210 protein-coding genes, 4 tRNA genes and 3 pseudogenes (2 of these 217 running past the window's edge) are annotated in these 221,159 nt (G+C 72.4%); 115 read left to right on the plus strand and 102 right to left on the minus strand.

Annotation, left to right across the window (positions count from 1 at the left end; genetic code table 11):
• Both ACFPLC_RS32755 and ACFPLC_RS32760 read left to right on the plus strand, forming a co-directional pair.
• Nucleotides 1-1,724, plus strand: partial view of a glycosyl hydrolase 2 galactose-binding domain-containing protein gene (locus ACFPLC_RS32755; protein ID WP_378206765.1) — the 3' portion only. Its footprint begins 1,093 nt before the window's first position; only the last 1,724 of its 2,817 coding nucleotides appear in the window; its start codon lies off the left edge, out of view; its stop codon occupies nucleotides 1,722-1,724.
• Nucleotides 1,721-2,611 carry an ROK family protein gene (locus tag ACFPLC_RS32760; RefSeq protein ID WP_378206762.1) on the plus strand — a complete coding sequence of 297 codons (891 nt, stop codon included), beginning with the start codon at nucleotides 1,721-1,723 and terminating at the stop codon, nucleotides 2,609-2,611. Before ACFPLC_RS32755 ends, ACFPLC_RS32760 begins: the two co-directional genes overlap by 4 nt.
• 47 nt (nucleotides 2,612-2,658) lie before the next feature.
• On the opposite strand, the gene ACFPLC_RS32765 is transcribed toward ACFPLC_RS32760, so the two are convergent.
• On the minus strand, nucleotides 2,659-3,867 hold the full coding sequence (locus ACFPLC_RS32765) for an MFS transporter (RefSeq protein ID WP_378206759.1): 1,209 nt from the start codon (nucleotides 3,865-3,867) through the stop codon (nucleotides 2,659-2,661).
• Between the two features lie 158 nt (nucleotides 3,868-4,025).
• On the opposite strand from ACFPLC_RS32765, the gene ACFPLC_RS32770 reads away from it, so the two are divergent.
• The gene (locus tag ACFPLC_RS32770; protein ID WP_378206756.1) at nucleotides 4,026-4,637 is read left to right on the plus strand and encodes a hypothetical protein; all 612 of its coding nucleotides are present in this window, start codon (nucleotides 4,026-4,028) and stop codon (nucleotides 4,635-4,637) included.
• Nucleotides 4,638-4,648: 11 nt separating this feature from the next.
• Here ACFPLC_RS32770 and ACFPLC_RS32775 read toward each other — a convergent pair whose 3' ends face one another.
• Nucleotides 4,649-5,644: a LacI family DNA-binding transcriptional regulator gene (locus ACFPLC_RS32775; RefSeq protein WP_378206753.1), complete on the minus strand. Its 996-nt coding sequence runs from the start codon at nucleotides 5,642-5,644 to the stop codon at nucleotides 4,649-4,651.
• Between the two features lie 246 nt (nucleotides 5,645-5,890).
• On the opposite strand from ACFPLC_RS32775, the gene ACFPLC_RS32780 reads away from it, so the two are divergent.
• Genes ACFPLC_RS32780 through ACFPLC_RS32790 form a run of 3 tightly spaced genes read left to right on the plus strand, consistent with a single transcriptional unit; the run spans nucleotide 5,891 to nucleotide 9,526 of the window.
• Nucleotides 5,891-7,540 carry a peptide-N4-asparagine amidase gene (locus ACFPLC_RS32780; protein ID WP_378206777.1) on the plus strand — a complete coding sequence of 550 codons (1,650 nt, stop codon included), beginning with the start codon at nucleotides 5,891-5,893 and terminating at the stop codon, nucleotides 7,538-7,540.
• A 10-nt stretch (nucleotides 7,541-7,550) separates the two neighbouring features.
• Nucleotides 7,551-8,195, plus strand: coding sequence for a class I SAM-dependent DNA methyltransferase (locus tag ACFPLC_RS32785; RefSeq protein WP_378206750.1), 645 nt, complete (start codon nucleotides 7,551-7,553; stop codon nucleotides 8,193-8,195).
• 53 nt (nucleotides 8,196-8,248) lie between these two features.
• Complete coding sequence (locus ACFPLC_RS32790) at nucleotides 8,249-9,526, plus strand: cytochrome P450 (protein ID WP_378206748.1); 1,278 nt, start codon at nucleotides 8,249-8,251, stop codon at nucleotides 9,524-9,526.
• Nucleotides 9,527-9,532: 6 nt separating this feature from the next.
• Here ACFPLC_RS32790 and ACFPLC_RS32795 read toward each other — a convergent pair whose 3' ends face one another.
• From ACFPLC_RS32795 to ACFPLC_RS32810, 4 genes are all read right to left on the minus strand, one after another.
• A complete protein-coding gene (locus ACFPLC_RS32795) occupies nucleotides 9,533-10,489 on the minus strand; it encodes a DUF1152 domain-containing protein (protein WP_378206745.1) in 957 nt (318 codons plus the stop codon).
• Nucleotides 10,490-10,509: 20 nt separating this feature from the next.
• Nucleotides 10,510-11,136, minus strand: coding sequence for an alpha-ketoglutarate-dependent dioxygenase AlkB (locus ACFPLC_RS32800; protein ID WP_378206743.1), 627 nt, complete (start codon nucleotides 11,134-11,136; stop codon nucleotides 10,510-10,512).
• A gap of 70 nt (nucleotides 11,137-11,206) precedes the next feature.
• Nucleotides 11,207-11,359: a hypothetical protein gene (locus ACFPLC_RS32805; protein WP_378206740.1), complete on the minus strand. Its 153-nt coding sequence runs from the start codon at nucleotides 11,357-11,359 to the stop codon at nucleotides 11,207-11,209.
• Between the two features lie 161 nt (nucleotides 11,360-11,520).
• Nucleotides 11,521-12,096 (minus strand): dihydrofolate reductase family protein, encoded by a 576-nt coding sequence (locus tag ACFPLC_RS32810; protein ID WP_378206737.1) that lies wholly within the window; start codon nucleotides 12,094-12,096, stop codon nucleotides 11,521-11,523.
• Nucleotides 12,097-12,338: 242 nt separating this feature from the next.
• Between ACFPLC_RS32810 and ACFPLC_RS32815 the strand changes: the two genes are divergently transcribed.
• Nucleotides 12,339-12,917, plus strand: coding sequence for a hypothetical protein (locus ACFPLC_RS32815; RefSeq protein WP_378206774.1), 579 nt, complete (start codon nucleotides 12,339-12,341; stop codon nucleotides 12,915-12,917).
• Between the two features lie 18 nt (nucleotides 12,918-12,935).
• On the opposite strand, the gene ACFPLC_RS32820 is transcribed toward ACFPLC_RS32815, so the two are convergent.
• Nucleotides 12,936-13,871 carry an RluA family pseudouridine synthase gene (locus ACFPLC_RS32820; protein WP_378206734.1) on the minus strand — a complete coding sequence of 312 codons (936 nt, stop codon included), beginning with the start codon at nucleotides 13,869-13,871 and terminating at the stop codon, nucleotides 12,936-12,938.
• 15 nt (nucleotides 13,872-13,886) lie between these two features.
• Complete coding sequence (locus ACFPLC_RS32825; RefSeq protein WP_191306803.1) at nucleotides 13,887-14,264, minus strand: DUF5313 domain-containing protein; 378 nt, start codon at nucleotides 14,262-14,264, stop codon at nucleotides 13,887-13,889.
• 79 nt (nucleotides 14,265-14,343) lie between these two features.
• Between ACFPLC_RS32825 and ACFPLC_RS32830 the strand changes: the two genes are divergently transcribed.
• Together ACFPLC_RS32830 and ACFPLC_RS32835 are read left to right on the plus strand one after the other, a co-directional pair.
• On the plus strand, nucleotides 14,344-14,781 hold the full coding sequence (locus ACFPLC_RS32830; protein ID WP_378206731.1) for a MarR family winged helix-turn-helix transcriptional regulator: 438 nt from the start codon (nucleotides 14,344-14,346) through the stop codon (nucleotides 14,779-14,781).
• A 35-nt stretch (nucleotides 14,782-14,816) separates the two neighbouring features.
• A complete protein-coding gene (locus ACFPLC_RS32835; RefSeq protein WP_378206728.1) occupies nucleotides 14,817-15,698 on the plus strand; it encodes a TIGR03854 family LLM class F420-dependent oxidoreductase in 882 nt (293 codons plus the stop codon).
• Here the strand turns inward: ACFPLC_RS32835 and ACFPLC_RS32840 are convergent.
• On the minus strand, nucleotides 15,695-16,480 hold the full coding sequence (locus ACFPLC_RS32840; RefSeq protein ID WP_378206726.1) for a hypothetical protein: 786 nt from the start codon (nucleotides 16,478-16,480) through the stop codon (nucleotides 15,695-15,697). The genes ACFPLC_RS32835 and ACFPLC_RS32840 overlap by 4 nt on opposite strands.
• A gap of 155 nt (nucleotides 16,481-16,635) precedes the next feature.
• Between ACFPLC_RS32840 and ACFPLC_RS32845 the strand changes: the two genes are divergently transcribed.
• Nucleotides 16,636-18,891, plus strand: coding sequence for an ATP-binding protein (locus ACFPLC_RS32845; RefSeq protein WP_378236005.1), 2,256 nt, complete (start codon nucleotides 16,636-16,638; stop codon nucleotides 18,889-18,891).
• A 7-nt stretch (nucleotides 18,892-18,898) separates the two neighbouring features.
• Nucleotides 18,899-19,021, plus strand: coding sequence for a hypothetical protein (locus tag ACFPLC_RS32850; protein WP_378206720.1), 123 nt, complete (start codon nucleotides 18,899-18,901; stop codon nucleotides 19,019-19,021).
• Nucleotides 19,022-19,043: 22 nt separating this feature from the next.
• On the opposite strand, the gene ACFPLC_RS32855 is transcribed toward ACFPLC_RS32850, so the two are convergent.
• The 5 genes from ACFPLC_RS32855 to ACFPLC_RS32875 all read right to left on the minus strand — a co-directional run bounded on the left by ACFPLC_RS32855 (nucleotide 19,044) and on the right by ACFPLC_RS32875 (nucleotide 24,415).
• The gene (locus ACFPLC_RS32855; RefSeq protein ID WP_378206717.1) at nucleotides 19,044-20,249 is read right to left on the minus strand and encodes a hypothetical protein; all 1,206 of its coding nucleotides are present in this window, start codon (nucleotides 20,247-20,249) and stop codon (nucleotides 19,044-19,046) included.
• Nucleotides 20,246-20,383, minus strand: coding sequence for a hypothetical protein (locus ACFPLC_RS32860; RefSeq protein ID WP_378236006.1), 138 nt, complete (start codon nucleotides 20,381-20,383; stop codon nucleotides 20,246-20,248). Before ACFPLC_RS32860 ends, ACFPLC_RS32855 begins: the two co-directional genes overlap by 4 nt.
• A gap of 404 nt (nucleotides 20,384-20,787) precedes the next feature.
• Complete coding sequence (locus tag ACFPLC_RS32865) at nucleotides 20,788-21,609, minus strand: helix-turn-helix domain-containing protein (protein WP_378206715.1); 822 nt, start codon at nucleotides 21,607-21,609, stop codon at nucleotides 20,788-20,790.
• 745 nt (nucleotides 21,610-22,354) lie between these two features.
• Nucleotides 22,355-22,510 (minus strand): DUF397 domain-containing protein, encoded by a 156-nt coding sequence (locus ACFPLC_RS32870; RefSeq protein WP_378206714.1) that lies wholly within the window; start codon nucleotides 22,508-22,510, stop codon nucleotides 22,355-22,357.
• A 396-nt stretch (nucleotides 22,511-22,906) separates the two neighbouring features.
• Complete coding sequence (locus tag ACFPLC_RS32875) at nucleotides 22,907-24,415, minus strand: MDR family MFS transporter (RefSeq protein WP_378206771.1); 1,509 nt, start codon at nucleotides 24,413-24,415, stop codon at nucleotides 22,907-22,909.
• Between the two features lie 121 nt (nucleotides 24,416-24,536).
• Here ACFPLC_RS32875 and ACFPLC_RS32880 point away from each other — a divergent pair, with 121 nt between their 5' ends.
• Nucleotides 24,537-25,697 carry a DUF1015 family protein gene (locus ACFPLC_RS32880; protein ID WP_378206711.1) on the plus strand — a complete coding sequence of 387 codons (1,161 nt, stop codon included), beginning with the start codon at nucleotides 24,537-24,539 and terminating at the stop codon, nucleotides 25,695-25,697.
• On the opposite strand, the gene ACFPLC_RS32885 is transcribed toward ACFPLC_RS32880, so the two are convergent.
• Both ACFPLC_RS32885 and ACFPLC_RS32890 read right to left on the minus strand, forming a co-directional pair.
• Entirely contained in the window at nucleotides 25,694-26,617 is a 924-nt protein-coding gene (locus ACFPLC_RS32885; protein ID WP_378206709.1) for a squalene cyclase, read from the minus strand. The two genes, ACFPLC_RS32880 and ACFPLC_RS32885, sit on opposite strands and share 4 nt — an antisense overlap.
• Complete coding sequence (locus ACFPLC_RS32890) at nucleotides 26,617-27,123, minus strand: DinB family protein (RefSeq protein WP_378206706.1); 507 nt, start codon at nucleotides 27,121-27,123, stop codon at nucleotides 26,617-26,619. The genes ACFPLC_RS32885 and ACFPLC_RS32890 overlap by 1 nt, the downstream gene beginning before the upstream one ends.
• Before the next feature lie 54 nt (nucleotides 27,124-27,177).
• Between ACFPLC_RS32890 and ACFPLC_RS32895 the strand changes: the two genes are divergently transcribed.
• Nucleotides 27,178-28,257: an ATP-dependent DNA ligase gene (locus ACFPLC_RS32895; RefSeq protein ID WP_378206703.1), complete on the plus strand. Its 1,080-nt coding sequence runs from the start codon at nucleotides 27,178-27,180 to the stop codon at nucleotides 28,255-28,257.
• Nucleotides 28,254-29,258: a non-homologous end-joining DNA ligase gene (ligD, locus tag ACFPLC_RS32900; RefSeq protein WP_378206701.1), complete on the plus strand. Its 1,005-nt coding sequence runs from the start codon at nucleotides 28,254-28,256 to the stop codon at nucleotides 29,256-29,258. Before ACFPLC_RS32895 ends, ligD (ACFPLC_RS32900) begins: the two co-directional genes overlap by 4 nt.
• On the opposite strand, the gene ACFPLC_RS32905 is transcribed toward ligD (ACFPLC_RS32900), so the two are convergent.
• Nucleotides 29,259-30,383, minus strand: coding sequence for a YbfB/YjiJ family MFS transporter (locus ACFPLC_RS32905; RefSeq protein WP_378206699.1), 1,125 nt, complete (start codon nucleotides 30,381-30,383; stop codon nucleotides 29,259-29,261).
• A gap of 96 nt (nucleotides 30,384-30,479) precedes the next feature.
• On the opposite strand from ACFPLC_RS32905, the gene ACFPLC_RS32910 reads away from it, so the two are divergent.
• The gene (locus tag ACFPLC_RS32910; RefSeq protein WP_378206696.1) at nucleotides 30,480-31,025 is read left to right on the plus strand and encodes a TetR/AcrR family transcriptional regulator; all 546 of its coding nucleotides are present in this window, start codon (nucleotides 30,480-30,482) and stop codon (nucleotides 31,023-31,025) included.
• On the opposite strand, the gene ACFPLC_RS32915 is transcribed toward ACFPLC_RS32910, so the two are convergent.
• Nucleotides 31,022-31,276, minus strand: a complete 255-nt coding sequence (locus ACFPLC_RS32915; RefSeq protein WP_378206693.1) for a hypothetical protein — start codon at nucleotides 31,274-31,276, stop codon at nucleotides 31,022-31,024. The genes ACFPLC_RS32910 and ACFPLC_RS32915 overlap by 4 nt on opposite strands.
• Before the next feature lie 67 nt (nucleotides 31,277-31,343).
• Complete coding sequence (locus ACFPLC_RS32920) at nucleotides 31,344-32,369, minus strand: CobW family GTP-binding protein (protein WP_378206691.1); 1,026 nt, start codon at nucleotides 32,367-32,369, stop codon at nucleotides 31,344-31,346.
• A 450-nt stretch (nucleotides 32,370-32,819) separates the two neighbouring features.
• On the opposite strand from ACFPLC_RS32920, the gene ACFPLC_RS32925 reads away from it, so the two are divergent.
• The 3 genes from ACFPLC_RS32925 to ACFPLC_RS32935 all read left to right on the plus strand — a co-directional run bounded on the left by ACFPLC_RS32925 (nucleotide 32,820) and on the right by ACFPLC_RS32935 (nucleotide 35,902).
• A complete protein-coding gene (locus ACFPLC_RS32925) occupies nucleotides 32,820-33,953 on the plus strand; it encodes a nitric oxide synthase oxygenase (protein ID WP_378206768.1) in 1,134 nt (377 codons plus the stop codon).
• Nucleotides 33,954-34,044: 91 nt separating this feature from the next.
• Nucleotides 34,045-34,551 (plus strand): flavodoxin domain-containing protein, encoded by a 507-nt coding sequence (locus tag ACFPLC_RS32930; RefSeq protein ID WP_378206688.1) that lies wholly within the window; start codon nucleotides 34,045-34,047, stop codon nucleotides 34,549-34,551.
• A gap of 79 nt (nucleotides 34,552-34,630) precedes the next feature.
• Nucleotides 34,631-35,902, plus strand: coding sequence for an MFS transporter (locus ACFPLC_RS32935; protein WP_378206686.1), 1,272 nt, complete (start codon nucleotides 34,631-34,633; stop codon nucleotides 35,900-35,902).
• 1 nt (nucleotide 35,903) lies between these two features.
• Here ACFPLC_RS32935 and ACFPLC_RS32940 read toward each other — a convergent pair whose 3' ends face one another.
• The 3 genes from ACFPLC_RS32940 to ACFPLC_RS32950 form a co-directional block, all read right to left on the minus strand.
• Nucleotides 35,904-36,563, minus strand: coding sequence for a response regulator transcription factor (locus ACFPLC_RS32940; protein ID WP_378206683.1), 660 nt, complete (start codon nucleotides 36,561-36,563; stop codon nucleotides 35,904-35,906).
• Nucleotides 36,564-36,707: 144 nt separating this feature from the next.
• On the minus strand, nucleotides 36,708-37,772 hold the full coding sequence (locus ACFPLC_RS32945) for a sensor histidine kinase (protein ID WP_378206681.1): 1,065 nt from the start codon (nucleotides 37,770-37,772) through the stop codon (nucleotides 36,708-36,710).
• A gap of 176 nt (nucleotides 37,773-37,948) precedes the next feature.
• A complete protein-coding gene (locus ACFPLC_RS32950) occupies nucleotides 37,949-39,166 on the minus strand; it encodes an IS110 family RNA-guided transposase (protein WP_378208288.1) in 1,218 nt (405 codons plus the stop codon).
• A 220-nt stretch (nucleotides 39,167-39,386) separates the two neighbouring features.
• Here ACFPLC_RS32950 and ACFPLC_RS32955 point away from each other — a divergent pair, with 220 nt between their 5' ends.
• Nucleotides 39,387-39,995: an MmpS family transport accessory protein gene (locus tag ACFPLC_RS32955; RefSeq protein WP_378206980.1), complete on the plus strand. Its 609-nt coding sequence runs from the start codon at nucleotides 39,387-39,389 to the stop codon at nucleotides 39,993-39,995.
• A gap of 91 nt (nucleotides 39,996-40,086) precedes the next feature.
• Here the strand turns inward: ACFPLC_RS32955 and ACFPLC_RS32960 are convergent, their stop codons facing one another.
• Nucleotides 40,087-41,580 (minus strand): sialidase family protein, encoded by a 1,494-nt coding sequence (locus ACFPLC_RS32960; RefSeq protein WP_378206983.1) that lies wholly within the window; start codon nucleotides 41,578-41,580, stop codon nucleotides 40,087-40,089.
• Between the two features lie 113 nt (nucleotides 41,581-41,693).
• Complete coding sequence (locus ACFPLC_RS32965; protein WP_378206985.1) at nucleotides 41,694-42,662, minus strand: YeiH family protein; 969 nt, start codon at nucleotides 42,660-42,662, stop codon at nucleotides 41,694-41,696.
• Nucleotides 42,663-42,732: 70 nt separating this feature from the next.
• On the opposite strand from ACFPLC_RS32965, the gene ACFPLC_RS32970 reads away from it, so the two are divergent.
• On the plus strand, nucleotides 42,733-43,632 hold the full coding sequence (locus ACFPLC_RS32970; protein WP_378206988.1) for a LysR family transcriptional regulator: 900 nt from the start codon (nucleotides 42,733-42,735) through the stop codon (nucleotides 43,630-43,632).
• On the opposite strand, the gene ACFPLC_RS32975 is transcribed toward ACFPLC_RS32970, so the two are convergent.
• The gene (locus tag ACFPLC_RS32975; RefSeq protein ID WP_378206991.1) at nucleotides 43,629-44,525 is read right to left on the minus strand and encodes a LysR family transcriptional regulator; all 897 of its coding nucleotides are present in this window, start codon (nucleotides 44,523-44,525) and stop codon (nucleotides 43,629-43,631) included. The two genes, ACFPLC_RS32970 and ACFPLC_RS32975, sit on opposite strands and share 4 nt — an antisense overlap.
• Nucleotides 44,526-44,647: 122 nt before the next feature.
• On the opposite strand from ACFPLC_RS32975, the gene ACFPLC_RS32980 reads away from it, so the two are divergent.
• The 3 genes from ACFPLC_RS32980 (at nucleotide 44,648) to ACFPLC_RS32990 (ending at nucleotide 47,659) form a co-directional block, all read left to right on the plus strand.
• A complete protein-coding gene (locus tag ACFPLC_RS32980) occupies nucleotides 44,648-45,532 on the plus strand; it encodes an SDR family oxidoreductase (RefSeq protein ID WP_378206993.1) in 885 nt (294 codons plus the stop codon).
• Nucleotides 45,533-45,606: 74 nt separating this feature from the next.
• Nucleotides 45,607-46,479: a PadR family transcriptional regulator gene (locus ACFPLC_RS32985; protein WP_378236007.1), complete on the plus strand. Its 873-nt coding sequence runs from the start codon at nucleotides 45,607-45,609 to the stop codon at nucleotides 46,477-46,479.
• A gap of 148 nt (nucleotides 46,480-46,627) precedes the next feature.
• A complete protein-coding gene (locus ACFPLC_RS32990; RefSeq protein ID WP_378206999.1) occupies nucleotides 46,628-47,659 on the plus strand; it encodes a class I SAM-dependent methyltransferase in 1,032 nt (343 codons plus the stop codon).
• Between the two features lies 1 nt (nucleotide 47,660).
• On the opposite strand, the gene ACFPLC_RS32995 is transcribed toward ACFPLC_RS32990, so the two are convergent.
• From ACFPLC_RS32995 to ACFPLC_RS33010, 4 genes are all read right to left on the minus strand, one after another.
• Nucleotides 47,661-48,983: a M14 family zinc carboxypeptidase gene (locus tag ACFPLC_RS32995; protein ID WP_378207002.1), complete on the minus strand. Its 1,323-nt coding sequence runs from the start codon at nucleotides 48,981-48,983 to the stop codon at nucleotides 47,661-47,663.
• Nucleotides 48,984-49,182: 199 nt separating this feature from the next.
• Entirely contained in the window at nucleotides 49,183-54,651 is a 5,469-nt protein-coding gene (locus ACFPLC_RS33000; protein WP_378207005.1) for an ATP-binding protein, read from the minus strand.
• Between the two features lie 248 nt (nucleotides 54,652-54,899).
• Nucleotides 54,900-55,139, minus strand: a complete 240-nt coding sequence (locus tag ACFPLC_RS33005; protein ID WP_378207008.1) for a hypothetical protein — start codon at nucleotides 55,137-55,139, stop codon at nucleotides 54,900-54,902.
• 148 nt (nucleotides 55,140-55,287) lie between these two features.
• The gene (locus ACFPLC_RS33010) at nucleotides 55,288-56,916 is read right to left on the minus strand and encodes a DUF6345 domain-containing protein (protein ID WP_378207011.1); all 1,629 of its coding nucleotides are present in this window, start codon (nucleotides 56,914-56,916) and stop codon (nucleotides 55,288-55,290) included.
• Nucleotides 56,917-57,061: 145 nt separating this feature from the next.
• Here ACFPLC_RS33010 and ACFPLC_RS33015 point away from each other — a divergent pair, with 145 nt between their 5' ends.
• The 3 genes from ACFPLC_RS33015 to ACFPLC_RS33025 all read left to right on the plus strand — a co-directional run bounded on the left by ACFPLC_RS33015 (nucleotide 57,062) and on the right by ACFPLC_RS33025 (nucleotide 59,668).
• A complete protein-coding gene (locus ACFPLC_RS33015; RefSeq protein ID WP_378236008.1) occupies nucleotides 57,062-57,214 on the plus strand; it encodes a hypothetical protein in 153 nt (50 codons plus the stop codon).
• A 67-nt stretch (nucleotides 57,215-57,281) separates the two neighbouring features.
• The gene (locus ACFPLC_RS33020) at nucleotides 57,282-58,787 is read left to right on the plus strand and encodes a CehA/McbA family metallohydrolase (RefSeq protein ID WP_378207014.1); all 1,506 of its coding nucleotides are present in this window, start codon (nucleotides 57,282-57,284) and stop codon (nucleotides 58,785-58,787) included.
• Nucleotides 58,788-58,852: 65 nt separating this feature from the next.
• Nucleotides 58,853-59,668, plus strand: a complete 816-nt coding sequence (locus ACFPLC_RS33025; RefSeq protein WP_417281635.1) for a hypothetical protein — start codon at nucleotides 58,853-58,855, stop codon at nucleotides 59,666-59,668.
• A gap of 15 nt (nucleotides 59,669-59,683) precedes the next feature.
• Here ACFPLC_RS33025 and ACFPLC_RS33030 read toward each other — a convergent pair whose 3' ends face one another.
• Nucleotides 59,684-60,889 carry an MFS transporter gene (locus tag ACFPLC_RS33030; protein WP_378207017.1) on the minus strand — a complete coding sequence of 402 codons (1,206 nt, stop codon included), beginning with the start codon at nucleotides 60,887-60,889 and terminating at the stop codon, nucleotides 59,684-59,686.
• 81 nt (nucleotides 60,890-60,970) lie between these two features.
• Between ACFPLC_RS33030 and pdxR the strand changes: the two genes are divergently transcribed.
• The gene (pdxR, locus tag ACFPLC_RS33035) at nucleotides 60,971-62,380 is read left to right on the plus strand and encodes a MocR-like pyridoxine biosynthesis transcription factor PdxR (protein WP_378207018.1); all 1,410 of its coding nucleotides are present in this window, start codon (nucleotides 60,971-60,973) and stop codon (nucleotides 62,378-62,380) included.
• Between the two features lie 15 nt (nucleotides 62,381-62,395).
• Here the strand turns inward: pdxR and ACFPLC_RS33040 are convergent.
• Together ACFPLC_RS33040 and ACFPLC_RS33045 are read right to left on the minus strand one after the other, a co-directional pair.
• A pseudogene (locus ACFPLC_RS33040) lies at nucleotides 62,396-63,805 on the minus strand (MFS transporter).
• A gap of 58 nt (nucleotides 63,806-63,863) precedes the next feature.
• Nucleotides 63,864-64,337, minus strand: coding sequence for an SRPBCC family protein (locus tag ACFPLC_RS33045; RefSeq protein ID WP_378207021.1), 474 nt, complete (start codon nucleotides 64,335-64,337; stop codon nucleotides 63,864-63,866).
• 161 nt (nucleotides 64,338-64,498) lie between these two features.
• Here ACFPLC_RS33045 and ACFPLC_RS33050 point away from each other — a divergent pair, with 161 nt between their 5' ends.
• Complete coding sequence (locus ACFPLC_RS33050) at nucleotides 64,499-65,017, plus strand: bifunctional nuclease family protein (protein WP_191306603.1); 519 nt, start codon at nucleotides 64,499-64,501, stop codon at nucleotides 65,015-65,017.
• A gap of 77 nt (nucleotides 65,018-65,094) precedes the next feature.
• Nucleotides 65,095-66,063 carry a sigma-70 family RNA polymerase sigma factor gene (locus ACFPLC_RS33055; RefSeq protein ID WP_378207023.1) on the plus strand — a complete coding sequence of 323 codons (969 nt, stop codon included), beginning with the start codon at nucleotides 65,095-65,097 and terminating at the stop codon, nucleotides 66,061-66,063.
• Here the strand turns inward: ACFPLC_RS33055 and ACFPLC_RS33060 are convergent.
• Nucleotides 66,027-66,506 (minus strand): DUF2087 domain-containing protein, encoded by a 480-nt coding sequence (locus ACFPLC_RS33060; RefSeq protein ID WP_378207025.1) that lies wholly within the window; start codon nucleotides 66,504-66,506, stop codon nucleotides 66,027-66,029. The genes ACFPLC_RS33055 and ACFPLC_RS33060 overlap by 37 nt on opposite strands.
• A gap of 68 nt (nucleotides 66,507-66,574) precedes the next feature.
• Between ACFPLC_RS33060 and ACFPLC_RS33065 the strand changes: the two genes are divergently transcribed.
• From ACFPLC_RS33065 to ACFPLC_RS33085, 5 genes are read left to right on the plus strand one after another with little or no spacing between them, the layout of a single operon-like run.
• Nucleotides 66,575-68,215 (plus strand): fatty acyl-AMP ligase, encoded by a 1,641-nt coding sequence (locus ACFPLC_RS33065; RefSeq protein ID WP_378207028.1) that lies wholly within the window; start codon nucleotides 66,575-66,577, stop codon nucleotides 68,213-68,215.
• Nucleotides 68,208-68,453 carry an acyl carrier protein gene (locus ACFPLC_RS33070; protein WP_254896682.1) on the plus strand — a complete coding sequence of 82 codons (246 nt, stop codon included), beginning with the start codon at nucleotides 68,208-68,210 and terminating at the stop codon, nucleotides 68,451-68,453. Before ACFPLC_RS33065 ends, ACFPLC_RS33070 begins: the two co-directional genes overlap by 8 nt.
• A gap of 1 nt (nucleotide 68,454) precedes the next feature.
• Complete coding sequence (locus ACFPLC_RS33075; RefSeq protein ID WP_378207031.1) at nucleotides 68,455-68,772, plus strand: hypothetical protein; 318 nt, start codon at nucleotides 68,455-68,457, stop codon at nucleotides 68,770-68,772.
• A complete protein-coding gene (locus ACFPLC_RS33080) occupies nucleotides 68,772-72,110 on the plus strand; it encodes a WXG100 family type VII secretion target (RefSeq protein WP_378207034.1) in 3,339 nt (1,112 codons plus the stop codon). Before ACFPLC_RS33075 ends, ACFPLC_RS33080 begins: the two co-directional genes overlap by 1 nt.
• A gap of 8 nt (nucleotides 72,111-72,118) precedes the next feature.
• Nucleotides 72,119-72,478, plus strand: coding sequence for a hypothetical protein (locus ACFPLC_RS33085; RefSeq protein ID WP_378207036.1), 360 nt, complete (start codon nucleotides 72,119-72,121; stop codon nucleotides 72,476-72,478).
• Here ACFPLC_RS33085 and ACFPLC_RS33090 read toward each other — a convergent pair.
• Entirely contained in the window at nucleotides 72,462-73,250 is a 789-nt protein-coding gene (locus ACFPLC_RS33090) for a class I SAM-dependent methyltransferase (protein WP_378207039.1), read from the minus strand. The genes ACFPLC_RS33085 and ACFPLC_RS33090 overlap by 17 nt on opposite strands.
• A 24-nt stretch (nucleotides 73,251-73,274) precedes the next feature.
• Here ACFPLC_RS33090 and ACFPLC_RS33095 point away from each other — a divergent pair, with 24 nt between their 5' ends.
• The 6 genes from ACFPLC_RS33095 (at nucleotide 73,275) to ligD (ACFPLC_RS33120) (ending at nucleotide 78,087) form a co-directional block, all read left to right on the plus strand.
• Entirely contained in the window at nucleotides 73,275-74,834 is a 1,560-nt protein-coding gene (locus ACFPLC_RS33095; protein WP_378207042.1) for a glycoside hydrolase family 13 protein, read from the plus strand.
• 539 nt (nucleotides 74,835-75,373) lie between these two features.
• Entirely contained in the window at nucleotides 75,374-75,562 is a 189-nt protein-coding gene (locus tag ACFPLC_RS33100; RefSeq protein ID WP_378206260.1) for a hypothetical protein, read from the plus strand.
• Nucleotides 75,562-75,738 (plus strand): hypothetical protein, encoded by a 177-nt coding sequence (locus tag ACFPLC_RS33105; RefSeq protein ID WP_191306592.1) that lies wholly within the window; start codon nucleotides 75,562-75,564, stop codon nucleotides 75,736-75,738. Before ACFPLC_RS33100 ends, ACFPLC_RS33105 begins: the two co-directional genes overlap by 1 nt.
• Before the next feature lie 59 nt (nucleotides 75,739-75,797).
• On the plus strand, nucleotides 75,798-76,352 hold the full coding sequence (locus ACFPLC_RS33110) for a hemerythrin domain-containing protein (protein WP_191306591.1): 555 nt from the start codon (nucleotides 75,798-75,800) through the stop codon (nucleotides 76,350-76,352).
• Nucleotides 76,353-76,354: 2 nt separating this feature from the next.
• A complete protein-coding gene (locus tag ACFPLC_RS33115; protein WP_268246846.1) occupies nucleotides 76,355-76,489 on the plus strand; it encodes a hypothetical protein in 135 nt (44 codons plus the stop codon).
• A 17-nt stretch (nucleotides 76,490-76,506) separates the two neighbouring features.
• Nucleotides 76,507-78,087 carry a non-homologous end-joining DNA ligase gene (gene ligD, locus ACFPLC_RS33120; RefSeq protein ID WP_378206255.1) on the plus strand — a complete coding sequence of 527 codons (1,581 nt, stop codon included), beginning with the start codon at nucleotides 76,507-76,509 and terminating at the stop codon, nucleotides 78,085-78,087.
• Between the two features lie 3 nt (nucleotides 78,088-78,090).
• Here the strand turns inward: ligD (ACFPLC_RS33120) and ACFPLC_RS33125 are convergent, their stop codons facing one another.
• Nucleotides 78,091-79,032 carry a PfkB family carbohydrate kinase gene (locus ACFPLC_RS33125; protein WP_378236009.1) on the minus strand — a complete coding sequence of 314 codons (942 nt, stop codon included), beginning with the start codon at nucleotides 79,030-79,032 and terminating at the stop codon, nucleotides 78,091-78,093.
• A 124-nt stretch (nucleotides 79,033-79,156) separates the two neighbouring features.
• Here ACFPLC_RS33125 and ACFPLC_RS33130 point away from each other — a divergent pair, with 124 nt between their 5' ends.
• The 3 genes from ACFPLC_RS33130 (at nucleotide 79,157) to ACFPLC_RS33140 (ending at nucleotide 82,212) form a co-directional block, all read left to right on the plus strand.
• A complete protein-coding gene (locus tag ACFPLC_RS33130) occupies nucleotides 79,157-80,782 on the plus strand; it encodes a RecQ family ATP-dependent DNA helicase (protein WP_378206249.1) in 1,626 nt (541 codons plus the stop codon).
• A 142-nt stretch (nucleotides 80,783-80,924) separates the two neighbouring features.
• Entirely contained in the window at nucleotides 80,925-81,701 is a 777-nt protein-coding gene (locus ACFPLC_RS33135; RefSeq protein WP_378206246.1) for an ANTAR domain-containing protein, read from the plus strand.
• 115 nt (nucleotides 81,702-81,816) lie between these two features.
• Entirely contained in the window at nucleotides 81,817-82,212 is a 396-nt protein-coding gene (locus tag ACFPLC_RS33140; RefSeq protein ID WP_191306587.1) for an STAS domain-containing protein, read from the plus strand.
• Between the two features lie 41 nt (nucleotides 82,213-82,253).
• Here the strand turns inward: ACFPLC_RS33140 and ACFPLC_RS33145 are convergent, their stop codons facing one another.
• A complete protein-coding gene (locus tag ACFPLC_RS33145; RefSeq protein WP_378206243.1) occupies nucleotides 82,254-83,702 on the minus strand; it encodes a PP2C family protein-serine/threonine phosphatase in 1,449 nt (482 codons plus the stop codon).
• Between the two features lie 4 nt (nucleotides 83,703-83,706).
• A complete protein-coding gene (locus ACFPLC_RS33150) occupies nucleotides 83,707-84,444 on the minus strand; it encodes an ANTAR domain-containing protein (RefSeq protein WP_378206240.1) in 738 nt (245 codons plus the stop codon).
• A gap of 60 nt (nucleotides 84,445-84,504) precedes the next feature.
• Here ACFPLC_RS33150 and ACFPLC_RS33155 point away from each other — a divergent pair, with 60 nt between their 5' ends.
• From ACFPLC_RS33155 to ACFPLC_RS33175, 5 genes are all read left to right on the plus strand, one after another.
• Nucleotides 84,505-84,705 (plus strand): hypothetical protein, encoded by a 201-nt coding sequence (locus ACFPLC_RS33155; protein WP_378206237.1) that lies wholly within the window; start codon nucleotides 84,505-84,507, stop codon nucleotides 84,703-84,705.
• 64 nt (nucleotides 84,706-84,769) lie between these two features.
• A complete protein-coding gene (locus tag ACFPLC_RS33160) occupies nucleotides 84,770-85,516 on the plus strand; it encodes an ANTAR domain-containing response regulator (RefSeq protein ID WP_378206235.1) in 747 nt (248 codons plus the stop codon).
• A 9-nt stretch (nucleotides 85,517-85,525) separates the two neighbouring features.
• Complete coding sequence (ligD, locus tag ACFPLC_RS33165) at nucleotides 85,526-86,446, plus strand: non-homologous end-joining DNA ligase (protein ID WP_378206232.1); 921 nt, start codon at nucleotides 85,526-85,528, stop codon at nucleotides 86,444-86,446.
• Between the two features lie 273 nt (nucleotides 86,447-86,719).
• Complete coding sequence (locus ACFPLC_RS33170; RefSeq protein ID WP_378206229.1) at nucleotides 86,720-87,139, plus strand: DUF6292 family protein; 420 nt, start codon at nucleotides 86,720-86,722, stop codon at nucleotides 87,137-87,139.
• A gap of 222 nt (nucleotides 87,140-87,361) precedes the next feature.
• Nucleotides 87,362-87,703, plus strand: coding sequence for a DoxX family protein (locus ACFPLC_RS33175; RefSeq protein ID WP_378206227.1), 342 nt, complete (start codon nucleotides 87,362-87,364; stop codon nucleotides 87,701-87,703).
• Here ACFPLC_RS33175 and ACFPLC_RS33180 read toward each other — a convergent pair.
• Both ACFPLC_RS33180 and ACFPLC_RS33185 read right to left on the minus strand, forming a co-directional pair.
• Nucleotides 87,661-88,527, minus strand: coding sequence for an alpha/beta fold hydrolase (locus tag ACFPLC_RS33180; RefSeq protein ID WP_378206224.1), 867 nt, complete (start codon nucleotides 88,525-88,527; stop codon nucleotides 87,661-87,663). The genes ACFPLC_RS33175 and ACFPLC_RS33180 overlap by 43 nt on opposite strands.
• On the minus strand, nucleotides 88,527-89,549 hold the full coding sequence (locus ACFPLC_RS33185; RefSeq protein WP_378206221.1) for an alpha/beta hydrolase: 1,023 nt from the start codon (nucleotides 89,547-89,549) through the stop codon (nucleotides 88,527-88,529). Before ACFPLC_RS33185 ends, ACFPLC_RS33180 begins: the two co-directional genes overlap by 1 nt.
• On the opposite strand from ACFPLC_RS33185, the gene ACFPLC_RS33190 reads away from it, so the two are divergent.
• Both ACFPLC_RS33190 and ACFPLC_RS33195 read left to right on the plus strand, forming a co-directional pair.
• A complete protein-coding gene (locus ACFPLC_RS33190) occupies nucleotides 89,548-90,579 on the plus strand; it encodes a DUF3800 domain-containing protein (protein WP_378236010.1) in 1,032 nt (343 codons plus the stop codon). The genes ACFPLC_RS33185 and ACFPLC_RS33190 overlap by 2 nt on opposite strands.
• Nucleotides 90,580-90,605: 26 nt before the next feature.
• A complete protein-coding gene (locus tag ACFPLC_RS33195; protein WP_378206215.1) occupies nucleotides 90,606-91,499 on the plus strand; it encodes an NAD-dependent protein deacetylase in 894 nt (297 codons plus the stop codon).
• On the opposite strand, the gene ACFPLC_RS33200 is transcribed toward ACFPLC_RS33195, so the two are convergent.
• The 3 genes from ACFPLC_RS33200 to ACFPLC_RS33210 all read right to left on the minus strand — a co-directional run bounded on the left by ACFPLC_RS33200 (nucleotide 91,462) and on the right by ACFPLC_RS33210 (nucleotide 93,626).
• On the minus strand, nucleotides 91,462-92,037 hold the full coding sequence (locus ACFPLC_RS33200) for a TIGR03086 family metal-binding protein (RefSeq protein WP_378206213.1): 576 nt from the start codon (nucleotides 92,035-92,037) through the stop codon (nucleotides 91,462-91,464). The two genes, ACFPLC_RS33195 and ACFPLC_RS33200, sit on opposite strands and share 38 nt — an antisense overlap.
• Before the next feature lie 159 nt (nucleotides 92,038-92,196).
• Complete coding sequence (locus tag ACFPLC_RS33205; RefSeq protein ID WP_378206210.1) at nucleotides 92,197-92,652, minus strand: group II truncated hemoglobin; 456 nt, start codon at nucleotides 92,650-92,652, stop codon at nucleotides 92,197-92,199.
• Between the two features lie 32 nt (nucleotides 92,653-92,684).
• On the minus strand, nucleotides 92,685-93,626 hold the full coding sequence (locus ACFPLC_RS33210) for an NAD(P)/FAD-dependent oxidoreductase (protein WP_378206207.1): 942 nt from the start codon (nucleotides 93,624-93,626) through the stop codon (nucleotides 92,685-92,687).
• Between the two features lie 77 nt (nucleotides 93,627-93,703).
• On the opposite strand from ACFPLC_RS33210, the gene ACFPLC_RS33215 reads away from it, so the two are divergent.
• A complete protein-coding gene (locus tag ACFPLC_RS33215) occupies nucleotides 93,704-94,291 on the plus strand; it encodes a helix-turn-helix domain-containing protein (RefSeq protein ID WP_191306572.1) in 588 nt (195 codons plus the stop codon).
• Here ACFPLC_RS33215 and ACFPLC_RS33220 read toward each other — a convergent pair.
• Complete coding sequence (locus tag ACFPLC_RS33220; protein ID WP_378206204.1) at nucleotides 94,288-94,776, minus strand: GNAT family N-acetyltransferase; 489 nt, start codon at nucleotides 94,774-94,776, stop codon at nucleotides 94,288-94,290. The genes ACFPLC_RS33215 and ACFPLC_RS33220 overlap by 4 nt on opposite strands.
• An 18-nt stretch (nucleotides 94,777-94,794) precedes the next feature.
• Between ACFPLC_RS33220 and ACFPLC_RS33225 the strand changes: the two genes are divergently transcribed.
• Together ACFPLC_RS33225 and ACFPLC_RS33230 are read left to right on the plus strand one after the other, a co-directional pair.
• Nucleotides 94,795-95,367 (plus strand): helix-turn-helix domain-containing protein, encoded by a 573-nt coding sequence (locus ACFPLC_RS33225; RefSeq protein ID WP_378206201.1) that lies wholly within the window; start codon nucleotides 94,795-94,797, stop codon nucleotides 95,365-95,367.
• Complete coding sequence (locus tag ACFPLC_RS33230) at nucleotides 95,364-95,552, plus strand: hypothetical protein (RefSeq protein WP_378206199.1); 189 nt, start codon at nucleotides 95,364-95,366, stop codon at nucleotides 95,550-95,552. The genes ACFPLC_RS33225 and ACFPLC_RS33230 overlap by 4 nt, the downstream gene beginning before the upstream one ends.
• Nucleotides 95,553-95,594: 42 nt before the next feature.
• Here ACFPLC_RS33230 and ACFPLC_RS33235 read toward each other — a convergent pair whose 3' ends face one another.
• The gene (locus ACFPLC_RS33235; RefSeq protein WP_378206197.1) at nucleotides 95,595-95,810 is read right to left on the minus strand and encodes a hypothetical protein; all 216 of its coding nucleotides are present in this window, start codon (nucleotides 95,808-95,810) and stop codon (nucleotides 95,595-95,597) included.
• A gap of 146 nt (nucleotides 95,811-95,956) precedes the next feature.
• Between ACFPLC_RS33235 and ACFPLC_RS33240 the strand changes: the two genes are divergently transcribed.
• The 4 genes from ACFPLC_RS33240 (at nucleotide 95,957) to ACFPLC_RS33255 (ending at nucleotide 99,736) form a co-directional block, all read left to right on the plus strand.
• On the plus strand, nucleotides 95,957-97,135 hold the full coding sequence (locus ACFPLC_RS33240) for an MFS transporter (protein WP_378206195.1): 1,179 nt from the start codon (nucleotides 95,957-95,959) through the stop codon (nucleotides 97,133-97,135).
• A gap of 66 nt (nucleotides 97,136-97,201) precedes the next feature.
• Nucleotides 97,202-98,101 (plus strand): acetaldehyde dehydrogenase (acetylating), encoded by a 900-nt coding sequence (locus ACFPLC_RS33245; protein WP_378206192.1) that lies wholly within the window; start codon nucleotides 97,202-97,204, stop codon nucleotides 98,099-98,101.
• The gene (gene dmpG, locus ACFPLC_RS33250; RefSeq protein WP_378206189.1) at nucleotides 98,098-99,123 is read left to right on the plus strand and encodes a 4-hydroxy-2-oxovalerate aldolase; all 1,026 of its coding nucleotides are present in this window, start codon (nucleotides 98,098-98,100) and stop codon (nucleotides 99,121-99,123) included. The genes ACFPLC_RS33245 and dmpG overlap by 4 nt, the downstream gene beginning before the upstream one ends.
• 34 nt (nucleotides 99,124-99,157) lie before the next feature.
• Nucleotides 99,158-99,736 carry a hypothetical protein gene (locus ACFPLC_RS33255; protein WP_378206186.1) on the plus strand — a complete coding sequence of 193 codons (579 nt, stop codon included), beginning with the start codon at nucleotides 99,158-99,160 and terminating at the stop codon, nucleotides 99,734-99,736.
• Here ACFPLC_RS33255 and pip read toward each other — a convergent pair.
• Together pip and ACFPLC_RS33265 are read right to left on the minus strand one after the other, a co-directional pair.
• A complete protein-coding gene (gene pip / locus ACFPLC_RS33260; protein ID WP_378206183.1) occupies nucleotides 99,733-100,674 on the minus strand; it encodes a prolyl aminopeptidase in 942 nt (313 codons plus the stop codon). The genes ACFPLC_RS33255 and pip overlap by 4 nt on opposite strands.
• 20 nt (nucleotides 100,675-100,694) lie before the next feature.
• Nucleotides 100,695-102,209 carry an FAD-dependent monooxygenase gene (locus ACFPLC_RS33265; RefSeq protein WP_378206180.1) on the minus strand — a complete coding sequence of 505 codons (1,515 nt, stop codon included), beginning with the start codon at nucleotides 102,207-102,209 and terminating at the stop codon, nucleotides 100,695-100,697.
• A 64-nt stretch (nucleotides 102,210-102,273) separates the two neighbouring features.
• Here ACFPLC_RS33265 and ACFPLC_RS33270 point away from each other — a divergent pair, with 64 nt between their 5' ends.
• Together ACFPLC_RS33270 and ACFPLC_RS33275 are read left to right on the plus strand one after the other, a co-directional pair.
• A complete protein-coding gene (locus ACFPLC_RS33270) occupies nucleotides 102,274-102,912 on the plus strand; it encodes a TetR/AcrR family transcriptional regulator (protein WP_378206177.1) in 639 nt (212 codons plus the stop codon).
• A gap of 65 nt (nucleotides 102,913-102,977) precedes the next feature.
• A complete protein-coding gene (locus ACFPLC_RS33275) occupies nucleotides 102,978-103,577 on the plus strand; it encodes a LysE/ArgO family amino acid transporter (RefSeq protein ID WP_378206175.1) in 600 nt (199 codons plus the stop codon).
• Here the strand turns inward: ACFPLC_RS33275 and ACFPLC_RS33280 are convergent, their stop codons facing one another.
• From ACFPLC_RS33280 to ACFPLC_RS33330, 11 genes are all read right to left on the minus strand, one after another.
• Nucleotides 103,578-104,057: a methylated-DNA--[protein]-cysteine S-methyltransferase gene (locus ACFPLC_RS33280; RefSeq protein ID WP_378206172.1), complete on the minus strand. Its 480-nt coding sequence runs from the start codon at nucleotides 104,055-104,057 to the stop codon at nucleotides 103,578-103,580.
• Nucleotides 104,054-104,428 carry a hypothetical protein gene (locus ACFPLC_RS33285; protein ID WP_378206169.1) on the minus strand — a complete coding sequence of 125 codons (375 nt, stop codon included), beginning with the start codon at nucleotides 104,426-104,428 and terminating at the stop codon, nucleotides 104,054-104,056. Before ACFPLC_RS33285 ends, ACFPLC_RS33280 begins: the two co-directional genes overlap by 4 nt.
• Nucleotides 104,425-105,138 carry a 2OG-Fe(II) oxygenase gene (locus ACFPLC_RS33290; RefSeq protein WP_378206166.1) on the minus strand — a complete coding sequence of 238 codons (714 nt, stop codon included), beginning with the start codon at nucleotides 105,136-105,138 and terminating at the stop codon, nucleotides 104,425-104,427. Before ACFPLC_RS33290 ends, ACFPLC_RS33285 begins: the two co-directional genes overlap by 4 nt.
• Nucleotides 105,135-105,728: a methylated-DNA--[protein]-cysteine S-methyltransferase gene (locus ACFPLC_RS33295; RefSeq protein WP_378206164.1), complete on the minus strand. Its 594-nt coding sequence runs from the start codon at nucleotides 105,726-105,728 to the stop codon at nucleotides 105,135-105,137. Before ACFPLC_RS33295 ends, ACFPLC_RS33290 begins: the two co-directional genes overlap by 4 nt.
• Nucleotides 105,725-106,201 (minus strand): RNA polymerase sigma factor, encoded by a 477-nt coding sequence (locus ACFPLC_RS33300; RefSeq protein ID WP_378206161.1) that lies wholly within the window; start codon nucleotides 106,199-106,201, stop codon nucleotides 105,725-105,727. The genes ACFPLC_RS33295 and ACFPLC_RS33300 overlap by 4 nt, the downstream gene beginning before the upstream one ends.
• A gap of 35 nt (nucleotides 106,202-106,236) precedes the next feature.
• Nucleotides 106,237-107,004 carry a putative protein N(5)-glutamine methyltransferase gene (locus ACFPLC_RS33305; protein WP_378206158.1) on the minus strand — a complete coding sequence of 256 codons (768 nt, stop codon included), beginning with the start codon at nucleotides 107,002-107,004 and terminating at the stop codon, nucleotides 106,237-106,239.
• 10 nt (nucleotides 107,005-107,014) lie between these two features.
• Nucleotides 107,015-107,512: a L,D-transpeptidase gene (locus tag ACFPLC_RS33310; RefSeq protein WP_378206156.1), complete on the minus strand. Its 498-nt coding sequence runs from the start codon at nucleotides 107,510-107,512 to the stop codon at nucleotides 107,015-107,017.
• A 108-nt stretch (nucleotides 107,513-107,620) separates the two neighbouring features.
• The gene (locus ACFPLC_RS33315) at nucleotides 107,621-108,100 is read right to left on the minus strand and encodes an SRPBCC family protein (RefSeq protein WP_378206153.1); all 480 of its coding nucleotides are present in this window, start codon (nucleotides 108,098-108,100) and stop codon (nucleotides 107,621-107,623) included.
• A gap of 11 nt (nucleotides 108,101-108,111) precedes the next feature.
• Entirely contained in the window at nucleotides 108,112-109,476 is a 1,365-nt protein-coding gene (locus tag ACFPLC_RS33320; RefSeq protein WP_378206150.1) for a flavin monoamine oxidase family protein, read from the minus strand.
• Nucleotides 109,463-110,416, minus strand: coding sequence for a carbohydrate kinase family protein (locus ACFPLC_RS33325; protein ID WP_378206147.1), 954 nt, complete (start codon nucleotides 110,414-110,416; stop codon nucleotides 109,463-109,465). The genes ACFPLC_RS33320 and ACFPLC_RS33325 overlap by 14 nt, the downstream gene beginning before the upstream one ends.
• Nucleotides 110,413-111,087, minus strand: a complete 675-nt coding sequence (locus ACFPLC_RS33330; protein WP_378206144.1) for a class II aldolase/adducin family protein — start codon at nucleotides 111,085-111,087, stop codon at nucleotides 110,413-110,415. Before ACFPLC_RS33330 ends, ACFPLC_RS33325 begins: the two co-directional genes overlap by 4 nt.
• Before the next feature lie 287 nt (nucleotides 111,088-111,374).
• Here ACFPLC_RS33330 and ACFPLC_RS33335 point away from each other — a divergent pair, with 287 nt between their 5' ends.
• Nucleotides 111,375-112,370 carry a permease gene (locus tag ACFPLC_RS33335; RefSeq protein ID WP_191306550.1) on the plus strand — a complete coding sequence of 332 codons (996 nt, stop codon included), beginning with the start codon at nucleotides 111,375-111,377 and terminating at the stop codon, nucleotides 112,368-112,370.
• Entirely contained in the window at nucleotides 112,367-113,056 is a 690-nt protein-coding gene (locus tag ACFPLC_RS33340) for a TIGR03943 family putative permease subunit (RefSeq protein ID WP_378206141.1), read from the plus strand. Before ACFPLC_RS33335 ends, ACFPLC_RS33340 begins: the two co-directional genes overlap by 4 nt.
• A gap of 70 nt (nucleotides 113,057-113,126) precedes the next feature.
• Here the strand turns inward: ACFPLC_RS33340 and ACFPLC_RS33345 are convergent, their stop codons facing one another.
• Complete coding sequence (locus tag ACFPLC_RS33345) at nucleotides 113,127-114,128, minus strand: ABC transporter substrate-binding protein (RefSeq protein ID WP_378206138.1); 1,002 nt, start codon at nucleotides 114,126-114,128, stop codon at nucleotides 113,127-113,129.
• A gap of 387 nt (nucleotides 114,129-114,515) precedes the next feature.
• Here ACFPLC_RS33345 and ACFPLC_RS33350 point away from each other — a divergent pair, with 387 nt between their 5' ends.
• Nucleotides 114,516-114,683: a hypothetical protein gene (locus ACFPLC_RS33350; protein ID WP_378236011.1), complete on the plus strand. Its 168-nt coding sequence runs from the start codon at nucleotides 114,516-114,518 to the stop codon at nucleotides 114,681-114,683.
• A gap of 183 nt (nucleotides 114,684-114,866) precedes the next feature.
• Nucleotides 114,867-117,698, plus strand: a complete 2,832-nt coding sequence (locus tag ACFPLC_RS33355; RefSeq protein WP_378206135.1) for an AAA family ATPase — start codon at nucleotides 114,867-114,869, stop codon at nucleotides 117,696-117,698.
• A gap of 99 nt (nucleotides 117,699-117,797) precedes the next feature.
• Here the strand turns inward: ACFPLC_RS33355 and ACFPLC_RS33360 are convergent, their stop codons facing one another.
• Nucleotides 117,798-118,976: an MFS transporter gene (locus ACFPLC_RS33360; RefSeq protein WP_378206133.1), complete on the minus strand. Its 1,179-nt coding sequence runs from the start codon at nucleotides 118,974-118,976 to the stop codon at nucleotides 117,798-117,800.
• A gap of 293 nt (nucleotides 118,977-119,269) precedes the next feature.
• On the opposite strand from ACFPLC_RS33360, the pseudogene ACFPLC_RS33365 reads away from it, so the two are divergent.
• The 3 genes and pseudogenes from ACFPLC_RS33365 (at nucleotide 119,270) to ACFPLC_RS33375 (ending at nucleotide 122,049) form a co-directional block, all read left to right on the plus strand.
• Nucleotides 119,270-120,002: pseudogene (locus ACFPLC_RS33365) on the plus strand ((Fe-S)-binding protein).
• 17 nt (nucleotides 120,003-120,019) lie between these two features.
• The gene (locus ACFPLC_RS33370; protein WP_378206263.1) at nucleotides 120,020-121,462 is read left to right on the plus strand and encodes a lactate utilization protein B; all 1,443 of its coding nucleotides are present in this window, start codon (nucleotides 120,020-120,022) and stop codon (nucleotides 121,460-121,462) included.
• Entirely contained in the window at nucleotides 121,459-122,049 is a 591-nt protein-coding gene (locus ACFPLC_RS33375) for a LutC/YkgG family protein (protein ID WP_378206130.1), read from the plus strand. Before ACFPLC_RS33370 ends, ACFPLC_RS33375 begins: the two co-directional genes overlap by 4 nt.
• Here ACFPLC_RS33375 and ACFPLC_RS33380 read toward each other — a convergent pair.
• The gene (locus tag ACFPLC_RS33380; RefSeq protein ID WP_378206127.1) at nucleotides 122,046-122,663 is read right to left on the minus strand and encodes a TetR family transcriptional regulator; all 618 of its coding nucleotides are present in this window, start codon (nucleotides 122,661-122,663) and stop codon (nucleotides 122,046-122,048) included. The two genes, ACFPLC_RS33375 and ACFPLC_RS33380, sit on opposite strands and share 4 nt — an antisense overlap.
• A 285-nt stretch (nucleotides 122,664-122,948) precedes the next feature.
• Between ACFPLC_RS33380 and ACFPLC_RS33385 the strand changes: the two genes are divergently transcribed.
• The gene (locus tag ACFPLC_RS33385; RefSeq protein WP_378236012.1) at nucleotides 122,949-124,091 is read left to right on the plus strand and encodes an ISAs1 family transposase; all 1,143 of its coding nucleotides are present in this window, start codon (nucleotides 122,949-122,951) and stop codon (nucleotides 124,089-124,091) included.
• Here the strand turns inward: ACFPLC_RS33385 and ACFPLC_RS33390 are convergent.
• Nucleotides 124,067-125,226 (minus strand): IS3 family transposase gene (locus tag ACFPLC_RS33390; RefSeq protein ID WP_378208302.1). Its coding sequence is split into 2 segments (ribosomal slippage): nucleotides 124,067-124,945 and nucleotides 124,948-125,226, totalling 1,158 coding nucleotides; the frame shifts between segments, so codons are not numbered across the junction. The two genes, ACFPLC_RS33385 and ACFPLC_RS33390, sit on opposite strands and share 25 nt — an antisense overlap.
• A gap of 142 nt (nucleotides 125,227-125,368) precedes the next feature.
• Between ACFPLC_RS33390 and ACFPLC_RS33395 the strand changes: the two genes are divergently transcribed.
• The 3 genes from ACFPLC_RS33395 to ACFPLC_RS33405 are packed head-to-tail and all read left to right on the plus strand — an operon-like array spanning nucleotide 125,369 to nucleotide 128,650.
• Nucleotides 125,369-126,880 carry an acyl-CoA synthetase gene (locus ACFPLC_RS33395; protein ID WP_378191523.1) on the plus strand — a complete coding sequence of 504 codons (1,512 nt, stop codon included), beginning with the start codon at nucleotides 125,369-125,371 and terminating at the stop codon, nucleotides 126,878-126,880.
• Between the two features lie 10 nt (nucleotides 126,881-126,890).
• Nucleotides 126,891-127,883, plus strand: a complete 993-nt coding sequence (locus ACFPLC_RS33400; RefSeq protein ID WP_378191521.1) for an LLM class flavin-dependent oxidoreductase — start codon at nucleotides 126,891-126,893, stop codon at nucleotides 127,881-127,883.
• Nucleotides 127,884-127,894: 11 nt separating this feature from the next.
• Nucleotides 127,895-128,650, plus strand: a complete 756-nt coding sequence (locus tag ACFPLC_RS33405) for an SDR family NAD(P)-dependent oxidoreductase (protein ID WP_378191519.1) — start codon at nucleotides 127,895-127,897, stop codon at nucleotides 128,648-128,650.
• 55 nt (nucleotides 128,651-128,705) lie between these two features.
• Here ACFPLC_RS33405 and ACFPLC_RS33410 read toward each other — a convergent pair whose 3' ends face one another.
• Together ACFPLC_RS33410 and ACFPLC_RS33415 are read right to left on the minus strand one after the other, a co-directional pair.
• Entirely contained in the window at nucleotides 128,706-129,800 is a 1,095-nt protein-coding gene (locus tag ACFPLC_RS33410; protein ID WP_378191517.1) for a hypothetical protein, read from the minus strand.
• 13 nt (nucleotides 129,801-129,813) lie between these two features.
• Complete coding sequence (locus ACFPLC_RS33415; RefSeq protein WP_378191515.1) at nucleotides 129,814-130,194, minus strand: hypothetical protein; 381 nt, start codon at nucleotides 130,192-130,194, stop codon at nucleotides 129,814-129,816.
• A gap of 163 nt (nucleotides 130,195-130,357) precedes the next feature.
• Here ACFPLC_RS33415 and ACFPLC_RS33420 point away from each other — a divergent pair, with 163 nt between their 5' ends.
• The 5 genes from ACFPLC_RS33420 to ACFPLC_RS33440 all read left to right on the plus strand — a co-directional run bounded on the left by ACFPLC_RS33420 (nucleotide 130,358) and on the right by ACFPLC_RS33440 (nucleotide 143,293).
• Nucleotides 130,358-132,508 carry a DUF6351 family protein gene (locus tag ACFPLC_RS33420; protein WP_378191513.1) on the plus strand — a complete coding sequence of 717 codons (2,151 nt, stop codon included), beginning with the start codon at nucleotides 130,358-130,360 and terminating at the stop codon, nucleotides 132,506-132,508.
• Nucleotides 132,509-132,527: 19 nt separating this feature from the next.
• Nucleotides 132,528-138,902 carry a beta-ketoacyl synthase N-terminal-like domain-containing protein gene (locus ACFPLC_RS33425; RefSeq protein ID WP_378236013.1) on the plus strand — a complete coding sequence of 2,125 codons (6,375 nt, stop codon included), beginning with the start codon at nucleotides 132,528-132,530 and terminating at the stop codon, nucleotides 138,900-138,902.
• 47 nt (nucleotides 138,903-138,949) lie between these two features.
• Nucleotides 138,950-139,465, plus strand: a complete 516-nt coding sequence (locus tag ACFPLC_RS33430; RefSeq protein WP_378191509.1) for a VOC family protein — start codon at nucleotides 138,950-138,952, stop codon at nucleotides 139,463-139,465.
• 80 nt (nucleotides 139,466-139,545) lie between these two features.
• Complete coding sequence (locus ACFPLC_RS33435; RefSeq protein ID WP_378191507.1) at nucleotides 139,546-142,569, plus strand: DEAD/DEAH box helicase; 3,024 nt, start codon at nucleotides 139,546-139,548, stop codon at nucleotides 142,567-142,569.
• Nucleotides 142,562-143,293, plus strand: coding sequence for an SWIM zinc finger family protein (locus ACFPLC_RS33440; protein WP_378191505.1), 732 nt, complete (start codon nucleotides 142,562-142,564; stop codon nucleotides 143,291-143,293). The genes ACFPLC_RS33435 and ACFPLC_RS33440 overlap by 8 nt, the downstream gene beginning before the upstream one ends.
• Nucleotides 143,294-143,297: 4 nt before the next feature.
• Here the strand turns inward: ACFPLC_RS33440 and ACFPLC_RS33445 are convergent, their stop codons facing one another.
• From ACFPLC_RS33445 to ACFPLC_RS33460, 4 genes are all read right to left on the minus strand, one after another.
• On the minus strand, nucleotides 143,298-144,536 hold the full coding sequence (locus ACFPLC_RS33445; protein WP_378191502.1) for a hypothetical protein: 1,239 nt from the start codon (nucleotides 144,534-144,536) through the stop codon (nucleotides 143,298-143,300).
• 114 nt (nucleotides 144,537-144,650) lie between these two features.
• On the minus strand, nucleotides 144,651-146,582 hold the full coding sequence (locus ACFPLC_RS33450) for a glycoside hydrolase family 44 protein (protein WP_378191499.1): 1,932 nt from the start codon (nucleotides 146,580-146,582) through the stop codon (nucleotides 144,651-144,653).
• Nucleotides 146,583-147,063: 481 nt separating this feature from the next.
• On the minus strand, nucleotides 147,064-148,146 hold the full coding sequence (locus ACFPLC_RS33455) for an L-dopachrome tautomerase-related protein (protein ID WP_378191497.1): 1,083 nt from the start codon (nucleotides 148,144-148,146) through the stop codon (nucleotides 147,064-147,066).
• Between the two features lie 5 nt (nucleotides 148,147-148,151).
• Nucleotides 148,152-148,559, minus strand: a complete 408-nt coding sequence (locus ACFPLC_RS33460; RefSeq protein WP_378191495.1) for a four-helix bundle copper-binding protein — start codon at nucleotides 148,557-148,559, stop codon at nucleotides 148,152-148,154.
• Between the two features lie 152 nt (nucleotides 148,560-148,711).
• Between ACFPLC_RS33460 and ACFPLC_RS33465 the strand changes: the two genes are divergently transcribed.
• From ACFPLC_RS33465 to ACFPLC_RS33475, 3 genes are read left to right on the plus strand one after another with little or no spacing between them, the layout of a single operon-like run.
• Nucleotides 148,712-149,227 (plus strand): (2Fe-2S)-binding protein, encoded by a 516-nt coding sequence (locus ACFPLC_RS33465; RefSeq protein WP_378191493.1) that lies wholly within the window; start codon nucleotides 148,712-148,714, stop codon nucleotides 149,225-149,227.
• Nucleotides 149,224-150,228, plus strand: coding sequence for an FAD binding domain-containing protein (locus tag ACFPLC_RS33470; protein WP_378191491.1), 1,005 nt, complete (start codon nucleotides 149,224-149,226; stop codon nucleotides 150,226-150,228). Before ACFPLC_RS33465 ends, ACFPLC_RS33470 begins: the two co-directional genes overlap by 4 nt.
• A complete protein-coding gene (locus ACFPLC_RS33475; protein WP_378191489.1) occupies nucleotides 150,225-152,315 on the plus strand; it encodes a xanthine dehydrogenase family protein molybdopterin-binding subunit in 2,091 nt (696 codons plus the stop codon). The genes ACFPLC_RS33470 and ACFPLC_RS33475 overlap by 4 nt, the downstream gene beginning before the upstream one ends.
• A gap of 111 nt (nucleotides 152,316-152,426) precedes the next feature.
• Here ACFPLC_RS33475 and ACFPLC_RS33480 read toward each other — a convergent pair whose 3' ends face one another.
• The 4 genes from ACFPLC_RS33480 to ACFPLC_RS33495 all read right to left on the minus strand — a co-directional run bounded on the left by ACFPLC_RS33480 (nucleotide 152,427) and on the right by ACFPLC_RS33495 (nucleotide 155,287).
• Nucleotides 152,427-152,858, minus strand: a complete 432-nt coding sequence (locus tag ACFPLC_RS33480) for a hypothetical protein (RefSeq protein WP_378191486.1) — start codon at nucleotides 152,856-152,858, stop codon at nucleotides 152,427-152,429.
• A gap of 21 nt (nucleotides 152,859-152,879) precedes the next feature.
• The gene (locus ACFPLC_RS33485) at nucleotides 152,880-153,599 is read right to left on the minus strand and encodes a hypothetical protein (protein ID WP_378236014.1); all 720 of its coding nucleotides are present in this window, start codon (nucleotides 153,597-153,599) and stop codon (nucleotides 152,880-152,882) included.
• Between the two features lie 275 nt (nucleotides 153,600-153,874).
• A complete protein-coding gene (locus ACFPLC_RS33490; RefSeq protein WP_378191483.1) occupies nucleotides 153,875-154,381 on the minus strand; it encodes a winged helix-turn-helix domain-containing protein in 507 nt (168 codons plus the stop codon).
• A gap of 87 nt (nucleotides 154,382-154,468) precedes the next feature.
• On the minus strand, nucleotides 154,469-155,287 hold the full coding sequence (locus ACFPLC_RS33495; protein WP_378191480.1) for an alpha/beta fold hydrolase: 819 nt from the start codon (nucleotides 155,285-155,287) through the stop codon (nucleotides 154,469-154,471).
• Between the two features lie 102 nt (nucleotides 155,288-155,389).
• On the opposite strand from ACFPLC_RS33495, the gene ACFPLC_RS33500 reads away from it, so the two are divergent.
• Nucleotides 155,390-155,770 (plus strand): winged helix-turn-helix transcriptional regulator, encoded by a 381-nt coding sequence (locus tag ACFPLC_RS33500; protein WP_378191478.1) that lies wholly within the window; start codon nucleotides 155,390-155,392, stop codon nucleotides 155,768-155,770.
• A 24-nt stretch (nucleotides 155,771-155,794) separates the two neighbouring features.
• Here ACFPLC_RS33500 and ACFPLC_RS33505 read toward each other — a convergent pair whose 3' ends face one another.
• Together ACFPLC_RS33505 and ACFPLC_RS33510 are read right to left on the minus strand one after the other, a co-directional pair.
• Entirely contained in the window at nucleotides 155,795-157,126 is a 1,332-nt protein-coding gene (locus ACFPLC_RS33505) for an NtaA/DmoA family FMN-dependent monooxygenase (RefSeq protein ID WP_378191476.1), read from the minus strand.
• A 10-nt stretch (nucleotides 157,127-157,136) separates the two neighbouring features.
• Nucleotides 157,137-158,333 carry an LLM class flavin-dependent oxidoreductase gene (locus tag ACFPLC_RS33510; RefSeq protein WP_378191474.1) on the minus strand — a complete coding sequence of 399 codons (1,197 nt, stop codon included), beginning with the start codon at nucleotides 158,331-158,333 and terminating at the stop codon, nucleotides 157,137-157,139.
• Between the two features lie 199 nt (nucleotides 158,334-158,532).
• On the opposite strand from ACFPLC_RS33510, the gene ACFPLC_RS33515 reads away from it, so the two are divergent.
• Complete coding sequence (locus ACFPLC_RS33515) at nucleotides 158,533-159,795, plus strand: sulfite oxidase (protein ID WP_378191471.1); 1,263 nt, start codon at nucleotides 158,533-158,535, stop codon at nucleotides 159,793-159,795.
• A gap of 7 nt (nucleotides 159,796-159,802) precedes the next feature.
• Here ACFPLC_RS33515 and ACFPLC_RS33520 read toward each other — a convergent pair whose 3' ends face one another.
• The 6 genes from ACFPLC_RS33520 to ACFPLC_RS33545 form a co-directional block, all read right to left on the minus strand.
• Nucleotides 159,803-160,753 (minus strand): phosphotransferase, encoded by a 951-nt coding sequence (locus ACFPLC_RS33520; protein ID WP_378191469.1) that lies wholly within the window; start codon nucleotides 160,751-160,753, stop codon nucleotides 159,803-159,805.
• Nucleotides 160,754-160,843: 90 nt separating this feature from the next.
• Nucleotides 160,844-164,359, minus strand: a complete 3,516-nt coding sequence (locus tag ACFPLC_RS33525) for a DEAD/DEAH box helicase (RefSeq protein WP_378191467.1) — start codon at nucleotides 164,357-164,359, stop codon at nucleotides 160,844-160,846.
• A 232-nt stretch (nucleotides 164,360-164,591) separates the two neighbouring features.
• Nucleotides 164,592-165,449, minus strand: coding sequence for a MerR family transcriptional regulator (locus ACFPLC_RS33530; RefSeq protein WP_378191465.1), 858 nt, complete (start codon nucleotides 165,447-165,449; stop codon nucleotides 164,592-164,594).
• Nucleotides 165,434-166,228 (minus strand): alpha/beta fold hydrolase, encoded by a 795-nt coding sequence (locus tag ACFPLC_RS33535; RefSeq protein WP_378191463.1) that lies wholly within the window; start codon nucleotides 166,226-166,228, stop codon nucleotides 165,434-165,436. Before ACFPLC_RS33535 ends, ACFPLC_RS33530 begins: the two co-directional genes overlap by 16 nt.
• 35 nt (nucleotides 166,229-166,263) lie before the next feature.
• Nucleotides 166,264-167,769, minus strand: a complete 1,506-nt coding sequence (locus ACFPLC_RS33540) for an MFS transporter (protein ID WP_378236015.1) — start codon at nucleotides 167,767-167,769, stop codon at nucleotides 166,264-166,266.
• Nucleotides 167,766-168,446, minus strand: a complete 681-nt coding sequence (locus ACFPLC_RS33545; RefSeq protein WP_378191459.1) for an LppX_LprAFG lipoprotein — start codon at nucleotides 168,444-168,446, stop codon at nucleotides 167,766-167,768. The genes ACFPLC_RS33540 and ACFPLC_RS33545 overlap by 4 nt, the downstream gene beginning before the upstream one ends.
• Nucleotides 168,447-168,653: 207 nt before the next feature.
• Here ACFPLC_RS33545 and ACFPLC_RS33550 point away from each other — a divergent pair, with 207 nt between their 5' ends.
• Genes ACFPLC_RS33550 through ACFPLC_RS33565 form a run of 4 tightly spaced genes read left to right on the plus strand, consistent with a single transcriptional unit; the run spans nucleotide 168,654 to nucleotide 170,950 of the window.
• The gene (locus tag ACFPLC_RS33550) at nucleotides 168,654-169,367 is read left to right on the plus strand and encodes a transglycosylase SLT domain-containing protein (RefSeq protein WP_378191457.1); all 714 of its coding nucleotides are present in this window, start codon (nucleotides 168,654-168,656) and stop codon (nucleotides 169,365-169,367) included.
• Between the two features lies 1 nt (nucleotide 169,368).
• The gene (locus tag ACFPLC_RS33555; protein WP_378191454.1) at nucleotides 169,369-170,367 is read left to right on the plus strand and encodes a CHAP domain-containing protein; all 999 of its coding nucleotides are present in this window, start codon (nucleotides 169,369-169,371) and stop codon (nucleotides 170,365-170,367) included.
• Nucleotides 170,364-170,627, plus strand: a complete 264-nt coding sequence (locus ACFPLC_RS33560; RefSeq protein ID WP_378191452.1) for a YbaB/EbfC family DNA-binding protein — start codon at nucleotides 170,364-170,366, stop codon at nucleotides 170,625-170,627. Before ACFPLC_RS33555 ends, ACFPLC_RS33560 begins: the two co-directional genes overlap by 4 nt.
• Nucleotides 170,624-170,950: a hypothetical protein gene (locus ACFPLC_RS33565; RefSeq protein WP_378191450.1), complete on the plus strand. Its 327-nt coding sequence runs from the start codon at nucleotides 170,624-170,626 to the stop codon at nucleotides 170,948-170,950. The genes ACFPLC_RS33560 and ACFPLC_RS33565 overlap by 4 nt, the downstream gene beginning before the upstream one ends.
• A gap of 69 nt (nucleotides 170,951-171,019) precedes the next feature.
• Here the strand turns inward: ACFPLC_RS33565 and ACFPLC_RS33570 are convergent, their stop codons facing one another.
• Nucleotides 171,020-171,793 carry an ESX secretion-associated protein EspG gene (locus tag ACFPLC_RS33570; RefSeq protein ID WP_378191447.1) on the minus strand — a complete coding sequence of 258 codons (774 nt, stop codon included), beginning with the start codon at nucleotides 171,791-171,793 and terminating at the stop codon, nucleotides 171,020-171,022.
• 48 nt (nucleotides 171,794-171,841) lie between these two features.
• Here ACFPLC_RS33570 and ACFPLC_RS33575 point away from each other — a divergent pair, with 48 nt between their 5' ends.
• Nucleotides 171,842-172,627 (plus strand): helix-turn-helix transcriptional regulator, encoded by a 786-nt coding sequence (locus tag ACFPLC_RS33575; protein ID WP_378191445.1) that lies wholly within the window; start codon nucleotides 171,842-171,844, stop codon nucleotides 172,625-172,627.
• On the opposite strand, the gene ACFPLC_RS33580 is transcribed toward ACFPLC_RS33575, so the two are convergent.
• From ACFPLC_RS33580 to ACFPLC_RS33600, 5 genes are all read right to left on the minus strand, one after another.
• Nucleotides 172,539-173,099: a hypothetical protein gene (locus ACFPLC_RS33580; RefSeq protein WP_378191443.1), complete on the minus strand. Its 561-nt coding sequence runs from the start codon at nucleotides 173,097-173,099 to the stop codon at nucleotides 172,539-172,541. The two genes, ACFPLC_RS33575 and ACFPLC_RS33580, sit on opposite strands and share 89 nt — an antisense overlap.
• Nucleotides 173,100-173,128: 29 nt before the next feature.
• A complete protein-coding gene (locus ACFPLC_RS33585; protein WP_378191441.1) occupies nucleotides 173,129-173,821 on the minus strand; it encodes a hypothetical protein in 693 nt (230 codons plus the stop codon).
• 332 nt (nucleotides 173,822-174,153) lie between these two features.
• Nucleotides 174,154-174,441, minus strand: coding sequence for a type VII secretion target (locus tag ACFPLC_RS33590; RefSeq protein WP_378191438.1), 288 nt, complete (start codon nucleotides 174,439-174,441; stop codon nucleotides 174,154-174,156).
• Nucleotides 174,438-175,631, minus strand: a complete 1,194-nt coding sequence (locus tag ACFPLC_RS33595) for a PPE domain-containing protein (RefSeq protein ID WP_378236016.1) — start codon at nucleotides 175,629-175,631, stop codon at nucleotides 174,438-174,440. The genes ACFPLC_RS33590 and ACFPLC_RS33595 overlap by 4 nt, the downstream gene beginning before the upstream one ends.
• Nucleotides 175,624-176,052, minus strand: a complete 429-nt coding sequence (locus ACFPLC_RS33600) for a hypothetical protein (protein ID WP_378191434.1) — start codon at nucleotides 176,050-176,052, stop codon at nucleotides 175,624-175,626. The genes ACFPLC_RS33595 and ACFPLC_RS33600 overlap by 8 nt, the downstream gene beginning before the upstream one ends.
• 186 nt (nucleotides 176,053-176,238) lie before the next feature.
• Here ACFPLC_RS33600 and ACFPLC_RS33605 point away from each other — a divergent pair, with 186 nt between their 5' ends.
• A complete protein-coding gene (locus ACFPLC_RS33605) occupies nucleotides 176,239-176,841 on the plus strand; it encodes a methyltransferase family protein (protein WP_378191432.1) in 603 nt (200 codons plus the stop codon).
• A 365-nt stretch (nucleotides 176,842-177,206) separates the two neighbouring features.
• A complete protein-coding gene (locus tag ACFPLC_RS33610; RefSeq protein ID WP_378236017.1) occupies nucleotides 177,207-177,632 on the plus strand; it encodes an STAS domain-containing protein in 426 nt (141 codons plus the stop codon).
• 152 nt (nucleotides 177,633-177,784) lie between these two features.
• Here the strand turns inward: ACFPLC_RS33610 and ACFPLC_RS33615 are convergent, their stop codons facing one another.
• Nucleotides 177,785-179,002, minus strand: a complete 1,218-nt coding sequence (locus tag ACFPLC_RS33615; protein WP_378191428.1) for an IS110 family RNA-guided transposase — start codon at nucleotides 179,000-179,002, stop codon at nucleotides 177,785-177,787.
• Nucleotides 179,003-179,229: 227 nt separating this feature from the next.
• On the opposite strand from ACFPLC_RS33615, the gene ACFPLC_RS33620 reads away from it, so the two are divergent.
• Nucleotides 179,230-179,700: an Asp23/Gls24 family envelope stress response protein gene (locus tag ACFPLC_RS33620; protein ID WP_378191426.1), complete on the plus strand. Its 471-nt coding sequence runs from the start codon at nucleotides 179,230-179,232 to the stop codon at nucleotides 179,698-179,700.
• Between the two features lie 9 nt (nucleotides 179,701-179,709).
• Here the strand turns inward: ACFPLC_RS33620 and ACFPLC_RS33625 are convergent, their stop codons facing one another.
• From ACFPLC_RS33625 to ACFPLC_RS33645, 5 genes and pseudogenes are all read right to left on the minus strand, one after another.
• Entirely contained in the window at nucleotides 179,710-180,060 is a 351-nt protein-coding gene (locus tag ACFPLC_RS33625) for an anti-sigma factor antagonist (RefSeq protein WP_378191425.1), read from the minus strand.
• A gap of 77 nt (nucleotides 180,061-180,137) precedes the next feature.
• The gene (locus ACFPLC_RS33630) at nucleotides 180,138-182,831 is read right to left on the minus strand and encodes a SpoIIE family protein phosphatase (RefSeq protein ID WP_378191423.1); all 2,694 of its coding nucleotides are present in this window, start codon (nucleotides 182,829-182,831) and stop codon (nucleotides 180,138-180,140) included.
• A gap of 113 nt (nucleotides 182,832-182,944) precedes the next feature.
• Nucleotides 182,945-184,150, minus strand: a complete 1,206-nt coding sequence (locus ACFPLC_RS33635) for an MFS transporter (protein ID WP_378191421.1) — start codon at nucleotides 184,148-184,150, stop codon at nucleotides 182,945-182,947.
• Between the two features lie 82 nt (nucleotides 184,151-184,232).
• Nucleotides 184,233-184,691 carry a LysR substrate-binding domain-containing protein gene (locus ACFPLC_RS33640; RefSeq protein WP_378191420.1) on the minus strand — a complete coding sequence of 153 codons (459 nt, stop codon included), beginning with the start codon at nucleotides 184,689-184,691 and terminating at the stop codon, nucleotides 184,233-184,235.
• Nucleotides 184,666-185,370 (minus strand): annotated as a pseudogene (locus tag ACFPLC_RS33645) (CaiB/BaiF CoA transferase family protein); the annotation flags it as partial. The gene ACFPLC_RS33640 and the pseudogene ACFPLC_RS33645, both read right to left, overlap by 26 nt.
• Nucleotides 185,371-185,486: 116 nt before the next feature.
• Between ACFPLC_RS33645 and ACFPLC_RS33650 the strand changes: the two are divergent.
• From ACFPLC_RS33650 to ACFPLC_RS33660, 3 genes are all read left to right on the plus strand, one after another.
• Complete coding sequence (locus ACFPLC_RS33650) at nucleotides 185,487-186,281, plus strand: IclR family transcriptional regulator (RefSeq protein WP_378191418.1); 795 nt, start codon at nucleotides 185,487-185,489, stop codon at nucleotides 186,279-186,281.
• Between the two features lie 148 nt (nucleotides 186,282-186,429).
• The gene (locus ACFPLC_RS33655; RefSeq protein ID WP_378191416.1) at nucleotides 186,430-187,824 is read left to right on the plus strand and encodes an MFS transporter; all 1,395 of its coding nucleotides are present in this window, start codon (nucleotides 186,430-186,432) and stop codon (nucleotides 187,822-187,824) included.
• A 160-nt stretch (nucleotides 187,825-187,984) separates the two neighbouring features.
• A complete protein-coding gene (locus tag ACFPLC_RS33660) occupies nucleotides 187,985-188,257 on the plus strand; it encodes a DUF1883 domain-containing protein (protein ID WP_378191414.1) in 273 nt (90 codons plus the stop codon).
• Nucleotides 188,258-188,280: 23 nt separating this feature from the next.
• Here ACFPLC_RS33660 and ACFPLC_RS33665 read toward each other — a convergent pair whose 3' ends face one another.
• The 4 genes from ACFPLC_RS33665 to ACFPLC_RS33680 form a co-directional block, all read right to left on the minus strand.
• Complete coding sequence (locus tag ACFPLC_RS33665; RefSeq protein ID WP_378191413.1) at nucleotides 188,281-189,081, minus strand: methyltransferase domain-containing protein; 801 nt, start codon at nucleotides 189,079-189,081, stop codon at nucleotides 188,281-188,283.
• Nucleotides 189,082-189,185: 104 nt separating this feature from the next.
• Nucleotides 189,186-190,136: a Leg1-related protein gene (locus tag ACFPLC_RS33670; RefSeq protein ID WP_378191410.1), complete on the minus strand. Its 951-nt coding sequence runs from the start codon at nucleotides 190,134-190,136 to the stop codon at nucleotides 189,186-189,188.
• A gap of 82 nt (nucleotides 190,137-190,218) precedes the next feature.
• On the minus strand, nucleotides 190,219-192,174 hold the full coding sequence (locus ACFPLC_RS33675) for an NPCBM/NEW2 domain-containing protein (protein WP_378191408.1): 1,956 nt from the start codon (nucleotides 192,172-192,174) through the stop codon (nucleotides 190,219-190,221).
• 212 nt (nucleotides 192,175-192,386) lie between these two features.
• The gene (locus tag ACFPLC_RS33680; protein WP_378191406.1) at nucleotides 192,387-193,154 is read right to left on the minus strand and encodes a S1 family peptidase; all 768 of its coding nucleotides are present in this window, start codon (nucleotides 193,152-193,154) and stop codon (nucleotides 192,387-192,389) included.
• Between the two features lie 239 nt (nucleotides 193,155-193,393).
• Here ACFPLC_RS33680 and ACFPLC_RS33685 point away from each other — a divergent pair, with 239 nt between their 5' ends.
• Nucleotides 193,394-194,326 (plus strand): hypothetical protein, encoded by a 933-nt coding sequence (locus ACFPLC_RS33685; protein WP_378191405.1) that lies wholly within the window; start codon nucleotides 193,394-193,396, stop codon nucleotides 194,324-194,326.
• A 208-nt stretch (nucleotides 194,327-194,534) separates the two neighbouring features.
• Complete coding sequence (locus tag ACFPLC_RS33690) at nucleotides 194,535-195,389, plus strand: carbohydrate-binding protein (protein WP_378191404.1); 855 nt, start codon at nucleotides 194,535-194,537, stop codon at nucleotides 195,387-195,389.
• Nucleotides 195,390-195,391: 2 nt separating this feature from the next.
• Here ACFPLC_RS33690 and ACFPLC_RS33695 read toward each other — a convergent pair whose 3' ends face one another.
• Both ACFPLC_RS33695 and ACFPLC_RS33700 read right to left on the minus strand, forming a co-directional pair.
• Nucleotides 195,392-196,357: a LysR family transcriptional regulator gene (locus tag ACFPLC_RS33695; protein WP_378191402.1), complete on the minus strand. Its 966-nt coding sequence runs from the start codon at nucleotides 196,355-196,357 to the stop codon at nucleotides 195,392-195,394.
• A 162-nt stretch (nucleotides 196,358-196,519) separates the two neighbouring features.
• On the minus strand, nucleotides 196,520-198,175 hold the full coding sequence (locus tag ACFPLC_RS33700; RefSeq protein ID WP_378236018.1) for a glycoside hydrolase family 27 protein: 1,656 nt from the start codon (nucleotides 198,173-198,175) through the stop codon (nucleotides 196,520-196,522).
• Between the two features lie 378 nt (nucleotides 198,176-198,553).
• On the opposite strand from ACFPLC_RS33700, the gene ACFPLC_RS33705 reads away from it, so the two are divergent.
• The 6 genes from ACFPLC_RS33705 to ACFPLC_RS33730 all read left to right on the plus strand — a co-directional run bounded on the left by ACFPLC_RS33705 (nucleotide 198,554) and on the right by ACFPLC_RS33730 (nucleotide 203,106).
• Entirely contained in the window at nucleotides 198,554-199,906 is a 1,353-nt protein-coding gene (locus ACFPLC_RS33705; protein ID WP_378191400.1) for a diacylglycerol/lipid kinase family protein, read from the plus strand.
• On the plus strand, nucleotides 199,903-200,403 hold the full coding sequence (locus ACFPLC_RS33710) for a hypothetical protein (protein ID WP_378191398.1): 501 nt from the start codon (nucleotides 199,903-199,905) through the stop codon (nucleotides 200,401-200,403). The genes ACFPLC_RS33705 and ACFPLC_RS33710 overlap by 4 nt, the downstream gene beginning before the upstream one ends.
• A 129-nt stretch (nucleotides 200,404-200,532) precedes the next feature.
• Nucleotides 200,533-201,198, plus strand: coding sequence for a response regulator (locus ACFPLC_RS33715; protein ID WP_378191396.1), 666 nt, complete (start codon nucleotides 200,533-200,535; stop codon nucleotides 201,196-201,198).
• A gap of 215 nt (nucleotides 201,199-201,413) precedes the next feature.
• On the plus strand, nucleotides 201,414-201,932 hold the full coding sequence (locus ACFPLC_RS33720; RefSeq protein WP_378191394.1) for a hypothetical protein: 519 nt from the start codon (nucleotides 201,414-201,416) through the stop codon (nucleotides 201,930-201,932).
• Between the two features lie 122 nt (nucleotides 201,933-202,054).
• The gene (locus ACFPLC_RS33725) at nucleotides 202,055-202,552 is read left to right on the plus strand and encodes a SigE family RNA polymerase sigma factor (RefSeq protein WP_378191551.1); all 498 of its coding nucleotides are present in this window, start codon (nucleotides 202,055-202,057) and stop codon (nucleotides 202,550-202,552) included.
• Entirely contained in the window at nucleotides 202,549-203,106 is a 558-nt protein-coding gene (locus ACFPLC_RS33730; protein WP_378191392.1) for a hypothetical protein, read from the plus strand. Before ACFPLC_RS33725 ends, ACFPLC_RS33730 begins: the two co-directional genes overlap by 4 nt.
• 619 nt (nucleotides 203,107-203,725) lie before the next feature.
• Here the strand turns inward: ACFPLC_RS33730 and ACFPLC_RS33735 are convergent.
• From ACFPLC_RS33735 to ACFPLC_RS33750, 4 genes are all read right to left on the minus strand, one after another.
• Nucleotides 203,726-203,797 (minus strand) — tRNA-Val (locus ACFPLC_RS33735).
• Between the two features lies 1 nt (nucleotide 203,798).
• Nucleotides 203,799-203,869: transfer RNA gene (locus tag ACFPLC_RS33740), tRNA-Cys, on the minus strand.
• Between the two features lie 24 nt (nucleotides 203,870-203,893).
• Nucleotides 203,894-203,966: transfer RNA gene (locus ACFPLC_RS33745), tRNA-Gly, on the minus strand.
• A 112-nt stretch (nucleotides 203,967-204,078) separates the two neighbouring features.
• Nucleotides 204,079-204,504 (minus strand): SsgA family sporulation/cell division regulator, encoded by a 426-nt coding sequence (locus tag ACFPLC_RS33750; RefSeq protein ID WP_013227152.1) that lies wholly within the window; start codon nucleotides 204,502-204,504, stop codon nucleotides 204,079-204,081.
• Between the two features lie 390 nt (nucleotides 204,505-204,894).
• Here ACFPLC_RS33750 and ACFPLC_RS33755 point away from each other — a divergent pair.
• The 14 genes from ACFPLC_RS33755 (at nucleotide 204,895) to ACFPLC_RS33820 (ending at nucleotide 216,488) form a co-directional block, all read left to right on the plus strand.
• Nucleotides 204,895-204,966 (plus strand) — tRNA-Val (locus tag ACFPLC_RS33755).
• A 737-nt stretch (nucleotides 204,967-205,703) separates the two neighbouring features.
• The gene (locus ACFPLC_RS33760; protein ID WP_378191390.1) at nucleotides 205,704-207,227 is read left to right on the plus strand and encodes a sugar transferase; all 1,524 of its coding nucleotides are present in this window, start codon (nucleotides 205,704-205,706) and stop codon (nucleotides 207,225-207,227) included.
• A 687-nt stretch (nucleotides 207,228-207,914) separates the two neighbouring features.
• Nucleotides 207,915-208,529, plus strand: coding sequence for a malonic semialdehyde reductase (locus ACFPLC_RS33765; RefSeq protein ID WP_191306415.1), 615 nt, complete (start codon nucleotides 207,915-207,917; stop codon nucleotides 208,527-208,529).
• A 133-nt stretch (nucleotides 208,530-208,662) separates the two neighbouring features.
• On the plus strand, nucleotides 208,663-210,690 hold the full coding sequence (thrS, locus tag ACFPLC_RS33770) for a threonine--tRNA ligase (protein WP_378191388.1): 2,028 nt from the start codon (nucleotides 208,663-208,665) through the stop codon (nucleotides 210,688-210,690).
• Nucleotides 210,687-211,229: an HIT family protein gene (locus ACFPLC_RS33775; RefSeq protein ID WP_378191386.1), complete on the plus strand. Its 543-nt coding sequence runs from the start codon at nucleotides 210,687-210,689 to the stop codon at nucleotides 211,227-211,229. Before thrS ends, ACFPLC_RS33775 begins: the two co-directional genes overlap by 4 nt.
• 134 nt (nucleotides 211,230-211,363) lie before the next feature.
• The gene (locus ACFPLC_RS33780) at nucleotides 211,364-211,885 is read left to right on the plus strand and encodes a MarR family winged helix-turn-helix transcriptional regulator (RefSeq protein ID WP_378191384.1); all 522 of its coding nucleotides are present in this window, start codon (nucleotides 211,364-211,366) and stop codon (nucleotides 211,883-211,885) included.
• A gap of 88 nt (nucleotides 211,886-211,973) precedes the next feature.
• Complete coding sequence (pgsA, locus tag ACFPLC_RS33785; protein ID WP_378191382.1) at nucleotides 211,974-212,597, plus strand: phosphatidylinositol phosphate synthase; 624 nt, start codon at nucleotides 211,974-211,976, stop codon at nucleotides 212,595-212,597.
• Complete coding sequence (locus ACFPLC_RS33790; protein ID WP_378191380.1) at nucleotides 212,594-213,511, plus strand: phosphatidylinositol mannoside acyltransferase; 918 nt, start codon at nucleotides 212,594-212,596, stop codon at nucleotides 213,509-213,511. The genes pgsA and ACFPLC_RS33790 overlap by 4 nt, the downstream gene beginning before the upstream one ends.
• Before the next feature lie 18 nt (nucleotides 213,512-213,529).
• On the plus strand, nucleotides 213,530-214,675 hold the full coding sequence (locus ACFPLC_RS33795) for a glycosyltransferase family 4 protein (protein ID WP_378191549.1): 1,146 nt from the start codon (nucleotides 213,530-213,532) through the stop codon (nucleotides 214,673-214,675).
• The gene (locus tag ACFPLC_RS33800; protein ID WP_378191377.1) at nucleotides 214,672-215,154 is read left to right on the plus strand and encodes an NUDIX hydrolase; all 483 of its coding nucleotides are present in this window, start codon (nucleotides 214,672-214,674) and stop codon (nucleotides 215,152-215,154) included. Before ACFPLC_RS33795 ends, ACFPLC_RS33800 begins: the two co-directional genes overlap by 4 nt.
• A 1-nt stretch (nucleotide 215,155) precedes the next feature.
• Nucleotides 215,156-215,425 carry a hypothetical protein gene (locus tag ACFPLC_RS33805; protein WP_191306408.1) on the plus strand — a complete coding sequence of 90 codons (270 nt, stop codon included), beginning with the start codon at nucleotides 215,156-215,158 and terminating at the stop codon, nucleotides 215,423-215,425.
• A complete protein-coding gene (locus tag ACFPLC_RS33810; RefSeq protein ID WP_378191374.1) occupies nucleotides 215,422-215,673 on the plus strand; it encodes a hypothetical protein in 252 nt (83 codons plus the stop codon). Before ACFPLC_RS33805 ends, ACFPLC_RS33810 begins: the two co-directional genes overlap by 4 nt.
• A gap of 31 nt (nucleotides 215,674-215,704) precedes the next feature.
• Nucleotides 215,705-215,971, plus strand: a complete 267-nt coding sequence (locus ACFPLC_RS33815) for a hypothetical protein (protein ID WP_378191372.1) — start codon at nucleotides 215,705-215,707, stop codon at nucleotides 215,969-215,971.
• Nucleotides 215,972-215,984: 13 nt separating this feature from the next.
• The gene (locus ACFPLC_RS33820; protein ID WP_378191370.1) at nucleotides 215,985-216,488 is read left to right on the plus strand and encodes an XdhC family protein; all 504 of its coding nucleotides are present in this window, start codon (nucleotides 215,985-215,987) and stop codon (nucleotides 216,486-216,488) included.
• Nucleotides 216,489-216,547: 59 nt separating this feature from the next.
• Here ACFPLC_RS33820 and ACFPLC_RS33825 read toward each other — a convergent pair whose 3' ends face one another.
• Nucleotides 216,548-218,656, minus strand: coding sequence for an elongation factor G-like protein EF-G2 (locus ACFPLC_RS33825; RefSeq protein WP_378191368.1), 2,109 nt, complete (start codon nucleotides 218,654-218,656; stop codon nucleotides 216,548-216,550).
• Between the two features lie 128 nt (nucleotides 218,657-218,784).
• Between ACFPLC_RS33825 and ACFPLC_RS33830 the strand changes: the two genes are divergently transcribed.
• The gene (locus tag ACFPLC_RS33830; protein ID WP_378191366.1) at nucleotides 218,785-220,173 is read left to right on the plus strand and encodes an FAD-binding oxidoreductase; all 1,389 of its coding nucleotides are present in this window, start codon (nucleotides 218,785-218,787) and stop codon (nucleotides 220,171-220,173) included.
• 32 nt (nucleotides 220,174-220,205) lie between these two features.
• Nucleotides 220,206-221,159: the 5' portion of an ArsR/SmtB family transcription factor gene (locus ACFPLC_RS33835; protein ID WP_378191364.1), read on the plus strand. The gene runs 30 nt beyond the window's last position; 954 of the gene's 984 nt are visible here — the first part of the coding sequence; its start codon is at nucleotides 220,206-220,208; the stop codon falls past the right edge of the window.

Below are 221,159 nucleotides of genomic sequence, written 5' to 3' on the forward strand. Positions count from 1 at the left end.
TCACCATCAACGGCAAGGACTTCGTGTTCCGCGGCGGCGGGTTCGCCCCGGACCTGTTCCTGCGCTACGACAAGGGCGACACCGCGCACCAGATCGCGCTGATCAAGAACCTCGGGCTGTCCGGCGTCCGCCTCGAAGGCCACGACATGCCGCAGGACTTCTACGACCAGGCCGACCGGGCCGGCCTGCTGGTGATCGGCGGGTTCCTGTGCTGTGACGCCTGGCAGCCGGAGGACGCCTCGACGCTGACCGAGCGCGACTACCGGATCATGCACGACTCGGCGTACACCATCGCGCAGCGGGAACGGAACCACCCGAGCGTCTTCAACTACGGCTGGAGCGACAACGAGCCGGTGCCGCGCCAGGAGTCCGAGACGCTGAAGGCGTTCGCCGAAGCCGACTTCCAGGTTCCGGTGATCGCCTCGGCCGAGTACAAGAGCACGCCGACACTCGGCCAGTCCGGGGAAAAGGAAGGCCCGTACGACTGGGTGCCGCCGTCCTACTGGTACGACAGCTCGCACTTCGATCCCGAGGACTCCTCCCGCACGAACGCGGGGGGCGCGTGGGGCTTCGCGAGCGAGCAGAGCGCCGGGCACACCGTGCCGACGCTCGACTCGATCAAGCGGTTCCTCTCGCCCGCCGAGCAGGCGAAGCTGTGGCAGGACCCGGCGTACAACCAGTACCACGCGAACTTCGAGCCGGGCCACGGCGGGTACGCGTTCGGCACGCTGTACACGCTCGACCAGTCGATCCTGCAGCGGTACGGGAAGTGGACGTCCCTGAAGTCCTATGTGGACCTGGCGAACATCGCGAACTACGAGAACACCCGCTCGCAGTTCGAGGCGTTCCTGCACCACTCGACGGACAAGGCCAACCCCTCGACCGGTGTCGTGTACTGGCAGCTGAACAAGGGCTGGCCGACGCTGCTGTGGTCGCTCTACAACGACGACGGCGACCAGGCGGGCGCGTACTTCGGCGCCCAGAAGGCGAACAAGCCGCTGCACGCGATCTACGGCTACGACAACGGGTCCGTCACCCTCGACAACCTCGGTGGGACAACGCAGTCCGGGGTTTCCGTGCAGGCCCGGGTGCTCGACACCGCGGGCAAAGTCCTGGACGACCAGACCGCCGCCGGGATCTCCCTGGGGTCGCAGGGCGTGCGCACGGGCGTCCTGAAGCCGAAGGTGCCCGCCGAGACGAAGGCACCGGCGCCCGCGCAGGTCTACTTCGTGGAGCTGCAGGTGAAGCAGGGCGGTAAGGTCGTCGACCGGAACGTCTACTGGCTCTCGACGCAGAAGGACGTCGTCGACTGGGCCAAGACCCTCGGGAACCCGCAGGCGACGCTCTCGCAGTACAGCAACCTGCAGGCCCTGCAGAACCTGCCGAAATCGCAGGTCAGCGCGGTGGCGTCGACTTGTGCGCGGGGCGGGGACCTGGTCACCACGGTGACGGTCACCAACACCTCGAAGACGCCGGGGGCGGCGTTCTTCCTGCGGGCCGACGTCCGCCGCGGCACGCCGGACGGGCGCGAGGCGCCGGGGGACAACCAGCTCGCGAACGCGACCTGGGACGACAACGACATCACGCTGTGGCCGGGCCAGTCGCAGACGCTGACCGTCACCTACCGGGCCGCCGACCTGCGCGGTGCGGCCCCGGTGATCAGCGTCGACGGGTTCAACACCGGCCGGGTCGTGGTGCGGGGGACTGGAGGGGCGCACGCGTGAGCGAGGACCGGATTCTCGGGATCGACTTCGGCGGCACGAAGGTGGCGCTGGGGCTCGCCGATCGCGACGGCACCCTGCTGGCGACCCGCCGGCTGGACACCGACGCGCACGCGGGTGCCGAGCAGGTGGTGGTGCGCGCGCTCGCCGCGGCCAGGGCCCTCCTGGCCGACGAGGGCGCGACGGCCGCCTGCATCGGCGTCGTCAGCCCGGGGATCGTGCTGCCGGACCGTATCCTGCTCGCGCCGAACGTGCCGGGGTGGGAACAGCTGCGGCTGGCGGAGCTGGTGGCCGCGGAGTTCCCCGGCGTGGCGATTTCGGTCGGCACGGACGCGAAGGCGGCGGCGCTGGCGGAGTGGCGCTGGGGCACGCTGGCCGGGGCCGACCCGGCGGTGTTCCTGTCACTGGGCACCGGCATCGCGGCGGCGGTGCTGGTCGGCGGCCGGGTGCTGACCGGCGCCAACGGAGCTGCCGGCGAGATCGGGTACAACCTGCTCTCGCCGCAGGACACCGAGGGTTTCGCGAGCGGAGCGGCGCCGCTCGAGGAAGCCGTCGGTGGGCGTGGGCTGGGCGGCCGGGCGAGTGAATTGCTCGGCCGCCCGGTCACCGCCGGGGAGCTGTTCGCGCTGGCCAAGGAGAACGTCGAGGCCAAGGAGCTGGTGACGGCCGCGCTCGACGAGCTGTCGATGCACGTGGCCAACCTGGCCATCGCCCTGGACCCGCAGCGCATCGCGGTCGGCGGCGGGCTCGTGCGCTCGGCGGACGTGCTGCTGCCGGCGCTGGCGGACCGGCTCGCGCACGCGGTGCCGTTCCCGCCGCAGCTGGTGGCGGCCCGCTTCGACCAGGACGCGGCGCTGCTGGGCGCGGTGGCGCTGGCACTGGGCGGTTAGCCGTCCGGGTGGTGTGCCGGTGCCCCGACCCGGCACGCCACCCGGTTTCAGGCTCCGGCCGCGGCGAGTTCTTCGGTCCGCCGGAAAGCCGCGGGGGAGAGCTGGAACCACACGAGGACCGCGCTGACCGCTTGGACGCCCGCGGCCATCACCCAGACCGCGCGCAGGCCCCAGTGCGCCGCGACCAGGCCGCCGGCCAGCGCGCCCAGCGGCGTCAGGCCCCAGGCCAGCGCGCGGTGGCTGGTGAGCACCCGGCCCAGCAGCGGCGCCGGCGTGAAGCGCTGGCGGCTGGACTGGGAGCAGACGTTCCAGATCAGCACGGTCGCCGTCAGCGAGATCAGCACGACGCCCACCAGCGGCGGCCACGGCGGGACGAGGGCGATCAGCAGCGTCACCACGGCACCGAAGCCCTGCGAGAACCGCATCGACCACGAGTAGCCGAGCCGGTCCACGACCTTCTGCACGACGAACGACGACGCGACCCAGCCGACGGCGAGGCAGGCGAGCAGCAGGCCGTAGCCGACCGGGCCGACGTGCAGCACCTGCGTCGCGTAGAGGACGAACATCGCGTTGCCGGCGCTCGCGGCGAACGAGCCGAGGGCGACGTTCATCGTGATCGACCGCAGCAGCGGCGTCCGCACCAGGTGCCGCAGCCCACCGGAGAGGTCCCGCAGCGGGTGCGTCGTCGCCGCCACGACGGATTGCGCGGGAATCCGGCGGGCCAGCAGGAGCGCGGCCAGCGCGCAGGCCACGGCCAGCCAGGCGGGCGCGCCGCCGCTCACCGCGATCAGGAACCCGGTCACCGGCGGCACGACGAACCGCACGACGCCCTGGTCGATCACGGTGAGCCGCGCGTTGGCGTGGGCGAGCCGCCCGGGACCGACCACTTCGGGGACGAGAGCGCCGCTGGCGCCGTCCCCGAGCACCCGCGCCGAGGTGATCACGAAGGCGACGACCAGCAGCACGGGCAGGCTGAGCACCTCGGCCGAAGCCACGGCGGCGAGCACCACGGCGGCCCCGGCGAGCACGGCGTAGGCCCAGGCCAGCACGGTGGTCCGGCGCACCCGGTCGATGAGCACCCCGGCGAACAGGGACAACAGCAGCCAGGGAGCCTCCCCGACGACGTTGATCAGCGAGACTTCGCGCGGATCGGTGGTGACGGAGACGGCCAGCAAGGGGATCGCGGCCAGCAGCAGGCCTTCGGCGGACGAACCGGACACCGCGACGGCCTGCAGCCGCACCCACCTGGACGCCATGAGCCCGAGCTTGCCGAAGGGACTCGTGAACACCAACCGATTTACCGGCCGGTGATGGAGAGAAGTTCCGAAGCGGCCGTCGTAACGCTCCGGAGCGAATCCGAGACTCCTCACCCGTGGCTCGCCCGGTGCGGCGGCCTTACCTCGAAGGGAAGAAGTTGCGAAGCAACCGAAAGCCGGTCGACCCCACGGTCCAGGCGGCGCGCATCAACCGCCGCGGAACGCTGATCACCGCCCTTGCCACGGTCATCGCCGCCTTGATCGCCGGGGTGTTCGCGGCCTACAAGGTCGGCAACGACCAGGGGGTGGCCGCCGCGCCGACCCGGACGGTGACCGTCACGACCACTGTGCCCGGCCGCGGGAGCCCGCCGGCGTCGCCCGGCGCGGCGCAGGCGAGCGCTGTGTCGTCCCAGGTGCGGCTCGAATCCGGGACCGGCGTCGACATCGACGCCGCCGACGCCCGCGCGGTCGAAACCAGCGGTCCGAACGGGGACGTCGACGTCTACTTCGGCGACCAGTCGGTGCTGGTCAACCGATCGGCGGCGTACTACTACTCCGGCGGTGAGGACGCGGCGAGTACCGGTTGTCCCAAAGCCGTGGCCAACGACAAACCCGCTCCGGGCGGAGGCGTTGCGATGACCCCCGGAAGCCAGTTCTGCGTGCGAACCTCCGAGGGCAAGGTCGGCTGGGTCGGCTGCAACGACGTGAAGAGAGCCGACGACCACACCGGGTACATCGTCCTGAACTACCGGGTTTTCACCACTACCTGAGCCGCGGTGGGTCAGCGGCGCACCCGGGTCGACTCGCGGACGACCAGCTCCGGGGTGAAAACCACCGCCCGCCGTTCCGGTTTCGTGTCCGACGTCTCGGCCAGCAGCAGTTCCGCGGCCGTGCGGCCGAGGCGGCGGGCCGGCTGGCGGACCGACGTCAGCGGGACCGCCGCCGCGCCCGCGAACTCGATGTCGTCGTAGCCGACGATCGCCATCTCGTCCGGGACGCGGACGCCCGCGCCGACCATCGCCTGCAGCACGCCCAGGGCGAGGAGGTCGTTCGCGCAGAACACCGCCGTCGGCCGGGGGCTCGCGCCGAGCAGGCGCGCTCCGGCGTCGCGGCCCGAGGAGACGTCGAGGCCGATCGCCTCCAGCACGGTCAGTTCCGCGCCGGAGCCGGCCAGCGCGTTGCGGAGCCCCTGCTCGCGGTCGCGGCACTGGGTGAGGATGGCGGGGCCGTTGACGAACGCGATCCGCCGGTGCCCGGTCTCCAGCAGGTGCCGTCCCCCGAGCGCCCCGCCGGCGACGTCGTCGACCGACACGGAGCTCGCCTCCGATGCCGGGGCCTTGCGGTCGACGAAGACGTACGGCGTGCCGGTGCGCCGGAACGTCCGCAGCGCTTCGCCGGAGGTCGCGACCGGGCTCAGCAGCACCCCGCGGACCCGCTGCTCGGCGAACATCGCCAGGTACGACGCCTCGAGCTCGGACCGCTGCCCGCTGTTGCAGGTGATGATGTTGAGGCCCTCGGCGTGCGCGGCCTGTTCGGCCCCGCGGGCGACGTCGACGAAGAAGGGGTTCCCGAGGTCGAGCACGAGCAGCCCCATGACCCGGCTGCGCCCGGCGCGCAGCTGCCGCGCGGACTCGTCCCGGACGTACCCGAGCTCCTCGATCACCGAAAGCACCCGGCTCCGCGTCGCGGCCGCGACGACGTGCGGCCGGTTGACCACATTGGACACCGTGCCGATCGAGACGCCTGCTCGCTTGGCGACGTCCTTGATGCCGACCAACCGGACCCCCTCGCTGAGAAGGCGTGAGCCTATCACGATCTGAAACGTTTCAGACCCCAGGTGCGGCCCCGTTCTCCCGGCCGCCCGCCGGAGCCGGCGCAGCGACATGTCGACTTCGTACTGCTACGGATCCCACCCGCCGGGCACCACGGGCCGCGCCCTGGGTGACCGGACTTTTGTCCGGTCGATGTCCAGCCGTTCGTCGGGGATCCGCCGGGATAGGGTGGCCGCGTGCGGAGTCGACTGGTGTTGATCGGTGCGGTCCTGTCCTCCCTGCTGCTCCTGCCGGGCATCGCCTCGGCTTCGCCGGTCGTGGAAGGCGATACCGACGATCCGGTCACCGCCGCGCCCGCGGTCACGCGGCCGGACACGCCCCACTGCAGCGTCACGCTCGCCGACGGCTTCCGCTCCAACGCCGCCGACGGCAGCCCGCGGTTCTACGAGGGCACCCTCACCCCGCCGAAGGCCTGCCCCGGGCCGTGGGCGAAGGTCGTCATGGACCAGACCGTCACCGTGAGCGGGCGGCAGTACGACCGGATCGGCGACCTGAAGATCGGCGGCACCGAGGTCTGGTGGGGGACGACCGAGGAGCCCAGCGGCGAGGGCCGCCGCGCGATCACCTACCACTTCGACAAGGACCTGACGCCCTACAGCGCCTTGCTGCGGACCCCGCAGCCCTTCCACGGCGGCGTCGAGAACTACACCTCGCCGATCTACACCGGCGTCTACGCCCAGACCGTGACGCTCACCTACTACCAGGCCGACCGCAGGCACCCCGCACCGGAAACCCCCGGCCACGTCGCCGGGTTCGGGCACGCCGACGCGACGCCCGCCGCGCCCACCGTGCACTTCACCGCCCAGGGCCTGCCGCGCAACATCACCCGCGCCTACCTCGAGGTCACCCTCGAAGGGCACGCCTGCGACGAGCAGTGGTTCGACGACGTGCCCGACGACGTCGCGGCGAAGTACCCGGCGGCCGGGCTGTGCGGGAAGGGCCCCTACCGCGAGGCGAACTTCGCGATCGACGGCACGCCGGCCGGGAGCGCGTTCACCTTCCCGCACATCTACTCGGGCGGGATCGTGCCCCAGCTGTGGCGGCCGATCGTCGCGATCGACACCTTCAGCCTGCACGCCGAAACCTACGACGTCACGCCGTTCGCGGGGCGCCTCGTCGACGGCGGGACCCATGACCTCTCGTTCTCCTTCCCGGACATCGGCGGCGAATTCACCGTCGTCCCGACGCTACTGCTCTACACCGACAAAAACGCCGCGCAGACATCCGGTGCCCTGACCCGGCACGACGTCGCCGCCGCGCCGGTGCGGCAGACGACGGTCAAGGACATCGACGGCGGGGTGAACGTCACCGTCACCGCGAAGCGCGACGACGTCACGGCCGGCTACGTCGACACCTCCGCCGGCCGCGTGTACACGCGCGTCGAGCGCACCCGCGACTACCGCAACAGCGACGACGTCACCGGCGGCGGCTTCACCCAGCACGTCGTGCAGGCCGATTCCGGGCAGCAGACGTCGGTGTCCACAGTGGACGGCCGACCGCGCTCGTCGGCCCGGCACACCTGGTCCTACCCGCTGACCACGGACGCGACCGCGAACATCACCGACGACCAGAACCTGCGGATCTCGGGCTCGGTGGAGATGACGAAGATCCTCGGAGACGCCACCGGCGACGGCCGGAACTGGCGGCCGGTGAGCGCGTCCCGCGAGTGGCTGACCTCGTCGGGCGTATTGGCCCGCACGAACGGCGTGAACACCGAAGCCGACGGCCGCTCGAAGACACTCTTCACCGGCTCCGACGACCTGGGCCGGCCGTACTTCCACTACGTCGCGAGCCAGCACGGGCTGATCACCGGGAACCGAATTGTCGGTGGTCGCGGATAGGGTCCGGCGCGTGACCGAACCTGCCTTCGTGACCGAAACCCGGACCGCCTACGACACCGTCGCCGATTCCTACGCCGAGCAGCTGCGAGACCTGCTCGACGAGAGCCCGTGGGACCGGGCGATGCTGAGCACGTTCGCCGAACTGGTCGGGAAAAGCGGCCCGGTCGGAGACCTCGGCTGTGGCCCGGGCCGGCTGACCGGGTACCTGGCCTCGCTCGGGCTGGACGTGTTCGGCGTCGACCTCTCGCCCGGCATGGTCGAGGTGGCCCGGCGGACGCACCCCGGGCTGCGGTTCGAGGTCGGTTCGATGGCCGCACTGGACCTCGGCGACGGCACCCTGGCCGGGGTGGTGGCGTGGTATTCGCTCATCCACACTCCACCGGAAGAACTGCCGCCGGTGGTGGCGGAGCTGGCGCGGGTGCTGGCACCGGGCGGACGGCTGCTGACCGGGTTCCAGGTCGGCGACGAGCGCCGCCGCATCACCCAGGGCTACGGCCACGACGTCGCCTTCGACGCGTACCGGCTGCAGCCGGACTTCGTGGCCGAGCTGTGCGTCGCCGCCGGGCTCGTCGTGGAGGCGCGGCTGGTCCGCGAACCGCACGGCCCGTACGAGAAGACACCGCAGGCGTACCTGCTGGCCCGCAAGCCGGGGTGAACCCGGTCTCGCTACGCGTCACCCGATCGGGCTAGTACGGTACTGTCGGTCCCATGGGGAGTCTCCGCTCACGAGTCTTGGGCTGGGTCGGCCGGCGCTACCTCGCCCGGCAGTCGAAAAAGGGTTTCGACCTCGAAAAGATGTCGGCCATCCTGCCCGATTCGGCGCTGCTGCCGCTGCGGCGGGAGGGCCTCGACCCGGTCCCCGCGATGGCCGCGCAGCGGAGCGAGGCGCCGATCGGCCGGCTCGACCTGCCGTTCGGGATGAACGCCTGGCTCGTCACCGGCTACGACGAAGCGAAGGCCGTGCTCGGCAAGGCGTCTGGGTTCTCCAGCGACTTCGGCAACCTGGTCGGCAACGCCGGCGTGACCGCCGACCAGAACCCGGGCGGCCTCGGTTTCGCGGACCCGCCGGTGCACACACGGCTGCGGAAGCTGCTCACGCCGGAGTTCACCATGCGCCGGCTGAGCCGCCTGGCCCCGCGCATCGACGAGATCGTCGCCGAGCAGCTCGACGCGATGGCCGCGGCCGACGGCCCGGTCGACCTGTGGCAGGCGTTCGCGCTGCCGATCCCGTCGCTGACCATCTGCGAGCTGCTCGGCGTGTCCTATGAGGACCGCGAGGACTTCCAGCGGCTGAGCACCGCCCGCTTCGACCTCTTCGGCGGCGCGGGCGCCTCGCTCGGCGCCATGTCGGAGTCGCTGACGTACCTGCTCGACATCGTCAAGAAGCAGCGCGAACAGCCCGGCGACGGCCTGCTCGGCATGCTCATCAAGGAACACGGCGACGAGATCGACGACCGCGAGCTGGCCGGCCTGGCCGACGGCGTGCTCACCGGCGGCCTGGAGACCACGGCGAGCATGCTGGCGCTCGGCGCTCTGGTGCTGCTGCGCGACGAGAAAGCGATGGACGCCGTCCGCGGTGACGACGAGTCCGTGCACCGCTTCGTCGAGGAGCTGCTGCGCTACCTGACCGTGGTGCAGATGGCGTTCCCCCGGTTCGCCAAGGAGGACATGGAGATCGGCGGCGTGCGCATCGCCGAGGGCGACATCGTGCTGGTGTCGCTGTCCGCGGCGGACCGCGACCCCAAGCTGGGCCCGGACATGGAGAAGTTCGACGCCACCCGCGAGCCGACGTCCCACCTGGCCTTCAGCTACGGCATCCACCGCTGCATCGGCGCGGAGCTGGCCCGGATGGAGCTGCGCACGGCCTACCCGGCGCTGATCCGCCGCTTCCCGAACCTGCGGCTCGCGGTGCCGGAGGAGCAGCTGTCCTTCCGTAAGGTGTCCATTGTGTACGGTCTGGACGAGCTGCCGGTGCTGGTCGACTGACGGGCGTCAGTGCGGGATGGCCCGGTGGCGACGGCGCGGGACGCGGTCCCGGTGCGCTTCGATGACGAGCGCGACCTCGGTGGCGGTGTTCGTGGTCGCGAGCTCCGCCAGGTAGCCGACCCCGGCGGCCAGGGCCGGCAGGTCCACGGCGAAGTAGACCCCCATCAGCGGGTTGACGAACAGCTCGCTGCCCGCGGTGCGGGTGCTGCCGTGCACGTCCCCGAACTCACCCCGCAGCGCGGCGGCGATCTGCCCTTGGACGATGCTCGGCCGGCCCGGGGTCGCCCGGTTCGCGTGCGCGACGGCGTCCAGGTAGGCCGCCGCTTCCGGGGACGCCGACGGGATCGACAGCGCGCCCAGGTACCCGCCGGCCCGGTCGAGGGCGGCGAGGTTCTCCAGCACGTGCGCGTGGCAGACGCCGTGGAAGGCGTCGATGCCGAAGCCGAGGCTGACCACGATCCGGTCGAGGCCCTCGAGCGCGGCCACCGCGGCGAGGCTGGTCATGTCCTCCTCGGGGGTGCCGAGGCCGGATTCGTCCCCGCGCAGCAGGATGTCCGTGCCGCCGTCGACGAGCACCACCGCGTCGACGGCGAGCTGCGCGACCAGGGCTTCGTAGGCTTCCCGCAGCGGCCAGGCCCCGACGCGCGGGAAGGCGTGGACGACCGGCGGCCACCCCTGTGTTCCGAGCCAGCCGGCGAGGGTCCGCTCGGGGAAGTAGCCGTCGTCGCCCGCGCTGCCGGGCCGCACCCGCGCCACGTCCGGCGCGATCCAGTCGTCCAGCTCGAGCCGGTTCAGGTCGCTGAACGCCAGGTTCGCGAAGCAGACCTCCTTGCCCTGGGCACGCAGCGCGAAGGCGAGCGGGAGACCGGCGTAGACGTCGAACCCGCCGCCGGCGCCGGCGATCAGGACCCGGCGGGCGGGCCGCAGCCGGGTGAACAGCGGAGGCTCCGCGAGCGAGAACACGCCGCCATCGTACGGAGGTTTCAGCGGACGCCGCGGGGCCGGAACTGGATGCTGATCCGCGGCCCGGCCGCCCGGGTCGTCTTCGGGATCGCGTGTTCCCACGTGCGCTGGCACGAGCCGCCCATGACGATGAGGTCGCCGTGGCCGAGGGCGTAGCGGTGCGACTCGCCGCCGCCGCGGGGGCGCAGGGCCAGCTGGCGGGCCGTGCCCACCGAGAGGATCGCGACCATCGTGTCCTCGGTGCTGCCACGGCCGATCGTGTCGCCGTGCCACGCCACGCTGTCCCGGCCGTCGCGGTAATAACACAGCCCCGCGGTGCGGAACGGCTCGCCGAGTTCATCCGCGTAGTGCTCGCTCAGCGCGGCGCGGGCCTCCGCCAGCACGGGATCGGGGAGGGTTTCCGTTTCGCGGTAGAAGCACAGCAGCCGCGGGACGTCGACGACCCGGTCGTACATCTTCCGCCGCTCCGCCTGCCAGGGGACGCCGGTGGCGAGTGCGGCGAACACCTCGTCGGCGCCGGCGAGCCAGCCCGGCTGCACGTCGACCCACGCGCCGGAGCCGAGCTCGGTCCGGCGCGGGGCCAGGGCGTGCAGCGTGACGGGGCCGGATTCGCCGAACAGCGAGGCCTGCAGGGCCGGAGTCGTCATGGGTCCGACCGTACCACGATGTTCGAACAGATGTTCTACGTGAAACATCGCGAAGCCGTCGGTCCCGGGGTCAGCCGGTGGGCCGGTCCGCGAACCCGGGCCAGCCGCACCAGTCCGGCCGCGAGAACGCGTCGGGGTGCTCGATGACCTCGAGCACCCGCCGCGCCCAGGTTGCCGCCCAGGCGTCGGCCGAGTGCTCGGCGGTCCGGGTGTGGCCCACCATGCAATGAGCGCGCTGAGCGCCGTCCGGCGACCCTGGCTCGGACAATCGGGGTCCGCGACCAGCTCCAGCAGGACGGGCAGGTGGCTGGGCTCGGCCATCATCAGGTCCCGGTCCTGCACCGGCTCCACGGCGCCGCGATCCGGGGCCGGCGGGAGCGGCGATCAGTGCGTGACGTCGTAGACGAGCTTCTGCACCCCGTTGCCGTACGCCTCGCTCTCGACCAGCTTCAGGTTCTGCTTGTCCTTGTCGGTCTCGCTGAACAGCCGCTTGCCCGCGCCGAGCAGGACCGGGAAGACCAGCAGGTGGTAGCGGTCGATCAGGCCCGCGTCGGCCAGGGCGCGGTTCAGGGTGGCGCTGCCGTTGACGATGATCGGGCCGCCCTCGGTCTCCTTGAGCGCCGCCACCTCGTCCAGGGAACGCAGGATCGTCGTCTCGCCCCAGTTGTCGACCAGGTCCGCCTCGGCCAGCGTGGTCGACACGACGTACTTCGGCATCGCGTTGTAGCCGGCGAACTCGACGGTCATGCCCGGCCAGACGGGCGCGAACGCCTGGTAGCTGACCCGGCCCAGCAGCAGCGCGGTGGCTTCCTCCTGCTCGCTGCCCTTGATCGCGTAGGCGGCCGGGTCGAACTCGATGTCCTTGAACGTCCAGCCCGCGTTGCGGTAGCCCGGCTCCCCGCCGGGGGCTTCGACGACGCCGTCGAGCGAAACGAACGAGGTGGAGATCAGGGTGCGCATGCGGTGCTCCTCGGAGGGTCGATCGTGCTTCCAAGAGTCTGTCGAACGGCGCAAGCGCGATTCGACACCCACCCCGGAGAAAACTTCCGACCGACCACGCGCGAGAGAAGTGGGTCTTGCCCGCCGCCGCGCGGGCTCGTACAGTCACTTCCACGCCGGATAAAGGTCTGGACCTTTGTGCGAGCCACCGCCGCCTCGAGTGACACAGGAGGTTGACGGTGCGCAGACTTCACGGTGCGGGCGTGCTCGCGGCGGCGGCGCTGGGGCTCGCGGTGTGCACCCCGGCGGCGGACGCCCAGGTCGGCACGGGTCCGTGGACGGCGGACTCGCCGGGCTACTCCGAGCAGGAGCGGGGATGCGGTGACATCTCCGGCTTGACGTTCAAGCTCACCTGCTCGACCGGCAGCGGCGACCAGCGCGCGGAACGCCGCTACGCCACCTACACCGGCGGCACCCATCAGTTCGAAGGCTCCTTCAAGATCACCAGCATGACCGGCTCCCGGATCAGCCTCAAGCAGACCTTCCGGGACGGTTCGAACGCCGGGCCGTACTTCATGCTGGCCGTCGAGAAGGGCGGCCGGATGTACGCGGTGGAGGGCGGGGCGACGCTGGGCAGCGGCGCGACCGTCGGCACGTCGGTGCGGGTCAACACGATCAACCAGGTCGGCAGCTCGCACAAGGTGTACCTCAACGGCTCCCTGAAGCAGACGATCTCGAGCCCGGGCGGCAGCTACTACGACAAGTTCGGCAGCTACCGCACCTCGAGCGGCGCGGGGCCGATCACCGTGCAGTGGAGCGGGATCAAGTTCTGGCACAAGTGACCCCACGGCGTCCCCGGGTCACGCCGGGGACGCCGCCCAGGCGCCGAGGTCGTCCCAGGCGGCCAGCCGGCGACCGCTGGTGAAGCGGCGGTGGGCGCCGGTCAGCGGGTCGTCGAAGTCGAGCACCTTGGCCAGCAGCTGCAGGGGTTTCGTGAAGTCGCCCAGCGGTTTCTCGCGCAGGACCGGGTAGAAGTCGTCGCCGAGGATCGGGACGCCGAGGCCGCTCAGGTGCACGCGCAGCTGGTGGGTCCGGCCGGTCGAGGGGACCAGCCGGTACCGGCCCAGTCCGTTCCGGTGCTCGAGCAACTCGACGTGGGTCTCGGCGTTCGGCTCGCCCGGCACCTCCTGGGCGGCCAGGACCCCGCGGTCCTTGACGATCCGGCTCCGGACGGTCCTCGGCAGGTCCAGGGCCGGGTCGTACGGCGCGATCGCCTCGTACTCCTTGTGCACCCGGCGGTCGCGGAACAGCGTCTGGTACCTGCCGCGCAGCTCCGGCGTGATCACGAACATCACCAGCCCGGCGGTGACACGGTCCAGGCGGTGCGCGGGGGACAGGTGCGGCAGGCCGAGGTCGCGGCGCAGCCGCACGAGCGCGGTCTCCAGGATGTGCTGCCCGCGCGGGATGGTCGCCAGGAAGTGCGGTTTGTCGACGACGAGCAGATGCTCGTCGCGGTGCACGACGTCGATCGCGAACGGCACCGGCACCTCGTCCGGCAGGTCGCGGTGGAACCAGATGAACGAGCCGGGCGCGTACGGCGTGTCGACGCCGAGCGGGCCGTCGGTGCCGTGGATGCGCTCTTCGCGCAGCATCTGCTCGATCCGCCCGGGCGAGACGCGCGGCAGCCGGTCGACCAGGTGCGCCAGCAGCGTCGGCCACTCGCCGTCGGGCAGTTTCAGCCGGGCCGGGTCCAGCCCGTGGCGGGGCGGGATCGGCGGGCGGAGCTTGCGTCTCATCGTCCCCGACTGTAACTAACCCTCGGACGGCGTCCGGTAGCGCGCGAGGTAGCGGGCGGTCGCCTCGGCGTTCTTCGCTTCGGCGGCCTCGGCGCGGATGCGGCGTCCGGTGTGGTGCGGGAAGCCCTGCCGGCCGAGCCGGTGTTCGACGCTCTCCTCCATGTACGCGCACGAGTAGAAGTACGCGACCAGGGCGGCCATCAGGACAAGCGAGAGCCGCAGCCAGATCGAGCCGGGCAGCAGCAACCACACCGCGCACAGCGGCGCGATGCCGATCGACCGCTGCAGCACGAAGCGGGCGCGCCAGTGCTTCGACGTCGCATCGTGCAACGCCCAGTCGTTGTAGCGGGCCGGCAGCTTGACCCCGACCGCGTAGCCGAGCCAGCGGAGCACACCAGGTCGTTCCATGAGGACTACAGTACACTAATAGTTAGTGTACTAATTGTCTCGTGGGCCACGTTAGGATCGCGCCATGATCGACCTGGGTGAAGACCCCCTGAAGCTGGACCGGCAGGTGTGCTTCGCGCTGTCGGTGGCTTCGCGCAGCGTCATCGCGATCTACCGGCCGCTGCTGGAGCCGTACGGGCTGACCCACCCGCAGTACCTGGTGATGCTCGCCCTGTGGGAGCAGTCACCGCGGTCGGTGAAGGAGCTGGGCGAGGCATTGCGCCACGAGCCGGCCACGCTGTCACCGCTGCTCAAGCGCCTCGAGGCGCTCGGCTACGTCACCCGCAGCCGCAGCCGCTCGGACGAGCGTCGGCTGACGGTCGAGCTGACCGAGACCGGCCGCGCGCTGCGGACCGAGGCGGAGAAGATCCCGTACAAGGTGGTGGAGACGCTCGGCATGGAGGTGTCCGAGCTGGAAGCGCTGCACGGCGTGCTGAGCCGCGTCATCGCCGCGACGGCCTGAGGAATGCCCGGCCGCCGGGCGGGGTTGGACCCGGTGTGCTGAAGATCAGGCTGGGCGTCGCCCCGGCCGCGGGCACCGGGCCGGCGGAGTTCGCCGGGCTGGCGCAGCGGCTGGAGGACGCCGGCGTCGACTCGCTGTGGCTGTCCGAACTGGTCTACTCGCCCGAGGTCGACCCGTTGATCGGGATGACGCACGCGCTGGCGCGGACGGCGAAGCTCAAGGTCGGCACCGGCGTCGCGATCCTGCCGGGACGGCACCCCGTCCTGGTGGCCAAGCAGCTGCTCACCCTGGCCGGGCTCGCGCCCCGGCGGGTCCTGCCGGTGTTCGGCCTGCGCCCGGCCCGCGCGGCCGAAGCCGCCCTCTTCCCGGTGCCGTCCGGCCGCCGCGCCGCGGTCTTCGACGAGTCCCTCGTGCTGCTGCGCCGGCTCCTGGAAGAGGACGAGGTCTCCTTCGACGGCGAGTTCTTCCAGGTCGAGCGGGTCCGGCTCGGTCCGCGCCCGCAGAAGCGCCTCGACGTCTGGCTGGGCGGTTCCGCCCCGGCCGCCCTGCGCCGGACGGGCCGGCTCGCGGACGGCTGGCTCGGCAGTTTCCACACGCCGTCGCAGGCTCGCGACGCCCGCATCGCCATCCAACGGGCCGCGGCGGAGGCCGGGCGCGAGATCGAGGAGGACCACTTCGGGCTCAGCCTCGCGGTGGCCGACCGCGGGATCCCGGACGAGCTCGCCGCGGTGGCGGCCCGGCGGAACCCCGGCGTGCCGCTGCCGGACCTGGTGGCGACGAGCTGGCCGGAGGCCCGGCGGCTGGTGGAGCAACACATCGAAGCCGGGCTGTCGAAGTTCGTGATCCGGCCCGCGCACGCCGATTTCGACGGCTTCCTGGAGAAGTTCCAGGCGGAACTGGTGCCCCTGCAGAACTAGCCGTGGTTGACGTTGCCGTGGACCTGGCCGATCTGGAACGCGCTCCCGCTCACCGTCCCGCTGATCACGTTCGTCGTGCTGCCCGGTGCCGTCGGCTCGATCTTGGACCGGGCCACGGCCAGCTCCTCCTCGTAGCCGCCGGCGCCGTGGCGCAACAGGTCCCCGCTCGGGTTCGGGACGTACAGGTAGATCGTCCCGCGGTACTCCTTGATCGCGACGTCGGCCGGGACGACCTTCGTCGCGGGCAGCTTCGCGTATTCGCTGGCCAGCACGTCTTCGAAGACCCGCTGCGACAGCGCCACCGCGAGGAACGTCTGGTCGGGGTCGGAGCGCTCCAGCACCGAGCGCACCGGGTCGGCGTCGAGCAGCCGGTGCGTCGTGATCACGGCACTGCCGATCGCGGCGGCCGAAGTCGTGCCCGGTGCCGGTTCGAGGATCGGGCCGACGTTCAGGCTGGCCCGCATCCGCAGGCGGACCGACCGCGCGGCCGACCGCAGGCGCGCGTCCCGCTCGGCGAGCACGGCCTGCAGCTCGTCGAAGAACCGGGTCACCACCGCGGGCAGGAACCGCGGGTCGAAGCCGAGCCCGTAACCGTCGCCGGTGCCGTGCGGGAACAGCGCGGTTTCCCAGACTTCGCGCAGCCCGGCGCGGGTGAAGGCCTGCGAAAGCACGTCGGGGATGGCGGCGGACACCACCGCCTGGGTGGCGGCGGGGTTGCTGCCGAACCCCTTCGTGTCGACCACCAGCAGGGCGCGGTAGGGCGGGAGTTCTTCGACGGACAAGGTCGGGCCTTCCTGGTTGCCGGTGACCTGGAGATTCTGACGGACCGCGGCCCCGCTGCTCTCGTACGTTCGAGGTAATTCCCCCGGCATCCCGTGCCGTCGCGCGCGGGCGACAGGTACACAGGGAAGTTCGGGCCTCGGGTGGGAGCTCTCGGATGACGTCTCGGAGCGGTGCCGCATCACCTTCCGAAGTGCACAACCACGTCGACGGTGGCGCGGCCGGGGTGGTGCTGCAGGCCGGGACCATCACCGGTGACGTCTGGGTCGCCGGCCCGCGGTCGCCGCACCCGGTACCCCGGCAGCTGCCGCCGTCGCCGTCGCACTTCACCAGCCGGGCCGGCGAGCTCGCGGCCCTGGACGAGGTCGCCGGGCAGGAAACCGGCGGCCGGCCCGCGCTCGCCGTGCTGGTCGGGCCGGGTGGGGTCGGCAAGACCGCCCTCGCCGTCACGTGGGGCGGCCGGCACGCCGGGCGCTACCCCGACGGCCAGCTCTACGCCGATCTGCGGGGGTTCTCGGCGGGGACCACGGTCCTGCCGGACGAGGCGCTCGGCGCGTTCCTGCGCGCGCTCGGCGTCGCCCCCGAGCGCGTGCCGCCCGACCTGGCCGAGCAGGCCGCGCTGTTCCGGACGCTGACCGCGGGCCGTCGGCTGCTGGTCGTGCTGGACAACGCCTTCTCGGCGGCCCAGGTCCGGCCGCTGATCCCCGCGTCCGCCGGCTGCACCGTGGTGGTGACCAGCCGGCTGCGGCTGGACGGCCTGGTCTCGGAGGGTGCGCGCTTCCTCGACGTGGCACCGCTTTCCCAGCCGCACGCCGTGGAACTCGTGGTGAACGCGGTGGGCCGGGCCCGGGTCGCCGGCGAGCTCGACGAGGTCGCCGAGCTGGCCGCGCTGTGCGGACGGCTGCCGATCGCGCTGCGCGTGGCGGCCGCCCGGCTGGCGTCCCGGCCCCAGTGGCAAGTGGCCCGGGTGGTGGCCGAACTCGGCGACGAACGCTCGCGGCTGAGCCGGCTGTCGGCGGAGGGTGCCGCCCCGGTGGCGGCGATGTTCGACTGGTCGTACCGGGCGTTGCCGGAACCGGCGGCCAAGCTGTACCGGTTGCTGGGCGAGTTCCCGGGCGCCGTGTTCGGCGTCGAGATCGCCACGGCGGCGACCGAGCTGCCCGATCCCGCCGAAGACCTCCAGCAGCTCGTCGACGCGAGCCTGCTGGAAGAGGTCGACGAGTTCCGCTACCGCTTCCACGACCTCGTCCGGCTGCACGCCCGTGCCCAGCGCGACGACGACCGCGCCGAGGTGGTGCCGCGGGTGGCGACCTGGTACCTGCACGCGATGACGCGGGCGAACATGGTCGTCATCCCGCTCCGCTGGCGGGTCAGCCCGGTGTGCGAGCAGTACCGCGGCACCCCGCCCGCGTTCGGCTCCGGCCGGGCCGCGCTCGACTGGCTCGACGCGCAGCTGCCGAACGTGCTGGCCGTGCTCGAGGAAGCGGACGCGCAGCGCCACGACGAGGTGGCCTGGCAGCTGTGCGAGGCGTTGTGGGAGCTGTTCCTGCACCGGAAGCACTTCCCGCGGTGGCTGCGTTCGCACGAGCTCGGGATCGCCGCGGCCCGGCGGTGCCGCAACGCCGTCGCGGAGTCGCGGCTGTGCTGCCAGCTGGGCCGCGCTTACCTGGACCTGGGCCGGTTCGAGGAGGCGGAGGAGCACTGCGAGCGTGCGCTGGAGCTGGCGCGGGCGGCGGGGAGCCGACACAACGAATCGGTGGCGCTGGACCAGCTCGGCACGGCCGCGCAGGGCCGCGGTGACGTCGAGGCCGCGATCCGGCGCTACACCGGCAGCATGGCGATCGAAGCGGAGCTGGGCATCGACCGCGGCGTCGCGCAGCGGCACCGCCGGATCGGCGAGGTGCTGGCGCAGGCCGGCCGTGACGCCGAAGCGGCCGAGCACCTGGAAACCGCCCGGCGGATGTTCGCGGAGATGGGCGACGAGAAGGACGAGGCGAAGGTGCTGGTGGGCCTCGCCCGCCTGGACGCCCGCGGCGGCGACGTCGCCTCCGCGGAGCGGCGCCTGGAGCGGGCCTGGACGGTCCTGTCGGAATCGGGCTCATCGTTCTACCAGGCGGACGTTCTGGTCGGCTTCGCCGACGTGGCGGAGCACGGCAACGACCGGGCGGCGGCGCGCGGCCACCTCGCCGAGGCACTGAAGCTCTACGAGCAGGTCGGCGGGCCGCAGGTGGAGCGCGTCCGGGCCCGGCTGGAGCGTTACGACGCCGAGGTCGCCGAGCCGCCGCCCGCCGACCACCCAGACGTGGGCGGCGACAGCGCCGAACGCGCCGCCGACGACGGCGAGTCCGCCGGAGCGGTCCCCGACCACGCCGCCGACGGCGGCGACGGAGAGCCCGGGCAGGTCGGCGAATGACCGGGCGATGAGCGCGCGGGCGTCGGCGAACGCCGGGGTGGCGGCGTGCACGAGGACGTCCGCCAGCGCCGGGCACTGGCCGCACCCGGCGGTGGCGAAGCTGCCCCGCGCGCCGGAGGCCAGCGCGTAGGTCCAGAGCAGCGGCGGGTGCATCATCCGCGCGGCCGGGTCCGGGGCAGCGGGATCAGCGGCCAGGTCGTGCGCCGCGGTAGCGGCGCGGGGGACACCGGCACGGCCCGGGCGGGTTCACCGAGGCCGAGCAGGGCGTACATCTCCCGCCGGAGGATCTTCCCGGCTTGCCCGGGGCGCGAAGTCAGCAGGCCGGCGATGTGGGCGTCGAGGCCGTGGCGCTGCGCTTCCCGCGCGGCTTCGAGCTGGGGGAGGAGCGGTCGGCTCCGGTCCCACAGCGGCGTTTCCGCGGCCAGCACCGCGGTGGGGCTGCCCGGCAGCAACGGTTGCGGAGCGTGGGGAATCCGGAGAACGGGGGTACCGGCCCCGGCCGCGAAGGCGCCGACGGAGGTGTAGTCGGCCAGCACGACATCGGCGGCGGTGACGGCCCCGCGCCAGTCGCTGTGCGGAGCCAGCACGACGAGCCCGGCTTCGATGGCGTCGGCGAGCCAGCCGAGTACCTGACCGACGCCGTGCTGCGACCAGATCTGTGGGTGCAGCGAAGCGACCACCTGTGCGTGCGGTGCCGCGTCGACGATGTGCCTGAAGAGGTCCGGGTTGCTGCCGAAGCCGGAGCGGGCGGACCAGGACACGGTGACGCAGATGATCTCCCGATCGTCCGTGACGCCGAGGGCCCGCCGGTACTGGTCCCGGTAGAGAGCACTGGCGACGAGCCGATCGAAGGCGATGTCCCCGGCGACGACGGCGTGCGGAACGGCCTGCGGGCAGAGGTCGGCGAGGAGTTCCAGTTCCCGCTGGTGGGTGAGCACGATCCGGTCGGCGAGGACCCGGCCGTCCCGCAGCAGCTGCTCGGGGTGCAGGCCGGTGACGAGCTCGCCGGAGCGGTACTGCCCGAGGCCGCCGCCGTGGGGGACCAGGAGCTTGGGACCGCGCACGTCGGCGAGGCCGCGGTTGCTGCCGGCGAGCACGAGGCCGTGCGTGGTCCGGGCGGCCTGCTTCGCGGAGAGGAGGAGCCCACCGTGCGCCCGGACCAGGTCGGCGGCATCGGGCCGGTCCTCACCGTCTTCCGGCACGGTGAAGACACACTGCAGCCGGTGGTCGGTTTCGAGGAGCGGGACAAGGTCCTCGAGCCGGATGAGCGCGACGATGTGCGGGGCGAGGAACAGCGCGGACTCGCCGATCCGGGTCGCCCAGCACCGCTCCGCGGCGGCTCCTCCGTCGTCGTTCATTGTCGCCAGCCCGCGGGTGATGGGCAGCGCGACGCGAAGCAGCGGTGGTGGGTGCGGATCGGCGGGCGGAACACGTCGGACCGGTCGGGGTGGATCCGGGGCGATATGCGGCCGGCGGGGACTGCGGCTCTCATGGTGCCTCCTGGAGCGGGTCGGCAGGCAGTGCCGACAGGTCGGACCTGGGCGGTGGCCGTGCGTGGGCGCGGCCGATCTGCACCGGCCGGCTCGGCATTCGGTCGAGCCGGCTGGAAGGCGCGGACAACCCTGTCCATGGGAGAGGCACTCGGAGGCCGGTCGCGGGTTCTTGGCCCGTTCGCTCGGCCGGGTGGCTCGGAACCACCGATAAGGGTGGTTTGCATTCCCCGGGAAGTTGGTCTTGGGTGTTTAGCCGGACGGCGGCACCACCCCCGGGTGGGGGAGTCGTATGCTGTCGACTCGGCAGTAAGTCCGCGCTCGCGTCACGGTGGGTCGCAGGTTATTGCCATTCAGGAGCGGTCCCTGGTTGCAGCCGGGGGCCGCTTCTTTCACATCTGTCTCATCACTCGTCCAGCCTTTCCAGCATCCGGTCGATCAGCGCCGGTGTTTCTTCAGCGGGAAGCGCTGCTGCTTCGAGCTTGTAGAAAATCTGGATGAACTCGGCTGCCTTCACGGCTCCGGTCACATCGTCGAAGAACAGGTCTCCGTTCGGCTGTTCCAGGTTGAGGAACAGGTCGTCCTCCTGTTCGGACAGCTGGAGCAGTTCGAAGGAGCTCTGCATGCCATCGATCCAGCCCGCCTGGTACGGCAGGATTCGCAGCGTCACGTTGCGCTTTTGGGCGATTTCCTTCAGGTGGCGCAACTGGATCCGCCAGCCGTGGGCATCGGTGATGCGCCGGTGAAGCACCGACTCGTCGAGGATGAAGAAGTGCTCGAAGTCGAGCTCCTCATCCAGCCGCTGCCGCCGCTCGGCGCGGAGGTCGACCATCCGTTTGGCGATGGCCGGGTCGCCGGACTTCACCAGCGACCGGGTGTATTCGGGTACCTGGAGCAGTCCGGGCACGAGGTGCAGCTGGTATTGGCGGAGGATCACGGCGGCTGCTTCGAGCCCGAGAAACTTCACGAACTCCGGGCTGCTGGTGCGTTTGTACTTGTCCCACCAGCCCGGTTGCCGGCCGGCCTTGGCCATCTGCACGTAGGTCTCCACGCGATCTCGATCGGTGATGCCGTAGTGCAGGAGGAGAGCTTTCAGGTCGGTTATCGACAGGCCCACTTGGCCACCCTCGATGCGGTTCAGCTTGCTGAGGGACCAATCGAGTGCGTCGGCAACATCCTTCTGGGTGAGCTGCAGGGCCTCCCTCGCCTCCCTGATCTCAGCCAACACCCGCCGTTGGGAGGCCACTGGCGAGTGCGCCTTAGTCATATCGGTCCGCTCCAATCACTCGGTGGGGTGACACTCGGCAGAGTGCCACATAGCAGAAAGATAGCAGGCTGGTGGTCGTACGTCAGCCTGCCTCGCGTAAGAACGCTACCTTGTCGTTCGCCAAGTGGCGATGCGACCTACGGCAGTCGACTTCGACCCGGTGTGACCTGGCCAGGGCGTCTCTTGAGAGCGGTGAGCCGACTGGTGGGAATGGTGCGCGGAGGTGGGCCAGGACGACCCGCGGAGAAGGCTGCGCCGTGATCGAGCCGCTGTGCCACCGCAGCCGGGCGGTGGCGAGGTCTCGTCGTCGATGGAGAAGGACGCGCCGGTTTCGCCGTGGGCTGGGCGCCGAGTTTTCCTTCGTCGTCGAGGTGCGTGGCCCGCCGACATGAATCCTGTTCACCCCGGGCCACGCCGAAGACAATCGACAGTCGCTTCCGCCGCTGGACGGCGTCGGCGTAGCCCGTCCGGACACGACCTTCGACGCCGAAGTCTGCAAGCAGGGGCAACGTGGCCGAACGCTGCTTCAACCGGGCTCGAACAGCTTCGTGGCCTCGCCATCAGCTGTGCCAGACGCACCGTTCGCCGGCAGGGCGAACTCCCCATCGCCGCCGTCGTGCTCTGACTCCGATGACCTACAGGCCGACTCCGATGCGCAGGCGAGGTGCCCTCGTCGCCAAAGGTGCAGGGCCGAGGAGGGAGGCGGCTAGGAGTGGGTTTCCAGGAACGCGCCCCACGCTGTGTGGGTAAAGGCCAAGACGGGGTGAGGGAACTTCGAGTCGCGGAGGAACACGTGCCCGAGGGTGGTGGCCACCTCGACGCAGTCGTCGTTGCCGCCGCTGCCGCTGGTCGAACTCTTCACCCATCTCAACCGGACGGCATCGTTCTCGGTTGAAGGCTGCCCGACTTGCTCGGCCACGTGCGTCCCCCGGTTCTCGAAAGGCGCGTACCGGCCAGCCGGGCGGCGTTGGGCCGGAGCATCGCGTAGAAGTGCTCGAAGCTTAACTGCGGAACGTGACGGCTCGACACCGCCGAGAGAAGGATAACCCATGGTCCACACGTTTGTTGTGGAGCGATTCCGGGTCAAATCCATGACACTTCCCAGGCGAGTGGAAGCGTGCTGCACATGCACAATTCCGTGCAGATGAACGCTCGTCCCGGAGTGCCGCGAACCCGGCTGGATGACCTTGGTGTGCCCGGGAAATCCGTCGATCGGATACAGGGTGGTTGCGGATTCCGGCTCGCTGGGAAAACGGGATCAGAACTCCAGTTGCTCCGTCTTCCGTGGCATGAGCAACAGCGCCCCCACCGAAAGCACAGCCACCGCCAACAATCCCAAGAACACATAGTGCGTCGCATCCGCCAACGCCCCGCGCACGAACACCGCCGCCGCGGAGTCGGCGTGGCCGCCGCCCAGTACCAGGCTCGTCGCGTCCACCGACGGCGGTAGCGGCCCCACTCCCGGCGGCGGCGAAGCGAACCGCGAAGCCAGCGTCGCGTTGGCGATCGCTCCGAACACCGCCGCTCCGACCGCGCTGCCCAGTGACCGGCTGAACAGGTTCGTCGCGGTCACCACGCCCCGGCGGTCCCAGCCGACCACCGACTGGATCGCGACCAGCGTCGGGCTCGCCGCCAGGCCCAGCCCGATCCCGAGCACGAACGCCGCGAACGCCGCCCCCCACAGCGACGATCGCGCGTCCAGCAGGGCCACCAGTACGCCGCCCGCGATGATGAACACGCTGCCGATCAACGCCGTGTCGCGGAAGCCGATGCGCAGGTAGATCTTGCCCGCCAGGGACGCCGAAATCGGCCAGCCCACCGTCAGGGCCGCCACCGCGAAGCCCGCCACCAGCGCGCCCGCGCCGAGCACCCCCTGGGCGTACGTCGGCAGGTACGACGTCAGTCCCATCAGGACCGCGCCGACCACGACCGCCACCAGGTTGCCGCCCACCAGGATCCGGCGGGTGAACACCCACAGCGGCAGCACCGGCTCGGCCGCGCGCTTCTCCACCAGCACGAACGCCACCAGGAGCAGCACGCCCGAGACGAAGATCGCCACGCTCGCCGGCGAGCCCCACGCCCACGCGACGCCGCCCTCGAGCAGGCCGAGGATGAGCAGGGAACAGCCGACGGTGAGCAGGCCGGCGCCCAGGTAGTCGACCTTGTGCGGCTTGCGCTCCACGCGCTCGGCGAAGCCGCGGAACAGCATCCACGCCGCGATCGCGCCCAGCGGCAGGTTGATGAAGAAGATCCAGCGCCAGTCCAGGTACTCGGCGAAGACGCCGCCGAGCGTCGGGCCGACCACCGAAGCCGCGCCCCAGACGCTGGCCACGTAGCCCTGCACCCGCGCGCGTTCCTCCACCGTGTACAGATCGCCGATCACCGTCATCGACATCGGCTGGATCGCGCCGGCGCCGATGCCCTGGACCGCGCGGGCGGCGATCAGCACCGGCATGCTCCACGCGGCGCCGCACAGCACCGAGCCGACCAGGAACGCCGCGATCCCGAAGAACATCACCGGCCGCCGGCCGAGCACGTCGGCGAACTTGCCGTACAGCGGCACCGTCACCGCCTGGGTCAGCAGGTAGATCGAGAACAGCCACGGGAACTGCGCGAAGCCGCCGAGGTCGCGCACCACGGACGGGACGGCGGTCGCGATGATCGTGCTGTCGAGGGCGACCAGCGCCGTGCTGAGCATGACCGCGATCAGCACCGGGCCGCGCTCGGACCGGAAGCCGACCCCACTGGTGGCGGCGGACGTCGTCATCGGCGGGGTGCTCCCTGGAACGGTCATGACCGGAGTCAACTGCTTTGCAGTCCTAAGCATTCCATCCCGGCGGCACCGGCCCCAGCGAATTTCCCGGCGCCCGTGGCGCAAGATGGTCAGGATGAGCGACTGGATCCGGCCGATCGGGCGGGGCTGGGTGGTCCGCGACGCGGTCCCCGGCCCCGACGTCGACGAGTTCGCCGAGCCCGAGCGGGTGATCGCCGCGCTGGCCGCGCCCGGCGCGGCGGACAGCCTGCTGGCCGTGCAGCACCCCGCCCGCACCCCCGCCGCCCTCGCGCGCGGTCTCGACCTGACGGCCGCCGTCCCGATCGCCCGCGCCGCACTCGAACGGCTCCGCAAGCGGTTCTACCGGCCGGTGCGCGGCTTCGTCGCGCCCTACCGCGTCGAAGGGCCGGACGGGGTGGCGCTCGGCCTGCTCTGCCTGGTCGACCCGGCCGCGGTGGCCGACGACGGCGCCGCGCGCGTCCGCCACACCGAGGACGTCTACCCCGACGTCGTCGCCGAACGGGCCGCGGTGCTCGCCGGGCTGGGCTGCGCGACGAGCGCGGCGATGCTCGTCCCGGCCGACGGCGGCCCGGAGCTGACCGAGCAGGTCGAGCAGGCCTGCGCCGGCATCGGGCTGCCCGATCTGTCCACTTCGGACGCGGCCGGGCGGCGGCACGACCTTTGGGTGGTGCCGGAAGGACCGCTGCCGAGCCGCCTGCTGGCCGCGGTGGCCGGCACGGACCTGCTGGTCGCGGACGGGAACCACCGCGTGGCCGCCGCGGCGGCAGCCGGCCACGGCGCGCTGCTCGCCCTGGTCACCGCGGGACCGGCGCTGGAGATCGGCGCCATCCACCGCGTCCTCACCGGCACCGGCCTCGGCCCGGAGGACCTGGTGACGCGCTGGTGCGCGGCGGGCCTGGACGTCCGCTACGACGAGCACGCCGTGCCGGTCACCGGCGAGGCCGTGGTGCGGGCCGGCGCGGCGGTGCTGCGGGTGCCGCTGCCGACCCCGGACGGCCCCGGGCCGGTGATCGACCACGAGCTCGTCGAGCAGGTCCTGTTCGCCCGCGCGCTCGGCGTCGACCCCGACGGGCCGTGCGTCCGCCCGCTCCCGGCCGGGCGCCCGCTCCCGCCGGACGCCGACGCGGTGGTGCTGCTGGCGCCGGTGAGCTACGCCGACGTCCTCGCGGTGCACGCGGCCGGTCGCCGGATGCCGCGGAAGGCCACGTACTTCACGCCGAAGCCGCGCAGCGGGCTCGTGCTGGCGGAGCTTTAGCGGGCGTCCCACCAGTTCAGGACCCGGGTGGCGAACAGCGTCAGCCACTTCGACGGCTGCCCGGCCGGGACGTCCACCGCGAACCACACCCGGCCGGCGTCCGTCCGCTGCTGGAGCCAGGTTCCGTCCGGTTGCCGGGCTTCCCGGATCAGCGCGATCGCCTCGGCCATCCGCTCGTCCGGCCGGCCGGCGTCGCGGAAGTAGGCGGCCGCGTTGAGCACGTCGTAGCGCCAGCGGAACGGGTAGCCGAACTCCGTCACCCACGACCCGATCGGCTCGCCCGTGGACCGGCGGCGGACCAGCCCGCGCTCCAGCAGGTACTCCTCGCCCGAGTGGCGGGCCGCCCGGGAGGCCGGGGTGCCGCCCGTCGCGGTCTCGTACGCCAGGAGGCCCTTGAGCGCGTTGAGCGTCGAGTGGACCGACGAGCGCGTCGCCCCTTCCACCCACGCGCAGTTCCAGCCGCCGTCGGGGAGCCGGTGCCCGGCGAACCAGCCGGCGATGCCCTCGACGTCCGCGCCCAGCCAGACCCCGTTGGCCAGGGTCCAGCCGTTGATGCAGCAGTCGACTTCGCCGCCCCAGTACGGCAGGTCGTCATACTCCCAGCGGCAGTTCCGGGCGAGCAGCTCGGCCGTGCCGTGCAGCGCAGCCGCGTCCAGACCCCATTCACGCAGCGCGTTCAACGACCACGTGGTCGCCGTCCAGGGCTGTGCTTCGCCGCCACGGAAGCCGGCCGGGAAGTAGGCGCCGCCCGCCCACCGGCCGTCGGGGTCCTGCGCCGCCAGCAGGCGAGCGCCGAACCCCTCCGAAGCCATCCGAGCCCGCGTCGCCTCCCAGACCTCCGGCGGCTCGCCCGCCAGGTCGCGCTCCACCTGCCAGCGCAGGGCCGGATCGGAATCGCGCAACCAGGCGAGCAGGTCCACTAGGCCCCCGTGACGCCGTCGATGGCCTCGCGCAGGAAGTCCGCGTGGCCGTTGTGCCGGGCGTACTCGTGGATCATGTGCAGCATCACCAGCCGCAGCGAGACGTCCTCGCCCCAGCGCGGCTGGTGGCCGGTGACGTCGAGGGACTCGGCGGCTTCTTCGATCTTGCGCGATTGCTCGACCTCGGCCTGCCACGCCTCGAAGGCTTCGGCGCGCGTCGACGAACTCGCGTCGTAGGCGGCCTGGAAGTCGCCCTCGTCCGACCACCGCAGCGGGATGTCCTCGGCGTTGATCACCCGCCGGAACCAGGTGCGCTCGACTTCGGCCATGTGCCGGACCAGGCTGAGCAGGGACAACGTGGACGGGGGGCTCGACGCCCGGCGGAGGTCCTCGTCGGACAGTCCGTCGCACTTCATCGCGAGGGTGGCGCGGTGGAAGTCGAGGAACGTGCGGAGCATTTCGCGCTCGCCCCCGGTCAGGGGCGGTGCGGGACGTTCGGTGGTCACGCGGGAGTGTCTATCACGCCGGAAAATGTCGTACCCGTGTTTTAAGCTCGCGCGGTGGACTTGCCCGTCATGCCGCCGGTGCGGCCGATGCTCGCGAAAGCGGTGCACGAGGTACCTCGTGCACCGGGGTTGCTGTACGAGCCCAAGTGGGACGGCTTCCGCTGCGTCGTCTTCCGCGACGGCGACGAGATCGAGCTCGGCTCCCGCAACGACCGCCCGCTGACCCGCTACTTCCCGGAGCTGGTCGAGCTGCTGGCCGCCGCGCTGCCGCCCCGCTGCGTCGTCGACGGCGAGATCGTGCTGGTCACTCCGGCCGGGCTCGACTTCGAGACGTTGCAGCTGCGGCTGCACCCGGCCGCTTCGCGGGTGCGCAAGCTGGCCGAGGAGACGCCGGCCAGCTTCATCGCCTTCGACCTGCTGGCCCTGGGCGACACCGACCTCACCGAGGAGCCGTTCCGCGAGCGGCGCAAGCAGCTCGAAAGCATCTTGGGCAACTCCGCCGAGGGGCTGCAGCGCGTCCACCTGACCCCGCTCAGCGAGGATCCGGCGCAGGCGGAGGACTGGTTCACCCGGTTCGAGGGCGCGGGCTTCGACGGCGTCATGGCCAAGCCCGGCGACCTGCCGTACGAGCAGGACAAGCGGGTCATGCTCAAGATCAAGCACGAGCGCACGGCCGACTGCGTGGTCACCGGGTTCCGCTGGCACAAGGACGGCGTGGGCGTCGGCTCGCTGCTGCTCGGGCTGTTCGACGACGAGGGCGTCCTGCACCACGTCGGGGTGGCCAGCAGCTTCACCAAGGCCCGGCGCGCCGAGCTGGTCGAGGAACTGGCGCCGCTGCGGGAGAACGCGCTCGAGAACCACCCGTGGCGGTCCTGGGCCGAACACGAGCCACCGGCCGGCCGTCAACCGGGCGTGAACAGCCGGTGGGCGCCGCAGAAGGACCTTTCCTGGGAGCCGCTGCGTCCGGAGTGGGTGGCGGAGGTGCGCTACGAGCACCTGCAGGGCGGCCGGTTCCGGCACGGCGGGCGGCTGGTCCGGTTCCGGCCGGACCGCACGCCGGAGTCCTGCACGTACGCCCAGCTCGACGAGGCGCCGCCCGCCGAGCTCGCGAAGCTGTTCGGGGAGGCGCGATGAGCGCGGCGGTCCTGCTCGACGTCGACGGCGTCGAGGTCAAGATCAGCAGCCCGGACAAGGTCTACTTCCCGGAACGCGGCGAGACGAAGCTCGACCTCGTCGAGTACTACCGGGCGGTGTCCGGGCCGCTGCTGGCCCGGCTGGGCGGCCGTCCGCTGCTGCTCGAGCGCTACCCGGACGGCGCCGGCGGCAAGAACTGGTTCCAGAAACGCGTCCCGAAGGGGGCGCCGCCGTGGCTGACCACCACGGTCGTCTCGACACCGAACGGCACGACGAGCGACGCGCTGGTGGCGAAGGACCTGGCCCACATCCTCTGGGCGGTGAACATCGGCTGCCTGGGCTTTCACGTCTGGCCCTACCTCGCCGACACGCCCGAGGTCACCGACGAACTGCGCGTCGACCTCGACCCGTCACCGGGCATCGGCTTCGACGAACTGCGTGAGGCCGCGGTGCTGACCAGGGAGTTCCTGGCCGAGCACGGCATCGAAGGCCACTTGAAGACGTCGGGTTCGCGCGGGCTGCACCTGTACGTGATGCTGGAGCCGCGCTGGGACAGCTTCCAGGTGCGAGCGGCCGCGGTCGCGCTGGCGCGGGCCCTCGAACGCCGGCACCCGGAGAAGATCACCGCGCAGTGGTGGAAGGAAGAACGCGGCACGCGCGTGTTCGTCGACTTCAACCAGAACGCCCCGCACAAGACGGTGTTCGGCACCTGGTGCGTGCGCCCGCGCGTCGGCGGCCAGGTGTCCACGCCGATCGGCTGGGACGAGCTGGACACCGTCGAGCCCGACACGCTGACACTGAGCACCGTGCCCGCGCGGGTGGCCGAGCGCGGCGATCCGTGGGCCGGCGCGGGGGAGCGGCCGCAGTCGATCAAGCCGCTGCTGGAGATGTCCGAGCGGGACATGGCGGCCGGGCTGATGGACGCGCCGTGGCCACCGGTGTACCCGAAGATGCCCAACGAGCCGCCGCGGGTGGCGCCGAGCCGCGCGAAGAAGGGCTGATCAGGGCGGACCGAGGCGGGGGTGCAGCTGGCTCCACGCCGTGAGGGCCACCAAGGCGGTCAGCCCGAACACCGCAGCGGACCCGACCCCGGCGGCCAGCGTGCCGGCCAGCGGGGAGGCCACCGTCTGGCCGACGCCGAGCCCGGCGAACGACCACGTGATGCCCCGGGCCGGCCGCTCGGGGGCCAGGCGCGCGGCCCAGAGAATGCACAGCCCGGTCAGGGCCATGTAGGTGCTGCCGAAGAGCGCGCTGGAGAGCAGGGCGAGGGGCACACCCGGGTCCGGCACGGCGAGGAGGGCGATGCCCGCGGCGGCGAGGGTCCACGTCACGAGGTTGACCGGCCGCAGGCCCGCGCGCTCGGCCGCGGGCCCGGCCAGGCCGCCGAGCAGCCCGGCCACGCCGATCGTGGCCCAGCAGCAGGTGGCGGCGACCGGGCTCAGCCCGGCCTCGGCGAGCCGGGAGCTGGAGAACGTCCAGTACGGCGCACTCGTCACGCCGATGAGGACGGAGTTCACCACGAGCGGCACCACCCGGAGGACGGGACCGGAGGCCGCGGAGACGCCCGGCGATCGCGGCAACAGCCGCCAGGCGGCCACGGTCACCGCCACGCCCAGGGCGGCGAACGCCGACCAGATCACCGGCCAGCCGAGCGCGAGCAGGGGCGTGAACGCCGACGCGGCCAGCCCGAGACCGGTGCCGGTGTTGGCCCAGGTCTGCGCCCGGGCGCGGGTGTGCGCCGCGACCGTCTCGCCGACCAGCTGGGCCACACCGGGCGAGACGAGGCCCGCGCCGGCCCCGGCGACGACGATCCCGGCGCCGAACACCGTCACGTGCGGAGCGAGGGCCATCAGCGCCAGGCCGAGTGTCGCGGACACCGCCGCCAGCAGCACGGTGCCGCGCGCCGACCGCGCGGACGTCCTCGGCGCGAGCAGTAGCCCGAGGCCGTACCCGGCCGTGGACAACCCGCCGAGCACGCCGACGCCGACCGGTGTCAGCCCGAACGTTGCGCTGAACCGCGGCACGAACGGCCCGTACGCGTAGCGCGCGAACCCGTAGCAGAGGGCGATCACGACCGCGCCGCCCGCGGCCGTCGCCATCCACCGGTCCGGCTTCGTCTGCGTCACCACTCCATCCACCAAACAGACAGGTCTGTCTGGTGTCAAGTGATGCTAGAATTCCCGCAGGTAATGAGCCATACCGATCTGTCCGAAAGGAGCGCTGTGGGCCGGACTCGTCCCGGGGACGCGGGTGCGAAGGTACTCAAGGCCGCGTCGAGGCTGTTCTACCGTGACGGCATCCACGCCGTGGGCGTCGACACGGTGGCGGCCGAAGCCGGCGTGACGAAGGCGGCGCTCTACGGCAACTTCGGCTCCAAGAGCCGACTCGTCGTCGCCTACCTGCGGGAACGCGACCGGCGGTGGCAGGAGGAGATCGACCGGATCACCGCTGCGCACGCCGATCCGCGGGAGCGGGTGCTCGCGGTGTTCGACGCCTACGAAGCCTGGCTGTCCGCCGACGGCTACCGCGGCTGCGCCTTCCTCAACGCGACCTCGGAGTTCCCCGATCCGGCCGACCCGGTCCGCGAGGTGGTCCGCCACCACAAGACCGCGCTGCACGGCTACCTGCGGGCGCAGCTGCGGGCCGCCGATCCCGAGCGCGCCGACGAGCTGATGCTGCTGCTGGAAGGCGCGGCAGTCACGTCGGTGGTTGCGCAGAGCGCGCAGCCGTTCCGCACGGCGAAGCGGCTCGCGGAGACGTTGATCTAGACCGGCAGGTCCAGGGCCAGCTGGCCGCGGTCCTCGTCGACGCCGGACAGCGTCGCGACGCACGCCGGGCACGGCGTGAGTTCGGACGTGGTCAGGTCCACGGGTTTCCAGCTGCGGGATTCCCGTTCCCCGCAGGCGGAACGCCGGTAGCGGAGGTCGCCGGAGCGGGTCATCAGGTGGGCCAGGGGGACGTCTTCGGGCAGCACGCCGACCAGGTACCAGCGTGGTGCGCTCACCGCGGTGGTCGTCATGGCGGTCAGTGTCCGTCGCGGTGCCGGGACGGCGGCGCATTTGCCGATCTTCGGCGTGGCGGAGCGGTCAGGCCTGGTCGGGCAGGTGACGCAGGATGTGCAGCAGGCCGCGTTCGTCCACCGTGTCCGGGTCCTCGGCCACGCAGCGGCCGAGCTCGGCGAGCACGGCGCCGGTGTCGATGCCGGCGCCGATCAGCACCAGCTCCGTCCGCCGAGGCTCGCCCGGCGGCCAGGCCGACCGCTCCAGCTGCACGAACCCGCCGACGGTGTGCAGGTGGAAGCGGGCTTCCGGGCCGGTGGGGCCGAAGTCGGCCTGGCCCTTCATCCGGTAGAGCCCGGCCGGGCGCCGCTCGAGGAACTCGACGAAGGCGCGCGGTGCGAGCGGCGTTTCGGCAGTGAACGTGACCGTCTGGTACTCGGCGTGCAGGTGCCGCGAGTGGTCGTGGTCGTCCTCGCGCAGGTCGTCGAACGACAGCTGGCCGGCTCGCTCACCGCGGGGTTCGGGGTCGAAGAACAGCCGCGGGTCGACCCGCCCGTGCTCGGTGACCAGCAGCGGGCGCCCCGGCGCCAGCTCTTCGACGGTCGCGGTGAGCTTCGCGAGCGCCTCGGCGGGCACCCGGTCGGCCTTGTTGAGCACCACGAGGTCGGCCAGCCGCAGGTGGTCGGCGAGCTCGGGGTGGCGTCCGCGGGCGGCTTCGAACTCGGCGGCGTCGACGACCTCGGCCAGCCCGCCGTAGCGGATGTCCGGGTTCTCGCTGGCGATCATCAGCCGGATGAGGTCGCGGGGCTCGGCGATGCCGCTGGCTTCGACGACGATGACGTCGATGCCCGCTTCGGCGCCGGACAACTTCGCGAGCATCGCGTCCAGCCCGCTCGCGTCGACCGCGCAGCACAGGCACCCGTTGCCGAGCGAGACCATCGTGTCGACCTGGCCCGCGACGGCGAGCGCGTCGACGTTCACCTGGCCGAAGTCGTTGACCACCACGCCGACCCGGGCCCCCTCGCGGTTGGCGAGCAGGTGGTTGAGCAGCGTCGTCTTCCCCGCGCCGAGGAACCCGGCGACGAGGACCACGGGGATGCGCCTGGCGTTCACGAATCGTCCCTCCTCTGCCGATCACCGCGACTCTAACGCGGGCGCGCGTACCCGGCAGGCCGCCCCCGGTGAAGGCCGTTCGTCGAATACCCACGAAAAGACGCAGGCGAGCGTGCGGCAAAGGATCACGCCGATTTCGTGTTCGCGAGTGATCGATTGACGGAGAATGCGTACAGCCATGTCCGAATAACGCTTGGTAGCAGTTGTTTTTCCGGTCGAGCCGGTTTGCGCTGGAATTCCCGGATGGCCGGGACGTCGTTCCCGAGTGGCGGAGCCCCGCCTCGCGAAACGTGGGGTATCCTCCCCCGCTTGGCCGGAGTTCCCAGGGCAGTGGGGGCATCCGGCCGTCCTGTCGACGGCGACCCTCGGAGGAACCGTGAACGTTTTCGTCCGGCTGCAGATCGCGATTTCGGAGAGTGGGGAACCGCGGTGACCGTTACACCCGAGCGGGTGACACCCGCGCTGCCGCTCCACCCTCAGCGCGTCTCGGAAGAGCAGGGCGTCAATTCCGCGGAAGCGGAGGAATTCCTGGACCGGATGTTCGCCGAAGGCGCGGCGGAAGCGGGCGAGCGGTTCGAGGACAGGCTGGCGCAGGTGCGTGCGGAAATCATGGAAACCGGCACCTACCGGCACACCCCGGCCGAACTGGCGTACGGCGCGCGCGTCGCGTGGCGCAACTCGGCGCGCTGCATCGGCCGGCTGTACTGGCGCAGCCTGCGGATCCGGGACCGCCGCCGGGTCACCGGCGCGGCCGCGATCGCCGGCGAGTGCGTCGCCCACCTCCGCCAGGCCACCCGGGGCGGCCGGATCCGCCCGACGATCACCGTCTTCGCGCCGGACACCCCGGACGCGCCGGGCCCGCGCATCCACAACGAGCAGCTGATCCGCTACGCCGGATACCGCTTCGAAGACGGCTCGGTGCTCGGCGACCCGCGCTACGCCGAATTCACCGATCAGGTGCGAAGACTCGGCTGGCGGCCGCCGGAGCGAAGAGGCTCTTTCGACGTCCTGCCGCTGGTGATCGAGGCCGAGCCCGGCGAGCCGCGGCTGTTCACGCTGCCGCCGGACGCCGTCCTCGAGGTCCCGCTGACCCACCCCGACCACCGCTGGTTCGCCGGGCTGGGACTGCGCTGGCACGCCGTGCCCGCCATCAGCAACATGCCGCTGGAGATCGGCGGCGTGACGTATCCGGCCGCGCCGTTCAACGGCTGGTACCTCGGCACCGAAGTCGGCGCCCGCAACCTGGCCGACGAGCAGCGCTACGACCTGCTGCCCGCCATCGCCGAGCTGATGGGCCTGGACACGACGTCCGAGCGCACGCTGTGGCGCGACCGGGCGCTGGTCGAGCTGACGCTGGCGGTGCAGCACTCCTTCGACGCGGCCGGCGTCACGATGGCCGACCACCACACCGAATCGCACCGGTTCCTGGCCCACCTGGAACGCGAGGAGCGGGCCGGGCGCCGGTGCCCGGCGGACTGGAGCTGGATCGTGCCGCCGTTGTCCGGTGGGCAAACCGCGGTCTTCCACCGCTATTACGACGAACCGGACCCGTTGGAGCGACCGGCCTTCCTGTCGCCGCCGTGAGAACCGCGGAGAGTAGCGTGGGAGCGCCCGTTCGGCGGATCGTGCGCAACCCGCGGGGCAGTCCGCTCCGCGAAGGCCGACAATGGGATGCATGACCGCAGTCCTCGTCGCCTACGCCGGGCGTCACGGCGGAACCCGGCAGATCGCCGAGGTCATCGCCGCCGAGCTCGGTGCCGCGGGCCTGACCGTCGACGTGCGCGACGCCGCCGACGTGGCCGGCGTCGAGCACTACGGCGCGGTCGTCGTCGGCAGCGCGCTGTACTACCACCGATGGCGGCCGGAAGCCGTCCGGTTGCTGGAACGCAACGTGCGGGCGCTCGCCGAGCGTCCGGTGTGGTTGTTCCACAGCGGACCGTGCGGCCCCGGCGCGGCCACGCACCAGGTCAGCCTGCCGGCGAAGGTGGCCCTGCTGGCCGCGCGCATCGACGCGGAACGCACGGCCACCTTCGGCGGCCGGCTCGACCCGGCGACCGTGCACGGCCTGATCCCGAAGCTGCTGGCCTCGGGCCGGCGTGCCGGCGACTTCCGCGACTGGGACCGGATCAAGGCCTGGGCCCGGGACGTCGGCCGCCGGGTCCGCACGCGCGTCGCGCTGTGATCCTCTTGCCCGCCGGGGGTGGTGGGTGCTAAACCGGGCCTGAGGTCTTTCCGTGGGAAACCGGCGGAACGGGGCGAACGTGACGGATCGGAAAGCGCTTACTCCGGACCAGCGCAACGCGTTCCTCGCGGCGCTGCTCGGCTGGAGCATGGACTCGTTCGACTACTTCCTCGTCGTGTTCGTGCTGGCGGACATCGCGAAGGACGCCTCGTTCGGGGCGACGGCCACGCAGCTGGCGTTCATCACCACGGCGACCCTGGTGATGCGCCCGGTGGGGGCGCTCCTGTTCGGCTTGTGGGCCGACCGCGTCGGCCGCCGGATCCCGCTGATGGCCGACGTCCTGCTGTATTCGGTGGCCGGCCTGCTGTGCGCGTTCGCGCCGAACTTCACGGTGCTGCTGGTGCTGCGGTTCGTCTACGGCATCGGCATGGGCGGCGAGTGGGGCCTGGGCGCGGCGCTGGCGATGGAGAAGATCCCGCCGGAGCGCCGCGGGTTCTTCTCGGGCCTGCTGCAGGTCGGCTACTCGATCGGCTACCTGCTGGCGGCGCTGGCGTACCTGCTGTTCCACTCGGCGTTGGGCCTGCAGTGGCGCTGGATCTTCGTGCTGAGCATCTTCCCGGCGCTGATCAGCCTCCTGATCCGCGCCCGCGTCCGCGAGTCGGAGGTGTGGGAGACGGCCCGCGAGAAGCTGAAGGTGACGCGCACGTCGGTGAAGGACATCCTGCTGAACCCCAGGGTCATCCGCCGCTTCGGCTACCTGATCCTGCTGATGACGGCGTTCAACTGGATGAGCCACGGAACCCAGGACGTCTACCCGAGCTTCCTGAAAGCCCACGACAACGGCGGCGCGGGTTTGAGTGCCTCGACGAGCACGTGGATAGCGGTGCTGTACAACATCGGAGCCATCATCGGCGGCCTGACGTTCGGAACGCTGTCGGAGAAGCTGGGCCGCCGCCGGACCATAGTGACGGCGGCGGTCCTGGGCTTGCCGGTGATCCCGATCTTCGCCGTCGACCACGGCGCGGGGATGCTGGCCCTGGGGTCGTTCCTGATGCAGGTCATGGTTCAGGGGGCCTGGGGAGTGATCCCGGCCCACCTGACGGAGATGTCCCCGGACGCCATCCGCGGCTTTTACCCGGGGGTGACGTACCAGCTGGGCAACCTCCTGGCGGCGTTGAACCTGCCGATCCAGCAGGCGATCGCGGAGTCGCACGGGTACACGTCGGCGCTGGTGTGGACGGTGGTGCCGGGACTGATCGCGGTGGCCGTTTTGACGGCGATCGGGAAGGAGGCGAAGGGGATCAGGTTCGGGGAGTCCGCGGTGGCGACGGCTCCGGCGGGCTCGAAGTAGCCTACGGCGTCACGAGCGCCGCTTCATAAGCGAAGATCGTCAACTGCACCCGGTTCGACACGTCCAGCTTCGCGAACGTCCGCGTGATGTGCGTCTTCACCGTCGCCTCGCTGAGAAACAGTTCCGCCGCGATCTGCGCGTTCGGTTTCCCCTGCGCCACCGCCGTCACGATCTCGCGTTCCCGTGAACTCACCAGCTCCAGCTTCGCCTGGGCCCGCGACCGCCGCGGGTTGGCCCTCGTGGCCACGAACTCGCCGATCAGCTGCTTCGTCATCCGGGGCGACAGCATCGCGTCGCCGTTCGCCACCACCCGGACGCCCTCGATGATCTCCTGGGGCGACCCCTCCTTCAGCAGGAATCCGCTGGCTCCCGCCGCCAACGCCTCGAACACGTACTCGTCGAGGTCGAACGTCGTCAGGATCAACACCTTCGGCGGCCTGGGCTGGGCCAGCACCGCCGCCGTCGCGACCAGGCCGTTCATGCGGCGCATGCGGATGTCCATGATCACCACGTCGGGTGCGTGCCGGGCGACCTGCTGGACCGCTTCGTCGCCGTCGCCCGCCTCCGCGACCACCTGCAGGTCCGGGGTGCTGCCCAGGATCATGGACAGTCCGGTGCGGACCAGCGGGTCGTCGTCGACGAGCAGTACGCGCACGCTCACCCGCCCATGCTAGGGCGCCGGTGCCACCCACGGCAGCCAGGCCCGCAGCGCGAACGTCCGCTCGTCGACCGGGCCCGCCGACAACGAACCGCCGAGGAGGGAGACCCGCTCGTTGACGCCGGTGAGCCCGGTGCCCGATCCCGGTCACGGCACAGGCTGCGGCGGCAGCGCGTTGAAGACCTCCAGCGACAGCCCCGCACCCGGGCCGCCGCGGACCAGCAGCTCCGTCGGCGCCCCCGGGGCGTGCCGCAGCACGTTGGTCAGTGCTTCCTGGAGGATCCGGTACGCCGCCGTGCCGAGCGGGGCCGGGGCCGACGACGCCTGGTCGAGCAGGATCGTCACGTTGACCGCCAGCCCGGCCTGCCGGGCGCCGGCGATCAGCTCGGGGATGTCGGCCAGCGTCGGCTGGAACGGCTCCGCGGGCCCGCCGGGCGCCCGGTCGGCGAAACCCGCGCCACGCAGCACGCCGATCACCTGACGCAGGTCGTCGAGCGACTGCCGGGCCGTCGTCCGCACCGTCTTGGCCGCCTCCGCCGCGTCCGGCGTCGTGGCCGCGGTGACCTCCAGCGCGCCCGCCTGCAGCGAAAGCAGCGACAGCCGGTGCCCGAGGACGTCGTGCATCTCCCGCGCGATCCGCGCCTGCTCCTCCCGCCGCGCGACCTGGTCGCGCAGGGCCGCCTCTTCGGCGGCCAGGCGGCGCTTCTCCGTGAGGTTGTAGCGGACGATCCCCACCGTGAGCGGGACCGCCGTGTAGATCGCCGCGGTGATCGCGACGCCGATCAGCTTGGCGCCGATCGTCTCGGTCGAGATCCACGCCTCGGCCAGCGACGATTCCTGGGGCCGGCCCGCGTCGCGCCACACCGCGAGCCCGGTCGCGGCGAACACGAGCGCCGCCGCGCTCCAGCGCCACCAGCCGGTGAAGCGGGTCGCGAGCGCGGCGAGGGCGATCAACGCGGCCAGCGAGTCGGCCACCAGCAGCAACGGCGGCGCCACCGCGACGCCCGTCACCACCAGGGGCCACCGCCACCGCCAGACCAGCAGGATCGACGCGCCGATCCCGAGCAGCCAGCCGAGCACCGCCGCCACCGTCACGTGCAGTGCGTCGGTGCCGGGCAGGCTGATCTCCAGCACCACGTTTACGATGCCGGTCACCAGGCTCGCGGCGACTGCCAGCACGGTGCACACCACGCCCAGCACGGACCGTCCCATGGGCGTCAGCGTACGAGGTGGCCACCGCGATCCCATCAGCCGTTCCGCTCCTCCACCGCCCGGCGGGTGACGACTTTCGTCGTACCACCTCGAGGCCTGCGGACGACGCGGACGGCGCCACGCCGCTGGTTTCCTTCAGCCGTCAAGCAGAGGCGAAAGGAATCTGAATGATCGTGTCAAGCTGCCGCGGTAGCGGTGTGTGGCGCGGTCGGTGTGAAGGTCCGGCCGTCGCGCAGCAGGGCCCAGAGCACGTCGACCAGGCGGCGGGCGAGGGCGAGCAGGGCCTGGGTGTGGATGAGGCGTTCGCTGCGCTTGCGGTCGTAGAAGGTCCGCGAGGGGCCGGTGACCTTGAGGCTGGACAGTGCGGCCATGTAGAACACCCGTCGCAGCCTGCGGTTGTAGCGCTTGGGACGGCGCAGGTTGCCGGTCACGCGGCCGGAATCCTGAGGCACGGGAACAAGGCCCGCGTAGGAGGCCAGCCTCCCGGAGGTGGCGAAGGCGGCGAGGTTGCCGCCGGTGGCCACCAGGAACTCCGCGCCCAGGATCGGCCCGAAGCCGGGCAGCGACTCGATGATCCCGGCCTGCGGGTGTTCCCGGAATTGGCTGGTGAGCAGCTTGTCGGTGTCCTTGATCTGTCGGTCCAGGGCCAGCAGCCGGCGGGCCAGTCCCGCGATGAGCATCGCGGTGGTGGCCTCACCGGGCAGCCGCACCGTCTGGGCGTGCGCGGCAGCCAGGGCATCGGCGGCCATGGCGGGGATGCCCTGGGCCCAGGCGCCGTGCTCGTGCAGGTAAGCGGCCACGCCGGACTCGCCGGCCGCGCGGATCGCCTGCGGGGTCTGGAAACCGGTGACCAGTACCAGGGCACTGCGGGTGGAGTAGTCGAAGGCACGTTCCAGTGCAGGGAAAATGCCGGTCAGCAGGTCCCGCAACCGGTTGACGCCACGGATCCAGTCGGCCATCAGGTCCTCACGATGGGCGGTCAGCCGGGTCAGCTCGACGACCAGGTCGTCGGTCGCGGTGACCGGCGTCAGATCGGTGCGCATCCGCGCGGTTTCGGCGATCACCCGGGCGTCTTTGGCGTCGGACTTCGCTTCGCCCCGGAACACCCCGGTCATGCGGTTGACGACCCGCCCGGGCACATAGACCACCTGCTGCCCGGTCGCGATCAGCACGGCGACCAGCAGTGCGGCGGCGTTGCTGGTCAGATCGATCGCCCAGCGCACCTCACTGGCGGCCTGGCCGGCGCGGGCGACGAGCTGCTCGATCGCGGCCTGGTCATTGGCGACCTTCTGCGAGAACACCACCTTCCCCGCCGGGTCCATCACACACGCGTGATGCGTGGCCTTGCCGACGTCGACACCGACCCAGACCAGCGGCCGATCCGTCACCCTCATTCTCCTGTTGTCGCAGGTCAACCCCGTGGACAACCCCGCCAGCAGGTCCCTAAACAGCGACGGTCCGCAGCAGATCTGAATCAGTGGCCAGGGCGTCCAGAACGACAGGGCGGCCATTCCTTCCGAGCCACCACACGGCAGAGACCCGATCAGCCACACCCCATCGCCCCGGGCATCCGGGGCACTCACCCCGAACAACATCAACCTTAGGGAAACCCCGATGACCGACTACACCCCGATCCAGCAGCACGCGGCCCCGCCGTCCGCGCCGCCGCGCAACGGCCTGGGCACGGCCGGCTTCGTCCTCGGCCTGATCGGGCTGGTGTTCTCGCCGATCCCGCTCGTCGGCGTGGTCGCGTGGCCGCTCGCCGTGCTCGGCCTGATCCTGTCGGCGGTCGGCGTGGCCAGAGTGCGGTCCGGGAAGGCGACCAACAAGGGACTTTCGATCGCCGGCGTCGTCGTGTCGCTGCTCGCGCTGGTCGTCAGCATCCTGTGGGCGGTGGTGATCGGCAAGGCGATCAGCGACGTCAACGACCAGGCGACCGCCCACCACACCATCGTCTACCAGGTGAGCGGGGACGCGAAGGCCGTCGACATCGACTACAGCACCTTCGACCGCAACACGATCCTGATCAACACCGAGGCGGGCGCCGCCGTGCCGTGGACCAAGACCGTCGAGGCCACCGGGTTTCTCGCCGGGGCCCAGTTCACCGCGACCGCCGGGCCGGACGGCGGCTCGGTCACCTGCAAAGTGATCGTCGACGGCAAGGAGGCCAAGACGGCGACCGCGGCCGGAGCCGGGGCCACCGCGAGCTGCACCGGCTTCTGAACCACCCGTGCCACCCGGGCGAGGGGGCCGGGCGGCACGGGGGGACGCGGGTGGGACCCGGCCAGGGGGCGGGTCCCACCTTCGGTCAGCTTCAGCCGCAGTGCTCGAACTCGCTGTCGTAGGCCTGGCCGACGGCCGAGCCGCCCCACTTCACGCACTTGTCCGCCGCCGCGGCCTTGACCGGGCCGGCGAACCAGGAGAACGCACCCGAGTCGGTCTGCCGCGCCGCGCCCTTGACCTCCAGGTAGGCCGAGGTCGCGGTGGCCGTCCCGGCGGAGGCGTTCTTCATGGTGCTGACGCAGTTCTGGCCGTTGGAGGCGTTGTACGACAGGTACACCGTGCCGGCCGCACCGCCGGTGCCCAGCGGCGCCGAGTCGATGACGCCGTAGCCGCCGCCGCAGGCCGGAGCGCCGAGCGCGGTCTCGCTGACCGCGGCGAAGCGAATCGTGTCGTTCGCGTGGAACTCCGGGCCCGCCTCGAACAGCACGCCGATCGACGACTGCGACAGCTGGACCATGTCGGAGTACGCCGCGTCCTGGCCCCACACGAGCAGGCTGCCGGCCGTGCCGGTCCAGTTGGCCCCTTCGTCGAAGGACGAGTGGATCCGCAGCTCCTTGCGCCGGTCGCAGACCGACGGGGCCGCGAAGACGATCCGGTTGTACTTGCCGCCGGTGTCGGTCGCGCTCATCCGCGCGGTCGAACCCTCGACGGTCGGCGCGACGAGATCGGTGGCGAAGGCGAACTTCGAGCTGAAGGACGCCCCGCCGTCCGAGCTGATCGCGAAGGCGCGGTTGCGCGTGCCGTCCTCGAGGCACTTGTCGCCGTCGTTCGCCTGATTGCGCGCGGCCGCGTAGATCCGGCCGTCCCGCAGCTCCGTGACGCTGATCTCCTGCGGGTTCATCGCACTCGTCGTCGGCTTGTCGGTGGCGCCGAGGTGCCACGTGCTGCCCTTGTCGTCGCTGTAGACCAGCGCGCCGACGTTCGAGTAGCTCATCCCGGCGACGAGCCGGCCCGCGTGGGCGCCGCGCGTCAGCACGATCCCGTGGGACGGCCCGGTGGCCAGCCAGCCCGGCGCGGCCGAGAAGCCGAGCTCCGTGGTCAGCGTCTTCGGCGCGCCCCACGTCTTCCCGTTGTCCTCGCTGATGGACACGCGCGGGATCCGGCCGCAGTCGGGATTGGTGAAGCACTGCATGGTCGACAGCAGCACGATCCGGTTGCTGCCCGGGATGACGATCGGTGCGGGATTGCCCTTCACGTCACCGAACGCGGTGATGACGGTGTTCAGCGCGCCCCACGTCTTGCCGCCGTCGGTCGAGCGCTTCATGACGAGGTCGATCTTGCCCAGGTCGTTGCAGAAACTGGCGCCGCCGTTGCGGCCTTCGGCGAAGGCGAGCAGATCGCCGTTGTTCGCTTTGACGATGGTGGGAATGCGGTAACAGTCGTGACCTTCGGTGTTCTTGGTGAACACCAGCGTGCTGGACACGTCGGCCTGGGCGGTGGCGGCGCCGAAGGCGGCCGGGACGGCCACGGCGGCGCACCCCAGCAGCCCGGCGAGCAGCCCTTGGGCGAGTCGGGTGATCTTCACGGTTCGAGCTCCCTGCGGATTCGGTCTTCGTCTCGGCAGCAGCGTCGACACGATCCGTACAAGAGCCGTACAACCTCGCGTATAACGAACTATACCTGGCCGGAAGGGAAAGATCAGGTGAACGCGGCCAGCGTCCCGAACCCGGTCGCCAGCACGAGAAGCGTGGACAGGAGACCCAGGAGCAGGGCCCGGCCGCCGCCGCGCAGCAACGCGCCGAGCCGGACGGCGCAGCCGAGGCCGAACAGCGCGCCCGCGAGCAGGAGCGTCGACGCGGTCTTCGCGACGTCGAGCACGAACGCCGGGACGAGGCCGGTGCTCCGGACCGCCACCATCGCGAGGAAGCCGAGGACGAACAGGGGCACCAGCGGAGCGTTCCCGGCCCGGCGGCCGCGTTCGGCGGCGCCGACGAGCGCGACCACCGGCGCGAGCAGGACGACGCGGCTCAGCTTCACCACGACGGCGATTCCGACCGCGGCGGCGCCCGCCGGTCCGGCCGCCGCGACGACCTGCGCGACCTCGTGCACCGAGATCCCGGCCCAGCTGCCCGTGCGGACGGCGTCGAGGCCTAGCACGTGGGCCAGCAGGGGGAGCGCGGCCAAGGCGAAGCTGCCGTAGCAGGTGACGAGCGCGACAGCGGTGGCGACGTCTTCGTCGTCCCGCTCGATCACGCCTTCCACCGCGGCGATCGCCGACGCGCCGCAGATCGAGAACCCGGTGGCGACCAGCAGGGCGAGCCCGCGCGGCACCCGGACCAGCCGGGCGAGGCCGAGCGTGCCGAGGAAGGTGACGGCGACCGTCAGCACGACCGCGGCCAGCGTGCCGGGGCCGAGCGCGAGCACCGTGGGGACGGCGAGCTGGAGCCCGAGCAGGACGACGCCCGCGCGCAGCAGGCGTTTCGTGAGCCGGGCGACGGCCCGGCGGTGCTCGTCGGTGAGCACCGGGGTGCTTCCCAGTGCGACGCCGAGCACGACCGCGACGGTGAGGGCGCCGGCCACCGGCCACACCGAGCTGAACGCGTACGCCGCGGCGACGCCGAGCCCGGTGATCGCCAGGCCGGAAGTTTTCGCCGTCGTCAGTGCCATATTTCCAGCGTCGCCGGTTCCGGGCGTCCGCGGTAGCCGGCGGCTCGTGCTGAGGTCATAGACTGAAGCTATGACCGGACCGGATCTGGACTCGCTGCGCCTGCTGGTGCTCGTCGACGACCTCGGCAGCATCGGGCAGGCGGCAGGCGCGCTCGGCATCGCCCAGCCGTCGGCGAGCAAACGGCTGTCCACTTTGGAACGCCAGCTGGGACTGTCCCTGGTGGACCGGACCCGGCGCGGCTCGGCGCTGACCCCGGACGGCCGGGTGATCGCGGGCTGGGCCCACCGGGTGCTGACCGAAGTGGACGGACTGCGCACCGGCGCGGAGGCCCTGCGCACCCAGCGCGGCGCGCAGCTGCGGGTGGCGGCGAGCATGACGCTCGCCGAGCACTTCGTGCCCGCCTGGATCGGCGAGGTCAAGCGGACCGGGCCGGACACCTACGTCGGGCTCGAGGTGGTGAACTCCGAGCAGGTCGCCGAGCTGGTCGCGCGCGGGCGGGTGGACCTGGGCTTCGTCGAGTCGCCGGGACCGTGGCCGGGCCTGGCCACGCGGCGCGTCGCGGCGGACCGGCTCGTCGTGGTCGTCCCGGCCGGGCACCCCTGGGCCCGCCGCCGTCGTCCGCTGCGGGCCGAGGAGCTGGCCGCGACGCCGTTGGTGGTGCGCGAGCCGGGCTCGGGAACCCGCGAGACGGTCGAAGCGGCGTTGCGCCGGGCGGGGACGGGCCCGGTGAAGCCGTTGCTGGAGCTGGGTTCGGCGTCGGCCGTGCGCAACGCGGTGATCGCGGGCGCCGGTCCGGCGGTGATCAGCGACCTCGACGTGGTGCGCGAAGTGGCCGGCCGACGGCTGGTGCCGGTGCCGGTGGCGGGCATGGAGCTGGGCCGGGTGCTGCGCGCGGTGTGGCCGGCGGGACGGCGCCTGACCGGCCCGGCGGCGGAGCTGCTGACGCTGGCGGTGAAGTCCGGTGCTTAGCGCGCCGTGAGACCGGCGGCTTCCGGGCTGGTCAAGTGGGCTTCCAGGGTCTTGCAGGCCGACGTCAGGAGGTCGTTGTCGTCGGCCGCGCGGGTGGCCAGGGCCACCTGGCACGGCTCGATGCCGTCCACCGGCACGATCGTCACGTCGTGCCGGAGCCGGCTGAACCGGACGCCGGCCGGGACGATCGCCGCGAGCTGGCCCGCGGCGATCAGCTCGAACTTCTCCTCGAACTCCCGGACCAGCGGGCCGTCCGGGGCGCGGCTGCCGTCGGGCCGCGGGTCGAGGCGCCAGAACGTGTTCCAGTCCGGGTCGTCGACGCGGGGGAGCGGCTCGTCGGCGAAGTCGGCCAGCGTGACCGACTTCCGGCCGGCCAGCCGGTGGTCGGCGGAGACCAGCAGCACCCGCTCTTCGTCGTAGAGCACCGTGACGCGCAGCCCGTCGGCCCGCAGCGGCAACCGCGTCACCGCGACGTCCACCCGGTGCTCCAGCAGCGCCGCGCGGGTTTCGGTCCAGCCGAGGTGCTGGGTCAGCACCTCGGCCTCCGGGTGGCGGCGGCGCAGCTCGCGCACGGCCGGCGTGACGAACAGGTTGGTGCGGTAGCCGATCGTGACGCGGCTCGGCGCGGCCGCCGCCCGGGTGCTCGCCGCCGCCTGCTCGGCCGAGCGCAGCAGCGCCCGGGCGCGGGGCAGGAACACTTCGCCCGCTTCGGTCAGCCGCGTGCCCTGCGGTGTGCGGTCCAGCAGGCGCGCGCCGAGCTGGCCTTCGAGGCGGCGGATCTGTCGGCTCAGCGACGGCTGCGTGGTGTGCAGCGAGGCCGCCGCGCGCCCGAAGTGCCGGTGCTCGGCCACCGCCGTGAAGTACCGCACCAGCCGCAGGTCCAGGTCCGTCATGACCGCATTCTACCTGCGGTGATGCCTGAACCGTATCGGCCGATGAGAACCAGGCTTTGGACGCCCGCGCCGCCGCGGCCCAACGATGGAACCACTGTCAGCGATCGAGGAGGAGCAAGAAGATGCGGGTGTTCGTCACCGGCGCGACCGGGTTCGTCGGCAGCGCCGTCGTCCGGGAACTGCGGGAAGCGGGGCACGAGGTGCTCGGCCTGGCCCGCTCGGACGACAAGGCCGCGGCGCTCGCGGCCACCGGCGCCGAGGTCCGGCGCGGAACCTTGACCGACCTGGACGGCCTGCGCGCGGCCGCCGCGGAAGCGGACGCGGTCGTCCACACCGCCTACGTCCACGACGACTTCGCCGACCTGACGGCCGCCGCGGCGACCGACCGCGCGGCGATCGGCGCGTTCGGCGAGGCGCTCGAAGGATCCGGGAAAGTTCTGGTCATCACGGCGGCGACCGGCCCGGTCGCGCCGGGCCGGCTGGCCACCGAAGAGGACGCGGCCGACCCGGCGTTCCCCCGATCGGCCTCGGAGACGGCGGCGCTCGCGCTGGCCGGGCGGGGTGTGCGCGCGTCGGTGCTGCGGCTGCCGCACTCGGTGCACGGCGAGGGCGACGGCCACGGGTTCGTCCCGGCCCTGATCCGGCTCGCGCGCTCGACGGGCGTGTCGGCGTACCCGGGCGACGGCGAGGGTCGCTGGGCCGCGGTGCACCGGTTCGACGCGGCGCGCCTGTACCGGCTGGCGGTGGAGGCGGCGCCCACCGGCGTGCGGCTGCACGCGGTCGGCGACGAGGGTGTGCCGCTGAAGGTGCTGGCCGAAGTGATCGGAAAGCACCTCGGGGTGCCGGTGCGGTCGGTGTCCGACGTCCCGGGCCACTTCGGGTGGCTCGCGCACTTCGCCGGGCCGGACGCGCCGGCGTCGAGTGTGCTGACGCAGAAGCTGCTGGGCTGGGTGCCCGAGGAGCCGGGGCTGATCGCGGACCTGGAGGCGGGGCACTACTTCCGCTGAGCCCCGGCTCGCCTTGCGGTCGATCGAGCGGCGATATATCGTGCGAGTGTCGCCGATACGATTGGGAGGTCGTCATGGAGATGAGCGCGGGAGCGGACCGGATCTTCGCCGGGTTCGGGGGGCACTTCGGGCACCACGGGCCCGGCCACGCCGGGCACCCGGGGCACGCCGGGTTCGGGCACTCGGGGCTGGGACACGGTGGCCCGGGACACGGACATCCGGGCGCTGAGCATCCCGCCGCGGGGCACGGCCCGCTCGGGCCGGAGCACGGCGTGCCGGGGCACGAGGACTGGGACGGCGGCCCCGAGCTGGCGCGCGGGTTCCCGCCGCCGCCACCGCACCCGCCACACCCGCCGCAGCCCCCGGGCGGGCCGGGATTCCCCGGCTTCCCGGGCGGTCCCGGGTCGTTCGGCGGCCCGGGTGGCTGGTTCGGCGGCGGCGGGCCGTTCCAGCGGGTGCGGGAGTTCCGCGGCGGCGGCCGTCCGCCGGCCCGTCCGGTGCGGCCCGCCGTGCTGGCGCTGCTGGCCGAGGAGCCGATGCACGGCTACCAGCTGATGCAGGAGATCCGCCGCCGCACGCACGACCGGTGGCGGCCGAGCCCCGGCTCGGTGTACCCGATCCTGCAGCAGCTGGAGGACGAAGGCCTGGTCCACACGGTCGAGACGGCCGGCCGCCGGGTCGCGGAGCTGACCGACGCGGGACGCGAGCACGTGGCGGGCCGCGAGGAGGAGTTCGCGGCTCTGTGGGAGGAACCCGAGGAGGAACCGGGCGCCGACCGGTTCGCGGCGCTGTGGCACGCGCTGGGCGAGCTGTCCGGCGCGGCCGCCCAGGTCGGCTACAGCGGGAACGAAGCCCAGGTCGCCGAGGTGAAGAAGATCCTCGCCGACGCCCGCCGGCGCGTGTACGCGGTGCTGGCCGACGCGGGCCTGGAGGACGAAGACGCCTGACGGCACCCGGCAGACGCCGGCCGCCGCCGATGCAGTGAATGACTCATTCCTGGCGTCCGACGCCAGGAATGAGTCATTCACTGCGGTCGGTCACCGCCCGGGTGAATCGTCCACATCGGACGGTGCGGCCGGCGGGTAGGCTGTCCTGATGGAGGAAAAGGACTTCGCCGCGCACCTGACCGCGACCATGACCGGTGCCGCCCTGACCATGCTCATCGGCGTCGGCCACCGCACCGGCCTCCTCGCGGCCGCCGCGCGCGGGCCCGCCACCAGCGCCGGCCTCGCCGAGCGCGCCGGGCTGCAGGAACGCTACGTCCGCGAGTGGCTCGGCGCCATGGTCACCGGCGGCATCTTCACCTACGACGGCCGCGAGTACACCTTTCCGCCGGAGCACGCCAAGTTCCTGCTCGGCGACACCTCGGCGAACCTCATGCCGTCACTGCTGACCCTGTCCGCCTTCACCGGCATCCTCCCGGAGCTGGAACGGGCGTTCGCCGAGGGCGGCGGCGTCCCGAGGTCGGCCTACGGCCCCTACCTCGAAACCCTCGGCGCGAAGACCGGCGACAGCTGGGAGCACATCTACCGCGAGCACCTCGTGGACGGCTTCTTCGGCGCGGTCCCCGGTCTCGCAGACCGGCTCACCGCCGGCGCGCGCGTGCTCGATCTGGGCTGCGGCACCGGGAACGCCATCGCCGTCGCCGCGCGCGCGTTCCCGGCCTCGCACTTCACCGGCCTGGACATCAACGCGAGCGTCGTCGAGCAGGCGAGCGAAAACAAGCCGGAGAACGCCGAGTTCGTCGTCGGGGACGCCGCCGAACTGACCGCCGATCCGCCCTACGACGTGATCACCGCGTTCGACGCCATCCACGACCAGGACCGCCCGGACGTCGTGCTGCGCCGGATCCGCGAAGCGCTCGCCGAAGACGGGCTGTTCTTCATGGTGGACACCAACTTCTCCAGCCACCTGGAGAAGAACGTCGGTAACCCGCTGGCCGCTCTCACCTACTCGATCAGCCTGATGTACTGCACGACGACGTCGCTGGCGGAGGACGGTGCCGCGCTGGGTGCCGTGTGGGGCACCGAAAAGGCGTCGGAGATGCTGGCGGACGCGGGGTTCCGGCACGTCGACGTGCTCGAATCCCCGCGCCCGCAGAACTGCATCTACGCCTGCCGCCCGTGACTCACTGCTGGTACGGCGCCGCGGCGGCCTTGGCGGCGGTGATCAGCGCGCCCTTGTTCTTCGGCCAGAACGTGCTGTCGACGCAGGTGTAGCGCGGCAGGAAGCCGCCGCAGGTGCCGCTCGAGCCGCCGACCTCGAACGTCACGCTGGCGACACCGAGCTCGCCGTAGGTGAAGTCGTCGGTGGTGCCGGTCGTGTCGTAGCCGACGGTCTCCTCGTTGGTGCCGACGAGGTAGCCGTTGGACGCGGCGTACTTCGCGCCGAGCCGGCGGTACTGGGCGTCGTTCGGCGAGGTGGCCTGGGTGAAGCCCCACGGGATGATGATGTCGTTGCCGTAGCTGTGCAGGGTGATCATCGTGCCCTTGGCGGTCGACGGCGCCGGGTCGTTGTCGCCGGTGCCGCGCTGGTCCGGGAAGGTCGCGCGGGCCAGCTTCTCCAGCGCCTGCACCTCCGGCTCCGAACCCGCGCTCACGCCCTGGTAGGTCTCGGAGCAGGCGGAGTTGGAGTCGCCGCCCCACTTGAACGTCGAGTTCCGGTTGAGGTCGACGCCGATGTTCGTGCCGGTGCAGCTGCCCCGCGAGTTGTTGGCGTTCTTGCGCTGCAGCTTCGGCGAGTTCCCGCCGGAGGCGACGATGTCGACGCCGTCGGGGTTGGCGATCGGCACCACCCACACCTCGGTCGTGTCCAGAATGGACTTTGCGGTCGCGTCGGTGGCGTAGCCGTCGGCGAGGTAGTCGATCCAGCGCCAGGCGAGCTCGCCGGTCGACAGCTCGCGCGCGTGGATCTGGGCCATCAGGAAGAACTTCGGCTTCGGCGACGTCGTCGACAGCGTGCAGTCGCCGGCCTGCTTCTTGGTCAGGCAGATCGCCTGGACGTCGTGGCCCCCTTGGCCCTTGGTCTTCTTCCACGACTGGCCGATCGTGTACTTCGTGGCCAGGTCGGGGTGCGCCGAGGCGACCTGCGTGAGGTGGTTCTCGTGCGCGGTGACGGTCCGGTACCCGCCGTAGTAGGTGTCCGCCGCCAGCCGGTTGGTCTCGGCGGGCAGTTCCTTGTAGACGGTGTCGAAGAACGAGGGCCGGTAGCCGAGCCCCCGCAGTTTCGCCGCGACGGCCCGCCCGCCGACGACGTTGACGCTGCCGGCGTCGTCCCCTTCTTCGACGTCGAACCCGGCCTCGGTCAGCGCCTGCGTCTGGGCGGCGGTCGCCGGGACGCGCCAGAACACCGGCGTGTCGGCCGTCTGCGCGGTGGCGGTGCCGCCGAGCAGGGAGGTGAGCAGGACCCCGGACGCCGCGAGGGCGAGCCGGGACAAGGACCTTGACGCCATCGGGGGATCTCCTCACGCCGCACGGATGGAGGTCCGGTCGGAACCCGTGGTCACCGTACCGGCACGGACAGTGTGTCGGCCCGGCACAAACGGGTCATACCCCCGAAAGTCGCGAGTCTGCCGCAGCCCGGTCGTGAGTGGTAAGGAGGGTTAGAACCCTCCTTACCACTCACGACGAGCCGCGGCAGACTTCGGGACGCTACTTCTTCAGGCCGTGTTCGATGGCTTCGATGATCCGCGGCCGCAGCTCGGCCGTCGAGATGATCGCGTCCACCGAGCCGACCTCCACCGCGCGCTGGATGCTGTGCACCTTGTCGAACTCCGCGGCGATCTCGCTGACCTTCTCCGCGCGGACCGACGACTGGACCTCGGCCAGCTGGGTGCTCAGCGCCGCCCGGGAAGGAGCGTCGGCCGCGGCGACCCGGGCCTGCAGCTCGGTCACTCGCGGGTCGTTCGCCGTGCGCTTGGCCACCTCGCCGGCGAACACCACCGCCGCCGCCGGGGCACCGCCCAGCACCGAGGCGAACGAGCCTTCCAGGGCCAGCACCGTCATGTTCGGGTTGAGCGCCTTGGAGAACACCACGAACGCGCCGCCGTGATAGCGCGAGATCACGGTGAACACGATCGGGCCCTTGAAGTTGACGATCGCCCGGCCGATCTCCGCGCCGTACTCCAGCTGCAGCTTGCGCAGCGACTCCGGCGAGCCGTCGAAGCCCGACAGGTTCGCCAGCACCACCAGCGGCCGGTTGCCCGACGCCGCGTTGATCGCCCGCGCCGTCTTCTTCGACGACCGCGGGAACAGCGTGCCCGCGGTGTAGGTGTCCGGGCCGTCGGTGGGCGGGAAGCCGCGGCGGGGAACCGACCGCGACTCGATGCCGACCAGACAGACCGGGCGGCCGCCGATGTGCACGTCCTGCACCGCCGCGGTGTCCGCGTCGGCCATGCCCGCCCAGCGCTCCAGCACCGGGTGGTCCTGGTCGGACAGCGCACGCATCACCGTGCGGATGTCGAACGGCTTCTTGCGGTCCGGGTTGTGCTCGGCCGAGAAGATCTGGCCGACCGTCGTGAAGTCGCTGCCGGCGATCGCGTGCGGGAACGACGAGACGTCCCGGTCGACCGGGTCGCTCGTGCCCACCTTGCGCGGCCCGGCCTCGCCCGGCACCACGTACGTGTGGTCGTAGTGCGCCATCAGCACCTGGCGCGCGGCCGGCAGGTTCGGCGCCCAGTACTGCGCCTGGCCGTTCGGGCCCATGACGCGGTCGTAGCCGCCGATGCCGAAGTTGTCCTCGGCCGACACGCCACCCGAGAAGTCCAGCGCCTGCTTGCCGGTGAGGACCATCGCCGAGTCCGGCGTCATGATCAGCACGCCCTTCGTGTGCATGAGCATGGTGGCTTCGGCGTTCCAGTACGGCTGGGCGCCGACGTTGATCCCGTTGACGACGATGTTGATCTCGCCGCCGTCCTGGGTGAACGTGACGATCCGCTTGAGCGCCGCGGCGACCCAGTCCATGTTCTCGGTGCCCGAGGTCATCGAGATCCGCGCGCCCGAGGACAGCGCGAACCACTCCAGCGGGACCTGCATGCGCTCGGCCAGGTCGAGCGCCGCGATGACGCGCGAGCACTCCGGCTCCGACAGCGCGCCCAGCGACTTCGTCGGGTCGCCGAGCAGCACGACGCGGGTGACGCCCTCGGGGTGCCGCTCGGTCGGGGTGGTGACGACGCCCGCGATGATCGCCGCGGTGTTCTTGCCCTTCGGCCGGTCCACCGGCACCAGGACGCCCGAGTCGTCGAGATCGTGCTCGACGAACGTGCCCTCGGGACCGGCGAGCAGGCCGGTGAGCTCGTACGGGTAGACCGTCCCGCGCCGCGCCGCCCGCAGCACCTTCAGGCGGTAGTCGTCGTGGGGCTTCACCGGCTCGGTCGACGGCGGCTCGACGTGCAGCCGCGCGCCCTGGCCGGGGTCGAGGGTGATCCGGACGGCGAGCTCGGTCAGCTTGCCCGCGTCCGTGCGCCGCCGGGCCAGGAACTGGACCTCCTCCAGCCCGGCGCCGACCGAGGTCGGCAGGATGCGCTGGACGAGCTGGTTGAGCTCCTCGGTGGTCAGGTCGGTCGGCGGCCAGACGTACATCATGATCCGGTTCGTGTCGAACCGCTTGTTCTGCGGCCGCTGCGCCTGGATGTTGCGGATCGCGTCGAGGCAGGCGGTGACCGCGTCCTCGAGCGCGGGCAGCGCGACCAGGCGGCCGTCGGCTTCGCGCAGCGGGGTCAGGTCGCGGACCTGGCCCATCGCGATCAGCCGCTCGTCGGCCGGGTTGGTCTTCGCCACGGCTTTGAAGAGGTAGATCTCCTCGTCCGCCGACGGCAGCCGGGTGAGGTCGAACTCGCGCAGCCGCTGCAGCTGCAGGCGCTGCGCGATCTGCGGGTGCAGGCCGCGGATCAGCCGGTCCTCGGTGAAGCCGGCACCGCTGCGCTCGAAGGTGAAGTGGTGGTGCATCACCGCGCCGCCAATGCCGGCCACGGTGACCACGACCCGGCGCACGCCGGCGGGCAGCGGGCTTTCGGCCAGCAGCGTGCCGAGCCGCTCCGCGGTCGCGTCGACGTCCGGCTGGTCTTCCCAGCGCAGGTACAGGTCGGCGACGACGCCGTCGGTGGCCACCTCGCCGAGCGTGCGCAGCGCCTCGGGCAGCTCGGCGATGTCGACGGCGGTGGTGACCAGCGGCAGCACGCCTTCGGGGGCGTTCAGCTCGGCGGTCAGCCAGCGGTGGCCGCCGGCTTCGCGCACGGCCACCCCGGACAGGCGGCGGTTGCCGTAATAGCGGCGGGTCAGGACCTCCAGCAGCGGCGCGTGGTCGCGGCCCGGCCGCCCGATCCGCTGCCCGATCAGCCGGACCAGGGGCTGCGAGCCGGTGATCATGGCCTGGATGCGCTCGGCGCGGTCCGGCGCGTCCGGGTGCTGGTCGAGGTAGGTCAGCTCGGTGCGGACCGCGGCGTAGCCGCGGGCGCGGTTGCGGCGCAGCAGCGGCTGGGCGAACCAGCGGAAGACCACGCCGCGGGCCAGGTCGGACACCGCGGGGAACCGCACCTGCGTGGCCTCGACCAGGTGCTCCAGGGTGAGCCCGGCGCGTTCGCTGAGCGCCTCGGCCGGCGGCGCCCCGGTCAGCCACTGCCGCAGCAGCTCCGAGACGACCGCGATGTCGGCCGCCATCCGCTGCTGGGCCAGGAAGATCCGGAAGACCGCGGCCTCCAGCTCCGGCGTGCGCTCGAGGTCTTCGACGCCGTAGTGCGCGAGGACGCGCTTCAGCTTCGCCTGGAACCCTTCGCTGACGCCGGCGCGTTCGACGTCGAGGCTCTGCAGGTAGCTGTGGAAGAACTCGCGCGGGCTGTGGACCGCGCCGTTCGGCACGGTGTCCTCGCCGCCGGGGGTGTTGCGGCTGAGCTCGGACAGGTCGGCGAAGACGGTGAGCAGCCCGAGCTCGCCCTCGACCGGCCGGTTGCCCAGCTCGGAGCGGGCCTCCAGGTAGGTGGCGACGAGCCGCTTGCGCTCGGCGGGGTCGACGTCGAAGCCGAGCAGCAGGCTGCGGAGGTCCTGCAGGCCGCGTTCGACGCGCTCGGCCGCGGACACGCCGTCCGGCACCGAGGGCAGCTCGATCTCGACGGTCTCGGTCTCGTCGGCCGCTTCGTCGGCGGCGTCGTCGGCGAGGGGTTCCAGGCGCATCAGCGGGGCGCCGGTCTCGACCTGGCTGCCGACGGACACCGGGCATTCGCGGACGCGGGCGCGGAACGGCGCGCGCAGCACCGTCTCCATCTTCATGCTCTCCAGCACGAGGATCGGCGCGTTCGCCTCGACCTCGTCGCCGACGGCCAGCGGGGTCGCGACGACCAGCGCGGGCGCGGGGGAGCGGACGACGCCGCCTTCGTCGCGGCTGATGCGGTGGGTGACGCCGTCGACCTCGACCAGGTGAATCGGGCCGTGGGTGGCCGAGACCAGCCGGAAGGGCCGTCCGTTGACCAGGATCCGGCCGCTGTGGGCGTCGAACCGGTCGATCTCGATGTCGGCGTGGTGGACGTCCGACGCGCCGGCGGAGATGCCGACGCGGAAGCGGCTCCGGCCGGCCCTGGCGACCGAGACGCGGTAGCCGACGCCGCGGAGCTTGAGGTCGAGCGGGCGGCCGCTCTCGTGCTGCACCTGCGGGCGGCCGCCGTGCGCGGTGGACAGCAGCCGCTGGACGGAGACCTCTTCCTCGTCCTGGTAAGCCTCGATGGCGGCCGCGGCGAGCGCGATCGCGGAGTGCCGGTGGGTGACCAGCCTGCCCTCGGCGCGGACGCGGTCGATCCAGCCGGTGTCGGCGCTGGCGTCGATCACCTCGGGCTGGTCGAGCAGTTCGAGCACGAAGCTCTTGTTGGTCGCGCCGCCTTCGATGATCACGGTGGTCTCGGCCATCGCGCGGCGCAGGCGGCCCAGCGCCTCATCGCGGTCGCGGCCGTAGGCGATGATCTTGGCAATCATCGAGTCGAAGTCGGCCGGGATCGTGTCGCCCTCGCTGACGCCGGTGTCGACGCGGATGCCGGGGCCGGCGGGCAGCGCCAGCCGCGCGATGCGGCCGGGGGAGGGGGCGAAGTCGCGGTCGGGGTCTTCGGCGTTGAGCCGCGCCTCGACGGCGTGGCCGAGCTCGGCGGGCTGGGTGCCTTCGAGCTTGCCGCCGCCCGCGACGTGCAGCTGCAGCTTGACCAGGTCGGTGCCGGTGGTGATCTCGGTGATCGGGTGCTCGACCTGCAGGCGGGTGTTGACCTCGAGGAAGGCGAACAGCTTCTCGCCCGGGTGGTAGAGGAACTCGACGGTGCACGCGCCGCGATAGCCGACGGCGATCGCGAGCCGCTCGGCCGACGCCTTCAGCTCGGCGGTCTGGGCCGGCGCGAGGACCGGCGACGCCGACTCCTCGATGATCTTCTGGTTGCGCCGCTGCACCGAGCAGTCGCGGACGCCGAGCGCCCACGCCGTCGCGCCGTCGGAGATCACCTGGACCTCGACGTGCCGGGCGCCGGTGACCAGGCGCTCCAGGAACACGACGCCGGAGCCGAACGCGCGCAGGGCTTCGGAGCTGGTGCGCTCGTAGGCGTCGGCGAGGTCCTCGCCGGAGGCGACCATGCGGATGCCCCGCCCGCCGCCGCCCGCGGTGGCCTTGAGCATCAGCGGGTAGCCGATCTGCTCACCGGCCTTCAGCGCGTCTTCGAGGGTGGCGACCTCGCCGCGGCTCCAGGGCGCGACCGGCACCCCGACCTCTTCGGCGATCAGCTTCGCGCCGATCTTGTCGCCGAGCTTGCGCATCGCGTCCGCGCTCGGCCCGACAAAGGTGATGCCGATCTTCTCGCACAGTTCGGCGAAGGCCGGGTCCTCGGCCACGAAGCCCCAGCCGACCCAGGCGGCGTCGGCCTTCGTCTCGACCAGCGCCTGCTCCAGCTTGGCCAGGTCGAGGTAGGGACGGGCGGAGGCGGGCCCCAGGTCGTAGGCCAGGTCGGCCTCGCGGACGAACGTGGCGGTGCGATCGGCGTCGGTGTAGAGGGCGACCGTCTCGATCCGCGTGCCGGTTTCCGCCGACAGATCCCGGACGGCGTGGATGAGCCGCATCGCGGCCTCTCCGCGGTTGACGATGGCGACACGACTGAACACCGGATGAGCCTCCCAAGTACGCACGCGCAGAAGGCGACGTACCTGTCCTGGAACGTCGCCCGCACCTGTCTACACCCTGGTGGATGACGACGGTTCGGACCAATGTCCGCGATGGCGCATGCCGCGGCGGCTGAGTTGTGGGAACCCCACAAAAAGCGACCCGCGCCACACCGTCCGGACGGGCTTTCACGCGAGGTTCGCGACAAAGCACGCGACGAACGAGCGAACGGCGGGTGGCGCGGAGGCGATCAGGATGCGAGCAAAATGCCAGAATCCAGGACCTGGCCCAGCTCGCGGCGCTCGGCGTCCGACAGCGGGACGGCGGCGACGTCGCTGCGGCCGCCGGGCCCGGGCGCGGTGGTGACCACCAGTACGGAACGCCCGTCCATTTCGCGCAACGTGACGCGGCCACCGCACGCAAGGTCGACGGTGACGCCGGGGCGGTCGCGATGCCTGCCCAGCCAGCGGCTGACGAAGTCGAAGGTCATCGCGGTCTCCCCTCGGTACGGCGCGCTCCCCCTGGAGCACAGGTGTCGCTCACTGATGCCCCGGATACCGGGGGTTTACACCCGTTCGAGCGAAACGGCGGGCCGGCACCCCCCGACGCGGTGCCGGCCCGGCCGCGATTTCCCCTGGTCAGCGCAGAGGTGCTTCCAGCACGTACCGCTTCGCGAGGCCTGCGCCGCAGTCGACTTCGACGGTCCGCCGGACGACCGGCGCGCCGACGTCGCCGCGCAGCGCGTAGCCGACCGCCGTCGAGTCCGGGATCGTGCGGACCTCGGCGGGCACCCGCCCGCCGGCGGACAGGCGGCGCAGCAGCCGCTGCAGCGGCGCGTCGAGCGCTTCCTCCACAGTGGACGGCTCACGGGCGGCTTCCCCGGCCGACGGCGGCGCGGCGGGCGCGCTTTCGCCGAGCCGTTCGACCTCGCGGGTGGCGTCGACGATCGTCGTCACCGTGCCGCCGCCGTCGATGCCGACCCGCACCTCGCCGAGGCCGGGTGTGACGACCGGTTGGCCGTCGACCAGCTGCGTGAACACCACGTGGGTCTCGCGCACCCGCGGGTCGGCGACGTCGTCGGCCGTGCCGCCCGCGTGGTACTGGTGGCGCACCTTGTCGGCGACCAGGTCGACGCGGTCGGCCAGACCGAACGTCTCGACGGCGTCCTGGGCGATCCGGACGGCTTCGTCCGCGCTCGGCGCGTCCCGGCCGGTGCCGTCGGCGTCGGCGAAGGTGATTTCGCGGACGCCGCGGTGGTCGACGCTCAGCCGCGGCCCGCCCTGGCCGTCGCCCAGCACGACGCCGTGCGGGCCCATCGCGTCGTCGGGCACCCCGCCGCCGAGCCGGACGCCGTAGTGGCCGGCCAGCTCGGCCAGCCGCGCGGGCGACAGCCGCGGCGGCGCGAACCGGGCGGCCTGCGCCCGGTCCGGCAGCTCCGGCCGCTGGTCCCGGATGCTCTTGGCGGCGTCGTACCAGGTCCACCACCACCAGTTTTTCGTCGCGGCGGCGGTCTGGAAGGCCCCCTCGTTCCACAGCCGGTCCTGCGCCTCGGCCTGCGTCGCCCCGCACGCGACGGCCGAGGGCGCCTGGTGGTGGTCGATGTCCCAGGACGCGTCCAGCCACGCCTTGCTGAACTTGTGCCCGTTGGCGTTCCACCTGTCGAAGAAGTAGGCGCCGTAGTGCGGGCTGTCGACGCTGGTCGTCTCGAAGCCGAAGATCATCCGCAGGCCCAGGTTGGCCACGTCCCACGTGCGGATCGGGCTGTTGCCGTCCCCGATGCGCAGCGAGAGGCAGGTCGAGAAGAACAGGTAGCGCGCGACCTCGTTGCCCAGCCGCATGTCGGCCGAGCTCGCCCAGGCCGACCCGCCCCAGGTGCCGCCCATCGGCATCCAGAAGACGCCGTTGCCGTCCATGGTCCCGTGTCCCGAGTGGTACTCGGCGACGCAGGCGTCGAAGCCGTAGGTGCCCTGCCAGTCGTCGTACTGTTCGCCGTAGATCCACGACAGCACGCCGCCGTCGGTGTACCAGAAGTTCGGGGTGGCGAACTGCTTGACGTAATTGTAGAAACCACCGGCGTCTTCGTGGGTGAAGGAAAGGTCGTTCATGCCGGGCGGGAAGTCCTCGATGGAGCAGACGCCGTACCGGTTCGCGCCCCGGTCGGCGGCGGCGCCGGTGCCGGCGGCGAACGGATCGGCCGAGGTCAGCGCCCGGGCGCCGGCGGGTGCGCCCGGTGGCGCGGTGACCATGCCGTTCTTGAGCAGTGCCATGATTCCTCCCCGTGGGTGGCAGAATGCAGCGATCGGACGGTAACCGTCACCGCGGTGAAAACGTTCGGATACCTCTTTTTGCCACGTCTTCAGTGCAATTTTTTCAGCGCTGCACCGATTCCGTGGCCCGTTTTTGCGCCGGCCCGTGAACCGGTCAGCGGCCACCGGCCACAGTGGACAGCTCGCCGGGAGGCGCGCGCCGGGCCGGCCGGGCCACGATGGCGGGATGAAACTGGCGCAGCCGGCCGCGACGGCACGTGACTTGTTCTCCGCCCGGATCTTGGCGAAACGCCGCTGATGCCGCCGAAAGTTCACCGCCGGTTCGTGGCCGCGTTCGCCCGGCGCGCCTAGCGTCCGATGCGGAGGTGCGCATGAACGACTTCAGCCGCCGGACGCTGCTGCGGGCCGGGGGGATCGCGGCGGCCGCGGGGATGCTGCCCGGCGTCGCGTTCGCCGATCAGCCGGGTGGTACGAGCCGGACGCAGACCGTCACGGGCACGCTGAAACCGGATGTGCCGGACTGGTACTACCTGCCCGTCGACGTCCCGCGCGGGGTGCGGCAGATCGACGTCGCCTACTCCTACGACAAGCCGCCGGTGCCCGCCGGAACGCGGGGGAACGCCTGCGACATCGGGATGTTCGGTCCGGAAGGCCACGAGCTGGGCAACGCGCGCGGCTTCCGCGGCTGGTCGGGTGGCTTCCGCGACCGGTTCTCGATCAGCGCGTCCGAGGCCACGCCCGGCTACCTCGCCGGCCCGATCGAGCCCGGCCGGTGGCACGTCGTCCTCGGTCCGTACACCGTCGCCCCGCAGGGGTTGAACTACCGGGTGGACATCACGCTCGCCTTCGGTCCCGAAGGCGCCCCCTTCGTCCCGAGCCCGACGCCGGAGACCGCGCCCGCCCGCGAGCGCGGCCGCGCCTGGTACCGCGGCGACAGCCACCTGCACACCGTCCACTCCGACGGCCGCCGCACGCCGGAGCAGCTCGTCGCCGACGCCCGCGCCGCCGGCCTGGACTTCATCGTCTCCACCGACCACAACACGTCCAGCTCGCAGCTGATCTGGGGCCACCACGCCACCGACGACCTGCTGATCCTCAACGGCGAAGAAGTGACGACCCGGTCCGGGCACTGGCCGGCGATCGGCCTGCCCGCCGGCACCTGGGTCGACTGGCGCTATCGCGCGGGCGACCCGCGGGACTTCCGGCGCTTCACCGACCAGGTGCACCGCGCCGGCGGCCTGGTCACCGCGGCGCACCCGTTCGCCACCTGCTTCGGGTGCACCTACGAATTCGCCCACGAGCTCGCCGACCTGGTCGAGGTTTGGAACGGCCCGTGGACCCAGGACGACGAGGCGAGCGTCGTCCACTGGGACGGGCTGCTGCGCGGCGGCCGGTTCGTCCCGGCGATCGGCGACTCCGACGCGCACCACCCGGACCAGCGCGTCGGCCTGCCGCACACGGTCGTGCTCGCCGACCGGCTGCGCCGCCGGGAGCTGCTGGCCGGGCTGAAGGCGGGCCGCTCGTGGCTGGCGGAGTCGGCGTCGGTCCAGCTGGACTTCACGGTCTCCGGCGGCGGCGCGAGCGCCGGCATCGGCGAACGGCTGGCCGCGGGCACCGGGACCCCGGTGACGGTCAAGGCGGTCGTCGCCGGGGTGCCGGGGACGACGGTGACGTTCCTCGACCAGCTCGGCCCGGAACGCACCGAGCCGATCGGCGACTCCGGCGCGGCGACGGTCACCTGGACGACCTACCCCCGCTACAGCCGGTGGGTGCGCGTCGAGGTCCGTCGCCCGTCCGGTGGCCCGAACACGACGGTGCCGAACGCCATGGTCGCCCTGTCCAATCCGATCTTCCTCGGCCCCGCCCACTGAACCCGCACGCGGGTCACCGCGTCCTCCTTTGGCAGACTGGTGCGAACGGGTGACGGGGAGGCAGGGTGCGCGGTTGTGGCCTGAAGCTGGCCATGGTCCTGGGGGCGGTCGTCGTGCTGGTCGCGGCGGTCGTCGTGGTGGTGGCGTACACGCGCGGCTCGGTCAAGACGCCGGGGTGCACGGTGGCGCTGCCGGGGGACGGCGCGACCGCCTACACGTTCACCCCGGAGCAGATGAACAACGCCGCGACGATCTCGGCCGTCGGCACCAAGATGGGGCTGCCCGCGCACGCGGCGACGGTCGCCCTGGCGACGGCGCTGCAGGAGTCGAAGCTGCGCAACCTCGAGGGCGGTGACCGCGACTCGGTCGGGCTGTTCCAGCAGCGGCCCAGCCAGGGCTGGGGCACGATCGCGCAGCTGCGCGACCCGGTCTACGCGGCGACGGAGTTCTACGAGAAGCTCGAGAAGCTGCCGAACTGGGAGACGCTGCCGATCACGGTGGCCGCGCAGGCGGTGCAGCGGTCGGGCGTCCCGGACGCGTACGCGCAGTGGGAGCCGCAGGGCCGCGCCATGGCGGCGGCGTTCAACGGCCAGTTCCCGGCCGCGCTGACCTGCCGCAACCTGACCCTGGCGGCCCCCGCGGACGTCGCCGGAGCGGCGTCGGCGGAGCTGGGCACGGCGGGGCTGAGCGGTCCCCATCCGGCGGCCCAGGGCTGGACGTACGCGACCTGGCTCGTCGGCCGCGCGGAGGCGCTGGGCGTGGACAAGGTGAGTTTCGCCGGCCGGACGTGGACGGCGGAATCGGGCGCCTGGGCGGACGACGCGGCCGCGGGCCAGGACCTTTCCCTGCACCAGACCGCGGCGGCCCAGGTCAGCGAGTAACCGGCGCCCTCGGGGTCAGCGGGTGGCGGCGGCCCAGCGGACCGCCGGGCCCATCGCCCAGCCCGCCGCCAGGAACACCGCGCCCAGCACGAGCCACCCCGCGAAGCCCCAGCCGATCACCACCGTGCTCAGCAGCACCGGGCCGATCGCTCGCGCCACCGAGATTCCGCTCCCGAAGAACCCCTGGTACTCGCCCTGCCGGCCCGCCGGGGCCAGCGCGAAGCCGATCTCCCACGAGCCCGCCGACTGCAGCATCTCCCCGAGCACCTGCACCAGCGCCCCGGCGACGAGCACCGCGAACGCGACCGGCGGCGACGTCCCCAACGCCGACAGCGCGAACGCCACGCAGGACGCCAGCAGCACCACCCCCGACCGGCGCACCATCCGCGCCGCCGAGTCCAGTGAGCTGAGCCGTCCGGCCACGCGGACCTGCAGGACCACCACCACGACCGTGTTCAGCACGAACAGCGCCGACACCGTCCAGCCCGGCGCCGCGGTGCGTTCGACGATCCACAGCGGGATCGCGACGCTCAGCAGCGGCATGCGCAGCAGCAGGATCGCGTTGAGCAGCGTCACCAGCGCGTACGGCCGGTCGCGCAGCACGGCCGACTTCGGTGCTCCCCGGTTCGCGGAAGTCCGCGGAACCGCCGGGAGCGCGTGAAGCAGCGCCGCCGTCAGGACGAACGCCGCCGCGTCGAGGACGAAGACCGTCAGGTACGCCGAAGCCGTGTCGGCCGAGAGCGCGAGGCCACCCAGTCCGGCGCCGACGGCCAGCCCCGCGTTGCCCGCGGACTGTAGGTGCGCCCGGACGCGCGTCCGCCGCTCCGGATCGGCGAGGGCGGCCAGCAGGGCCTGGCGGACGGCGGCCAGCCCGGTCTGGCAGCTGCCGTAGACGCACGCGGCCAGGATGAACGCCACCGGCGAGCGGACGACGAGGAACGCCAGGATCGACGTGGCCGTCGCCAGGGCCAGCAGCACGGCCGAGCCGCGGGCGCCGTGGCGGTCGGCCAGGTGCCCGAGCGGCACGCCCGCGACCGAGCCGACCGCCCAGCCGAGCGTGAGGCCGAGCCCGACCTGCGCCGGCGTGAGGCCGGCGATCCGCGTGAAGAACAGGACCGAGCACGTCAGGAACGCGCCGTCGCCGAGCGAGGCGACCAGCTGGGCGGCGGCGAGCAGCCGGGCCGCAGGCCGGGTCTTCGGACGTTCGAGAAGCGCTGTCATGGGAGAAACGGTAGGACGGAACTTGGCCCGATCCCAGATCCAATTCCAGCCAAAGAGATTGGGCCAATGTAGCCTCGCCGGATGGACTTCCACGTCAGCCTTGCCGGCCGCGGCGACCTCAGCGTCCGCATCTACCGCCAGCTGCGCGACGCGGTGCTGGACGGCAGGCTGCGCGCGGGGGAGCGGCTGCCGCCGACGCGGGAACTGGCCCGGCGCCTGGCCGTCTCGCGCAACACCGTCGCGGTCGCCTACGACCGCCTCACCGCCGACGGGTTCCTCACCGGCCGCGTCGGCGCCGGGACCTACGTCAGCGCGGAACTGCCGGCGCCGAAACCGCGCACGGCCCCGTCGGCGCGGGGGCCGCGGCCGAAGGCGGTGTGGCGATCGCTCCCGGCCCCGGCCGCCGCGGCACCCGACCCGCTGTTCGACTTCCGCGTCGGCATCCCCGACGCCACGCTGTTTCCATTGGACACCTGGCGGCGCCTGCTGGCCCGGGAACTGCGTGGCACCGCCCGATTCGCGCACTACGCCGAGCCCGGCGGCCACCCCGGGCTGCGCGCGGCGATCGCCCGGCACGTCGGCCTCTCCCGCTCGGTGCGCGCCGGCGCCGACGACGTGCTCGTCACCCAAGGCGCGCAGCAGGCCCTGGATCTGCTGTGCCGGGTGCTGCTCGAACCCGGCGACCGCGTCGCCGTCGAGGAGCCGGGGTACCGGATGGCCGGGCTGCTGTTCGCCTCGCACGGCGCCGAAGTCGTCGGCGTGCCGGTGGACGGCGAAGGCCTCGACGTCGCCGCGCTGCCGCCGCGCACGAAACTGGTGTACGTCACGCCTTCGCACCAGTTCCCGCTCGGCACGCCGATGTCCCTCGCCCGGCGCACGGCGTTGCTGGCGTGGGCGGAGCGGGCCGGCGCGGTCGTCGTCGAGGACGACTACGACAGTGAATTCCGGTTCTCCGACCGGCCACTGGAACCCCTGCAGAGCCTGGATCGCGACGGCCGGGTCGCGTACGTCGGCTCGTTCTCGAAGACGCTGCTTCCCATGCTGCGCCTGGGTTTCCTGATCGCCCCGGCCTCGCTGCGCGACGCGCTGCACCACGCCCGCCTGCTGTCGGGCTGGCACGGCGACCTGCCCGCGCAGGCCGCGTTGGCGGGGTTGATCGACGAAGGCCTGTTCGCCCGTCACCTCCGCCGCGCGACGAAGGTGTACGCGGACCGCCACGAGCGCATCACGACGACGTTGGAGCGGGTTTTCGCCGGCCGCCTCACCCCGGTGCCGTCGGCGGCGGGCCTGCACCTGTGCGCCATGGCCGACGACGAGACGGACCTGGAGCCGATCGCCGCCCGGGCGGCCGCGGCCGGGGCGGCGATCCAGACGCTTTCGGACCTGTGCGGCGGTTTCCCGCGCCAGGGCGTGGTCCTCGGCTACGGCTCCATCCCCTTGACGAGCATCGACGCCGGACTCGCGGCTCTCGACCGCGCCTGGGCCTCGTGAGTGGTAAGGCGGGTTCTAACCCGCCTTACCACTCACGACGGCTGCGGCAGGCTGCTCGACGTGGTGGTCGGTCCGCCGCCGCAGGGCGATCAGGATTCCGCCCGCGCAGGTGAGTGCCGCCGTGGTCAGGATCATCAGCCAGCCGCGGCGGAAATCGGGGAGGTCCGGCGTTCCCGCGAACACCGCGACCAGCACCGCCGTGCCCAGGACCGTGCCGACCTGCCGGGCCGTGTTCACCATCGACGAGCCCGCGCCCCAGCGGGACGGCGGGAGCACCGTGCCCACCACGCCCGACAGGCTCGGCATGATGAGCCCGACGCCGAGGCCGGTCAGCAGCTGGCCGGGCAGCATCGCCGCCGCGTAGTCCGGCGTCGATCCCATGCGCAGCAACCAGATCAGCGCCCCGGCCCCGAACGCGACGCCGCCGAGGGCGACCACCGGGCCGGGGCCGGAGCGGTGCACGAACCGGCCGCCGAGGATCGAGACTCCGACCACCACGAGCGGCCCCGGCGCCAGGGACAGCCCGGCCACCAGGATCGAGTCGTGCCAGAGCGAGGTCAGGAACAGCACGTTGCCGAACAGCATCGCCGCGAACCCGGCGGCGAACACCCCGGTCGTCAGGCAGGCCAGCCACAGCGTCGGGACGCGCAGCGCCGGCAGGTCCAGCACCGGCACCGGGTGCCGCGCCGAGCGCCACGGGACCCAGGCCAGCGCGACGGCGGCCACCGCGAACGCCAGCAGGACCGGCTGCGCACCCCAGCCCCGGTCGGACGCCTCGACCAGCGCGTACGCCAGCGCGCCGACACCCACCAGCAGCCCGGCGGCACCCAGGACGTCCGGGACGCCGGTCGAGGTGTCCCGCGACTCGCGCAGAACGCGCGGCCCGGCCAGCAGCGTCACCGCGCAGATCGGCAGGTTCACCAGGAACACCTAGCGCCAGGAGGCTTCGACGAGCAGGCCGCCGACCGGCGGGCCGAGGGCCGCGGCCGCCGCGCCCACCGACGCCCAGACCCCGACGGCCAGGGGCCGCCGGTGCGGCGGGAACGCCGTCAGCAGCAGCGCGAGCGACGTCGGCATGACGAGCGCGGCGCCGATCGCCTGCACCGCGCGGAAGGCGATCAGCACGCCGATCGAGGGCGCCGCCGCGCACGCCGCCGAGGCGAGGGTGAACACCGCGACGCCGGCGAGGAACAGCCGGCGCCGGCCGTAGCGGTCGGCCAGCCGCCCGGCCGGGGCCAGGCAGGCCGCGAACAGCACCGTGTAGCCGTTGAGCACCCACGAAAGCGTCGCGAGGCCGTCGCCGGGGAACGCGGCCCGGATGCCGGGGAAGGCGATCGTGACGATGAACGTGTCCAGGCTCGCGAGGAACGCGGCGGTCGACACGACGAGCAGCACGAGGCCGGGCTTCGGCGGGGGGTGGGTCATGGTCTTCCTAGGTTCGATAAAACAACCTAGCTGGACACATTGGGTTTCAACAAGAGACTCAGGCGGCCGCGCGCTCCGCGGCCCGGGCCTTCAGCGCCGCGAGCGTGTGCTCGATCGACTCGACGTTGTAGCCGGGGCGGTCGGCGCGGCCGGTGACGCGCGGCCCCATGAACTTCCGCACCACCCAGCTGCCGATCCGGTACCAGTTCTCGGTGACGACGCAGCCCTCCGCCGCCGGCGCCAGCACGTACTCCCACCGCGACACCCGCGAGCCGAGCGGCGTGCGCACGTCGAAGGCGAATCGGCGGTCCGGTTCGAAGGCGACCACCCGCACCCGCGTCCACCACTGCAGCTCGCCGTTGCGGTTGCGGCCGCGGAACCGCGCGCCGAGGGCCGGTCCGCCGCCGCCCAGCCAGCGGCCGCCGACGTTCTCCGGGCTCAGCTCGCCCATCCGCGGCAGGTCGGTGACCCACGACCACACCGTGCCCGGGTCGGCGGACACGGTCACCCTGCGCGAAATCGTCGGTTCCACGCCCCGACGGTGACAGCGCCCGGCGTGGCCGGGCAAGGCACCGGCGCGGACTCCGCAGCCGAGAAGAGCCGGTCCGGGAAATCTGGGCCGCCGGACCGGGTTGCGAACCCGCCGTTGTGGGTACTACGCGCGCGGAGGAGTCCCACGACACGGAGGGTGCGGTGGTCAGCGTGATCCCGATCGAAGTGGTGGGCATGGCCGTTCCGGTGCCCGGTGAGGCGCCCCTGATGTTGCTGCGCGAGCCCGAAGGGGCCCGTCGCTGGCTCGCGATCATGATCGGGTACGGCGAGGCCGAAGCCCTGGTGCGCGCGCGGGAACAGGTCGAGCAGCCGCGCCCGGGCACCATCGAGCTGCTCGGCGACGTGCTCGCCGCGTTCGGCCAGGGGCTCGCCGCGGTCGAGCTGACCGAGGTGCGGGACGGCATCTTCTACGCCGACCTCGTGCTCGCCTCGGGGACCCGCGTCTCGGCCCGCCCGAGCGACGCGGTCGCGCTCGGCCTGCGCCAGGGCGCGCCCATCCGCGTCGCCGAGGAGGTGCTGGACGTCGCGTCCGTGCAGCTCGAGGTCGAGCAGGAGACCGAAGGCCCGGCCGCCGACGTGCTCGACGCCGAGGCCGAGGTGGCCCGGTTCCGGGCCGAGCTCGACGACCTGCGGCCGGAGGACTTCGGCGACCTGGAGTAGAAAAGGTTCTCCCGCCGTCGATGAATCCCGGCGGCGGCGCCGGTACACCCACCGGGAGCCGGCCGGACGGGAGAACGATGCAGGACTTCGCGACGCGCACCGAACCGCACCGGCGTGAGCTGCTGGCGCACTGCTACCGCATGCTCGGCTCGGTCCACGAGGCCGAGGACCTGGTGCAGGAGACGCTGGTCCGCGCGTGGAAGGCGTGGGCGGGCTACGACCCCGCCCGCGCCTCGGTGCGCACCTGGCTCTACCGGATCGCCACCAACGCCTGCCTCACCGCGCTGGAGGGGCGGGCGCGGCGGCCGCTGCCCTCCGGGCTCGGCGGCCCGAGCGACGACCCGGGTGCGCCGCTGACGCCCTCGTTGGAAATCCCCTGGCTGCAGCCGTTCCCGGATGCCCGCCTCGACGACCCGGGCCTGCGCCTGGCCCGCCGCGGCACCCTCCGGCTGGCGCTGCTGGCGGCGATGCAGACCCTCCCGCCGAAGCAGCGCGCGGTGCTGATCCTGCGGGACGTCCTGGAGTTCAGCGCGGCGGAGGTGGCCGGCTTCCTCGACACGACCCCGGCCGCGGTCAACAGCGCCCTGCAGCGCGCCCGCGCGGGACTCGGCGGCCTGTCGGCGGACGAGGTGCCCGAACCGGACGACTCCGCGGTGGAAGCGGTCCTGGACCGGTACGTGCGCGCGTTCGAACGCGCCGACGTCACCGGGCTGGTCGAGCTGCTCACCGACGACGTCGTGATGGAGATGCCGCCGGTGCCGCTGTGGTTCCGCGGCCGCGACGACTACGGCCGGTTCCTGGAGCGCCTATTCGGCATGCGCGGCCCGGACTGGCGCATGACGCGCACGGCCGCCAATGGGCTGCCCGCGCTCGTGGCCTACTGCCGCGACGACGCCGGCGTGTTCCGGCTGCACACGCTGCAGGTGTTCACCGTGCGGGACGGTCAGGTCGCGCACAACGTCGTGTTCGCCGATCCGGGCGTGCTGGCGCTGTTCGACCTCCCGGCGACTCAGCCGGCGGCGCGGGCTTCCGACGGACGGCCGTAGGCGCCGCCGTCGTTGCTGCGCTGCAGCAGGCCTTCGTCGACGAGGTAGCGGCGCAGCGTCGCGTGGTCGTCGTGGACCATCGAGAGCTTCTCGCGGACGTCCTGCTCGGTGTAGAGCCGGCCGGGTTCGAAGCGCTCGGCGAGGTGGGCCAGCAGCAGCTGCCGCCGCTTGCCCGAGTGCGGGATCGAGACGAGCCGCCCGTGGCGGAAGAGCGCGTCGAGCGGATCGACCGGGGCTTTCGCGAGCGCGTCGCGGAACACCGACGGCACGGCCCGGTAGCGGCCACCGGCCTCGGTGACGAGTCCCGCGTCGACCAGCCGCTTGGCGAGCTTGGCCGGAGCTTGGGCCGCCTCGAGCCCGTCGGGGGCGGTGCAGATGCGGGCGAAGAGCTGCAGCCGGTCTTCGTCCGCGAGAGCGGAGACCAGCGCTTCCGGTACGGCCATGGTCTGCGACCGTACCCGGGCTCGCCCCGGGGGTGAACCTGGTTTCGGCGGCCCGGTAGGTTGCCGTCGTGCCTCGTCCGACCACGCCGGCGACCGTGCCCGAGGCCGTGCTGCGCACGTCGATCGTCGAGCGCCTGTTCGCCCGCGACGGCGACGAGCGGCCGCTGTTCACCCACCAGGACCACGTCCGCGGCGTGGAGCACACGCTGACGTGGGCGGAGTTCGCCGCCCGCGTCCGGGTGGTGGCGGGCGAACTGCGCCGGGTGGCCGCGCCGGGGGAGCGCGTCGCGATCCTCGCGGGCCAGGAACTGGCCTACCCGCTCGCGTTCTTCGGCGCGCTGGCCGCCGGGCTGATCGCCGTCCCGCTGATGGTGCCGGCGAACCGCGCGCAGGCGGACCGCCTCGCCGGTGTCCTGGCCGACGCGAGCGCGCGGGTGTGGCTGACGTCGTCGGCCGAGGCGGCGCGGCTGCCCGAGCACGAGCCCGTCGTGGTCGTCGACGAACTCACCGGGCCCGGCGCCGATCCGGTGCCGGCGACCCCGGACAGCCCCGCGTACCTGCAGTACACGTCGGGTTCGACGCGCGAGCCCGCCGGTGCGGTGATTCCGCACCGCGCGATCGTCGCCGCCTGCTGGCAGGGCAGCCTCGCCTACGGTGTCGACGAGGGCACCACCTGCGCCGGCTGGATCCCCTTCTTCCACGACATGGGCCTGATCCAGCTGCTCTGCCTGCCGGTCTTCTCCGGCGGCCGATCGGTGTTCATGGCCCCGGCCGAGTTCGTGCACCGGCCGGCGCGGTGGCTGCGGCAGCTGGCGGAGTACCCCGCGGTGTTCACCGCCGCGCCGAACTTCGCCTACGACCTCGCCGCCGACAGCGACACCGGCGAAGACCTCGACCTGAGCGGAGTCCGGGTCGCGCTGAACGGCAGCGAACCGGTCCGGCCGCGCACGATCGAGCGGTTCCAGGAGGTGTTCGGGCCACGCGGGTTCCGGCGGGAGGCGCAGCGGCCGTCGTACGGGCTCGCCGAAGCCACCGTGTACGTCGCGAGCGCCGGCGAGGAAGGGCCGCGCGGCGCGGTGTTCGACCGCGAAGCCCTCGCGCAGGGCCGGGCCGTCGAAACCGACGGCGGCCAGGAACTCGTGTCGGTCGGGCGTCCCGTCGGCCAGCTCGTCCGGATCGTCCAGGACGGCCGGGAGCAGCCCGAAGGCCTGGTCGGCGAGATCTGGGTGCACGGGGAGAACGTCGCGGACGGCTACTGGGGCCGCGGCGACGCAGGAGCGTTCGGCGCGGAGCTCGACGGCCTCGGCGGCTGGCTGCGCACCGGCGATCTCGGCGTCGTGCACCGCGGCGACCTGTACGTCACCGGACGGCTCAAGGACCTCATCGTCATCGACGGCCGCAACTTCCACCCGCAGGACATCGAAGCGGCGGCGGGGGAGGCCCACCCGGCGATCCGCCGCGACCGGGTCGCCGCGTTCGGCGTGGCCGACGACGACGGCGAGGGCGCGGTCGTGGTGGCCGAGCGGGTCCGCGGCGCCGAAGCCGACGACCGGGAGGTGACCCGGGCGGTGCTGCGCGCGGTGTCGCGCGAACACGGCCTCACGCTGCGCGCGGTACGTCTGGTCCCTTCCGGTGGCCTTCCGCGCACATCGAGCGGCAAGGTCGCCCGGTCGGCCGCGAAAGCACGTTATGGTGGCGACCGTGGGTGATCACCGCGCCGAGGTCACGAAGGTCGTCTGCGACACCTTCCGGCTCGACCCGGCTCTCGTCGAGCCCGATGCGCCCTTGGAGGAGCTGGGCATCGACTCGAAGGGGCGGATCAAGCTGCTGGCGGCGCTGGAGATCTATTACGGCGTGACGATCGACCTGGACCGGCTCGACCGGTTCACCGACGTGGGGTCCGTGGCCGAAGTGCTCGCGGACGCACTGAGAGGCAAGGGGCGCTGACATGAGCGGCGGGGGATACACCGCGACGACCGAGGCGTTATCGGCGGCGTCCAAGACCATCGGGGACCTGGCGGAGCACCTGCTGGACGACAACCCGGATCTGCAGACGGCGCAGGTGACGGCGGAGAAGTTCGGCCGGGCGCACGGCGCGCACGCGGCCAAGTACACCGCGGGCGCGCAGGCGTTGTGGGCCGCGGTTTCCGGCTACAGCAGCACTCTCGGTTCGTTCGGCACCAACCTCGGCACCGCCGGTTCCAGCTACAGCGCCAACGAGGACAACCAGGCGGGCGCGATCACGAACGCCGGGGGCTCGCTCTGATGGCCGAGAAGAAGAAGTGGTCCGACGTCAAGGCGATCCTCGACGACCCGAGCGTGCCGCCGGCGCAGAAGAGCGCGCTGATCAGCAGCTGGCTGCGGGAAAACCCGCCACCGCCGCCGTTCCTGGCCGACCAGGAGCCGGACGAGATCAAGCAGAAGCGGCAGGAAGCCGAGAAGTACGCGAACGCGTACAACGCCAACCCGCTGTTCGCCGGCCAGTCCGTCGATGAGGCTTACGACAAGGCGAAGCAGAGCGGCGACCAGAACAGCTACAACGAAGACCAGGAGAAGAAAGCCGTCGACGACGGCAAGAAGAAGCTCGACGAGACCCAGCCGCCGTCGGCCGAGAGCAGCGGCGGGACCAAGACCTCCGACGAGATCTTCGACGCGGCCGCGCCCGCGCTGAAGGTGTTCGAGACGTTCGGGTCGCTGCTCGCGAAGATCCCGGCCGACTGCCGCGGCAACACCCGCGCGCTCGACCTGGACAAGGACATCCGCACGCCGTTCGACGAGCAGCGCGGGATCAGCTTCGCGGACTTCGTCGCCGACGCGGGGCACTTCAAGCGCGGCTCGGAGACGGTGGACCGGACGCTCCAGGACACCGGCTCGCAGCTGGGCACCCTGTTCGGCAGCTGGAGCGGCGCGGGAGCCGATGCCGCGTCGGACACCTACAACGACAAGATCCAGCCGAAGGCGGCGAAGCTGTCCCAGACGCTCGGCACCGCGAGCGAGGCCACGCTGAACACGGCCACCACGGTGTTCCAGCTGTGCAAGGGCAAGGCCGACGCGGTCATCGGGATGTACACCGATCTGGTCGGCAAGGCCGACTACACGATGGCGCAGAAGGTCGTCGCCGTCGCCAACGGCGAACACGGGAACGAGCAGGACCTGGCCCAGATCGCGGGCTGGATGGACCTCAACTTCGGGACGAACCTGGTCAAGACGCTCAACGACCAGGGCTGCTGCGACGGCGACGAGATCAAGAAGCACGGCCAGGACCTGGCCAAGCAGTGGGTGCAGAACCAGTTCAACCCGGACATGTGGGACCGGCTGTACCAGGGGTTCGTGAAGACCTGCAAGGACACGAAGGACCTGGTCGACCAGGCGTACGACGCGCTCGACAAGGTGATGGGCGGGATCCGGAACGAGTTCGAGGGCGTTTCGCTGCCGGGTGGGCCGGGTTCTGGTTCCGGTGGCGCCGGTACGGCTGGCGGTGCGGGCGGCGGTCCTGCTGGTTCGGGTTCCGGCGGGGCCGGTACGGCTGGGGGTGCGGGCGGTGGCCCCGGTGGTTCGGGCACCGGGGCGGGCTCGGGCTCCGGTGGGTTCGGCAGCGGTGGCGGCTCGGGTGGGGCCGGGAGCAGTGGGTCGGGTTCGGGCGGTGCCGGGTCCGGTGGTGCCGGTGGGCCGGTGCCGTCGATTCCCGAGACGAGTTCGGGGGCCGGTGCGTCCGCCGGGGGTTCCGGTGGCGGCTCGGGTGCCGGGTCCGGTGGGCCGGTGCCGTCGATTCCCGAGACGGATGCGGGGGCCGGTGCGCCCGGCGGGGGCTCGGGGACCGACCTGCCGAGCGGTGCGGGGTCCGGCAGCGGTTCGGGTGTGGGTTCGGGTGGGGGCGGCTCGGTGCCGCCGATCCCGGACGGGTCCACGCCGTCCGGTGGTGGCGCCACGGGCGGTGGCTCGGGCTCGTCGGGCCAGGACGACGGCGCGGCCGCGGCCGAAGCGGCCAAGCAGCAGGCGGCGCAGGCCGCCGAAGAGGCCAAGCAGAAGGCCGCGGCGGCGTTGAACGAGTTCAGCGGCCCGGGCATCCAGACCGATTCCGGAGCCGGAGCCGGCCTCGGTTCGGGCGGCGGCGCGGGTTCGGGGAGCGGTCCGGGATCCGACGGCACGACACCGTCTTCGGTGCCGCCGCCGTCCGACAGCGGCCAGGACGCGGCGGCCGCGGCTGCCGAAGCGGCCAAGAAGAAGGCTGCGGACGCGTTGAAGGAGTTCAGCGGTCCGGGTATCGAGACGGAGTCCGGTGACAGCGCCGGAGGGGGTTCGGGCTCTGGCTCGGGCTCCGGTTCGGGTGACGACGGCAAGGCCGCGGCCGAGCAGGCGGCGGAGGAGGCGAAGAAGAAGGCTGCGGATGCGCTGAAGGAGTTCAGCGGTCCGGGTATCGAGACGGAGTCCGGTGACAGCGCCGGAGGGGGTTCGGGCTCTGGCTCGGACTCCGGTTCGGGTGACGATGGCAAGGCCGCGGCCGAGCAGGCGGCGGAGGAGGCGAAGAAGAAGGCTGCGGATGCGCTGAAGGAGTTCAGCGGTCCGGGTATCGAGACGGAGTCCGGCGACGGCGCCGGAGAGGCCTCGGGCAAGCCCGACGGCCTCCTCGGCGACGACCAGGGCGACGACGAGCCGGACGTCCTGAAGGTCAAGCAGGGCGACAAGACCTTCGAGATGACCGAGCCGGACCACGACGGCAAGATGGACATCAAGGTCGGCGACGGACCGGGCGCCCCGAAGGACTTCAAGCTCAACTGGTCCGAAGCCAAGCCCGGCGACAGTCCACAAGGGACGGACCCGGACACGTACCGCCCCGGCACCGACGGCAAGATCCACATCCGCGACGGCGACCTCGAGATCACCGCGGAGCGCCCCGACGGCCCGGACGGCCCGACGGTGGTGACCGTCGACGACGGCAAGGGCACCCCGACGACCTACACGCTGGGCGAGGACGACAAGCCGGCGAGCGCCCTCGGCGACACACCGGCGAAGCAGGTCGACGACCTCCCCACCCACCGGGGAACCCTCGAAGACCTCGCCCAGCACCCCGGCGGCGACAGCTCGCACCCCAGCGGCGACGGCTCGCACCACGGCCCCGGCGACGGTTCGCCCAGCAGCAGCTCCAAGCACGATGGCGACGGCGGCTCGCACCACGCCGGCGACAGCTCGCCCGGCAGCGGCTCCGGCCACACGGGCGGCGGCAGCGGCTCCCACCCCGCAGGCATCGGCGGCGCCCACGCCGCCTCCGGCTTCTCGGGCGCCGGCTTCGACCCGTCCGGCGCCGGGCTCGGCGAATCGCCCGTCTCCGGCGGTGCCCACACCGGCGCCGGTCCCGTCCAGCCGCAGCCCGCGTTCGCGTCGGCGGCCGGCGGCCCGTCCGGACCCACCGGGGCGGCCGGCTCGTCGATGTCCGGGATGCCCGGCATGGGCGCCATGGGCGGGGCCCAGGGCGGTGGCGGCGACACCGAACGCCGTGCCCCCGCCTACCGCATCGAAGGCGCCGTCTTCGACAACCTCGGCGAGCCCGGCCGGCGGATCATCGGCTCCCTCGACGACGAAGACCCGCCGTCTCGGACCTGGTAGGAGGACGCATGACCGACATCGCCGGGATGAAGGCCGAGCTCGACGGCCTCGTGCGCGAACAGGCCGATCGCCGTGCCCTGCGCGAACAGCAGGGCGAGGAGATCAAGGCGCGCTCCCACGAGTACATGACCAAGCAGGTCCAGGCGGCCGAACGGTACGTGCAGCACGTCCGCGAAATGGCCCTGCGCAAGACGAAGTCCGGCTGGAGCACCGACCGCTCGCACGCCGAACCGGCCTCCGCCTTCGCCGCCGAGGAGTACTCCGCCGGCTTCGAACCGGCGCCGCGGCCCGTGCGGGACGAGCCGCGGGCCGCGCGACGGCCCCGGGCCGCCGTCGAAGAGGACGAGGACTTCAACAACCCCTGGTGAACCACAGGTCGACGGCGATTTCGGGCAGCCGCAGGGTGAACGTCTCCGCCGAAGCCAGCCGTCGCCGGAGTTCCGCTTCGAACGCGGCCCGCCGGTCGCCGAACAGGTGCGGTGCCGAGCTCGACAGTGAGAACACCCCGGCGACGACGTCGTCGACCGTCCGGGTCACCACCCGCCCTGGCACCTCGAACCGCCGCGGGCCGTGGAAGCCCGCCGCGCGGTAGATCGCCGCCTCGCCGCCAGGCGTGCCCGCGGGCAGCGCACTCCGGCCCGCGCGCCGCACCGGGCCGAGGTATTCGCGCACCAGCTCCGCGATCGCCGGGTGGACGCTCTCGTGCGTCGACGCGTGCACGTGGGCGCAGACCCCGTCCGGCGTCAGTGTTCCCCGCACCGCGGCGGCGACGCGGGGCCGGTCCAACCAGTGAAAGGACTGCGCGAAGGTGACCAGCCGGAACCGCCCCAGCCCGGCGGGCAGCTCTTCCGCGCGCCGGTGCACCCACCGGCAGTTGCCGGCGTTCACCGCGAGCCGGCTCGCTTCGGCGAGCATGTCGCCGTCGGCGTCGAGCCCCAACGCCTCCTCGAACAGCCCGGCCAGCAGCAGCGTCAGCGACCCCGGGCCGCAGCCGACGTCGAGCAGCCGCCCGGTGCCGTCCAGCCCGAGCTCTTCGGCGAAGGCCGTGGCGAGCTCGGGGGGATACGCCGCGCGGCCCTGCGCGTAGTACCGCGCGCTGCCCGAATAGAGGGACGGATCCCATTCCCACGCGTCGGTCACGTCCCCAGCGTAGATACTCGGGTCATGGACGGCTGGTGGCGCGACGCGGTGGTCTACGAGGTCTACGTCCGCAGCTTCGCCGACTCCGGCGGCGACGGCACCGGGGATCTCGCCGGTCTCCGCGCTCGCTTGGGATATCTGGCCGAGCTGGGTGTCGACGCCGTGTGGACCACGCCGTGGTACCGCTCGCCGATGGTCGACGGCGGGTACGACGTCGAGGATCACCGGTCGGTGGACCCGCTGTTCGGCACCGACGCCGACGCCGTCGCGCTGATCACCGAGGCGCACCGGCTCGGGCTGCGCGTGGTGATCGACGTCGTTCCGAACCACACCTCGGACCGGCACCGGTGGTTTCGCGCCGCGCTGGCTGCCGGCCCCGGCTCGCCCGAACGCGCGCGCTACCACTTCCGGCCCGGCCGCGGCGACCGGCCGCCGAACGACTGGCGCAGCGTCTTCGGCGGCCCCGCCTGGACCCGCGCGCCCGACGGCGAGTGGTACCTGCACCTGTTCGCCCCGGAGCAGCCGGACCTCGACTGGGAACACCCGGAAGTCCGCGCGGACTTCGAAGACCTGCTGCGGTTCTGGTTCGCCCGCGGGGTCGACGGCGTCCGCATCGACGTCGCCCACGGCCTGCTCAAGGACCCGGAGTTCCCCGACCTCGGCGTGGACGACGAGGAGATCGTGCGGCCACCGGACCGCAGCCGCCATCCGCACTGGGACCGCGACGGCGTGCACGAGATCTACCGGTCGTGGCGCCGGGTCGCGGCCGAGTTCGGCCCGGACCGCGTGTTCGTCGCCGAGGCGTGGGTCGACCGCCCGGACCGGCTCGCCCGGTACGTCCGCCCGGACGAGCTGCACACCGCGTTCAACTTCGACTTCCTGCGCTGCGCCTGGGATCCGGCCGCGTTGCGGGAGGTTATCGACCGGACCTTGGCCGCCCTCCACGCGGTCGGCGCGCCGGCGACCTGGGTGTTGTCGAACCACGACGTGGTCCGCCACGTCACCCGCTTCGGCGGCGGACGGCTGGGGACGCGGCGGGCCAGGGCGGCGCTGCTGCTGATGCTCGCGCTGCCCGGGGGCGCCTACCTGTACCAGGGTGAGGAATTGGGGTTGGCGGAGGTCGAGGACCTGCCCGATGAGCTGCTGGCCGACCCGACGTGGGAGCGCTCGGGACGCACCCGCCGCGGCCGCGACGGCTGCCGCGTCCCGCTGCCGTGGTCGGGAACGGAGCCCCCGTTCGGCTTCACCGACGGCGGCGCACCGGCCTGGCTGCCCCAGCCGGCCGGGTGGCGGACCCTGACGGCCGAGGCGCAGGCGGCCGACCCGGACTCGATGCTCGCCCTGTACCGCACGGCGCTCGCGCTGCGGCGGGAGCACCCGGCACTGGGGGACGGGACGATGACGTGGTCGCCCGCGCCGGAGGGGGTGCTGTCGTTCACGCGCGAGCCGGGGTTCGGCTGCGTGGTGAACCTGGGGGACGGCCCGTGCGGGCTGCCCGAGGACGCGCGGGTGGTGCTGGCGAGCGGACCGCTCGACGGCGGCCGGGTCCCGCCGGACACCGCGGTGTGGTTCGGCGTGGGGTGATCGGGGGCGGGGCGATCGGCCCGGCGCCGGGTGGATGGTCGCGAGACATCCTCGCCGCCCGCCCGCCCGCCCGCCCGCCCTCCGCCGCCCGCGCCGCCCGCACCCGCGGTGTCGCCGCCGCGCCGCCAAGGCGCCCCACCGCGTGCCGCCCCGCCGCCCGCCCTCCGCCGCTTCGCCAGCGCCGCCTGCACCCGCGGTGTCGCTGCCCCGCCGCCAAGGCGCCCGCCGCGTGCCGCCCTGCCGCTTCGCTGCCCCGCCGCCCGCCGCCCGCCGCCCGCCGCTTTGCCAGCGCCGCCCGCACCCGCCGCGTTGCAACCTCGCCGCCGTGTCGCCAAGTCGCCCCGCCGCGCGGCCACCCCGCCGCCTCGCTCCGCCACCCCGCCGCCGCGGTCGTGCCGAGCCGCACCCCAGCCACAGAAGGGCTCGCCGGGAGTTGAACCCGGGCCCGCCACCCGGTTCGGTAAAGGGGTGTGAAACCCGGCGCGGCGGGGTATCCGGTCCCGTTCGTTTCGCCGCCGAATCGCTCCGGAGGTCTTCCGATGCCCGTGCGCACCGCCACTCCGCCCGCCCAGGATGTCGTCGGCCTGGCTCTGGAAGTTCTTGCCGCGCAAGGACTCAGCCGTCCGGCCGCGCAGGCCGCCCTGGTTTCCATGGCCAAGGAGCGAGGCCTGACCGTGGCGCGGTCCGCCGCGCTCGTCGTGGCCGCCGTCGATGGGCGGGTGGGCTGATGGCCTTCACCGCACGGGCCGGGGACCAGGACACCGCCTCCGTCGGCGGGAGCGTGCTGCTCGCCGTCGGGCTCGTCGTCGCCTTCTTCGGCTGGTGGTCCTGGTGGGCCGTCGCCGGGCTCGCCGTCGCCGCCGCGGGCGCGCTGTGGCTCACAGTCGCCCGCCGGGACGAGTAAGCCGTCCGGGATGGGGAACGCCGCTTCCGACCGAGCATCGAGCCAGGAGGAGGCCGTTCATGGCGGAGCACGACGAAGACGTCATCCAATTGCTGGAGCGCCAGCACCGGGAAATCCGCGAGCTGTTCGCCGAGCTGGAGACCGCGGAGGGTGACCGGCGGCGGGACCTGTTCCACGACCTCGTGCGGCTGCTGGCCGTGCACGAGACGGCGGAGGAACTGGTCGTGCACCCCGAAATCCGCGACCTCGAGCCCGCGGCGAAGCCCGTCGTCGAAGCCCGGCTGGGCGAGGAGCACCGGGCCAAGGAACTGCTGACCACCCTGCAGAAGATGGGGCCGGAGGCCGACGGCTTCGACACCCTGCTCGTCCAGCTGCGCGAGGACGTCCTCGCGCACGCCGAGCACGAGGAGCGCGAGGAGTTCCCGCTGCTGCGGGCGCACCGCCCGCCGGAGCGGCTCCGGGCGATGGCCGCCACCGCGAAGGTGGCCGAAGCCGTCGGGCCGACCCGGCCGCACCCAGGCGTCGAGAGCGCGAAGGCCAATCTGCTGCTGGGCGCGCCCGCGGCGATCATGGACCGGGCCCGGGACCTCATCCGCGGCGCGCTGGGCGGCTGACCATGACCGAGCCGGAAGAAGACGTCACCGATCCGGAGGAATTCGCCGAGGAGGCCGGGATCGACCCGACCCCGCAGGAGGTCGCCGAATACGAGGAGCTGGCGAAGAAGAACCCGCCCTGGTCGTCGCCGGACTGAGTGGGTACTCCACGGGCATGGCAGCAGACCCGGCCCGCAAACTGCGGCGCTACCAGGAGATGCGCGACTTCGACCGTACCGCGGAGCCGGCCGGCGGGGCCGCGGCGGACGTCGACGGCCACCGGTTCGTCGTGCAGCGGCACCGGGCGCGCCGGCTGCACTACGACTTCCGCCTGGAACTCGACGGCGTGCTGGTCAGCTGGGCCGTGCCGAAGGGACCCACGCTGGACCCGAAGGCCCGCCGGCTGGCCGTGCACGTCGAAGATCACCCGATCGAGTACGCCGGGTTCGAGGGTGTCATCCCGCGCGGCGAATACGGCGGCGGGGACGTCATCGTCTGGGACCGCGGCGTCTGGCGGCCGGTCGAAGCCGACCCGGCCCGCGCGATCGAGGCCGGGACGCTGCACTTCGACCTCGACGGCGAGAAGCTGGCCGGCCGGTTCGTCCTCGTCCGGACCAGCCGCGGTGAGAAGGACCAGTGGTTCCTCCTGCACAAGCAGGACGAGCACGCGCAGGCCGGCTGGGACGCCGAAGACCACCCGCGCTCGGTGAAGAGCGGCCGCACCAACGACGAGGTCGCGGCCGCTCCCGACGCCCTCTGGCACGGCGACCGCCCGGCCGCCGAGGCGGAGGAGCCGGTCGCCGGCTGGCAGGCCCCCACCGAAGACGAACTCGCCGCCCTCGACGCGCTGGGCGCCAAGGGCCGGTGGTCGGTCGCGGGCCGGGAGCTGGCCCTGACCAACCTGGACAAGGTGCTCTTTCCCGCGGCCGACGGCGGGAAGCCGGTCACCAAGCGTGACCTCATCCGGTACTACGTCACGGTCGCGCCGTCGATGCTGCCGTACCTGGCGGGCCGCCCGCTCAACACCCACCGGTTCCCGCAGGGCGTCACCGAGGCGGGCTTCTGGCAGAAGGAAGTCCCGCGGCACGCGCCCGACTGGCTGACGACCTGGCGCAACGAGCGCGCCGACCCGGGGGAGAGCCAGCGGTACGTCGTCGCCGACAGCGTCGCGGCCCTGGCCTGGCTGGCCAACTACGGGGCGCTGGAGCTGCACGCGTGGACCTCCCGGGCCGCCGACGTCGACCACCCGACGTGGGTGCTGTTCGACATCGACCCGGGCCCGGAGACGACGTTCGAGGAGGTCCTCGACCTGGCGCGGCTGCACCGCACCGCGCTCGAGCACCTCGGCCTCACCGGACGGCCCAAGGTGACCGGGCAGCGCGGCATCCAGGTGTGGGTGCCGATCGAGCCGCATTGCACCTTCGAGCAGACCCGCGCGTGGGCGGAGACGGTGTCCAAGACGATCGGGCGGGTGCTGCCCGACCTGGTCAGCTGGGCCTGGACGAAGGACAAGCGCCGCGGCCGCGCCCGGCTCGACTACACGCAGAACGTGCTGAACAAAACACTGGTCGCGCCCTACAGCGTCCGTCCGCGGCCCGGTGCGCCGGTTTCGGTGCCAATGGAATGGGACGAGCTCGACGACCCGGAGCTGGCGCCCGACCGGTGGACGATCCGCGACGTCCCGGCGCGCCTGGCCGAGCGCGGGGACCCGTTCTCGGTGCTCCTGGGGCTCCGCCAGAAGCTGCCCGGCCTGTAGCCCTCAGGCCTGGACGGTCTCCAGCTCTCGCGGCTGCAGCCGGTCGAGTTCCGCGCGGGACAGGTGCGGGCGCCCGCCAGCGTGCCCGGTCGTCGCCGCGGCGGCCGCGACGGCCAGGCTCGCCGCCGTCTCCAGGGGACGGCGGCGGGTCAGTGCCGCGGTCAGGGTGGCGACCAGCGCGTCCCCGGCACCGGTCGGGTCGACGACCTCGGTGTCGACGTCCGGCACGAACCAGGTGCCCTCCGGCCCGGCGAACAGGTTGCCCTGCCCGGACACCTCCAGCACGACCAGGGACGGGCCTCGCCGCCGGAGGTCCGCGGCGGCGCGCGCGGCGGCGGCCACGTCGTCCACCGGCCGGCCGGTGAGGAGCTCGGCTTCGTGGCCGTCCGCGCGCACGACATCGGCGAGCGCGAGCAGGTCCGACGTCAGCGTGTCGTCCTGCGGGGCGCCGTCGAGCACGACCCGGGTGCCCGCCGTGTGCGCCAGGCGGGCCGCCATCAGGGCGGCCGGCGCCGGCTGCTGCAGCTGCACGATGAGGGACGCGGCCGCCGAGATCGGGGCGGACGCGGCGAAGACGTCGTTCTCGGTGAGCAGCGTGCCCTCCGGGACGTGCTCGAGGTAGCGGCGCCGGCCGTGGTCCTCGACGACGTCGACGAGCAGGGCCGTCTCGGTGCCCGCCCGGCGGATCACGTGGGAGGTGCCGATCCGGTCGGCCCGGGCCTGCGCGAGCAGCGCGTCCCCGCTGCGGTCGCGGCCGACGACGCCGACCAGCGACACCGACACCCCGAGCTGGCCCAGCGCCACGGCCTGGTTCGCGCCCTTCCCGCCGAGCAGCTCCTGGCGGTGCCGCACCGGCGCCGACGAGTCCGCGCCGGGTGCGTCCGGGACTTCGATCACCAGGTCGCGGGCGATCTGCCCGGCGACGACCACTTCGCTGAACATCATCGGGACCACCGGTGGGTCATGGCGCCTCCTCGGATCACCGTTCGGTTACCCAGGGTGTGCAACGGGGTAAACCGCTCGTTCGGGTCGGCGGTTGCCGGGCGCCGTCCGGGGTAGCCCTGCCGCCATGAGCGACGACGGGAAGATGGCCGAGCTGCGCCGACTGGCCGCGGACCGCTTCGGCTGGGCCGAGCTGTCCGCCGAGCAGACCGAGGCGATGCGCGCGGCGGCCGGGGAGCGGGACGTGCTGGCGGTGCTGCCCACCGGGGCCGGCAAATCGGCGATCTACCAGGTCCCCGCCCTGGTGCTGCCCGGCCCGACGGTGATCGTTTCTCCGTTGCTGGCGCTGCAGCGCGACCAGATCGAGGGCCTGGACGCCGCGCCGGTGCCCGACGCGGTGGCCCTCGACTCGCGGCAGTCGGCGGGCGAGCGGGACCGGGTGTGGGCGGCGATCCGGGGCGGCACGGCGGAGTACGTCTTCCTGTCGCCGGAGCAGCTCGCGAAGGACGAGGTCGTCACCGGGCTGGCCGAGGCGGGCGTGTCCCTGTTCGTCGTCGACGAAGCCCACTGCGTTTCCGCGTGGGGCCACGACTTCCGGCCCGACTACCTGCGGCTGGCCCCGGTGATCGACCGGCTGGGCCGTCCGCCGGTCATCGCCCTCACCGCCACCGCGGCCGCGCCGGTCCGCGACGACATCGTCGCCGCGCTGGGCCTGCGTGACCCGGTGCGGGTGATCGCGAGCTTCGACCGGCCGAACCTGCACCTGGCCGTCGCGCGGTTCACCGACGACGCCGGCAAGCGCGCCGCGGTGGTCGACCGGGTGGCGGCGATGTCCGGCAGCGGGCTGCTCTACACCGCGAGCCGCCGGGAGACCGAGGACTACGCGGAGGCGCTGTCGGCCCGGGGTGTCCGCGCCTTCGCCTACCACGGCGGCATGAAGGCGGCCGACCGCGACGCGGTGCACGGGCGGTTCGCCGCGGGGGAGACCGACGTCGTGGTGGCGACCTCGGCGTTCGGCATGGGCATCGACCAGCCCGGCGTGCGGTTCGTGGTGCACGCGTCCGTCCCGGACTCGGTCGACACGTACTACCAGCAGATCGGCCGCGCGGGCCGCGACGGCGAACCGGCCGAGGTGCTGCTCTGCTACCGGCCCGAAGACCTGGCGCGGCAACGGTTCCTCACCCGGTCCGCGCCGCCGGAGGCCGAGCTCCGGGCCGTGGTCGAAGCGCTGCGGCCGGGACCGCTGGGCCGGCGGCAGCTGGCCGAAGCCGTGCCCGGCCCGTCCGCGCGGCGGACCCGCGCCCTCGGCCTGCTCGAACGCTGCGGCGACGTGCTGACCGGGCCGGACGGCCGGTTCGCGCTCACCGACGGCCGCGCGGGCACCGGGGCGGTCGTCGGGCGGGCGCTCGAAGCGGCGGAGCGGGCGGCCGAGCTGGTCCGCTCGCGGGTGGAGATGCTGCGCGCGTACGCGGAAACCACCGGCTGCCGCCGCCGGTACCTGCTCGGGTACTTCGGCGAGGAACTCGCGGCGCCGTGCGGCAACTGTGACACCTGCGAAGCCGGTGCCACGGCCGAGGAACCGTCGCCGGCCGGGGAGTTCCGCGCGGAGCACGTCGTCCGGCACGCCGAGTGGGGCCGCGGGGTCGTGATGACCGTCGAGGAGGACAAGCTCACCGTCCTCTTCGACGACGTCGGCTACCGGACGCTGTCGCTGCCGGTGGTGCAGGAACAGGACCTCCTCGAGCGCTGCTGAGCGCAGCCGGGTGATCGGGTTCCCCCGGACGGCCCTGCCGGGTGGCCCGTCCGCGTGGCCGGTCCCACAAATTCCGGCCGCGTCGGAGGCGGCGGACCGCCGCGTGCGGTAAATCAAGGGGACCAAGACCGGTGGAGGAACGGTGACCGAAACACTCGTGAACGCGGCGGATCGCTGGAGACCCCTCGCCGAACTGCTCCAGGCGCTGCTCGAGCGCATCTCCGGCGAAGTGCCGGGCTGGCTCGGCGCGGGCCTGACCGTCGGCCGCGGCGACCGGCCGCTGCGGGTGCTGGCCACCGCGGGCGTCGCCGAGCAGCTGATGCCCGCCCAGCTGGCGCACGGCGGCCCGGTCGTGGTCGCGGCCGATACCGGCGAGCCGGTCGTCACGGACCGCCTCTTCGGCGACCCGCGCTGGCCGGAGCTGCTCCGCGAGACCGTGTTCGACGGCGGCCCGGCGGCGGAGACGATCCGCGGCGCCGCGGCGCTGCCCGGGTTCTGGGACGAAGACGGTGCGTTCGTCCTGTCGGTCACGCTCGACCGCGCCCCGGACGAGGAAACCCTCGCCGTGCTGCGGCGGTACGCGAAACTCACCGAGATGACCCTCGTGGTCGCCGAGACCGCCACCGCGGGCGACCCCGACCAGACGCTGGACCTGCTGGCCTCCCGGGCCGCCATCGAGCAGGCGAAGGGCGCGATCATGGCGGTCCGCCGGTGCCCGCCGGACGAGGCCTGGCAGACGCTGCGCCGGGCCAGCCAGGAGTTCAACGTCAAGGTTCGCGAGCTGGCCGTCGCCCTCGTCGAGTACCTGGGCGGCGAGGTGGCGGCCCCGGCGCAGGGCGTCCGGGAAATCCGGCCGAGTGCGCCGGCCCACCGCGCCGCGGAACGGCTCTGGTCGGCGTTCACGAACGTCTCGCCCTGAAGGAGAGCGTTTCCGGATCGGGCGTTTGGGTATCAAGACCCCGTCCTTGATCACTCTCCCGTGATCACCACACTGTGCCGCCGGCCCCGGCCGGCGCGGAAGGCCAACCGAACCCGTGTCCCCTGCCATTCCGGTCCCCACCCGGTCCGCGCCGCTGGTCGCGCGCCGGACGGAGTACCGCCCCGGTTTCCTCGTGCTCACCCTCGCCGGCGAAATCGACGCGCTGACCCTGCCGATCCTCGAGCGCGAGCTGGGATCGGCCCCACCGGGGACGACCGTGGTGGACCTCACGCAGGTGGCCTTCGTCGGCCTGGCCGGCGCCCGCGCCCTGGCCGCGGCCGCCGAGCGGGCGGGCGCCGCGGGACGGCGCTTCGGGGTCGTGGCGAACAGCCGGACCCTGGCACGCCTGTTCCGGATCACCGGGCTGGCCGCCGTCGTGCCGATGTTCGCGTCGCTGTCCGATGCGCTGCGAGAGCTCCTGGCGCCCGAGGTGCACGACACCGCCTGCTGACCCGGGCCGGTCTCATTCGCTGCGAGCGGCGGCGCGGGTGCTCACCACCGGCGTGCCGGTGCGAGCGCGTCCGCCGAGGACCCTCGACGCGGGTTCCACCGGGCGATCAGCACGGCCGCGTCCTGTCGGAACTCCCCGCCGCCGTGGGTGAGGACCGCCCGGGCGAGCCGGCGGGCGACCTCCGGGGGCAGTTCGCCGGCGTCGCGGGCCAGGTGGGCGGTGATCCGCGCGCGGCCGAACGGCTCCCCGGCACCGTCCGCGGTTTCGGCGACGCCCCGGGAGCACAGCGCGAGCAGGTCGCCCGGTTCGAGCCGCAGCTCCGTGACCGGCGGTGGCCCGCCGGCCGCGGTGAAGCCCGGTGCGGTGAGCCCGGTGACCGGCAGGACCTCGCTCCCGCGGACGACCACGGGCTCCGGGAACCCGCCGCCGAGCACGCGTAGCTCGCCGGTGCCCAGATCCAGCTCGGCGAGCACGCCCCCGACGGCCGGGAGGCCGGACCGGCCGTCGAGCTCGGCGCCGATCGCCGTGAACTGCTCAGCGAGGGATGCGCCGCCGTGGCGAGCGGCGCGGTAGGCGGCGAGGGCGCTCACGACCGCCGTGTTCGCGCCGCGCGTGCGCGCGCCGGTGTCGAACATCGCCACCTGGGCGCGCTCCTCCGAGAGAGCGTAGTCGAACACGGTGCCGCAGAGGTCGTAGACCGGCTGGACGCTCCCGCCCACGACGACGCGGTCCGTCGCGCCGGTCAGCGGCGGCAGGCTCTGCCACAGTAGTTCGGCGGGGGAATCGCGGCGCCGGAGCCGGCGACGGCGGTCCAGCCCGTCGCCGTACTGGGTGGTGATCGTGACGAGGTGCCCGAGCAGCGCGGACAGCCACCGGCACTGCTCCCGCAGCGCGGGGTCGTCCGGGCCGGCGTCACCGGCCGGGACGATTTCGAGGACCCCGAGCCGTTCCACGCCGTCGAGCAAGACCGTCCACAATGTCCCGTCGCGGGTCAGGGTGGCGGCGCGGCGGTACACGTCCCCGCCGACGGTGGTGTCGATGTCGAGGGCCGCGGCGCCGGGCTGCAGCGGCATGAGGGTGCGCTGGTCGTAGTCGGCCAGGTAGACGCCGATCGTCAGGTCGAGCGCGCGGCCCGCTTCGGCGACGACGGCCGGGAGCCGCTCCGGCGGGGCGCGGTGGGCGCCTTCGAGCAGGTCGACCAGCGCCTTCAGGGGACCGTGCAACGGCTTCGCGTCCTGCACCGAATGGCTGTAGGGCGCGCGGGCCGGGCCGGCCACCTCGTCGAGCCGCTCGTTGACGGCGTGGGCGACCATGTCGCGGTCGACGCGGGGGAGCGTGACCAGCCCGTTGAGGTAGGCGTCCAGCTCCAGCAGGCTCAGGCTGCCGCCGAGCGCGAAGTACCGCATCCACAGCTGTTCCAGCGTCAGCTCGCTCCGGGTGAAGCAGGCGGCGACCAGCCGCCGCTGTTCCTCCTCGGGCAGGAAACGCATGCGCTCACCCTTCCGACGGCACGGGGCCGACGAGGTGCGCGGCGGCCTCGGCCGGGGTGGTGCCGCCGTCGCGGGCCAGCGCCAGCAGGCGGTCGAACGCGGCCTCCTCGCCGAGCCCCTCCCGGCCCATGAGGAAGCCCTTCGCCATGGCGATCCGGTCCCGGTCGCGCAGGGTGTCCTTGAACTGCTCGCTGAACCGGCCGGCCCGCTCGTAGGCGTGCGCGTTGGCGACCAGGACCGCGGCGCGGTCGGCGAAGGACACCAGCGCCCGCTCGTCGACGGGACCGAAGGCGCCGGGAGCCGTCGCGTAGATCTTGATGGCGCCGTGGCAGCCGTCTTCGGTGACCATCGGGGCGGTGACGACCGACCGCAGCCCCGAGCCGGCGACCGCGGCGCACCACCGGGTCCAGCGCCGTTCGGTGGCGACGTCGTCGATCCGCTGGGGCGAGCAGCCGGTCAGCGCGGCCAGGCAGGGACCTTCGCCGAGCTCGTACTGGAGGGCGTCGGCCTCCCGCACCAGCGGGCCCGAGGCGCTCGTCGTGACGAAGCCGCCGCCGGTGTCGACGAGGGTCACCCCCACGCCCGAGGCGGCCGGGATCGTCGTCCCGGCCAGCGAAACGATCAATTCCAGCACCGAATCCACGGTTTCGCGCGACAGCAGCAGCCCGGCCATCCGGGCGGCGACGGCGGCGAGCTCACCGTCCAGCGGCAGCTCGCCCGGTGCGGCCTGTTCCGACGACATGGCCGGGGATTACCAATCCGGGGGCATCGGTAAACCCCCGCGGAGTACCCCGCGGCGCGGGTGGGTCGGCACGGTGAACGGGCAGCTGAGGCGGGGCATTCTCCCCGCGCGTCGACGCTCCTCGCGCTCTGGCGGCAGATCGCGGGCCGCTATGCCGACCTGGCCGGGGTCGCGGCCTGGGGGCGGGAGCGGCGGCTTCCGCTGTTCATCGGGGAGTTCGGGGCCTTCTCCGCGGCGGACCCGGTCTCCCGCGCGCGGTGACCCGCGGACATGGATCGGCGGCGGAGTGGGTACCCGGCTTCGCGTCCGAACGGGAGGAGCAGCCATGGATCGCCCGGACCCCGCCGCCCCGGCGTCGCCCTTGTTCGACGAGGTCACCGGGGCGCTGGAAGCACTCACCGCGGTGCTGCGGGAGGAGGACGACTTCCGGATCCTGCTGCAGCACGTGTGCCGGCAGGTCCGCCACGTCGTCCCCGGCGTCGACGAAGCGTCGATCACGCTGGTGACCGGGGAGGTGCCGCACACGGCGACCGCGACGGGCGAGGTGGTGGCCGAGCTCGACCGCGAGCAGTACCGGATCGGCGACGGCCCGTGCCTGGCGGCGATGCGCGGCGGCAAGATCGTCCGCACCACGGTGGCCGACGCGTCGCAGGTGTGGCCGGGCTTCGCCAGGGGCGCCCGGGAGGCCGGCTTCGGCAGCTTCCTGGCGGCGCCCCTGGTGGCCGACGAGCAGTTCTCCGGCGCGGTCAACTGCTACGGACGGCAGGACGACGGCTTCGCGGAAGTCGGAGCGCAGCTGCTGGAGCTCTACACGGCCGCGGTCGAGGCGATCCTGCGCGTGTACCGCCGGTACCTGCACGCCCGCGAGACCGCCGAGCACCTGCGGACCGCGCTGACCTCCCGCGCGGTCATCGACCAGGCCAAGGGCATGCTGATGGCGATCCGCCAGGTCGACGCCGACGACGCCTTCGCCCTCCTGGTGGAGCAGTCGCAGCGGGAGAACGTCAAGCTGCGCGAAGTCGCGGAGCGGTTCGTCGAGCGGGTGCTCTCCGGGCACGTCCTGCCGCGGTAACGTGAGGTCGTGGCGGGGAGCAGGATCACGGTGCGGGTCGGCGAACGGCAGCTGACCCTCTCGAACCTCGAGAAGGTGCTCTACCCCCGGCACGGTTTCACCAAGGGCGAGGTGCTCGACTACTACACGCGGATCGCGCCGGTGCTGCTGCCGCACATCCGCGACCGGGCGATGACGTTCGTGCGGTTCCCCGACGGCGTCGCCGGCGGTTCGTTCTTCGAAAAGGACGTCTCCCGGCACGCCCCGGACTGGGTCCGGACCGCGCGCCTGACCGTCGGCGGCCGCCGCAAGGACCCCGAGCTCGTCGCGTACCCGCTGATCAACGACCTGCCCGAACTCGTGTGGGCGGCCAACCTCGCGGCCCTCGAACTGCACGTCCACCAGTGGACGGTCGGGCCCGGCGACGAGCGCGGCACCCCGGACCGGCTGGTGTTCGACCTCGATCCGGGGCCCGGCGCGTCGGTGGTCGACTGCAGCCGGGTCGCCGAACGGCTGCACGACGTCCTCGTCGAGGACGGGCTGACCCCGGTGGCGAAGACCAGTGGCTCCAAGGGGATGCAGCTCTACGCCGGCGTCGTGACGACGGACGGCGGCGAGCCGTCGCGGTACGCCAAGGCGCTGGCCGAGCGGCTCGCCGCGGAGACACCGGACCTGGTCGTGGCGCGGATGACGAAGAACCTGCGCCCGGGCAAGGTCTTCATCGACTGGAGCCAGAACAACCCGTTCAAGACGACCGTGGCGCCGTACTCGCTGCGGGGGCGCGACGAGCCCACGGTGTCGACACCGGTCACCTGGGACGAGGTCCGCGCCTGCCGGCACGTCACGCACCTGAGGTTCACCGCGGGCGAAGTCCTGGAGCGCGTCGAAGACTTCGGAGATCTGTTCGCCGATCTGGAACGCACCCGGGTACCGATTCCTGCGTTCGGCTGAACTTCGGGAACCTCCATTCGCTCCGGCCGCGCCGGGGTGATTCCGGTGAATTGCGGGAAAACGCCGTCACCTGCGGATTTGATCGTCCACAATGGATTGATGCACGTGCAGGCGGGCGTGTCGCTGCACGGCAGCGGATTGCGATGTCCGGCGGTGGGCCGAAGTCCGTGAAATCGGTACGGTGGCGCACGAACCGCGACAGCCGTCGCGGCGGCGAAAGACAATGATATGGCGGCCGTTGCCGGTCTTGTCGAACGTGGCGAAAGGAAACGGGTGTCCGGCCTGATCGACACCGATCTCGAATTCTGGTTCCAGCGCGGGCTGCGCGCGTATCTCGGCGAGGTGGCGCGCGCACTCGGCTTCGGCCTGGAATCCTGCACCGTGGACGTCGACGTCCCGGTGTCGGCGTACCTGGCGGTGGACTGGCGGCTGCGCCGGTTCCCCGACCGCGACGTGGCGCTGCTCTGGGACGAGGTGCACGGCTGGGCGGTCGCCGTCGAGGCGGCGTGCGGCGAGGAGATGATCGTGCTGTCCTACCTCGGCGGCGCGGACATCCTGCCGCCACCGGACGCGGTCGTGCGCTTCCTGACCGCGCTGCGGGCCGGCGCGCGGGAACCGGACCGGCCGGGCTCACCCGTGCTGCGCCGGGCCGGCCGTCACCAGGAGCTGCTCCCGCTGCTGCCGGCCCGCTGACCCTCCACGGTGGACGCCCCCCGGTCGTGAGTGAGAAACAGGGTTAGAACACTGTTTCTCACTCACGACCGGCCGCGTGCGCTCGGGGCATCGGGATGGTTGTGGTGCACTGCGGAAGCTGTGATGGCCGTCACGTGCCGGGCTGTCACATCGGGCCGGACCGCGGAGTCGTGGGGGTGACGGACCCCGACCCCCGGGGCCGCGAACCCCGAGGAGCTTCCGATGCACACCGCGTACCTGATCGTCACCGTCGCCGCCGCGGCCTGGGTCGGCTTCTCCGCCGTCTCGATGTTCGCCCGCGCGAAGTGGGTCGTCGAGCCGATCACCGAGTACGGCGTGCCCCGGTCGTGGTGGAACCTGCTCGGCACGGCCAAGGCGGCCGGCGCGGTGGGACTGCTCGCCGGGCTCTTCTGGCCGCCGATCGGGATCGCGGCGGCGATCGGCCTGGTGCTGTACTTCACCGGCGCGCTGATCACCGTGGCCCGGGCCCGGTCGTACGCGCACCTGCCGTTCCCGGTGCTCTACCTGGCGCCGGTGGTCGCTTCGCTGGCCCTGCTGCCCTGATCGGCGAGCCAGGTGAGCGCCTCGGCGGCGTGGTGCAGCACCGACAGGTGGCCCTCGCCGGGCACGGGCCGGTACTCCGCGTGCGGGCACCGCCCGGCGAGCCACGCGCTGTGCGTGGCGGGGACCATCCGGTCCTGCTCGCCGTGCAGGAGCAGGACGGGCGCGGTGATCCGCGCGGGATCGCCGCCCCACGGCGTGACGTAGGCCAGGTCGTCGTCGATCAGCCCGCCGGGCCCGTCCGCGAGCGCCGCGCGGACGACCTCGTCCAGCCATGACCACGACCCGGTGAGGGCGGCCATGTCGGCGGCGGTGAAGACGTCCGGATCGAACTCGGCGGCGGCTTCGTGGGCTTCCTTGGCGGCCCGGCCTTCGGTGGCGGCCCGCAGCGACCCGGCACTCGCGGCGGCCATGCCCCCGAACCAGTCGAGCCCGGCGGCATCGAAGGGCGCGACGGCGGCCAGGCTCGCCACGGCGAGTACCCGCTCGGGCAGCAGGGCGGCGCAGGCCAGGGCGTGCGAACTCCCGCCGGAGTGCCCCATCAGGGCGAACTCGCCGATCCCCAGCGCATCGGCAACGACGGCGACGCACTCCGCGCCGATCCCGACGGTCCGGCCCGGCACCGGCGTCGAGGTGCGGTAGCCGGGCCGGTCGAAGGACACGAACCGGACGCCGAGCTCCTCGGCGAGCGGCAGCAACGGCCCGGGCGGCGCCCCGGTGTTGGGCGTCCCATGGTGCCAGAACACGGTGAGCCGCGCGGGGCCGCCGGTGTCGTAGACGTGCAGGGTGCGCCCGCCGGGCAGGGCCAGGTCCGTTTCGGTGACCATCAGCGGGCCAGCCGCTGCGCCAGCCAGGCCAGCGAAAGCGGGTACCGGTAGTCGATCCCGCCGTGGCCGGCGTCGAACAGCTCGAAGTGGACGCGGTCGTCCGGCAGGCCCGCGCGGGCCACCTCCGCCCGGAACGCCTCCGCGCCGATGTCGAGGAAGTACTCGTCGCTGGTGCCCGCGTCGATCCACACCGCGCGCAGGGAGCGGACCGCCTCCGCGTGGCCCGCCACCATCCGGACCGGATCCCAGTCCAGCCAGCGCTGCCACTGCTCCGGCCGCAGGGCGCCGGTCAGCGGGTCGAACGGCAGCTCCGGCGTCCCGTCGTCCCTCGCGGAGAAGCACGCCGAAATGCCGAGCATCATCAGCAGGGTCGCGTCTTCGGGCTCGGTGAACGCCGGGCGGCTCCGGAAGTCCGCCCACCACGCCGCGATGTCCTGGTCGTACCGGCGCAGGGCGCGCACCGCCTTGCCGAAGTCGGGGATGTAGCACAGCTCGTACGCCGCATCGCCCGCGTGCGTCGCCAGCGCGCCGAACAGGTCCGGCCGCAGCATCGGGGTGATCATCGCGCCGAAGCCGCCCGACGACTTGCCCGCGATCGCCCGCGACTCGCGGTCGGGCCGGGTCCGGTAGTGCTCGTCGACCCACGGCACGATCTCGTCGCACAGGTAGGAGTGGTACCGGCCGGTGCCCGGCGAATCGACGAACTGCGAGCCCCCGTAAGCGGTCCACGCGTCGACGTACACCACGACGCAGCCCGGCGCGCCGGCGGCGAAGACGGCGTCGGCGGTCTCCACGAACGGCTGCCGGAACGGGGTGCGGTTGGCCCACATCGTCAGGTGCCCGGTGTAACCCTGGATGACGTACACCGCCGGGTAGCGCTCGTCGCCGTCGTCGTAGCCCGGCGGGACGTACACCCACAGCGGCCGTTCATGCGGGTCGCCGAGCGGGTTGCCGCGCAGCAGCGTGGAAGTCACGGTGTGCCGGTCGAGTCGTCCGGCGAGTTCGCCGTCCCAGGGCAGCATGCGGCCAGTCAACCACGACCGGCGCCGCCGTGGCCGGGAATCCGATCGCCCGCGCCCGGTGCGCTCTGGCACGATCGAGGTCGTGCGCCCGGTCGAGATCGCCTGCGACGAATCGGGTTCGGAGGGCGAGAACCTGCTCGGCGGCGAGACCGACGTCTTCGCCCACGCCGGCGTCCGGATGTCCTGGCCCGAGGCCACCGCGTGCGTGCGGGAGATCCGCGCCCGCATCGGCTCGCCCGCCGAGGAGTACAAGGCCAACCACCTGCTGCGCGCCAAGCACCGCGCGGTGCTCGAATGGCTGCTCGCCCCGGACGGCCCGCTCGACGGCCGCGGGCACGTGCACCTGACCGGCAAGACGTTCTTCGCCGTGCGCGCCGCGGTCACCCTGCTGGCCGAGCAGGGCACGGACGAGATGGCGCGCACCCTCCACCGCACGGGCCCGGCCGCGTTCGGCGCCGCCCGCTGGCAGTTCTTCCTGACCGCGTTCACGAGCGTGCTGCGGCTGAAGCCCCGTCGTGGTGTCACGACGTCGCCGCCGGAGTTCTTCGCGCTGGTCGAGGAGCTGGCCCGGATTCCCGGCGAAGCCGCCGAGATCGTCGCCCGGTTCCGCGGCGGCGCCGAGCGGGTGGCCGCCTACCGCGCCCGGCTGGCGGGCGATCCGGGGCTGGTGCCGGTGCTGGACCCGCTGGTGCCCGCGGTGCTCCACACCGTCCGGCACTTCAGCGACGGCGGCACCCCGGTCGCCCTGGTGCACGACGAGCAACTGGCCCTGACGCCCGAGCGCGTGCTGCAGCTCAAGGCGACGCTCGGCCCCCGTCTGGTGGACGTGCGTTTCGTCGACTCCCGGGCCGACGCGCGGGTCCAGATCGCCGACTTCCTGGCCGGCGTGGCGCGCCGGATCGCCTCCGACGACCTGAACGGCCACGGCGATCCGCGGCTGACGTCGCTGCTGAGGGTGTTCGTCGACGCGGGTTCCGTGTGGGACGGGACGGGGTCGCTGCTGCCCGGCCTCGAGCGGGACGGCGGCTGACGGCTCCGGCCACGTACCCTGGCCTGGTGCGGACCCGGCCCACCCTCTCCTGGACGTCGGCGGACGCGCCGCTGCCGCGGACGTCCAGCCTCGACGAGCTGACCGGCGTCGTCGCGCGCGGCCGTGTCGCCGTGCTCAGCGGGGCCGGGTTGTCCACCGAATCCGGGATCCCCGACTACCGCGGCGAAAGCGGCAGCCTGCGCCGGCACACGCCGATGACCTACGACGAGTTCGTCGGCAGCGCCGAAGGGCGGCAGAGGTACTGGGCGCGCAGTCACCTCGGCTGGCGCACGATCGCCCGCGCCGATCCCAACGACGGTCACCGCGCGGTGGCCGCCCTGCGCGACGGCGGGTACGTCCGCGGCGTCATCACGCAGAACGTCGACGGCCTGCACCAGGCGGCCGGCACGACCGACGCCGTCGAACTGCACGGCAGCCTGGACCGCGTCGTCTGCCTGGACTGCCGCCGCACCAGCCCGCGCGCGGAGCTCGACCGCCGGCTGCGGGCGGCCAACCCGGGCTTCGCCGGCGCGGCCACCCGGATCAACCCGGACGGCGACGTCGAACTGCCCGCTGACGTCGTCCGCGGCTTCCGGACGGTGCCGTGCGAGGCCTGCGAAGGCGTCCTCAAACCGGACGTCGTGTTCTTCGGCGAGAACGTGCCGCGGCCGCGGGTCGAGCAGTGCTACCGGCTGGTCGACGACGCCGAGGCGCTGCTGGTGCTCGGCTCGTCCCTGACCGTGATGTCCGGGCTCCGGTTCGTCCGCCACGCGGCGAACGCGGGCAAACCGGTGGTGATCGTCAACCGCGGGGAAACCCGCGGCGACCGTTATGCCGCGGTGCGGGTCGACCGGCCGCTGGGGCCCGCGCTGACCGAGCTGGTCAGCCGGCTCGGCGCGGATCGCGGCCGAACCGCGTGAGCAGCCGGTCCTGGCGGGACGCGCCGGGCTCCGCCGACGGCGGCTCGGCGAAGAAGCGCGGGCCCAGGGCCAGCCCGGCGAAGATCGTGTCGTAGTCCTCGTCGAGCCACGCGACCAGACCCGGGTCGAGCGTCTCGTCGGCGCCGAGCGCGCGGGCGAGGTCCCAGGTGTGCACGGTGCTGTCCGCCGTCCGCACGGCCAGCGCCTGCCGCCCGGTGAGCTGGCCGAACGGGTAGTCGACCACGCGGTCCAAGGCGCCTCCTTCGGTGAAGGCGGCCGCGCAGGCCCGGACCGAATCGGTGAACGCGGTGACGGGGTCGTCCCCGAGCGCGTCTTCGTCCCGCCGGGCCAGGAACTCCTCCCGGGCGACCCCGCGCAGCATGCCGACGTAGTTGAGGTTGCCGCGGGTCATGTGGTTGACCAGCGCCCGGACGTCCCACTCGGAGCACGGCGTCGGCGCGGTCCAGCCGTCCGGCGGCACCGCGCGCAGGTGGTGCTCGAAGCCACGGGAGGCGAGCAGGTAGCGATCGAGGAGCATGGCGCGAGTCTGTCGGGGCCGGCCGGGGCGGCGCCAGCGGATATCGGACGTCGTGCGCGAGCCGGTCCGGGCGGGTGGGGGGAACCCGTCCGGACCGGCTCTGGCGACGGACCTCCACAGCCGGTCGTCGCCTGCAAGACGCGGCGACCGGCCTCGTCGTTACAGCGGCTGCAACCCGGTCCACGACCAGCGGGGCACGGCGAGTCCCGCGGGGACCTCGGCGGCCGGGCCGGGGTAGGTGAGCACTTCGGCCACCGCCCACTCCATGTAGGACCGCAGCGCGGCGCGGAACTCCGGGTCGGCGGGCAGGCCGGCGTCGTCCGCGGCCTGCACGAAACAGGCCACGAACCGGCGGCCGAGGTCGCTCATGTCGCCGTTGCCGGCGTGCATCCGGAGCATCGCCGAGTGGTCGCTGCACTCGCGCGAGAACCGCGGCGGGCCGCCCAGCACCTCGGCCCAGTACCAGGCGAGCCGCTCGACGTGCCGCGGGTGCTGCCCGGGGTGGGAGAACGGGTGGTTCAGCTCCGGGTCGGCCAGGCAGCGCTCGTGGTGGGCGGCGGCCAGCGCGCGGAACGCGGGGTCGCCGCCGGCGAATTCGTACAGCGTCGGACGCATCCGCCGAGCCTGGCACGCCGGGGCGCTCCGGGCTAGCGTGCTCCGGCCGCCGCGCGTTCCGCCGTGGGGGAGAAGCCGGCGAACGCGCCGATGGCCCGCTCGACGTCCTCGGTGACGAGGTCGTGGTTCAGCGCCCCGGCGGCGGCCGCGCCCTGGGCCGCGGCGATGATCACGGTCGCCCGCGCGTCGACGACGTTCCCCGCGGCCCACACGCCCGGCACGCCGGTCTTCCCGGACGGGTCGATGTCGCCTTCGACGTACCCGAGGCCGCGCAGCAGCTCGTCGTGCGGGACGGTCCGGGTGCGGAGGAACAGCGCCGCCCGCGGCACGAACCGGGCCCCGAGTTCGACGCCGGTGAGGTGGCCGTCTTCGCGCCGGATGCCGGTCACGACGCCCTCGGCCACGCGGATCCCGCGCGCGTCGAGCCGTTCGCGGTCGTCTTCGGACACCTGCGTGGTGTGGGCGAAGTACACGACGTCCGGCGACCACTGGCGGACCAGGAGCGCGTGCTCGACGCTCGCGGGTTCGGTGCCGAGCACGCCGAGCGGCTGGTCGCGGACTTCGTAGCCGTGGCAGTAGGGGCAGGTCACCGCGTCGGTGCCCCAGCTCTCCCGCAGGCCCGGGATGCCGGGCAGGTCGTCGTGGATGCCGGTGGCGACCAGGACGCGCCGGGCGGTCAGGTGCCGTCCGCTCGCCAGCTCGGCCGTGAAGCCGTGGTCGAGCCGGGTCACCCGGTCTTCGAGGAGTTCCACGCCGTAGCCGCGGAGTTCCGCGCGGCCGAGGTCGAGGAGTTCGGACGGCGGCAGGCCGTCGCGGGAGAGGAAGCCGTGCATGTGGGCCGCCGGCGCGTTGCGCGGGGCGCGGGAGTCGACGACCGCGACGCGCCGCCGCGCCCGGCCCAGCATCAGGGCGGCGCTGAGTCCCGCGGCGCCGCCACCCACCACCAGTACGTCGAAGTTGTCGTTTTCGCTCATGGGGCCACCATGAACCCGGCCTCGCGAATCCGACAACTTATGTTGCCGTTTCCGGGACAAGCGGGTTTCCTGGAGGCATGACGGACGCGATCACCCAGGCCCTGGCCGAGGTCGGCCCCCGGCTCAAGCGGGTTCGCACGCAGCGGCGGGTCACCCTGGCCGACCTGTCGGCGGCCACGGGCATCTCGAAGAGCACGCTGTCCCGGCTGGAGTCCGGCCAGCGGAAGCCGAGCCTGGAGCTGCTGCTGCCGATCGCCCAGGCCCACCAGGTGCCCCTCGACGAACTGGTGGGCGCGCCGGAGGTCGGTGATCCCCGGGTCCGGCTGACCGCGCGCCGCATCCCGCGCCACAACGGCGCGACCATGACGGTGCTGCCGCTGACCCGCCAGCCGGGCGCGCCCCAGGCGTTCAAGATGATCCTCGAGCCGGAGACGGGCGAACCCGATCCCCAGGTCCACGAGGGGTACGAGTGGCTGTACGTGCTGTCGGGCCGGCTGCGCCTGATCCTGGCCGACCGGGACATGACGCTGGGCCCGGGCGAGGCGGCGGAGTTCGACACCCGGCTCCCGCACTGGTTCGGCGCGGTCGGCGGCCGGCCCGCGGAGATCCTCAGCCTGTTCGGCAAGCAGGGCGAGCGGCTGCACCTGCGCGCGAAGTCGCGTTAGCCCAGTTCCCGCTGCATCAAGAGCGTGTCGAGCCAGCGGTCCTGCTTGAACCCGACGCGGCGCAGCACGCCGGCGTCGGTGAACCCGGCCGCCCGGTGCAGGTTCCGCGACGCGGGGTGGCCGGAGTCGACGATGACGGCGATCGCCTGCCGCGCCCCGGCTTCCGCGCACTGCTTCAGCAGCTCGTCGAGCAGCCGGCGTCCGTGGCCCCGGCCGGCGGCCCGGGGCGCGAGGTAGATCGTCGTCTCCACCGAGTACCGGTACGCCGACTTCGGCCGCCACGGCGCGGCCAGCGCGTAGCCGAGGATCTCGCCTTCTTCGGCGAGGACGAGGAAGGGCCACGTGCGTTCGCGGATCTTCGCGCGCCACTCGGCCGCAGTCGGCGGAGTCGTTTCGAAGGTGAAGACGGAGTCGGTGACGTACGGCGCGAAGACGGCGGCGATGCCTTCCGCGTCGGCCGCGGTCACTTCCGCTATAGTGGACATAACAGGTATTATAGAGGAATGATTGATCCGGTTCGGCTCGGCCGCCACCTCCACGACCTGCGGTCGGGCCGCGGGCTGGCGTTGAGTGCCCTGGCCGAGGCGGCGGGCGTCAGCGTCAGCATGCTGTCGGCGATCGAGCGCGGCGAGAAGACGCCGACGGTCGTGGTGCTGTCCCGGATCGCCGACGGCCTCGGGCTGTCGCTCTCGCGGCTGCTCGCCGACCTGGAGAGCGACCGGGTGATCGTCCGCCGCGCGGCGGAGCAGGACCACATCGCCGAACCCGGCGGCTGGCACCGCACGGTGCTGACGCCGGTCGTCCCCGGCGTCAACTTCGAGTGGATCCGCACGACCCTGCCCGCCGGCTGCGACGCGGGCGTTTTCCCGGCGTACGCCCCGGGTTCCCACGAATTCGTCGCCGTCGAGTCGGGCGAGCTGCGCCTGGGCGTCGGCGACGCCGAGTACGTCCTCGCGGCGGGGGATTCGGTGTACTTTCCCGCCGACGCAACGCATTCCTACGCGAACCGCGGCCAGGAGCCGTGTGTGTACTTCGTCGCGGCATTGATCATGCGGCCGCGCGCGAAATCCGGATGACTGCGGCGGGGACGGGCATCAACATCGACTGCTGCATGGCCGACGCCGACGTGCACCACTGCCGCGCGGACACGGTGGCGGGCACGCCGGCGTTCGTCCTCGATGGGGTGGATGACTTCCGGGTGAGCGACGGCCGTCCGGTGCCGGAGGCCCGGGTCGGCCACGCGGATCACCAGGAGTTGTAGGGATTCCGGCCGGGTCCCGGCGCCGCCGCGGGATCCGGCCGGTCAGCGGCCGCGCAGCTTCGGGCGGGCCAAGCCGATCACCGACATGACGATCAGGGCCACCGCGGCCACCGCCGCGATCACCGTCAGGACGGGCGCCCGGCTGTCGGTGCCGGTCAGGCTGAGAATGCTCGACACGAGCAAAACCGCCCCCACGGCGAGAAAGATCCAGCACAGCGCCGCCGTTTCCGGGATGAAGTGCCAACGCCGTTCGGCCATCGCAACCTCCTCGATCGGGTGTGATCGGGAAACTGCCCCGACCGGGAGTCGATCAAACCGGCGAAAATCCGCCATGACCCGCCCCGGCGATCAAGCCGTCGCAAACCTGCCAGCCCCGGCGATCCGCCGCCGGTTCACTGGGCCGCATGACCGCACCAGCACCGCGGTGGCCGGCCGTCTTCGCCGTCACCGCCGGGATCTTCGCCATCGTCACCACCGAAATCCTGCCGATCGGCCTCCTCACGCCGATCGCGGCGGCCTTCGGCGTCTCGGCCGGGACCGCCGGCTGGACCATGACCGTGCCCGGATTCGTCGCGGCCGTCGCCGCGCCGGTCGTGACGGTCGCGACCGGACGGGTCGACCGGCGGCTGATGCTGGCCGTCCTCATGGTCCTGCTCGCGGCCGCCGGGTTCCTCGCCGCGGCCGCGCCCGCGTTCTGGGTGCTGCTGACGGCCCGGTTCCTCGTCGGGCTGGTCATCGGCGGCTTCTGGTCGATCGGCGCCGGCCTGGCGCCCCGGCTCGTCGGGACCGCGGCGGCCGCGCGGGCGACGTCGGTGATCTTCTCCGCCGTCCCGCTCGGTTCGGTGCTCGGCGTGCCGCTCGGCACCCTGATCGGGCAGCTCGCGGGCTGGCGGAGCGCCTTCCTCCTGCTCGGGATGCTGAGCCTCGCCATCGCCGCGGCCCTGCTCGTCCTCACCCCGCCACTGCCACCGGCCGAGGTCACCCGGCTGAGCGTCCTCAGTGGACTGTTGCGCCGTCCCCGGGTCCGCACGGGACTGGTCGTGACGTTCCTCGTCGTCCTCGCCCACTTCGGCACCTACACCTACGTCACGCCGTTGCTGCGGGAGGTCGTCCGGCCGGCGGTGCTCAGCGCGTACCTGCTGGTGTACGGGGTCGCCGGGATCGCGGGCACCTTCCTGGCCGGGCGGTTCCGGGGCGGGTTCGCGGTGGCGGCGGCGCTGATCGCCGTGTCGGTCTTCGTCCTGCCGCACACCGGCCCGCTCGGCGCGCTCGGCACCCTCGTCGTGTGGGGCGTGGCCTACGGCGCGGTGCCGTTCTGCTCCCAGGCGTGGTTCGCCGGTGCAGCGCCGGACGCGCCCGAGGCGGCGACCGTCCTCTTCACCGCGTCCTTCCAGGCGACGATCTCCGCCGGGGCGCTGGCCGGCGGGTTCGTGGTGGACGCGGTGTCGGTGCCGGCCGTGATGACCTGCGGGGGAGTGGCCGCGCTGATCGCCGCGGCGGTGATCCGGGGCGCGCGCCGCACCGGCGGCCCGGCGTCGTCGCCCCGGCCGGCTCGATGCCCGGCCGCTCCGCCTCGACGCTGACCCGACGTTCCGCTGGCCGGAACACCAGCCTGTCCTCGGCCGTGGCCTCGGTGCGACGGTCGGGACATGGCTCCCGTGATGGCGGCGATCGTCGGCCCCGGCAACATCGGCACCGATTTGCTGGCGAAGCTGCGACACAGTGAAGTGATCGAAGTCGGGTACGTGGTCGGCGTGGTCGAGTCGGACGGCCTCGACCGCGCTCGCTCGCAGGGGATCGCGGCGTCGGCCGAGGGCGTCGACTGGCTGCTGCGCCAGGATCCCCGGCCGGACCTGGTGTTCGAAGCGACATCGGCGAAGGCGCACGCCGCGAATGCGCCGCGGTACGAGGAAGCCGGGATCCAGGCGATCGACCTGACCCCGGCGCACCTCGGCCCGATGGTGTGCCCGCCGGTGAACCTCGGCGCGCACCTCGACGCGCCGAACGTCTCGATGATCACCTGCGGCGGCCAGGCCACGATTCCCATGGTGCACGCGGTTTCCCGGGTCACGCCGGTGCCGTATGCGGAGATCGTCGCGTCGGTCGCTTCGCGGGGCGCGGGCCCCGGGACGCGCGCGAACATCGACGAGTTCACGCGCACGACGTCGCAGGCGGTGGCCGAGATCGGCGGCGCCGGGCGGGGCAAGGCGATCATCATCCTCAACCCGGTCGAGCCGCCGATGATCATGCGGGACACGGTGTTCTGCGCGATCCCGCTCGACGCCGACCGCGAAGCCATCACCGCGTCGATCCACGAAATGGTCGCCGAAGTGCAGAAGTACGTCCCCGGCTACACACTGCGCGCCGATCCGCAGTTCGACGACGCGCGCGAAGACTGGGACGGCAACGCGCGGGTCGGCATCTTCCTCGAGGTCCGCGGCAACGGCGACTACCTGCCGGAGTACGCCGGGAACCTGGACATCATGACCGCCGCGGCCGCGCGCGTCGGCGAGCTGATGGCCCGCGCGAAGCAGGAGGTTTCCGCATGACCCGGCCGGAACTGCGCCACGACGTCCGGATCGTCGACACGACGCTGCGCGACGGCAGCCACGCGATGGCCCACCGCTTCACCGAGCAGCAGGTGCGCGGCACGGTCCGGGCGCTCGACCGCGCGGGCGTCGAGGTGATCGAGGTGACCCACGGCGACGGCCTCGGCGGTTCGTCGTTCACCTACGGCTTTTCCGCCGTGGACGAGCTTCGCCTGATCGCGGCGGCCCGCGAGGAAGCGAAGCAGGCGAAGATCGCGGTGCTGCTCGTGCCCGGCATCGGGACGGTCGAGGACTTGCGGCGCGCGTTCGACGCGGGCGCGGAGATGGTGCGCGTGGCGACCCACTGCACCGAGGCCGACGTGTCGCCGCAGCACTTCGGGCTGGCGCGGGAGCTCGGGATGGAGACCGCCGGGTTCCTCATGATGGCGCACCGGACGCCGCCGGAAGACCTGGCCAAGCAGGCCCGGATCATGGTGGACGCGGGCTGCCATGCGGCGTACGTGACGGACTCGGCGGGCGCGTTGCTGATGCACGAGGCCCGCGCTCGCTTCGAAGCACTGGTCGCCGAGGTCGGCGACGCGGCCTGGGTCGGTTACCACGGGCACCAGAACCTCTCGCTCGGCGTCGCGAATTCGGTGCTGGCCTACGAAGCGGGCGTGCGGTACATCGACGGGTCGCTGTGCGCGCTCGGCGCGGGCGCGGGCAACTCGCCGACGGAGGTCCTGGCGGCGGTGTTCGACCGCCTGGAGATCGACACGGGCCTCGACGTCGGCGGCCTGCTGGACGCGGCGGAGGAGGTGGTCCGCCCGTACCTGCACCGCTGGCCGAAGATGGACCGCAACGCGATCGTCCAAGGCTGGGCGGGGGTCTATTCGAGCTTCCTGCTGCACGCCGAACGCGCGGCGGAGCGCTACGGCGTCCCGGCGCAGGCGATCCTGCGCCGGTGCGGCGAGCTGGCCCTGGTGGGCGGCCAGGAGGACATGATCATCGACGTCGCGGTGCAGCTGGCTGCGGAGGGGTAGGCAACCGGACCGCGGCTCCGGGCGTGAGGAAGCCGTGGAACGAATCCGGCTGGTGCTCGCGGCGGTATCGGTGACGGCTTGCCTTGCTGCGTGCACGAGCCCGATCACGACCGCCTTGCCCCTGCTCACCCCGGTCACGCCGGTACCGCCGGCCGCGGTCGCGCCACCGGCGTCACCCGTGAAGATCACGGCCGCCTGCCCGCTCTTCGGCCCGGCGGACCTGCAGCAGCTCCTGGAAACCAGCGAAGACCTCATGGCGACCGAGCAGCCGGCCGCCGGCACGTCGGGGCCGGGCACCGAGTTCCGGTGCCGCTACGAGGGCAAGTACGTCCACCCGTGGCTGCTCGACCTGTGGATTTCGTCCGCGGCCGACGCCCTCCCGCCCGAGGAAGCGATGAAGAACATCCGGAAGGACTGCAGCGGACCGGTGACCGCGGTGCCGGAGGCCGGCGAGGGCGCGTTCTTCTGCGACCGCACCGGCCTCGACCAGGCGGAGATGGTCGTGCTCGGCAAGCGCAGCCACGGCCAGAACCGCGTGGCGGTGGCGTACGTCCTCAAGCACCGCAAGGACGTCTACGCCCGCCTGGCGAAACTGCTCGCCGAGCGGCTCTAGGCCCGCGCGAACCGGTCCAGCGCGGCGAGCTTCCAGGCGCGTTTGACGTCACTGGCGCCGTGCCCGGACCGGTCGTCGACGAGCAGTTCGGCGCCCGGCCACGACTCGGCCAGCTCCCAGGCCGTCGTCACCGGGCAGCTGAGGTCGAGCCGGCCGTGGATCAGTACGCCGGGGATGCCCGCCAGACGTCCGGCGTCGCGGATCACCGCGCCTTCTTCGAGCCAGCCGGCGTGCGCGTAGTAGTGCGTGGTGAGCCGGACGAACGCCAGCAGCGCCTCGTCCGGCGGTCCACTGTGGACTTCCGGCTCGGCGCCGGGTTCCAGGGACAGGACCGTTTCCTCCCAGGCGTTCCACGCGAGGGCGGCGTGGTCCCGCCGGTCCGGGTCCGCCATGAGCCTCGCATAGGCGCCCACGACGTCGTCGTCGCCGGCGAAGTCGCGGAAACGTTGCCAGGCCTCGGGGAAGAAGCGGCCGGCGCCGCGGTACAGCCAGTCGATCTCCGACCGGCGGGTCGTGCTGATCGCGCTGACCACGATCTCCGTCACCCGGTGCGGGAAGCGTTCGGCGTACACCAGCGCGAGCGTCGTGCCCCACGAACCACCCGTCACCAGCCAGCGTTCGATGCCGAGGTGTTCCCGCAGCCGCTCGAGGTCGGCGACGAGGTGGTCCGTGGTGTTGTGGCGCAACGAGGTCGCCGGGTCGGCGGCGTGCGGACGGCTCCGGCCGCAGCCGCGCTGGTCCAGCAGCACGACGCGGTACCGGGCTGGGTCGAACATCCGCCGCATGCCGGGCGTGCAGCCCTGACCGGGGCCGCCGTGCAGCACGACCGCCGGCTTGCCGTCCGGGTTCCCGCAGGTCTCCCAGTACACGAGGTGCCCGTCGCCGACGTCGAGCAGCCCGTGGTCGTAGGGCTCGATGGGCGGGTGGAGGTCGCTCACCCGCCCATCCTGCCCGGTTCTCAGGCGGGCTCGCCGAACCAGGTGCGCAGCGCCGGCTCGAGGCCGTCCGTCGAACCGTCCTCGCGTGCCCAGGCGATGTGCCCGTCGGGCCGGATCAGCACGCCGGTCAGCGACGGCTCGCTGTCGCACTTCGCGGACACCACGTTCACGCGCCCGGCCCAGCCGGCCGCCGTCTCGCGCAGGGCGGGGTGGTCGGCGAGGTCGAGCAGGAGGGGCTTGCCGTCGTGGAGGCGCTCGCCGAGCCGGGTGCCGTCGGCGAAGGCGAAGTCGGGCGCGGCGCGGCCGGTGAGGTCGTGCTCGCCGTCGATCGCGTAGCGGTGCAGCACGCCGGAGAGCTTCTTGGCGAGGTACGTGGCGCCGTCGCCGGTGGACAGCAGGTCGGTGACGACCTGGCGCAGCGCCTTCGTGCGCACGTCGCTGCGCATCAGCGCGACCTGCGCCCGGGTCCATTCGAGGACCCACTCGCCGATCGGGTGCCGCTCGGTCGTGTAGGTGTCGAGCAGGCCGTCGGGTGCCCAGCCGTGGACCGTGGCGGCGAGCTTCCAGCCCAGGTTGACGGCGTCGCCGATGCCGAGGTTGAGGCCCTGCCCGCCGAAGGGCGAGTGGACGTGCGCCGCGTCGCCGGCCAGCAGCACGCGGCCCTGCCGGTAGGTGCTCGCCTGGCGCGCGTTGTCGGTGAAGCGCGTGGCGCTGTGGAGCTTCGTCACTCGGACGTCCGCCCCGGAAACCCGCCGGAAGCTGTCTTCGACCTCCTGCGCGGTGACCGGCGCGTCGCGGTCCTCGGGCGGCCCGTCGAACTCGACGGTGAGGATCCGCCCGGGCGTCGGCCCGTGGACGTAGAGGCCGCCGGGGCCGTGCTGCCAGCCGGCGGGCAGCGCGTCGGCGCCGGCGAGCTCGGTGAGCGCCTGCCGTCCGGTGATGGCGGGGTCGGTACCGGGGAAGGCGAAGCCGGCCAGCTTCCGCACCCGGCTGCGTCCCCCGTCGCACCCGACGAGCCACCCGGTACGCACGGTTTCCCGCTCGCCGAGGTGCACGGTGACGCCGTCGTCGTCGGCGTCGAACCCGGTGAGCTCCACGCCGCGCCGGATCTCCACCCCCAGCTCGGCGGCCCGCTCGGCGAGGATCGCCTCGACGGCCTGCTGCTGGATGACGACCACCCGGGCGGCGGGCCCGACGTCCCGGAAGGCGGGATCGGTGAAGTCGACTCCGCCCGAGGTGACCATGATCCCGGCGAAGTGGCCAACGGGCACGGCCTTCGGGCCGCTCCCGCCGCGGGATTCGAGGAACTTCTGGATCTGCGCGAAGTTCTGCTGCACGACGGCGTCCATGGCGGGCAGCAGACCCCGCCGGTAGAAGGCTTCGGCCGTGGTCAGGTTGACCGACCCGGCCTTGATCGTCTGGTCCGGCTCGGGCAGCCGTTCGACGACGAGCACGTCCACGCCCGCCAGCCGCAGTTCACAGGCCAGCATCAAGCCGACCGGTCCGCCCCCGGAGATCACCACATCCCTGTTCATGGCTCCGATGATGCCGGGAAACTTTTACCGAGTCAAACTTTGGGCTCGGTCTATACTCTCGCTCATGGCTGACCCCGGACTCCGCGAGCGGAAGAAGCAGGCCACCCGCCTGCTGATCTCGAACGTGGCCACACGCCTCTTCGTCGAGCGCGGCTTCGAGGAGGTGACGGTGGCCGAGATAGCCGAGGCGGCGGGCGTCTCGAAGATGACGGTGTTCAACTACTTCCCGCGCAAGGAGGACCTGTTCCTCGACCGCCACGCGGATCGCCTGGCCGAGCTGACCTCGATAGTCCGTTCGCGGGCGCCGGGTGTCTCGCCGTGCACGGCGCTGCGACGTCACCAGCATGCGCTGCTGGCCGCGGGTCACCCGCTCTCGGGCGCCATCGCGGGCGGCCCCGGGTTCTGGTGGGTGCTGACTTCGAGCCCGGCGCTGATGGCCCGGTGGTACGAGCAGGAGCGCGAGATCGCGGACGCGTTCGCGGCGCTCCTGACGGAGGAGACGGGCGAGGAGTTCCGCGCCCGCATGGTGGCGAACCTGCTGACCGCGGCGATCACCACGGTGTTCGCGCACGCGATGGGCCGGATCGTGGCGGGGGATGATGCGGAAGTCGTGCGGCGGGAGCAGGTGGCGGTGATCGATCAGGCGTTTGACCTCGTGGAACGCGGAGTGGGAGAGTTCCCCGGCGAGACGGGGCGGCATTAGGGGCGCTAATGTTGCGTAAGAAGCTTTAGCTGGAGTAACGCCGGACGCGGTCATACCGTGGCCGGGTGCTGCCTCTCCTCCTGGCCGGGTTCGGGACCGGTCTCTCGCTCATCGTCGCGATCGGTTCTCAGAACGCCTTTCTGCTGCAGCAAGGCCTGCGTGGCGGGGCCGTGGCGCCGCTCGTGGTCATCTGTGCCGTGTCGGACCTCGTGCTGATCGGGCTCGGGGTGAGCGGAGTCGGGGCCGTGCTGGCGCGGTGGCCGACCGCCATCGGGGTGGTGGCCGTGGGAGGTGGGCTTTTCCTGCTCGGGTACGGGGTGCTTGCCGCGCGGCGGGCCCTGAAGCCGTCCGTGATGACCGTGGGGGAGGACCGCACACCGCTGCGGAAGGCCGTTCTGGCCTGTGTGGCCTTCACCTGGCTGAATCCGCACGTCTACCTCGATACCGTGCTGCTGCTCGGCTCGGTTGCCGTCGCTCATGGGGATGGGCGGTGGCTGTTCGGGCTCGGCGCCGGGGTGGCCAGCGCCGTGTGGTTCAGTGCGCTCGGGTTCGGGGCCCGACGGCTGGCCGGCGTGTTCGCGAAACCCGTGGCGTGGCGGGTGCTCGACGTGGTGATCGCCGTGACCATGACCGGGCTGGGGATCAGCCTGCTGCTCAGCGTGTGATCACCACAGGGTCGAGGCCGGCGGGCGCTCCAGGTCCAGGAGGAACTGCTTGCGCCCGATGCCGCCCGCGTAACCGGTCAGCTTTCCGCCTTTGCCGACGACACGGTGGCACGCCACCAGGATGCTCAGCGGGTTGCGCCCGACCGCCGCGCCGACCTCGTGCGGGAGTCCGCCGACCGCCCGGGCGAGGTCGCCGTACGTCGCCGTGGCCCCGTACGGGATCGACGCGATCTCCGCCCACACCGCGCGGTCGAAATCGGGGCCGGTCGCCTGTATCGGGACGTCGAACGCCGTGCGCTGGCCGGCGAAGTACTCCTTCAGCTGCCGGGACGCTTCGGGGAACGCCGTGTCGTCGCGGTCTCCGAACGCGGTGCGGTCCGGGCGGGTCCAGTGGTTCGGGAAGTACAAGCCGGTCACGACGTCGGCGTCGCCGACCACGGTCAGTTCGCCGATCGGGGAATCCAGTACGGCGTGTTTCATCGAGTCTCCCAGGTCGTGCCGTCCGCGCGGGCGCCGCGCAGACCGGGCAGGGGGTAGCCGGCCAGTGCCGAGGTGGCGAAGGTCCGGTGCGGGCTCCAGGACGTGGACAGCTGCAGGCGCCGGGCCATGCCCGCCCAGCCCGCCGGGGTGGCGCTGACCACCCACGCGTCCGGCTCCGGCGCCGCGAAACGGTGGGCCTGGCGCAGCCACGACGCCGCCGTCTCCGGCCAGGCCACCGTGGTCAGCACCACGCCGCCCCACGCCGCGGCGATCCGGTCGCCGTCGGGCCGCGACGCGAAATCCGTGCCGATCACGATGTGCCGCGCCCCGCCGAGCAAGCCGAGCAGCGCCTCGAGTTCGAGCGAGGTCATGCCGCGTCGTGGAACACGAGACCCAGCGTGTGCCGGCGGCCCGACCGGACCACCGAAACGCCGTGGCGCACCGGGGCCGCCGACCAGCCGCGGGCCGAGCGGACCGGCCGGTCACGGGTGGTGAACACCAGGCCGTGGCCCTGCGGGATGAGGGTGGCCGTGGCGCGGGACTGCGCGCGCGGCCGCTGCTCGACCAGGAGGAACTCGCCGCCCGTGTGGTCGGTGCCCGGGTCGTTGAGGTTGATCACCACCTGCAGCGGGAACACCTTGTCGCCGTAGAGATCGCGGTGCAGGGCGTTCCAGCCGCCCGTTTCGTAGCGCAGCAGGATCGGCGTGGGCCGCGCCTGCCCCGCGGCGTGGCACGCGGCCAGCCATTCGTCCAAAGTGGACGGCCACTCGGCCGGGCGGCCCAGCCGGGCGGACCAGTCCTGGGCGATCGGCAGCAGCCGCGGGTAGAGCGCCTGCCGCAGCCGCTGCACGGGTTCCGGGAACGGCGAGGCGAAGTAGTGGTAGTCGCCGTTGTCCCCGAAGCGATGGCGGCGCAGGTTGACCGTCGCCCGGAAGTGCGACGGCTCGTCCCAGAGGGCGACCAGCCGCGCGCACTCGGCCGGGGTGAGCAGCGGCGGCAGGAGCGCGCAGCCATAGCCATCGACTTCGGCGGCGACCGCGGCCCAGTCAGCCGCGGCGACGCGCTCTTCGAAGGTTTTCACGCTGCCTCCATCGTCAGGAGGACTCGCTTGGCCTCTTCGCCGCCGGCGTATTGGCCGTACGAGCCGTCGGAGCGGACCACTCGGTGGCAGGGGACCACCACCGGCAGCGGGTTGCGGGCGCACGCCGTGCCGACTGCGCGGACGGCCTTGGGGCTGCCCGCCGCCGCTGCCACCTGGGCGTAGCTTTCCGTGTGGCCGTACGCGATCTCGGGCAGGTGGTCCAGCACCGCGCGGCGGAATCCGCGGGCCAGCCGGAAGTCCAGGGGGACGTCGAACGCGCGGCGCTCGCCGGTGAAGTACTCCTCCAGCTGGCGGGCCACCGGGTCGAGGCGGGCCGGGGCGCGCAGGATCCGGGGGCTGATGGCCGCCGCCAGCTCGGCCAGTACCGCGTCGTGGTCCTGGCGGTCGAAGGCCACCTTCACCAGGCCTTCCTCGGTTGCCGCCAGCAGCAGCGGGCCGACCGGGGAGTCGACCGTGCGGTAGGCGACGTCGAGCAGCCCGCGTTCGGTGGCGTCGGCGGCCAGCCGCTCGTGCAGCACGCTCGAGTCGAGCAGGATCTCGTCCCCGAAGAACTGGAACATGTCGATCATGGGTGTGCTCCTTCCAGGGGATAGCCGGCCCGCAGTGCCTTGACGCCGTCGGCGGCGGCCCGGCGGGCGGCTTCGGCGGTGCCTCCGGTGATTTCGGCGATCTCGCGGTACGGCAGCCCGGCCAGGTAGTGGTAGGCGACGGCGAGGCGTTGCTTGACCGGCAGCCGCGCCAGCGCGTCCCACAGGTCGCCGTGCCACGCGTGCGCGCGGCCGGGCCGGTCCGGCACCTCCTCGACCGGGATCGGGTGGCGGGCTTGCGCGCGGGTGACGTCGACGGCCTTGCGGTGCGCGATCGTGACGAGCCACGCCTGGACGTTCGCGTCGGCGGGCAGCTCGGGGTAGGCCTTCAACGCCGCCAGGAAGGTCTCCGACCAGGCGTCTTCGGCGTCGGCGGGCCCGAGCAGGGCCCGGCAGACCCGGAGGACCATCGGCCCGTGCTCGGCCACGACTTGCTCGAACGGTTTCACGATCACACCAGGAAGACGTCCGGGAGCGCCGGAACGTGAGATCACAATTTCGCGGTGCCGGTCACGACGGTCGCCCCCAGGTCGTCGCAGGAGTGCACGCGCGGTGACAACCCTGCCGCGGCAAGGATCTCCGCGAGCACCGGCGCCTGCCGCTCGCTCGATTCGATCAGCAGTGTCCCTCCCGGAGCGAGCCACTCCGGCGCGCCCGCGGCGACGCGCCGGGCGAGGTCCAGGCCGTCCGCGCCGCCGTCGAGCGCCACCAGCGGCTCGTGCAGGCGAGCTTCCGGCGGCATCGTCGCGACGGCGTCCGACGGCACGTATGGCACGTTCGCCAGGAGCACCGAAACCCGGCCGAGCAGGGACGACGGCAGCGCGTCGTAGAGATCGCCCTGGTGGACCCGGGCCCCGGGCAGGTTCAGCCGCGCGCACTCGACCGCGGCCGGCTCGACGTCGGCGGCGTGCAGCTCACGCGGCGGGAGGGCCGCGGCGAAGGCGGCCCCGAGCGCCCCGGAGCCACAGCACAGGTCGACGACCACCGGGTCCGGCGGGGCGAGCGACACGGCCACGTCGACCAGGAACCCGGTGCGGTGCCGCGGCACGAACACTCCGGGCCGCACGGTGACGCGCAGGCCGTGGAACTCCGCCCAGCCCAGCAGGTGTTCCAGCGGCAGCCCGGCGACGCGGCGCTCGACGAGCGCGGCGAGTTCCGCGGGGGTCGTGGCCGCGGCGACGAGGAGATCGGCCTCGTCCTCGGCGAACACGCAGCCCGCGGCGCGCAGCCTGGAAACGACAGCTCGAATGTCCGACAAGGGACGAAGCCTACAAGACCTGCACCGCGTCCCCGACGTTCAGCCCGTCGAAGAACGCGGCCGAATCGGCGTCGGTCAGGTGGACGCAGCCGTGCGAGGGGGCCTCCAGCGGTCCGGCGTGGAAGGCGATGCCGCCGGCGGCGAAGAACACCGAGTTGGGCATGTCGGTGCCGTACTGGCTGCTGCGGTGCTCGCGGTCCTTCCAGACGACGTGGAACGACCCGGCGGGGGTCGCCTGGTCGGGCGGCCCGAACCCGGCCGGGACCGGGCCGCGGACCACCCGGCCGTCCCGCAGCAGCCAGGCCAGCCGCTGCGCCAGGCTGACGCAGGCCCCGGTCGTCGCGGCGCACGGCGGCGCGGGCGGCGTGGTGGTGGTCGGCACCGGCGTGGTCGAGGTGGTGGCCGGCGGCACCGGCTCGGCGATCGGGCTCGGCGTCGTCGTGCGTGGCGCCGAGCAGGCCGCCGTGACCAGCGCCGCGCCCAGGAGGGGCACCACCGTCCTGCGCATCCGTTGTCCCCTCGCCGATGGACCTGCCGGGGATCAGTGCGGGTGAACGGCCCCGAAGGTTGAGCGCGGGAGAGTTACCCCGGAAGTGTGACGGCTATTCCTGCGGCCCTACGGGTGGATCCCCTCGGCGAGGATGACGTCGGCGAGGTTGTCCATCGCGTGCGTCATGTCGGCGCGGAGCCCCGCGGCGACGATGCGGTGGACGAGCGGGCCGAGCGGGCCCAGGCCGAGGCGGTACTGGACGGCGTAGGTCATGAGCGTGCTTTCGCTGCCGTCGCCGCGGGTGATCGGCTCGAACTCGAACACGTTGGTCAGGTCCTGCAGCGGGGCGAACCCGACACCGGTGTCGACGCGGCGGGTGAGCGGCTCGATCTCGCGGACCGTCCACGTGGAGCGGGTGGTCAGCGGGCCGAGTGACCTGTTGCGCTCGCGGTAGGTCTTGCCGATTTCGGCCGTGCCGTGGTGGTCGGTCACCTCCAGGACGGTCGGCACCCACTCGGCGTAGCGGTGGGTCGCGGAGATCACCTCCCACACGCGCCGGACCGGGTGCGGGATGATCGCCTGCTCGGAAACGGTGTAGTCGCGCACCGGCGTCCCCTCTACTCGTGACCGAGGACGGCGCGGGCGGCGGTTTCGCCGGAGCGGACCGCACCGTCCATGTAGCCGTTCCAGTGGTCCGAGTGCTCGGCGCCGGCCCAGTGCACGCGGCCGAACGGCCGGTCGCGCCACGGGCCGAGCTCGGTCAGCACGCCGGTCCCGGGCACCGACGTCGGCCCGCCGCGCGTCCATTCCTCGCCGACCCAGTCCTGTTCGAAGTACGCCACCGGCTGCAGCGCGGGTTTTCCGACGGCGGCGGCGAAGGCGCGCAGGACGGCGGCGCGGCGTTCGCGCGGCGGGCGCGCGGCCCAGGTGTGCCACTGCGGGCCGCCGAGGAAGCCCATGAGGACGCCCGGTCGGCCGTCGGGCGGGGAGTTGTCGAACATCGAGCAGATCGGGGAGCCGTTCCGGAAGACGGCTTGGCCGTTGAGCCCGTCGGCGCGCCAGAACGGCTCGGAGTACACGGCTTCGCACTTCATCAGCGCGCCGAACGCCATCCGGGAGAACAGGGCGTCCTGCTGCGGGGGCAGCAGCGGGCGCCAGGAGATCCGGGCGGCCAGCGCGGGCGGGACGGCGACCACGACGTGCCGCGCGCTCCAGGTGTCCTCATCGGACCGGACCGTCACCCGGTCGTCGTCCTGCTCGATCGCCCGCACCGGGGTGCCGAGCACCACGCGCCCGTCGAGTTCGTCGCCGATGCGTTGCGAGATCAGCTGGGAGCCGCCGGTGAAGCGAAATTCTTGGGCGCCGCCGGTGACGCCGATGCCGCGTTCGACGGTGCCGGGGGTGGTTTCGTTGCCGAACCCGGCGATGTACCAGAGGCTGTAGAGCAGCGATGCGTCGGCGGCGCTGCCGCCGAAGGCCGAGCCGAGCAGCACGTTGACCAGGTCGAGGGCGCCGGAGCCTGCGGTGGTGTGCCGGATCCAGCTTTCGAAGGTCACGCTGTCCCACGCCCGTGCCTTGGGGGCGCGCCACGGCGCGTCGAGGGGGATCTTGCGCGCGAGCTGGTTGATCCGCCGCATCGCGATCCCGAGGTCGGGCAGCGCCAGCGGATCGGGCGGGATGTCGCCGTGGTACCGGCGGGCCCGGCCGCCGTGGACGTAGACCGACGCGCCCTGGGTGTAGGCCGGGAACGTTTCGACGCCGACCTGCTTGGCCAGCGCGAGGATGTGGTCCTGGGTCGGGCCGGCGAACTGCCCGCCCGCCTCCACGACCTTGCCGTCGCCGAGGTCGTGGTTGAGTGTACGGCCGCCGACCCGGTCGCGGGCTTCCAGGACGACGACGTCCCGGCCGGCCGCGGTCAGCTCCCGGGCCGCGGTGAGGCCGGCCAGGCCGGCGCCGACCACGACGACGTCACTGCGGCGCATCGGCGTTCTCCAGCGTGGGCGTGGTGGCGGCGAAGGCGTCGGCGGCCGCGAGGTCGAACTCGCCGTGGTCGCTGCCCAGTCCCTGGGCGACCAGGGCGGCGGCGGCCGAGCCGAGCACGGCGGCCTCCCGCGGCGAACGGCCGAGGCCGACACCGCGGAGGAAGCCTGCGGAGAACGCGTCGCCGCACCCGGTGGTGTCGACGACGTCGACCGCGAACGCGGGCACGGCGATCACCTCGTCCGCCGTGATCACCAGGGCCCCGCGGGCCTCTCGCGTGACGGCGACGCAGCCGACGCCGTGGCCGATCAACGCGCGGGCGCCGTCTTCGAGGGTGTCGGCGCCGGTGAGCCCGAGGACCTGCTGTTCGTTGGGCAGCAGGTAGTCCAAAGAGGACAGCGCGGGGGCGATCCAGGCCAGGATGCCGGGATCGCCGGGGGCGAGCAGGTCGGCCGAGGTGACCACGCCGGCCGCCCGGGCGGGGGAGAGGATCTTCGCCGCGTTCTCCCCGCCCATCAGCTCGGGCGCGCCGAGGTGCAGGTGGGTCGCTTGGGCCACTTCGGTTTCCGGGATGTCGTCCGGCCCGTAGGTGAGGTTGGCGCCCGGGACGTGGAAGGCGGGGCGGCTGCCGTCGGGCCGGATGGGCAGCACCGACGCCGAGGTCTGCACGTCCGCGCGGCGGACCACCAGCGAGGTGTCGATGCCGAACCGGGTCAGCATGGCCAGCAGCAGGTCGCCGATCGGGTCGTCGCCGATCGCGCCGGCGGTGCGGACGGACGCGCCGAGCTTGGCCAGGGTCAGCGCGGTGCCGGCCGCGGTCCCGGCCGGGCCGAACCGGATCTGCTCGACCAGGGTCGCGCCCTGCCCGTCGGGGATCGCTTCCACGGGCCGGACCTGCACGTCGAACACGTGCGCGCCGAGCGTGATCACCGTTTGCGTCACAGATCCTCCTCGATCCGTCGGGTGCTGCCGTACCCCCGCCGCAGGGCGGCTTCGATCACCGCGGTCTGCTGGGCGGTGTCCAGGACCCGGGGGCTGCCCATCGACGCGGCGTTCCGGTAGAGCTCGCAGGCCCACTCGAGCAGCAGCGCGTTGTCCACCGCCGCCGCCAGGGTCGGGCCGTGCACGACGGCGCCGTGGTTGGCCATCAGCGCCGCCGACTTGCCCTCGAGCGCGGTCCACACGTGTTCGGCCAGCTCGTCGCTGCCGAAGACGGCGAACGGCGCGACGCGCACGGCCCCGCCGAGCAGCAGCTGCTGGTAGTGCACGCAGGGGAGCTCATCGAGCACGAGGGAGATCGCGGTGGCCTGCGGCGAATGCGTGTGCACGACCGCGCCGGCGCCGGAACGGCGGTAGATCCCGAGGTGCAGTTCCAGTTCCGACGTCGGCGCGAGGTCCCCGGCGACGACGGTCCCGGCCAGGTCGACGACGGTGATCTGCTCCGCCGTGGCCTTCCCGAGCACGACGCCGGTCGCGGTCACCGCGACGTGGTCGCCCACGCGCACGCTCACGTTGCCGGCGGTGCCGATGAGCAGCCCGGCGCCGGCCAGGTCGTGGCAGGCCGCGACCACCGCCTGCCGCTCGGCCCGCAGCAGCGCTGTCCCCGATGTCATCGGCTCAGCGTAGGACAAACGTGAAACAAAGTCACGTTCAGGTTTTGCGGGAGACCCGGGCCGGGGGCCGATAGTGGCTGAGCGACGGTGGATCGCTCCTGGGGAGAAAGCTGCTGCGAATGGTGATGCCCTATGGGTGTCCTGTTCGTACAGTCCGCCGTCGCGGTCTCGAAGTGGGCGAAAAGCTCGGTGGCGGGCGCGTGTGCGGTGGTTGCGCCGCGGTGAACCGAACGGGCCGGTGGTTCGTGTAGCCGGATGGTGTGGAGCGGAAGTACGGGAGATCGCTTGTGACTGCCATCGAGGAAAGCCGTCGGGAGCGGGACGGGCGGCGGGGCTGGAACGCCGACCCCGTCCTCGTCCTGACGTTGGTCCTGTTGGTCGGATTCCTCGCGCAGGGCCCGGTTCGGCGGCTGCTGTCCACTCCGGTCATGCAGAGCTGGATGACGGTGTTCGTCGCGGTGGTCGTGCAGGCGCTGCCGTTCCTCGTCCTCGGCGTGCTGCTCTCGGCCGGGCTCGCGGTCTTCGTGCCGCCGTCGTTCTTCACGCGCGTGCTGCCGAAACGGCCGTCGCTGGCGGTGCCGGTCGCCGGGCTGGCCGGTGCGGTTCTGCCCGGCTGCGAATGCGCGTCGGTGCCGGTGGCCGGCGCGCTGGTGCGCGGCGGCGTGACCCCCGCGGCGGCGGTGGCGTTCCTGCTGTCGGCACCCGCGATCAACCCGGTGGTGCTGACGGCGACGGCGGTCGCGTTCCCGGGCCAGCCGCGGATGGTCCTCGCGCGGTTCGCCGCGAGCCTCGCGGCGTCGTGCGTGATGGGCTGGCTGTGGCAGCGGCTCGGCCGCCCGGACTGGCTGCGGCCCCGCCGGCACGACCACGGCGACGGCGGCACCCGGGGCGCGGTGTTCTGGGGATCGGTGCGGCACGACGTGATGCACGCGGGCGGGTTCCTCGTCGGCGGCGCGATGGCCGCCGCCACCCTCAAGGCCGTGGTGCCGGCGACCTGGCTGCACGCCGCGGCCGGTCAGCCGGTGGTGGCGGTACTGGCCCTTGCGGTGCTCGCGGTGCTCCTGTCGATCTGTTCGGAGGCCGATGCGTTCGTCGCGTCTTCGCTGACGCAGTTCTCCCCGACGGCCCGGCTGGCGTTCCTCGTCGTCGGCCCGATGATCGACCTCAAGCTGTTCGGCATGCAGGCCGCCACGTTCGGCCGCGGGTTCGCGCTGCGGTTCGCGCCGGTGACCTTCGTCGTGGCCGTGCTGGCCGCGGTCGTGACCGGGGCGGTGCTGCGGTGAACCGGACCGTGCAGGCGATCCTGCTGTTCCTCGTCGGCGGCGTCCTGCTCCACGCCGGTGTCACCGGGCTCTACCTGCGGTACGTCAAGGCCGGTCTGCAACCGCTGGTGCTGGCCGCGGGCGTGGTGCTGGTCGTCGCGGCCGCGGCGACGGCCTGGTACGCCCGGCGGCGCCCGGGCGGGCAGCCGGCACCCCGGGTTTCGTGGCTGCTGGTGCTGCCGGTGTTCGCGCTGGTCCTCGCCGCACCACCGGCGTTGGGGTCCTACAGCGCGATGCGCGCCGGGACCGCGGTGACGGCGCCGCGGATCGTCACGCCGCTCCCGGCGGGCAACCCGGTGCGCCTGACGGTGATCGACTACGCGGACCGCGCGGTCTACGACCACGGCCGGTCGCTGGCCGGGCGGACCGTCACGATCACCGGGTTCGTGGCCTTCGATTCCGGCGGCGCGCCGTACCTGGTCCGCATGCTCCTGAACTGCTGCGCGGCGGACGCCCAGCCGGTGAAGGTCGGCCTGACCGGCCGGGTTCCGCCGGTGCTGCCACCGGATTCGTGGCTGGAGATCACCGGCGGCTACAGCGCCGAGCAGGTGCGGGATCCGGTCAACGGCGGCACCATCCCGTTCGTCGACGTCGGCCAGGCCCGGCCGGTGCCACCACCGGCCGACCCCTACGAAAGCCTCGGCTAGCACCGACCGCGCCTCGTGAGTGGTAAGGCGGGTTAGAACCCGCCTTACCACTCACGACCGGTGTGGGCGGTCATCTGCCGGCCTGGGGGCCGATCATCGAGTTGACGTCGATCGGCGACGGGATGGCGCCGAGCTGCAGCAGGAGGTCCGGGACCCGTTGCAGGCGCCGGGCGTCCAGGATCGAGCCGTAGCCGGGGAGGGTGAGCAGCTTGGCGGTGTCCTCGTCGATCTTGGCGAAGCGCACCAGCAGCGGTTCGACCTTGCCGCGGTCGAAGATGGCGTCGTGGGTGGCCTTCTGCATGGCCCGCTGGAACGCGGCCAGGGTCTTCGGGTTCTCCTTGACCCACTTCCGGGTCGCGCCGTAGCCGGTCAGCGGGAAGTCCTGCGTCGCCCCGGAGTTGATGTCGATCACCGGGATCGCGCCGGCCGTCTTGGCGGCCTGCGTGATGTACGGCTCCGGCAGGTACGCGGCGTCGGCCTGGCCCTGCTGCAGCGCCGCGGCGATGTTGGGCAGCGGGATCAGCACCCAATTCACCTTGCTGAAATCGACGTTGTGGTCCTGCATGATCGAACGGGTGAGAAGATCCGAAGCGGTGTTCTTCGCCGTGATGGCGATCTTCGCGGTGGCCAGGTCGGTGATTGTTTTCACCGGCGAATTCGGGACCGTGACGATCGCATTGGACTTCGCGTTGACCGATGTCGCGTCGGCGACCAGCTGCATGTCGGCGGCGCCGCTGCTGCGTGCGGTGAAGAACGGCGGGTAGGTCGAGAACGCGATGTCGACGTCGCCCGAGATCGACTTCGACAGCGACGCCTGGCCGCTGGCCGCGATGACGGACTCGACGGTGAGGCCTTCGGCCTGGAAGTAGCCTTCGTCCTGGGCCAGCCAGAACGGCGCGAGGTCCGTGGTGGGCAGGATCGAGACCTTCAGCGCCGTCTTCTCCAGCCCGCGGCCGCTCGACGAGGCACCCGAGCCGGTCGCGCCGAGCGCGCCGCAACCGGTTACGACCGTGACGACCGCGAGAGCGAGCGCAGCACGAACGCGGGCATTGCTCCTGACTATTCCGAACAAGGTCTGCTCCTCGAAGGAGATGACAGTTGATGGACCGGCTCCAAGGAAGGTCGGTGATTCACTCCCCGGCGTCAGGCGGGCCACTGTAGGGACCCCTCGCGGCCCTTGACAATGCGTGATGGCGCCGGATCCGGGATTTCACCAGAATGGCGGCACGAATACTAGATCGACGATCTTGCGCGGCCGCCGGTCACCGAGTGTCCGGTGTGACGCTCGACGAAGGCGCGGACGGAGTGCGAAAAACGTGGCCGCGAGGGTGCCGGCAAAGCGGAAACACCAGATCGGCCGCCATATCCCGGAAGCCCGAACCGGGTGTAGTTGCCGCGGCGAAATCGCACTCACCCGCCGGTTTTCGCGCCGTTGTCTGCCCAGGCAGGTAATGGTCGCGTGCGTGTCGAAATCGTCGATGACACCGCCTCGCCGTCGTCGGCCGGGCCGGGGCCGGGAAGTTCACCCGTCCGTGGATGTGGTGTCAACGGCTTGCGACACAACGGATTCACCGGCCGGGCGCCCGGCTGCACCGCGGGTTGTCCGGACCAGTCGCACCGGCTCTGACCTGCGGCTCGGCGGCCGAAGATCCACCGCGTCCCGGCGGTTGAATCACGTCCGGATCACGAATCGGCGCATTTGCCGAATGGGAGGTTTACGCGCGCGGAACACGGGACTACCGGCCGGGGTTCCGTGATGGCCGAGTACGCCCCTTGTTGGGGAAGAGGTTTTACTTCTAAAATCCCCCGTGTGCGACCGCTTACGGACGGTACTGAGCTACTGGTCGGCCGGGACAGCGAGCTGTCCCGGCTGGTCGCGTGGATCCGTGACGTCGCCGCAGGTCGCGGCCGCGCCGTGCTGGTCGATGGCGAGCCCGGGATCGGCAAGTCCGCGCTGGTCCGGTCCGCCTGCGCGGCCGCCACCGAAGCGGGCTGCCAGGTGTATTGGGGAGCCGGCGACGAGCTCGGGCAGGCGTTGCCGCTGCTGCCCCTGCTGGATGCCCTCGAGATCACGCCGGTCACCCGGGATCCCCGTCGTGACGCCGTTTCCGAACTGCTCGGCGGCGGCGCCGTCGCGGGCAAGGGTGCCGACCTCGCCGCCGCGGCGGCCGAGCAGCTGATCGCGCTGGTGGACCAGCTGTGCCAGGACGGCCCGGCGGTGCTGGTCGTCGACGAGCTGCAGTGGGCCGACACGACGACGGTGGCGGTGTGGGGCCGGCTCGCCCGCTCGGTGCGGCAGCTCCCGTTGCTGCTGATCGGTGTGACGCGGCCGGTGCCGCGCCGCGACGACCTGCGGTCGCTCTTCCGGATCGTCCGCCCGGCCGAGCGGCTCCGCCTGACCCGCCTGGCGGAACCGGCGGTGCTCGAGCTGGTGGCCGCGCTGGCCGGCGGCAAACCGGGCGCCCGGCTGGAGGAGCTGGCCGCCGGCGCGGCCGGGAACCCGTTGTACCTCACCGAACTCCTCGACGCGCTGACCAGGAGTTCGTGCCTCCAAGTCGATCCCGCGGGCATCGCGGAGCTGACCGGCGCGGCGACCCCGGACTCGCTGCCGGAGGCGATCGCGGACCGGCTGGACTTCCTCACCGAGCCGGCGCGGCGCGTACTGCGGACGGCCGCGCTGCTCGGCGTCGGTTTTTCGGTCGCGGACCTGATGACCGTGACGAACTCGTCGCTCGCCGAGCTGCTGCCCGCCCTCGACGAGGCCCGCGCCGCCGGCGTGCTGGTGGCGGCGGGCGACGACCTGGAGTTCCGCCACCCGTTGATCCGCACGGCGTTGTACGACGAGATGCCGACGGCGGTCCGGATCGCCTGGCACCAGTCCGCCGCGTGGGCGCTGGCCGAGGCGAACGCCCCGGTCGAGCGGGTGGCCCGGCAGCTGCTGCCGATGGTGTCCACAACGGACACCCGGGTGCCGGTCCCGGACTGGGCCGTGCAGTGGCTGCTCACCGTGGCCATGCCGTTGATCGGCCAGGCACCCGTGGTCGCCGTCGCGCTCCTGCGACGGGCGGTGCGGGACGCGCCGCTCGACGACGCCGTGACCGGGGCGCTGGCCTGCCGGCTCGCCGACGCCTACTACCGGGTGGGCAACGTGGCCCAGGCCGAGCGGATCGCCTGCCGCGCTTTGGATCGCGTCCGCGACCCCGACGTGCGCGTCGACCTGCACACGACGATCGTCCAGAGCCGCGGGACCGCCGGCCGCGCCGCCGAGTCCCTGCCGGCGCTCAACGAGGCGCTGACCCAGCCGGGGCTGCAGGCCCGGCACCGGGCCAGGTTGCTGGTGCTCATCGCGCGGATCCGGCGTGTCCTCGGCGAGGTCGACTCCGCGGGCCGGGCCGCTTCCGCGGCGCTGGCGGAGCTCGGCTCGGCCGAAGACCGCTGGGCGACCGGGTGGGCGTTGCACGTGCTGGGCCAGGGCGCGATGGCGCGCGGCGAGTGGGCCGCGGCGCTGCCGTTGTTCGAGCGCGCGATCGCCGTCGTGCGCGGGGACCCCACGCTGATCGAGCTCACTTTGCTGCTGCGGATCAACCAGTCGGTCACCTTCGGCGCGCTCGACCGCTACGCCGACGCGCTCACCGCCGCCGGGCAGGCGCGCGAGCTGGCCGAGCGCACCGGCAGCGAGGCGCGGCTGACCCAGGTCCAGAGCGCGATCGGGCAGCTGATGCTGGGGGCCGGCCGGTGGGACGACGCGCTGGCCGAGGTGGACGTCGTGCCGGACGACCAGAAGGACCCGGGCGTGGTGTGCTGCGACCACGGCGTCGCCGCCATCATCCACTTCCACCGCGACGAGACGGCCGCGGCCCACCGCCACCTGGACGTCGCCGCGCGGCATTCGGAACGCGCCGGCGACGAGGTGGTGGAACCCCTGCTCCGTGCCCGCAGCCTCGCCTTCGAGCACGCCGGCGCGCCGGAGCGGGCGCTCGCCCTGCTGACCGCGGTGCCGGCCGGCGAAGACGCGGGGGAGGAGCGGCTGGGTGACGCCGCCCGGCTGGCGATGACGATCGGCGACGTGCGGACCGCGGCGGAGATCGAGGCCCGGGCGCGCGGGATCGCCGCCGAGTCCGCCGTTCCGCACCGCCGTGCGCTGGCCCTGTACTGCCGCGGCCTGCTCGAGCGCGACGGGACGATGCTGCTGCGGGCCGCCGACGGCTACGCCGACGCGGGACGGCCGCTGTCCCAGGCCAAGGCCCTGGAGGCGGCCGCGCTCGCCTTCGCCGACACCCAAGCGGAAGACCGCGGTTCGGCGCGGGCCGCCTTCACCCACGCCATCGACCTCTACGCGGAGCTGGACGCGCAATGGGACGTGGCGAGGCTGCGCGCCCAGTTCCGGGCGCTCGGCATCCGGCGCGGCCCCAAGGTGAAGCACCGCCAGGCCACGCACGGCTGGGAAAGCCTCACCCCGACGGAGGGCCGGATCGCGGCGCTGGTGGTGGAGGGCCTGTCCAACCCGCAGATCGCGGCCCGCCTCTACCTGTCCCCGCGCACGGTCGGCACGCACGTTTCGCACATCCTCACCAAGCTCGGCGTGCATTCCCGCATCGACATCGCCCGGGAAGCGGCCCGCCACCAGTCCGCCTCCGGCTGAGCCCCTCTCCCAGCCGCATGGTCTGCCGCGGCCGGTCGTGAGTGAGAAACAGTGTTCTAACACTGTTTCTCACTCACGACCCTGCCCGCGCCGGGTCGGTCAGGCGGCGACTTCGGGAGCGTCGTCCTGGGGGTGCACGGTGATCGGCTGGGTGGCTGCCTGATCCGGGTCTGGGGCCGGCGCCGGGGCTGGAGCCGGGGTCCGGCGGAACACCGCGATGTGCCCGCTGACCATCTGGCCGAGCAACACCGCCAGTACCAACATCAACGGGGTCCGCCAAGTCCCCGTCCCCGTGTGCAGCCAGCCGCAGACCAGCACGCCGAAGCCGGCGATGACGTACCCGACGCCCTGGACCACCGCCGACAGCGCCACCGAGCTGTCCTTGCTGCGCAACGAAATGGTCGTCAGCGCGAACGCGAGCGCCCCCATGCCGGTGCCGGTGGCCGCGGCCCACAGCCACGGGGCGGCCGCGGGCGCCAGGAGCAGCCCGGTCACGCCGATCACGTTCGGTGTGGCGAGGACGACCACGAGCAGGGTCTGGTTGCGCCAGCGGCGGGTCCAGCCCGGCACCAGCCACATCATCGGCAACCCCATGGCCATCGACAACGCGAGGCACGCCCCGGCCGTCGTCGAGGGCACCCCGGCGCTGCGCAGGATGCCGGGCAGCCAGCCCATGACCAGGAACGTCACCGTCGAGATGAGTCCGAAGTGGATGGTCAGGGCCGAGGCCCGCACCGTTCCGGGGGCCGTCCGCGGCGACACGAATTCCCCGGGGGTGCGCTGCCACACCTGCTGGGCCAGCAGTGCCGTGGTCGCCCACACGCCGAGGGCGACCCGCCACGACGACGACATGACCGCCGTGGGCGTGACCAGCGCCCCGGCCGTGCTGCCCACCCCGAGCCCGAAGGTGAAGGCCGCGGAACCCTGGGCCAGCAACGGCAGCATGGTGCCGAGCACCGCGATGGACAGGCACGCCAGCGCCGTCCCGACCAGCAGCTCCACCGGGCCGCCGAGGACCCGCCCGGCCAGTGACAGCACCAGCCCGACGAGGGCCACGGTGACGGTCCGGTGCGTCCCCACCCAGCGGCACAGCCACGGCGTCGCCCAGCCGCCGAGGCCGATGGCCCACAGGGGCAGGGCGACGAGCACCGCGGCGACGAGACCACCGGCGACGGAGATGTCCGGCAGGGCGGCACCCAGGCTCGTGACGGCCGGCCGCAGGTTCAGGGCCAGAACGAAGATGACCAGAGTGGAGACGGTGGTGGTGGCACGCGACATCGCTCCTCCTCGGCGTCGAGGCCGGAGCGTCATACTCCGTAACGCAATGTTTCGCGGTGGGGCCCATTTCAGACATCCGTCACCTGACGGATGAACGAAAATTCTTGTCCCTCAACGATTTGCGCCGTTCCGATGGCTCTGCGAATGGGCGTGCATCGGCACGGACGGACCTCGCCGGAACCCGGTTCGGTCACTGTCCGTGGCCAGTATCGCCGGTCGCGGGCCGGGAGTTGCCCGGCCGGCGCAACCGGGAACCGGAGCGATGACGCTCAGGAGTAATCGACGGAGGCGGTGTGCGCGCGAAGGTCGCCGTGCTCGTCACCTGCATCAACGACGCGCTGTTCCCCGACACGGGCAAGGCGGTGTTCCGGCTGCTGCGCCGCCTGGGCGTGGACGCGGACTTCCCGGAGGCGTAGACCTGCTGCGGCCAGCCGATGGTCAACACCGGCTACCTCGACGAGGCCGCGGGAGTGGTCCGCGCGTTCACCGACGCGTTCGCCGGGGACGACCACATCGTCACACCGTCGGGTTCGCGCGCCGGTTCGGCCCGGCACCAGCACGGCCTGGTCGCCCGGCGCGCGGGGGAGCCGCGGCTGGCCGAGACCGGGCCGAAGGTGCGCGAGCTGAGCGAGTTCCTGGTCGACGCGCTCGGCGTGACCGGCGTCGGCGCGTACTTCCCGCACCGCGTCACCTACCACCCGACCTGCCACTCGCTGCGCATGCTCGGCGTGGGCGACAAGCCGCTGCGGCTGCTGCGGGCGGTGCGCGGCCTCGACCTCGTCGAGCTCCCCGCCGCGCAGGAGTGCTGCGGGTTCGGGGGCACCTTCGCCGTCAAGAACGCCGAGACGTCCACCGCGATGGGAGGCGGACAAGGCCCGGCACGTCCGCGAAACCGGGGCGGAGGTGCTCGTCGCCGGGGACAACTCCTGCCTGCTGCACGTCGGTGGCCTGCTGTCGCGGCAGCGGTCCGGCGTCCGCGTGCTGCACTTGGCCGACGTGCTGGCCTCGACCGAGGAGGACGCGTGAGCGCCACGTTCGTCGGCATGCCCGCCTTCCCGGCGGCGGCCCGGGAAGCGCTCGCCGACACGCAGCTGCGGCGCAACCTCGCCCACGCCACCGGCACGATCCGCGCCAAGCGCGCGGCCGTCGTCGGCGAGGTGGCCGAATGGGAGGAACTGCGCCTGGCCGGCGCCGCGATCAAGGACAACACCCTGCGCCGCCTCGACGAGCACCTGCTGACCCTCGAAGCGTCGCTGCAGGCGCGGGGAGCGACCGTGCACTGGGCACGGGACGCGCCGGAGGCGTGCGAGATCGTCGCGCGGATCGCGCGGGACCACGGCGTCGACGAGGTCGTCAAGGTCAAGTCGATGGCGACCCAGGAAATCGGCCTCGACGAGGCGCTCGCCGAGCACGGCGTCACCGCCTGGGAAACCGACCTCGCCGAGCTCATCGTGCAGCTCGGCGACGACCTGCCCAGCCACATCCTGGTGCCGGCGATCCACCGCAACCGCGCGGAGATCCGCGAGATCTTCCGCCGCGAGATGGCCGCGGCGGGCCGTCCGGCGCCCGACGGCCTGACCGACGACCCCGCCGAGCTGGCCGGCGCGGCCCGGCTGCACCTGCGCGAGAAGTTCCTGCGGGCGAAGCTGGCCGTCTCCGGCGCGAACTTCGCCGTCGCCGAAAGCGGCACCCTGGTCGTCGTCGAGTCCGAGGGCAACGGCCGGATGTGCCTGACCCTGCCCGAGGTGCTCGTTTCGGTGGTCGGCCTCGAAAAGGTGGTGCCCACGTGGGCCGACCTCGACGTGTTCCTCCAGCTCCTGCCGCGCTCGAGCACCGGCGAGCGGATGAACCCCTACACCTCGACATGGTCGGGCGTGACCCCGGGCGACGGGCCGCAGGAACTGCACGTGGTGCTGCTGGACAACGGCCGCACCCGCGCGCTCGCCGACGAGGTCGGCCGCCAGGCGCTGCGCTGCATCCGCTGCTCGGCGTGCCTGAACGTCTGCCCGGTGTACGAACGGACCGGCGGCCACGCCTACGGTTCGGTCTACCCCGGGCCGATCGGCGCGATCCTCAACCCCCTGCTCAAGGGTGTGGGCGTCGACGAGCAGACCGACTCGCTGCCGTACGCGTCCAGCCTGTGCGGCGCCTGCTTCGAGGCGTGCCCGGTGCGCATCGACATCCCGGAAGTCCTGGTGCACCTGCGGTCCCGGGTGGTCGACGCGCAGCGCGGCGGGCCACCGAAACCCGAGGCGGTGGCGATGAAGACGGCGTCGTGGGTGCTCTCGGACGCCCGGCGGCTGGCGCTGGCCGAGCGCGGCCTGGGGGTCGCGAACCGGGCCCTGACCCGGTTCGGCCGCCGCCTGCTGCCGGGCGGCCGCCGCGCCGTGTCCCGCCTGCCGTGGCCGGGGTCACTGTGGACGAACAGCCGCGACCTGCCCGCGCCGCCGCGCGAGTCGTTCCGGTCCTGGTGGCGGAAGCGATGAACGCGCGTGAGGAAATCCTGGCCGCCGTCCGGGGTGCGCTTCGGCACGCGGACCGCACGGAAGCGGTGGTGCCCCGCGGGTACCGCGCGGCCGTCGCGGACGCGGACGTCGAGTTGTTCGCCGAGCGCGTGCTCGACTACCGCGCCGCCCTCACGCGCTGCACCGCCGCCGAGCTGCCGGACACCCTCCGCGCGGCCTTGGGGCCGGCGCGAAAAGTCGTGGTCCCCGAAGGGTTCCCGGTCGACCTCGGTGGCTCGCCGCCGCCCGCGACCACCGCGGAGCTGGCGGAGTTCGACGCCGTCGTCACCACGGCCGCGCTGGGCATCGCGGCCACCGGCACGATCGTGCTCGACCACGGTCCGGGCCAGGGCCGGCGGGCGCTGAGCCTCGTGCCGGACGTGCACGTGTGCGTGCTCCGGGAGGAGCAGATCGTGCCCGGCGTGCCGGAGGCGGTGGCCGCGCTGGCCCCGGCCCGCCCGCAGACCTGGATCAGCGGGCCGAGCGCGACCAGCGACATCGAGCTGACCCGGGTGGAAGGCGTGCACGGGCCGCGGAGCCTGCACGTCATCGTCGTGGACGGAAGCTAACCGACCAGCCGGGGGAACAGCTCCCGCACCCCGCGTCGCAGATCGTCCAGCGCCGCCTCTTCGCCGGCCAGGTGCCGCAGCAGCGCCTGCTGGAACAGCCCGTCGAACAGCGCGTACGCGTCCGCCGCCGAGCAGGTCGGCTCCGCGGCGGCCAGCTCCGCGTAGGCGGTCACGTTGCGCCAGATCATGTCACGGAGGCTGTCGTCGATCTCGGCGACGTCCTCGCGGAACGCCGGCTCGAACAGGGACTGCGTGCGCAGGTCGTACCACATGCGGTGCATCAGCGGGGCCTCGCCGAGCGCCGCCGCCAGCCCGTCCGCGCACGCCGCCGCCAGCTCGGCCGCCGTGTCCGCCTCGCCGACGCCGCCCTCGTAGCGCTGCACGCAGGCGGCCTTGTAGCGCCGCACGCAGTAGGTGATCAGCTCGACCTTGTCGGCGAAGTAGTAGTGCAGCAGCCCGTGGGAGAACTTCGTGTGCTCCGCGATCGTGCGCAGGCTGGTGCGGGCGTAGCCGAGGTCGGCCAGGGCCAGGAGCGCCGCGTCGGCCAGTTCCCGGCGGCGGTCCTCGAACTTGTCGGCTGGGGTCCGGCGCCTCACGGCCGCTGCGCTGGTCACCGGCCGAAGATACCACCCGAGGAGTTTCTGACCAATCGTCCAAGAAAATCTTGACATTCGTCCAAACGGCGGTCATGGTCGTCACCAGCCACCGGCGAAGTCGGGAGGGACGACGATGTCTCTGTTCTTCTACCTCGAAAAAGGCGCCTCCCTGGACCCCGCAGGGTTCCGGCAAAGTCGTGTTGGTGCAGGCAGGCACGGCTCTCGGTGGTGATCATGTGGTTGTCGAAGCCCATGATCTGTGAGAGAGCCGTGCCTGCTGTTGCATCTTCTCCCATCCCTGCCATGCTGACCCGACTGGCCTGCGCCGACCTCGATCGAGCAGCTGATCTGCGTGATTACCTGGCCCTGGTGCCTGATCCGCGGAAGCGGCGGGGGGTGCGGCATTCGCTGGGATCGGTCCTGGCGCTGGCCGCGGCCGCAGTCGCTGCCGGGGCCCAGTCGTTCACCGCGATCGGGGAATGGGCCGCCGACGCACCCCAGCGCGTGCTGGCCCGCCTCGGCGCCCGGTTCGACCCCCGCCGCGACCGGCACATCGCCCCGGACGAAGCCACCGTGCGGCGGGTGCTCTCCGGCATCAACGGCGACGACCTCGACACCGCGATCAGCTGCTGGATCAACGCCACAACAGATGGTCCAACTGCGATCGCGGTGGACGGCAAATCCCTGCGCGGCACCTTCGCCCGCACCGGCGGAGCGGGCGTGCACCTGCTCTCCGCGCCGACCCATGAGGACGGGATCGTGCTGGCCCAGCAGAACGTGACCAGGGGAACGAGCGAAATCAGCTGGATGCAACCCCTGCTCGAGGGCATCGACCTCGCCGGTGTCGTGGTCACCGCCGACGCCCTGCACACCACCCGCGGCCTGGCCCGCTACCTCACCCGCCGCGACGCGGACTACGTGTTCACCGTCAAAGCCAACCAGCACCGCCTCCACACCAGGCTCACCACAATGCCCTGGCCACAGGCCACCCACCACACCAGCACCGGAATCGGACACGGACGCCTCGAACAACGCACCATCGAGACCCTGCCCGCCCCCGACGACCTCGGCTTCCCCGCCAGCACACAGGTCTTCCAGGTCACCCGATACCGCACCGACCGCACCACCGGAACACGCGAAACCCACACCGGTTACGGCATCACCAGCCTGCCCTCAGACACCAGCCCAGCCGCCATCGCCACCCACCTACGCCGACACTGGCACATCGAGAACCGGCTGCACTGGGTCCGCGACACCACCTACCGCGAAGACGCCTCCCGCGTCCGCACCGGCACCGGACCCCGCGCCATGGCCTCCCTGCGCAACCTCGCCATCAGCGCCCTCCGCACACAAGGCCACAACAGCATCGCCACAGCCCTCGGGGCTGCCCAGACTTCGGTTGACACCGGAGCTGACTATTTTCAGGCCGCTGCTGCGGCTGTGTAGATGGTCTCAAACTCGACTGGGGTGAGCTTGCCCAGGGCGCGTTGCCGGCGTTTGCGGTGGTATTTCGTCTCGATCCAGGACACGATCGCCAACCGGAGCTCCTCCCGGGTGCGCCACCGCCGGGTATCGAGAACGTTCTTTTGCAGCAATGAAAAGAACGATTCCATCGCGGCATTGTCACCGCACGCACCGACCCGCCCCATCGACCCGGTCAGCCCATGAGCGTGCAGCAGGCGCCGGTAGGCCGCTGATCGGAATTGGGCTCCGCGGTCGGAGTGGACCACGACGCCGTGTGGCTCGCGCAGTGCGATGGCGTTGCGCAGCGCGCCAACGGCGAGTGAGGCTCGCATGTGGTCGGCGATGGAGTACCCGACGATCTTGTTGGAGTAGCAGTCCTTGACCGCGCAGAGATACAGCTTGCCCTCGCCGGTGGGATGCTCGGTGATGTCGGTCAGCCACTTGGTGTTCGGTGCGGCGGCGGTGAAGTCGCGGCGGACGAGGTCGTCGTGCACCGGCGGCCCCGCCTGACGTGTACGGCCTTTCTTCTTGGCGTGCAGCGAGAAGATCTGCTGCATCGAGCAGATCCGCCACACCCGGTTCTCCGACGCGGCGAAGCCCTGTCGGGCGAGCTCGTCGGCGATGAACCGGTACCCGTCCGCCGGGTCATCGGCATGGATCTTCAGGGCGGCGTTGATCAGATGCGCGTCGTCGAAGTCGCGCTGCGAGACCGGGGACGAACACCACTGGTAGTAGGCCTGCCGGGAGAACCCCAGCACCCTGCACGTCACCGCGACCGGCACCCGCACGGGGGCGCCGGCCGCGGCCAGTTCACGGACGAGCGGGAACGCTATTTTCCCGGCAGGTTGCCCTGCGCGAGATAGGCTGCGGCCTTGCGCAGGACCTCGTTCTCCTGCTCCAGCAGCCGGTTCCGCTTCCGCAGTTCCCGCAGCTCGGCGGACTCGTCCCGGGTTACGCCGGGCCGCGCGCCGTCCTCGACGTCGGCCGAGCGCAGCCAGTTGGCCAGGCACGATTCGGAGATCCCGAAGTCTTTGGCGACCTGCTTCAACGGGGCCTCGCCGCGACGGGCCACGGCGATGACGTCGTCACGGAACTCGCGGGGGTAGGGCTTGGGCACGGTGACATCCTTCCAGGTGAGGCTGAAGCCTCACAGGTGAGGTGTCAACCAGACCCTGGGCAGACCCCTCCGCCACATGGCCCGCACCCCCACCCGACCACTCACACTCTTCGGAATCACCCCATGAACAGCACAAACGACTTTGCCGGAGCCCTGCCTGGACCCCGGGGCGCCCTGCTTGACCCTCGACGGGGTCTCCCGGCCCTACGGCGAGGTCGTCGAGCTCGCCGAGGCCGTCGCCCGGGCGTTGCGGCGCTCCGGCGTCGCCCCGGGGGACAAGGTCGGCATCCTCTCGGCCAACGACCCGACCGCGTTCACCTGCGTCTTCGGCATCTCCCGGGCCGGCGCGGTGTGGTGCCCGATCAACCCGCGCAACGCGGCCGCCGAGAACGCCGAGCTCCTGGACCTCTTCGACTGCACGACCCTGGTCTTCCAGCCCGCCTTCGAGGACCTGGTCCGCCGGATCGCCCCGCAGCTGCCGAAGCTGACCACGCTCGTCCGCCTCGGTGACGGCGACGGCTTCGCGCCCGGCTTCGACGACTGGGTCGGCCAGGCGAAAGACGACCCGCCCGCGGTGGCCGCCCAGCCGGACGACGTCGTCGCGCTCGTGGGTACCGGCGGCACCACCGGGCGGCCCAAGGGCGTCATGCTCACCGGCCGCAACCTCGAGGTGATGTCGGCGATCACGCTGATGAGCTACCCCTTCGAGGGCCGCCCGGTGTACCTCGCCCTGGCCCCGCTGACGCACGCGGCCGGTGTCCTGTGCTTCCCGGTCCTGGCCCGCGGCGGCGAGGTCGTGATCATGCCGAAGCCGGACGTCGGCCGGTTCCTGAACCTCATCGAACGCCGCCGCGTCACCCACACCTTCCTGCCGCCGACGCTCATCTACCTGGTGCTCGACCACGAAGCCCTGGACGGCACGGATTTGTCGTCGCTGCAGTGCTTCTGGTACGGCGCGGCCCCGATGTCGACGGCCAGGCTGACCGAAGCCCTCGACCGCATCGGGCCGATGGCCCAGCTCTTCGGCCAGTCCGAGGCGCCGATGATGATCTCGACGATGTCGCCCGCCGAGCACCGGCGTCCCGACGGCACCGTCCACACCGGACGGCTGGCTTCCGCCGGGCGGCCGTCGCCCCTGGTCACGGTGGCGATCCTCGATGGCGACGGAAAGGCCGTGCCGCAGGGCGAACGCGGCGAAATCTGTGTCCGCGGCTCGCTGGTGATGGCGGGCTACCACCGCGACCCGGAAGCCACGGCGGAGGCGTCGGCCCACGGCTGGCACCACACCGGGGACATCGGGTTCCTCGACGGCGAAGGCTTCCTCCACATCGTCGACCGGGCCAAGGACATGGTCATCACCGGCGGGTTCAACGTCTACTCCGCCGAAGTCGAGCAGGCGGTGCTGGCCCACGACGCGGTCCGCGACTGCGCCGTGATCGGCCTGCCCGACGAAAAGTGGGGCGAACGGGTCACCGCCGTCGTCCAGCTCCGGCCGGGCGCCGAACTGGCAGACGGCGAGCTGATCGCCTTCGTCAAGGACCGCATCGGCAGCGTCAAGGCGCCGAAGCAAATCGAAGTCTGGCCGGACCTGCCCCGCTCGACCGTCGGCAAGGTGCTGAAGGCCGAGATCCGCACGACCCTCGCCACCCGTTGAAGGAGAACACATGAAACTCGCGCTCTACCTGCCGAACTTCCGGGACAAGGTGACCGTGCGGGAGCTCGAGGACCTCACCGCGCTGGCCGAGGATCTCGACTTCGACTCCGTCTGGACGCTCGACCGGATCATCGTCCCGGAGACGTCGGACACCCAGGAGATGCAGTACTCCTTCGGCATGATCGAGGGCTTTCCCAAGGGCCTGCCGGTCAGCTCGCGGGGTGAGTTCCTGCAGGGCATGCCGCTGATCCCGTGGCTGGCGGCGAAGACGTCGAAGGTGCGGATCGGGATGAGCATCATCGACACGCCCTACCGCTCGCCCGGTGTCCTCGCCGCGGAACTCGCCACCATCGACCACCTGTCGGGCGGCCGGCTCAACGTCGCCGTCGGCTCCGGCTGGATGCCCGAGGAGTTCGCCGCCGCGAGCGCGTCGCACATCTTCCCCAAGCGGCACAAGCACGTCCGGGAAACCCTGGAGATCATGCAGGGCATCTGGACCAACGAGCTGTTCGAATACCACGGCGAGTTCGCCGACTTCCAGCGCAGCGGGTTCGGGGCCAAGCCGGTGCAGAAACCGCACCCGCCGATCTTCTTCAGCGGCCTCAAGGACGCGAAGCGGTCGGCCGCGCGCATCGCGAAGTACGGGCTCTCCGGCTGGATCGGCATCCAGGACTCACCCGAGGACATCCGGCGCTGGCGCACCGAGATCCAGCGCGAGCTCGACGCCCTCGACACCCCGCGGTCGGTCGACGACCTCGAGATCGCCAGCATGATCTGGTTCGTCATCACCGACCAGGACATGGACCAGAGCCCCCTGGGCAAGGGCACCAACCTGCTCGTGGGCTCGCAGGCGCAGATCACCGACCAGCTCAAGCGCTACCGGGAAGCCGGGCTCACGATGCCGTTCCTGTGGCCGCCCTTCCAGGACGTCCCGGTGGCGAAGACCCTCGACGACCTGAAGCGCCTCAAGGAAGAAATCCTCCCCAAGATCGACGCGATGTGAAAGGGACCAGCATGTCCGAACTCGAAGGAAAGCGCGTCTTCGTCACCGGCTCCGGCGCCGGCATCGGCAAGGCCATCGCGGCCCTGTTCACCGAACGCGGCGCCCGGGTGGTCGTGAGTGACCTCGATTCCCTGTCGGCCAAGCAGACGGCCGACGAGATCGGCGCGGCCGGTGTCGCCAACTGCGACGTCACCGACGAAATCCAGGTGCAGTCGGCGATCCAGCAGGCCGTCGACCTCCTCGGCGGGCTCGACGTCCTGGTGAACAACGCGGGCATCGAGGTGTCGTCACCGCTGCTGCAGCAGCCGACGGAGAGCTTCGACAAGATCTTCGCGGTCAACGTCCGCGGCACGTTCGTGGCGATGAAGGCGGCGATCCCGCACCTGGTGGAGGCCAGGGGGAACATCGTCAACATCGCCTCGATCGCGGGCATCGGCGGCAGCCCCCTGCTCGGCTCCTACTGCGCGACGAAGGCGGCGGTCATCCAGCTGACCCGCGTGGCGGCGGTCGAGATGCGCCCGACGGGTGTCCGGGTCAACGCGGTCTGCCCGGGCTTCGCGGACACGGCCATGGTCGAGCGCCTGGTCCCGGACTTCGAGGCGGCCACCCAGGTCCCGTTCGGCGACCTCGTCGCGGCCAAGCAGGGCCGGCTGGGCACCCCGCAGGACATCGCGGAGGTGACGGCGTTCCTGGCGTCGGACCGGGCCAGCTGGATCACGGGCAGCCACTACGTCCTCGACGGCGGCCTGACCGCATCCCTGGTGTGAGGACCGCCTGAACCCACCTCCGGAAAGCCGGGGAGTTCGCGCTCCCCGGCTGACCTCAGGCCGGAAGCGCCTTGAGCACGTCCGGCACGGGGTTGGCGTCCGGCACGGTGCGCAGCACCTCGTCGAGCAGTTCGACCCGGCGCTTCGTCAGCTTCGTGAGCCCGTCTGCCAGGGCCTCGCACGTGGCACGGGCCTCGTCGAGGTACCAGCGGAGGATGTCCACGCACGACTGGGCCCGGTCGGCGGGAATCGCGATTTCCGCCGGGGGCGCCTTTTCCTTGGCCTTCGCATCGATCGCCGAAACGACGGCGGAGGCCGCCGCGATCCCGAACGAAATGCTGTACGGGAGCGCCGGGAGGAAGCCGGCCAAGGTGAGCAGGATCGACAGGGCCTTGACCAAGTCGACGCTGCCGGAGGCTTCGAGACGGCGCATGGCCGCGACCGCCTGCGCCATGATCCCGTCGAGGTGGTTCCTGGCCGCCTTCACCAATGCGGCGTACGCGATCAGCGTCGCACCGAACTCCGCGTACATCGGTCCGCGGACGTAGAGGACGAAGTTCACCAGCTCGGCGAACTTCCGCACGGCGGCGTCCTTGGCGGAACCGCTCCAGTCCGCGTGGGTCACCGCCGTCTGGGCGCTGGTGATCTGTCCCAGGTCGGCCAGGGACTCCTTGACGTCGCCCGAAGCCGAGCCGTCGTCTCCCGGTTTGAAGAACGCGAGGTTGTAGTACGCCCAGTCGATCGGCGTGACGTACCCTTCCTGGTCTTCGGTCACCGTCCCGCCCATGTTCAGGTCCTGCCCGCAGAGCACCTCGGCGAAGGCCAGGCAGTGTTCCGGGGTCGTGCCGAGGTGCTGGAGCACCGTGTGCAGGAACTCCGGCCTGGCCGCGGAGTTCTGGTAGGCGTCCGGAGTCGCCACCGGAATCGAAGACGGCTGGTAGTCGCGATGGGGAACGCCGTGGTTGTGGAGCTCCTGCACCCGCCCGTTGACGTTCGCGACGCACGGGACCCACGCGTAGACCTCGGTACTGGACGCCAGTGCCTCCAGGTACGCGGAGAACGGCGCGGCGTGCGGCAGCTCGGTGACGTCCACCTCGGCCAGCAGCCTGCCCGCCTTCGCATCCGGTGGCGGTGGCCACTCGAGTGTCATGATCCCCCCTCGGTTACCCCATTTTCCCCAGGATGTCGTGAAGCTGCGACCGCGCGGATTCGTCGGAATCGGCGTACAGCTTGATCGCCTGCTTGACCGCTTCGCCGTGTTCGTCGATCAGGCCGACGAACAGCTGGTCGAGGGCGAGCATCCGGTGGAAGTCCTTGACCCACTCCCGGCCGAAAGCCTGGTAGCTCGCCTGGAAGGCGCCGGTCTCGCCCGCGTGGCCACCGAAGAACGTGGCCTGGAGGCTGCTCTCCAAGCCGCCCAGCCGGTCGACCTTGGCCTGGAAGTGGTCCCGCACCTCGACCAGCTTCTGCCGCATCTGCTCCATGCTGATCAGATCGGCCCGGAAGCCGGCGGCGGTACCTTCGTCGTGCGGACCCGGATCCATGCGACCACCCCCGACCGCGATGGTAGCCCCGGTCGCCTCCCGGCGGGCGGGAAACGGATGTTCCCAGCGGACTTCGGCCGTTGTTCCGGCCGGCCCGCAGGTGCTATACCGGCAGCTGCCCGGTGTCGCGACGACGCGATGCCACGAGCGAGCGGAGTCTCCGGTGGCAGACCGTGCTGTGCGCTCATCCGCCGTGGTGGCGACCCTCGCCGCGCCCGTCCTCCTGCTGGGATCCGCGACCGCGGTGGCGGATCCCGGAAACCCGCCGGGGCGGCAGCTGAGGATCGAGACCGTGTCGAACCCGCGGCCGGCGCTCGTGAGCGGGGGACAGGTTCTGGTCAGGGTCGTTCCGGCGGAACGGCGGGTCACCGTCAGCGCCAACGGCCACGACGTCACCTCGAGCTTCCGCGCGCAGCCGGACGGCAGCCTGCTCGGCCTGGTGACCGGCCTGCGCGACGGTGCCAACGACCTGAGCGCCCGGGCGAGCGGGCCCGGACCGGACCGGCGGGCGACCCTGCGCGTCACCAACCACCCGATCACCGGACCCGTCTTCTCCGGCGCGCAGCAGCTCCCGTTCTACTGCGAGACCCAGGCGTTCGGCCTGCCCGCGGCGACGCAGCCGTTGTGCAGTGCGCCGACGCAGGTGAGCTACCAGTACCGGACGACCGCCGGGGCGTTCACGCCGCTGGCGGACCCGGCGGCCCGGCCCGCGGACCTCGCGACGGCGACGGTCGGCGGGCACGCGGTGCCGTACGTGGTCCGCGTCGAGCGCGGCACGATCGACCGCGCCGTCTACGAGATCGCGGCGCTCTACGACGGCGAGCCGTCGCCCCTCGCGCCGGAGGGCGGCTGGAACGGGAAGCTGGTCTACACCTTCGGCGGCGGCTGCAACGCGGGCTACCACCAGGGCAGCTCGACCGGCGGGGTGCTGAACGACCTGTTCCTGGCCCGGGGCTACGCCGTCGCGTCTTCGACCCTCAACGTGCTCGACAACAACTGCAGCCCGATCATTTCGGCCGAAGCGGCGATGATGGTCAAGGAGCACTTCGCCGAGACCTACGGCCCGATCGCACACACCATCGGCTGGGGTGGCTCGGGCGGGGCGATCCAGCAGTACGACATCGCGGAGAACTACCCCGGCATCGTCGACGGCATCATCCCCGGCGTGTCGTTCCCCGACCCGCTGAGCACGGGCGGCCCGGTTTCGGACTGCCGCCTGCTGGAGCGGTACTTCGCCGGCCCGGGCACGTCGTTCACCGCGGCGCAGAAGCAGGCCGTCGCGGGCTTTGCCAGCTACGACACGTGCGTGTCCTGGGACAAGACCTTCGCCAGCCGTGCCACCGCCACCGGCAGCTGCAACGCGGCCATCCCGGTCGCGGCGCGGTGGGACCCGGTCACCAACCCGGGCGGGGTGAAGTGCAACTCCAATGAGCAGCTGGTCAACCAGCTCGGCCGGGACCCGCGGACCGGGTTCGTGCGCAGCCCGCTGGACACCACGGGCGTGCAGTACGGCCTGGCCGCGCTGCAGGCCGGGACGATCACCGCGGCGCAGTTCGTGGACCTCAACGCCGCCATCGGCGGCCTCGACCACACCGGAACGCCGGTGCCGCAACGGATCGCGGCCGACCCGAAGGCCCTCGACGCGGTGTACGCCGAGGACATCGTGAACTCCGCGTCGCAAGGCCTGCGGGAAACGCCGATCATCGACCAGCGGACCGACCTCGACCTCGCCGGGTTCGGCAACGACATCCACACCACCGAATGGTCTTACGTGCTGCGGCAACGCCTTCTACGCGCCAACGGCACCGCCGGCAACCAGGTCATCATCGAAAACCACGCCACCCCGGCCGAAGCGGCGGCCGCCAGTGCCTACGAACTCGACGCCATGGACCGCTGGCTCACCGCGATCGACGCGGACCGTTCCCACCGGACCCACCGGCAGAAGGTGCTGGCGAACCGCCCGGCCGACCTCGGCGACGGCTGCTACCTGTCGCCCGCGTCGCGGATCACCGAGAAGCTGACGTACCCGGCGAGCGGGCAGTGCGGCGCGCAGTACCCGGTGGCGGCCAACACGCGGATGGTCGCGGGCGAGAGCCTGGCCCTCGACGTGCTGAAGTGCCGCCTGAAGCCCCTGGACTTCCGGGACTACCCGGTCGCTTTCACCGCGGCGGAGCGGAACCGGCTGCGGGAGGCGTTCCCCGGCGGCGTGTGCGACTACCGCCGTCCGGGCGTCGGGCAGCGTGCCCCGATCGGCACCTGGCTGAGCTACGGCGACGAACGCACCGGCACCACGCCGCCGACGAAGCCGCGGTGATTGCGGTATACCCGGAGCGGTGGAGGAAATCCGGACCGAATTCATCCAGCCGCTGCTGACGTCCTTGTCCGCGCACCCCGCGGACCGCCTCGCCTACTCCGACGGCCGGCGGACGCTGACCCACGGTGAGCTGGCCCGCGCCAGTGCCGAGCTCGCCGCGGGCCTCGGCGTCTCCCGGGGCGATCGGGTGCTGGTCCACGTCGGCAACCGGGTCGAGTTCGTCGTCGCCCTGCTGGCGGTGCTGCGCGCGGCGGCCGTCGGGGTACCGGTGAACGTGCGCTCGACCGAGACCGAACTCGCCCACCTGGCCGAGGATTCGGGGGCGACGCTGCTCATCACCGAGGCGCGGCACGCCGAGCGGGCCCGGCGGCTGCGGCCGGGCCTGCGGGTGCTCGTCGTCGAGGATCCGCCCCCGGCGGCCGGAACACCGCGGGACGACCTCGGCCTGGACGAGCCCGCCTGGCTGCTCTACACCTCGGGCACCACCGGACGGCCGAAAGGCGTTCTCCTTTCGCAACGCGCGATGTTGTGGTCGACCGCCGCGTGTTACGTCCCGGTGTTCGGGATCGAAGCCGAGGACACCGTGGTGTGGCCGCTGCCGCTCCACCACGCCTACGCCCTGTCGCTCGCCTTCACCGCCACGATCGCGCTCGGCGCCCACACCCGGCTCGCCGACGGCTGCTCGCCGGACCTGCTCGCCGAACACCCGGGCTGCGTGCTCGCCGGGGTGCCGGCCACCTACCTTCGGCTCCGGCAGGAGGCCCACGGCCCGGCCGGCTCGCCGAGGCTGTGCCTGACCGGCGGTGCGCCGTGCACTCCGGCGACCCGGGCCGCGGTCCGGGAGCTGTTCGGCCTTTCCCTCGTCGACGGCTACGGGAGCACCGAGACGGGCGGCAAGGTCGCGGTGGAGCGACCCGGTGTACCGGGACTGGTCCCGGTGCCCGGCATGGAGGTCCGGATCGACGCGGGAGAGGTGCTCGTCCGCGGTCCTGGGCTGATGCTGGGCTACCACGGGCAAGCCGATTCGCCGGTGCGGGACGGCTGGTACCGCACGGGGGACGCCGGCCGGTTCGAGGACGGCCGGCTGGTGCTCGAGGGCCGGGTCGACGACGTGCTCGTCTGCGGTGGCCAGAACGTCCACCCGACCGAGGTCGAGGCGGTGCTGGAGGAGTCGCCGTCGGTGCGGGAAGTCCTGGTGACCGGGCGGCCCGACGACGTCGTCGGGCAGGTGCCGGTGGCGTTCGTGGTGCCCGGGACGGACGGCTTCGACGCCGAGGAACTGCGCCGCCTCTGCCTGAGCCGGCTGTCGCTGCACAAGGTACCGGTCGCCTACGTCGAAATCGATTCGATCCCGCGGACCGCGTCGGGCAAACCGCGGCGGAACGCCTTGCGGCAGCCGGATTTCGCCGCGGTGGTGCGGGCCGAGCTGACCGTCCTCTGCGGACACGACGGCGGCGACGGCTGGCGGGACCGGCCGTTCACCGACCTCGGGTTGTCCTCCTTGGCCGGCGTGCAGTTCCGGCACCGGATCACCGCGCTGACCGGGGTGCCCGTCCCGCACTCGCTGATCTACGACTTCCCCACGCCGGGCGCGGTGATCGCCGAGCTGACGCGGCTGGCCTCGGCGAGCCGCCCGGAGCCGGCGCGGACGGCCCCGGTGCCGTCCGCGGAGCCGATCGCCGTCGTGGCGATGGCGTGCCGGTTCCCCGGCGGGGTGCGCTCGCCGGAGGACCTGTGGCGGCTGGTGGCGGACCGGGTGGACGCGACGGGGGAGTTCCCCGCCGACCGCGGCTGGGACGTGGCGGGATTGTACGACCCGGATCCGGACCGGATCGGGCACTCGGTGACCCGCCGCGGCGGGTTCCTCGACGGTTTCGCGGACTTCGACGCCGGGATGTTCGGCATCTCCCCGCGGGAGGCCCTGGCGACCGACCCGCAGCACCGGTTGCTGCTGGAAACGTCGTGGGAGGCGTTCGAGCGGGCCGGCATCGACGTCGCGGCGCTGCGCGGCAGCGACACGGGCGTGTTCGTCGGCGTCATGAACGAGGACTACGCGAGCCGGTTCACCACCCCGCACGAACTCGAGGCGTGGCTGGGCATCGGCTCCTCGCACGCGGTGGCCTCGGGCCGGATCTCCTACACCTTCGGGCTGACCGGACCGGCCCTCACCGTCGACACGGCCTGCTCGTCGTCGCTGGTCGCGCTGCACCAGGCGGTGAAGGCGCTGCGCGGCGGGGAGTGTTCGCTCGCCCTCGCCGGCGGGGCCACGGTGATGGCCACCCCGCGGACCTTCCTCGCCTTCAGCCGTCAGCGCGGCCTCTCCCCGGACGGGCGCTGCCGGTCCTACGCCGCCGGAGCGGACGGCACGGCGTGGTCGGAGGGCGCCGGGGTGATCCTGCTGGAACGGCTGTCCGACGCCCGGCGGCACGGGCACCCGGTGCTGGCCCTGCTGCGCGGCACCGCGGTGAACGCCGACGGCGCGTCGAACGGCCTGACCGCGCCCAGCGGACGCGCCCAGCAGGCGCTGATCGCGGCGGCGCTCGCGGACGCGGGGTTGACCGCGGCGGACGTCGACGCCGTCGAAGGGCACGGCACGGGAACGCCGCTGGGCGACCCGATCGAGGCGGACGCGCTGATCGCGGCGTACGGGCATGGCCCGCGCGCCGAGCCGCTCCGGCTCGGCTCGGTGAAGTCGAACCTCGGCCACACCCAGGCCGCCGCCGGGATCGCCGGCGTGATCAAGGTGGTGACGGCGTTGCAGCACGAGGAGCTGCCGCCGTCGCTGCACGCGGACGAACCGAGCCCGCACGTCGACTGGCCGGCCGGTGGGGTGGCGCTGCTGGCGGAGGCCCGGCCGTGGCCGCGGACGGACCGGATCCGCCGGGCGGGCGTGTCGGCCTTCGGGATCGGCGGCACCAACGCGCACGTGATCGTCGAGGAGGCGCCACCGGCGGAAACGCCGGAGCGGCGGCCGTTCCCCGCGCCCTGGCTGCTCAGCGCCGCGGACGGCGACGCGCTCCGGCTCGTCGCGGCCGGGCTGGCCGAGGTCCCCGACACCGTCGACGGAGCCGACACCGCTTACACCCTGGCCCGGCGGACCCCGCTCGCGCACCGCGTGCTGGTGCCCGCCGGGGACCGGGAGACCCTGCGAGCCGTCGCCGAAGGGCGCGTGCGCGGCCGGACCGTCCGGGGCGGCACCCGGCTGGCCGTGCTGTTCGGCGGCCAGGGCGCGCAGCGGGCCGGGATGGGCCGGGAGCTGGCCGAGCGGTTCCCGGTGTTCGCCGACGCCTTCGACGAGGCGTGCGCGGCACTGGGCGGCGCGGTGCGGGACGTCGCCTTCACCGGCGGGGAAGCGCTCGACCGCACCGACCACGCGCAAGCGGCGCTGTTCGCCTTCGGCGTCGCGCAGTACCGGTTGTTCGAGTCGTGGGGCCTGCGCCCCGACGTCCTGCTCGGCCATTCGATCGGGGAAATCACCGCCGCGCACGTCGCCGGCGTGCTGTCGCTGGCGGACGCGGCGACGCTCGTGGCGGCGCGCGGCCGGCTCATGGCCGCCTTGCCCCGCGGCGGGGTGATGATCGCCGTCGAGGCCACCGAGGCGGACGTGGCTCCGCTCGTGGGCGACACCGTCGCCGTCGCCGCGGTCAACGGGCCGCGGTCGGTGGTGCTCTCCGGCGAGACGGCCGCGACGACGGCGCTCGCCGATCGATTCGGCGGCGGAACGCGCCTGCGCGTCAGCCACGCCTTCCATTCGCCGCTGCTGGAGCCGATGCTCGCCGAGTTCCACGAGGTCGCCGCCGGGCTGCCGCACCATCGTCCGGCCGTCCCGCTCGTCTCGTGCGTGACCGGGCAGCCGATCGAGGAGATCGAGCCCGGCCACTGGCGCCGGCACGCCCGCTCGACCGTGCGGTTCGCCGACGCGCTCGCCACGGCGGTGGCACCGGGCCCGGCCGTCGGCCTCGAGATCGGCCCGGCGCCGGTGCTCGGCCGGTTCGCCGCCGACGTCCTGCCGATCGCGCCGGCCGCGATGTCGGGCTCCGGGGTGCTGGCCGCGGCGGGCGCGGCGCACACGGCCGGGGCCCGGGTGGACTGGGCCGCGGTGTTCGCCGGTTCGGGCGCGCGGGTCACGCCGCTGCCGACGTACCCGTTCAAGCGCACCCGGTACTGGCTGGACCAGCCGTCCCCGGAGCCGGACGGCGGCGACCACGCCGTGCTCGGCCCGGCGCTCGAAGCGCCCGATTCACCGCGGGTGGTGCACGGCGGCTCGCTCGGCGTCCGCCGTCACCGGTGGCTCGCCGATCACGTCGTCGGCGGATCCGTGCTGGTCCCCGGGGCGTTGTTCGCGGAGCTGGCCCTGCACGCCGGCGGAGGGGGCGTCGAGGAACTCGCGATCGAAGCCCCGCTGCGCCTGGACACCGAGGACGTCCACGTCCAGGTCGTCGTGGACGAGCCGAGGATCGACGTCTACGCCCGGGCCCGCGACGAGAAGCACTGGCGGAAGCACGCCGGGGGCAAGCTGCGTCCTCGCGGCCCCCTCCCGGCCCGCTGGAGCGGGGCGTGGCCGCCCGACGGGGCCGGGGAAGCAGACGTCGCCGAGGCCTACCGCGCGCACGCCTACGGGCCCGCCTTCCGGGCCGTGCAACGGTTGTGGCTGCGCGGGGACGAGTTCTTCGCCGAGGTCGAGGTGCCGCCGGACGCCGGGGGCCGGTTCGCGCTGCACCCGGTCCTGCTCGACGCGGCCGTGCACGCGACCGCCCTCACCGAGGGGACGGCGGCCGAGCGGCGGGTGCCGTTCCTCTGGAGCGGTGTCGAGGTTTACGCGCCGGGTGCGCGGCGGGCCCGGGTGCACGGTGTCCGCCTCGACGCCGGCGCGGTCCGCGTGACGCTGTACGACGAAGCGGGGAACCCGACGGCCGGAGTCGAATCGCTGACGACCCGGCCGATGGCGGCACCCGACACGATGCTCTACCGTCCACAGTGGATTGCGGTGCCGCCGGCGGCGGCCACCGAACCGGTCCGGACGGTCGAAATCACGGCGGGCGACGTGCGCGCCGCGGCCGGCCACGCGCTCGCGGTGCTCCACGACCGGCAAGGCAGCGGCGACCGGTTGCTCCTGGTCACCCGCAACGCGACCGGCCCCGACCCCGACCCGGCCGCCGCGGCGGCCTGGGGACTGGGCTGCGCGGCCGCGGCGGAACACCCGGGCCGGATCGGCCTGGTCGACCTCGAGCCGGGGTTCCCGCTGTCGCGGGTGGCGGACCTCGCCGGTGGCGGCGCCGAGCCGCAGATCGCCGTCCGCGACGGCGTGCCGCACGCCCTGCGGATCACGCGCGCCACCCCGGCGCCGACGCGGCCGATCGACCCGGCCGGGACGGTGCTGATCACCGGCGGGACGGGCGCGCTCGGCGCCGTGCTGGCCCGGCACCTCGTCACCGGGCACGGCGTCCGGCACCTGCTGCTGGTGAGCCGGCGCGGGCCGGCGGCGCCCGGCGCCGGAGACCTGGCCGCGTCCCTGCGGGACCTCGGGGCGGACGTGCGGATCGTCGCGGCCGACGTGGCGGACCGGGCCACCGTGGTGCGGCTGGTCGGCCGCTGCGATCCGCCGTTGACGGCGGTCGTGCACAGCGCGGCCGTGGTCGACGACGGCGTGCTCGCGGCCCAGACGCCGGACCGCCTGGACGTCGTGCTGCGCCCCAAGGCGGACGCGGCGCTGGTCCTCGACGAGGTGACCCGGGACCTGCCGCTGACGGCCTTCGTGCTGTTCTCCTCGATCGCCGGGGTGTTCGGCAAGGCCGGCCAGGCCAACTACGCGGCGGCGAACCGGGTGCTGGACGCCGTGGCGTGCCGCCGTCGGGCGGCCGGGCTGCCCGCGTTGTCGCTGGCGTGGGGGCTGTGGGAGCTCGGCACCGGTCTCGGCGACCGGATCTCGGCCACCGCCCGCCGCCGGATCCACGCGTCCGGCGTCGAGGGGCTGACCGCCGAACAGGGGCTGGCGCTGTTCGACGCCGCGCTCGGCTCGGCCGAACCGGTGCTGGTGCCCGTCCGGTTCGATCCGGCGGTGTCGACGGCCGTGTCGATGGTGCCGCCGACCGGCGGTTCGTCCGTGCGCTCGGCCGCGGTGCGGTCCAGCTGGCCGGAGCACCCTTCCGAGCCCGAGCTGCGCGAGCTGGTGCGCGCGGAGGTCGCCGCGGTCCTGGGCCACCCGGACCCAGCCGTGGTCGCCGACGACCGCCCGTTCCCGGAGCTGGGGTTCGATTCGCTCACCGTGATCGAGCTGCGCACCCGGCTCACCGGGCTGTCCGGCGTCGACCTGCCCGCCACCGCCGTCTTCGACCGGCCCACCGTCGCCGAGCTGGCCCGGTACCTCCTGGAGTCCCTTGAGGACAAAATCTGACCTATTTGACCCTTAGCGTGGGACCACCCACGCGAAAGGACTTTCCGATGACTGCCACCCCCGACGGCTACACCACGGTCGCGCCCTGGATCGTCACCAAGGACACCGGCGCGCTGCTGGACTTCGTCACCGCGGCCTTCGACGGCGTCGAACTGGGCCGGGTGCCCCTGGAGGACGGCAGCATCGGGCACGCCGAGATCCGGATCGGCGATACGGTCGTGCTCGCGTTCGACCAGCACGAGGACTGGCCCGCCCTGCCGTCGCTGCTGCGCGTCTTCGTGCCCGACGCCGACGTCGCGTTCGCCGCCGCGCTGCAGGCGGGAGCCCGCGAGGTGACCGCGTTGACGGACAACGCCTTCGGCCAGCGCGGCGGCCGGGTCCGCGACCCGTTCGGCAACATCTGGTGGATCACCGCCTCCGTCGAGACGGTGGCTCCGGAAGAGGGCATGCGCCGGCTCGGCGAGCCCCGGTACCAGGAGCAGATGCGGTTCGCCCAGGAAACCCTCGACGCCGAACTGAGCGGCCGGGCCCGGGGCCGCGCGAGCGCGGTGATCACCTCGTAGCGGCGAACGCGGCGGCGCCCGCTCCGCCGGCTGTGCGACGATCGGCGGTGAACCCGGACCGGACGAAGGAGCCTCAGACCTTGCCCTTGGTGCACGCTCTGTGGTCTCCGGACCGAGGCCTGCTTCTCTGGGCGGAGCGCGACCGCGTCCCGGCGGGCACGTCGAGCCGTCCGGCGCGGATCGCGCTGGCGCACCCGTTCGCGGTCTCCAGCGCGGACCTGACCGCGCTGCACCCCGGCAAGCCCACCTCGGTGACGTTGCTGCTGCCGTCGCGGGCGAGCCGGCCGCTCGCCGCCGCCGAGCTGGGGGACGGCCGCAAGCCGCGTGGCCCGGCGCCGTCGCTGCGGCCGTGGTCGGTGCCGGCGCTGGTCGTGGACGCGGCCGAGCTGGACGATCTCGACGACGCGGCCTCCTACGGCGGTTCGGTCACCCACCTGAAGGCGGTGGCCCGCCTGGCCGCGGATCTGGTGCGCCGCGGCCGGGTGCTGCCGACGCTGGTCCGGCGGGGCGACGCGGCGGAGGCCCGGTGGCGCCCGGTGCTGCAGGGCGTGGACTTCGCCGCGTTCGAAGCGCTGGTCGCGGCCTTGCCCCCGGTCGGGCGGGCCGAGCAGATCGCGCCGCTCACCGGGGCCTCGCCGCGCGCGCTCGTCACCGACGCCCTGCACGCCCTGGTCGACACGGCGGTCCGGGACCGGCTGGCGCGGGCGGATCCGCCGGTCGGGCTGCGCGGGGGCGGCGGCCCGGCTGGGGTGTGGCTGTCCGCTCTGCCGGGCGGCGATCCCCGCGTCGAGCTGCCGCTGGAGGAGCTCCGGGTGCTGGCCGACGCCGTCGCGAAGTGGGACGAGGTCGCGGACACCGACGTCGTCGACGGCCGGGCCTGCTTCCGGCTGGCCGAAGTCGGCACCTTGCGCCCGCCGGAGGCGGACGACCCCGACGACCAGACCGGCGACGGCACCAAGTGGCAGCTGCAGTTCCTCCTGCGTGCCACCGCCGATCCGAGCCTGCTGCTGCCGGCCGGGCAGATCTGGTCGGGCGGGGCGAACGGGCTGGTCCGGGATCCGCGGGGCCTGCTCGTCGCCGAACTCGGCCGCGCCGCGCTGGTGGAGCCGATGCTGGCGCCGGCGTTGCGCCGGACCCGGCCGTCCGAGCACGACCTGACCGTCGAAGAAGCCGAACGGTTCCTCACCGCGGGCGCGACCCGGCTGATCGAGGCCGGGTTCGAAGTGCAGCTCCCGGCCACCTGGGACGGCAGGCGCCGGCTCGGCCTGCGGCTTTCCGTCCGCAGCTCACCGACCGAGCAGGTCGTCACCCGCAGCCGGGTGGGCCGCGACGAGCTGGCCGCGTTCCACTGGTCGGTCGCGGTCGGCGACGACGAAATCGGCGAAGAAGAGCTGGCCAGGCTCGTCGCCGCGAAAACTCCGCTGGTCCGGCTGCGGGGCCGGTGGATCAGCGTCGACGCCGACCGGCTCCGGGCCGGTCTCGAGTTCCTGCGCCGCGACCCGCACCGGCAAACCCCGCGTCCCACCGCGGCCGAGCTGCTGGAGCTCGTCCGCCTCGGGACGGAGACGCCGCTGCCGGTCACCGACGTCCGCGCCGACGGCTGGGTCGGCGACGTCCTGGCCGAGCGGGTCGACCGGACCCTGCGGCCGGTCGCGCCGCCGCCGTCGTTCCGCGCCACGCTGCGTCCCTACCAGCAGCGCGGGGTCGCCTGGCTGGCGTTCATGGCGGCGCTGGGGCTCGGTGCGTGCCTGGCCGACGACATGGGGCTGGGCAAAACCGTCCAGACGCTGGCACTCGAGGCCGCCGAGCGGGCGGAGGGCGAGCGCGGCCCGACGTTGGTGCTGTGCCCGGTGTCGCTGGTCGGCATGTGGCAGCGGGAGGCGGCGCACTTCGCTCCGGACCTGCGGGTCCTCGCCCACCACGGCAGTGCGCGCGGGCACGGGGACGCGCTCGCCGGGCAGGTCGCCGCCGCCGACCTCGTCGTCACGACCTACGCCACCGCCACCCGGGACGCCGCCGAACTCGAGGGGTTCACCTGGCGGCGTCTGGTGCTCGACGAAGCGCACGCCATCAAGAACGCCGACACCGCGACGGCCAAGGCCGTGCGGCGGCTCACGGCCGAGCACCGGCTCGCGCTGACCGGCACCCCGGTGGAGAACCGGCTGGCCGACCTGTGGTCGGTGCTGGACCTGCTCAACCCCGGACTGCTCGGCAGCAGGTTCGAGTTCCGGCGCCGGTTCGCGGTCCCGATCGAGCGCCGGGGCGACACCGCCACGGCCGCCGCGTTGCGCCGGCTGACGCAGCCCTACCTGCTGCGCCGGGTGAAGACCGACCCCGCGATCGTCCCCGAGCTGCCGGACAAGATCGAAATCCGGCAGGAGTACCGGCTCACCCGCGAACAGGGCACGTTGTACCGCGCGATCGTCGACGAGATGATGACGAAGATCGAGACCACCCACGGCATCAAGCGCCGCGGCAACGTCCTCGCCGCGATCACGAAGCTCAAGCAGGTCTGCAACCACCCCGCGCACCTGCTGCACGACGGCTCCCCGATCGGGCAGCGGTCCGGCAAGGTCAACCGCCTCGAAGAGGTCCTGGCGGACATCCTGGCGTCGGGCGACCGGGCGCTGTGTTTCACGCAGTACACCGAGTTCGGCCACCTGCTCGTGCCCCACCTGTCGGACCGGCTCGGTGCCGAAGTCGGGTTCTTGCACGGGGGTCTGGCCCAAGGGGCGCGCGACGCGATCGTGGCACGCTTCCAGTCCGGCGACGGACCGCGGATCCTGCTGCTGTCGCTCAAGGCCGGCGGGTCCGGGCTCACGCTGACCGCCGCCACCCAGGTGCTGCACCTGGACCGCTCGTGGAACCCGGCGGTGGAGAACCAGGCCACCGACCGCGCGTTCCGGATCGGGCAGGGCCGCACGGTCCAGGTCCGGAAGTTCGTCTGCCCGGGCACCATCGAGGACCGCATCGAGACCCTGATCAGCAGGAAACGCGCGCTCGCGGGCATGGTCGTCGGCGAGGGCGAAGGCCTGCTCACCGAGCTGTCCACGGAAGCGCTGCGCGGAGTGCTCACCCTGGGGGAGGAGGCGCTCGATGAGTGAGCCGCTCCCGTGGTGGCCGTCCCGGTTCCTCCGGGCGCTGACGGCGATCGGCGTCCTGCTGCCCGCACCCGGTCAGGGCCGCGTGGTGTCCTTGGCGATCGGCGCCGGGCGCGTCGACGCCGAGGTCGACGACGGTCGCCGGCACACGGTGAGGATCGGGTTGACGGCGTTCGGGAAAGCGGACTGGGCGGCGATCACCCAGGCCCTGGCCGCCCAAGCGTCGTCGACCGTCCTGCTGCTCGGCGGCGAACTGCCCCGTGAGGTCGAGCAGACCTGCAAGCGGGTCCGGCTGCCGTTGTTCCCGTCTTCGGCGCGGGAGGTGTCACTGGACTGCACCTGCCCGGCCGCCGAGGTTCCGTGCGGTCACCTGAACGCCGTGTTCTCCGCGCTCGTGGCGCGGGTCGCGGAAGATCCGTTCACCGTTCTCGCGCTGCGCGGCCGGACCCGTGAAGCGCTGCTCGAGGACCTGAAGAACCGGCTCGTTTCCGCCGAATCGCTCGATCCCGCCGACACGGCTCCGCCGCTGACCGAAGTCATGGACACCTTCTTCGACTGCGGGCCGGCCCCGGGGCTGGGCGGCGCGGCGCCGCTGCACGGGCCGCGAACGCCGGCCGACGCGCTGCTGGATCAGGTTCCGCCGTTCGCGATCACCGTGGGCGGCGAAGACGTCGCCGACCTGCTCCGGCCGGTGTACCGGGCCCTTGGCGGGGAGCCGGGTCCCTAGCCGGTCACCGGTGCTGGCGCGCCATCCACTGCCAGACGTGCGTGCCGCCGGTGCTCGGATCGTTGCGGGCGACGTAGATCCACGACCAGTGACCGGGGAACTGGTGGCCGTTCCGGACGACGTGGTCGTAGAGCGTCAGTTCCGAGCGGGGGATGAGCTCGTGCGCGTGGACGGTGTTGGCCTGCGGGTCCACCGTGTCGTCGTCGCGCGAGGCGACCAGCCACGTCGGTGTGCGGATCGCGGCCAGTTCGGCGTCCGGGATCAGCGGTGGGTCACCGGCCTTCCGGGCGGCGACGACGCCGCAGATCGGGACGGACGAGGCGAAGGTCCTCGGGTAGACCGTGGTCATCTTCAGGCTCATGTAGCCGCCATTGCTGCAGCCGGCGACGTGGACGCGCCGGGCATCGACGGGGCGCGTGCGGATCACTTCGCGGAGGATTTCGTCGATGAGCGGCGCGAAGCGGGGACCGTCGTCCATCCAGGCGGACGTGCACTGCGGGACGACGACGTGGGCGCCGCCGAAGATCGATTGGGCTTCCCGCGTGGCGAAGCCCAGTGCGCCGCGGTTGGCGCGCAGTGTCGTTTCGTTGTCGTAGTAGCCATCGGGCAGGGATGCGCCCTCGCCGCCGCCGTGGAGCCAGAGGATCAGCGGGCGCCGGTCGTGGTGCGCCGCCGGGGAGTACAGCCGGTACTTCATCCCCGAATGTGAGGTGTGGTGGGTGAAGGCGTCGGCTTCCGGGTTGGCCAGCGGGCCTTGCGTGAACCGGGTGAGGGTGACCGGACGGCCGTTGCGGAGGCGCACGGGGGTGTTCTGGGTGATGGTGTAAACCAGGTCGAGCCGGACGTTGCGGCTCTTGCCGTTGACGTAGCCGAGGGTGTTGCCGGTCTGGCCTTCGGCGTGGCTGAGCTCGAGCACGACGTCGCCGTGGTGGCCGAGCCGTACGGCGGTGACGGGCCGGTCGAGGTCGTAGCCGATGTCCTGGCCGCCGGTGTCGATCGGGCTGGTGGCCTTCGCGTGCACGCGGAACGTGCCGGTGGTCAGGCTCGCCGGGTCGATCGGCCCGATCCGGGCGGTCCGGAGGGTGACCGAGGTGATCTGTTCGCCGCCGTCGAGCGTTTCGGCGTCCAGGGTGAAGCCCACGCCGCCGGGTTGAGCGGCGCGGGCGGCGGCGGGCCACGCGAGACCGGCGGTGACGCTCGCGCCGGCGGCCAGCGCGGTGCGCCGGCTGAACGCTTTCACCATGCGAACTCCTTTGTCCGGGCACCACATCTTAGCGCCGTTGCGGAGCCGGGAAAGCGGTTTCACGGCGCCGTCGGTCGCGGTGAGTCCTCCGGCGAGGTGACCGGCCCGGCGGCCTCAGGCAGGCGTGCAGGTCAGCTTCGGTGGCGGGGCCGTCCCGCTCGCCTGGAACCCGAAGGTCGTGCTGCCGCCCGGGCCGATCCGGCCGTTCCAGCCGGCGTCGGCCGCGACCACGCTCACGGCGTTCTGCCGCAGGGTGGTGTTCCACGAGTTGGTGATCTGCTGGTCCCCGCTCCAGGTCCAGCCGACCCGCCAGCCGGTGATCGGGGTGCGGCGGTCGTTGGTGACGGTCACCGTCGCGACGTGGCCGGTGCTCCAGCCGCCGTTGACCTGCAGGGTCGCCGTGCAGCCGGCCGCCGGGAGGACCAGGAGCGTGATGGAGTTCGCCGGGTAGGTCGCGTCGATCCGGCCGTTGGCCGCCGGGAGGTCGTCGCCGCGGACAATGGCGTTCAGGTTGGCCGGGCTGTAGGTGAACCGCTGGGCCGCGCCGGCGTTGTCGAACCCGGCCACCGACAGCGGCGACGCCAGGTCGCCGCCGGTCTTGTTGACGACCATGACGGTCAGCGCCTGGTCGGAGGACCGCTGCGCCGCGTACACCGCCAGCTGGCCCTGGTCGGCGGCGGTCGCCGACACGCTGACGTCACCGAAGCGGCTGCCGGCGCCGTCGTAGTTGCGGTACATCCGGAACGCGTAGGCACCCGGGTCGGTCGGCTTCGGTTCGCCCCACATCGTGGCCAGGTCGAGGCCTTCGCGGCCGAAGACACCCAGGATGTCGGCCTCGGCCAGTGCGCCGTTGATGTCGTCCAGCGCACCCCAGTTGTACTCGGTGATGGCGGTCTTGGTCCCGGGGTTGTACTGGTCGACCCACGACTTCATCGTGCGGATGAACTGCAGCGGCGGCGCGTTGACGCCACTCGGGCCGATCCAGGACTCCTCGACGTAGGTCGGGTCCCACAGCGACCGGACCGACCGCAGCCGCAGCGCGTTGGCCTCGGGGGTCTTGTCGCCGCTGATCTGCGGGTAGAAGTGCTGGTCGAAATAGTCGAGGAAGCGCTTGCCGCCGTGGGCGTCGCTGTAGTCCTTCATAGTCTTGAGGTACCACTGGGACAGGTTGAGCCCGCCGTGCGCGGCCGAATCGGCGCCCGGTCCGCAACCGTCGACCCCGGAGGCAACCCATTCGCAGTAGCCCCAGCCGGACGGGCCGAGGACCGCCGCGCTCGGGTCGGCGGCCTTGATCGCCGCGGCGGCCGCGGTGCCCTTGCTGCCGAGTTCGTCGTCCGAGACCGGTTCGGGGTGCACGTCCCGGTGCGTGCTGGACCAGAGCACCGGTTCGTTGTCGAGTTCGTAGATCGGCACCCCGCCGTGCGCCGCCGTGCCGAACCGGTCCACCAGGTGCGACACCATCTCGCCGTCGAACGCCGCGTCCGCGGGGATCGAGGTGTCGGCGGGAACGCCGGTGAGGTTCCGGTCGCCGAGCTTTCCGTTGCCGCAGTTGGGGTCCCACTGGTCGAAGCTGTCCTGCTGCGGGAACCGGGTCGCCGGGAACCCGCAGGCGAAGGGGTGCGACGACGGCGAGTCCTTGGCCACCCAGCCGTTCAGGGGCACGGTGACCACGGGCTTGATGCCACGGTCCAAATTGGACTTAACCATGCCTTCGACGGAGTGTTCCTCGTCGGCGACGATGTTTTCGAAGTACCAGTCGCTGCCGGTGTTGTAGGTGTGGTTCTTGAAGTTGTAGCGGCTGGTGGCGTTGCCGCCCCAGCGCGCGACCGTCTGGCCGATCTCGGCGTTGAACGCCGGATCGCCGCCGTTGAGGCCGTAGATGCCGGGGCTGATCGGGTGCCGGGCGGCGGACACGTCGACCGACAGCGCGGGCCCGGCGGCCGCGGAGGCCGCGGGGACGGCGATGACCTGCGCGGTCAGCACGGCGGCCAGGACGCAGCCGCTCGCCGTTCCGGGCCTGAGGTGACGTCGTCGTCGAGCACCCATGGAGAGACTCCTGCCGCCGGGATATGGGAGCGCTCCCATACGTTACCGGCCGCGGCGCGGCCGTCAATCGGGCGATCGGTGGTCATCGCTGCTCCGGCCCCGCTCAGCCGGCCTTGATGACCGCCGGCGCGGACGACGGAGGCGTGGCTGCTCGCCGTGCCGCTGGTGCACTCCCGGTTCTTCCCTCGTCTCGCCCCGAAGGAGATCGGTGCCGGGTACGTGTTCTCCTACGCCGAAACCCTGTGTGGCGGGCAGGAGCTCTGAGCGGGTGCGGGGGCCGCCCGCGCGGTCAGCCGGGCCTGAAGTCGGCGCCGGCACGGGCGGCCCGGCGGACTCCCCGTGTCGAGGGAGTCCGCGCCAGGAGCTGCTGGGGGTCAGCTTTAGCACCCAGTGAACCACGCCGGGGCCCCGGGCGCGGTAGCGCGGAGTGGACAAAATGCGTAGGGCCCGGCTTACCGCCGAACGAGTGATCACCCCGCCGTCAACGGAGGAGGACCGGACCGGCGTCGATCGGGGTGCGGAACAGGAAGTACGGGTACTGCCGTTCGTCCTTGCCGCCGCGGTACTTGTCCTGGCGGTGCAGCTGGTTGGCCGTGACGTAGAGGTGGCCGTCGGCCACGGACATCGTGTCCGGCCACAGCAGCCGGGGGTCGTGGGCGACGGTTTCCCAGCGGCCGTCGGGGTGGCGGCGGTGGATGGCGTTGTGCTCGCCGTCGGTGACGTAGAGGCGGCCCTGGTCGTCGGTCTCCATGCCGTCGCCGGCGCCGCCTTTGTCGCCTTCGTCGATGAGCGTTCGGGCGACCGCGTCGTCGTCGAGTTCACGGTTGATCAGCGCGTCGGTGGCGACGCTCCACCAGCGTCGTGAGGCGAGGCAGCAGTAGTAGAGGCGGGCGCCGTCGGCGCCGATGGCGATGCCGTCGGCGCCCATCTTGATCGGGCTGGTGGTGCCGTCTTCGGAGCGTTCGACGAAGTCGCGTCCTTCGACGACCATGCGCAGCTCCGGCGGTTCCTCGGCTTTGGTGCTGGGGTGGTCGTGCAGCCGCCGCCAGGATTCGCCGGTCTCCAGGTCGACGACGATGAGGCCGTTGGGGCCCTGGTCGGAGGAGTCGGTGATGAACGCGACGCCGCGGCCGAGGTCGAAGCGCACGTCGTTGAGGTAGGTGGTGGGCAGGGCGACGTCCTCGGGGAAGAGGATCGTGCGGGTGACTTCGTCGCGTTCCACGTCGACGCAGACGAGCTTGGGGCCGCCGTGGGCGGTCCGCCGGAACAGCGGGCTGCCGGTGTCGAGGATCCACAGCCGGTCGGCCGGGTCGACGACGATGCTCTGCACCGAGACCAGGGCGTCCGGGTCGGTGTCGCTCTCGGGATCGTTGAACGCCTGGCTGGGGTAGGGGACGAGGTCGCCGTCGCGGAGTTCGGCGACGGTGAAGCGCACGTCGTCACCCCACTTCGGGAAGTTGACGAACACCCGGCCCCGGCGCGACACGCTGACCCCGGTCGGCATCGGGCCGGTGAATTCGTGCACGACCTCGAGTTCGCCCAGCGGCTGGTCGGTTCCGGTCACGGCGATCACGCCGTCCCGACGAGGTGGTCGCGCAGCTGACGGCAGGCGTCTTCGCACTTGCGGCAGGCCTCGGCGCACAGGGCGCAGTGCCGGTGGTGGTCCGCGTGCCGTTCGCACTCTTCGGCGCAGGCGCGGCAGGCTTCGGCGCACGCCCGCAGGAGCGCGTCGAGGACGGCGGTGGTGCCCGATCGGCGGGACAGCACCCGGGCCGTGGTGCCGCAGAGGTCGGCGCAGTCCAGGTCGGTGCGGATGCAGTGGGCCAGGTCGGCGACAGCGGGTTCGGACAGGCAGGCGTCGGCGCAGACGGTGCAGGCGCGGGCGCAGGCCAGGCAGTCGTCGATGCAGTTGGCGATGGCGGCCGGGTCGAGGCCGCCGAGCTGGTCGGGATGGCTTTCGAGCAGGGGCAGGGTCACGAGTCGTCCTCCGAGGTGGTGGGTCGGCACGGCTTCGTCCGGAAGCGATCCGGTCGCGTACCCGCCCGGCGGGCGATCAACCGTCTCGCCCGGGCTCGTTTCGTCCCGGGCGGAGCGGGTAGCCCGAACGATTCCCACGGAAGAGGCGGCCCATGACGACCGAACGCCCCGCAATCCCGATCGAGATCCGGGTCGACGGCACCGACCACCGGCTGGCGGTGGACCCGCGGCGGACCCTGCTGGACCTGATCCGCGATCAGCTGGGGGAGCCGGTCGCGAAGAAGGGCTGCGACCACGGCCAGTGCGGCGCCTGCACCGTCCTCGTCGGCGGCCGCCGGGTGCTCGCCTGCCTGATCCTGGCCGTCACCTGCGACGGCGCCGAGGTGACGACGGCGTCCGGGCTGGCCGCCGACGGCGCCCTGCACCCGATCCAGCAGGCCTTCCTGGACAACGACGCCTTCCAGTGCGGGTACTGCACGCCCGGCCAGGTCTGCTCCGCGGCCGGGCTGCTGGCCGAGTTCGCCGACGGCGCGCCGAGCCACGTCACCTCGCCGGTCAGCGCCGCGCCGGAGTGGTCCGATGCCGAGATCGCCGAGCGGATGAGCGGCAACCTCTGCCGCTGCGGGGCCTACGCCGGGATCGTCGCCGCCGTCCGGGAGTCCCGATGAAGACCTTCGCCTTCACCAAGCCCGCCACGGTGGCCGAGGCCGTGCGCGCGGTGTCCGGGGCACCGGAGGCGGTGTTCCTGGGCGGCGGCACCAACCTCGTCGACCACCTCAAGCTGAGCGTGGCGCGGCCGGACCGGATCGTCGACGTCACCGGCGTGCTGCCGGACGAGATCCGCGAGGACGACGGCGGCCTGTACGTCGGCGCGGGCGTGCGCAACAGCGACTTCGCCGCGCATGCGGCGGTCCGCGAGCGCTATCCGGTGCTGGCCGAAGCCCTGCTGTCCGGGGCGTCGGCGCAGCTGCGCAACATGGCCACCACCGGCGGGAACCCGCTGCAGCGCACGCGCTGCCTGTACTTCCAGGACGTCACGACGCCCTGCAACAAGCGCGAACCCGGCTCGGGGTGCTCCGCGCTCGGCGGGGCGACGCGCCAGCACGCGATCCTCGGCGCGTCCGAGGCGTGCGTGGCCACCCACCCGTCCGACCTGGCGGTCGCGCTGGCGGTCCTGGACGCCCGGGTGCACGTCGCCGGGACCGGCGGCGAGCGGGAAATCGCCTTCACCGACCTGCACCGGCTGCCCGGCGACCACCCGGACCGCGACACGGTCCTCGAGCACGGCGAGCTGATCACCGGCTTCACCCTGCCCGCCGCGGCGTGGGCGCGGCGGTCGGCCTACCGGAAGGTCCGGGACCGGGCGTCGTACGCGTTCGCCCTCGTCTCGGTGGCCGCCGGGGTGTCCCTCGTGGACGGCCGGATCGACGACGTCCGCGTTGCGTTCGGCGGAGTGGCGCACAAACCCTGGCGGGCCACCGAAGCGGAAGCCGTGCTGCGCGGCGCCCGGCCGGGGGAAGAGGTGTTCCGCGCCGCGGCGGACGCCGAACTGGCCGGCGCCCGCGCGCTCGAGGGCGTCGACGGCGGGAACGCCTTCAAGATCCCGCTCGCCCGCCGCACCCTCGCCGCGGTGCTGCGCGAGCTGACCACCGAGGAGCCGAACCGATGACCGAGCTGCTCGAACCCCGCGCCATCGGTACCCCGGCCACCCGCCGCGACGGCCCGGCCAAGGTCACCGGCACCGCGCCGTACGCCTTCGAAGCGCCGGCCGACCACCCCTTGTACGGCCACCCGGTGCAGGCCACGATCGCTCGCGGCCGCTGCGCCCGGATCGCCACCGTGGCGGCCGAGTCCGTCGAGGGTGTCGTGCGCGTCATCACGCCGTTCACCGCCGAGCGGCTGGCGAGCACCGACGACGCCGAGCTCGCCGTGCTGCAGGACCCGGGGGTGCCCTTCCGCGGCCACGTGGTCGCGCTCGTGCTCGCCGACACCCCGGAGACCGCCCGCCACGCCGCCGGGCTGGTGGAAGTCGAGTACGACGTCGAGCCCCACGACGTCGAGCTCAGCGCCGGCCGGTCCGACCTGTACGCGCCGGACTCGGTGAACCCGGACTTCCCGACCGACACCGCGCAGGGCGACGCCGACGCCGCCCTCGAGCGGGCCGAAGTGACCACCGACGAGACGTACACGACGGCCATGCAGCACAACAACCCCCTGGAACCGCACGCGACGACCGCGTTGTGGAACAACGGGATCCTCACCCTCTGGGACTCCACCCAGGGCGTCCACCCGGTCCGTTCCGCCATCGCCGAGGTGTTCGGGCTGCCCGAGGAGCAGGTCCGGGTCCGCTGCCCGTACGTCGGCGGCGGCTTCGGCTCGAAGGGCACGCCGCACGCGAACGTCGTGCTCGCCGCCATGGCCGCCCGCGCGGTGCCGGGCCGGGCGGTGAAGCTGGCGCTGACGCGGCAGCAGATGTTCGCCCTCGCCGGGTACCGCACACCCACGATCCAGCGCGTCCGGCTCGGCGCCGACCGCGACGGGCACCTGCGGGCGCTGCGCGTCGACGTCGTGGAGCAGACGTCCCGGATCAAGGAGTTCGCCGAGCAGACCGCGGTGCCCGCCCGGATGATGTACGCGGTGCCGGACCGGGCCACCAGTCACCGCCTCGCCGCGCTGGACGTGCCGGTGCCGTCGTGGATGCGGGCGCCGGGGGAGTGCCCGGGGATGTTCGGGCCCGAGGTCGCGATGGACGAACTCGCCGTGGCCCTCGGCCTGGACCCGATCGAGCTGCGGGTGCGCAACGAACCCGAGCGCGACCCCGAAGACGGGAAGCCGTTTTCCAGCCGGAACCTCGTCGCCTGCCTGCGCACCGGCGCCGAGCGCTTCGGCTGGGCGGAGCGGGATCCGCGGCCCGGCGTCCGCCGCGACGGCCGCTGGCTGACCGGGACCGGTGTCGCGGCGTCGGTGTACCCGGCGCAGCGCTCGCCCGGCTCCACGGCGCTGATCCGGTTCGAGGGCGGCCGGTACGTCGTGGAAATCGGCGCCGCCGACCTGGGCACGGGAGCCTGGACGATCCTGCCGCAGATCGCGGCCGACGCGCTTTCCGTGCCCGCGTCGGACGTCGAGGCCCGCATCGGCGACACCGGCTACCCGAAGGCGACCGTGGCCGGCGGCTCCTCGGGCACCGCGTCCTGGGGGACGGCGGTGATCGCGGCCGCGCGGGCGTTCCGCGACAAGTTCGGCACCGACCCGGCCGAAGGCGCCGAGGCGAGCGCGGACACGCCGGAGAACCCGGCCGAGGAGCAATACTCGATGTACGCGTTCGGTGCGCAGTTCGCCGAGGTGCGTGTGGACGCCGACACGGGTGAGATCCGCGTCCCGCGGCTGCACGGCACGTTCGCGGCCGGCCGGATCGTCAACCCGGTGACCGCCCGGTCCCAGTTCCTCGGCGGGATGACCATGGGGCTGTCCATGGCGCTGTTCGAGGACAGCGTCCTGGACCCGCGGACCGGGCACGTGGTCAACCACGACCTGGCCGAGTACCACATCGCGACCAACGCGGACGTGGCCGACCTGCGCGCGGAGTGGATCGACGAGCACGACCCGCACGTCAATCCCATGGGCACCAAGGGGATCGGCGAGATCGGCATCGTCGGCACCGCGGCGGCGGTCGCCAACGCGGTGTACCACGCGACCGGGGTGCGGGTCCGGAAGCTGCCGATCACCCTGGACGCGTTGCTGCCCGCGCTGCCCTGACCCGCGCGGCCCGTCACCGGTGCCCCGGCAGGGGGGGCCGGCAGAGGCGCAGTGCCCGCGGGTGGCCTCCCGGAGACCCGGTTCGCGCCAGGTCCGGGAGGCCATCCGGTTTCAGGCGCCGCAGCCGGCAATAGCGGCCCATTTGTGGGAGGCGATGTTCGTGATGAGTTCCTGCCCCTGGCCCGGTTTGCCGTCCAGTTCGAAGTTGTATTCGTGCAGGTCCGCTATGGCCGCACCCCGGCAGATACCGCGGCGCGAGCCGGTCTGGTTGGTGCCCCAGTACACGTAGACGTCGTCGGCGCCGCCGTACAAGCCGTTGTTGAACAGCGAGGCGGTGTTGTTCTTGCAGCGGCCCCAGTCGCTCGAGTTCCCGCCCCAGGCGCCGCAAAGGGCGACGTACCCGTAGCCGATGTAGGCGTAGAAGTTTCCGTCCGGTGCAGCCAGAGTCTCCTCCGCGGACGACTCAGCTGACGCGGGAGCGGCCACCAGAGCCAGTGAGCCGAGCACGGCCGCCGCGATGACGGCGATTTTGGGGAATCTCATCCGGTTCTCCTCATGAGTCGGCTATTGATTCGCGTCGTCGGTCACGGCGCGAGCTCGGGGAAGCGCCTGCCGTTGCAGCCGCTTCTTGGTGGTGACGTCGTCGCGGTATTTCTCCTCGAGAAGAGCCCGGTGCCGCGCGCCGAGTTCCTTGGCCGTCCGGGCGAGACCCGAGTTGATGGCACAGGTTGCCTCGGTCACGGCCAGCCGCTTCTCCTCGGCGACCGGCCAGGGCCGATCGGGAGGGGGCAAGGTCTCCCGCACCCGGTCCGGCGTCTCGTACGGAGTACCGGCGGCCGTCATGCAGGCCGACCACACCGTCACCGACGAGGTGAACGCCTGATCCGCCTTGACCGCGGCGACCGTCATATCGGCCAGTGCGGCCACCGCCGTTTTCGCTTGGTACCACGCCGGCAGATCGCCGTAGAGTCGACGCCTCGCCGTGGACTCGCAGCCGCGGTCGCTGTGGGTGAACGTCACTCCGTCGGGAGTCCTGGCCGTCAGCCCCTGGGGCACCGGTCCGTTGAGGGCGGCGGCAGCGGATTTCCTGCGTTGGGCGGAAAGGCTTTGCAGGTAGCGGGTGTTGGGGTTGTTCTTCGTCCACTCGTCGGTGGCCCGCTGGATGTCACTTCCGTAGCCGTGCTGCCCGGCCCACTCGATGTCGTCGAGGACGTAGGGGAAATCCCGCGCGCCGGGAACGGGGTCGGCGGGTTCGATCGTGTACTCGAACCCGGCCTCCCTCATGCACTTCTGCACGAGCATTTCTTCAGCGAGGACGAGTATTTCGGCCTCGCTCGCACCGGCGGGCAACCTCGGTTTCGGATCCTGTCCACAACCCGACAACAACAAAACGACTGCTGCGACGGCTGCTACATATCTGGCGGCCATTCCGGGATTCCCCTCGCGTGGCTACGAGATGAGTTTTCCCGGAAATGGTATCGAGGCCTGTTCGGGACGGGTCCCGAAGCGCGGCCGGGCGATCCACAGCGCCGATTTCGCGCGGCGAACGCCGCCGCGGCTCAGACCAGGGTCACCGGGGCTGATCCCTCGAAGCGGTACCCCACGCCGCGGATCGTGGTGATCGGATCCAGGTGCGGCTCGAGCTTGGCGCGGAGCTTGCGGACGTGGACGTCGACCGTCCGGTCGCCGCCGTGCTGCCGCGGCCAGAGGGCGGACTTCAGCGCGGTGCGGGTGAACACCCGATCCGGGTGTTCACCCAGGAATCGCAGCAGATCGAACTCCAGCCGGGTGAGCGCGAGCGGGCGGCCGAGCAGGATCGCCCGCCGGGACCCGGTTTCGATGCGCAGGAGTGGGTCCGGGACCAGCCTGAGGCGAGGCGCCGTCTGCGCCGTGACGGCCGGGTGCCGAGGGCGGACGGCCGTGACGTCGACGCCCGCCAGGCCGTCCAGCGCGGTGGCCAGCCGGGCGGCGACGGCGGCCGCGTCGCCGGCTCGGCCGGTGAGGTCGATCCGGATGTCCATGCGGAACACCTCGGCGGTCGGGCGCGATACGGGCGGGGTCGTCATGAGCCCGATTGTGGTTCGTGACCGCCTCGGAGGTGAAGGCTGCCCGGCGGCTGGAACACCTTGACGGCACAACGGTGAACGGGACGGTCAGCCGGCGACCAGCAACGGCACGAGCGCGTCGGGGCGGTCCAGCGGGATGATGTGGCCGCAGTCCTCGACGAGGTGGGTGGTGAGGTCGTCGGTCACCGGGCCCAGCTGGCGGGCGAGGGCGTCGCCCACCGGGTGCGCGCCGATCGCCACGGTGGGCACGGTGAGCCGGGCGGCCGCGGTGGCGTCCGCGATCTGCGCCGCGCTCTCGGGCATGGCCCGGTAGTGGCCGAAGGCGCTCCGGAGGGCGTCGCGTCCGGTGTACGCCGCGACGAAGTGGTCGCGGATCGCGGGTGGCACGCCGCGGCCCCGGGTTCCGGCGTCGAGGAACCAGCCGATGTAATCCGCCTCGTGCCCGGCGAGGACCGTCTCGGCGAGGGCCGGGACGGCGTGGAACCCGAACCACCACGGCGGCCCGCCGGCGAGGAAGTCCTCGGCCCCGGGCAGGCGCCCGAGCAGCGACTCCATGAGGACGAGCCGGCGGACCCGCTCGGGGCGCCGCACGGCGAGCAGGAACGCGGGCGGGGCACCCGCGTCGATGCCGGCGACCGTCGCCTCCGGTTCGCCCAGTGCGTCGAGGAGCGCTTCGGCGTCGGCCGCGAGGGTTCCGGCGTCGTAGCCGCCGGCGGTGCGGGTGGTCGCGCCGAGACCACGCAGGTCCGGGGCGATGACCCGGTGGTACCGGGCCAACTGCGGGATGACGGCGGTCCACAGCCGCCAGGTCTGCGGGAAGCCGTGCAGCAGCAGGAAAGCTGGCCCCTGCCCGGTGACGGCCACGCTGATGTCGATGCCGTTCGCCCTGACTCGCTGTTCGCGCACACCATCTCCGGAAGGAAGGGTTACCATTGGTGACCAGATGAGCGTAGGTAACCGATGTGGCCGCGCCAAGACGGCACTTTCCCGACAGGTGGTGAGCTCCAGGTGACCCCCTCGCCGAAGGGCGCGCGCGGCGACTTGTTCGACCCCGCCTGCCCGACCCGCAAGCTGCTGGACCGGATCGGCACGAAATGGACGTCCATGGTGGTGAAGGTGCTGGCCGAGGCCGGCCCGGACGAGGTGCGGTTCGCCGAACTGCAGCGCCGGATGCCCGGCGTCTCGCAGAAGATGCTGTCGGTGACCCTGCAGAGCCTCACCCGCGACGGCCTGGTGGAGCGCCGGGTGGAGCCGACGGTGCCACCCAGGGTGCACTACCGCCTCACCGGCCTCGGCCACTCCCTCGAGGTGCCGCTCGCCGCCCTGCGCAGCTGGGCGGAGGAGAACATGCCGGCGATCGACCGGGCCAACGCCACGGCCCGCGAATGACCCGTGACTGTCCGAAAGGGACCCTCACGCGAGCCCGAGGTGGTCGCGCAGAGTAGGACCGGTGTAGTCGGTCCGGAACGAGCCGCGCTCCTGCAGCAGGGGCACCACCTTGTCGGCGAACTCGTCAAGGCCGCCGGGCGTGACGTGCGGGACGAGGATGAAGCCGTCGCTCGCGTCGGCCTGGACGAGGCCGTCGATCGCCGCCGCCACGGTCGACGGCGAGCCGATGAACGTCTGCCTGCCGGTGACCTCGATGATGAGGTCGCGGGTCGACAGGTTCTTCGCTTCGGCCAGCTGCCGCCATTCCCGGGCGGTCGCGAGGGGATCGCGGTACATCCGGACGCTGGCGCGGCCGGGGGCGATCGTGGACCCGTCGACCACCGGGTCGGTCGACGGCAGGGGCCCGTCGGGGTCGTGCCCGGACAGGTCGTTGTTCCAGACCTGCTCGAGGAACTTGATCGCGGTCTGCGCGCTGACCTGCTGCCGCCGCACGAGGTGCGCGCGTTCGTGGGCGTCGGCGTCGGTGTCGCCGAGGACGAACGTGGCCGCGGGCAGGATCACCAGCTGCTCCGGCGTCCGGCCGTACTTGGCCAGCCGGCCCTTGACGTCGGCGTAGAACGCCTGCCCGGCTTCGAGGGTGCCGTACCGGCTGAAGATCGCGTCCGCGGTGGCCGCGGCGAACTCGCGGCCTTCGTCGGAGTCGCCGGCCTGGATGATCACCGGGCGGCCCTGCGGGCTGCGCGGCACCGGGAACCGGCCCTCGATGTCGAAGTGCCGGTCGTGGTGGGAAAACGCGCCCGCCCGGGTGTCGCGCAGGAACACGCCGCTGCCGGTGTCGGCGGCGATCTCGTCGCCGCGCCAGGAGTCGAACAGCTCCCAGGCGGTGCGCAGGAACGTCTCGGCCCGCTCGTAGCGCTGGTCCTGGGGCAGGAACCCGCCGCGGCGGAAGTTCTCGCCGGTGAAGGCGTCCCACGAGGTGACGACGTTCCACGCGGCGCGCCCGGCCGAAAGGTGGTCGAGCGAGGCGAACTGGCGGGCCACCTCGAACGGCTCGTTGAAGGTCGAGTTGATCGTGCCGGCCAGCCCGAGCCGATCGGTGACCGCGGCCAGCGCGGACAGCACGGTGAAGGTGTCCGGGCGGCCGACGACGTCGAGGTCGTAGATCTGCCCGTTCTGCTCGCGCAGCCGCAGCCCTTCGGCCAGGAAGAAGAAGTCGAACTTCGCGCGCTCGGCGGTCTGCGCGAGCTTGACGAAGGAGCTGAACTCGATGTGGCTGCCGGCTTCGGGGTCACTCCACACGGTCGTGTTGTTGACGCCGGGGAAGTGCGCCGCGAGGTGGATCTGCTTCCGGGTCATCTCAGGCTCCTCAGACGGCGGTGTAGCGGTTGGCGGGCCGGGGGAGGCCGAGCAGCCCGCGCAGGGTGCTCGCCTCGTACCCGGTGCGGAAGGCGCCGCGCGCCCGCAGTTCGGGCACCAGGCCGCGGGTGATGGCGGTCAGGTCGTGCGGGATCGCGCCCGGCCGCAGCCGGAAGCCGGAAAGCCCGGCGGCCTGCCAGTCGAGCAGCAGGTCGGCCAGGCCGGCCGGGGTGCCGGTGAAGACGTGCGCGTCGGAGGTGTACTCGGCGCCGAACCGGTCGTCGAGCCGGGTCTTGCGGTCCGCAGCGGCCTGCTCGGTCTCTCCGAGGAACACGACGACGTCGCCGAAGACGTGCAGGGTTCCCGCACCGCGCCCGGCCTTGTCCTGCTCGTCGCGCACCGCGGCGACGATCGCCGTCGCCTGCTCGCGGTCGAAGGGCGTCACGTAGACGACGTCGGCGGAGCGGGCAGCGAGCCGGTAGGGGACGGCGGCGTGGGCCAGCGCGGTGACCGGCGGCTGGCCCTGCGGCGGCCGTGGGGTGATCGACGGGCCCTTGACCGAGAACCAGCGCCCGGTGAAGTCGATGTAGTGCAGCTTGTCCCGGTCGACGAACCGGCCGGTGGCGACGTCGCGGATCTCGGCGTCGTCCTCCCAGCTGTCCCAGAGCCTGCGCAGCACCTCGACGTAGTCCGCGGCCTCGTCGAACAGCTCGGCCAGCGGGCTCGGCCGGTCGGGCTCGGCGGCGTCCTCGAGCCGGAACTCGCCGAACTCGCGGCGCCCGAAGTGCCGGTTGTCGTCGGCGCGCCCGGCGACCTGCACGCGGACCCCGGCGCGTCCGGTGCTGACGTAGTCGAGGGTGGCGATGGCCTTGGACAGGTGGAACGGCTCGGTGTGGGTGACCACCGCGGTCGGCACGAGCCCGATGTGCGAGGTCAGCGGCGCGACGCGGGCGGCGATCAGCACGGCGTCGAGGCGGCCTTGGACGATGTCGGTCCGCTCGCCCGGCCGGTCGAGATAGTTCACCGTCTGCAGGGCCAGGGAGTCTTCGATGGTGACGAAGTCCAGCTTCGCCGCCTCCGCCTCCCGGACCAGGTCGGCCCAGTAGCCGGCGGTGAGCAGCTCGCCGGGCCGTGCGCCGGGTTCGCGCCACGCGGCGGGGTGCCACCCGGCCCCGTCCAGTGCGACGGCGATCCGTGGTCCAGTCATCCCGGCGTCCCTTCTCCTCGGCCTGTGGCCGCAGTGTGCGCCGATTTCCGCGACCGGGGTCGAGGCGGCCAATGGCTGGGACGCGCCGGGGCCCCGGGAATAAACGGGGACCGGCCGATCGGGCCGTCCATTCGGGACCCCGGTTCCGCTGCGTGGACGTGATTGCCGGGCCGCGGACCGCGACCCGACAATGCCCGCCATGACAGCGTGGCACGGTGAGACCGCCTACGACCGGGAGCGGCTGGCGCAGTGGCGGGCCGGACAGGCGCGGATGCCCGGGCTCAGCAGGCGCGGGCTCCTGCGCCTGACGGCGGCCGGTGGGCTCGCGCTGGCCACGGCCGGGACGGCGACGGCGACCGCGTCGGCGGCGGGCCCGATCGTGAAGCCGCTGCCGCCGGAGTGGTTCGACGTGTACGGCAGCAACGCCGAGACGCGCTGGGAAGCCATGAGCGGGCAGGGCTACCTGACCCCGGTCGACCGGTTCTTCGTCCGCGATCACACCTCGACGCCGGTGCTGGACGCCGGAACCTGGCGGCTGCGGCTGTTCGGCTCCGGGTTGCGCGGCGCGCCGACGGCCGCCGCGCCGATCGAGCTGACGTACCGCGACCTGCGCGCACTGCCGTCCGAGACGATCACCGCGTTCATCGAGTGCACGGGGAACGGCCGCAGCTTCTTCACCAGCCAGCAGGGGCAGGCGGTCAGCGGGACCGCGTGGAAGCTCGGCGCGGTCGGGGTCGCGCGGTGGCGGGGCGTCCGGCTGGCGACGGTGCTCGCCAGGGCCGGGCTGACCCGGCACGCCGTCGACGTGCTGCCGGAGGGCCTCGACGCGGACTACGTGGCGGCCGGGGTGAACCTCGGCAAGGTCCGGCGGCCGCTGCCGGTGGGCAAGGCGCTGCAGGACGTCCTGCTGGCGTACGAGATGAACGGGCAGCCGCTGCCGCCGGACCACGGTTTCCCGGTGCGGCTGGTGGTGCCGTCGTGGGCGGGGATCGCGTCGATCAAGTGGCTGGGCCGCATCGAAGTGTCGGCGGCGCCGCTGGTTTCGCCGTGGAGCACCCAGTTCTACCGCCTGCTCGGCCCGGACTACCCGGCCGAGGGCACGCTCGTCACCGAGCAGGTGGTGAAGAGCGCGTTCGAGCTCCCGTGGGGTGCGACGCTGCCGGCCGGGCAGCGGCACGTGCTGCGCGGCCGGTCCTGGTCGGGCCACGGCCGGATCCGCCGGGTCGAGGTCAGCACGGACGGCGTCACCTGGCACCCGGCGCGGCCGATCGGCCCGGCCGCCGACCGTGCCTGGCTGCAGTGGGAGTACCCGTGGCGCCCCCGCACGGCGGGCCCCCACACCCTCCGGGCGCGCGCGACCGACGTCACCGGCGCGAGCCAGCCCGACATCGCGCCGTACAACACGCAGGGGTACCTGTTCGGCGCGGTCGTCCGGCACCCGGTCACGGTCGCTGCGGCCTGAAGCTCCGCTACGGCCTCGGCTTCGGCGGGCCGGCGCCGGCCCGGCGGAGGCGCTCGCGGGCCTCGTCCTCCGACAGCGAGGTGACGGGCTGCCCGACCGCGTGCTGGTACTTCGCGTCGTAGGCCCTGGTCCAGACGCCGGCCGCCCACGACCGCCGGAGTTCGCCGGTGGTGAATGCGCGGCCGCGCGCCCGGCGGTACGCGAGGAGGAACCGCTCGGTGTCCTCGACGGTGGCGAGCACGCCCGCGCTGACGGTCGAATACAGCGCGGCGGCGAAGCCGACCAGGACGGCCTCGCTTTCCGCGAGCACGCTGTCCCAGTCGTGCACCACCAGTAGCTCGTCCTCGCTCCAGCGCAGGTTGCCGGCAAGCCAGTCGCAATGGCCGATCACGGCTTCGGCCCCGCCGGCCCGCAGCCGGTCACGGGCCCGGCGCCCGGCGTCGTCGATCCACTCCGCGCCGGTCACCTCGTCGAGGTCGATCTCGGGGTCTTCTTCCGGACGTGGCCACAGTCCGTTCCCGGTGTGGTTCCAGGCCGCCCAGGACGGTGGCGGGTCGAGCGTGGCCACCTCGGCCGGCCGAGGGGCGAGCCGGATCAACCGCGCGAACGCCTCGGCGAAGGCCTCGGCTGCGTGCGCCGCACTCGGGAGCACCGCCCCACCGGGGACGTAGGTCTCGGCGGTGGCGACGTCGCCACCGAACGGCGCGACGCCGGTGAGCGGCTCCGGGCACGGATAACCGGCCTGGAACAGGCGGCGCTGGACGTCGACGCACGCGGCCAGCCGCGGCGAGCCCGGACGAACCTTGACCACGACCTCACGGCCGTCGGCCAGCCGCAGCCCGATGACGGCGGACAGGTGCCCGGAGCTGAACAGTTCCTCCGCCGGCGGGCTCCCCAGATGTTCCCCGCACCACCGGGCCAGCCGGCCGGGATCGACGGCACGGGCACGAGATGACATCGGAGCATCTTCACACCCGCTGGTGGTGTTCTGCCAGCAGGTCTAGTGCGCCGTGGACCGGTGCTCAGGCTCCACTGTGGACGCGGTCGATCAGCCACCACCCGGCGTTCCGTTGTAGACCGCGGCCCAGCCGTGGCAGTGATAGTCGCCGCGGCGGGTGAACACTGCGACGCCTCGGCTGCCGGCTGCCTCGGGGTACTCCGCGCGGTCGCCGGTGGCCGAGGCGAACTCCGGGCCTGCCCACACGAACGCGCGGGCTCCCGGTGGGCTGGTGATGGCGAGCCTTCCGGTTCCGTCGTCGGTGATCTCCGTTCCCGTGGCCCGGTCGCGTAGCAGGGCGAGGTAGTCCGCCCGGTCCAGCCGGCAGTCGGCCGGCTGGCCGCCCAGCGGCCAGTCGGGCGCGGGCCAGCGGGCGGCCGCGGCCCGGTACATCCGGGGCACGAGGCGGTCGGCGTGCTCCCGGGTGGCCATCTGCTCGCACATCCACAGCAGCCGTCCGGCGCCGCGCGGGGGTGCCGCCGCCCGCCAGCGGATCCGGCGGCCGAGGTCGGCCGCGGTGACCGCCACCCACGGGTGCACGGTCCCCAGCCGGCCCTGCTCGGCCAGCCAGCCGAAGTACCGCGGTGCTTCGGCGAGGATCGGCACCAGGCTCGCCATCGGCACGCCGGCGACGGTGCGCCGCGGCCGGGCGAACGCCGACGGCGTCCGGGCCACCAGCAGGAACGCCACCTGGGCGAGGTCGCCGGGGTCGCACGCGGTGAGCGGGACCAGCCCCGGCTGCGGCGGCAGCTTGTCGATCAGCTCGGGCCGGCCGCCGGCGCGCTGGAGACGGGCGACGTGCGGGCGCAGCTCGTCGGCGACCGGTGCCTCGGCGAACTGCGGCACCTCGGTGGCGATCGCGCGGGTCAGCAGGCTTTCGGCCTGCTCGGGGTCGCCCGGGACGTCCTGCTTCGCCAGCTCGGCGTGCAGGTCGATGCCGACCTGCACGCTGACCATCAGCCGGGTGGTGAGCTTGCCCAGCTCGGTGACCGCGAGGAGCACGGAATCGTCGTCCTGCCGCACTTCGGTGAGGTAGCCCTCGGTGACCAGCAGGTCGAGGGCTTCGTGCACCGGGCCGACGTTCTGCGCCCCCTGGTGGTTGGCCAGTGTCCGCACCCACCAGTGCTCGGCGTCGGCGACGCTGTGGATGCGGTCCTGCGCCGCCTCGGCGAGCAGGTGGTCGGGCAGGCTGCCTTCGATGTGGGAGCGCACGGTGTAGCCGTCGACGAGTGCCTGCTGCCACTTCGGCCGCTCGCCCTCGGTCGTGACGAGGTAGGCCCACCCTTCGGTTTCCCCGGCGCCGATGCGCCCGGCCCGGCCGAACATCTGCTGGACGGTCGCGACGCCCATGCTCGTCGTCCCGAGCTGGGTGTCGCGCACGACGACCGCCCGCGCGGGCAGGTTCACGCCCGCGGCGACGGTCGTCGTGGCCACCAGCACGTCGAGGTCGCGATGCCGGAACCCGCGTTCGGCGGCGGCCTTGTGGTCCCAGTCCTTGTAGTGGATGCCGACGCGCACGGCGGTGCAGACCCGTTCCAGCCGGTCGAGGTCGTCCGCGTCCACGCCGTGGACGTCGGCGCCGCGGGCGGTGGCGATGGCCAGCGCGGTCGCGCGCACGTTGCGCTTGCTGCCGCAGAACACCAGCACGCTGCCCGCGTCGCGGGTGATGGCTTCGGTCAGCTCGACGACCTTGCCGATCCGGGCGGCGTGCTCGACCGACCGGCTGCCCGAGCCGGCGATGACCGGCAGCTGCCAGGTCAGCCGGCTCGGCCGCCACGACACGGTGACCAGCCGCGCGCCCAGCCAGCTCGCGATGTCGGCGGCGTTGGACACCGTCGCGGACAGCCCGACGATCCGCACCGGCGAGCCGTCGCCGCGCACGCGGGCGAGCAAGGCCTCCAGCAGCGGACCGCGCATCGGGTCGCCGAGCAGGTGGATCTCGTCGACGACCAGGCACGCGACCTGCGCGAGCGCCTCCCGCATCGACGCCGTCCGGCACAGCGACTCGAACTTCTCCGTCGTCGCGATCCACAGGTCGGCCTCGCGGATCTTCCGCAGGTCCGTGACGTGCTCGCCGGAGAGCCGTTCGACGTGCAGGCCCAGCTCCTGCCACGACGCGAGTTCGCGCTCCAGCTCGTCGGTGAGCGAGCGCTGCGGGACGAGCCAGGCCGCCTTGCGCCCCTGGCCGCGCAGTGCCTTGACGACCGCCAGCATGCCGATCACCGTCTTGCCCGCCCCGGTCGGCGCGGTGACCACCAGGTGCTCGTCCGAGCCGGCGAGCACCGGCGCGGCTTCGGCCTGGGCCGGGTTGAAGGTCGGGAACGGCAGGTAGTCCAGCCACTCGGCCGGGACCAGCGTGCCGGCGTCGACCGGCGTCCACGCCGTGGTCCGGGCGTCCGCGTGCGCCTCCCAGATCAGGTCGAACGCGTCTCGCGCGGCGGTCGCGGCGAACCCGTCGCGGACGTCCTCGGCGGCCGCCTGCCCGCCGAGCGGGACCAGCTTCGTCGTCGCTCGCAGCAGGGCGAGCTCACCGACGGCGCCGACCGACGAAACCACTTCGTCTTCCAGCCAGTAGCGCACCTGGCGGCAGGGCACCCCGGCGTCGTCCAAGGCCGTCCGCAGCGGCGCGAACTCCGGCGCGAGCGGCAGCAGCACCCGCACGTCGACCTCGGGCGCGTGCCGCGGGACGGCGAGGTGCGGGTCCGTGGTCTTGACCCAGTGGAGCAGCCTCGGTTCGACTTCGCGGGGGTCGATGGCCGGTCCGCCGTGGGCGATGATCCGCGCCCCCGGCTGGTTCAGCAGGGCCTCGACGTAGGCGCCCACTTCGTGCGTCTCGATGGCGCGGATGCGGAATTCGCCGGGCGGCACGTCGCAGTCGAGGTCGAATTCCCGGCGCGGCGGCGCCTCCGGTGGGGTCATGAGCTGCGCGTAGGTGCGCAGCTCCAGATCGCGGAGGCGGTAGGCGGCCGGACAGGCCGGGCACACCACGGCGATCAGGTGGCCCGCCTTTTTGCCCGGCTTCACGTTGGGGCCGTCGTAGACCTTCCGCAGCGCGTGCAGGGGCTGCGCGCAGGCCGGGCAGGAGCGCGGGCTTTCGGCTTCGTAGAACCAGCCCGGCTGGTCGAACCACCGCTCGGTGGCGTTCACCCGGACGCCCCAGCGCTGCCGCACGACGCCCTCGACCGTCGTGTCCGGCGGTGCCGGCGGTGGCGGGGGTGCCGGGGCGGTGAGCAGCTGGTCGTACCGCTTCAGGCCGAGTCCGGCGAGGTCCCCGACCGTCCGGCAGGCCGGGCAGACGATCGCGATGTACCGGAAGTCCTTGCCCGCGCTCCGGTACGGCTTGCGCAGGGTGTGCAGCGTGCCGCCGCAGCCGGGGCACGGGTGCTCGACGGCCCGCTCGTACGACCAGCCGCCCTCGGCGAATCGGCCGGTGCCGGGCGGGACGAACACCTGCCAGCGCGCCAGCGCGATTCCGGTGATCGTCGAGTCGCTCGCGGATTCCGACGGCCACGACGGCGCATCGGCCGGCTTTTTTTCCTCGCCCTTCGGTTTACGGCGTCCGAACACCGCATTCCTTCCCCAGTTTTCCCCGGCGGTCCGGGTCAGGCTACCGAGCCGGAGAACGGACAGAGGGAATCGACGCCCTGCGGAAGGGACATTGCACCGAACGGACCAGCGACCCGGAAACCCGGGTCAGCCACGGCTTCCCGACCGCCCGGCATCGCCACCGTGGTCCGCGATGCCGCCACCGACCTCGGCAGCTCGCCCATCGCGCCCTGGCCGGGCCTCGGCGCGCTCGCTACCCGGACCGCGGTTGGCCCGCCGCCCGGCGCTTCGCTCCCGAGGTCGCCTGATGCCCGATGTCGGCCCCGCCTTCCGCCGGTGTCGGGTCCACTCGTTCGAGCTTCGTCCAGCCGGTCCAGCCGCGCGTTCTCAGCAGCTCGACCAGCCGGCGGGCCGGTGGGGCGGTGTCGAAGGCCAGGGTGTCCATCAGGTCGGCGAACGGCGGCTCGACGTCGGTGTCGCCGACGCTGTCCTCGGCCAGGCGCGAGATGTAGCCGGCCAGCTCGTCGGCCAGCCCGGTCAGCTCCGGATCGCCGTCCGCTCGGTCGAGAGCCTGCCCCAGGGTGAGGTAGAAGTCGATGAGCGGCGGGTCGGCGATCTGCTCCCGCTTGCGCGCCGCCCACTCCGGGACCCGCTCGGGTGAGTGCGCCGCGAGCAGGATCCAGCCGTCCCGTTCGACCTGGACGATCCGCTCGTCGACGCCGAGCGCCCGCAGCCGGTCGAGGATGCCGGTCACCTCCGGGGGCAGCGCCAGCCCGTCCCCGGAGGCGAGGCGGCGGATCCGCTCGCGGTGCCGCTGCCGCTGCCGGATTTCCGCCCGCAGGCGCCGGTCGATGTCGGCGATCGCCGCGGCGAACTCCTCGTCGTCGGCCTGCAGCAGTTCCCGCACCCGCGACAGCGGGACCCCGGCCTCGGCGAGGGTCCGGATCCGGATCAGCTCGACCACGGCGCCGGCGTCGTACCTGCGGTACCCGGAGCGGTCGCGTCCGGGTTCCGGCAGCAGCCCCTTGGCGTGGTAGTGCCGCACCGCGCGCACCGTGACCCCCGCGTACGACGCCAGCTCGCCGATGGTCAGCATCAGTCCAGTGTCCACGGCCTCTGCACGTCGTGGATCAGCCGGGCGATCTCCGGAGCGTGGGTGACGACGAGCCGGTGGTCGGCCTCGAGCCACGACGTGGCGACGTGCGGCCGTTCGCGGACGAGCCGCTCGACACCGGCCCGCCAGTTCCGGTTGCGCCACTGCGTCCGCGCGTCATCACCGTTTCCCGCCATGGAGGTCGACATGATCAGGTGGACCGGGCGGTCGATCTCCCGGTACAGGTCGAGAATGCCGGAGCGCACCGCCTCGATCTCGAGGTTGAGGTCGAGGAAGTCCTGCGGGGTCAGCAGCACCTGGCGCGCGGTGCCCTCGGCCCGCGCGAACTCGTGCCGCAGCCCCTCCGCCATCGCCCGGAACTCCGGCAGGTCGGCTTCGGTGAGGAACGGTTCGGGGATCGGGTTGGCGCCGTCGACGAGGACGAGCCCGGCCACCGCGTCCGGATGCCCGGCGGCGTGGTGCACGGCCAGGTCCGCGCCCAGAGAATGGCCGACGAGCAGGGGCGCGCGGGGTGCCACCTCCGCCAGGACGGCGTCGAGATCGCCGAGGAACGCCTCGAAGGTGTACCGGTCGGCGGGGGAGGAGCGCCCGTGGCCCCGGAGGTCGAAGGTCACCACGTCGAAGTCGTGGCGCAGCAGCTCGGCCAGCTCGTGCAGGTCGGCTTGCGTGGTGAGGAGCCCGGGGCACAGGACCAGCGGCCGTCCCCGGCCGCCGCGGGAGGCCGAGATCGTGACGCCGTCGTGGCGGACTTCGAACCGGCCGGTTTTTGTAGTCATGGCCCCCATGCTGCGGGGTTGACCGTGCGTCAGGGTCAACCCCGCCGCGGCGCACGCCCGCCGATGGACAGGGCGACGGCCGCGCCCGCCAGGCAGACCACGGACGTGATCAGGAAGATCGCGCGGTATTCCGTCAGCAGCGCCTCGCGGACCGCGCCGAGGTATTCGGCGAGGGCGCGGTCGTAGGCCGGCTGGGACGGGAACAGGATCCGGAGGGGCGGATTCAGCGACGCGGTCAGCGTGTGGAAGTAGTGCAGGCCGAAGGCGGACACAGCCGCGACGCCCACCAGCATGCCGGTCATCCGCGCGACCACGACCGCGGCCGACGCGACGCCGTGCTGGGCGCGCGGCACGGCACGCAGCGCGACGGCCGACAGCGGAGCGATGACCAGGCCGAGCCCCAGCCCGGCGAGCGCCAGGTCGACGTCGAGACGCGGCAGGCCCAGGACGGACCTGGCCGCGAGGACGTCGGCGGGCCAGCGGGACATCAGCAGGTAGCCGCCGGCCGCGATCAGCATCCCGGCGCCGGCGATCCAGCGCTCGCCGATCCGCGTGGCGAGCAGGCCGCCGAGCAGCGCGCCGACCGGCAGCGCGACCAGGAACCTCAGCAGGAGCTCGACACTGCCGCCGTCGTCGCGGCCGAGCAGCGTCTGCGCGAACAGGTCGACGTCGACCAGGGTGATCATCAACGCCGCCCCCGCGGCGACGCTCGTCCCGAGCGCGGTGAGGAACGGCCGCAGTGCCACGTTCGCCGTGTCGACGAGCCGGACTTCGGCGCGCGCCTCCCACCAGAGGAACGCGACCAGGGCGACCCCGGCGCCGATCAGGAACGGCACGCCCCACGGCGGCAGCACCTGCTCGCGCGGGTCCGGGTTGTCCAGGCCGATGACGAGCAGCGCGAGCGTGAGGGCCAGCAGCAGGACGCCGACGAGGTCCACGCGCGGCCGCTCGGCCGGTTTCCCGCCCCCGACGGAAACCTGGACCGCGATCGCGGCCAGCACGGTCAGCGGGACGTTCACCCAGAACACGCCGCGCCAGCCGGTCGCGGCGGCCAGCCCGATGCCGTAGAGCGGGCCGAGCACGCTGCCGAGCTCCTGCGCGGCGCCGACGGCCCCCAGCACGGCGGAGCGGCGGTTGCCCGGCCACAGGTCCGCGGCCAGCGCGAGGGTCACCGGAAGCAGCGCGCCCCCGGCGGTCCCCTGGAGCACCCGGCCCGCGACGAGGAGCGGCACCGTGCCGGCCAGCGCGGTGACCACCGACCCGGCGAGGAACCCGCCGAGGCAGGCCTGCAGCAGCAGCTTGCGGCCGAACCGGTCGGAGTACTGGCCCAGCAGCGGCATCGCGGCCACGTAGCCGAGCAGGTAGCCGGTGATGACCGGCGTGACGATCTCCAGCCGGTTCACCGGAACGCTCAGGTCGTCGATGAGCTGCCGCAGCAGGCCGACCACGACGTAGGTGTCCAGCGCACCGAGCAGCACGGCGAGACCACCGGCGCCGACAGCGAGCGCGCGGCCGCCGCGCGAGGTGACCGGCTCGGTCACGCCGGCGCGGTCACGGTGACCGGCTTGTCCACATCGGACAGCGTGACGTCCACGCTCGCGTTGCCGGCGAACCCGAGCGAGGCCTTGACCGGCAGGTGGCCGCCGTCCTGGCGCAGCCAGAAGGTGGCGTTCGCGTCCGAGGACACCCCCGGCACCAGTGCGGCCATCGCGCCCTTCGGGACCGTCCCGGTGACGCGGTAGGTGGGCGTGCCGCCGACGTCTTCCGTCCCGTCCGTCTTCGGGCCCTGGACCGAGGACAGCACCTTCGGGATGCCGCGCTGCGGGTCGAGGATCGCGGACGGGTCGTAGATCGAGGAGCTCAGCGCCGCGGGGATCCGCTGGAACCCGCCGGTGGGCCCCTTGAGGTAGAGCGAGCCGTCCACCAGGACGAACTGGGCGTCGACGACCTGGCCCATCAGCTCCAGCGTGCCGGTGCCCTTCGCGCCGCCGCCGTTGGCCTTGGTCAGGTCGCCGTCGACGCTGTGCACGCTCAGGCCCGGCACGGTGCCGTTGACCTTCAGCGCGAAGTGCGTGCTGGTGACGCCGCCCGTCGCCGTCGCGCTGTCCTTGAGCAGGGCACCAGCGTCGGGCAGTGACGCGCCACCGCCCGAGGAGCAGCCGGTGAGGATCGCCGCGCCCAGTGCCACCACCGCGAGCAGGCCACGCCGCAGAATCATGCGCCCACCCTAGATCAGGGCCACGCCTCGGCACGGACCGCCTCGCGCCGAGCCGACCACTCAGCGGCGCCCTGTTCGCTCAGTGGCCCGAACGGATGGCCGCCCATGTTCAGCGCCCCTGAGGCTGCCGAGCCGCGTGTGCACCCGGCTTGTCCCTGCGTGCAGCACACCTACCGCAACCATCACCCGCACGGACAAAGTCGCCTCATGACGAAGCTGAGCGCCGAGCAGATCGCCCGGCACGCCTACGACGCCGGGTTCCGCGGCCAGGGCCTGACCACCGCCGTCGCGGTCGCGCTGGCCGAGTCCGGCGGGCGGACGACCGCGCACAACGCCACGCCGCCGGACGATTCCTACGGTCTCTGGCAGATCAACATGCTGGGCGCGCTCGGCCCGGAACGCCGCCGCCAGTACCACCTGAAGTCCGACGACCAGCTGTTCGACCCGGACACCAACGCGCGGGTCGCGAACCGCATCTCGGGCGACGGCCACGACTTCACGCCCTGGTCGACGTACACGAACGGCGCTTACAAGCACCACCTGACGGCCGCGCGCAAGGCCGCCCAGGACGTCACCAAGCACCACGGCGGGCCCTCCGCGCGAGGGGGTGGCGAGCCGCTGCGGGTGGACGACGCGGTGCTGCACTCCTACGTGCGCCGGACCCGGCACGTCGCCGACGCGCTGCACACCGCGACCGGGCAGCTGCGCGACGTCCGCGAGATCGCCCGCGACAGCTTCGGGAAGATCGGTGAGGAATCGGGCTTCGCCGACGCGCTGGCCGGGTTCGGGCTGGCCCTGCAGCGGCAGGTCAAGGGCGTCGGCGCGCACGCCGACGGGCTCGCGTCGGCCGCCGGGAAAGCCGCGAAGTCCTATCGCGACCACGAGACGGCCACCGTCGCCGCGCTGAACGGAAAGGGCTGAGATGGACACCGCCGCGCTCGCCCGCTCCTTCGCGAAGGACCTCGTCGCGCACCGCAACAAGCTCGCGGGGAAGGCCGAAGACGCCGTCCGCGCCGAATACGCCCTGCACCAGGTGGCCGGAACGCTGGACGCCCAGCACGACGCCTACCACAAGGAAAGCCGCACCGTCCTGGACCACTGGCACGGCCGCGGCGCCGACGGCTTCCGCCACCACAGCGCGAAGCTGACGAAGGAGCTCCGGATCACCGGCGAGGCGGGCGCGGCGGCGGAGCAGGTCGTCGCGCACGTGGCATCCACTGTGGACAGCGGGCACACCGCCGTGCAGCGGCTGGTCGACGAGTACACCGCCCAGGCCAAGCAGGTTCTCGACGCGGGTGTCGCGGCCGGGACGCAGGCGGCGTTGATGCGGGCCGTCGGGCACGCCGCCGACCTGGTGCCGCGGTACACCCGGCAGTCCGCGTCGACCCTGCGGCACGTCGACGCGGAACTGAAGGCGGCGGCGAAGAAGCTGCAGGAACTGCGGAAGGACCTGGCCCACGACGAGGTGATGGACAAGACGGCGCCCGCGAAGGCGGTTTCTGGGCGGGGCCAGGAGATCGTCCACGCGGCGCGGAAGGAACTGGGCACCCGCGAGAACCCTCCGGGCAGCAACCGGAACCCGTACGGGCCGACCGCCGCGTGGTGCTCCTCGTTCGCGACGGCGATGTGGCGCAAGGCGGGGGTGCGGATCCCGGTCCTGCCCTTCAGCGGCGACGTCTACCACTGGGGCGAACGCAACGGGCACGCCTACGGCAAGCACGCGCTGCACGAAGCGAAGCCGGGCGACGTGCTGATCTTCGGCACCGGCCCGCAGAACACGTCGACGAGCAAGCACATCGGCATCGTCGAGAAGGTCGAAGGGAACCAGGTCACGATGATCGAGGGCAATTCCGGAGATGCCGTCCGCCGGAACACGCACACGCTCTCGGCGTCGACGTTCTACGGAGGGGTTCACCCGTGATCACCGGAAAAGCCGCCGACCGGACGGTCGCCGTCGAGGTCGCTCCCGGCGGGGCGCTGCAGGAACTGACCCTGGAAGCCGCGGCGCTGCGGCTGGAACCGGACGAGCTGGCCCGCCGGATCCTGCTGCTGACGGCGGCCGCTTCGGCGCGGGCCACGGCTTCCCTGTGGCACACGCAGGACGGTGTCGAGGCTCTTGGCCTGCCGGAGCCCGGGGAAGCCGCGGAAGAGACCACACCGGACAGCTGGCGGGCCCAGTGAGCGACGACGACGTCCCGCAGCCCGGCTACGGAACCCGGCTGGCCGCGATCCGCGCGGCCGCGGCGGCCGACGGGGTCGCGGTGGAGGTCGATCTGCACGGGGCCCTGGTGGACCTGCGGTTCGACCGGTGGGCACTACACCGCTCGCCGGCAGAGCTGGCCGGGCTGATCCGGCGGCTGGCCGCGCAGGCGGGGGCGGATGCGCTGCGCCAGGGCCGCGAAGTGCTCGGGGACCTGCTGCCGGACGATCCGGCGACGCCCCGCCCCCGCCGGCCACCCGCGCCCGAGGACGACACCCTCGTCCCGGCCACCTGGGCGACCTGACACGGGCTCGTGAGTGGTAAGGCGGGTTCTAACCCGCCTTACCACTCACGACGAGCCGCGGGAGAGTGCTCAGCGGACGTCGTCGACCATGCGCGCCAGCCGGTCGGCCAGCCAGGCGCCGTCGGCGGGGGTCACCGTCACCCACGGCTCACCGCCCACGTCTTCCGGAGTCACCGCGTACCGGCCGGCCGCCGTGTCGAACCACGCCAGCACCGGGCTCCGGCCCGCCGGGCCGGTCGCCGCCAGCTGGCCGGCCGCGTACCGCTCCGCCGTGACCAGCGTCGCCAGCGGACGGACCGCGCGGCCGGTGATCCCGGCCGTGCCCAGCGCCCGCTCGAATGCGTCGTACCCGCTGCGCGCGTACGCGTCCATCGCCGCCGAATATGCCGCCCGCGGCAGCCGCAGCTGGTCACCCGGACCCGGCTCGGCCTCGCCCACCATGCGGGCCACCGCGGCGACCAGGCCGTCCGGGCGGACCGGCTCCAGCACCAGGTCGCGGTCGTCCAGCACGGCGAGCACGCCGGCGCCGTTCCGCGCCGCCGCGAGCAGCCGCCACGGCGCCTCACCCAGCACCAGCGCGTCGACGCTCACCGTCGGCGAACCCAGCAGCACGACCAGGTCCGCCAGGTCCGGGTCGACGTCGTCCCCGTCCGTGAAGCCCGCCTCGGCGAGACCGGCGAACACCCGCACGCCGAGGTCGTCGCGCTCGGCGTGCGTCGCACCGTGCGACGGCACGTCGAACGGGTACGGCGGCGGCCCGCCCGGTCCCAGGTCCTCCCAGAGGAGATCGAATTCCAGATGCGACAGGATCACTCCCGCCGCGGTCGCGGTGCGCCGCGCCATGGTCCCCCTTCCCGTGCCGGACGGCCGCCGTGGGGCACGATGGTGCCGATGGCCGAGCCGCAGTCGATGGACGTGCCCGCGAGCGGGTACCTCGTGGTCCGCGCGTCCGGGGCGGCGGCCGCGCGCGCCGCGATCCTCGGCGGCCGCGGCGACCCCGAGGACGTCCAGCTGCTGCTGCGCTGTCCCGTCCCCCGCGCGGTCGCCGAGTCCGGCGCGAAGCTGACGTTCGCCGACGCGACCCTGCACCTGCAGCCGTCCGGCGTCGTGATGCTGACCGTCGCGGCGGCGAAGCTATCGATCTCCTTCGCCGAGCTGCGGCCGCTGATGTTCCGGCCGGTCGAGGTCGACGCGCCGCTGCGCAGCCTCTTCGCGGGCGCGGTCGCGCACGTCGTGGCGGCCGGCCCGCGGCTCGACCCGCACGGGCTCGCCCACCACCTGCTGGGCCTGGCCGAACTGGTGCTGCGGAGTGCGCTGCGCGGTGAGCTCGACCGGGTCGACGCGCTCGCGGCCCGGCGGCGCGAAGCCCTCGAATACATGCGCGCCCACCTCGGCGAGCAGTCGCTCAGCGCGGACAAGATCGCCGAAGCGCTGTACATCTCGCGTCGGCGGCTGTACCAGCTGTTCGACGACGGCCAAGGCGTGTCGGAACGGCTCAAGGGCCTGCGGGTCGAACGCGCGAAGGCGTTGCTGGCCGATCCGGCGAAGGCGGGGCGGGGGATCGCGGAAATCGCGCGGGACTGCGGGTTCACCAGCGCCCCGCACTTCTCGCGGACGTTCCGCCGGGCGACCGGCCGGACCCCGCGCGAGTTCCGGGAGCGGGCGCTGCGGGGGTGAGGTCGACACCGGCGACGAGCGTCCCGGCCAGGCCGGCGACCTCCAGCCAGCCGCGGCCACCGGGGGAGTGCAGCGTGAACACGGCCGCGCGCGGCCGGTCCGGGTCGAGCACGACGGCCTGCAGCTGCGCACCGGACAGGCCGATCCGCTCGACGATGACGACCGGGTATCCGCGGCTGGTGTGCGCGGTGCTGACGTCGCGGATCCCGGGGGTGGTGTCCGCGATGTGGTACCCGAGGTCCGCGGCCTCGCCGGGGTTTCCGGCCGGGACGACCCCGGCGATGAGCAGCGCGGGATCGGCGTCGCGGTGTTCGACGAGGGCCAGCAGCCCGGCCCGGTGCTCGTGGGCGATCTCCGCGCACTGGACGGCGGCGGCCTCCAGGCCGAGGTCTCGGGCGGCGTCGGGGCCGCGCAGCCGGGCCATCAGCGCGTGCAGCTCGGCGGTGGTGCGCTCGACGGAGTTTAGGTTCACCGGGGTGATCCCCGGAACGGCGGGCAGTTTCACCGGCCACCCAGTGCCGCGGCGAACGCGCTGACGGCCCCCGGCGGCGGCGTGACGGGCTCGACGGGGGTCTTGGCGACGGTCACGCCGAGCTCGCGCCCGACGGCCGAGAAGGTCTCCAGGTGCGCGGCCACGCCGGGGAAGCCGGGTGGGGCCGGCGAAGGGGCACCGTCGCCGAGGGCGCTGAGCCGCTCGGCGACGCGGGCCGCTTCGGTGGTGTGGGCGCGTTCCAGGTCGCGGGCTTCGGCGAGGAGGCGGTCGAGGTCGTCCTGACGGGCCGCGAGCCGGGCGCGGGCGGCGATCAGGTTCGGCTGGGCGGCGGGGGAGAACTGGGCCTCGGTTTCGGCCTGCTCGACGTCGTCGCGCGCGGCGGTGACGGCTCGGCGCGCGGCGGTGGCGCGGCGGTCGAGGTCCTCGGCCCGGCGGTGGTGTGCGAGGAGGGTGCCGGCCCAGCCTTCGAGGACTCCGGCGGCGGCACGGAGGGCTTCGCGGGTGGCCGGCAGCCCGGCGGCGGCTCGTTCGGCGCGGGTCGTGAGGGCCTGGGCGGACCGGCCGGCCCACTCGGGAATCGGGCCGGGGGAACGGATTTCCTCGAGCCGGGCCGCGGTGGCGGTGCAGCGGCGGGCGGCTTCGGCCACGGCGTCGGGGCGGCCGGGGACGGGGTCGAAGCCGAGGCCGCGGAACTCAGCCATGGGCGTGACCCGGTCGCCTGGGGCTGAGGGCGGGATTCGGTTCGCCGGGGGCCGGGCGGTCGGGTTCGGGTGTGGCGTGGGCGCGCTGCGGTTGGCCGGGGGCCGGGCGGTCGGGTTCGGGTGTGGCGAGGGCGCGCTGCGGTTCGCCGGGGGCCGGGCGGCCGGGTTGGGGCGTGGTGAGGGCACGCTGCGGTTGGCCGGGGGCCGGGCGGTCGGGTTTGGGCGTGGCGTGGGCGCGTTCCGGTTGGCCGGGGGCTGGGTGGTCGGGTTCGGGCGTCGCGACGGCACGCTCCGGCTCGAGGGGGCCGAGGCGGTCCGGCCCGCGATCCCGGTCAGCCATCGGCCCGGCCCAGCTCGTCGGCCGCGGCGGCATCGGTGGCCCGGTAAGCCTTCGCGGCCGTCCGGACGCCCGCCGCCGCGCTCGCGAAGTCCGTCTCCACCGCCCGTATCCTGCCGGACAGCTCGCCGGCCAGCGCGGTGAGCGCCGCCGAGACCGGCCCCGGCCCGAGGTCGTCCGGTGGCTCCAGGGAGTCCGCGGCCGAGCGGTACTCGTCCGCGGTGTCCTCCAGGCGCGCCGCCAACGCGTCGAGCGCCGCCGGGTCGGCGTGGAAGCCGGTCATTCGCCGAACACCGGGGGATACGCCGGCGGCAGGTCGTCGAGCAGGTCGTACCCCTTCGCGTACTTGTCGCGGTGCTCGGTGTCCTCCTCGCGCCGCGTGCCCTGGCCCGGCGGGTACATGCCGTACCCGCCCGCCGTGCCGCGGCCGCTCGTCCCGCCCGGTCCGAAGCCCGGCGTCGCGGCGCCGAACCGGCCCGCTCCGGCTCGGCCGCCTTCGCCGAGCGTCCCCGAGCCCGGCGTTCCGGCCACGGGGACGCCGGCGAAGCCGGGACCGTACCCGGCCGCAGCCGGCGACCCCGGCCCGGTGGCGCCGATGACCCCGTCGAGCGCGCCCGGGACCCCGGCGCCGGTGAACGTGGACGGCAGCGCGGACGCGGTCGACGTCGAGTCGTCCCGCCCGGCGCCCGGCTGCTCGGGCGATTCCTCGTTCCCCGGCGGGGTCGGATCGTTCCCCGGCGGGGCCGGATCGCGGGGGACCGGAGGCGCGGGTGGCTTCGGCGCCACCGGCGGGCGCGGCTCGGCAGCGGAGCCGGAGGTCACCGGCGGCGCCGTGTCGAACTCCGGGGGCAGGCGGTGGCGGACGTCGTGGCTCGCGCTCTCGTACTGTTCCATCACCCGGACGGCCGCGGCCTTGGCGTCGTCGGCTTCCTTCTTCGTCGGCAGCTTGTCGTCGAGCAGCTGGTCCAGCATGTACGTGCCCTCGGGGCCGTCGAGCCGCTTCACCGCGTACCCCTGCCGGAACCACCGCTCGGCCCAGTAGTGCACCGGCTCGGGCATCCGCTGCCGGGCTTCGGCGACCACCGACGTGTAGGTGTCGAGGCCGGCGCCCACGCGCTGGGCGTTCTCGCCCACCGTCCGCGCCCAGCCGGTCAGCCGGTCCACCGATTCCGCGGCCTGGTCCGCCGACGGCCCTCGCCACGACTCCCGCAGCTTCCGGACCAGCGCCGACACCTCTTCGGTCGCGGAGCCGACGCCGGCGGCCACCTCCTGCCACCAGGCCGCGTGCTGGCCGAGTTTCGCCGGGACGGCCGACTGCACCATGTCCCACAGTTCGCGGTGCTCGTAGCTGTCCCAGTTGATCCGGCCGAACGTGGCTTCGCGGTCGTTGACGGCCTTTTCCCGCCGGACCCGCCGCGCCTTCGCCCGCTGCCGGGCGGTCGGGGCGTGGTGCGTGGAGTAGAACTCAGGCATCGGCGTCCCCCGTCGGCAGGGCCGCGGCGGCCTCTTCGTCGTGGCCCTGGTGCAGGGTCACGACGGTGTCGAGCGTCTGCCGCAGCGTCGCGAGCTCGGCCAGGTACGACTGCAGCGCGGCCTGGACCCCGCCGGCCTCGGCGCCGCCGCGCACCGCGAACGAGCGCCGCATCCAGTGGGCGACCGGTCCCTTGCCGTCGGCCAGGCCGGTGTCGAGGGCGCGAGCCGTTTCGAGGTGCCGGCTCAGCTCGTCGTAGCGCTCGTCGATGGCCTTCTTGATGCCCTCGACCCCGTCGTAGTGCAGTTCGATGCCGCCGGTGGGCACCGGCCCTTCGACGACCAGCTCGTCCGTCTCGTGCTGCTGCTGCTGTTCCGCGTGCAGCTGCCGGCGCGCGTCGGCCTTGTCGCGCACAGTCGCCATGGAAGTCCTCCCTCGCCACCCAGGCGTCCATCCTGGCCAATGCCCGCCGCGTTGAGAAGGGCGACTCACCCTGGTGCACGGGTGGACACGAAAACTGCACGGGTGGATACCCGCCGCCGACGTCCCGGTGCCGGTTTCCGGATGCCGTCTCTACGATCCTGACCAGCGGAGGAACGAGGGTGAGGCGTGCTGGGGCAAGCGGAGATCGAACTGGCTGCGGTCTCGGAAGACGTGACCCGTCTCGTCGTGCTCATCAGCGTCGGCGCTTTCGTGGTGGGCGAACTCGTCCAGGCCTTCCGCACGCGCCGCGGCGCCGAACTCGTCCACGCGGGTGCGGAGATCGCCTTCAGGGTGATGTTTCTCGGCGCGGTCCTCCTGTGGCCGATCGGCCGGGCCGTCGCCCCGGCCGCCGGCATGGGTGGCGGCGAGTGGCTGTCCGCGCTCGGAATCGTGCTGGGGTGGTCCGGAATCCTGCTGCGCTGGTGGTCTTTCGCCAGCCTGGGAAAATATTTCACGGTGACCGTGCGCACCAGGGAAGATCAGGTGGTCGTCGACCACGGGCCTTACCGCGTGTTGCGCCATCCGAGCTACAGCGGCCTCCTGCTGATCTTCGCGGGCGGCGGTCTGATCGTGGGCAACTGGGTGAGCGCGGTGGGCTCGTTCGCGGTGTTGCTGGTGGCGTTGATCCACCGTCTCGGCATCGAGGAACGGGCGCTCGAGAAGGCGCTGGGTGCCCGCTACCGGCAATTCGCCGCCCGGCGCGCCCGGCTCATTCCCTACGTGTGGTGACGGCCGGTTTTCGGTCAGGCGCTTGGACAAGCCTGCACTGGTGGTATCCATCGCCGACGAAACCACACGATCGGCTACACCTACCCGAACGATTATGGTTGTGGAAGGGAAATTGAGTACGTTTGTCGCCGACAAGGAAACTGAATGGCCGCAGGTAGGGCAACGATTTCGCCGGTTCGCCGGAATTCGGCGGGCGAGACGAGGATCGTGAGGACGCTGCATCGTCTGCTCGTCGGTTGTACGGTCGGTGTGCAGGCGGTTCAGTCCGGTAGCCGTCGTGCCGCTTCGCCGGCCCGGCGGTCCGAATGTCGTGAGGCTGCGCTGGTGCAGCGGCAGTGCGGTCTCACCGTTGGCTTGAGGAGGCCATGCCCATGTCGCCGTCCGTGCCCCGGCCGCGGGACCCGCGAAGCCGGCCACCGACATCGTTCGCGATGACCCGGGTGGGCGAGGCGAGCGTGGTCATCGCGGCCGGCGAGATCGACCTGATGGTCACCGCCCGGCTCGCCGCGTTGCTCGCCGAAGAACTGCGTCGGCAACCTCCGGCGCTGATCTGCGACATGTCGGCGGTCGAGTTCTGCGCCGCCCGTGCCCTGACGATCCTGATCGACACCACCGCGGACGCGGCCGTGAAGCGGGTGCCGTTCGCCGTGGCCGGCCGCTCCCACGCGCTGCTCCGGCCGATCGCCGCGCTCGACTTGGCGCAGGTGCTGCCCGTGCACCGCAGTGTCGACGAAGCTGTGAGCTGGCTGGCGCTCTCCGCCGAGCGGAACCAGGCCGGACGCCCGCGGTAACCCTCAACGCCGACAGCGGTCACACCATTCTTGCGGGTGTCGTAAACAGCGCGTAGTGGCGTGCTTCACACAACCGGGTCGTGACGATTTTCCGAACCGGCTGTCTGTCCTGTGTGGAGGAAACAACATGCGAAGGAGTCTCAATGAGCGTGTCAAGCGGCAGCTGCGGCCGTGCCCGGTGGTGAGGGATGGAATTCACGGCCGTCGCGCAGGAGCGCCCAGACGACGTCAACCAGGCGTCGGGCCAGGGCGATCAACGCCTGGGTATGCCCCTTCCCCTCACCGCGTTTTCGCAGGTAAAAAGCCCGCGAAGGACCATCAGGCCGTTTGATCGCCGAGAGCGCGGCCAGGTAGAACACCCGACGCAGACCACGGTGATAGCGCTGCGGGCGATGCAGGTTGCCCCGCACCCGCCCCGAATCACGCGGCACCGGCGCCAGCCCAGCATAGGCCGCCAGATGCCCGGAGCTGCGGAACGCAGCTCGCAGGTCCCCACCGGTCCCGGCCAGCAACTGGGCACCCAGGACCGGGCCGAACCCGTCGAGGCTGGTGATGTGCCCCGCATCGGGATGCTCACCGAACCGTTCGGCGAGTTGCTTGCCCAGATCTTTGATCTCCCGATCCAGCTCCAGAAGCTGCTGCGCGAGCCGCGCGATCAGCGGCGCGGTCACCGGTTCTCCGGCCAGGACAACGGTTTGCTCGGCCGCGGCCGCCAGGGCCTTGTCCACCATGGATGGGATGCCCTTGGCCCACGCGCCGTGCTCGGTCAGATAAGCCGACAGACCGGCTGCTCCGGCCGTGCGGATGCCGGCGGGAGTCTGGAAGCCGGTCAGCAGCACCAGCGCCGAGCGGGTCGAGTAGTCGAACGCACGCTCCAGCGCAGGAAAGATGCTCGCGAGCAGCTCCCGGACCCGATTGACCCCGCGCACCCAGTCGGCCAGCAGGTCGTCCCGGCGCGCGGTGAGGATCTGCAGGTCGGCCACGACCGCGTCGGGGCTGGTGATCGGGGTCAGATCGCTACGGAGGCGGGCGGTTTCGGCGATCGTGCGCGCATCACGCGCGTCGGTTTTCCCCTCGCCGGCGAACGCGTCGGACATCCGGTTAACCAGCCGGCCCGGGACATAGACCACCGGCTGGCCGGTGGTCAGCAGCAACGTGATCAGCAAGCTCGCCGCACCGGAAGTCATGTCCACCGCCCACACCACCCCACCAGTGGCTTTCGCGGTGGTCCGGGCGATCAGCTGCTCGATCGCGGCTTGGCCGTTGGCCACCTTCCGCGAGAACACGACCTTGCCAGCCGCATCCACCGCGCAGGCGTGATGGAAGCTCTTGCCGACGTCGATCCCCACCCACACCTTCCCCACGGCCATCCGGCCAGTCCTCCTGTCTTCCCAGTTCAGCCCCGTGGACGACCCGCCGGCATCTCCATAAACAGCGACCACAGCGCAGATCTCAATCAGCGGCCAGGGCATCCAGAACGACAGAGCGGCCACTCCTCAGAAGCCACCACGAGAGGCAAGACACCATCAGCCACACCCCATCGCCCTGGGCATCCAGAACATCCCGTCCTGAACACCAACAATCTTATGGAGCCACCATGACGACGGCCGCTGCCACCAAGGTTCCCGCGCAGACCGGTTCGACCCAGCCCGCCACGAAAACCGATGGCGCGCTGGCCACTGCCCAGGGTTCGACCTCGATCTCCGACGTCGTGGTCCAGAAGATCGCGGGCCTGGCCACCCGTGAAGTTCCGGGCGTGCACGCCCTCGGCGGGGGCGCCGCGCGGGCGTTCTCGGCCATCCGCGAGCGCATCCCGGGCGCGACCGCTTCGGCGGGTCAGGGCGTGTCGGTGGAGGTGGGGGAGAAGCAGGCCGCCGTGGACCTGCAGGTGGTCGTCGAGTACGGCGTATCCATCGCCGACCTCGCCCGGACGGTGCGCCGCAACGTCATCACCGCGGTCGAGCAGATGACCGGCCTGGAGGTGGTCGAGGTGAACATCCACGTCGGCGACCTGCACCTGCCCTCCGACGACGACGGCGAAAGCACCGACACCGGCCGGGTGCAGTGACCTGTCCGGTCACGCCGGAGTGGGCGGCTCCACGGAGAGCACGGTGTCCAACCCGAGCCGGGTCAGTTTCTGGCGAGCGACCGCGGAGGCCAAGACGCGCAGTTGACGACCTTCGTCGAGGCACTGCTGGGCGACGGCGACCAGGGGGACGACGGCCTCGGTGGTCAGGTGCGTGACAGCCGAGAGGTCCGCCACGATGGCTGTGCCGCGCGGGGACGCGGCGGCCGGCGCGAGGAGCTGCGCGGCGGCCTCGGCGTCGTCGAGTTCGGCCGGCGCACGCACCGTGATCGCGTCGGCGATGTCGGCCGGTGTCCCGAACCGCGGGACTCCGTTCTCGTAGGGGTCGGTCATCGTGCTCATCGCCGGTCCCGTCCGGGCAAAAAGCCCCTCTGCTTCGTCTCGCGTTCCAGCGAGCCCAGGATAGCGGCGGAGGCCGGTCAGCTGACCTGCACGGCCAGCGCGCTGCTTCCCGTCGCGGTCAGGCCGGCGAGCTCGAGGATGCGCAGTGGCGCCGAGCCGGCGCGGGCGAGCACGGTCAGCGAGGTGCCCCGGCGTCGCGTCAGCGCGGCCGCGTCCAGCAGCAGGGCGATGCCGCAGCTGCTGAGGTAGGTCACGTCGGCGAGGTCGATCTCGATTTCGGTGGCGGTGGCGGTGCCGAGGTGGTGCAGGACGGCGGGCCGGAGGTCGTCGATCGTGGTGAGGTCGAGGTCGCCGGACACGTGCAGGACCAGGCGTCCGGGGGTGACGTCGTCGACGGCCAAGGCGGCCGGTGCCGGGTCGGGGACGGTGATCGGTACGGGTGCCGGCTCGGTTTCGGGCGCGGCGGCCGCGATCGTGAAGCGGACGGTGGTCCCGTGGTCGTCGTGGTCGATGCGGAATTGCTCGGACAGCGCGGTGATGATGGCGATTCCGCGTCCGCGGTGGCTGTTGTCGGCGGGCTCGGGGCGCCAGCGGCCGTTGTCGTGCACGACGACGTCGAGCTGCCCGGCCGCGGTGCGGGTCACCGTGTAGGCGGCTTCGCCGCGGTCGCCGGGGAAGGCGTGTTCGATGGAGTTGGCGACGGCTTCGCCGAGGGCCAGGCTGAGGTCTTCGTGCAGTTCGGGGGACAAACCGGCCTGGATCGACCAGCGGGCGAGGTCGTCGCGGACGGTGTGCAGCAGGGCGATGTCGGCGGTCGTGCGCCGGTGCAGCGGTGGTGGCATGAGCCGGACCGCGAGGAGAGCGACGTCGTCGTCTTGGCCCGTGTCGAGAAGAGCGTCGGTGATCGCGGTGACCTGGGGGGCCGGCGGCAAGGCGTGGAAGCGTCCGGCGGCTTCGCAGAGCCGCCGAAGGCCGTCGTCGATCAGCTCCTCGCGGCGCTCGACGAGCCCGTCGGTGTACAAGATCAGCGACGCGCCGGGAGAAAGGGTGCCTGTGTGCTGCTCGTAGTGCGTCGAAGCGGGGGTGCCGAGGATTCGGCCGCGTCCGGTCAGCAGCCGTGGATGGCCTGCCTCGACCACGACGGGCGGCAGGTGCCCGGCGGTGGCCCAGGTCAGGGCGCCGGTTTCCCAGTCCAGCGTGAGGCACGCGCAGGTGGTGCCGGCCGCGCCGTCGGTGCGGGCGGCGAAGGCGTCGAGCCGGTCGAGGGCCGCGGCCGGGCCGTGGCCGTCGAGCAGGCTGCCGGCCAGTGCGGTCCGCAGCTGTCCCATGACCGCGGCGGCCTGGGGGCCCTTGCCGACGACGTCGCCGACCGACAGCGCCACCCGGGAACCGCCGAGCGGGATGAGTTCGTACCAGTCGCCGCCGGTCTGGGCGTGGACGGTCGCCGGCCGGTACCGGGCGGCCGCGGCCAGTCCGGGCAGTTCGGGCAGCTCACGGGGGAGGAGGCTGCGTTGCAGGGTTTCGGCGATCTCGTGCTCCCGTTGCAGGAGCAGGTCGCGTTCGGCCTCGCGGCGGCGGCGTTCGGTGACATCGCGGCCGATGGCCTGCACGCCCGACGGGGTGGCCTGGATGCTGAGCTCGAGGGCGATCTCGGTGCCGTCGGCGCGGCGGACCTGGTGGATCTCGCTGACTTCCAGGACGGTGCCGGGGTCGGCGATCACCTGCCGCCAGCGGTGGTCGCCGCCGTCGTCGAACAGGGTGGTGATCGGGGTGCCGAGCAGCTGCTCGCGGGTGTAGCCGAGCAGCTCGCAGGCCGCCGGGTTGATTTCGACGAATCGCAGGTCGCGGTCGAGCACCCAGATCGCGTCGGTCGCGCGTTCCACCAGCAGCCGGTGGCGCTGCTCGCTGTCGCGCAGCGCGCGCAGGGCGTGGGTGCGCTGGATGGACTCCCAGCACCGGCTGACGACGAGCTCGACCAGCTCGACTTCGGCGGCGCTCCAGTGCCGGACGGTGGCCTGGTGGACGGCCATCGCGGCGGCGAACCGGCCGCCGCGCAGCAGCGGCACGCAGATCACCGCGCGGATCCCGGTGACGCGGTAGGCGTCGAGGTCGGCGGGGGCGAGCCGGTCGTCGGTCAGGCTGTCGTCGACGACCCAGGACCGGCCGGCCCGCATCGCGGTCACGCACCCGTCGCCGAACTCGGACATGGCGAAGCGGCCGGGCAGCGGGGGCAGGCCGGTGGCGTGGTCGCCGCTCATCAGGAAGTGGTCCTGGTCGTCTTCGGCCTCGGCGTAGGCGCAGCGATCGGCCTCGAGGTATTCGCCAAGGCGCCGGGCGGCGTAGACCATGATCCGCTCGGCGTCGTCGAACTGCTGCAGACCCCGCTCGAACTCGGCGAGGAAGCGCTGACGTCCGGTTTCGGAGCGCCGTTCGGAGAGGTCCAGGAGGATCCCGTGGGCCGCGCCGTCCGGGGAGACCCGGCCGAGTTCCTGCAGCCAGACCACCCGGCCGTCCGCGGCCAGGGCACGGTAGATGAGTTCGTAGTCGCCACCCCGCGCCCAGCGTTCCGCTCGGGTGCGCGCGTAGTGCTCGGTGTCCTCGGCGTGGACGACCGACAGCGCGAAGCCCGGATCCGCCAGCCAGGCGGCGGGTGGGTGGCCCAGCAGGGCCTCGCACCCGGCGGAGACGAAGGAGTACACGCCACTGGCGGCGTCGGCTGCCCACACCACGGCGGGCAGCCCGCCGACGATCTCCGGCAGGGGTGGGTGCATCGGCTCGACTCTCCACGGGGGACGCCGGTCGCGGAACCGATCCGGCGACCAGCCACAGAGACTACCTGCGGTCGCGCAACAGCGCTCGCACACGAGAGCCGGCGGCGGCCGGATCAGCCCGCGTCCGGTCGCCGGGGACGGACGATCCCGACGACCAGGGCGAGCAGAAGCGCAGCGGCGCCGACGACGAGCAGGGCCGGGGAGAGCCCGGTGGTGACCGTGGCCAGGGCGAGCACGATGAGCGGGCTGGCGAACTGGCCGATGAACAGGGCCGAGGTCCAGACGCCCGTGCCGCGGCCGCGCTGGGCGAAGGTCAGGCCGCCCAGCGCCCAGGTGAGCAGGGCGGGCAGCATCAGCCCGTTGCCGAGGCCCGTCACGACGGCGCCGAGCACCACGACCGGTACCGAGGAAGCCAGCCCGAGGAGCAGGATGCCGAGTCCACAGAGGACGAACGCCGCGGGGATGGTGGTTTGGGGGCCCAGTTTCGCGAGGCGGGGGAACAGGTACGCCGCGACGGCGGTGGCCAGCGAGCCGATCGCGCTGACCAGTCCGACGGTGGCGGTGTCGGTGACGCCGATACCGTCGAGCACATAGGACAGTTCGACGATCAGGACGTAGAACACGAGACCGCCGGCCAGGGTGACGCCGACCGGCGCCAGGAAGGTGCGCCACGGCAGCGGCGGCAGCTTCTCGCGGGTGCGCGTCTGCGGCGGCTGCCAGATGACCCGGGCGGCGGCGAAGGCGAGCGGCAGGCTGACCGCGTAGAGCCAGAACGGCGTGCGCCAGCCCCAGGAACCCAGCAGACCGCCCACGGCGAAGAAGACCGTCGCGGCGAGGGTGGTGTAGACGGTCTGCAGACCGAAGTACCGCTCTCGGCGAGGTCCGTGGAAGTAGTCGGCGAGCAAGGTCGTGCAGCACGTCATGATCGCGGCCTCGGTGAGCCCGACCAGCACCCGGCTCGCGACGATCAGCGGCAGGGACGTCAGCCACAACGGCGCGGTCCCGACGAACGCGTAGACGACGAGCGCGCCGACCAGCAGCCGCTTGCGGCCGAGCCGGTCCACGACGCGGCCGGCGATCGACGCGGTGAGCCCGATGACCAGCGCCGGCACGGTGAGCACGATCGGCGTGAGGGTCGTGACGCCCGGGGTGAGCGCGAACGCCTCCTGGATGCGGGGCAGGACCGGGGCGAGCAGCACCGCGCCCAGCACGGACAGGCAGCTGGCGAGCAGCAGCACGAGCGCCTGGGCGGGGCCGGCCTGCCGTCCGGTGGCCGGGTCGGCGGCGAGCGGGGGAGCGGAGACGGACTGATCGGACACGGGCAGCTCCGGAAGGCACGAGCCGGTCCTCGGCGACCGGCGTGTGCGTCGAAGTGTCAGCCACCGTGCGGGGATGCGGAAATCACTTCTGCCGAAGCGGGATATCGACGCTGTCGATGCCGATCACCGCCCGCGTGACGACGTCGCGCAGGTAGCGGTGCTCGGGGTCGTCGTCGTACATCGGGTGCCACCACATGGCTTCCACCAGGGGACCCGCCTCGAACGGGCACGGCAGGGCGCGCACGCCGAGTGCGTCCGGGATCCCGTCGGCCAGGCGCCGCTGGAGCAGCGCGACGCGGTTCGTGCCGGCGACGAGTCCCGGCACGGTCAGGAAGGTCTCGGTGACCACCTGGACGTGCGGTTCGATCCCGAGCATGCGCATCTGCCGCGCGGCGGGCGTGGACGCGGTGGGGCCGTGGTAGGTGACGACCCACGGCATCGTCTCCAGCTGCGCCACGGTCAGCGACGCCCCGACGTCGGTGTTGTCCGCGGCGACCAGGCACACCCATTCGTCGCGGCAGCGCGGAGCCGGCGGGTTCACGCACGACGCCGAACGCGTCGAAGTCCGGGAGCAGCGACTCCATCAGTGAGTAGACGGCTTCGTACAGCGCCACGTCGACCACCTCGCCCGGGGTCGCGCCCGGCTCGCGGTCGCGCCGGAGCAGGCCCATCAGCGCGCCGATCACCGCGTAGAGCCCGGCGACGGAGTCGGCGAGGCTGACGCCGACTCGCGTGGGCGGCCGGTCCGGGTAGCCGGTGAGCGCGCGCAGGCCGCCGATCGCCTCGGCGACGCCGCCGAAACCGGGCCGGTCGCGGTACGGGCCGGTCTGGCCGTAGCCGGAGACCCGGACGACGACCAGCCGCGGGTTGAGCGCGCGCAGCTCATCCGGGCCCAAGCCCCAGCGCTCCAGGGTGCCGGGCCGGAAGTTCTCGAGCAGCACGTCGCTGCGATCCGCCAGCGTGCGGACGATCTCCTGGCCTTCGCGGCGGCGCAGGTCCACGGTCACCGACCGCTTGTTGCGGCCGAGCGTGCGGAACAGCAGCGAGGTGTCGCCGTCGTGCAGCCGCCAGCGCCGCAGCTCGTCTCCGCTGCCGGGGCGCTCGACCTTGACGACGTCGGCGCCGAAGTCGGCCAGCAGCCGGCCGGCGGTCGGCGCGGCGATGAAGTTTCCCAGTTCGACCACCCGGATGCCCGCCAAGGGTCCGGTTCGCTCATCCATGCCCGACTCCAAACCACTATGTGAGTTGCCAACTCAGAATACGGTTGAGTGTCGCGGAGTCAACAGCGGCGAGCGTGGCTAGACTGTGCGGCACACCACGGGCACGGGGCGGGGCGATGGCAGAGGAAGAGCGCAGCGGCACGACGCCGGTGCTGGTGCTGCGCAAGTTCAAGCAGATCCTCGAGTCGTTCACGATCGACAACCCCGAACTGACGCTGCAGCAGATCACCCGGTCGACCGGGCTGCCGGCCAGCACGTGCCAGCGGCTGGTGCACAACCTGGTGCGCGAGGGCTTCCTCGACCGCTACGACGACACCTACCGCGTGGGACTCGGCCTGGTCCGCTGGGCGGCGCCCGGCACGTTCGGCCTCGACCTGGTCCGGCTGACCCGGCCGGTGCTGCAGCAGCTGCGCGACGAAACGGGCGAGACGGCGTGCCTGTACGTCCGCGATGGCGCCTACCGCACGGTGATTTCGCTGGCCGAGTCCCGGCATCCGGTGGTGCGGCTGTTCGTCGTCGGCATGGTGATGCCGCTGCACGCGGGCTCGGCAGGCAAGGTGTTCCTGGCGTGGGACAAGCTCGCCCTCAAGGACGCCATCGGGCACGGCCTGGCCCGCTTCACCCCGCGCACGGTGGTCGACCTCGACCTGCTGTCCGAGCAGCTCGGGCAGATCCGCGAGGCCGGGTACGCGGCGAGCTTCGAGGAGCGCGACCTCGGCGCGGCGTCGTTGAGCGCGCCGGTGTTCGGGCTCAACGGCGAGGTCGGCGCGGCCATCGGGATTGGCGCGCCGACGCAGCGGTTCACCGCGGCCGACGTGCCGCGGCTGGCGCCGATCGTCGTCGAGGCGGGCCGGCGCGCTTCCGAGCGGCTCGGGTACCGGCCCGGCGGGGAGCGCGTCGCCGCGCTCTGATCTTCCGCGACGCCCGATTCCTGCCGGATATCGCCTTGTTGCCCGTTGACGTGGTCCGACGCTGTCCTGTCCCTCCTTGACTCCACGCGGCTTCCGTCACATCATGAGTCGGCCAACCACATCGTGGAGAAGTCAAAGGAGACGACGGATGGCGAACATCCCCGAGGCTGCCGTGCCGGGCACCGGCACGATCGCGGGCCGGCTCGACCGGCTGCCCATCACCCGCACGCACCGCCGGGCCACCGTCGCCGTCGGGCTCGGGCTGTTCTTCGACTTCTACGAGGTCTTCCTGACCGGCGTGCTCAGTTCCGTGCTCGTCGAGGAGTTCAAGCTGACCAAGGCGGATCTGCCGCCGCTGCTGGCGTCGACGTTCGTGGGCATGTTCTTCGGCGCCCTGCTGCTCGGCCGGCTCGCCGACCGGTTCGGCCGCCGCGGCGCCTTCCTGCTCAACCTCGGGCTCTACTCGCTCTTCTCGCTGCTCGGCGCGTTCAGCGGCAGCGCACTGATGCTGCTGGTGACGCGGTTCTTCGCGGGCATCGGCCTTGGCGCGGAGCCGCCGCTGGCCGATACCTACCTCACCGACCTGCTCCCGGCCCGCAAGCGTGGCCGGTTCATCGCCTGGGCGTACACGCTGGCCTTCTGCGGCTTCCCGGTCGTCGGCTTCCTCGCCCGCGGGCTCACCGAGCACGAGATCTTCGGCATCGAGGGCTGGCGCTGGCTGTTCGTGATCGGCGCGCTGGGCGCCGGCGCGGTGTTCCTGCTCCGGCGCGGCCTGCCGGAGTCGCCGCGGTGGCTGGAGTCCGTCGGCCGCACGGAGGAGGCCGAGCACCTGGTGGCCGGTCTCGAAGCGGAGGCGCGCGGCGGCGTCAACGAAAACCTCGCCCCGCCGCGCGGCACCACCCGCAAGCGCGCCGGGGCGCCGGTGCGGGAACTGTTCGGCCGGGGGATGCGCCGCCGCACCTGGATGATGGTCGTCTTCCACATCCTGCAGACGCTCGGTTACTACGGCTTCGGCACGCTGGTGCCGCTGGTGCTGGCGGCGAAGGGCTATGCCGTTTCGCAGTCGCTGCTGTTCGCCGCCCTGACCTACCTCGGCTACCCGGTCGGCTCCGCGTTGTCGCTGCCGATCGTGGAACGCGTCGAGCGCAAGTACCTCGTGGTCGGCTCGGTGCTGGCGATGGCGGTGTTCGGCATCGCGTTCGGGTACGCGGGCTCGATGACGTTGATCCTCGTCTTCGGTTTCCTTTACACGGCGACCAGCAACCTGTTCTCGAACGCCTTCCACATCTACCAGGCCGAGATCTTCCCGACGGCGCTGCGCTCGACGGCCTCGAGCGGCACGTACTCGCTGTCGCGGCTGGCCAGCGGCGCGATGCCGTTCGTGCTGGTGCCCCTGCTGAACTCGCACGGCCCGACCGCGCTGTTCCTGGTCGTGGCGGGCGCGTTGGTGGTGGTCGCGGCGGACATCGCGCTCCTCGGCCCCCGCACCACCGGCCGCCGCCTGGAGAGCGTCAACGACGAGGCCGCCCCACTGCGACGATGACAAGTCTCGTCGGTCGGCATAACCGACCGTGAATTCCTCACCCATTCGGTGCTGTAACAGTGGATTCAACGAATTCGACCCTATTGAGGTGATGTTTTTAGCCCAGCCTCCGGTTGAAAAAGCCGAGCGGAGGACGACTTTCGTCTTCCCGGAGGTACCCATGGCATCGGAAGTGGCGGTGTTCGACCTCGGCTGGTTGAGCAGATCCACCACCGTCCGGGTCGAACTGGACGTCATGGCCAACGTCCGGCTGATGACGAAGGCCAATGTCGAGGCGTACACGAAGAGAATCGCCTACCGCATGCTCGGCGGAGTCGCGACAATACGGCCCTTCGACATCGAAGTCCCGGCGGATGGGCATTGGTATGTCGCGGTGGACACCGAAGGATTGACCGCCAGCCGTTTTCAAGCCGAGGTCACGATCGTCGCCTGAACACTCGCCACGGACTCCCGCAATCAGGCGCGGGCGAGCACTTCTCCGTGCGGGATCATCAGCCAGCCGTCGGGGTGCGCCGCCCAGTCCTGCCACGCCGCGGCGATGGCGTCGAGGTCGGCCTGCGTGGCCAGTCCGCGGTCGAGCGCCATCCGGCCGACGGAGGAGTGGATCCGCTCGGCCCACATGTCGCCCCACGTCGCGCGTTCCTCCGGGGTGGCGTAGCACCACACCGAAGCAGACGGCGTGACCTCCGTGAACCCGGCTTCGTGGGCCCACGCGAGCAGCCGCCGGCCGGCGTCGGGCTCGGCGTCGTTGCCGCGGGCCACGGCCCGGTACAGGTCCTGCCAGTTGTCCAGCCGTGGATCCTCGGGCCACCACCGGAACGCGCCGTAATCGGCGTCGCGCGCCGCGACGACTCCGCCGGGGCGCGTCACCCGCCGCATCTCGCGGAGCGCGGCGACAGGATCCGAAAGGTGCTGGAGCACCTGGTGGGCGTGGACGACGTCGTAGCTGTCGTCGGGATCGGAGAGCGAGTACGCGTCGTCGACGGCGAACTCGACGGACACCCCGCGTCGAGCGGCGTTCGCCCGGGCAGCGGGAAGCGGGTCTTCGGTGATCTCGACCCCGCGCACCCGCCCGGGCGCGACGGCTTCGGCGAGGTCGACCGTGATGCTGCCCGGACCGCAGCCGACGTCGAGCAGGTCCAGGCCCGGGCGGAGCAGCGGCAGGAGGTAGGCCGCCGAACTGGCTGCGGTGCGCGCGGCGTGACTCGCCACGACGACCTCGGCGTGGCCGTGGGTGTAGACGTCCTTGCCTGCCATGGCCAACCCGACCTCTCAAATAGTGAGACAGTGCGTCCGCATGGTGAACGCTACTCCTGGCCGCCCTCCTCGGGCAATGGACTGCCGCGGACGGCGAGCCAGGATTACGGGCGCAGCAGGTGACCGAGCATCCGCCTGCGGGCGGCGGCGTTGTCGCGCCGGGGGTCGAAGATCGCGTCGAGCAGGGTCAGCACGTCGTCCCGAGCCGCTCTGGTGCGCATGATCCGCCGCCACAGCCACAGGTTCAGCGCGTAGTGGCGGGGTGAGGTGGTGGCCAGGCGGACGACGTTGGCGACGTTGCGCCGGACCTTGTCCGGAAGCGAGCGCAGGTCGGAACGGCGCTCGAGCAGCGTTTCCGGCAACACGTCCAGGCCGTGCTCGGTCATGAAGCCGAAGTCGGTCCGCCAGGCCGCCGCTCCGAGGTAGTCGACCATCCGGCACCAGCCACGCAGGAACGTCAGTTCGAGCGGTGCATACGGGGCCGGGTCGATGCCCGCGATCTCCGTGACCACGACGTCGAGACAGGTCTTGTGCGCCTTCCACAATGCGATCCGGAGCGGCTCGAAGTCGGTCGTGGCCCGGGTGTCGGTGACCATCGCGAAGTAGCGCCGCCACTGCTCGACGCTGGGTGTCAGCTCGTCCGGGACCACGCCGCCGCGCACGTACCGGAACCGGGCCGCGCCGGGGGCGTCGGCGATTTCGAGCGGAGCGACCACACCGGCCCGTTCCGCGCCCAGCCACGGGATCACGCTCAGCGTGTAGTTGCCGTAGGCCCATGGCGCGTCCGGATCGATCATTCCGTCAGCGCGTGTGGTGGCGCCCAGCCGCCCGGTGCGGCACTGCCACTGGAGCTGGAACGCCCAGGCCCACAGGGGATTGTGCCGGTTGTCGGCCCCGAACAGTCCGTCCGCGTTCGTGGCGTCGATCAGGTGCCGGTAGGCCGCCATCCGGTGCTCGAACCGGAACGGGTCGAACCGGTCGGTCAACCCCGGCGCGGAGACCCAGACCGCGTACAGGTCGAGGTCGGCCAGCTCCCGAGGATGGACTGAGGTCACGCGCCGAATGTAGCGCGGTCCACCCGGCTGGTCGGGCAATTCTTGACCGTGCCCTCGGTCCGCTGTTCTCGGGCTGCCGGTCTCAGCAGGTGATGGTGGCGTTGGCCCAGTCGGCGTGGTCGTTGGTGTTGCCGTCGCCGGCGTCGTTCACCGACAGTTCCAGCACCTGGATTCCGGTCAGTTGTGCGGACAGCGCCTGCGCCTTGTCTCCGGGGTGCATGACGCCGGTCGCGGCGAGTTCCTTGCCGTCACCGAGAATGCGGAATCCCACGCTGCCACCGGAGTTCTCGTCGTCCATCCCGACCAGGGCGCCGACGGACGTGCAGGACCCGCCGACGTAGACCCGCACGCTCGAGGGAGCGTGGGCACCGATGCCGTCGTCGTAGCCGACCCCGGCGATGGTGATCCGGTGGCCGTCGCCAGGCTGGGCCTCGCCGTTGCTCGTGCCGCGCTCGGCCGGGCCCCAGCCGTTGTCGGACGACAGCCACGGGGCCTTCGACAACGCCGTCGTGCCTGACGGCGGGCGGGAGACGAGCGGTGACGTGCCTTCCGCGCCCAGGGCGCGCTTGCCCCACGCGGTGACGTAGTCGGCTTTGGCGGCCAGCCTGACGCGATCGCCACTCGGCGCCACCGGGGTGAACGTGATCTGCTGCTGCCACGACTTGCCCGGGGGTACGGCCGGGACCGCGAACGTGGCGGGGCCGTCGAGCTGCCAGCCGACGGGTGTCGCGACGGTGGCGCGGAGCTGGGTGATCGGCGTGCTGCCGTCGTTGGTGACCTGGAGGGTGGTGGTCAGCGGGCGGTCGGCGGGCGCGTAGTCCGGCGCCGGCAGGGCCAGCGTCGTCATCGGCGCGGCCGACGGGTGCGTCGAGGGCCAGACCCGGAAGACCGACGAGTCGTGGGACGCGACGGCGTCGCGGAGGGTGCCCGCGGTTTCGGTTTCCGTGCCGGTCCACAGGTCGCGGACGAGGAAGGTGTGGCCCTCGAGACCGAGTTCCGCCGCCGTGGTGCTGATGGTCGTGCTCGCCGGCCCGCGGTTGAAGAGCACCACCGCGGCCGATCCGTCGGACATCGGCTTCGCCCAGACCTCGGTGTCGCCGTCGTCGCGGAGCTTGTGGCCCTGTGCGCCGGCCCAGTCCTGGTCCAGCGCGATGACGTCCTTGTTCTCGAGGATCGCCTTGGTGGCGGGCGACATCGCGGGCAGGTCGTTCCCGGCCAGCAGCGGCGCGTTCAGGAGCGCCCACAGCGCGAAGTGCGACCGGTATTCGGCGTCGGTCATGCCGCCGTTGCCGACTTCGAGCATGTCCGGGTCGTTCCAGCCGCCGGGGCCCGCGAACTTTTCCAGGCCGACTTGCTGGTCGAGGATGAAGGTCATGCTGCCCCAGTTGTCGCTGATGTCGCCGGTGGTGCGCCACAGCTGCGCCCCGGCGTCGCGCCCCCAGGTCCACGGCTTGTTCTCGCCCCATTCGCAGAGGGCGTAGATCATCGGGCGGCCGGTCTTCTTGATCGCGTCGCCCATCTTCGTGTAGCGCTCGATCGCCGGCCGGCCCTGGTTGTTGCAGTTGTCGTACTTCAGGTAGTCGACGCCCCAATCGGCGAAGGACTGCGCGTCCGCCTCCTCGTGGTCGAGCGCGCCGGGCATGGTCTTCTGGCAGGTCAGTGTGCCGGCGCTGGTGTAGATGCCGAGCTTCAGGCCGAGCCCGTGGACGTAGTCGGCGAGGGTTTTGATGCCGTGGGGGAAGCGTTCGTGGCTGGGTTCGAGCTTGCCCTCGGCCGTGCGGTTCTGTTCCGCCCAGCAGTCGTCGATGTTGACGTACTGGTAGCCCGCGTCCTTCATGCCGGACGACACCAGCGCGTCGGCGGCACCGCGGATGAGGTCTTCGTTGATGTCGCAGCCGAACCTGTTCCAGCTGTTCCAGCCCATCGGCGGCCGTTCGCCGACGCGCTGGGCGGCGAAGTAGCTCGGCTCCGCGGCAGCGGCGGGGACAGCTTCGACGACCGTGACCACCGACGTGCAGGCGGCGATCGCGACGGCCATTCCAACAAGACGACGCACGAGTACCTCCCAGAGCGCGCAACTTTGCGCAGACTCACTCAACAATCAACACCACGGAGTGGCAGGCGTCTACGTCCATTAGTAGGTAATCCCCCCGGCGTCCGGCAGTACTGGCAATCGGCGCACCGGGAATCGGCGTGCAACAGGGGGCGCCGACCGGTCGGCGGAACCCGGTCGGCGACCCCCGAGACCGGTCAGATGCCGCTGACCTGGCGGATCCAGCTGCGGCCCGCCGCGACACTGCCGTAGGTGGTCGTGCTGGACCGGTCGCTGGTCGAGCACACCCCGACCTGGACGCCGCCGTCGATCATCGGGCCGCCGGAGTCACCGCCGGCCACCGCGCCGTCGAGGGTGTCGGCGGTGATCGCCGGGCCGCCGAAGTAGTCGCTGTCGTTGGTGTCGGAAATGCGGACCGAGGCCTGCTTCAGGACGGCCGACTGGTGGCTTCCTTCGTCGGTGGACTGGGTCGCGCCCCAGCCGTAGACGCGCGCCGAGTCGCCTTCCTGCGCGTCCGAGGAGCTGTCGGCGAGCCGGGCGAACGTGCTGCCGCCGTTGGCGTTCAGCTTGATCAGGGCGAGGTCGCCTCCGGAGTACACGTACGTCGTCGACGCTTTCACGTGCACGCCGCCGGAAGCGTTGTTCGAACCGACGTACAGGTCGATGTCGGTCAGGCGCCGCCCGTTGTCGTCGTACATGCAGTGCTTGGCCGTCAGCACCCAGCGAGCGCCGATCAGCGTGCTGGTGCAGAAGAAGGTGTAGCCGTTGGCGTGCCCGTTGAACCGGGTGATGTAACCCGGGTTCTGGGCGGTGCTGCCGCCGATGATCGACGGCTGGGCGTCGGGCGAAAGCGGGGTGACCGGGGTGCTCGCCGACGCCGGGGCGGCAGCGAGCGTGGCGAACACGGCGCACGAACCGACGAGCAGTGCGGCGGCGCGAGCGAACCGGCCGGAGGGGTGGCGCATGAGGACTCCTTGGGGAGGAACCGGTGGGGACTCACTGAACGTAAGCGGCCGGTGCCTCGTCCGTAACCGTCCGAAGATCCGGTCCGATCAACGGAACGGAACGGATCTTTCGTCGGGTGACACCCGCCGTTCGCGGCTGTTAGACCGGTGACGGTCCGGCACCACCGGACGCCTGAGCCACGACGGCGCGATCCGCCGGACGGCACCCCGTTTCTTCGCACCGACGCCGAGGAGCGCCGATGCCGCTGTTCGCGGTGCCACCACCGGAACCCCCGGGGCGGGAGCTGGGGCAGACGCTCGCCACCGGTCCGTTCAGCCGCGCGCTCTCGCTGGCCATCGACCGCAGCGGGCTGGGTCTCGCCCGCCTCAAGGACCGCCTGGCGGCCGCCGGAGTTCCCGTCAGCACCACGACCCTCAGTTACTGGCGCACCGGCCGGACCCGCCCGGAACGGCCGGACTCGCTGCGCGCGGTGACGGTGCTGGAGGACGTCCTCGGCGTGCCGCCGCGGTCGCTGATCGAGCTGCTGTCCCGGCCCGGACACCCGGACACCCCGGATCCGGTGCGCTGGGAGCGGCTGTGGGGTCCCCGCAACGGCGTGCTGCCGGTGCTGCACTCCTTCGACGCGGCCGACGAGACGTCGTTGCTGGTGCTCAGCCTGCACGAAGCCCTGGAGGTCGACGCCGACCGGTGCCTCACCCGCCTGCGGGTGCGCGAGGTCGTGCGCGTGCTGGAAGAACCGGTCCAAGCCAAGGTGGTGGCGCTGCGAGGCTGTGTCCCGGGCCGTCCGCCGCGGCTGGTGTCGACGCGGTACTGCCGCCCCGTGCGCACCGAGGTCCTCCCGGAGCTGGGGTTCGTGATCAGTGAGCTGGTGCCGAGCCGCTCGATGGCCGTCGGGGAAACCGCGATCCTCGAGTACGAGTTCGAATACACCGACGGCGTGCCCGACGCCGGCTACGACCGCCGCTTCCGGCATCCGGTCGCCGAACACCTGCTGGAGGTCCACTTCGCCCCCGGCACGCAGCCGGCGACCTGTCACGCCTACCGGCTGGACGCACCCGGCGGCCCGGAGCGGGACGTCACCGCCGTACCTGTGTCGCCGGCGATGCCCGCGCACCACTTCGCCACCGGCACAGCGCCCGGCATCCGGGGCATGCGGTGGAGCTGGCCATGACCGAGCTCGGGACGGCTCCGTGGAGTGGCCACGCCGCTGCCCCAAACGGCGTCATAACACTTCGCGGCGGCGGAAGTCATGCCCCCGCCGACCGGCCGCGATGCCGCCGACCCGCCGAAAGTCGGTGCCGCACAACGGAAAGCGCGTCCTAGCATCCGGATCCCCGTGGGCGGGCACCCGGCCGCCCCGTGACGAGGGAGACGCGCCGATGCGGAAGCTGCTTGCCGTTCTCTGCTGTGCCTTCGTGACCACGATCGCGGTGGCCGCCCCGGTGTCCGCGGCGCCGGACGGCACCGTGCCCGGCTTGACCGGCGCCGCCGCCCGAGCAGCGGCCGGGCCGATGGCCGAAAAGTTCCGCCAGCTGCGCCAACCGCAATCCCTGGCGCAGCGGCACACGTTCTGGGGCCCGGAACCCCAGCTGTCCTCGGGCGCCGACGGAGTGGTCGTGACCCAGAGCATCACGCCGGGTCTGCGGATATCCAACACCTCCGACGTCGTCTACGCCCCGACGATGAAGCCCACCGGGCATTCGTGCATCGAAGTCGTGACCGCGTACGGGCTCGGCGAAGCCGCGCAGGTCTGGGCCTGGGACTGGTGCCGTTCGGTGTCGCCGGCGAAGGTCGTCCCGATCGACAGCGCTTTCCTGGCCACCTACACCAGCACGGTGAACGGGCACCCGGCCTACACCGTCCAGGAGGTCCGGACCAGTTCGTCGGGCAACAGCTGGACGGCGTCGCTGCGCAACGTGAAGACCGGCGCGTGGGACACGCTGTTCAGCCAAAGCGGCAGCGACCAGAGCTCGCTGAACGAAGGCTGGGACATCTTCGAGCTCTATTCGACCCGCAATCCCGCCACCGGCAACGCCTACTACTGCTCGGACGCGCGCGGCGCGGTCTTCGAGTCGAGCTCGCTGCAGCTGCGGATCGCCGGGCGCTGGGTCGCCGCGTCGCCGTCGAACTCGCCGCTGCGCCCGACGGCGAACCCGCGTCCGGCCGACTACGACTGCTCGACCCTGCGGTTCGACGTACCCTCGCCGAACAGCACCTGGCGCGTCACCGTCTGAGCTCAGCCGGCCGGCAGCAGCTCGCGGCCGCCCGCGTGCCACCAGGTGTCGAACGCGGCGCTGCAGCCCTGCCGGCCGGCGTAGCTCGCGACGACGGCCGCGTGGATCTCCTCGGCGTGCGCCGCCACCGGCGTGCCCGGCCGGTAGCACAGCCGCAGCTCCTGCCACAGGGGCGCGCCCTCGATGGCCCGCACCGTGATGGTCCCGGGCCGGTCCCGGCGCGTGGCCAGCGCGGGTGCGACGGCCATGCCCGCGCCGACGAGGTCCAGCAGCGTCGCCAGGCACTGCGGCCGGTGCGGCTGGTCGAGGGCCACGCCGCGGCTGCGGCACACCCGCTGCAGGTACGCCGACCACCGGGTCGTGCCCGGCGGGTCGTCGGCCCAGGGGTGCTCGCCGAGGCCGGCGAACGGCACCGCACGGGTCCCGGCCAGCGGGTGGTCGGGTGAAAGGATGACGAAAACCGGCTCCCGGGGATGCACCACCAGCGTTTCGACGCCGTCGGGGATCACGGACCCGGGCAGCGGCGGCAGGTACACCAGCGCGAGGTCCAGCCCGTCGGCGGCGAGCTGGGCGAGGGTGGCGGACTCGTCCGGGTCCTCGTGCACGCTGACACCCCGGCTCCACGGCCGTTCCCGCAGCCAGTGCGACACGGCGAGGTGCAGGAAACCGCAGTACCCGCCGACGCGCACCGGCCCGGCGGGTGCCCGCCGTTCCCCGATCCGCTCGGTCAGCGCGGACACCCCGGCCAGCACGCCCCGCGCATCGGCCACGACATCGGCACCGAGCCGGGTGGGCACGCACCCGGTGGGGGAGCGGACGAACAGCGCCCCACCGACAGCCTGTTCGACCCGGCGCAGAAGCCCCGAGAGAGCGGGTTGCGTGACGTGGAGAAGCCGAGCCGCCCGGCTGAGACTCCGCGCGTCGGCCACGGCCACGAGCGCGCGCAGGTGGCGCAGTTCCAGCTCCACGCTCCCACTGTAGACGGCTTGATCAGCGGAGACATCCGACTCGAGTCGGACGATCCTCGCTCGGACGTTCGTCAGCACGCGCAGCGCGCCTTTCTCCACCCCGGACGAAGCTTTCGGGCCGCCACGGCAGGTTCTCGTCGGCCGAGGACCACGGCCTGGGGATCAGGTGCGGGTCCACCTCTGGTTGGTGCCGCCGTGGCAGTCCCAGATGATGACCTTCGTCCCGTTGGCGGTGGCGCCGCCGTTGACGTCCAGGCACCGGCCCGATGCCACCGCCGTGACGCTGCCGTCGGAGTTGACGCGGAACTGCTGGTTGCCCTGGCCGTTGCAGTCCCACACCGTCACGGCGGTGCCGTTGGCCGTGCCCTGGTTGGAGACGTCCAGGCACTTCGCGCCGTCGTAGGCGCGCAGCTCACCGGCCGTGGTCGTGGTGAAGCGCTGGTTGGTCTGGCTGTTGCAGTCCCAGATCTGGGCCAGGGCGCCGTTGGCCGGCGTGCTGCCGGCGATGTCCAGGCAGCGGCCGGAACTCTGGCTCACCAAGGAGAACGACGTGGGCGCGGGGCCCCCGCCACCGCTGACGACGTACACCGCCGTGCCGTGCGCCGGGACGCTGGCCGAGATGGCGCCGGACGTGGTGGTCGTGCCGTTGGTCCAGGCGTCGCGCAGCGTGAACGAGCTGCCCGACAGGCCGATCGCGCTCGCCGTGGTCGAGACGGTGGTCGTGCCCCCGCCCTGGTTGAACAGGGCGACGGCGACGTTGCCGTTGGCCAGCTGCTTGGCCAGGACCCGCCGGGTGCCGTCGTTGGAGATCTGCCTGGCCTGCAGGCCGAGGCTGTCCTGGTTGATGGCGATGAGGTTCGCGTTCTTCAGGATGGCCGACGTGGCGGCGTCCATGGTGCGCAGGTCGTTGCCCGCGATGAGGGGCGAGGCCATGACGGCCCACAGGGCGAAGTGGCTGCGCATCTCGGTGTCGTTCATGCCGCCGCGCCCGACTTCCATCATGTCCGGGTCGTTGAACCCGCCGGGCTTGGCGTAGGACGCCAGGGGCACGGTGACGTTGACGATGTTCTGGATGCCCATCGGGTAGCCGTTGGCCTGCCCGGTGTCCCACTTGTTGGTGATGTCTTCGGTGGTGCGCCACATGTTCGCCACGTCGCCCCAGTTGCGCCGGGGGCCGGTCTTGTCGTGGATGCTGTTGGAGTTGATGCTGTAGACGATCGGGCGGCCAGCGGCTCGCAGCGCGTCACGCATCTTGGCGAAGGTGCGCACCTGGTCGTCGATCGTGCCGCTGGGCGAGCACCAGTCGTACTTGAGGTAGTCCACGCCCCAGGCCGCGAACTGGCGGGCGTCCTGCTCCTCGTGGCCCTGCGCCCCGGTCGAACCGGGGTAGGAGTTGAAGTACTGGGCGCACGTTTCGGCCAGCGGCGCCTGGTAGATCCCGAACTTGAGGCCCTTGCCGTGGATGTAGTCGCCGAGCGCCTTCATGCCGCTGGGGAACCGGCTCGGGTCGCCTTGGAGGTTGCCCGCGGAGTCCCGGTTCGGGTTCGTCCAGCAGTCGTCCACCACGACGTACTCGTAGCCCGCGGCACGAATGCCGGAGTTGACCATCGTATCGGCCATCTGCCTGATCAACGACTCGTTGATGTTGCAGCCGAACGTGTTCCACGAGTTCCACCCCATCGGCGGCGTGCGCGCCACACCGTTGTCCAACGCCTCCGCGGACGACGTGTGCAGTACCGTCGTCATCGCGGACAGCAGCACGCCTGCCGCCAACAGCGTTGCCGCCCGGCGAGGACGGGGAAGTCGTGTTGCTGTCACCCTGATCTCACTCCTCGGTGCTTACGACGTTCCGGTTGCCATCCGTGCTGCCGCACGGCCGGGCACAGCGCGGCCCGTTGTTCCGGAATTGCGGGTTCGACGAATTCGCCGGCGGGGCTGTGACGCAGCGACTTCCCTCAGCGGCGCAGGCTTCGGCGGGGTCAGTGTGGCACTCAATGTTCACGCTCACAAGAGCGCCTATGTAATTAACTTATGCGGCAATCCGGATGAACCACAGTTCGGGGCGGAGCCTTCGTTTGGTACTGAAACGGTCGTTGAGTGAGTGGGTGATCGCAGCGGCGGGCGGTGCCGGGTCACCCGCGGCGGGTGACGACTCGGGGGCGCCCGGACTGCAGGGTCGGCCGCGGAGGTGCGGCGATGGCGAAGCGGGCGGACGGCCGGCCGACGGTCACCCGGCGGGTGGCCGCGGCGATTTCCGTGGCGGCACTGGCGGCGGCGTTCGCCGTGGTCGTCGGCGCACTGATCCGGCACCCGCTCCAGCTGGCACTCGCGGTACTCCTGCTCGGGAGCGTGCTCGCTGCCGGGTGGGCCGCGCTGGTGCGCCGTGGTTTCCCGCGGGTGGCCGCGGCGACGGCCGGAGTCCTCGCCGCAGTCCTGCTGGTGCTGCCTGACCTGCACGCCTACGCGTTGCTGGCGACGGCCGCCGGACTGGTCGCGCTGTCGGTCGCGGCGGCCAGGACCGCCCTCGGCCACCACCTGGCGCGGACGCCCCGGATCCGCGGCGTGGAGCGGGCGTCGGCGGGCGTCCTGTTGCTCAACCCGTTGTCCGGCCACGGCGTGGCCACCACGTCCCGGCTCGGTGAGCGTGCCCGGGCACTCGGGATCCGGCCGATCGAGCTGGACTTCGACGACGACCTGCGCGAACTCGCGGAACAGGCGGTGACCGACGGCGCGGATGTGCTCGGGATGGCCGGCGGCGACGGCAGCCAGGCCGTGGTCGCCGATGTGGCCCGCCGGCACGACCTGCCCTTCGTCTGCGTTCCCGCGGGAACGCGCAACCACTTCGCGCGCGACCTCGGCCTCGACCGGGACGAACCGGCTGACGCGCTGGCCGCCTTCGGCAAGGCTGTCGAGCGGCGGGTCGACCTCGGCGTGGCCGGGGACCGGGTGTTCGTCAACAACGTTTCGCTGGGGGCGTACGCCGCCCTGGTCCGGGCCCCCGGCTACCGGGCGGCCAAGACCGCCACGGTCGCCCGCTGCCTGCCCGACCTGTTCGGCCCGGAAGCCCGCCGCCCGCTGAGCTTTCCCGGCCCGGACGGCGATCCCGCGGCGGCCGCGGACATCGTGCTTGTGTCCAACGGCCCCTACCGGCTCGAGCGGTTGACCGGCCTCGGCAGCCGCGAACGGCTCGACCTGGGTGTCCTCGGGATCGTGACGGTCGCGGTCGACCGGGCGCGGGACGTGCCGGAGCTGGTGGCGGCCGAGTTGTGCGGCGACATCGCCCGGTTCCCCGGTTACCGGGCGTGGAGCACGCCGGAGTTCGCGGTGGAATCGGCGGACCCGCTCATCGACGTGGCCGTGGACGGCGAGCCCCAGCGCCTCCCGTCGCCCTTGCGGATCGGCGTCCTGCCCGGCGCCCTGCGGGTGCGCCTGCCCCCGGACGCCCCCGGCGCTTCCCCGGCGGCGATGGCCCCGAAAGGCGTCCGGCGAGCCCTGCGCGCGCTTCTGCGCGTGCTCATCGGGCGCCCAGCGACAGGAGATCGACGGTGAACGAGTCTTCCGACCACGACCTCGCTCAGACGGCGCCGGCCGGCGGCGTCGCGACCGCCCGCACCGACGGCGCGGACGACGACGCCGACCGGTACGTCGTGTTGCAGCGCAAGAGCCAGCTGTTCCCGGCAGTCGTGGCTGCGGCACACCGGCTCCGGTGCTTACCGGTCTGGCGGGGCCGCGACGCGGTCGATCCGTCCACAGTGGCGGAGACTGTCGAAGAAGCGGTGCTGCAACTGGCGTTCTTCTGCGACAGGGAACTCAACGCCACCCTCGAGCGGCTGCTCGCCGCGGTACACGACCGCGTCGAGATCGTCCGGCAGATCCACGCGGGGAGCCGCCCGGGTTTCGGCGGCCGGGTCGACGAGAAGTTCCGCGCAGACGAGGAGACCGGCCAGGGGCAGCTGGACCAGGCGATCGCGAATTTCGTCGACGCCGCTCGCGCGGATCTGCGCATCGGCGGCGCATGGGTCCCCCTGCGCCCGGCCAGACGCTGAGCGTGCTTAGGACCGGAATCCTGCTGCGGATTCCGGCGCCGCTGCAGGCGAACTGTGGACCGCCGCGCCCTTGGTGCTCATCGGCTTCGGTCAAGAGCTTGTCGTGCCCGCAACGCCGCCGGGTGCCCGGTGATCCGCGTTGTGCTCGCAGACGAGGAACCCATAGTCCTTGTCGGAGTCCGGACGGTGCTAGCCACCGCACCGGACATCGAAGTCGTCGCCGAAGCCGAGCACGGACGTGACGCCGTAGACCTGGTCTTGGCGCACCGACCCGACGTGGCCATGCTCGACATCCGCATGCCAGAGCTCAACGGACTCGACGCCGCGGAGCAGATCCGCGGCCTTCCCGTCGACACCGCCGTCGTCATCCTCACCACCTTCGCCGACGACGCCTACATCTCCCGCGCACTCGGCGAAGGGGCCAGCGGGTTCGTCCTCAAAACCGGCGACCCCAACGAGATCATCGCCAGCGTCCGCGCCGTCGCGGCTGGAGCCGCATACCTGTCACCGCTCGTCGCGCGACGCGTGGTCGACCAGCTCGCCCACGCCAAGCCCAGTTCCGACGCCAGCGCGCGGGTCGCCCCCCTGACCAACCGCGAACGCGAGGTACTGGGCCTGATCGGAGCCGGTATGTTCAACGCCGAAATCGCCCGGCACATCCACGTCGTCGAAGGCACCGTCAAGGTCTACGTCAGCACCATCCTCAACCAACTCGGCGTACGCAACAGAGTGCAAGCCGCCATCGTCGCCTACGAAGCGAAACTCATTCCCAGGGCACAGATCCCAGGCGAGTGACGTCGGTTGATCCTGGATCGATTCGTGGCGGGCAGCCGGCTGACCTATGGTCCACAACGAACGATCACTCGATTTGCGGAGGTTGCCATGGGCGTCATGCTGGTCAGCGAGGCGCAGCCGTGAACGCACCACCTCCCCACGGCTTCCCGCAGTACCCCACTGGGGCGCCTCAACTTCCGAAGCGGGGCCTCGCCACCGGCTGGATCATCGCCATCGTGGCCATTGGCGTGGTCGTCGTAATCGGTGTCGTCGTGGGGGCGTTCGTGCTGCTCAACCGGGGCAGCAGCTACGACGCGGTCGACGGCAAGTACGGCGCCGCGCCGCTGGCCACTTGCGACGACGTCGCGGCCCGGGCCGGGAACCTGCCGCCGAGGAGGTCCGACACACCACTGGAGGGCAGCAAAGGCTGGCTGTGCACCTTTACCGACCCGGCGGGAGCGGCGACAGTCCACCTGGACGTGGAAGTGACCAACACGCAGCGGCAACGCGGCCGATTCGACACGCAGACCGCGTCGGCCGGCTACGTGGTCGACCCGGCAACGCATCTGGGGGAGCGCGCCGCGTGGGGACCCGTCGCCAGCGGCCGGTCGTGCGACCTGATGGTGCTGGACGGCAACGCCACGTTCAAGGCCGGGATCGAGGATTGGAACCAGACCACCGACGACGCACATACCTGCAAGGACCGGGTCAAGGCCATCGCCCAAGTGCTCTACGACGTGATGAAGCCGCGGTGAGCATCCGGCTGTGCGTTCGGAGCGCAGAGGGGAGTGCGGGCGAAGCGGCGCGGCGATCATGCAACGGTCTGCGGGCCTGCTCTCGTATGTAGGGGTGAGAGAGGGGTGGTCGTGACCGATCGCTGGGAGTTCAGTCAGGTGGTCCGGGGCGCGCTGTAGTGTGGCGCCGGGAAGCGTTCCTGATGTGCGGGGACTGGTCGTTGGCCGAGGACCTCCTCCAGACGGCGCTGATGCGGCTGTATACGCGCTGGCACCGCCTCGACCCGGCCGGCATCGACGGATACACCCGCCGGGTGATCGCCCGCTTGGCCATCGACGAAGCCCGCCGGCCCTACCGCCGCACCGAGCTGCGGGATGCGCTGCCCGAGACGCCGGTCGCCACCGCGGAGTCCGCCGCCGCGCTGGACGTGCGGGCGGCGCTGCAGAAGGTGCCACCGAAACAGCGAGCCGTCCTGGTCTTGCGTTTCTTCAGCGACCTGACCAACGCCGAGGCGGCCAAGGTGCTGCGGATTTCCGAGGGGACCGTCAAGTCCCAAGCGGCCCGAGGCCTCGCCACCCTTCGTCGGCTCCTCGACGAGCCGGCCGACCTGACCGGGCACATCAAGGGGAGCCACCGATGACACCCACCGACAAGGACCTCCTGCTGCAGGCGCTCGGCACCGACGAGCCACCGCTGCACCTGGATCTCGATGCGATCGAAGCCCGGGGACAGGCACGCCGCCGCACACGCGGCCTCATCGCCGTGACCACCGCCGTGCTCGGCGTCGGAGCCATCACCGGCGGCGTCGTCCTCGGCGCCGGGGCACCCAACGCCGTGGAATCCGCTGCCCCGGGCAGTCCCGTGGCCCCGACCGAGCGGGAGATCGCCTACTGCTACCAGACGGCCGATATCGGCAGCACCCAGCCGAACCAGCACGTCGCCATCGGAGTCGGTGGCCGCGACGGACGCGTCGACCTCACCGGCCAGATCATGCAGATCTGCTCCGACAGCTGGCAGTCCAACGTGTACGACTTCCAGCCCCGTCAAGCCGCTGGCACGACCTACCGGATCCCTCGGCTCGTCGCCTGCGTGCTTACCGGAAAAGCCGCAAATGCCACTGAAGGTGCGGTGGGAGTGTTCCCGGGGAACGGCAATACGTGTGCGGCTCTCGGTCTTCCCGTAGCACAGATTTGACCGATCGGCGGCACCGCAAAGTGACGCCACGCAGGTCATGGCAAAGAGATCTAGGCCGACAGGCCTACGAAGATCGGCGTTCGCGTGATCTTCAGAGGGTGTCGTTGACGCGTTTATCGTCTCGGTGAAACACCTGCGGGTTCGAGGTGACGACTGGCGGACTCGTTGGTGGAGGTGGGCAGCCGTTGTGTCCACGTTCTTGGCACGACCGCGAATCCGGCCGGTAGATGGACTACCCAGCAGATCCGCAACCTCGTGGTGGAGCTGGGCGATCGAGCTGATGACGAACTGCTTCGCGGAGCGGTTCGTGCTGACGGCGAGAACTGAACACACCGACCGTATGTTGATCGTCAGCGAGCGGCATCTGCGGCTGTGCTCGTCGGGTACGGGCATTACACCGGTCGACGGCCGCACCGCTCCTCGCGAGCTTCGCCCATCGTCGTCCTGAGAAGCTCTGGAGGACCGCTGGGCGGCGCGGAGAGCGAGGCGAATGCGGGAGGCGACCAGACGGGGGTCCGGGGGCGTGCCCCCGGCGGGGGTGTGGGGGCTCGGCCCCACAGGACACGACGAAGAGAGCCCTGCTTGCGTGTTCCGCAAGCAGGGCTCTCCCGCGATCGAGTGCGCGATACTGGGATTGAACCAGTGACCTCTTCCGTGTCAGGGAAGCGCTCTCCCGCTGAGCTAATCGCGCGAGGTGGAGACGGGATTCGAACCCGTGTACACGGCTTTGCAGGCCGTTGCCTCGCCTCTCGGCCACTCCACCGTGACTAGGCCCGAGAGCCTATCGAGCGGATGACGGGATTCGAACCCGCGACCCTCACCTTGGCAAGGTGATGCGCTACCAGCTGCGCTACATCCGCATTCCGCAGCTCCGGGAACCCGAGTCCCCGTCGCCGTGGTGTGGGAAAACCATATCGGACCCCGAAAACGGGGGTGACACCGGGGTGTCACTCCGCCGTTGCGCGGCCGTCATCAGGCCAGATCGTGCGGGATGAGGTGGGTGAGGGCGTCGTCGACGTCGACCCACAGGTGCTCGTTGCCCGGGAGGACCACGTCGTACGTGCGGTCGAGGAAGTCGGCCAGCTCCTGGGCGGACGCCTCGAACATGGCGTGCCCGGACGGCGAGTTCAGCTCGATCAGCACCGCTTCGGGGTCCTCGACCGACGGGCGGATGCGGACGTCGCCGTCGCCTGCGTCGGCCAGGAGGCCGTCCGCGAGGAGGTCGCGGGCGTATACCCACTCGACCCAGCCGGCGCGTCCGGTGCGGAAGGCGGCGACGACCGCGTACGGGTCGCGTGTGTCGTAGCGCAGCTCCACCTTGACCGGAACCGCGGGAGTCCGCGGCGCCAGCAGGTCGAAGACCGCCGTCGAGCGGAGCGTCACGTGATCGTTGCGCATCGTCCTACCCTTCGTCTCCCTTCCCGGCCCGGCCCGGCCGAGGGCGTCACTGCTTGGACGCATCAGGAGGCCGAAACCGTCGCGGGTGCGCCGCAGATCACCCGTCCGGGCTCTTCGGCCCCCTTCTCCACCCGTGACCACCCACGGCGCGCAACTGACCGGCGCGCCCCGCGGGGCCCACGCCTCCATACTGCGCGGTTTAGTCGCCGGGCGATAGCACCGTCGCACGGATGTCGAACGTGGTGTCAGGCGGCCCCCCGGCCGGACAACCCTGGCTAGCTCGGGGTTGTGCGTTCCGTACCCGCCGGTAAGCGGAGTGTGGTCGGTGAGGACCACCCGTTTGCAGGCGCCTGAAAGTCGTACGCTAAAGTTCACCTCAACACCGCTAGCGGGCGATTAGCTCAGCGGGAGAGCGCTTCGTTCACACCGAAGAGGTCACTGGTTCGATCCCAGTATCGCCCACCCGATAGCCGTGAGAGAGCCCTGTTCGCCGGAGTGCGGGCGGGGCTTTTTTCGTGACCGGCGCCGGCGCCCCCAGGCCGGGGCGCGTTTTCGCGGCGAGACTCACCCGCCGCGAAACCGGAGTGAACGATCCGTTCGGATCCTCCGTATCAGCTGGCAAGAGCGGTTCGCGCCCCCGCCGCGGGGCTCGCCGAACCTGCCTTCGAACGCTGCCGCCGCGGCGGGTTTCTGTAGAACGCCACCTCGTGGGAGGTCCGATGTGATCCTCGGCACGTCTCCTCGCCCGGGGCCGCGTGACAGTGTGGCGACCGATGTCACTGTCGGTGGCGGCCGGATCCCGGCGACGGCGACCGGTGGCCCTCGCGTGGTCCACTGTGGACCACCGGACTCCCGTAGTGTCCACAGTAGATTCCGGAGGGTGCCGCTGGGCCGTTCGGCCGAGCTTGGTCCACCCGGGTGCGGGTATCGCCCTTTTCGCTACGGAACGTAATTTTCACGGGGATACGCGCTATTACGCATCGTCCTCATCTTGTTATCTTCCGGCCATTTTCTGGCGGGGATCTCACGCAGCATGTGGCTGGAAATCCTTGTAACACTGCCGAGAGAGTCGCCGATAACTTGCCGTGTGAAGCCTCCGTGGGCTCTGCGCGACCACCGATATGCCGTGACTCTCCGAAGTCATCTCCGGTGACGCTGCGTGCCTGCGGCTCAATTCGATCCAGTCCCCGGGAGGTCAGATGGAAGAGTCGGTGCGGCCTTCGTACACGGTGAGCCAGCCACCGCCGCACATCGACCTCCAGGCCATCCCGCGTCCCGCCAAGCGGGACGACCACCCCGGCGACTCCGGCGGTCCGTCCGCCAAGGCGTGGCCCGCGGCCTGGGAAGCGCGGTACAGAGCCTGGGTCATCGGCAGCGACGTATTCATCACGCTGCTGGTGATCGCGATCAGCGCGTTCGTCATCGATCGCGTTGCCCCGCACGACATGCACGCCTTCGGCACCATCCTCGCGGTGTTCGTCTCGCTGCCCGCCAGCCGGGCCTGGAGCCCGCGCGTGCTCGGCGAAGGCGCGGAGGAGTACCGCACCCTCGGCCGCGGCTTCCTCACCGCCGCCGTCCTGGTCGCGCTGGGCGGCCTGCTGTTCGGCGCGCTCGAGGTCCAGGTCTGGGTGTTCGTCGTCGTCCCGGCCATCGCGCTGGTCGCCTTCCCGCAGCGCTACCTGCTGCGCCAGGTGCTGCACCGCAAGCGCGCCAAGGGACTTTGCCTGCTGCCGGTGATGGCGGCGGGCAGCCCGGAAACCGTCGCCGACCTGATCGCCCGCACGCGCTCGGAGGTGCACGTCGGCTGGCGCGTCGAGGCCGCCTGCACGTTCAGCGGCCACGGCGCGGACCGCGACAGCGGCGAGATCGACGGCGTCCCGGTGGTCGGGCGGCTGGAGGAGCTGTCCCGGCACGTCCGGCGCGGCGGCTACCGGGTCGTGGCCATCACCGCCGACCAGTACTGGACGCCGAAGCGGCTGCAGCGGCTGGCCTGGGACATGGAGGGAACCGGCGCGGAGATGGTCGTGGCGCCCGTGCTGATGGAGGTCGCCGGGCCCCGGCTCAACGTCACCGGCGTGCTCGGCATGCCCCTGCTGCGGGTCACCGCGCCGATGTTCACCGGCGGGCGCCGCGTGGTGAAGGAGATCGTCGACCGGGCCGGCTCCGCGCTGCTGCTCACCCTGCTGTCCCCGCTCCTGCTGGTGATCGCCGTCGCGATCAAGCTGAACGACCGCGGCCCGGTGATCTACCGCCAGCGCCGCGTCGGCCGCGACGGCGCGACGTTCACCATGCTCAAGTTCCGGACGATGGTCACCAACGCCGACGCCATCAAGCAGTCCCTCGCCGCGGACAACGAAGGCGCGGGCCCGCTCTTCAAGATGAAGCGCGACCCGCGTATCACCCGCGTGGGTGGTTTCCTGCGCCGGTATTCGCTCGACGAGGTGCCGCAGTTGTTCAACGTCCTGTCCGGCAAGATGTCGCTCGTCGGCCCGCGGCCGCCGCTGCCGGAGGAAACCGAGCAGTACCCGCCGGACGCCCGCCGCCGGCTGCTCGTCAAGCCGGGCCTCACGGGGCTGTGGCAGGTCAGCGGGCGCAGCGACCTCACCTGGGCGGAGAGCATCCGCCTGGACCTGCGTTACGTCGAGGACTGGTCGCTCGCCCTGGACCTGGTGATCCTCTGGAAGACCCTCCGCGCGGTGATGGGCGGGCAGGGCGCCTACTGACCCGTTTTCGCCGCGCCGCGCGCCACGGCCGCCGACTCCCACCGCGGGGAGCCGGCGGCCGTGCTCGTTTCCGGAACATTGGGGACAACGGGACCCGGGGACGCCGTGGACGCCCCGGAACTGTCGGTGCGCGCCGGTAAACTGGACACCGGGGGCCGGAGGGCCGCCCTCGCGCCGCCGCACCCGCCCGACAGGGCCGCTGCGGCCGCCTGGCGAGGCCCGCCCCAGCCGCCCGGCAGCGCAGCGCCAGCCGCCTGGCAAGGCCGCAGCACCCACCGGGTAAGGCCGCCCCGCCCGCCCGGCAGCGCAGCGCCAGCCGCCTGGCAAGGCCGCCGCACCCACCCGGCAAGGCCGCCGCGCCGGAAGCTCCGGGACCCCAGCTGCGAGCGACAAGCCCCCGCGCCTCCTCGACGTCGCACCGCGCTACCGGCCGTACCCACCACCCCAGGTCACCGAGCCGTCCGGCCGCCCCAGCACCCCTGTTCGCCGCGAAGACCCGCTCCGCCCGGCCCATCCGGAACGCCCCCGTTCGCCCGGATTACCGGCACCCGAGGAGGCCACCGTGACCCGATCGGCTGACCCGGGCTCACCCGCAGCTGTGATCGGTGCAACTGATTGAACGCGAAATAGTTCAACGCTCAACTTGGTTGCACGGGGTACCGACCCAACGGAAGGAACCTCAGCCCCATGACCACCTTTGCCGAGCAGACCGAGGCCCTCCAGCTCCCCGCGGACGTGCAGAACCTGCTGTTCCGCGAGGCCCGCACCGCCAACAGTTTCAGCTCCGAGCCGGTGACCGAGGAGCAGGTCCGCGCGATCTACGACCTCGTCAAGTGGGCCCCGACGTCGATGAACACCCAGCCGCTGCGTGCGCTGGTGCTCCGGACCGCCGAGGCGAAAGCCCGCCTGCTCCCGCACATGGCCCCGGGCAACCGGGACAAGACCGAAGCCGCGCCGCTGACCGTCGTGCTCGCCGCGGACGTCGACTTCCACGAGAACATCCCGCAGGTGTTCCCGCACGCCCCGCACGTGAAGGACAACTTCGCCGACGAACAGGGCCGCGTCGAGTTCTCCAAGCTGAACTCGCTGCTGCAGGTCGGCTACTTCATCATCGGCGTCCGCGCCGCCGGGCTGGCCGCCGGCCCGATGACCGGCTTCGACGCCCAGGGTGTCGACGACGAGTTCTTCGCGGACAAGAAGTGGCGCTCGCTCGTCATCGTCAATGTCGGCAAGCCGGGCGAGAACCCCTGGTTCGACCGCCTGCCGCGGCTCGACTTCGACCAGGTCGTCGAGACCCTCTGAGGCCCATCGGACCGGCCGCTTCCCCACGGGGAAGCGGCCGGTCCGGCGTTCGCGCCACGCGCGTGAGGCGCGAAGACACCGACGACTAGCATCGACGGCGTCATCTCTGTCACTCCAGCTTGAGGAGCCGATCGTGTCCCAGTCGCCCCCCGTTTCCCCCGTGGCCGCCTCCCGCGTGGTGGTACCGGCGGGCACTACGGCGGGCGCGGCGGTCCGCGAAGCCGGTCTGCCGACCAAGGGCGCGGACACGATCGTCGTGGTCCGCGACGCCGACGGGAAGCTGCGCGACCTCGCCTGGGCGCCGGAGGCCGACGCCGAGGTCGAGCCGGTCGCGGCGAACACCGAGGACGGCCGCAGCGTCATCCGCCACTCGGCCGCGCACGTGCTCGCCCAGGCCGTGCAGCAGCAGTTCCCGGACGCCAAGCTCGGCATCGGCCCGCCGGTCAAGGACGGTTTCTACTACGACTTCGCCGTCGACAAGCCGTTCACCCCGGAGGACCTGCAGGCGCTCGAAAAGCGCATGAAGCAGATCGTGAAGGGCGCCCAGCAGTTTTCGCGGCGCGTTTTCGACTCCGTCGACGAGGCCAAGAAGGAACTGGCGGACGAGCCGTTCAAGCTCGAGCTCGTCGACCTGAAGTCCGAAGTGGACACCGCCGAGGTGATGGAGGTCGGTGAGGGCGAACTCACCATCTACGACAACCTCGACCCGCGCACCAAGGAACGTGTCTGGAGTGACCTCTGCCGCGGCCCGCACGTGCCGACGACGAAGTTCATCCCGGCGTTCAAGCTCACCCGCGTCGCCGCCGCGTACTGGCGGGGCAGCGAGAAGAACCCGCAGCTGCAGCGGATCTACGGCACGGCGTGGGAGTCGGCCGAGGCGCAGGACGCCTACCTCGAGCGCATCGCCGAGGCCGAGCGCCGCGACCACCGCAAGCTGGGCGCCGAGCTCGACCTGTTCTCCTTCCCCGAGGAGATCGGCTCCGGCCTGCCGGTGTTCCACCCGAAGGGCGGCATCATCCGCCGCGAGCTGGAGAACTACTCGCGCCGCCGCCACGAGGAGGCCGGCTACGAGTTCGTGAACACCCCGCACATCAGCAAGGGCGAGCTGTTCCACACCTCCGGCCACCTGCCCTACTACGCGGACACGATGTTCCCGCCGGTGCAGTTCGACGAGGAGAACTACTACCTCAAGGCCATGAACTGCCCGATGCACAACCTGATCTTCCGCTCGCGCGGGCGGTCCTACCGCGAGCTGCCGCTGCGGCTGTTCGAGTTCGGCACCGTCTACCGCTACGAGAAGTCCGGCGTGGTGCACGGCCTCACCCGCGTGCGCGGCCTGACGATGGACGACTCGCACATCTACTGCACCAAGGAACAGATGCCGGGCGAGCTCAAGTCGCTGCTCAAGTTCGTCCTCGACCTGCTCGCCGACTACGGCCTTTCCGACTTCTACCTCGAGCTGTCCACCCGCGGTGACTCCGACAAGTTCATCGGCGAGGACTGGGAGTGGGAGGAGGCCACCGAGACGCTGCGGCAGGCGGCGATCGACTCCGGCCTCGAGCTGGTCCCGGACCCGGGCGGCGCGGCCTTCTACGGCCCGAAGATCTCGGTGCAGGCCAAGGACGCCATCGGCCGCACCTGGCAGATGTCGACCATCCAGCTCGACTTCAACCAGAACAAGCGGTTCGAGCTCGAGTACACCGCGCCCGACGGCTCGCGCCAGCGCCCGGTGATGATCCACCGCGCGCTGTTCGGCTCGATCGAGCGCTTCTTCGGCGTGCTGACCGAGCACTACGCGGGTGCGTTCCCGGCGTGGCTCTCGCCGGTGCAGGTGGTCGGCATCCCGATCACCGCCGACCAGGTGGAGTACCTGCAGGACGTCGAGAAGGCGTTGCGCACCAAGGGGATCCGCGCCGAGGTCGACGCGAGCGACGACCGGATGCAGAAGAAGATCCGCACGCACACCACGCAGAAGGTGCCGTTCATGCTGCTGGCCGGCGCGAAGGACGTCGAGGCGGGTGCGGTGTCGTTCCGCTTCCGCGACGGCGGCCAGATCAACGGCGTGCCGGTGGAGAAGGCGGTGGCGGCGATCGCGGAGTGGGTCGCGCGCCGCGAAAACGCGTCGCCGTCGGCCGACGCGCTGGAGACGATCGTTCGGTGAGCGAGGGTCCCGAGCTCGTCGAGCAGCAGGGCATCGGGGTCCAGGACGCCTTCCAGCGCCTCTGGACCCCGCACCGGATGGCCTACATCAAGGGCCAGGACAAGCCGGACGGCGACGAGGAGCCCGGCTGCCCGTTCTGCCGGATCCCCGCGCTGGACGACAAAACCGGCCTGATCGTCGCGCGCGGCGACCTCGTGTTCGCGGTGCTGAACCTGTACCCGTACAACCCGGGGCACCTGATGGTGGTGCCGTACCGGCACGTCGCGGACTACACCGAACTGACGGTCGAGGAGACGCGCGAGGTCGCCGAATTCACGCAGCACGCGATGAAGGTGATCCGCGCGGTGTCCGGCGCGCACGGGTTCAACATCGGCCTGAACCAGGGCCACATCGCGGGCGCGGGGATCGCCGCGCACCTGCACCAGCACCTGGTGCCGCGGTGGGGCGGCGACGCGAACTTCATGCCGATCATCGGCCAGACGAAGGTGCTGCCGCAGCTGCTGGGGGAGACGAGGGACCTGCTCGCCGACGGGTGGTGAGCTCCCGGCCACGCAGTGAATGACTCATTCCTGACGTCGGACGCCAGGAATGAGTCATTCACTGCGTCCGGATCGCAATGGTCCGACCGGGGAAAACTCCTGATTGAGTGTTCAACCGAGAGTATGATGGGGTTATGTCCGGAACCCGATGGCTCAGCGACCACGAACAGCGCGTCTGGCGTGAGTTCAACGCGGCCACTCGCATGCTCAGCGCGCACCTCGAAGGCCAGCTGCAGCACGACTCGGGCATGCCGCACACCTACTACGAAGTCCTCGTGGCGCTCTCCGAAGCCGAAGACCGCCGGCTTCGGATGAGCGAACTCGCCGACGCGCGGCAGGCGTCCCGCAGCCGCCTTTCGCACGCCGTCGCGCGGCTGGAGGCGAACGGGTGGGTGCGGCGCGAGGCGTGCCCGACCGACAAGCGCGGTGCCTGGGCGGTGCTGACCGACGCCGGTTTCGCCGCGCTCGAGGCGGCCGCGCCGGGGCACGTCGAGGCCGTCCGCGAAAGCCTGTTCGACCCGCTGACGCCGGAGCAGGTGACGGCGCTCGGGGAGATCAGCGCGGCGATCCGCCGTCAACTGTCGCCGAAGTGCGCCGCCGCGGTGGCCGCCGAAGAGGCGCGGGAGCACGAGGGCCAGCTCACGAAATCGCGCTGACCCGGGGCGGCGCGTCGGGGCCGCGCACGTGGGTGGATAGGCTGCATTCGCCCACCCGACCCTCGTAGCCAGGTGCCTCGACGAACCGATGCTCAATATCTTCGCGCGTGCCTCCGTCTCCCGCGTCACCGATCCGATCGGCCAGGCGCTGGTTCGCGCCGGGCTGACCCCCAACGTGATGACCGTGCTCGGCACCGCCGGCGCGGTCGTCTGCGCGCTCGCCTTCTTCCCCACCGACCACCTGCTGTGGGGCACCTTCACGGTGTGGGGCTTCGCCATGCTCGACCTGCTCGACGGCGCCATGGCCCGCGCCCGCGGCTACGGCACCCCGTTCGGCGCGGTGCTCGACGCCACCTGCGACAGGCTGGTCGACGGAGCCCTGTTCGCCGCCATCGCGTGGTGGTGCTTCGTCGTCGACGACAACCACCCGGCCGCCGCCGCGGCGCTGCTGTGCCTGGTGCTCGCCCAGGTCATCTCCTACGTCAAGGCCCGCGCGGACGCCTCCGGCCTGCCGGTCGACGGCGGGCTCGTCGAGCGCGCCGAGCGGCTGATCATCGCGCTGGTCGGCACCGGCCTGCACGGCTTCGGCATCCCGTACACCGTGGACGTGACGCTCTGGCTGCTCGCGGTCCTGTCGGTGGTCACGCTGCTGCAGCGCACCGCCGCGGTGGCGAAGGCGGCCCGCGAGGCCGCCGGGGAGCAACGGGCATGAGCAAGCTGAGCGAGCGGCTGAGCGCTTTCGGCTACGCGGCCGGGTGGAAGCTCGCCGGCTGGCTGCCCGCCGGGTTCGGCGGCACGGTCTTCTCGCTCGGCGCGGACCTCGCCGTCCGCCACGACGGCGGGGGCGTGCGGCAGCTGCGCGCGAACCTCGCCCGCGTGGTGCCGCAGGCCGACCCGGTCGAGCTCGACGAGCTGACCCGGCGGGCGATGCGCTCGTACGCCCGGTATTGGCACGAGACGTTCCGGCTGCCGTCGATGGACCACAAGGAGGTCAGCGCCAAGGTCGCGGCGTCGATCACCGGGGTGGAAAACCTGGACGCGGCGCTGGCCGAGGGCAACGGCGCGGTGATGGCGCTGCCGCACAGCGGCAACTGGGACATCGCCGGCGTCTGGCTGGCCGACTACCTCGGCGGCTTCACGACCGTGGCGGAGCGGCTGAAGCCGGAGTCGCTCTACCGCCGGTTCGCCGAGTACCGGGAGTCGCTCGGCTTCGAGATCGTGCCGCTCACCGGCGACAGCTCGGCGATGCGCGTGCTGCTGAAACGCCTGCGCGAAAACAAGGCCGTCTGCCTGGTCGGCGACCGCGACCTGACCACCAGCGGCATCCCGGTGAAGTTCTTCGGCGAGAAGGCCCGCTTCCCCGGTGGGCCGGCGCGGCTGGCGGCGACGACCGGCGCGGCGCTGATCCCGGCCGGCTGCTGGTTCACCGAGGACGGCTGGCAGATCCGGCTGCACCCGCGGATCCGGGTCACCGCGCGGGCCGAGGTCCCGGCCGCGACCCAGGCACTGGCGGACATCTTCGCCGGCGACATCGCCGCGCACCCGGCCGACTGGCACATGGTGCAGAAGTTCTGGCCCGCCGATCTCGAGGCCGCCGAGCAGGCAAGCCTCGAAGAAGCGAGCTGAGCGGTGGCCACGCGGCCGATGCGGGTCGGGATCGTGTGCCCCTACTCCTTCGATGTGCCCGGCGGGGTCCAGGGGCACGTGATCGACCTGACGAAGGCGCTGCTCGCGCGCGGGCACCAGGTGTCCGTGCTGGCGCCCGCCGACGAGGACGCGGAGCTGCCGGAGTTCGTGCACCCCGCCGGGAAGGCGCTGGGGATCCCGTACAACGGCTCGGTCGCGCGGCTGCAGTTCGGCCCGGTGTCCTACGCACGGGTGCGGCGCTGGATCCGCGAAGGCGACTTCGACGTCCTGCACCTGCACGAACCCGCCGCGCCGAGCCTGTCGCTGCTGGCGCTGCTCATCGCCGACGGCCCGATCGTGGCGACCTTCCACACCGCGACCACACGCTCGCGCACCCTCTCGGCGTTCCAGCCCGTGCTGCGGCCGCTGCTGGAGAAGATCACCGCACGGATCGCCGTGTCCGCGCTGGCCCGCCGCGTCCAGGTCGAGCACGCGGGCGGGGACGCCGTGGAGATCCCCAACGGCGTCGACGTCGGGTTCTTCTCCTCGGCACTGCCCCTGCCGGGCTACCCGCGGGCCGGGGGCACGGTCGGGTTCGTCGGCCGGTTCGGCGAGCCGCGCAAAGGCATGGGCGTGCTGCTCGAGGCGCTGCGGATGCTCCTGCCGGAGTTCGAGGAGCTGCGGCTGGTCGTGGTCGGCCGGGGCGACGAAGAGCAGCTGCGCCGCGACGCCGGGCCGGAGCTGGCCCCGCACCTGGAGCTGCTGGGCCAGGTCGACGACGCCACGAAGGCGCGGGCGTTGCGCAGCGTCGACGTCTACTGCGCGCCCAACACCGGCGGCGAGAGCTTCGGCATGATCCTCACCGAGGCGATGGCGGCCGGAACCCCGGTGCTGGCCAGCGGGCTCGACTCGTTCCGGCGGGTGCTCGACGACGGCCGCGCCGGCCTGCTCGTCGAGACCGGTGACCCGGCCGCGCTCGCGGACGGGCTGCGCGAGCTGCTCGGCGACCCCGCGCGCCGGGCGTCGCTGGCCGCGGCGGCGGGGGAGCGCGTCACGATGTACGACTGGTCGGTGGTGGCCACGCAGGTGCTGCGCGTCTACGAGACCGCGGTCGCGGCCGACCCGCGGCGGGTCGCGGCGCCGGAGCGGGAGCTCGCCCGGTGAGCGTGCTCGGCTGGCTGCTCCCGCTACTGGCGCTGGTGGTGGTGCTCGGCGGCCTCTTCCTGGTCGCGACGGCGAACCGGCTCGACCGGCTGCACGTCCGCACGGACGCCGGGTGGGCCGCGCTGGAGTCGGCGTTGGCCCGCCGGGCGGTGGTGGCGCGCGCGGTGGCGTCGGTGCTGGGCTCCCCGGGCCTGCGGACCTGCGCGGAACGCGCCGAGGCGGCACCGCGGAGCGAGCGCGAAGCGGCGGAGAACGAGCTGACGCTGGAGCTGGGCCGCGTCGACCGGGCGTGCCTGCCGGCCGAGCTGGCCGAGGAGCTGACCGACGCCGAGCACCGGGTGGTGATCGCCCGCCGCGTCCACAACGACGCCGTCCGCGACACGCTGCGGCTGCGGCGGCGCCGGAAGGTGCGGTACTTCCGCCTCGCGGGGACCGCGCCGTTGCCGGAGTACTTCGAATTCGCGGAGCCGGAGGTCTGACATGTGGTGGGTGGTCGTCGAAGAACAGCGCGGCGGCGGGGACGCGCGCGCCTGGAACGTCACCAAGACGAAGCCGGCCGGAGCGGACCGCGAGCACGCCGACGAGGTGGCGCGGCGGCTGGCGTTCTCGCACGAACCCGTGCACCCGTCGGCGGTGAAGGAGCGGAAGGTGCTGCGGGTGGGCGACGGCTACCTGGTGATCGCGACCGGCCGGACGCAGACGTTCCACTTCCGCGTGACGCTCGGCGAGACCGTGGCGGAACCGGCATGACCTGGTGGGTGGTCGTCGAGGAACAGCGCACCACGGAGCGGAACTGGACGATGTCGGAGCGGTACTCGTTCGCCGACCAGGAGACCGCCGAAGCGGAGGCGCTGCGGCTGGCGCGTGAGTACCAGCCGGCCTACCCGTGGTCGCCGAAGTCGCGGAAGGTGCTGCGGGGCCCGGGCGGGTACGTGGTGATCGTCGAGGGCCGGACGTCGACGTTCCACTTCCGGCTGAGCGTGCTCGAAGAGATCTGAACCGCCGCGGGCTCCGCCGCGTCGGATCGGCATGAGCACGTGGTGGGTGGTCGTCGAAGAGCAGGGCGGTGCGGGGGACGGGCGCGGCTGGGGCGTCGCCGACGCGGCGGGGTACCCGGACCGCGACACCGCGTTCGGCGAGGCGTTCCTGCTGGCCAAGCAGCACCGGCCGCCACGGCCGTCGTCGCCGCAGAAGCGGGTCGTGCTGCGGATCAGCGACGGGTACCTGGTGCTGGTCAAGGGCAGGACGGACGTGTGGCAGTTCCGCGTGACGGTGGGCGAGCAGGCCGGCGGCTGACACACTGGGCGGCATGAGTGAGACCTGCGACGTCGCCCACGGCACGGCTCCGGCCGACCCGGGAGTGCGGACACTGGTGGCGGTGTTCGCGTCGCCGGTTTCCCGGTTCTTGCTGAAGTTCGCGAAGGACCTCGGCTACCACGTCGCGCTCTACGAGCCCGATCCCGCCCGCGTCACCGACGTGCCCGAGGGCTTCGAGGCGGACACCGTGCTGCCGCCGCTCGACGCGTCCGCGGACGTGGTCGTCACCGACCACCACCGGCCCGAGCTGGGGCCGGTGCTGAAGGCCGCGCTCGAGGGGAACCCGCGGTGGGTGGGCGTGCTCGGCAACCCGCGTCACCCCGGCCCGCACGTGGCCGCGCTGCAGGGCCTCGGCGTGCCGGAGGCCGACATCGCCCGCGTGCACCGCCCGGTCGGGCTGAACATCGGCTCCCGCACCCCGCCGGAGATCGCCCTGGCCACCCTCGCGGGCCTGCTCGCCGACCGCAACGACCGCCCCGGCGGCTTCGACTTCTGACCCGACCCGGTCGTGAGTGAGAAACAGTGTTCTAACCCTGTTTCTCACTCACGAGCGGGTCAGTGGACGGCCACTCCTTCCGGCATCGGCTCGAAGCGGGCGTGGCGGCGGGTGAACGTGGCCGTGCCCGAGGTCATCGAACGCAGGTCGATCAGGTAGCGGACCAGTTCCGTGGCGGGGACCTCCGCGCGGATCACCGTCCGGCCGCCCTCGCCCGCCTCGGTGCCCAGGACGCGGCCGCGGCGGGACGAGAGGTCGCCCAGCACGGTGCCCAGGTGCTCGTCCGGCAGCCGGATCGCCACTTCCTCCAGAGGCTCCAGCATCGTGAGGTGGCCGTTCGCGGCGGCCTCCCGCAGGGCCAGGGCGCCCGCCGTCTGGAACGCCGCGTCCGAGGAGTCGACGCTGTGCGCCTTGCCGTCGACCAGGGTGACCTTGACGTCGACCACCGGATGACCGTCGGCGAGGCCGCGCGCCAGCTGGGCCCGCACGCCCTTCTCCACGCTGGGGATGAACTGGTGCGGCACCGCGCCGCCGACGACCTTGTCGACGAACTGGAACCCGCCGCCGCGCGGCAGCGGTTCGACCTCGATGTCGCAGACGGCGAACTGGCCGTGCCCGCCGGACTGCTTCACGTGCCGCCCGTGGCCCTTGGCCGGCTTGCTGAACGTCGAGCGCAGGCTGATCTTCACCGGTTCGGTGTCGACGTCGGCGCCGCCCGCGCGCAGCCGCGAGAGCACGACGTCGGCGTGGGCCTCGCCCATGCACCACAGCACCAGCTGGCCGGTCTCGGCGTTGCGGTCCAGCCGCAGCGTCGGGTCGCCGGCGACGAGCCGGGAAAGGTTGCGGGCCAACGTGTCCTCGTCGCTGCGGGTCTTCGCGACGACCGCCACCGGCAGCAGCGGTTCCGGCATCGCCCAGGGCTCCATGAGCAGCGGGTCGTCGGGGGAGGAGACGGTGTCGCCGGTCTCGGCCGAGCCGACCTTCGTCAGCGCGCAGAGGTCACCCGCGACGCAGAAGGGCACTTCCCGCAGGGAGGAGCCGAGCGGGGAATAGAGGTGCGCGACGCGCTCGTCGGCGTCGTGGTCTTCGTGGCCGCGCTCGGCGAGGCCGTGCCCGGACACGTGCACCGGCCGCTCGGGCCGCAGCGTCCCGGAAAACACCCGGACGAGGGACACCCGGCCGACGTAGGAGTCCACCGCCGTCCGGACGACCTCCGCGGCGAGGGGGCCCGCAGGGTCGGCGGTGATCGCGGCGTGCTCGCCGCCGTCGGGCGTGGTGACGTCGGGGGGCCGGTGCTCCAGCGGGGAGGGGAACGCGCGGACGATGCCGTCGAGCACCTCGGCCAGGCCGATCCCGCTGGTCGAGCACACCGGGATGACCGGGTGGAAGGACCCGCGGGCGACCGCGGTCTCCAGGTCGGCGATGAGGGTGGCTTCCGCGATTTCCTCGCCGGCGAGGTAACGGTCCATCAAGGACTCGTCCTCGCTCTCGGCGATGATCCCTTCGATCAGCTCGTTGCGTGCCTCGGCGATCCGCTCCAGCTCGGCGGCGGCGGGCTCGCCGATCGTCGGCGGGTACCCGCCGGAGTAGTCGAAGTACCGCTGGGTGATCAGCCCGACCAGGCCGTCGCCCGCCGGGAGGTACAGCGGCAGCACGCCGGCGCCGAACGCGGCCTGGCAGGCGGCGATCTCGGCCGTCGCGTCGGCCCGGTGGTGGTCGAGCCGGGAGACGACGACCGCGCGCGGCATCCCGACCGCGGCGCACTCCTCCCACACCGCGACCGTGGCCGCGTCGACGCCCTCGGCGGCGGAGACGACGAACAGCGCCGCGTCGGCCGCGCGCAGCCCGGCCCGCAGCTCCCCGACGAAGTCCGCGTACCCGGGCGTGTCGATCAGGTTGATCTTGTGGCCCTGGTGCAGCACCGGCGCGACCGCGAGGCCGACCGAGCGCTGCTGGCGGACCGCCGCCGGGTCGTGGTCGCACACCGTCGTGCCGTCGACCACCGAGCCCGCCCGCGGCACCGTGCCGGAGGCGGCGAGCAGGGCTTCGGCGAGGGTGGTCTTCCCGGACCCGGCCGGGCCGACGAGCACGACGTTGCGGACCTTGGCGGGGTCGTCCACAGCGACGGCGGCCCCGGTGTCGGCGTTCTTGGCTTGTTTGTCGGCCATGACGACTCCTCGGCGAACGGCTGGTGTACGGGATGTGTCCTCGATCACACACCCGCTACCCTGGTCACGGCAAGGCAAGGCCCCCGGGACCAGCCGAATGCCCCGGGGCGCGGGCAGGCGGGAGCGGCATGGACAGGCAGGGGTTCCCGTCGGCGGCCGACTGGGAGCGGCTGCGCGGCCGGCTGGCCGGGCCCCTGTTCCGGCCGGGTGAACCGGGCTACGCGACCGCCCGGCGGTGCTTCTTCACGATGTTCGACGACCGGAGACCGGCCGCCGTCGTCGGTGCGGCGCGCGTCGAGGACGTCCAGGCCGCCGTCGGCTTCGCGGCCCGGCACGGCTTGCCGCTCGCCGCCCGCGGCGGCGGGCACAGCTACCCCGGCTATTCCACTGTGGACGGCGGGATCGTGGTGGACCTCGGCCGGTTCTCCGGCATCGAGGTGCGCCCGGACGGGCGGGCCGTGCTCGGCGGCGGGACCCGGCTGGGACCGGTCGCGGCGGCGCTGGCCGCCGCCGGCCGCGTGCTGCCCGCCGGGCTCTGCGGGGCCGTGGGCATCGCCGGGCTCACCCTCGGCGGCGGGATCGGCGTGGTCGACCGCAAGTACGGGCTGACGTGCGACCACCTCGAAGCGGCGCGGATCGTCACCGCCGACAGCCGGGTGCGCACGGTTTCGGCGACGGCGGAACCGGACCTGTTCTGGGCGCTGCGCGGCGGGGGCGGCGGGAACTTCGGGATCGTCACCGCGTTCACCTTCCGGACCGTTCCGGCCACCGACCTCGCCACCTACCGGCTGGAGTTCCCGGCCGCCGCGCGGGCCGCGTTGTTCGGCGCCTGGCAGGACTGGCTGCCCGGGATGCCGGACGAGCTGTGGTCCGGCATCGAGTTCGCGCCCGGCCGCACCGCGCTCGCCGGGACCTTCGCCGGTCGCGAGACCCGGCTGGCCGGCCTGCTGGACGACCTCGTCCGCCGGATCGGCACCCGGCCGTCCGCCCGGCGGACCCGGGAGCTGGACCACCTGAGCGCGGTGCGCTCCTTCGACGTGCGGGACTCCCGGCCAGGGCTCCGCGAGGCCTACACCGGCACCTCGCGCATGCTGACGCGGCCGGCCGCCGACCCGGCGGCGGTGACCGAGGTGGTGACCCGCGACCCGGGCGTCACCACGCTGATCGACTCCGCCGGCGGCGCGATCGCCCGCGTCGGCGCCCGGGAAACGGCGTTCCCGCACCGGTCCGCGCTGGCGAGTTTCCAGTTCCTGCACGACGCCGCGCCCGAAGACGGCGGCGAAGCCGGGGCCCGGCGCGCGCTGGCCGCCGTGCGCGACGGGCTGGGCCCGGAGTTCGGCACCACCGGGTACGTCAACTACCTCGATCCGGACCTGCCGGACTGGGCGCAGGCGTACTACGGGGTGAACCTGCCGCGGCTGCGTGCGATCGCCCGGAAGTACGACCCGGACGGGGTTTTCGCCTTCCCGCAAGGGCTTTCCGGGGCCCGCTCGACTGTCCACACGGGAGCGTCCTAGACTGCGCCGGATCCCGCCGGCAGGAGGCAGCGTTGCTCGACCTGGCATTCTCCACAGAGGACCTCGCGCACACCCGGTTCGCGTTCTCCCCGGCCTGGGAGATCGTCGCCAGCGTCCGCGTCCTCAACGCCCCGGGGCAGCACGCCCTGCACCTGCCGTGGATCAAGCGCGCCACCACGGCGCTCGACGAGGCCGGCCTGGACATCGGGCTGCTGCGCGAGCTCGTCCCGCCGCGGCACCTGCCCGGGTTCCTGGCCGGGACGCCGTCGACGCCGCTGCCCGAACTGGCCGACGAGCTCGCCGACCTGCGGGACGTGCCCGCCCGCCTGGTCCGGCGCGAACTGGACGCGATGAGCGGGCCGCGTTCGCCCGCGCTGAACCGATTCCACCGCGAGCCGGAGGCGGGACTGGAGCGGCTCGCGACGCTGATGGAGCGGTACTGGCAGCTCGTGCTGGCCCCCGACTGGCCGCGGATCCGGGCCCTGCTCGAAGCCGACGTGCTGTACCGGTCCCGGCTGCTGGCCCAGGGCGGGGCCGCCGAGCTGTTCAACGACCTCACCCCGCTGGTCCGCTGGCAGGGCGGCACGCTCACGGTGGCGCACCGGCACCTGCACGCCGCCGTCCCGCTCGACGGGCGCGGTCTCGTGCTGGTGCCCTCGGCGTTCGTCTGGCCGCGGGTGTTCTCCAAGACCGACGCGCGCTGGCAGCCGGTGCTGCGCTACCCGCCGCGCGGGATCGCCACGCTGTGGGAGACCGGCACGGCCACCGCACCCGGCGCGCTGGCCGCCGTGGTGGGCCGCGGCCGCGCGATGCTGCTGGCCGAACTGGCCGCCCCGGCGTCCACCGCCGAACTGGCCCGCCGGACCGGGCTGAGCGCCGGCGCTGTGTCGCAGCACCTCGGCGTACTCAAGGCTGCGGGCCTGGTCAACCGCCATCGTGCTGGACGTCACGTGCTCTATGTGCGCACTTCGCTCGCGGAAGCCCTG

Source organism: Amycolatopsis plumensis (assembly GCF_042652605.1).
Lineage (GTDB): Bacteria > Actinomycetota > Actinomycetes > Mycobacteriales > Pseudonocardiaceae > Amycolatopsis > Amycolatopsis plumensis.

What these genes read in the sequence shown, in the direction of transcription:
- ACFPLC_RS33295 (WP_378206164.1), bottom strand. Translation starts at nt 105,728, where the DNA reads ATGATCGACATGTTCCAGTTCTTCGGGGACGAGATCCTGCTCGACTCG.
- pdxR (WP_378207018.1), top strand. Translation starts at nt 60,971, where the DNA reads ATGGACTTCCACGTCAGCCTTGCCGGCCGCGGCGACCTCAGCGTCCGC.
- ACFPLC_RS33115 (WP_268246846.1), top strand. Translation starts at nt 76,355, where the DNA reads ATGACCGAGCCGGAAGAAGACGTCACCGATCCGGAGGAATTCGCCGAG.
- ACFPLC_RS33795 (WP_378191549.1), top strand. Translation starts at nt 213,530, where the DNA reads ATGCGGGTCGGGATCGTGTGCCCCTACTCCTTCGATGTGCCCGGCGGG.
- ACFPLC_RS33625 (WP_378191425.1), bottom strand. Translation starts at nt 180,060, where the DNA reads ATGAGCACGATGACCGACCCCTACGAGAACGGAGTCCCGCGGTTCGGG.
- ACFPLC_RS33180 (WP_378206224.1), bottom strand. Translation starts at nt 88,527, where the DNA reads ATGGTCACCGAAACGGACCTGGCCCTGCCCGGCGGGCGCACCCTGCAC.
- ACFPLC_RS33690 (WP_378191404.1), top strand. Translation starts at nt 194,535, where the DNA reads ATGCGGAAGCTGCTTGCCGTTCTCTGCTGTGCCTTCGTGACCACGATC.
- ACFPLC_RS33370 (WP_378206263.1), top strand. Translation starts at nt 120,020, where the DNA reads ATGCCCGCCTTCCCGGCGGCGGCCCGGGAAGCGCTCGCCGACACGCAG.
- ACFPLC_RS32790 (WP_378206748.1), top strand. Translation starts at nt 8,249, where the DNA reads ATGGGGAGTCTCCGCTCACGAGTCTTGGGCTGGGTCGGCCGGCGCTAC.
- ACFPLC_RS32955 (WP_378206980.1), top strand. Translation starts at nt 39,387, where the DNA reads ATGACCGACTACACCCCGATCCAGCAGCACGCGGCCCCGCCGTCCGCG.
- ACFPLC_RS32850 (WP_378206720.1), top strand. Translation starts at nt 18,899, where the DNA reads ATGAGCGCGCGGGCGTCGGCGAACGCCGGGGTGGCGGCGTGCACGAGG.
- ACFPLC_RS33760 (WP_378191390.1), top strand. Translation starts at nt 205,704, where the DNA reads ATGGAAGAGTCGGTGCGGCCTTCGTACACGGTGAGCCAGCCACCGCCG.
- ACFPLC_RS33215 (WP_191306572.1), top strand. Translation starts at nt 93,704, where the DNA reads ATGACGGACGCGATCACCCAGGCCCTGGCCGAGGTCGGCCCCCGGCTC.
- ACFPLC_RS33080 (WP_378207034.1), top strand. Translation starts at nt 68,772, where the DNA reads ATGGCCGAGAAGAAGAAGTGGTCCGACGTCAAGGCGATCCTCGACGAC.
- ACFPLC_RS33660 (WP_378191414.1), top strand. Translation starts at nt 187,985, where the DNA reads ATGGCATCGGAAGTGGCGGTGTTCGACCTCGGCTGGTTGAGCAGATCC.
- ACFPLC_RS33310 (WP_378206156.1), bottom strand. Translation starts at nt 107,512, where the DNA reads ATGCGCAGGACGGTGGTGCCCCTCCTGGGCGCGGCGCTGGTCACGGCG.
- ligD (WP_378206255.1), top strand. Translation starts at nt 76,507, where the DNA reads ATGGCAGCAGACCCGGCCCGCAAACTGCGGCGCTACCAGGAGATGCGC.
- ACFPLC_RS33750 (WP_013227152.1), bottom strand. Translation starts at nt 204,504, where the DNA reads ATGCGCAACGATCACGTGACGCTCCGCTCGACGGCGGTCTTCGACCTG.
- ACFPLC_RS33600 (WP_378191434.1), bottom strand. Translation starts at nt 176,052, where the DNA reads ATGGCGACTGTGCGCGACAAGGCCGACGCGCGCCGGCAGCTGCACGCG.
- ACFPLC_RS33575 (WP_378191445.1), top strand. Translation starts at nt 171,842, where the DNA reads ATGGCCGAGCCGCAGTCGATGGACGTGCCCGCGAGCGGGTACCTCGTG.
- ACFPLC_RS32805 (WP_378206740.1), bottom strand. Translation starts at nt 11,359, where the DNA reads ATGGTGGGCCACACCCGGACCGCCGAGCACTCGGCCGACGCCTGGGCG.
- ACFPLC_RS33285 (WP_378206169.1), bottom strand. Translation starts at nt 104,428, where the DNA reads ATGACCTCGCTCGAACTCGAGGCGCTGCTCGGCTTGCTCGGCGGGGCG.
- ACFPLC_RS33185 (WP_378206221.1), bottom strand. Translation starts at nt 89,549, where the DNA reads ATGCTGCCCTGGGACGGCGAACTCGCCGGACGACTCGACCGGCACACC.
- ACFPLC_RS33815 (WP_378191372.1), top strand. Translation starts at nt 215,705, where the DNA reads ATGAGCACGTGGTGGGTGGTCGTCGAAGAGCAGGGCGGTGCGGGGGAC.
- ACFPLC_RS32820 (WP_378206734.1), bottom strand. Translation starts at nt 13,871, where the DNA reads ATGAGACGCAAGCTCCGCCCGCCGATCCCGCCCCGCCACGGGCTGGAC.
- ACFPLC_RS32945 (WP_378206681.1), bottom strand. Translation starts at nt 37,772, where the DNA reads ATGGGACGGTCCGTGCTGGGCGTGGTGTGCACCGTGCTGGCAGTCGCC.
- ACFPLC_RS33030 (WP_378207017.1), bottom strand. Translation starts at nt 60,889, where the DNA reads ATGACAGCGCTTCTCGAACGTCCGAAGACCCGGCCTGCGGCCCGGCTG.
- ACFPLC_RS33160 (WP_378206235.1), top strand. Translation starts at nt 84,770, where the DNA reads ATGGATCGCCCGGACCCCGCCGCCCCGGCGTCGCCCTTGTTCGACGAG.
- ACFPLC_RS32765 (WP_378206759.1), bottom strand. Translation starts at nt 3,867, where the DNA reads ATGGCGTCCAGGTGGGTGCGGCTGCAGGCCGTCGCGGTGTCCGGTTCG.
- ACFPLC_RS33585 (WP_378191441.1), bottom strand. Translation starts at nt 173,821, where the DNA reads ATGGCTGAGTTCCGCGGCCTCGGCTTCGACCCCGTCCCCGGCCGCCCC.
- ACFPLC_RS33655 (WP_378191416.1), top strand. Translation starts at nt 186,430, where the DNA reads ATGGCGAACATCCCCGAGGCTGCCGTGCCGGGCACCGGCACGATCGCG.
- ACFPLC_RS32985 (WP_378236007.1), top strand. Translation starts at nt 45,607, where the DNA reads ATGGAGATGAGCGCGGGAGCGGACCGGATCTTCGCCGGGTTCGGGGGG.
- ACFPLC_RS33630 (WP_378191423.1), bottom strand. Translation starts at nt 182,831, where the DNA reads ATGCACCCACCCCTGCCGGAGATCGTCGGCGGGCTGCCCGCCGTGGTG.
- ACFPLC_RS33230 (WP_378206199.1), top strand. Translation starts at nt 95,364, where the DNA reads ATGACTGCGGCGGGGACGGGCATCAACATCGACTGCTGCATGGCCGAC.
- ACFPLC_RS33545 (WP_378191459.1), bottom strand. Translation starts at nt 168,446, where the DNA reads ATGATTCTGCGGCGTGGCCTGCTCGCGGTGGTGGCACTGGGCGCGGCG.
- ACFPLC_RS32970 (WP_378206988.1), top strand. Translation starts at nt 42,733, where the DNA reads ATGACCGGACCGGATCTGGACTCGCTGCGCCTGCTGGTGCTCGTCGAC.
- ACFPLC_RS33490 (WP_378191483.1), bottom strand. Translation starts at nt 154,381, where the DNA reads ATGACGACCCCGCCCGTATCGCGCCCGACCGCCGAGGTGTTCCGCATG.
- ACFPLC_RS33210 (WP_378206207.1), bottom strand. Translation starts at nt 93,626, where the DNA reads ATGAGCGAAAACGACAACTTCGACGTACTGGTGGTGGGTGGCGGCGCC.
- ACFPLC_RS33515 (WP_378191471.1), top strand. Translation starts at nt 158,533, where the DNA reads ATGACAGCGTGGCACGGTGAGACCGCCTACGACCGGGAGCGGCTGGCG.
- ACFPLC_RS33410 (WP_378191517.1), bottom strand. Translation starts at nt 129,800, where the DNA reads ATGACACTCGAGTGGCCACCGCCACCGGATGCGAAGGCGGGCAGGCTG.
- ACFPLC_RS33680 (WP_378191406.1), bottom strand. Translation starts at nt 193,154, where the DNA reads ATGCGCCACCCCTCCGGCCGGTTCGCTCGCGCCGCCGCACTGCTCGTC.
- ACFPLC_RS33820 (WP_378191370.1), top strand. Translation starts at nt 215,985, where the DNA reads ATGAGTGAGACCTGCGACGTCGCCCACGGCACGGCTCCGGCCGACCCG.
- ACFPLC_RS33270 (WP_378206177.1), top strand. Translation starts at nt 102,274, where the DNA reads ATGGCTGACCCCGGACTCCGCGAGCGGAAGAAGCAGGCCACCCGCCTG.
- ACFPLC_RS33095 (WP_378207042.1), top strand. Translation starts at nt 73,275, where the DNA reads ATGGACGGCTGGTGGCGCGACGCGGTGGTCTACGAGGTCTACGTCCGC.
- ACFPLC_RS33075 (WP_378207031.1), top strand. Translation starts at nt 68,455, where the DNA reads ATGAGCGGCGGGGGATACACCGCGACGACCGAGGCGTTATCGGCGGCG.
- ACFPLC_RS33510 (WP_378191474.1), bottom strand. Translation starts at nt 158,333, where the DNA reads ATGACTGGACCACGGATCGCCGTCGCACTGGACGGGGCCGGGTGGCAC.
- ACFPLC_RS33590 (WP_378191438.1), bottom strand. Translation starts at nt 174,441, where the DNA reads ATGACCGGCTTCCACGCCGACCCGGCGGCGCTCGACGCGTTGGCGGCG.
- ACFPLC_RS33280 (WP_378206172.1), bottom strand. Translation starts at nt 104,057, where the DNA reads ATGAAACACGCCGTACTGGATTCCCCGATCGGCGAACTGACCGTGGTC.
- ACFPLC_RS33570 (WP_378191447.1), bottom strand. Translation starts at nt 171,793, where the DNA reads ATGGCGCGGCGCACCGCGACCGCGGCGGGAGTGATCCTGTCGCATCTG.
- ACFPLC_RS32855 (WP_378206717.1), bottom strand. Translation starts at nt 20,249, where the DNA reads ATGAACGACGACGGAGGAGCCGCCGCGGAGCGGTGCTGGGCGACCCGG.
- ACFPLC_RS32800 (WP_378206743.1), bottom strand. Translation starts at nt 11,136, where the DNA reads ATGACGACTCCGGCCCTGCAGGCCTCGCTGTTCGGCGAATCCGGCCCC.
- ACFPLC_RS33475 (WP_378191489.1), top strand. Translation starts at nt 150,225, where the DNA reads ATGACCGAGCTGCTCGAACCCCGCGCCATCGGTACCCCGGCCACCCGC.
- ACFPLC_RS33685 (WP_378191405.1), top strand. Translation starts at nt 193,394, where the DNA reads ATGCCGCTGTTCGCGGTGCCACCACCGGAACCCCCGGGGCGGGAGCTG.
- ACFPLC_RS32875 (WP_378206771.1), bottom strand. Translation starts at nt 24,415, where the DNA reads ATGACGACGTCCGCCGCCACCAGTGGGGTCGGCTTCCGGTCCGAGCGC.
- ACFPLC_RS33145 (WP_378206243.1), bottom strand. Translation starts at nt 83,702, where the DNA reads ATGCGTTTCCTGCCCGAGGAGGAACAGCGGCGGCTGGTCGCCGCCTGC.
- ACFPLC_RS33125 (WP_378236009.1), bottom strand. Translation starts at nt 79,032, where the DNA reads ATGATGTTCAGCGAAGTGGTCGTCGCCGGGCAGATCGCCCGCGACCTG.
- ACFPLC_RS33790 (WP_378191380.1), top strand. Translation starts at nt 212,594, where the DNA reads ATGAGCAAGCTGAGCGAGCGGCTGAGCGCTTTCGGCTACGCGGCCGGG.
- ACFPLC_RS32860 (WP_378236006.1), bottom strand. Translation starts at nt 20,383, where the DNA reads ATGAGAGCCGCAGTCCCCGCCGGCCGCATATCGCCCCGGATCCACCCC.
- ACFPLC_RS32830 (WP_378206731.1), top strand. Translation starts at nt 14,344, where the DNA reads ATGATCGACCTGGGTGAAGACCCCCTGAAGCTGGACCGGCAGGTGTGC.
- ACFPLC_RS32965 (WP_378206985.1), bottom strand. Translation starts at nt 42,662, where the DNA reads ATGGCACTGACGACGGCGAAAACTTCCGGCCTGGCGATCACCGGGCTC.
- ACFPLC_RS33245 (WP_378206192.1), top strand. Translation starts at nt 97,202, where the DNA reads ATGGCTCCCGTGATGGCGGCGATCGTCGGCCCCGGCAACATCGGCACC.
- ACFPLC_RS33810 (WP_378191374.1), top strand. Translation starts at nt 215,422, where the DNA reads ATGACCTGGTGGGTGGTCGTCGAGGAACAGCGCACCACGGAGCGGAAC.
- ACFPLC_RS32995 (WP_378207002.1), bottom strand. Translation starts at nt 48,983, where the DNA reads ATGGCGTCAAGGTCCTTGTCCCGGCTCGCCCTCGCGGCGTCCGGGGTC.
- ACFPLC_RS33620 (WP_378191426.1), top strand. Translation starts at nt 179,230, where the DNA reads ATGACGACGGCCGCTGCCACCAAGGTTCCCGCGCAGACCGGTTCGACC.
- ACFPLC_RS33175 (WP_378206227.1), top strand. Translation starts at nt 87,362, where the DNA reads ATGCACACCGCGTACCTGATCGTCACCGTCGCCGCCGCGGCCTGGGTC.
- ACFPLC_RS33375 (WP_378206130.1), top strand. Translation starts at nt 121,459, where the DNA reads ATGAACGCGCGTGAGGAAATCCTGGCCGCCGTCCGGGGTGCGCTTCGG.
- ACFPLC_RS33485 (WP_378236014.1), bottom strand. Translation starts at nt 153,599, where the DNA reads ATGAGGGAGGCCGGGTTCGAGTACACGATCGAACCCGCCGACCCCGTT.
- ACFPLC_RS33005 (WP_378207008.1), bottom strand. Translation starts at nt 55,139, where the DNA reads ATGACCTTCGACTTCGTCAGCCGCTGGCTGGGCAGGCATCGCGACCGC.
- ACFPLC_RS33520 (WP_378191469.1), bottom strand. Translation starts at nt 160,753, where the DNA reads ATGTCATCTCGTGCCCGTGCCGTCGATCCCGGCCGGCTGGCCCGGTGG.
- ACFPLC_RS32810 (WP_378206737.1), bottom strand. Translation starts at nt 12,096, where the DNA reads ATGCGCACCCTGATCTCCACCTCGTTCGTTTCGCTCGACGGCGTCGTC.
- ACFPLC_RS33505 (WP_378191476.1), bottom strand. Translation starts at nt 157,126, where the DNA reads ATGACCCGGAAGCAGATCCACCTCGCGGCGCACTTCCCCGGCGTCAAC.
- ACFPLC_RS33190 (WP_378236010.1), top strand. Translation starts at nt 89,548, where the DNA reads ATGCGGCCAGTCAACCACGACCGGCGCCGCCGTGGCCGGGAATCCGAT.
- ACFPLC_RS33150 (WP_378206240.1), bottom strand. Translation starts at nt 84,444, where the DNA reads ATGTCGTCGGAACAGGCCGCACCGGGCGAGCTGCCGCTGGACGGTGAG.
- ACFPLC_RS33060 (WP_378207025.1), bottom strand. Translation starts at nt 66,506, where the DNA reads ATGGCCGTACCGGAAGCGCTGGTCTCCGCTCTCGCGGACGAAGACCGG.
- ACFPLC_RS33765 (WP_191306415.1), top strand. Translation starts at nt 207,915, where the DNA reads ATGACCACCTTTGCCGAGCAGACCGAGGCCCTCCAGCTCCCCGCGGAC.
- ACFPLC_RS33830 (WP_378191366.1), top strand. Translation starts at nt 218,785, where the DNA reads ATGGACAGGCAGGGGTTCCCGTCGGCGGCCGACTGGGAGCGGCTGCGC.
- ACFPLC_RS33110 (WP_191306591.1), top strand. Translation starts at nt 75,798, where the DNA reads ATGGCGGAGCACGACGAAGACGTCATCCAATTGCTGGAGCGCCAGCAC.
- ACFPLC_RS33445 (WP_378191502.1), bottom strand. Translation starts at nt 144,536, where the DNA reads ATGGTGAAAGCGTTCAGCCGGCGCACCGCGCTGGCCGCCGGCGCGAGC.
- ACFPLC_RS33085 (WP_378207036.1), top strand. Translation starts at nt 72,119, where the DNA reads ATGACCGACATCGCCGGGATGAAGGCCGAGCTCGACGGCCTCGTGCGC.
- ACFPLC_RS33130 (WP_378206249.1), top strand. Translation starts at nt 79,157, where the DNA reads ATGAGCGACGACGGGAAGATGGCCGAGCTGCGCCGACTGGCCGCGGAC.
- ACFPLC_RS32915 (WP_378206693.1), bottom strand. Translation starts at nt 31,276, where the DNA reads ATGACGACCACCGCGGTGAGCGCACCACGCTGGTACCTGGTCGGCGTG.
- ACFPLC_RS33405 (WP_378191519.1), top strand. Translation starts at nt 127,895, where the DNA reads ATGTCCGAACTCGAAGGAAAGCGCGTCTTCGTCACCGGCTCCGGCGCC.
- ACFPLC_RS33615 (WP_378191428.1), bottom strand. Translation starts at nt 179,002, where the DNA reads ATGGCCGTGGGGAAGGTGTGGGTGGGGATCGACGTCGGCAAGAGCTTC.
- ACFPLC_RS32975 (WP_378206991.1), bottom strand. Translation starts at nt 44,525, where the DNA reads ATGACGGACCTGGACCTGCGGCTGGTGCGGTACTTCACGGCGGTGGCC.
- ACFPLC_RS33265 (WP_378206180.1), bottom strand. Translation starts at nt 102,209, where the DNA reads ATGAACAGGGATGTGGTGATCTCCGGGGGCGGACCGGTCGGCTTGATG.
- ACFPLC_RS33220 (WP_378206204.1), bottom strand. Translation starts at nt 94,776, where the DNA reads ATGTCCACTATAGCGGAAGTGACCGCGGCCGACGCGGAAGGCATCGCC.
- ACFPLC_RS33805 (WP_191306408.1), top strand. Translation starts at nt 215,156, where the DNA reads ATGTGGTGGGTGGTCGTCGAAGAACAGCGCGGCGGCGGGGACGCGCGC.
- ACFPLC_RS33480 (WP_378191486.1), bottom strand. Translation starts at nt 152,858, where the DNA reads ATGAGATTCCCCAAAATCGCCGTCATCGCGGCGGCCGTGCTCGGCTCA.
- ACFPLC_RS32930 (WP_378206688.1), top strand. Translation starts at nt 34,045, where the DNA reads ATGACCGCAGTCCTCGTCGCCTACGCCGGGCGTCACGGCGGAACCCGG.
- ACFPLC_RS33320 (WP_378206150.1), bottom strand. Translation starts at nt 109,476, where the DNA reads ATGCGCCGCAGTGACGTCGTCGTGGTCGGCGCCGGCCTGGCCGGCCTC.
- ACFPLC_RS33100 (WP_378206260.1), top strand. Translation starts at nt 75,374, where the DNA reads ATGCCCGTGCGCACCGCCACTCCGCCCGCCCAGGATGTCGTCGGCCTG.
- ACFPLC_RS33555 (WP_378191454.1), top strand. Translation starts at nt 169,369, where the DNA reads ATGGACACCGCCGCGCTCGCCCGCTCCTTCGCGAAGGACCTCGTCGCG.
- ACFPLC_RS33780 (WP_378191384.1), top strand. Translation starts at nt 211,364, where the DNA reads ATGTCCGGAACCCGATGGCTCAGCGACCACGAACAGCGCGTCTGGCGT.
- ACFPLC_RS33205 (WP_378206210.1), bottom strand. Translation starts at nt 92,652, where the DNA reads ATGCGTCCGACGCTGTACGAATTCGCCGGCGGCGACCCCGCGTTCCGC.
- ligD (WP_378206701.1), top strand. Translation starts at nt 28,254, where the DNA reads ATGAGCGCGGCGGTCCTGCTCGACGTCGACGGCGTCGAGGTCAAGATC.
- ACFPLC_RS33430 (WP_378191509.1), top strand. Translation starts at nt 138,950, where the DNA reads ATGACTGCCACCCCCGACGGCTACACCACGGTCGCGCCCTGGATCGTC.
- ACFPLC_RS33610 (WP_378236017.1), top strand. Translation starts at nt 177,207, where the DNA reads ATGCCCATGTCGCCGTCCGTGCCCCGGCCGCGGGACCCGCGAAGCCGG.
- ACFPLC_RS32990 (WP_378206999.1), top strand. Translation starts at nt 46,628, where the DNA reads ATGGAGGAAAAGGACTTCGCCGCGCACCTGACCGCGACCATGACCGGT.
- ACFPLC_RS33665 (WP_378191413.1), bottom strand. Translation starts at nt 189,081, where the DNA reads ATGGCAGGCAAGGACGTCTACACCCACGGCCACGCCGAGGTCGTCGTG.
- ACFPLC_RS33400 (WP_378191521.1), top strand. Translation starts at nt 126,891, where the DNA reads ATGAAACTCGCGCTCTACCTGCCGAACTTCCGGGACAAGGTGACCGTG.
- ACFPLC_RS33650 (WP_378191418.1), top strand. Translation starts at nt 185,487, where the DNA reads ATGGCAGAGGAAGAGCGCAGCGGCACGACGCCGGTGCTGGTGCTGCGC.
- ACFPLC_RS32845 (WP_378236005.1), top strand. Translation starts at nt 16,636, where the DNA reads ATGACGTCTCGGAGCGGTGCCGCATCACCTTCCGAAGTGCACAACCAC.
- ACFPLC_RS33105 (WP_191306592.1), top strand. Translation starts at nt 75,562, where the DNA reads ATGGCCTTCACCGCACGGGCCGGGGACCAGGACACCGCCTCCGTCGGC.
- ACFPLC_RS33550 (WP_378191457.1), top strand. Translation starts at nt 168,654, where the DNA reads ATGACGAAGCTGAGCGCCGAGCAGATCGCCCGGCACGCCTACGACGCC.
- ACFPLC_RS33535 (WP_378191463.1), bottom strand. Translation starts at nt 166,228, where the DNA reads ATGACTACAAAAACCGGCCGGTTCGAAGTCCGCCACGACGGCGTCACG.
- ACFPLC_RS33225 (WP_378206201.1), top strand. Translation starts at nt 94,795, where the DNA reads ATGATTGATCCGGTTCGGCTCGGCCGCCACCTCCACGACCTGCGGTCG.
- ACFPLC_RS33470 (WP_378191491.1), top strand. Translation starts at nt 149,224, where the DNA reads ATGAAGACCTTCGCCTTCACCAAGCCCGCCACGGTGGCCGAGGCCGTG.
- ACFPLC_RS32980 (WP_378206993.1), top strand. Translation starts at nt 44,648, where the DNA reads ATGCGGGTGTTCGTCACCGGCGCGACCGGGTTCGTCGGCAGCGCCGTC.
- ACFPLC_RS33705 (WP_378191400.1), top strand. Translation starts at nt 198,554, where the DNA reads ATGGCGAAGCGGGCGGACGGCCGGCCGACGGTCACCCGGCGGGTGGCC.
- ACFPLC_RS33055 (WP_378207023.1), top strand. Translation starts at nt 65,095, where the DNA reads ATGCAGGACTTCGCGACGCGCACCGAACCGCACCGGCGTGAGCTGCTG.
- ACFPLC_RS33465 (WP_378191493.1), top strand. Translation starts at nt 148,712, where the DNA reads ATGACGACCGAACGCCCCGCAATCCCGATCGAGATCCGGGTCGACGGC.
- ACFPLC_RS33330 (WP_378206144.1), bottom strand. Translation starts at nt 111,087, where the DNA reads ATGACATCGGGGACAGCGCTGCTGCGGGCCGAGCGGCAGGCGGTGGTC.
- pgsA (WP_378191382.1), top strand. Translation starts at nt 211,974, where the DNA reads ATGCTCAATATCTTCGCGCGTGCCTCCGTCTCCCGCGTCACCGATCCG.
- ACFPLC_RS33240 (WP_378206195.1), top strand. Translation starts at nt 95,957, where the DNA reads ATGACCGCACCAGCACCGCGGTGGCCGGCCGTCTTCGCCGTCACCGCC.
- ACFPLC_RS33825 (WP_378191368.1), bottom strand. Translation starts at nt 218,656, where the DNA reads ATGGCCGACAAACAAGCCAAGAACGCCGACACCGGGGCCGCCGTCGCT.
- ACFPLC_RS33010 (WP_378207011.1), bottom strand. Translation starts at nt 56,916, where the DNA reads ATGGCACTGCTCAAGAACGGCATGGTCACCGCGCCACCGGGCGCACCC.
- ACFPLC_RS33360 (WP_378206133.1), bottom strand. Translation starts at nt 118,976, where the DNA reads ATGTCGCGTGCCACCACCACCGTCTCCACTCTGGTCATCTTCGTTCTG.
- ACFPLC_RS33450 (WP_378191499.1), bottom strand. Translation starts at nt 146,582, where the DNA reads ATGGGTGCTCGACGACGACGTCACCTCAGGCCCGGAACGGCGAGCGGC.
- dmpG (WP_378206189.1), top strand. Translation starts at nt 98,098, where the DNA reads ATGACCCGGCCGGAACTGCGCCACGACGTCCGGATCGTCGACACGACG.
- ACFPLC_RS32950 (WP_378208288.1), bottom strand. Translation starts at nt 39,166, where the DNA reads ATGAGGGTGACGGATCGGCCGCTGGTCTGGGTCGGTGTCGACGTCGGC.
- ACFPLC_RS33595 (WP_378236016.1), bottom strand. Translation starts at nt 175,631, where the DNA reads ATGCCTGAGTTCTACTCCACGCACCACGCCCCGACCGCCCGGCAGCGG.
- ACFPLC_RS33440 (WP_378191505.1), top strand. Translation starts at nt 142,562, where the DNA reads ATGAGTGAGCCGCTCCCGTGGTGGCCGTCCCGGTTCCTCCGGGCGCTG.
- ACFPLC_RS33385 (WP_378236012.1), top strand. Translation starts at nt 122,949, where the DNA reads ATGCTGACCCGACTGGCCTGCGCCGACCTCGATCGAGCAGCTGATCTG.
- ACFPLC_RS33675 (WP_378191408.1), bottom strand. Translation starts at nt 192,174, where the DNA reads ATGGCCGTCGCGATCGCCGCCTGCACGTCGGTGGTCACGGTCGTCGAA.
- ACFPLC_RS33235 (WP_378206197.1), bottom strand. Translation starts at nt 95,810, where the DNA reads ATGGCCGAACGGCGTTGGCACTTCATCCCGGAAACGGCGGCGCTGTGC.
- ACFPLC_RS33200 (WP_378206213.1), bottom strand. Translation starts at nt 92,037, where the DNA reads ATGCTCCTCGATCGCTACCTGCTCGCCTCCCGTGGCTTCGAGCACCAC.
- ACFPLC_RS33730 (WP_378191392.1), top strand. Translation starts at nt 202,549, where the DNA reads ATGACACCCACCGACAAGGACCTCCTGCTGCAGGCGCTCGGCACCGAC.
- ACFPLC_RS32880 (WP_378206711.1), top strand. Translation starts at nt 24,537, where the DNA reads ATGAGCGACTGGATCCGGCCGATCGGGCGGGGCTGGGTGGTCCGCGAC.
- ACFPLC_RS33415 (WP_378191515.1), bottom strand. Translation starts at nt 130,194, where the DNA reads ATGGATCCGGGTCCGCACGACGAAGGTACCGCCGCCGGCTTCCGGGCC.